The sequence below is a fragment of the Exiguobacterium sp. s166 genome (assembly GCF_018618855.1).
Classification (GTDB): domain Bacteria; phylum Bacillota; class Bacilli; order Exiguobacteriales; family Exiguobacteriaceae; genus Exiguobacterium_A.
Genome location: NZ_JACSMU010000003.1, coordinates 177282 through 393603 on the forward strand (window position 1 = coordinate 177282; position 216322 = coordinate 393603).

Sequence of the window (216322 nt, forward strand, 5' to 3'; positions counted from 1 at the left end):
TTTCGTGTACCACAATGGAGCCGACTCGTATTATGCCAACCGCGGTTTTCGGACGTACTTCACGCTTTGAACGGTAAAAAGCAGTACTCACTTATGATAGTGAGTACTGCTTTTGTTTACGGGATGATAACTAGCGAGACAGTTCTTTTATTTTCATTGTCTTCTTTTTCCATTGATAATGCATAGTATTTTTCTAATAATGTAGCAAGTTCTGACTGGAATGAATGAAACGTTTCATCTGGTAAATTTAACTTAACCAATGAAAATGTTGCTTTATCCGCTGAATCGGTTGTAATTAGCTTCTCATGATAATTTTTATAGTTTTGTAAAATGTACATAAAATAAAACGAGACAAAATTAACCTTCTCCTCATATGTCGCTGAAGCCCAGTCCTCATCTTTAATTTTGTATCCGGATGTATTCAATGCATAAATTTTTTCTTCGACTTTTCCGACACGTTGAAGCCTAACCACTTTCAATAAAGAATCTTGAAGCATCGCGTTCACATGGCGATATAGCGTAGCTTGTGGAACATCTGAGAGTAACTTATTCAGTTGCATAATGGATAATCCATTATCACGGTCAATTAATTCCAAGGCAATTTTGAACCTGATTTGATTTTTAAATAAATCTAAATTCATTTTATCTATCCTTTCGTTAAACAGTATATTTGTTACGTCACCTGGTCCTGATAGTCTCTTTTGTAAAATATCATCTTGTGCCAACTGTTTTTGGCTATCCCTGCTACATGAACATACCATATGTCTACATGATGTTTAAAATTTCATTGAGTCCATAAAAAGTAAAAAACTAGTTGACTTATTAATTATCATTATTGATAATGATAATAGAAAGAGGTGATTAAATGAACACAAGTATCACACCTTTATTAGAAATCGATTGGCTTCAACTACTTCCTCTGATTCTCCCCATTCTTTTCCTAAATGTATTGTTGATTGGAATCACCCTCTTCGATTGGTATAAAAGAAAAAATCAAATTGTTCTGCCTTACTTGTGGCTATGGATCATTGTCAGTATGCAAATGGTTGGTCCAATTCTCTACTTGATGATAGGAAGGAGAAACGTCCGTCATGATTACGATTCATAATCTGCATAAAACGATTGATAAACAAAAGATTCTCGATGGGATCAATCTTTCGATTGAGGATAACGAATGTATCGGATTGCTTGGCCCAAATGGCGCAGGCAAAACAACGCTGATCAAATGTCTGATGGGAATCCTTTCGTATGAATCAGGCGATATTACATTTCATTCTCAGCCAATTGAAGTTTATAAAAAACAGATCGGTTACTTATCTCAATACACAGATTTCAAACCGTGGATGACTTGCCAAGAGTCACTGTTCTTTTTTGGAAAATTGTCCGGCATAAAAAAAGATATCTTGAAGAATCGTATTTCAGAAACCTTAAAGGAAGTTGGTCTTCAGGACAAACAAGACGTTCAGGTGGAACAATTATCGGGAGGGATGAAACAACGTCTCGGAATTGCGCAAGCCATCTTGCATGAGCCCCGGTTTTTAATTTTAGACGAACCTGTCGCCTCCCTAGATCCAATCGGCCGAAATGAAATTCGAAAGTTAATCGGTCGTTTGAAGCAACGGATGACGATTTTGTTATCGACGCATATACTGCATGATACCCAAGATATTTGTGACCGTTATGTCATCATGAAAAACGGTCGTATCATCAAACACCTATTCCAAAAGGATCAAACAATTAATCCTAAACAGTTACGCATCAAGTTCAGGGATGCTGTACATGTAGATCAAATACGGGAATTTTTCCCATCCGTCATTGTGGAAAAGTTATCAGCCGCCACATTCCTCATCACAGGAACACAAGCGTTTGACCTAAAGAAAGTCTTAACCGTCTGTTCTCTAAAACACATTGACCTGATATCAATTGGTTTCCATGAAATAGGACTGGAAGATGCGTTTCTCGAACTGGCGGCGGATTTATGAACCATTTAGCGACGCTTGTGCGGGTAGAATTAACGGAGGCTGCAAAGGAATATAAATACGTTTGGTTAACGGTTTTTTTTGTTCTACTTGGTTTAACCCAACCTTTGATTAATCTGTATATGGACATCATTTTGCAACAGTTAGGCGGTTCGATTGGAGTCATCCTGGATCCGAACAAGCTAGATCCCACTCCGAGTGAAATTTTTTTATCAACGATCTCTGGTCAATTTGATCAAATCGGTCTGATCATCCTGCTGATCAGCTTCATGGGACTGATTGCAACGGACCGTCAAAACGGGATGCAGGATTTTATTCTGACACGCCCGGTATCCATACATTGTTATGTATATGCCAAACTGATCGCCCATTGGTTCATCAGTATGTTCAGTATCGGATTTGGAATCCTGACATCCTATATCTGCACGGTATACTTATTCGGTTCGTTCTCGATTACAAAACTGATTTTATTTTCTGTTCTATACAGCATATGGATTCTTTACCTGACCAGTCTTGTCATTGTGATTAGCGTCTATGTAAAGCATCAGGTTTTGATTGCTGTTTCAGCCATCGGAATCAGCTTTTTCCTCCTGCTCATCAAGAACGTTGATCTTGCGTTTTCCGATTTGTTACCCTCGTCCATCTTAAACGTGGCGGAACATCAACTAGTGGCAACATACGATGTTTCCTATTTAAGTATCGTCTCTTGTTTGGTATTGATTTTTTGCAACTTACTATGGGCTAGCAAAAAGCTGAAAAATTGACTGTCTTCCTATCTGTCGTCTCAAAGTTACGAAAATACGGTACCCGCTTTGGCAGGTGCCGTATTTGATATTTTTAGGACTTCCAGAAATTAAAATGGGATTTTTTTGTATATTTAAATTCGGTTGTTTACTATACTTTAATGTATCTCATTTTACAGATCATTCCATTGTTGAATCAAAAGAATACATACATAAGGCATAGGTAAATTTGATTTGAAGAAATCCGGCTGAATCGAGACGCTGGAATCGATTCGGACAAAAGATGGCGCCCTTTTTTGCGACCGGCGGTATCAGCACGTTTTTGTCTATCACAATGGAGCGGACTCCTATTATGCCAATCGGGGGTTTCGGACGTATCTAGTGCTTTAAGTCTTAAGAAATGGGTTAGAGCAGATGGATTTTATAGCCCTATTCTAATTGTTAAAAGACACAAACTTGGAGACCAATTCATCAAAAGGCGAAAGGAGCATTGTTCATTTGCACCCTTCCTATCAAAATCTGCTTTCCTACGTAAGTGAGATTAAGCATCTAAATCATAGCAGTGCTGCAGCGGTAGTTATCATGCAGAATGATCAAATCATTTTAGAACATTATGAAGGAGTTCACGGTAACGAAAATTCGAATTTGATTGGTATAGATTCCATGTTCAATATTGCTTCCGCTCGTAAAAGTTATTTAGCGTTAGCAATTGGTTATGCGTTGTATGAAAAAAAAATTCACAGTCTTGATGATTGTGTCTCGAAATACTTGAAAAACTACGATCAACAGATTTTTCAAGGAATGACCATTCGGCATCTGGTCACCCACTCACATGGTTTAGATGAACGAGATGACGGATCGATTTACAGGGAGTTCGCTGCAGGTGAAAGTTGGGCCTACCGTGGAATCAATATCCGGATTATCACGGAACTGTTTAAGTATCTATATGGCTATGATTTCACTCAATTATTGAAGGAGCGCGTCTTCACTCCATTAGGATTTAAATCTACCGAATGGTCAACAGAGGAGTCGGAAGCTTTGGTCAAAGTCATCGATGACCCTGAGCAGAAGGCAACGTTCCAGTTGTACCCGTATGATGACGGAATGGGTTCAAATCTGCACACGACTGCAAAAGAATTTGCGTTATGGGGAAATCTTCATTTAAATATGGGACGTCATGACGGAATTCAAGTTGTTCCGGAAGAAGTCATTCGAATCTGTACATCCATTCAAAGTCTTCAGTACGATGATGGACGACTTCCTGCCAATGGATTGTTTTGGTACGTGCAAGACGAAGCAAAGGAAAGAAGTGAGATCGGAGAACGTGTTCCAAAGGGTTCTTATCAAATTCTTGGAAACACTGGTCCACTCTTACTCGTAGTACCCGAAAGTCAGCTTGTTGTCGTGAGGATGTATAATAAACGGTATAACTATGGCGGTAAGAACTATCTCCACTATCTTCGTGAGTTTAGTAACAGAGCCTCGGACGCGTTTGCGATTCCGACATGTTCAAAAATGCATCGACTATGAACTCAAAAAGGCCAGCCAAACACGAACTGTTTTGCTGACCTTTTTGCCGTGGAATGAGAAAATCTTTTATCTTTCCAGAAAGCGTCACCTTGCTGATCAATATACTCCTATCGCTCAGTATAATATCAAGAAAGTAAATATGTGAATTGTCATTTTTTGTATGTATTATTCAAGGCATTTGCTATAATTTAGTGTGTTCTATTAGCATCTCATCTACATTATCACGCATACATACGTTTTGATACGAGCTGAAGCATTAAAAATAAGGCAGGTGAAGCTTTTGTTGTGGTTTGGAATGACAATTGGGATTGGATTGACCCTCCTATGTTGTTGGATATTCAAAAAGATGCGTCCGCTGTCTCTACCTTCGACGATTGCCGCATTCGGGAACCATTCCAAAGACATCATGTATATCTTTGAAGTCAGACCGGTCTATCGCTTTCGTTATATCAGTCCTTCTCTCGATGAACATATCGGTGTTGGAACGGTTGAAGCGAGTTATGCCGACCCGTCCGATTGTTTCGACCGGATTCATCCGGATGATCTCGAGATTTTAATGTCGAAAATCTCGGGTAACTGCAACTACGATGAACCGTTCCTGCAACGCTGGCGGACGAATGACGGTACATATATTTGGTTTGAAGAATATACGACTCCGATTTATGAGAACGGCGAAATCGTTGCCGTTCAAGGTGTGATCCGGAACATGAATGCAGCGAAGGCCAAACAGCAGGAACTCGAGCAACTGTGTCAACGTGATACGTTGACCGGTCTCTACAATCGCCATGCATTCGACTGCTTGATCGAAGAGATGATATCCTCTGAGGCCATTCCGCTGGGTGTCCTCACGCTGGATCTGAACGATCTAAAACGGGTCAATGACCGGTTTGGTCATATCGCAGGTGATGCGTTGCTCCAACAGACGGCCCTTTGCTTAAGCCGTTTCAGCCAAGAAGCGTTCCGTCTCGGGGGAGATGAATTCGTCATCGTCTGCCAGGGGTACACGGAACAGCAGTGTCGCCATTTACTGGAACAATTACGGAGCGAGTTCCTCAAACATGACCTGTCGATTGCCGTTGGGTTTGCGTATGATGAAGCAACAACCGATGTAGTAACCGTGTTTCAAAAAGCGGATCAAGCGATGTACAGTGAGAAGCAGCGGACTAAATCACTGGTTGGACTGAACTAAGATGCTCCGTTTCATTGCAACACGTCCTTTACTGGAGTTTGGTCGAGCTGTCGGATTGCCGCGATGACAAGTTCCGGTCGGTCGAGGTGAACGGCATGGCCTGCTCCTTCAGCAAACCGAATCGTTGCCGTTTTTGTCAGGTTCGCCTGTCGTAATATGAGTTGATGCCACGTCTCTTCCAGCTGACGCACTTCCGTTTCCGGTAATCCGTCCTGCAGTCCTTCGGCAATGGCTTGCTTCTGGTCCCGTCCGATGACAATCAGCGGCAAGTCGGTAAACGTGTTTCTTTTTATCCGTTGTGCATCCATTTTCCAGTGTGTGACTTCGGTCGCCATCATCGCATACAGTGCCGGTTCGGTTTGGAAGTCAAGCAATGCCGACTGAATCGTCTTCGGTAATCGATGTTGCGCCGGTGTCAGTACCGGTTGAACCAAACGACGCAACTGATCGTTCGTTTGTGTCGCATAATACCGGCATTGTTTGATCCAAGTGGCATCGGATGACAGGGTGTCAAGCTCCGGTGTATCAAGAGTATCCAGTTCGTGTAAGTCAACCGACGTCGAATCGACCAAAAGCAACCCTTTTAATTGATCGGGATGACGGATCGCAAACTCTTGCGCAATCAGTCCCCCGTAGGAATGGCCGACCAGGAGAATCGGTTCGTCTACGTTGCAATGGGTCAATAGTGTCTTTAGTTGTTGAACAGCGTGACTGGTCCGGTGAACCCCGTCCCCTTCCCGCCATGAATGCCGGTGGAAGCTGAGCACCCGGTTGGTTGTTTGAAGTGTTTGGACAATCTCATACCATTCATGATAGGAACAGCCCATTCCGGTCAAAATCACGATGGGTGTTCCGGCTGTTTGTGTATCCAGATACTGTACTGGGTTAAATAAAGATGTTTTTGTTTGCATGTGATTCTCCTTGTGCAATCAGTTTAACGAAATAGACGAATATAGATATTAATGTTCTGTACAGATGTAAGATATTCTGTTCGATTATTGTAATTGATATTAAATTAATATTACGGTAATTGAAATATATAGAATGAATAGGAGTTGCTATTTCATGACCCTCTCCGCTGTTTTATTTGATCTCGACGAGACGTTACTTGATCGTACGACTTCTTTGCAGCTCTTTTTGAAATCTCAACATGCTCGTCTGATTGCGCCCGTTTCAACTTGTCCACTTGACGCTTATCAAACCCTCTTTCTGACCTTTGATCAAAACGGTCTCGTCTGGAAGGATGTCGTTTATCAAAAACTAATCACCCACTTTCAGTTTGAAGGTGTCACTGCTACTGAGTTGTTACAAGATTATCTCTCGTCGTTTGCCTCAAGCAGTGTCTTGTTTCCTCAAACGCTCGACCTTTTGCAACGTCTATCACAAACATATCGCCTTGGGCTCATAACGAACGGTCGGAGTGACTTGCAACGATCGGTCATCGCCCACCATCAATTGCAGACATTTTTTGATCCGATCCTGATTTCAGAAGAAGTTGGTCTTGCGAAACCCGATCCCGCTTTGTTCCTCCGTCCCGTACAAGACTGGGGAGTCATACCGGAACAGGTCCTGTTTATCGGGGATCATCCACTGCATGATATCAAAGGAGCAGAAGCAGTTGGCATGACGGCGGTATTAAAAAGTAATCAACCGGTCGTCAATAGTCCGTCCTCCTACACTGTGAACGATTGGTCGGAACTCGAACCCATTCTTATACAGCTTAACTCAGAAAGAAGGTCACGCTTATGACAACTGCCTATCAGATCCGCCCGTACCAAGATCAGGACTTCCCCGCCATTCAGCGCTTAAATGCTGCGGAAGGCTGGAACCAGCTCGTCCGTCTCCATGAACGGACCCAACTCGCTTGGCAACACTCAAACGCTGCGCTTGTCGTCGAACATGCGGGGGAGGTCATCGGTTATGTCCGCGGAATGACAGACACTCAGGTCACGTTGTACATCTGTGAATTACTGATTGAGGCCGATTTCCGTGGCCAAGGTCTTGCTCAACAGCTGTTCGCTCGTCTTCATGACTGGTATCCGACGACCCGGATTGAGGTCCTGGCGTCAAGCAGCTCGGAAAGTTTTTACCGCGGTCAGGCGTTCCGCCCGTTTTACGGCTTTCGGAAGTCCTTTGAGTAATTGGTGTTACTGGTTCAACTGCTCCCAGACATCATCAAATACTGGCCCGTTGACGGCAAAGTAACGGTCGAGCGGTTCATAATAAACATAGCCTTCACGAATCAACCGGAATTGGTTCGTCACCCCGTCTGCCATCGTCACGTTCAGAATCCGTAGATCGGTGTCATTTTGATACTCGACGACATCCGCCGCAAGATCCGACTCGCGTAACGGAACCGCCTTGCTCAATTCAGCAAATAATTGACGCAGCCGGGATCCTGCGGAAATCGGTTCCGAGTTGGTCGATTCCCATGTCGAGAACGTTTGATAATTAGCACGAAGAATTGTCTGTTGCAGGTGAAGCTGTTGGAAATAATCCGGACGGAATGTCGACCGGTCCAGCACGCGGACGATTTCAGCCCCGTCCTCCTGTCCGACCGCGAGCAGTCGGATCGCGGGATCATATCCTTTTACGACGTAAATCGTATAATTCTCTAGATTCGATCCAAGTGATTGCTTGACGTTAACGGCTTCCGCGCCTTCGGTCCAGGTATTTTTGGAGACACCTAACTTTTGTCCACGCAACTGAAACTCCGTTTCTTCGGCGATTGTCGTATCACTTTGCAGGTATATCGCTTTCTGGTAGACAAGTCCTGGAATCATCGAGGCGGTCGATTGGTCGATCGGCGGCTGGATCCAGGATTCAATCCGATCATATTGCAACAGACCAATCAGCAGACTAGCTGCTAAAATCAGTTGCGGTAAACGATGTTTCCGTTTTTTCCGGCGGAGTCCCTGCTCCATCCGGGCGTGAACGGTATCCGGTACGGGAATGTCTTTTAATGCTGTCTCAAGTTGCTGTTTCATCCGGACTCTCCTCCTTTCGCTTGATGGCGTTGTAGTTTTTGAATCGCCCGGTATAACGTACTTTTCACCGTACTGATCGGAAGGTCGAGTAAATCAGCAATTTCCTGAAAGGAATAATCGGCTTGATACCGTAACGTGACTAACGACCGTTCCTTGACATCGAGTCGTTCAAGTAAATCAGTCAGGTACAGTTGATCAACGACCACATGTTCAAACGACGGGATTTGCGGCTCACCCCTATCCTGTGCCGTATCGTTTGTCCAGACCAGCACTTGGTATTTTTTAAGATGATCGAGTGCTGCATTGATCGTGATCCGGGTCAGCCAAGTCTTAAAATAGGTGACATCCTGCAGTGACTTTCGGTACTTCCAGGCGCGAAAAGCGACTTCCTGCACGTTTTCGAGCGCTTCCTGCTCGTGTTTTAAATACAGATACGACATCCGGTAAATATAGCGTTCTTCGGCATATAACGCTGCGAGAAACACATCATCCGTCCAACTCCCGGCGATTTTTTTACGAAACACAGCACTCCCCTCTTTCTTCTCTATTCATTAGACTGATTAAAAGCCGATTTAGTTTCAAAAATCTGTAAAAAATTATACGACAGGAAATCGTTAGATGAACTTTTATACTGCTAGCAGCTTCCGCAACATCGAAGACGTCCGTTTCATAAACGACCAACTGATTAAGCAAGGTCATCACTTGACGTACGACTGGACGCAATCGGAACGGGTCGATACACCGGCTGCCCTGCAACGGATTGGACAGCTGGAACTCGATGCCGTCCGGGCGATCGATTGCATGATTTTAGTCCTCCCTGCCGGAAAAGGCAGTCACGTCGAGCTCGGGATTGCTCTTGCCTCTCAAATTCCGATTTTTCTTTGCATGACGGACGAAACTTGTTGGACCGGTCCGGAAGCGAGCACGTTTTATCATATTGATGGCATTATGAAGTGTATCGGCCCTCCCCAAGACTGGGTCCAGACTATTCTAGACGCAATGAACGAGCAGACTGTCCGGTGAGATTGTGCTGAAAGAACGAATCTGTCAAAGTGTTAATATGCCTCAGCTAAACACAACGTTTAGCTGATTTTTTTATTCTCATTCGACCGGAAACTTCTGTTTCGATTTTTTATTCTCTATGTAATCATCTTTTATAAATAGACAAAATTTTCAAATAATATTACATTTATTTTACCTTAATTTGTAAAAGGAGTGGTTTGATGGATATCTTAGTCAAAGACGTCTCGCACACATTCAACCAGGCGGGATTACAGAGTGAAGTCTTAAAAGCGTTGACCTGTCAGTTTTCCGCGAGTGACATCACCGCCCTTGTCGGTCCGTCCGGATCAGGGAAATCGACGTTTTTAAGTCTGATCGGCTCGCTCGACCGGCCGACATCGGGGCAAATCGACTATGACGGACAAGACATCACGAAGTGGAAGAAACGGCAATTGTCAAAGTTCCGGGCGCAGGAAATCGGTTTTGTCTTCCAACAGTTTCACCTTTTGCCCGCGTTGACGGTCAAAGAAAATCTGCTTGTTCCCTTACTGAAACAAAAAACCGACTTCAACAAAGAAGACCGGATTGCAGAAATCTTGGAAAAAGTCGCGCTGACAGCGAAACAGGATGCCTTGCCGGCGCAATTGTCCGGCGGGCAACAGCAACGGGTCGCGATTGCCCGAGCCCTGATCAATCGGCCGCGCTGGATTCTCGCCGACGAACCGACCGGCAATCTCGACTCGGTCAACGGGGAGATGATCTTTCAACTGTTGCTCGATCTGCATCAAGAAGAACAATGCGGCATCCTGTTCGTCACGCACGATTTGGCACTCGCGGAGCGGGCGGACCGGATTCTATTCATGCAGGACGGGCAGATTGTCGAAGACCGGCGGAAGCAAACCGTTCGGAGTGTGTAAAAAAATAACAATAGAGGAGGTTTGAGATGTTACGTTTTGTCCTGAATCACTGGCGCCGGCAACGGTTTAAATTCATCCTGAAGCTTGTCGGTGCACTGATCATCAGTGCCGGACTCAGTCTGATGTTCAACCTGACCGACTCCAGCCAAGGCACGGTCGAACAGACGTTACAGAAAAAATGGTCGTCCTCTTACGATATCGTCGTCCGGCCAAAAGGCAGTCAAATGTCGACCGAATCAAGTGACCTGCTCGAACCTAATTATTTAAACGGTATCAATGGCGGGATTTCTTTTAAGCAATATGAAGCAATCAAACAGATGAAAGAGATTGATATTGCCGCACCAGTAGCTGTGATGGGCTACGTCAATACGACGGTCAATTTCAAAAAAAAATTGAAGTTTCCAAGAACACCAGGTTTGTACCGCATCACGACAACCAACTATATTCAAAACGGTTTTAACAAAGAACGTCAATCGCAAGTTATTCTGCATGTGGCACAAGGAAGTAAAATCTCAATCCCAGGAAATGTTTCGTTTTTGACGGAACCGATTGAAGCCTTTGAAGATGCAGTCGCAAGTAATTCCATTCTTGTAGTTGCGATTGATCCGAAGGAAGAAGCACGACTTGTCGGTCTAGATAAAAGTGTCAATTCAAAAAATAAATCGCGTTATTTCTCGTCTCTTGACCGCTATGAGTACGATAAAAGTACAAGAAAAAATACGATTCCCGTTTTAGTTAATCCCAACTCTTACAATCAGGGAAGTCGGAACAACTCCTGCAAAACGTTAAGACTCAAATCGAACAGAAAACCGGACTGCTGGCAACGATCACCAAGGGTTCTTCCCCGCAACCGGTCGTGACGAAAGTCGTCGATAACGGCAAGACACTCGGCTGGATCGAACAGCCATGGGTCCATATCGGTGTTGCGATGACAATCTTCCGCGAGACGAGCGTCGGCTTCTCCGGTGTCATCTTCGCGATGCTTGCTGTCGCGATCGTCTATGTTCTCGCGACAAGTTACGTATCGATGCTAGCCCGGCGGAAAGAATTTGCCGTCTTTCTAGCACTCGGTTGGCGGACAAAAGACCTGTACCGGATTGTCCTGATTGAAGCGGCCTTGCTTGCCGGGTTTGTCTCTATCGTCGCTTTAATTGTCGAAAGCATTTTCTCGTATGTCCGAAGTGAGACGATGAACGGTTGGAGTCTGCTCTGGATCACACTGTTCAGTCTCGTGATTTACTTTGCCGGTGCGGCCTGGTCGTCGTTTACAATCCGGAAGATCTCGCCGTACGAAGCAATCAAGACGGGCGAATATGCGTCGTCGTCGCACGTCAAACTCGCTCTCCGGTCGACCTGGACACTGGCACTGAAAGAAATCTTCGGCAAATGGAAACGTAATGCGCTGTCGATTCTGTCAATCGCGTTACCAACAGCCTTGCTGACATTCTTCCTGTTCGTGACATTCCACCTGCAAGGGGTCCTCTATACGTCCTGGCTCGGTCAGTTCGTTGCCTTACAGGTCGGACCGATGCATTACGTGACGATGGGCGTTGCGATTACGATCGCGATCCTGACAACAGGGGAAATCATGTGGCAGAACGTCACCGCTCGCCGGGCGTCGCTCGCCATCCTCAAAGCCGTCGGTTGGACGAACGGTTCCGTCCGTCAGTTGATTGTGTTAGAAGGTATGCTGATTGGATTTGTCGCCGGAATCGTCGGCCTGAGTATTTCCTATCTCACGATTTATGTCTTGTATGATCTCGTCCCGTGGAATGAGCCGCTTTTGATTGGCGTTTCATTGCTTCTGCCGGTGTTGTTCGGAACGATTGCTTCCCTGTTGCCGGCGCAAATCGCAGCCCGCGACAATCCATATCAGGAGCTGAAGGATGCCGGATAACCATAATCAGTAGACAACGAAGACCGGCTCTCAACATATGAGATCCGGTCTTCGTGCAGTTCATCAAACAAGTTTTTCCAAAGGAATCGTCACTTCCGCTTCGATTGATCCTGCTTGGAATGAAATTCCTTTAACGCCCGGTTGAAGTTGACGATCAGGGCACTGATGACACCAATGCCAAGCAAGACATAGCAGATCGTAAAAATCTTGCCGATCGGCGTGACCGGATGAATATCGCCGTAGCCGACCGTCGTCAGCGTCATGACGGAAAAATACAGTGCATCGAGATAACTCAGTTCCTCTGCGCCGTGGTAAAAAAACATCCCGACCGTCAGCAGAAATACGACGGAAAACATGACGGCTTTTTGTTCGTCCTGCCGGAACAGAATTTTTAGCACGTGGTACATGTTGCGTAACAAGATGAAAAACGCAATCATCTTCGTTGCTCCCTTCACAGGTAATCACGACTGTCCGCCGGCTCATCTGTTAGAGGAATACCCGAAAAAAAGGAAGACGATTCCTTTATCGTCTTCCCGTCCGCTCTATTCTGTTTTAAGACCCGCATGGTATGATACATACAAACTATGCCCCATACATCAAGGAGGTTTTCCATTGCGGATTCAAATCATCGGTGGTTCCGGCACCGGTAAAAGTACATTCGGCCGGTGGATCGGACAACAGGAAGGGATTCACTGGATCGACACGGATCATTATCTGTGGAAAGACCAGACGTTTACCGAAAAACGGTCGATTGCCGAACGTTATGCGTTATTTACTCCGGATATCGAGCGGCATCACCGGTATGTCGTCTCCGGTTCAATCTTTTCCTGAAATGAAACCGGATTTCATAACCGGGAATTGCTGGTCTTTTTAACTTTGGACGAAGACATACGAATGCAACGATTAATCAAACGGGAACAAGAACGCTATCCTGATTTCGACGGATCCAATGAATTTCTCGATTGGTGCCGGACGTACCGAACCGCGACCGATCCGGCCATGATTGGGACGTTAGCCGAGCACCGACTTCAAATAATTCGTTCGGCGTCCCCTGTCATCGAAGTCGATGCCGCGTTGCCGACGGATGTGATGTACAAACAAATCAAATCCGCCTATCAGAAACTGACAATCTGAGCCTACCGGACGGCATCGTAAATCTGCAGACCTATCCACATGATTAGCGTGCACCACAGCAAGAGGATCAAAGCGCCGACAAACCAATTTTTCGGTTTATCCGTTCCGAGCCGTCGTTCTGCCTTGACGGTACAGTCGTCGATGACTTCCTGCGGTAACATCCTTAACGCGAGCAGGATACCTAAAGGGACAAGAATGAGATCGTCCAGATACCCTAACACCGGGATGAAATCTGGAATCAAGTCAATCGGACTGAATGCATAAGCGACAACACAAGCCGTAAATAATTTGGTATACCAGGCGACCCGGTCGTCCTGATAGGCAAAATACAAAATAAAAATCTGTTTTTTTATTTTTTTCGCGGCATCCTTTAATTTTTCCAACATGATGATTCTCCATTCTTCGTCCGTTTAAACCGGCGGCGACCCGTTCAACATTTCCGGTTCACCGGAACCAGTCGGCTCCCTCGCGTTCGAGAAAATCGAGTTCTTGTTCGTAATGCGTGACGTGCCCCTCTTCGATCATCCGTTGAAACGCTTCGTCGCCTTCCGCCGCTTTCCGGTGAATCGTTTTGATCAATGCTTCCACACGAAGCAGCACGGTTTCGTACATCTCGCCCTTCAGCTCCGTTTTGCCGTAGGAAGACAAAAATAGATTGATTCGGTGCCGGATCCGTTCCTGATCGTTAACCGGATTATAATGAGCCGGCTCACCGTCTGCCGTCATTTGATGCCGGCTTAACGGGACACAGGTGTAGAGCGTGTAGGCCACATCCCAAACCCGCGGTCCCGGGGCAGCAACGTCGAAATCGATGATGCCGACCGGACGCTCATTTTGAAAGATGACGTTATAGACGGCAAAGTCATTATGACAGATGAGTTCGAGCGGTTCCGGTGTTCCTTCGAGCGGCTGCCAATCGTTTGGTACCGGAAAATCAGCGATGGCATCATGGTATCCCCTTAACAACCGAGCCGTCTCCTCGAGAACGGCGTCTGACCGCATATACGGCTGAAGCGGATAATTCCCCGCTTCGCCTTCAATAAACGACAGAATTTCACGGTCCTGTGCATCCATTCCTAAAAAACGCGGACTTCCTGCAAATCCTCTTTTCTCAAGATGGAGTAACAACCGGTGAATCCGTTCACTGTCCGGTTTTTGTTCCCGTCTGACCGTATCCCCTATCCGTGAGACGTCGGAGACATTTCCTCCCGTCAATGGTTCTTCCTGTTCCGATTGTTTCATATTTTATCCTCCCCTTTTGACTGATTGAATACCGGAACAAGAATCGCCGCTCCGGCTAAACTGATGATGAGATCGCGCCATGAGACTAACCTGATATCAAAATGAAGGATCGTTGCCACTCCGTTCGTGACAACCAGTAAGAGGACATACAATGTCAGACTGACCGGCACCATGCGTTTAACGAACCGCGGCACACGTATCCACAGCCGTAACAATCGTTCTCCGGTCTTGTTCATCTCATTCACCCCAAACTCCAGTTTTTCCCTGTTCCTGTTTAGCTTATCATGTCCGAATGAATCACTCAAAGTGTTCTCTCGCTGGATCAACTGGTAGACTAAAAGCAGAAGAACCAGGAAATGGAGAGGATTTTCATGAAAGCGATGACGATTTCAAAATACGGCCAGGTCCCGCTCGAACAAACCGAACAGCCCCGCCCGGACGTCCGGCCGCATGACGTTCTTGTGGAAATTCACGCAGCGAGCATCAATCCGGTTGATTTTAAGATTCGGGATGGTGACGTCAAGCTGTTGATTCCATATCAGTTCCCGCTGATTCTCGGCAATGACTTCGCCGGAATCATCGTTGCGGTCGGTCATGCCGTAAAACAGTTTCAAGTCGGGGATGCCGTCTACGGACGGGCTGAGAAAAACCGGATCGGCACCTATGCCGAATACATCGCAATCGATGAACAGATGGTTGCCCTAAAACCGGCTTCGCTCTCGTTCGAGGAAGCAGCGTCGATCCCGCTCGTCGGCTTGACGTCCTACCAGGCGTTACATGATGTCTTGCAGGCGACACCGGGACAAAAGATCCTGATTCAGGCGGGCGCAGGCGGCGTCGGAACCTTTGCCATCCAACTGGCGAAAGCGATGGGCTTGTACGTCGCAACGACGGCAAGCCCCGCCGGACATGAGCTTGTCCATTCACTTGGGGCCGATAAAATCATTAATTACCGGACCGAAGCGTTTGACGAAGTCCTGCATGATTATGACGGCGTCTACGATACGATCGGCGGCGAGACGCTCCGCCGCTCGTTTAAAATCGTCAGTCCGGGCGGACACATCGTCTCGATTTCCGGACTGCCGAACGGACGGTTCGGTAAGTCCTACCGGTCCGGTTTCCTGAAGACCAACCTGTTCCGTCTGCTGACTCTTCGCGAGACATTACTCGAACGTAAACATCGGGTCACGTATACATTTTTATTTATGCGACCGAGCGGACGCCAACTGGAACACATCACGGAATGGATCGAGAGTGGACAAATCAAACCGGTCATCGACCGCATTTATCCGTTTGAAGAGGCACAGGCTGCGCTCGAGTATTCCGAGTCTGGTCGTGCCAAAGGTAAGGTCATCTTAAAAATCAAGTAAGAGACTAAAAACGGTCCAGCAATCACCCGACGATGGGGTGTTTGCTGGACCGCTTTTTATTGATGGCTTATTTTAAATTTATTCATCAACTTAAACAATAAATGATATAATATGTTAAAAATAGGATAATCGATTCTGGAGATGGGAAGGAAGAAATCAATGGACATACGTACCGGCACTCCGTACAAGTATTATTTTTGGAAACGGTTTTTCCTGCTGTTCATTCCGCTGTTTTTGATTGGTGCGTTACCTGACCCTTTCATTATGGGTAATCCGTTCGCCAGTCTTGAGGATTATGGCGAGTTTGCTTTCGCCATCTGTTTCTATTTGCTCACCTTGTCCGGCATTTCTGCTTTTTTGGTCTCGATACGTTGGCGAATGAAACACAACCGCCGTTGAATTCGATTCCCACACTTCACTTTAAAGGAGACTACATACTATGTCCCGGAAGACTTTCTTTACGGCGGCGTTGACGTTGACGCTTGTCGTCACGGCAGGATGCACCGATTCGACTGCAACGAAGCAACACTCGAAAGTTCCGGCAGATACGCAGGCTCAAGCTGCGCCAACCCTTAAACCCGTCACTGCTCCGTTGTCCGACTATAGAAAATACGTGCCGCTGAAGCGACAATCAGAAACGGTTACGCTTGGAAACCATCAGACATACAATCTGGCCCCGTTCTTTACCGGACAAACCGTTGTCATTGCGCCGGACTACCTGTATCAGCAATCGATCTACTATACGCACATCAAACAAACGAGTGACACCACCAGTAAAAGCTACATTTACCGGTACAGCCAAGGGTCGAACGATAATCAAGTATTGCATACGGTCAACCGGACCATCGGTATGATGACCGGAGTGTCGCATTACCTGTTTTGGGTCGAATACAATCAAACCAAGTCCGGACAAAAATGGGCGATTCGCTTGCTGGACTTGAAGACGGAAAAAATCAATACGCTTGATCAAGGGATCAGCCGTTATGACACGGCGATTCCTTATCTGGATACGTCGTCCAAACGGGTATCCTGGATGACGCATGAAGCGACACCAACCCGAACGAAAACAATCCTCAAGTCGTTTGATGTCGCGGAAGACGCCATCATCATCCATCAGCAGTATATTTTAAAAGAAGGCGCAAAACGGAATGGACAGTATCCATTTGACTTCCGCCGGAGCGATGCCGGGCTGATTTTGCATACAAGTACTTTCAAAAACGGTCATCAAACGCCGACACTCGAGACGTTTGACGGCACGTTCAAACGACGGATGAACGGGCTGATTGATTTTGAACACAACAAAAAGTATGTTTCGATCGGCGAAGAAGGCTCCGCCCTCTTCATGCCTAAGAAAGGACGACAACCGGGGTACCAGTTCAAACCGTCGGACAATCGCTTGACGGTTGATGCATTCCGCTTTTTATCGGCTGACCGTGTGATTTTCCGGGAGAGTATGACGCGACTCTGGTACGCCGATCTTGCGCGCGGCACCGTTGCTCCCTTGACGGAAATGGCCGATACAACGTCCAAACCGATTTATGCCAACGGGAAGCTCGCATATGGGGTATCGGACGATGAACAGATTGAATTCCATGTCATCGATTTAAAAAAATGATTGGTTAAGACCGTTCCTTTCGTGCGAAAAGGACGGTCTTTGATTTATCTGGAGGGGCCCATTTCCAACGTTCGATATGCTACACTTTTTGTAATAATTAGTCATGAGGAGGAAATACGATGACGAAACACCGTTTGTATACGACAGCGTTTTCGAGTGTCTATCCGCTTTACGTGACAAAAGCTGAACGCAAGGGTCGGACGAAACAGGAAGTCGATACGATCATCTGCTGGCTGACCGGTTACTCGGAACAACAACTTGCAACGCTGACAGCAGATAAGACGACATTCGAAGCATTTTTTGCGGATGCCCCACAGATGCAGGAACGTCGATTGTTAATCAAAGGTGTCGTCTGCGGCGTCCGCGTCGAAGACGTCGAGGATCCGTTGATGCGGGAAATCCGCTATCTCGACAAGTTGATTGATGAACTGGCAAAAGGAAAAGCGTTCGAGAAAATCTTACGGTAAGAATCTAAGGAGGAAAAATCGTATGCTGACTACCATCGCGTCACTCTTCGCTCTCGTCACGATGTTAATGAACGGTTTTTACCTCGTTGATCATTATCTTCGGTACGGCGTCCCATCTAATCACTAAATACTAAAAAACCGGGCACCTCAAGCAGGTGTCCGGTTCTTCTGTCTATTCTCGTTAAAAACGATCATTCAACCAAATGAAGATGTCCGCTATCATCTGATCCGACACGGTATGGTTGATCGACGGATGTTTCAGAAACGTTAAATCGTGATGGATTTCGCCCACTTGTCGTACATAATGCTCCTGCGTTTCAATCGGAATGACCGCATCGCGTTGTCCATGTACGAATAACGTTGGTGTAGACTGTTCTTGCAGGACAGGATCATACGCCCGCAAGTGTCGTTCTTCTTCCGCCGTTAAATCGTCTCTTTTGTCACGTCTTCGGAAAAGCTGTTCCGAAAAGAGGAAGGAGCCGGACCCGTTGATGTTAATCACCCCTGCGCTACCGTCATGTTTAGCAGCAGCACCGCTGGCTATAAATCCTCCCATCGAGACACCAAGCCAAATAATGTCCTCTCTTGGAACGTTCAGCTGCTGAACGAGTGTGCTCGATTCCTCGATGCTTTGAAACACGACTTCCCAAAAGTGACGTTCGACTATTCCTTGATCAAAATACGCACCTAGCGCATTGCGGCAGTCATGCAGGTGGAGTTCCGGCACAATGACCGTAAATCCTTGTTCCGAGAGCATCCGTGCGAATTCTTCATATTTTGTCACGCTCGATCCCCAGCCGTGGTACAAACAAATGATTTTGCGGTAATCCTTACGCTGAGCTGGAAATATGCGAATTGGCAAAGTTGAATCAGTTAACAGGTTCATATAATAAGTCTCCTTTTTCAATCTCTAGATGAATAAATGACAATTATGTAAGTTGCTTTCAACATCCATTTTTTGTTATTTTTGTTAATGAGAGGAGGAAGAACATGGGTTTACTATGGTTCAATCTAATCATGTTTGCCTTTTACTTACCGAGTCTGATTCTGCACGAATACGGTCATGCGCTCGTCGGTCGTTTGATCGGTCTGAGGCTAAAATCAGTTTTCATCGGCAAAGGTGAACCATTCTTACGAATCGGTCATTTTTCCGTCGCCAAAAAGCAGATATGGGAAGGCTTATATCAACCATATCCTCCAACAGTCCCGCTTCGACGTGGACAAAGAGCTGCCTTGTTACTCGGCGGGATTTTCGCGAATTTTATAGCCGGATTGTTCGTCGCCGGATTAAGTCAGCTCTTTCCAAGTCCGGTCATGCATCTGTTGGCTCCACCATTTATACAGATATCCATCATTTTCATTTTATTTAATCTGATTCCGATCCGCTTGACTAGTGGCTTTCCAAGCGACGGACTGCAATTAAAACGGTTGTTCTTTAACAAAAACTCACGGACTGACTGACAGGAGATGATTTCATGTTAAAACCATTGCTGTTCGCAAGTAGTCTACTGCTCGTCGGATGTACTTCCGAGCAACCGAAAACCGTTCCGTGGGGTGAAAGTACACCCGCTCAAATGGAACGGCTAAAAGCCAATGACATTGAGTTTAAAGTTGAGGGCGACCAATTACTGATTCCGCAAGATCAGGTCGATCAAGCGACAAGGTGTTGTACTTAATAGAAAAAATAATCAAGATGGCTATTTCCTTTTAATATTCAGGAGATAGCCGTTTTTGCTTTCCAAATTGTTCAATAAAATTCATATAATCCGTCATCAAAATAGTGAAATGTTTCTTCTGATATTGGTGAATATCCATATCCGGAGTAGAAGGCATCGAGCATCTTGGCATTATACCGAAAAGACCGTGTCGCCAAGGCTTCATCGTAGCGTGGATCGCCGATTGTCATTCCGGATACATCAATAAACGCAACGATTGCGTGGTCTCGGACCAACAGATTATCCGTCGTACAATCCCCGTGTATCCACGTCGCCGGAACAGGATCCGGCTGCTTGATGGATAATGTGTGAAGCAACTCGCGCGAACCATTTGTCCAGCCTTGTTCAATATAGCGATCGGCTTGAAGCAACTGTTTGTCCAGCCAGTCTTGTGAAGAATGGGTAGAAATAGTCTCGCTCGTATGAAACTGTCTGAGGAACCGTCCGAATGAACGGATCAATGCCAATCGTTGCAACTCGCAAGCACCCGCCAGTGCCGTTGTCAACGTCTCACCTGCTATGTAGGACATCAGTAAATAATCCTGTTGCTCGTCTTCCATATAATCAATATAAGTCGGGATAATGATATGTTGTGACTTGAACGTCTGCATCACTGTCGCTTCCTGCACCAACCACTCGCGGTATCGGGGTAAACTTGCCTGTTTGAGAATATAGGTGCCGCCTAACGTTTTCACGTGGTAGACGATGGCTGTTCCCCCCTGCTTGGCTACGGGATGGATCGAGTGAATCAAACCGACTTTTTGTTCGATTCGTTGTTTGATAGAAACGTTCATATCAAAATCCCATCTCCGACCGTAAACGCCTTAAACGCGACCGGCGACGACAAGCGAATCCAGGTCGACGGTTTTCCGTATTCCATCGAGGCATCGATAAACGCTTCCAATGTCTCGACCGACGGTGTGTACAGTTTGACCATGAAGTTAAACGTCCCGGCGAGCCGGTGACACTCGACGACATCCGGATGACTCTTGCAAAATGCGATAAACGCGTCGCATCTTGTGTCTTCGAACATCAAAATCGCCATGATTGTTTTTTCAAGCGCAACGGGATTGATGACGGCCCGGTATCCTTCGATGACACCGCGGTCCTCGAGTTTTTTGACGCGTTCGTTGACGGCAGGCGTCGAAAGACCCACCGTTTTGCCGAGTTCCGTCCAGGACATCCGCCCGTCTGCCTGCAATGCCCGAATAATTGCGTAATCAATTTCGTCCATTCTTCAACCCTCCTAATATTATGAAGACATATCTTAAAATTACCATTCATTTTCAGGTGAAGCTACTGAAAAACAAACAAAACCAGCTGTCCGGTCACGGTTTCGTTTCGTACAATTAAGACAGATCAAACGAGACATGAGGTGAACGACATGCAGGCAACAAATTGCACCCGCTGTGCGGAGACATTTGAAGACGGTCAGGAAACGTACCACTGTTCGCACAACTGTATCTTTTGTAAAGAGTGTACCGAGACGATGAATTCGATTTGTCAAAATTGCGGGGAAACATTGGTCCGGGTTGAGCGATAAACATAAGCAAGGGAGCGGATCATTGGAGTCCGCTCCCTACTTTCGTTATTCACGTGTCGACACCGGCTTGCGTTCCGCGAGGCGGTCTTTCGCCTGTTCCTGATGCTTCTGAACCGGACACTCTCCGACCGCTTTCGCCAGTCCCCGCGTCGGCAGATTGACATACATCGTCTCATAGTTGCTGATTTCAAACGTCTCATGGAAAATCCCGACGGCGTTACTCGCCCGCGACGACTGATTAAACTTTTTCCACGCGGTCAGGTGACGGTTACCGTGCGAATAGGCAATCAGAGCGTCGGAGGAACGCCAATACTGAATCAACGTAACCGACCGCCAACCGACGAGCATCTCATGCGACAATAAACCAACCTGCTGCTCATAACATTCCTCAATCATCGGTGTCATCGCCTGGACGGTCGGCCACCATTTCCGGACCGATCGCAGACGGTTGATCCGTAAGCCGATGATGAATACGACGATGTCTTCATTTGGTGTCGCGATCACGCGTTTCATGATGATGTTCCTCCTTCGAGTGTCTGAACGGACGCTTCACACCATTCCAGCAGTGCTTGTGTCTTGCGTTTGCCGTAATCAAGCGTCAGCAGCCAATACATGGCGTCATCCGCTTCTTTGTAGGCCAAAATCGATTGTTCAATCATCTGGTATGTCTCCAATCGCTCCCGGAGCAGAGCAGCATGCTGGTCGATTTTTTGAATCGTCATCTCCTTTGATTCATGCCGGGCAAAATAGAGTTTCAGCAACAGTTCATTCCGCTGAACCGGAAGTTCGGTCGTCGGCTCCTCGACCCAGCGTCCGAGTTCCGCCTCGCCGTCCGGTGTCAGAACAAACGTCTTCCGGTCATCCCCCTCTCCGGTTTCTTCGACGATTAACCCTTCCTGCACCAACGTCTTCAACATCGGATAGACCTGCCCGAAGCTGATCTTCCAAAAGTGGTTGAGACGCGTATCAATCGTATGTTTCATTTCGTAGCCTGACGTACATCCGCTCGCCAGTAGCCCTAAAATCGCATACCGGGTCATGTTTTCTTTTGGCATAAGTCGCTCCTATATCTTTTAGATAGTATCTTTTAGATATATATATTCCCGGTCTTTCAGTTACTAAACGAACATTCAGAATATTCATGAAGGAAACATCAGCTTACATTCCTGTAAGCTTCCCTTCTTTTTTAGGGCAATGCACGTTTTTCCCTCTACACTGATAGAGTTTCATTTTCTTAAACCAGAATGGGAGTTTTGTGTGTATGTCTACTTTCATGAAATTGGGCTTATTCAGCCTTATCTTACTTATTTCCGGATGCGGTCAGCCGAAGACGGAATCAATTCAGCCGGTACCGGCACCAACAGAATTAATCCGCAGTGAGGGCTTTTCGACACTTGGACCAAGTACGAGTTACGACTTAACAGATGTCTATCAACGTTACCCTTACCTGTCCGGTCCAAGCTATATCGATGAAGCAGCCGTGTACTTTTATGCCTCAAGCGAAAAAGACAGTTCGATTTTCCGTTACTCGCTGACGGATCGGCACCTGGAGAAACTATATTCGACGAGCCAAACCATCTATAAGCTGGTTGGTGTCGGACGACAACTGTTCTGGATCCGTTATCAGGACAACGGGAAGGACAGCAACTGGACACTCGAAGTGATGGACTTAGCAACCGGTTCGCTTCAACAACTTGATCACGGAATAGAATCGTCTCGTTTTTATCCGGATCTCCAAGCCACGACGGCACATGTCTCTTGGATCAAACACATCAGTCAGAAAGATCAGACCCGGTCACTCGTCCAAAAATATGATGCGGCGACCGGATACGTCACGACACAAAAAACACTGACAGTGAAGGAAGCAGAAACCCGGAGTGGTGGCCCAGTACTTACGGGACGGTGATGCGGGAATTCTTCTCGATCAAACAACATACAAAGCGGACGAAAAGACGACCGCCTATACGACACTTTCCGGAAAAGCCGTCAAAAAGACGACGATGCCGTTTGATTTCGCTTATGGACAGCATTATCTGGCGACGGGAGCGGAAGGTTCTTCGGGATTTCAAGCTCACGTGTCGAACCATATATCCTATCGTTACAAGACCTCCGAACCGTATTATCTGATTGACGGGTTTTGTTTTCTGACGCCGGATCATATCGTCTTCCGGGAAGAACGCAATCAACTTCTGTATACGGACCTGTCGAATGGAACCGTCATCCCGTTGACGGACCAGGAAGGCGAATATTCAAAACCGGTCTTCACGAACGGGCGACTTGGTTACAGCGTCGTCCGGGATGATGGATCCGTGTCTTTCCGCATCATTCAAGTCAACAACTGAACATGAGAAAAACCCGTTCCAGATTGGACGGGCTTTTTGCTGTCTGCTCGTATTCAGTGTTGTTCCGCGTATGCTTTGAAGCGGTCGAGGATGGCCTGCCAACCGGCCTGCTGCATTTCCGGAGGATTCACCGACTCCGCTTCAAACGTTTCAACGACTTCCGTTTCCTCCCCGTTCGCTGTAAACCGTACCGTTACATGCCGTCCGTCGTCAATCGTGTACGCTAATTTTTCATAAAGAATCACCTCTAGGTAGACGCCGGAAAAATCAAAGCCGACACTTCCATCCTTTGCCGCCATGTGACTGGAAAAACGACCACCTGCTTGAACATCATTCGTCGCTTCTGTCGTATGCCAATCGTCCGCGGCGGCATTCCAGGCTTTGATATGTTCCGGTTCCGTCCAATACGTCCAGACTTCGGCGACAGGACGTTGGATTACAGTCTGGATTTGAATTTCTTGAGCTTGGTTCATGTGAATCACTCCTCTGTAAGTTCAGAATCTGTTCTTTGTTTAACGTTCTGCTTTAACTGAACAAATCCTTCTTTTAAGAAAATGGTTTATTTTGTCAATCATTCAGGTATACTAACTTCATAGTTAATAAAAGTTAACCGGTTAATAAAAAGGAGTGTTAGTCATGGAACAGCAGGCGATTTTGATTCTCGAACAGTATGAACAACTCAAAGTCATCAGTGATCCGATGCGGACAAAAATGCTGATGCATCTGATTGAACAGCCACATACCGGTCAGCAATTGGCTCAAAAACTTGACGTCTCCCGGGCAAAGATTTTGTATCATCTGCGGGAACTCGAAAAGTATCAGTTGATTCAACTCGTCGAGGAAGAAGTCCGAGGCGGAAATGTATTGAAGTTTTATCAGGCGGTCGCCCGCGGATTCATTCCGGCTGATCATCTCCTGAATCTTGTTGAGACGAAACAAGCGACACGCCAGTCTTATGTCGAGGTGCTTGACCGGGCGAAAACACGTATCTTGACGGCGCCTGACCGCTCGTTTGCCCCGCGTTCCTCTGACGTAGAGGACTGGGAAAGCTTGTCGTTCCAACAAGAACTCCGACTTTCACCTGAGCAATTCTTGATGTTTACGAAACAATACCGGGAACTGTTGCAGGACATCGAACAGGATCCTTCGACGGCTGAAGCGGACAAAAAATTATATTACGTAATGGCAACGGCGTTTGAGATTGATGCACCGTTATTTCAAGAGGATGAGGAGGGACGAGATGCAGGCGACTGAATCAGGACTCGATCAACTGCTGTTAAAGAACCGTTCGTTTCGAGCACTTTGGGTCGCCAGTACCTGTTCCTTTCTCGCCCTATCAACCTACCTGTTTGCCGAGCAATGGTATATCCTCCGTGTCTTGAAACTCGATGCGTATTTAGGTCTCGTCTTGATTCTGACGTTGTTGCCGCGGATTTTTTTAATGGTGTTCGGCGGTGTGATTGCCGATCGGTTCAAGAAATCGATCATCTTACGGTATTCCAGTCTGATACGGCTCACCTTTGTGTTGTTCCTGCTGTTCGTCTATCACCTTGAACTGTTGACGATTGTTCCACTCGCTGTATTTGCCTTTACGTTCGGTTGCATCGATGCTTTTTTTTCCCCGGCCAGTGCGTCCCTGTTGCCACTCCTCGTTTCAAAAGATGATCTGACACGGGCCAATTCAATTCTACAAACCTCCAATCAAATGGCATTGTTCTCCGGACCGTTGCTTGGCGGGTTACTGCTTACCTTCTCATCGTTCCACTTCTTATTTTTGACGATTGCACTGTTTCTTCTGCTCGCATCGCTCGGTACCTTGTTTATTCGTGAACATCCAGTAGACAATCCGACTCGTACCTCCGCTTGGCTTGAGCTCGTGCAAGGATTTCATTATGTGTTTGCCGACCAATACTTAAGACGGATCCTCTTCCTGCTGATTATCATCAATTTCTTCTTTTTTGGTCCGTTGCTGATGGGGATACCGTTACTAGTCGATCGGGTTTTAGGCGGTCAAGCCCTTGATCTCAGTTATCTTCAAGGTGCGTATCAGCTCGGCATGTTGCTCGGGGCAGCTTGGATCGGCTTCAACCACTCGATCAACCAGTCGTTTCGCCTGTTGCTGTCGTTGATTGGTCTGCTTGGAGTCGGTCTTGGGTTACTCGGACAAATCGGACACGTTTGGCAAGGCGTTCTGCTGCTGCTGACAATGGGAGGGATCTCCTCCATCATCAATGTCCTGATTTTGACGACGATTCAAACGACGACACGACCACAAATGATGGGAAGGGTCATGAGCCTTGTCAATGCCGCGTCCAACGGTCTGGTTCCATTGTCTTACGCTGCCCTGTCCCTCTCATTGTCGTTTGAGGTCCGTCTCGAACAGATTCTTTTATTTTGCGGCTACGGTATCGTTTTTGTGGTGTGTGCTGCCTTTGTTCGGATCAGATGAACGCATCAAAAAAAAGCCATATCCCGTTTCAGGGGATATGACTTTAACTTGTAGAAATGAAAAAACAGGAGTGCAGAATCTTGACCCATTGAAGAACGAGTGCATCAAAACTAACTGTGAGGAGTGTGGCATCTATGGAGATAAACATCCGTCAACTGTCAGCTCATGAGAATCCGCCGATGGAGCTTTTGCTATTAGCGGACCCGTCTCAGAAAATAGTCGAAGAGTATTTGCAAAGAAGCCGTTGTTTCGTTGCTGAAACAAGAGATCAGCTGGTCGGGGTGCATGTGCTTCTACCCACGAGACCGCAAACGATCGAAATCGTAAATATTGCAGTAGACGAGAAGTATCAAGGAAGCGGCATCGGAAAATATCTCTTACAACATGCCATCGAAACCTCGCAAGCGATGGGATACGGAACCATCGAAATCGGGACAGGAAATTCAAGCATTGGCCAGTTGGCACTTTATCAAAAATGTGGATTTCGGATTGTTGGAGTCGACCTGAACTTCTTCTTGCGGCACTACGAAGGGGACATTATTGAAAACGGTATCCGGTGCACCGATATGATTCGGTTATCTCAGGACATATAAGAGTCATCCTCTAAAACAACTTGACGGATCAAAGTATGTCTCAGGAAAACGATTCAAAATGACAAAAAAGCGGTCCTTCTCGAAAAAGAGAAAAACCACTTCGTCTTCAGTCTCAAGTCATGTCGGAACTTAGGTCGTGACTTCCCATTTAAATGACTGTCGTGAATTTCTTTGCCGTTTCATTCAGTTCATGGGCCGACTCACTGACGGTCTCAAACCGTTGCAACGTCTCTTCCATGACGGAAACACTCGACGAGGCATCAGCGTTTGCCCGCGTGATGCCCTGTTGAATCCGCTCCAGCTCCTTGTTCATCTGTTCCGTCGTATTTCGGACGTTGACGACAGCCAGTTCAACAAGCTTCGAGAGATTACGGACTTCCGTCGCAACGACGTTAAAGCCGCTTCCATGCTCACCGGCGCGTGCTGCTTCAATCGAGGCGTTCAACGACAGTAAGTTCGTCTGCGCCGCAATCTCTTTGATCGTCCCGGTAATCTTTGTGATCTCGGAAGACTGTTCCTGCAGATTCGCGAGTGTCCGTAAATTTTCTTTGGCATCGTCCGCCATCTTCTCGATCGTTTGTTTCAGTTGACGGCTCTCCTGTTTGCCTTGCATGGAACGGTCATCAAGATCCATTGCGATGCCGGCAAAGGACATCGCATACTCTTGGATGGTTTCTTGCCGGTCCGTGACATCAGAAGCTATCTTGACGACGCCGACGACTTGGTTCGCTTCATAAATCGGCATATAAGTTGCTTCAAGCCATATCGAGTCGCCGCGGGCGTCAATCCGTTCGATTTTATCAGCCGAGCTGAAACCGGCCAGTAGTTTGTTCCATAATTTTTGATATGCCTCACTGTTCACAAAGTCCGCTCGGCAAAACAGATGGTGGTGCATACCAATCATCTCGTCGCGTTTGTACTTCATTGTCTTGGCAAACAAGTCGTTGACATCAACGACCCGGCGTTGCGTATCAAAACGGATCATTGCGACATTGTTGGTCAGGGCCTCCAGAATATCAGGAGAAGCGAGTGTCGTGTTTGTTAATTGGGGTGTCGTCATGTAGTTAATCTCCTTCAGGGCATCATTTCAAATTTCATCCATTTAGTAACAAAACTATTTTGTGGAAAAACGATTTTATCTGCCACTCATCATAACAAGTCCCATTTCCGCTTCACATCAATCTGCTCAATTTAAGAAAAACATTGACCCCTTTCTCAAAAGAGGTCTTTTTTGGGATTATTTTTTCATGCTTTACAACTTATTTCCAATCATGTATCATTTATATCGGGAGGCGATACATTGAGGAACGATACATCAGTTTTGACCGAGAGTACGTATTATGTTTTGCTTTCGTTGACGACACCGAAACACGGATACGCGATGATGCAACAAATTGAACAATTAACAGACGGGCGCGTCCGAATGGGGCCAGGCACGATGTATGGGGTCTTAAAAAATTTACTTGAAAAAGGTTGGATCAAAATTGTCGAAGAAGCCGGTCGCCAGAAAATTTATGGTTTAACAAAATCCGGCTATGAAGTATGTTTGGCAGAACGGGCTCGTCTGTCGCAAGTATTACAGCATGCTAACGACTTACTTAAAGGAGCAACTGATGAAAAAATTCAAACTTTACCTAAATGATGAAACGGAAGAACGCTGGGTCAATGAGATGAGTCGTAAAGGCTGGCAACTGACGAAGTTTTCTCCGTTCGTCTACACGTTTGAACGGGAGGATACGGTCTATACGTACCGGAATGAAATGATTACTCAACGGCCAAACCGTTCTGAGTATTTCGCTTTTTTAGAAGAAACAGGTGTCGAAATCGTTCATGCCAATCCTTTTTGGGCATACTACCGGAAAGCCGGTACCGAAGAATCCTTTGAATTGTTTACGGATACAAGCTCGACCAAACGCTACTTAGAAAAGAAACTCCAAACGTATTGGATCACCCTACTGTTTTTACTGATCTCGATGCTGTCCTTGTTTTTAATCCCAAATATCGTACAAGAGATGACACATCCTGTGACTGCTTCGGTGATGATCGGATTCGCCGTCCTTGAAGTTCTGTTGATTGTAGCGATTTTCTCGATCATCTACCGGACTAAAAAGCATCTACGTTCGCTCTAACACCAAAAAAACCTCTTCGATTTTATTGTAAATCGAAGAGGTTTTGCTTATTTCAAGGTATAACCTTGCTCGTTCAATAATCGTTCCCATTCGCTTAAGTACATGTAATCTTGTGCGCCGAGCGGATTGTCGAGCTTCGTGATGAACTCGAGACTATTGCCGTCCGGATCGTTAAAATGGATCTTCGCATGAGCATGCTGGGCAATCGGCATGACGAACGGTTCCGTCCCTTCAAAACCAAATGCCTTTCGTGGCGTATAACCACGTTCCGTCAGCCAACGGACTGACCACGCAAGCCGTCGAGCGAGACTTGAAAGGCGATATGCCGGATCGACGGATGATACGGCAGTTCGACTTGATCCGTCTGCCAAAGACCGAGCCAGCTCTGATCCTCGACAATCCAAAGAAAGGCGATTTTTTCATCCACGATGTGATCAAGCTTCAATCCGAGTCCCGTATAAAACGCGATGGACCGCTGTAAGTCGCGGACCGGCAGATGTGCTTCATATAGGCCAAGAATTATCGCCGTTCACGTGCCTTGACGTGTCCGTTCAACGCCTCGATATAGCGGCTTGCCGAACGGGCGACGGCTGCATTCGCATCCGTAACGACGATTTTATGGAACGCGTCGTAAATTTGATTAAAGCGGACGTCTTTTAGGGCGGACGCCATTTCAGCGACTGTCGCTGCCGGTAAAGGAATCAGGTTCGGATAACTGTACATGAAGCTGACCCACGCCCGGTCGGCGACGACACGGACGATATCTCCCGTCAGTAATATCCCGCGCCCGTCGTTGCCGGTCGTCCATTCGAGAACGGTCGCCCCGTCAAAATGACCGCCGATCCGGTGTAACACTACATCGTCAGCTAATTCCAAACGGTCACCGGACCAAAAGACAATCCGGTCACTCGACCGGGTCACCCATCCCTTGTCCGCTTCATGAATGTACAGCGGAATTTCAAATGTTTCCGCCCACTCGACCTGGGTCGCGTAATAGTGCGGATGCGACAACGCCATCGCGTCGAGTTGTCCCACGTCCTCGATGACTGCCTGATCGAGATAGGTGATACAGTCCCAAAGAATCCGTTTTGTCCCCGCAACGAGGTAAGCGGTCTGCCCGATTCCGAACTTCGGTGTCGTGACGAGACTCGAAAGTCCCGGTTGTTCTTCTGTCACGGTCGTCTGATATGTTCCGGACGAAATCAGATCCGGAAGGGTTGTCCACGACTGACCGTTTGGATTCACATATTGCCGTTCATCGGTACAAATCGGACAGATGTCGTCCTGTGTTATGTTTTCATCCATCTGCACTCCACATGTCGTACAAATTAAGTAAGTCATTCCATTTCCCCCTGCTGTTTAAGATTTTCTGACGCGTACCCAGATGATATTGATCAAGGCAAAAATCAGAGCCCCGGCCACGAATCCGAGCAGAACACTGACATCAAAGGTCCCTTTCGCTTCGTAAACAATCAGTAAACCGACGATCGCGCCAATCAAAACGCCTAACACACGAAGTACAATCTTTCCGTTTGTCATCGTCATGCCCCCTTTGTTCATTTGTTTTACAACGTTCTTGGTGCATCCGCCATCGCGTTCGCGAGAATCATGTAAATGATTAAATTGACCGGAAGCGGAATGACAATGAAAATCAGACGGACGGCCAATGACGAAATACCGAAGTGTTCCGCGAGTCCGCCGCATACTCCCTGAATCGAGCGGTCGGTAGCTGATCTGCGTAATGATTGTGCCAATTGTCTCCCCTTCTTTCATTGATTCCATGTTGGGTGATTCATCCATATGTTACAATAATTAGTATAGCGTAACGGAGTTCAATTTTGCAGGGGATAGCCCTTGTGAATCGGAACCCGAAAGAAAGGACGTGAGACGTTGGATATTTTTTATTTGATTCAGGAACGGGCGTTACCGTTCTCGATTTTGGCTTTACTGATGATGGCGAGTGCCGTCGTCGTGTATGTCGTTTGGAAAAGACAGGTCAGCTTGCCGATGCCGCTGCGTATTTTTACGACTGTCGTCTGCCTGACCTGCATCGTCGGTTCAGCCGGTTTGATGCTTTTCACACTTTTCGTCGGCTACAATGCCTAAAAAAACAAACAGACGTCACTTTCCCTCAAGGAGGAGAATGACGTCTGTTTTTCAATCATCGTGTGACTGCCCGCTCAAAAGCGGACTGAGTACGGTATTCTTGATCCTGCCAAATCCAGCGTTTCGCTGTTCCATTAGCCAATCGATAGGTGTTCTGTTCGAATTGATTGCCGGAGCTTGTTTTAAAAAAGTGGGCGACAAACAGATTATCTTGCCCCGTCGTAAACGTATTGTTGTCGATCCGGTTATTACGGACATCGTGCTGGACCAGCAGCTGTCCCCCTTCGAGCCCTTTCGTATCATTGCCGGAGACCTGATTCCCTGTAATCCGGACCTGTTTCGTTCCACCTCGTTTTTTATCGTATCCGCCGATTGAAACACCGGTAAACCGGTTTTGTTGGACAAGATTTCCACGGACCGTAATGTCTTCCGCATACTTCTTTGCATGTTCACTTGTTACTTCAATCCCGATATCATTCCGCTCGACGGTATTGTTTTCAATCGTCAGCTGTTTGCCGCCGTCGACGTAAATACCGGCTGCATTGTACTCCTTGCCATAGACCGGATTTCCGTAACTTGAACTGTCGGAAACGTGATTCCCGGCAATCGTCCCGCTCCGTGCATAATCTTCTGCCGGATTCGTTGCGACCCCTTCATATCCAATTAAGTCGATGCCGATGTTATCGTTCCGTCGAACAGTGTTGTCCGTGACGGAAAAACCGTTGATGTTACCATTCAGCACCAAGGCTTCGCTGGCCCCGAGCCGGTTATCTTCGACCCGGTTACCCCGGACAGTGATCTGCTTCAAACGACCGGTTCCATAGATTGCAATCCCGTGGGCGTTGCCGTCTTTCGCATGGGTTTGAATTCGCCGGACCTGGTTGTCGATCAATTGAATGTTCCGTCCGGTTCCTGTAACAAAAATTCCGATCGGTGTCTCATCGGTTCGTTTCGTCGCAATGTCGGCGACAATCAGTCCTTGAATCGTCACGTACTGTCGATTTTCGATCCGGACGAGTGCCGTGTCCCCGTCTTTCTGCTTCAGCGTCTTACCACTTAACACCACTTTCTCCTTTTGATAGTTCCGGAAGACGACCGGTGCGTGCTTCGTCCCGCTGTGCTTGACCGTCAAAGCTTCCGTGTACGTTCCTTTGCGGAGGTACACCGTCGTTCCAGCTTTCGCGAGCTGACTGGCTCGTTTCAGCGTTTTCAGCGGTTGCTTAAGCGAACCGGAATTCGTATCCTTGCCGGTCGGAGCGACATACAGAATGTGTTTAGCTGCTGTCGACTCCGCCGGTTCTTGATTCCAAGTCGTCGAACAGCCAAACAGTCCGAGCGACAGCAAGAGAATAAAACGTTTTTTCATGTAACCCTTCCTTCCTATGACACCTAATCCGATTGTAAATATCATCCATTCCCCTTACACTGAATGTACTTACATATGAGGGGCGTGACGTGGATGTTGAAACAACTGCTTGTCTGTTCACTATCGGCACTTTTACTTGCCGGTTGCAGTACGGAAGAAGCCGTGCCGAAAAAAGTCGTCAAACCAATGGAGCTCCCGTTGACACTTAAATTGGATGAGTCCAAAAAACCGGCAGACGCATTTATAAATAACGCTACCTATGTCATGACCGGTCAAACGGATCAACCTCTTTACCTGACCGGAATAGAGCATTTTGCGTCGGGCAAGCAGAAAATCTGGTTCTCCGAGACAATCAAGCCCGGTCAATATGACGGAAAATCACTGAAACTCAGTCAACAGTTTGACAGCACAAAAGGCTACCGGTCCTACAGATATGAGCTGGAGGATACGATGAATGAGTGGTCCGAAGAATCAAATGATTTGAAAAAATCCTTGATGACGGGTGTCGAGTTTCGGAACAGATCATTCCACGCATCTGAATATGACCTGTTGATGTTAGAAAAGTCGACCATTAATGAGTCCATGGTCGGAAGATCATTAACTGGTATCAATTCTCCTGAAGGCATCAAACTTAAAAAGGGCGAGCATGCTTTTACGATTTCATTATCGACTAAATCCTTCGGTACCCCAAGTGCACGTACACTATAAAAACAGACCTGTCTCTTCGTAAAAAGAGGCAGGTCTGTTTTGTTCAGTGCCGCTGATGCGGCAACGGGATCGTCAATGGTTTGAAGTCCGGTCCAAGCAGGATTTTCATCAAAAAAATCAGCTGTCCGGTGTGATAGGCATAATGCGCGAGTTGCCGTTCAATCGCGTCGACGACGAGATGCGGTTCACCGCGAATCAAAACGGTCCGCTCCAAATCGTTTGGTGTCAAGGAGGCAAGCGTTGATTCGACGAGTTGCCAGCCGTCGTTCCACAGTGTCAGCAAGGTCCCTTTGTCATGACCCTGGTCGACAAACTCGGCATCCCGGTTACGATCCGGCTTTTCCCCGTCTGTCGTCAAAAAGTCGGTCCAACGAGAGGTCATATTGTTCGTCATATGCTGAATCAACAACGCGACGCTGTTCGTATCCGGTGCCAGTATCTGATGGAACTGTTCCTCATTCAGCCAGCCGAGTGCCTGCTCTGCCGGTTCGCGGACGGCCCGGAACCGTGCTTGAATTGCCGTCAAATACACCTCTTCAAAAGCCATTTTATTTCCTCCCTTTGCTGTTAATCCATCACAAAGTCCACACCATTTGCTCCTTCGACCGGTATCGTCCGTAACGTTTTTAAGTTGTCATCCGTGATAATCAATCGGCCTTTTCCGGAAAATGATGTTTTACTTTCCGTGAAATATGACGTCTTCTTATATGGATTCCGGTAGAGGTAACGGTAATAGTTTCCCTCCTTCCAAAAATCAGGTCGGACCGGTTCAACCCGGAACGCTTGTCCGAACGTCCACTTAACGAGCCGTTGATCCGTATCGTTTTCAACGGTGCCGATGATTTGATAACCGGTCTGTTTGTTGATCATCCGCATCGGTTCCGTCGCCCAGTAGTTGACATCATCCAATACTGAAAATGACTTTTGCTGCATCGTTCCGTCCGTCTTCAGCCGGATCATCACGCCGTCGGTCGTTGCAAAATATGCGGTCTCTTTCGCACCGTATAACGCCGTATAGGCATACGGTTCGTCCGCTTTTCGAATGACGCGTGATTTTCCGGTCGTCTGGTCGAGCAGGACCATTCCGGCCGCCCCTTCTTTATCATCCTCGGTACCGTTGTTGGCATAAGCAATCGTCTGATCCAGTTCAAGAATCGGTGAATCAAAGACCGGCATCAGCCGGTCTTCAATCGGATACCGTTTGTCTGTCCGGACGTTGATCAACTGAATTTTTTCCTTTGGCTTCGAGGCATTCGATTCCAGCCAAACATCTTTCCCGTAATGGGCAACGGATGTGATCGCTGTATTCGGCACCTCATGTTTTGTAAACGTGTCCCGTTTTAAATCATACGTAAAAAAGTGATCGGCTTCGATGCCATCCGGGTGATGCGCATAGATGTGGCGCGGGTCGGTTCCTTTTTGCGACAGCATCATCAGATAGAAATCCGGGTCAGCAATTGCTTCTGCCTTCAGCTCTTTACCCATTTTTGATAGTGTCGTCATCAATCCCGGTTCCTGCGGATCATCCTGTGTTTCTTTATAACGGTTAATATCGCTTCCATACAGCAGGATGACCTGACCGTCTTTCGGTGTAAACGTCATCGTCGTGAGATCCTTCGAAATGACCGGATAGGAAACGGCTTTTGGTTCCTCCGGACGCAATCCGAGATATACAGCACCTGCACTGACCAAAACGACCAGGCCCGCCGTTCCGTACAGCATTCGTTTTTTCCATGATTGAAGCATATCTATCCACTCATTTCGTTTGTCATTTTCACTTTCCATTGTACCGCTTTTTTTTGTAAAAAAATTCTTTAAAACCGGATTTCCATTACCAATTGACCTAATATTTCATAAAAAAAGACACTGCCGGATGGACAGTGTCTTCGTATAGATTCAATTATCTGGCTGTGACGCCACCGTCTACCGGAAGACCGATTCCCGAAATATGGCTCGCTTCATCTGTTGCGAGGAAAAGAACAGCGTGCGCGACTTCTTCGGCTTGTCCGACATGGCCAAGCGGAATTACCTGTTCAAAATAGTCTTTATACGCGGCCATCGACGGGGCACTCATCTTCGTTTCGATGTAACCCGGGTAAACGGCATTGACCCGGATGTTGTACTTGCCATAATCGACAGCCGCCGCCCGTGTCACCGCATCAATCGCGCCTTTTGATGCCGTATAACCACCGGCTCCTGCCATTCCGCTGATGGCAGAAATCGAAGCGATGTTGACGATTGAACCCCCGGTCTCCTGCATCAACTGAATCGCCTGTTGCATCCCGAGCAGAACACTGTTGATGTTGATGTTAAAAATTCGGGACCAATCGGTTTCGTTCTGCTCTAAAAACGGTGTACTCAACGCAATGCCGGCATTGTTGACCAGAACATCCAGTCGATTAAACTCCCGCATGATCATGTCCATGACGCCTTGCCAACTTTCACGGGAAGAGACGTCGTGGCGTAACGCATACGCTTGACCGCCTTCAAGCAGAATCTGTTTGACGACTGCACGGACGGCCTCCTCATTGATGTCGGTCGCGACGACGACGGCACCTTCACGCGCCGTCATCATTGCCGTTGATTCTCCCATGCCGCTTCCGGCACCGGTCACTAACACGATTTTTTCTGCTAATCGATTCATTTTCATCCACTCCGTTTCTTGATGTTAAGGTTGCATCGCTAAAAAATCGGGACTGGTCGGATTGCCGATATAATGTCCACCTTCAATTTGTAAGGTCTGCCCGGTCATGAACTTTGATTCGTCCGACGCAAGATAAACGACGGCATGTCCGATGTCATTCGCCTCACCGTGATACGGGAGGGCATTGTATTTTTCGAAGGTCGCAAGCAGACTGGGACTCATGTTGGCTTTTGCTGCCGGTGTCAAAATCAAACCGGGAGCAATCGCATTACAGCGGATCAAATCCTTCCCGTACTGCGTCGCGATATACTTCGTCAGCTGAACGACGGCAGCTTTCGATGTTCCGTAAGCCGAGCGGATACTGTCGCCCGCAAAAGCCGACATCGAAGCTGTATTGATGATAGAGCCGCCGCCAGCCTGTTTCATATGTGGAATCGCATAACGGGCACCGAGCAAGACACTTTTGACGTTAACGTTCATCAAACGATCCCATTCCGCGAGGTCCATCGCGACGACATCGAGATCTTTCTGAAGATTCGTCAGACCGACGTTGTTAAACAGGATGTTAAGTTTTCCATAGGTTTCGACGGTAAATGTAACGGCATTCTGGATCGAATCGGCTTCCGATGCATCCAGGAAGACCGCCTGAACCTGTTTTCCTTGTCTCCGTAAACCGGCCGCCACGTCTTTTGCACCCTTGATGTTGTAATCTGCTATTACGACCGCAGCACCTTCTTCCGCAAGCAATGTTGCTGCCGATAAGCCGATACCTGACGCACCTCCTGTCACCAACGCTACTTTTCCCGCTACTCGATTAATCGTTTCACTCCGTTCTCCCGCTTTGCCCGGATATGGGTCAACAGTTTTTCGTTGATTGCTAAATAAAGCCGAATCTCTTCTTCATCCAACACGTCATACAGTTCAAGATACTGTTGTTTTCCGATCGCCTGAGCTTCACTTAAGACCTGTTCGCCCTGCTCTGTGATTTGGAGCAACACCTGCCGCCGGTCTTGTTCGTTGTAGACCCGCTCGACCAGTTCAAGCTGGATCAGTTTTTTGGCGATATTCGTCATCGCCCCTCCCGTAAAACCAAGTGTTTCCGCTAACTTCATTTGATTTTGAGGTCCTTTTCGTTTTAACTCCCCTAATGTCAAAATCGGTGAGATGCCGATTTTGTGCGGAAAACGAGCGTTCCAATCAATAATGGCTTCATTTGTCACAGCTTCCACCGTATGAATCATCTTAAAAAGTTGATCTTGTTCCATTGTCCCCACATCCTTTTGGTCGGTATTCTATCCAACCAGCATTTTTACTTACCACGTTAAATAATTTAACACTAAACTATTTAACTGTAAACTTTTTTAAGTAATAGGATATCCCGCACGTTTTTTTGTTCACCTCGTACTTTATTTACTACGCTCGCTATAACTTTTTAAAATTTCAGCCGATAAAATAGATAAGCAACACGCAAAACATCACCAGGAGGATTATATGGACACAACACGGACTCATTCCATCAGAACACGTTTACTACTCATCATCAGCTTGATTCTCATCCTTTTCTTTGTTTTCAGCAGCGTCTCGCTTTACCTGACAACTAAACAAACCGCGCTATCGACACTCAAGAAAACAGCGGAACAGGATGCGCTCCGGATTTCAGCCTCCGTCGATTCCGCCGCTTATCAAGAATTTTTAAAAAATCCTACGAATGACGCGATCTATGATGAATTACGCGAATCACTGGATCAACTCCGCAAGCAAAACGGATTGTTGTATGCCTACACGGCAAAAGTGGACCAAAATCAGGTCAAACTATTGATTGACGGTCTGCCGGTTGAAGAGGCCGCAAACATCAATGATCCGGCAACCGGTGCTGTTGCCTCCGACATGAAGGACGTCTTACGCGGAGAGACCCACTCAACCGATGTCATCGATGATCCAAAATTCGGAAAATATATCAGCGTCTATGTTCCGTTAAAAAGTCCGACCGGAAACATCATCGGTATTCTAGGAACTGACATCGCAGCGAAAGACGTCGAAAACTTGACGACGGCGATGCTCAAACAAACGTTGCCGCTTTTTATCGGTCTGTTGATCGGTTTACTCGCTGTGACGCTGGGGCTTCTCTATTACATACTCGGCCGGAAACTGAAACCGCTTGAGACCCTGCAGTCCGTCGCCAAGATGATTGCCGATGGAAAACTCGAGCTGGCCCATCAGACGATGCACCGTTTGACGATTCCGGCAAAAGATGAAATCTACGCACTCGCCCGCTCGATTCAGCAAATGAATGAAACGCTTCGTTTGATGATCGTCGACATCAAACGGACGACGGTGCTCGTGACGGATACCAGTCAAGCCATCGACGCCGGCACGACGGAAGTGCTCGACGGTTCAACGCAGATTGCCGAGACGATGTCGGAAATTGCGATGGGGACCGAAAGTCAGACACATACGACACTCGCCTTGACGGACGAGATGACCGGCTTCTCCGCGCTTGTCCAAAAGACGGCTGACGACAGTCAAGACATCGAACAGACGGTCGAAACGATGCGAAGCGTGTCGCAAGAAGGACAAACGCAGATGAAACAATCCGTTGTCCGGATGAACACGATTCATACGCACGTCGCCGAAGCCACGGAGCAGGTCCGACAATTGAAACAACAATCGAACGATATCCAGGCTCTCGTAACAATCATCCGGGATATCGCTGCACAGACGAATCTACTCGCTTTGAATGCAGCCATCGAAGCGGCGCGTGCCGGTGAACAGGGAAAAGGATTTGCTGTCGTCGCGACCGAAGTCAAGAAACTGTCGACCCATGTCGCAAGCAGTGTCGATCAAATCGCTGCCATTGTCCAAAATATCACCGGGAATTCAACACAAATGGAAGTCCGGTTTGCTGAGACCCTCCAAGAGACACGACTCGGGCAGCAGGAAATCCAAGCGACGGACAGCTCGTTTTCGCAAATCGCGGGACAAGTTGGAACTGTCGCTGCGTCGGCGTCCGATATGCGCAGGCAAATGCTTGATGTCGCCCGTACGGAAGCCCGGATTCGCAGTGCGTTGACAGAAATTGCCGCCGTTGCCGAAGAACATACGGCCGGTAATGAAGAAGTCGCCGCAGCATCGGAACAGATGATTGCAACGATTACCGGATTACATGTCCTGGTTGAGACGTTGAATGAAACATCGGCTTACTTGACTGATCAGACAGAGAAGTTTGAACTGGAATCATGAAAAACGTCCGTTTCCTCATAGGAAGCGGACGTTTGTTTATGCTAAAATTCAAACCGGAATCGCTGAACATAATCTATTTTGTGACTGACTGGAAAGGACGTTATTTCATTGAAACAAATCCATCATCTCTGTATCCAGACGACTGATTACATCGCGTCAAAAACCTTTTACGAACAACTCGGCTTCGAGCTGATCCAGGAATCACCCGATTTCCATACACGTGCCTTCAACAGCTGGCTGAAGCTGGGTGACTTCTATATCGAACTCCAGACAAACAAAGTCGACGAGACATTGAAGTCCTATACGAAACATTCGGCCGGTCCCGTCCACTTCGCATTATATGTCGATGATTTACAGGCGGAAGTCGCACGGCTCGAACAACTCGGCATGCCGTTTTTGCCGAAACATGGCGGTAATATTTACTTCGTCGTCGACGGTCATCTCAGTAAACTGAAGGCACCGGAAGGAACGATCATCGAACTACGGGATACGTGGACGATCAAAGAATAATCAAACAAACGCTTATGCCTCGTATATTCAGGGCATAAGCGTTTTTCCGTTACAATAAAAAATTTTGTCATTTGATTCCCAAGTTCTCGATATACGTCGTTTTTGCCTTGTCGAGTTCATCCGACACCGTTTTCAATTCTTTCCTTACGTACTTGTCACCCTGCTTTTGATAGACACTTTCTTGCAGTGACTTCTTACCTCCCTGCACAGGTGCATCATAGGACAATTCAATCCAGTCCCCGTCATCACTGACTTCAATTCCCGTTTCTTTTCGGACGATCGAATCGTGGTTCCGTCGTACGAGTTCTTCGTTTTCCAGTTTAATCACGGTATCGATGGATTCGTTAAACTTCTTTTTGTAGTCAGGTGGCGGTGCTGGTTCCCGGAATAGGTAAAAGACAATCAAGGCTCCGAGACTGACAAGCAACATCTTTTGAAAGTTCATCTGTACCCTCCTTTTACAGCCGATCATGAATTATTCAGAACTGATTGACTATCTGTAAATCATGCCGCTTGTCCCATCCCTTGTCGGCTACGCGTTTTTGAAAGATAGTATGATGCGGTAATCCTTTTGAGAACAGCGGGGTCGGACGAATCGTCCGGGTCTGTAAATCGGATGCGCCATATGCCAGGTACAACTGAAATTGTCCGTCCGTTAATTTCGCCGCAATCGCCGTCACCGTCTCCGGAAAATGCGCAATAGCGTCGCAGGTCGATTGATACGGCGGTAACTCGTTTTTCAGATGCATCCGCGCCTGATTTTTAACGGACCACGGCAACGGTTGCCAAGATTTCAATAACGCTTCATACTGTTTTTCCGTCGCTTCCGATGTATCGGTCGCGTCGTAATAGACGACATCGATATCCTGTTCCTCAGTCAAAGTCAGCCCCCAAATCAACGACCGGATGTAACCGGCGCAAATCCAGGCATCCGGCAGTACGAGCCGGTCGACGAGAGTTAACTGTTCGTGCAGTATTTCATTTTCACTTAAGGCATGGTAAATGTCATTGGTTTCTTGCATCGATTGGCCCCCATTTAAGTCTTCAACTTTTTCCACGTCTTCGGATAGGTCCGTAACTCTTTTTTCGTCGGATGCTCGGGATCAAGTGCTTTTCCGCGGCGTTCAAGGATCGTATCCGTCATTAAGAGCACGATGGCGAGCAACAGATACACACCGATGCTCGTGAAGAACGGCAAGCTCAGATTTAATACGACCGGCAGAAAAAGACCGACCAATACGATGAAACAATAGTCGATCACGTACTGGACTTGAACGATCCGTTTCATGGTCGGATTCGGCGTCAGCGCCATATCCCGATTGACTTCTTTGGAATGTAACCGGGCAATCAGTACCAGCGCAATTACGAGAACGGCGAACGGCCAGTATGCTCCGCGATTGGCGATAATCAGAATAATACTTGTTCCGTACAATAGCGCACTCAATATGCGTTGTTTCATCAGACGCCGTTTTGCCTCCTGAATGAACCGGGTCCGCTCCTGTTTATTTTTCATGGATATTTCCTCCCCTTACCAGGACGGCGGGTCATTTCGATGATGGATATTCAGTTCGTGATCGTTTGACGTATACGCACGATCAAGACCGTTCCCGGTAACCGCGTCGTGCCGCTAAAATCGTCATTCCTACAGAAATCACGGCAAATATACCAATCATGATCATCGCCATTCCTCCTTTTAGAAATCTTCTACTTTATATCCTATTCGCTTCCATTTACCGGATGTCCTTTAACCAGATTAAGCGGTCCTTCTGGACGAATCGCAAAAATAAATCGATGGAATTTTTAGATAATTATCTCCATTCTGAACCAAAAAGATTCTTTAATTGTATATAATGGTAAAATAATCATTTTAAAATGAAAAATATGTCATACAACTTTTAAGGGAGGAACTGTGATGAGCGATGTACGTAAAAATCTAATCGTCATCCGAATGAATGAACCATCATTTATTGAACCTGTTGTTTCGTTTTTTTATAGCCAAAGGATGATCGGAGGAACGGCCGATGCTTAAATTCATCTGGAATTCCTGGTGGCGTAACAAGGAGCGGTTTATCCTGCTCCTTGTCGGCGTCCTGATTGTCAGCACCGGCCTCAGTTACCTGATCGGGACGACGCAGGCAAACAACGGCACCGTCGTCGAAGAGTTGCAAAAACGTTGGGGCTCATCTTACGACATCGTCGTCCGGCCGCCCGGCAGCCGCAGTGTGACGGAAGACTTGAAGTTGCTTGAGCCAAACTATATGAGCGGTCTCGACGGCGGCATCACAATGAAACAGTACAATACGATTGAACAGATAAACGATATTGAAGTCGCGGCTCCGATTGCGATGATCGGGAATTATTATGCGGATGCCCAGATTGGGACATACGATTTTAAAGAACAAGGCATCTATAAAGTCACGATTCAAGATGTTCAGGATACCGGTTTACAGCAAGAACAACAGACGAACTCTTACTTTTTAGGTGCCGGGTGGTCTCCTTCCGAAAGCGACGGTCTGAATCGTGATCTTTCGCCGCAAGAGTTGGGAAAACAACCGTTGATGGAGTTCGGCAGCGCAACGATGCTCGCCGGAATCGATCCAGAAGCAGAAGCCCGGCTCGTCGGTCTCGATCGAGCGACGAAAAAAGCGACACACAGCCGCTATTTTACGAACGACGATACCGCGACAGACAACGGGAGATGATGTATGGAGTATTCCGTTGATTTTAAACAGTCACGAATATGTCGATGCGTACCGGAAGTATCGCTATGAAAAAGTCGATGTTCCCTTAGTTAATGATTCGATGACCGAGACCGTCCAAGACATTATGAAAAAAGGCGGGAAATCGTATCTGAAGACGCTTCCGGTCCAACCTGCGAAAGTCTATAAGATTACGACAAATGAAACCTCTAAAAAACTGGTCAACGACATCTTAAAAGGCACGGTTCCGTCTAAACCAGCTGGAAGCTTCGACTGGATGTACTTGAAGCCTTCCTCCGTCGAATACCAGGCGCTCGCGAGTCCGTTCGCTACACGATGGCCGTTTGCCTATCAGGTCACACCACAGGAAGTGCCGGAAGATGTTCAATTGGCCAAACGAACGATGTACCGAAAAGCCCGGTCGTTTGGAGATACGTCCATCAATTTAAATTCCGTACCGAAGATGAAGTTGAAGTTCATTGGTGTGTTCGATCCACAGAAACTGGACATTTCGAAGGATCCGTTAACTGAGCTTCCGATGGAGACGTACTTCCCGGCAAAAGCCCAGTGGGTCATGGACAAAAATGAACGGCCCGTCAATCCGGTCCGTGATGTCAAGCCGACGAATGACCCGTTCGACTTCCTGACGAAACCCCCATCGATGCTGACGACACTGGATGCGGCGTTCAAGCTCCGTGGCGATAAAGCCATTTCGGCCATCCGGGTCAACGTCAAAGGGGTCGAAGCAATGAATGCGACGAGCGAAAAAAAATTACAGGCGGTCGCTCAAGAGATTGAAGACAAGACAGGACTGATTACTGATGTGACACTCGGGTCCTCGCCGCAGCTCGCCCTGACCTACCTGCCCGGCTTAAAAAATGAATCGGCTTTAGGATGGGTCCAGCAACCGTGGATCAAGCTTGGTTCCTCGATGGCGATCTTCCAGGAAGCAAAAGTCGGCATGAGCGGCGTCATCGCAAGTGTGATTGCCGTCGCCCTCGTTTATGTCTTCAGTTCAAACATCATCTTGCTGTATGCCCGTAAAAAAGAATTTGCGATTTTACTGTCACTCGGTTGGCGTCCGCGTCAATTGTCAAAGCTGCTGTTCCTCGAAGCGACGTTGCTCGGTACGTTCGTCGCCCTGATTTCCTGGACGATCCTCGGCTCGTTTTGGTTGACGACGGACCATCCGATTGCCCTCAGCCGAATCCTGTTGATCGGTCTCGCCGGTCTATTGATTTACTGGGGCGGGACGCTTGTCCCGATGACCTTGATTCGTCGTATCCAGCCTTTTGAAAGCATGCGGTCCGGTGAAGTCTCAAAAGGCCGCCGACTCGTTTGCTCGCAATCGATTTTCGGGATGAGTCTCAATCAACTGGTCACGTATTGGCAACGGACCTTGCTTTCGATCGTCGCGATCGCCCTGCCGACCAGTCTGTTCATCTTCTTTCTGTTCGTGACTTTCCGACTGAAAGGCGTCTTGTATGCGACCTGGCTCGGTGAATACGTCGCGCTTGAAGTCGGAACGATGCACTACGTCGCAATGGCGGTCGCCCTCTTGATCGCCATCCTGACGACAATGGAAATCATGTGGCAAAACGTCAATGAACGGAAACCGCAACTCGCTATTTTAAAAGTAACCGGTTGGCGCGACGGTTGGAGCCGCCTGCTTGTCCTGACGGAAGGTATGTTAACCGGTTTGTTCGCCGGTATGATTGGTCTCCTGATTGCGCTCGCAATGATCGGATATGTCTATAATCAGTTCCCAATCAACGAGCTCTTGTTCCTCAGCGTGATGCTGCTCATCCCGGTCGTGACCGGTGTCCTCGGTGCCTTACTGCCGGCACAACGCGCAGTTCGGATTACACCGAATGCCGCGATCGGCAGTGTCGCCGTCAATACTCAGGTGACGGAACGCCGCTTTAAACTGGCACTAGGTTCGATTGGTATCGTATTAGTCGTCGGGGTCTCTAGCCTGTTCTTGTTTGCGTCGAACGAAGACTTGTCGCAAGCACCGAAACAGACGCAAGCTACGACACCTAACGTACAAACGACTGGGGCAAAACTAGCGGACATGAAACAGAACGAATCCAAAAAAACGGCGTCACTTTCACAAACGGAAATCGATAAAAAGATTAAGAAGTTGATGAAAAAAGGCATGGTTCAGACAACACCAGGCGGTAAACGAGTCAGCAACCAGTTCTTTTATGTCAATCCGCTCATTGAAACACCAAAAGAGTTGAACCTGAAGGAGAAATCAGGTTATCGATTTGTGACAATACCCGTTATTTTAGATAATCCCTCCGAAGATGAGGGAGCATATTCTGTCTATCGTCCAAGCACGTATGTTATCACTGCTTTAGATGGAACAGAGTTTTTACCTGTCGATTATGTCAACCATAATGAGAAGGCCTGGAAAAACAGCTATCAACATTTTTCACCGCATAAATCAAGAGTTGATCTTGTTTATCAAGTACCTGTCGATCAAAAGGTATTCGTCCTATACGCGTCAGATGAAGCCTTCCCAAAACCAACAACTGTGAAAATTGAATTAGAAGGTAGTTAAATACAATACCCTCCAGTTCAAATTGAAATGGAGGGTATTGTATTTAGAAAATATTTTATATCTTTTATGGTTTACAAGAAATAAGAGCAAACGCGTATGTAAAACGACCGTTATGTATACAAAAATGATTATTCTTTCACAAACGTTTATTTAGTTGATCAATTGTAATGTTTAGTGTCTATAAACTCATCTTTTTATTAATGTGTTTTAAGTAGCCTAGTATACGTAAATAAGACAAACAAGAACTGTGTGTACATTTCTACGTCGAAATGTACACACAGTTCTTGTTATTGATTAATTCATTGAAGTAACACAGGCACTTGTTTTTCAAACAGGGATTCAACGAATCGAAGCTGGGCATCAATCAATGTCACCTTATCCGGTACCTGCTTTCCCTTCGCTTGATTCATGACATCAAACATTTCTAGTATGCTCATATACTCCACTCCTCACTGTTTTCTTGAACACAGTATAGAATGAATTGGGAGTCTGTACGAATCATGTTAGATAAGATAAAAGGAGTTCTATGTAAGATAATCGAATCGTTACGAAATGATGTACGACTGATTTTCCACGCATAAAAAAAACGACCTTTTCTAAGATCATTTCTTTCATAAAAACAGTCATGATTCCTCTCGCACGTCGGATCAATAGAGATAGACAAGTACACATACGATCAGGGTTAGCGGAACTAACAGTACCTTACCTGTCCGGCTCAAGAAGTTCTTCTTTTCTTTTATAAACAAGAAATCGATCAAAATAATAAATTTGAAGTCACTCTTAAAATTGATACTGCATTCAAACAAAATGATAAAAAGAAACTGCCAAACTTAAGAAACAAAGGACCAGTGCAGGGATGGATTTTTGAAATTTATCTCCTACCAATACGATAAGTGTAAAGGCTGCTGCAAGCATTGTTCCTCCAAGTAATAATCCTGCAAATAGAGCAATTGTATGAAACCAAATTCCTGCTAACATACCGACTGCTCCTACAATTTCAAAAAAACCAGTTAGAAAATTAAAGAACGGTGGAAATCCGAATCGTTGAAACTCCTCTGCCATTTTTCCAGAGATAATTTTTATTCCGGTCATCAGAAAAAAACCACACAATAATACTTGTAAAATATTCATTAAAATAGAAATCTGAACCACTTCTTTCTTTTTGATTTTATATAATAAATTTCAATTCTAAGCATTTACATGCTATAGCATGTAAATGCTTAGAATTGAACCTTTTCTTATTGATATAAGATTCTGATTCAATATCGTGTATTGTATAACTTGTTTAATATTAATTTTAGCTGTTTTAATTCTTGCTCATCCAAATTAGTGGTGACGAAATGGTGCGCATCATTCACTACAGGTATAATCTTATTTTTTATATGCTCTCCTTTTTCAGTCAAGAAAATATAATGAGACCGCTTATCCTTGTCATTAAAAACTTTTTTGACGAATTCTTTTTTTTCCATTGAATGAATCATTCTGGCAACTGTTGTTTGATCTCGATCAATGGCTTCTGCCAATTCTTTTTGCGTTAAACCATTTTGATCATTCAAAACACTTATAATACTCCATTGCTCTGGAGTGATGTCATAAGGTTTCAATTGCTTAGTAAAATAATTGGTCATTTTTACATCTGTACGATGAACCAGATAACCGATTAAATTTTGTAATTCCATAGATCACCTCGTAAAGTCTAAAATATTAGCAAAAAACATCATTATACATGCTATAGCATATATAATGCTTGAACTACATCATAAAGTCAACTAGAGTCTCTTATCAGTCTTTTGATGCTCCAAGAATTCCATAGAAGATAGACGGAATGACCACCTTAATGAATGCTTCAGGTTTTTGTTTGCTATTGCGTCTCCACTCGACTGAGGCACCATACATTCCCCAACTTAATAAAACAGAAGTGGCTTTTAATGATTCTTCATCAACTCTGTTTTTTTTATATAGCATTTTATAAAAAATGATTTCAAGTTGTTCTTTAATAATCTGTGCAATTGTATCCTCATACCCTCGATGACATCGATTGGAGAGAGACTTTTGAAAAGTAGTTGTCGCTTCAAAAATTTTCGTGAGGGTATCCTCACTTAGTTCGGCATTTTCATAAATAGCAGAATCTAAGTTTACCATCAAAACTTCAACTAATACTTTTTCCAACAAGTCATAAATATCTTTAAAGTGATAATAAAACGTTCCTCTATTAATCATAGCCTCTGTTGTAATATCTTTTACAGTAATGTCCTTAAATTCTTTTACTCCTGAAAACTTAACAAAAGAATCCATAATTATTTTACGCGTCCTCGTAACACGTAAATCTTTCTTCGGTGCTGTCATTCTCATCCCTTCTTTCACAACAATTTCACGAATGTGTTGTAAATACGACAAATTAAATAATGTATTCTGCCAGTTAAAAGTTAAAGATTATTAAGAAGTATGAAGAAGGTTTTTACACGTTGTCGGAAGTCGCAAAGCTCTTCGAGCTCTCGGTAACGACGTTAAAAAAATGGATGCGATTCTATCGTCATGGTGGCGTCGAGGTTTTAGAAAATCGAGATGAATGGACGAAATACCCGAAGGAATTTAAAATCCAAGCAGTACATGACGTTCTGGAGGGACGCGAGTCCCTGATGAGTGCAATCCTGAAATACAATATTTCCGGTAAGAGCGTGCTTATAAGATGGATAGCAAACTATAATGGTCATAGAAAACAAAAGACATTTCTAAAAGTATGTCCCGTGTCGGTAAATGTATCGATAATGGCCCGATGGAATCGTTCTGGGGAGCATTGAAGTGTGAGAGTTATTATCTACATAAATTTGAGGAGTTCGACGAACTCCGTTATGCGATTCAGCAATACATTCGATTCTATAACGAAGAACGATATCAAGAACGACTAAACGGCTTGAGTCCGTTAGAATTCAGGACTCAAGCCGTTTAAGAGTTTTTTTATTATTTTGCCTGTCCACTTGACGGGGAGCAGTTCACAAGTGGAAGGGAGCATTTTTAGTTAGAGCCGGATCAGCACGATACCGACAATCATCAGCCCGAGGCTGATCAATTGAACACCGGTGACCGGCGTTTTGGCTGCGCCAAACAAACCGAACCGGTCAATCAGCAGACTGCCGGTCAACAGACCGATGGTGACGATGACGACAGCAGCTCCTGCTCCGACAAGCGGCACGATGACAGCATTGCCGGCGATGAACAAGGCGCCGATCAAGCCGCCGATCCAAATCCACCACGGCGTCGGGAGCGACCGGTCAAACTGCCACTTCGTCCGGACGATCAGATTGACAAGCAACAAGGTCACTGTACCGACGATAAAGGAAATCAATGCTGCTTTGATGGCGGAATCGAGCACCACTCCAAGATGGCCGTTGATTGCGGCTTGGGCGGCACTCATCATTCCCATGACGACGCCCATGATCCGCCAGCCGTAAATCGTTGAATCAACCGGCTTTGCTTGTTCCGGATGCCGGCGTTTCGCTAGCCAATCGCCGAGCGCAACGGTTCCGACGACACCAAGCAGGACAAATCCAGCGCCGAGTAGTCGCGTCGACGACAAAGGTGTGACAGCAGTCGAAAACCAACCGAAGTTATCAATTAACAGGCCCATCAAAACCTGTCCGAAAATCGGCATGATGACGGTCTGAACACCGCCGATTCGCGGGAACAACAGAATATTGCCGGTTAAAAAGATGACACCGAGCACACCGCCGATCCAAATCCAGCCGGGTTCCGACCAGACGCCCGGATTCAGACGGAAATTCTGTTCCACGAACAGCGTCAGGACAATCAAAAAAACCGTCCCGATGCTGAACGACAGCAAAGAGGCAAGGAATGGCGAGCCGACAATGCCGCGTAAGCGTGTGTTGACACTCGTTTGAACGGGAACGAGGATCCCGATGATTAATCCAATGATAATAGCAAGAATAAGAAGCCCTCCTTTTTACGAGTCGTTCCTATCATATGCCAGAGCCGGACAGGAAAGCGATTTGCCTGCTTATACCGTCAGTTGAACACAAGAAAAAGCATCCGAATGTTACAGATGCTTTCTCAACAGATGGATTTAGTCAGCGGTATTCTTTGCTCATCGGCTGTTCCGGATCGGCTCGACGGATACGGTAATCAAGGACGGTTTCGATGACAATTCCAAGCAGCATGAAGCCTGCCACGTAAAGGAGCGACATGTCAGCATCACCTCTCAATTCGGAAGTGACGATTAGGAGCAACAGAAGGGCGATGATGCCAAAACTCACGATAGAGCTGAGTCGAATCAACCGCTTGGCACGTATCGAGTCTGACAGGCGGCTGATTTCGAAACTTTCGCGACTTAACATCACGCCGGAAATTATTAATGCGCAGAGAAGCACCAGAATCGACCAAATGGATTGGTCAAAAAAATGAGTCGCTAAAAAGGCACCGCCGGTAACAACAGCCGATAGAATCCGGGCCGGTTTCGTTCGTTTGCGAATGGTCTGAATCGTTTTAATCCGTTCTTGTTTATTCATCTTCTCACCTCATGACGATCATACGTGTTTTGACTAGAGAAGTTCCCTCTTTTTGGAAAAATCAGGCCAATCCTTTGCCACCGCGCGGCTGATCTTCAAACATTCTCTCGACCTGCAACAGAATCGGTCGCGCCTGTTCAATCAATTGCCGCGTCGCAGGCAGTTGCAAAGACGCAGCATGTGCCGCTTGATCCGTCCAAATCTCCCGGACCATTACAGTATCAGCTTCTCCGATCGTACTGACGACATACTGCTTACAATCCGAGACATCCTGTAAGGACGTTGCTGCTTCTAACAGTACCTCCACCAATCGTTGGCCCTCGCCTGCTTGGGTCGTAAACTTTGTCCATAATCCGTAAAACATCTTTATTTCCCCCTTTCATGGCGTTATGACTGATTATTCAAATCAAGATTTCTGGGAACATTTAGGTGAAATGTACGTATACTAAGAATAACTTACATAATCAAAAGGAGAATATGTTTTGAAGAAACATCTGTTTTTAGCGACCAGTTTGTATCTGCTCATCACGGTAATGACGATTTACGCCATTTTTTTTGAACAATCCGATTCTACTTTCCTGTTGATCATCCAACTTGGACTGTTGATCCACTTCTACTTCCAGTACCGGATGGCATATACGGTAACGGATCAGGATGTTCCAACTGCACCATTTCGATTGAATGTCCTTCGAACCGGACTGATTGTAGCAGCCTTCGTCTCGTACATTGCGCTCGATACCGTACCCATCCTGCTCGCAACGGCTGTCGCTTTAGCGATCGCTGTCCCGACGCTTCTCTCCTACCTCCGTTTACGGATGCAGGAGGATTGACGCGTACAGTTCATTTTCGTTCCGGTAAGGAGCGGGTGCGTCCAATGAAGACGACTTGTTGCTTCGCCAGTCGAAAGACCTGATATTCACCGCGCGGATCGGTGTTCAGCTGGACGGCAACCTGATGCCGGGCTTCTTTCGTAGATGCCGTCTTGTCATAAGCGGACCGGACCGCAATGATTGTCTCTTTGCCATATTGCTCGGAGACGTGTTTTGTCACCCGGGCCCGTACGATTTGTTCAAACGTTTCATCCTGTTCCTGCTCAAGAAAAAACCAACCGATGCCGCCGATCATTCCTAATAAGAGTAGTGCCAGTACCGTCTTTCGCATTTCGAACGCCCCGTTTCCGTTTTGTTCTCTGTAGACAGAATTCGCTGTTCATTAAAGATTTCCTGCTTTTTGAAGAAAAGCCGGGAACGAAAGGAGGTTCTTCATTGTTTTCTCGTACTTTTCGCTGGTTCCTCGCTGGATTGATTTTCATCAATCTGCTGAATACAACAGTTCTTGACCTGCCACGCTTGACGCTTGTGACGAATGTGTTACTCGTACTGGTCGCATTGTTTTTTCTCGTCCGTTTGCTGAAATCTTCGCACCATAAAAACAAGCCGTGAATCCGTCCCTCTTGCAGGAATCGGATGCACGGCTTGTTCGTTACTGATTTAATTCGTCGACCAAATTCTCCTGTTTACGTCTTGTCGCAAAAAAGACCAGTCCGAACACGAGCATGAACAGTCCGGCAACTGTCGCGCTGATACTCGTCAAGTTCAATGCAATGTCTCCGCCGTCGACGCGTGAAATCAAGAACGTCGTTCCAATGCCGGTAATGAGTCCAAACCCAATCCCGCTGCCGATGAAAATCAGCATCTGAATCACAATCAGACGCCGGAGGGAATACTGAGTCAAGACCAACGTCCGTAGCAACGCATACTCACGCCGTTTCGTCGCTAAATAATTCAACAACGAATTGGCAAGTCCAAACCAGACGGAGACGCTCATGACGGCGAGCGCAACGATGAAAACAATCCATCGTTCCTGTAATTGTTGATTCGCCAGTTTGACAGATGTCTCATACCGGTTCAATTGAAGCGTCGGATAACGGGTCGTCAGTTCCTGCAAGACCGCTCTGGATTGTTCGGTGTCGGTTGCATCTATGTACAAGGCTCCAATCCGGTCTTCAGAAGTCCGGATCGAAGACCGCCAGTCGAACCAGGCATCCGTTGGTAAGTCCGGATCAATCCGTCCGATTTCATATTTACCAACCGAGACAGTCCCCGCTTCTCCATTGATAAACCGCCCCATCTCAAGCCGGTCGCCGACTGCTAAGTCATTTGCTTTGGCAAATGTCTCGGAGACGATGAATTGATCGCGTGTTGAAGAAAGAACCGGTTTCCTGAGTGCGTCGAGCCGTTCAAAATCGGTCAGTGCATAACTTAAAGTGATCGTTTGATCAGACTTGAGAATTTCAAGTCCACTCGCCGGTGAAATAAACGTACTTTTTGCTTTCGGCAGTTCTTTTTCAATCGTCTGTGTCAGTTCTAGCGGATCAGCTTTTGTCCCTTCAATCAAGCGGCTTTTCAGAACCAGTTCTGTCGGATACTGTTCTTTCAGATAGGTCAGCTCATGTTGTTTGATCGTCTCGAGGAACGTCGAACCGAGTACAACGACAACGAGTAAAATCTGCACAATCAGCATCAACAACGCATTTTTCCGTAGTTGCGGCAATACACTTCGAACCGCCACAAACGTCGTCGGCCCGGCTACTTTTTGAAGCAACGGCTCAATCCGAACCAATAGCTGTTGAAGCAATAAGGGCGTTGCGCTGTACATCAGCACGAGAAAACTGATGGTCGATCCGAGATAACCGCCGGCCCGGTGATTCTCGGTTTGTGCGAGAATCGTCGCATATAACAATGCACCGACAGTAAGAGCCGCGAACGTCTTGGCCATCCGTTCCTGAAGCCGCGACACTTTAGGTCCGGCATGGTTTTGACGCATGACGTGAATCGGCAGAATCCGTCGGTTGCGGTATGCGGAACCACTCAGCAACAACAGAATCAACAGACTGCTGCCGACCGTGACGAGACCGGCCAGCTGCCAGTTAAAGGCAATCACCGTCCCCTTGAGTGCAAACAATTCCCGCCACTGCTCCTGCAATGCTCCGTAAAATAATCCACTTAATAAAAAAGCCATCAATGCTCCGGCGCAGACAATCAGACTCGACTGCATCATGAAGATTTGGAACAATTGCCGCGTCGTCGCTCCAAGCGTCCGCATGATGGCGAATTGATAGCGGTGTTTGCGGAGAAAGACATCAAAATTCGTCATCAGGATAAACGCGGAGACGATTAAAATCAATCCGGCAATGATGGCGACATAGACCTGCATCGCTGAAACACCGTTAACGTCAGAAGCGGCAGTTTCTGCGAGATCCACGCGCAATCCCGGGACTTTTTGAGTTAAACGGTCGGCATAATCTACGACGTCCGCATCCGGTTTTAATTGAACCAACACATACGTCGCACGCTTCTTCTGACTGACATCGGCATTTAGTTGTGTCACATCGTCATAGTTCATCACAAGCGTATCCGGTGCCGTCCCGCTTGCCGCAGCATCCGGCAAAATCTCAACCACCTCGTACTTAGCACTTGAAACGGTCAATTCCTGCCCGACTTTTACATCAAATGCCTCGGCTAATCCCGCATTCAGGATGATATCACCGCGGTCGATGGATCGTTTGATGTGATAGCGGCTTTTCGCAAGTGAATCGTTTTTTATCCCGATCGTATACACATCGGCCGTCGTTTGACCGGTCACGGTCAGATTCGTGATCAACACCGGTGAGAGCTGCCTGGTCTGTTTATCCTGCGTTAAGCGGTCGAGGAAGGACTGATCAATCACTTCCGTCCGTTTATCTTGATACCCGACCGATAAATCCATCTTGCCATAAAGCCGCTCGATATCCGCTTGAACGGACGCCTGGCTTTGCGAGACGAATAATACCATCGACAGGACAAGCAAAATCGAAATCATGACGCTGCCGATCGACGTCAGCAGGATCATCGGGCTTTTCCGGTATAATTTCAGAGCCAACCGGAACAAATGCCGTTTTTCCTGCTTCATACCGACCTCACGTAACGCTCAAACGTCTCCATGATGGGTCCAAGTTCACCGGTCGACGGCTGATCGGCCACGATGCGTCCGTCGTGGAAGTAGAGGATTCGATCGGCGTAAGACGCAACTTGCGCATCATGCGTGACGAGCAGGATGCTGGTCTGTTGGTCTTTGTTCAATGCTTTCAGCAGTGTCATGATGTCTGTTGATGTACGGAAATCGAGATTACCGGTCGGCTCATCCGCTAAAATGATCGGTGGCTCGGCAATCAAGGCACGGGCAATTGCCACCCGTTGCTGTTGGCCGCCCGATAATTCAGTCGGCCGGTGTTTCGCCCACCGTGACAGACCAACGTGCTCCAGCAGATGGTCCATCCGTTGCCGGATAGTCGTTGCGTCCACTCCTTTGAGCATCAACGGCAAGGCGATATTTTCCGAAACCGTCAAATCGTCGAGCAGATGAAACGATTGAAAAATGAATCCGATATTTTGTTGGCGGTATAACGTCGCTGCCGGCTCGGTAAAGATATCGCGTTGCGGTTCGTCCCGCAGCCGCAGTGTCCCGCCGGTCGGCTGATCGAGTGCCCCGAGAATGTTCAGCAAGGTGCTTTTTCCGGATCCGCTCGTTCCCATGATGGCAATAAATTCCCCTTCCTGCATCGAAAACGAGACGTCGTCCAGTGCATGAATTGTTTCGGTTCCTCGTATGTATGTCTTCGTCAATCGTTCGATCTGTAATAAGTTGGTCATTCCAACACCTCTAGTTTACAATTTAATTCCATTTATCATTATACACAAGACGTCATCTTCAAACTAATATTTTCCAAAATCAAAAACAGCCCGCTGAGCGTCTCAGAGGCTGTTTGAGGATACAGATTAGTTCCGCTTGTTTTTTCGGTACGTCAGACCGATGAACTGGGATTTCTGATTAAACAGTTTCCGGTACGACATGTAACCGACGAGGACAGCCGACGTCGCTGCTGTCGTCAGCAACAGGAATAAAATCAGCAGCTGATACAGGACGGCTTCCATCGGATCGGCCCCGCCGATAATAAGACCGCTCATCATTCCTGGTAGCTGAACAAGTCCCATCGTCTTCTGCGCCTCAATCGTCGGAATCATACTCGTCCGGATGGCACTTTTGAGACTCGTATCAATCGCCGTTTTCGTATCACCGCCGAGGGATAAAATCAATTCGATTACTTCGTCACTCCGTTCAACTTCATCCTTGAACTTGTTCAAGAACAACAGCGACAGAATCATACAGTTTCCGATGACCATCCCGCTGATTGGAATGACTTGCTGGGCTTCAAACGGAATGATGTTCAGTCCGAGCATCAGTCCCATCGTCAACACTTCGACCGAGACCAAGGTCGCGAGGACAATCCACTGAATGCCGGGAATCCCGTCACCTTTACGGATCACGTTAAGTGTCGCAGCGCCGATCATCAAGAGAATCATCAGCAGGATGTAGATCGGACTATCGCTCTCAAACACAAACGTCAGGATATAGCCGATGATCAGCAGTTGAATGATCGAGCGGACGGTCGCGATCAGGATGTCTTTTTCGAGACCGAGCTTCAGCGTAAAGGCCAGAATCAGCGGAATCGCAATGAAAATCAGCGACGTCGCCAGTTGGACGTAACTCATAACGATTCCCCCTTCAAGAACGCTTCGATGTCCGGGCGTGTTCCGTCCGGCTCAAGCAACGAGACGTCCCCCTGCTCGAGCAATTGACCGTCTTTTAAGAACCAGACTTCTTCACTGACCCGGCGTGCCTGATCGAGATCATGCGTGATCCAGATGACGGTCACCTGAAGCTCGCGTTGCAGGCGCTGAATCAGCTGTTCGATTTCCTTGACCATCCGAAAATCAAGACTGGCCGTGATTTCGTCGAGCAACAAGACATCCGGTTGATTGACGAGCGTCCGGGCAATCGCGAGCCGGCTCCGTTCACCGCCCGACAGTTCTTTGACCGGCTGCTTCAAGTCGACATGCAGATCGACTTGTTCCAGCAGTCGCTTCGCTTCGTCCGGTGCCAATGTCTCGTGAAAAATTGTTTTCGGCAAACTGAGATTATCCATGACGGACCCCGGCAGCATCGGCGCACTTTGGAACGCCATCCCGATCTGTTTCCGCAGTTCGACGAGGTTCATCTGTTCCAAGTCCTCGCCGCGGTAACGAATCCGACCGCTGTCCGGGGAAATCAATCCGTTGATTTGTTTTAAGCACGTCGATTTGCCGGCACCGCTTGGTCCGACGAGCGTCGTGATTTTGCCTTCCGTGAATCCTCCCGTGATGCCACGGAGTATATGTTTGTACTGCACGTCTTCAAAGGTAATGATCGACACGTCTGCTTCACCTGACTTTCTGGTTTCTTTTGATCCGCTATGAAACAGATATACCCGAAAAACACAAAAACATACAACGCATCGATGCGCTGTATGTTTGAAAAACCGACTATTTGGCTTCTTTTGGGTCGATCAGCGGCCGCACTTCCATCCGCCAGCCGTACTTCTGTGCTTCCGGTAACTGGGTCGTTGGATGAAGTAATGCCAAGTCGACCGCCTGTTCCAAATCAACCGCTTCAAAGACGACCAAACTGCCGATCTGCTCCGTTTTATCCGGGTCCGGTCCGTCTTGATGCTGAATCTGTCCGTCGAGGAGCCGGGCCCGTTTCGTCTCCGCTCCCGGATGCCACTCATACAAGACGTTCGTTTTTGTAAAAAAATCTTCCAACGGTACATTACAGCGTTCCATGACGGCATCGAGCTCTTGCTGCGAGGACTGATTCATCTTTTCTGCATCGTAATAACCGATGAATAAAAATAACATCTGATCCCTCCTAGTTCCAAGGCTTTCTTGAGACGTCGTTCATTATTTAAGTACCCTGTTTTTAATGGATATAATACAAAACACCTTGTCTCCGTCGAGGAAACAAGGTGTCGCTTATTTATTGGCAATTTTGCGTAACAAATACAGCGCGTAGATAGCTGCCGGGACGGCCATGAACTGAACAAACAAATGCAACAGTCCAAAGATAAAATTCAAGTCTGTATAATCCATTCGTACTTCCCTCTTTCTTAATGCAACGATTTTGTGACGACTTGGCGCATCTTTTCAAAGCCAAGCCGTTCGTAGAAGACATCGACCCCGTCGTTGCTCATCCAGTAGTCGAGGTCGATTTTATGTATGTCCTGTTCGAGTGCCCGGCGCTCGACTTCAAGTAACAACTGACGACCGAAACCCTGCTGCTGTTTATCATCGACGATACAGAGATGATGGACGCGGGCTTTCGAATTGGCAAAATGAAAGGCACTTTCCGGACGCCGGAGATATTCGATCCAGACGTAGCCGATTGCTTCGCCGTCGAGTTCGGCAATCAAAAACTGATGACTGCCGGTTCCGACGATTTTCGCAAAAAACGCCCGGACCATCGCAAAGTCATACGGTTTAAAGAAGTCCGGCTGCTGCGCGACATGCGGCTCATGGACGTAGCGGTTCAGCCGGGCCAGTATATCGAGATCCGTTGTTTCGACAATCTGCATGCCCATCCCTCCACTCAATGGGTGATTTGTCCGTTGAAGACATACGGGACCGTCTGTTGCGTCGTCAGAATCTGTTCGTATTCTTTTGACAGATTCATGAACTGAACGGCCTCAGCAATCGTGACCCACGAAATCTCCTCGATTTCATCGGGGAAAATCGTGCCAAGTTCGCCCCCGCGAATTTCGGACTGGAAAAAGAAGAACAGACAATGTTCATCGACTTGCGGAAAAAAGGCTTCGCTGACGTGCAACAGTTCCCCGACTGCGACGTCATAACCAGTCTCTTCTTTCGCTTCCCGGACGGCTGCTTCCGGCAACGTCTCTCCCGCTTCGACCGTCCCCCCCGGCAACGTGTAATACGAATACGACGGTCCAATGTTTTTGACCATCAAGACCTGATCCCGTGTCTCATTTAACAAGACATTATAGACGATATTTTTTTGGCGCGTCATGCTCTTCCCCCCTTACAGCGATAGATGGTATTTTTTAACTTATCTACTATACCATAGTCTTTTTCAGGCAGGGACAGTCTTCTCTAAAAAAGGAAAAATAATTCCATGCGAATGACCTTATGGTAAAATAATTCCATCCCGGACAAATAGGAAGGATGGATACGATGATTCACTTGGAACCGGCAATCGATAACGATGCCGACGCTTTATGGAAGTTGCAAGTCGCAGCCTTCAGTCCCTTGCTTGAGAAGTATCAAGATTATGATACCAATCCGGCCAATGAAACGATTGACCGGGTCTATACGCGAATTCATCATCCAGCGAGCTGTTTCTTAAAGATCATCGCGGACGGACAGCTCGTCGGCGCAATCTGTATTCGTTGGAAAGAAGACGTTCACTTCCGGATCAGTCCGCTATTTCTGGCCCCGGATGCACAAGGCAAAGGATTTGCCAAAAAAGCCATGCTGCTCGCGGAAGCCCGTTATCCGCAGGCCAAGACGTGGGAACTGTCGAGTCTATTCGAAGAAACGAAAACGTGTCAGTTATACGAAAAGATGGGTTACGTTGAAACCGGTATCCGTAAGCCATTGAACGACAGAGCAACGCTGATTCACTATCAGAAAATCATGGTCTGAAAAAGGAGAATGAGGATGTCGATGATGAAAACTATATGTACGGCGTTAACGGCTCTTACGTTACTGATTCCGTTATCCCCGGACGCGATCGCCGAGACAAACGGACCGACGACGGAGCAAAAAAATGAATGGTATCAGCAATATGAGATCGTGATTGAATCCGTCAATCAAAGCAATCCGGACGGTGATCTGGAGTTGGCCCCGATCTATTCCTTTCAGGATGAAGACTGGCGTCCGGTCGAGGAATTTAGAAAAATCGCCAAGAAGCGGAGTACCTTCAAAATCGCTTTGACATCAAACGAGAAACAGGCGGTCAAAGAGGAGTCAGCAAGTGACATCAACGTCCGGCCGGATATTACAACCGTCTACAGTCAAAGTGCCGGACGTCATCTCTGCTCGGAGACGGTTTCCGTCACGTCCGAATCCCGGACAAAAGGGACATGGGTTCAAAAAGGTTATACAGCGACGCGCATCGATGCCAATCAAACGTATGAAATCAGCCTCGGCGGTTACTACACGATGGACGGCATCGTCACGGGACACATCCCGACGATGGAATTCCATTGCGGACGGAACGGTGAAATCAGTTGATCCGATTGATTGCAAACCAATACATATCCATAGGAGCTTAACATGATCCCTATATTGAAAAATGAGTTTTCTCATACGTTTAAAAGCTTTAAGTCTGTCGCGATTGTCCTGTTCGTTACCTTGACGTCGATCGTGAACAATGAGGAAAACATTCCACTCTTGATCGAACGATTGACAGCCCAACGCGTTAAGATTTACGAAGTTAAAATCGAGGTCACATCGTCAGAAGATGTCTTCATGGCAGTTTAAACAGACAACCCCCACTTCCTGATACGGAAGTGGGGATGTTTTTGAACACACATGAGTCACACAGCTGCTTACTAGTACTCAGGAACTTGAATATTTCAGGACACCCGCATTTAAAAATAGTTAATGGTTTTTAAGCTGTTGCAGCTTGTCGATTTCTTCTTGAACAAAACAAACGAGTGCTTGCATCTCATGTTCAGAGACATCAAATGACACGCCCGCCAAGGCGTAGACTTCTTTGACTGAGTGTGTTCGCGTCGCACGGAGCGCTGTTTTAAAAGCTTCGATTGTTTGTTGCGGTTGCTCTTTGTATTTCCGGTACATCTGTAAGGCCGCAATTTGCGCCATCGCGTACTCGATATAATAAAAAGGTGTCTCAAACAAATGAATAATGCTCAGCCACTCCTCCCCTTTCCACCTCGAGATTGTACTCCAGTCGATGGCGTTGGAGTCAAATCGATCGCGCAAGGAGGCAAATTGTTCATTTCGTTCTTTTACGGTATGTACTGGATTTCGATACAACCATTCCTGAAACTGATCCACGATAATAGTTTGAGGTAAAAACTCGATGACCAGCCTGAATTGCTCCAGTTTTGCCCTCCGGACATGTGCTGCATCTTCAATCGCCAGATGCCAAAACTCCATGGAGAGAAGTTCAAATGTCATCGCTGCGAACTCTGCTACTTCCATTGGAATCTGCTGAAAGTTGTCCGGCGCGTCTTTCATTAAATCATGATGGACCGCATGTCCTAGTTCATGAATAAGAATGACGACATCATCAAATGTTTGTGTTCGATTCATGAAAAGAAAGGACGTTTCAGACTCCGGGAGGAATTCACAAAAACCGCCACTCGCTTTATAGGCTCTTCCTTCAAGATCTAGATGCTGTTGAGATTCAAGCTCTTTCAACACTTTATGAAAAGATGGATCCAGATTACTTAAAATTATTCCGACCGTCTCCAGCAGACTTTCAACAGATGTACTTGCCGTCTCTTGGAAATCCGAGTACGGTGAGATTCGTACATCCCACGGGCGAAGTTGTTGTTTCGCTAAAAATCTGGTTTGTTCCTCTTGAAATACTTCTTTCAACGGCACAATATGCTTTTGGACAGCCAATGCCAGTCGCATACATTCCTTCGAGGTATAATCAATCCGCCCCAATTCCATGAAGGCATATGCCACATAGTGTTCAAGTTCCAGATTTTTGGCTTTCTCGTGGCGTAATCGAATCAGCTCTGAAAAAATAGATTGAAGTGATTCGGCGTGATGTTGATAGGAAAAATCAATCGCCCGGTAGGCGGTCTCGCGTACATCTTCATCAGATTCAAAAAGTAAAGCCGTTAAATCATGAATCAAGACAGCTTCTTCATCCATGGATTGTAGACTCCCGATTAATTGGATGTATCGATTAATTTGTTCATCCTCTTGTTGACGGATCAAGATATTTTTGTTTGAAAACGATATTTGTTGATGCATTAAAATGGTTTGCATTCGTGTATTTTCAATTGCTTCGCCGTGCTTCTCGAGACAGATATCGTACAGTCTTTTTTTACAAGCTGCCAAGAGCGGTTTGATGTCACGCTGCACTTCTTTCAGCCGGTCTTCGTATTTTTGATTTGATGTATCCCTTTGAAAATCAATCGATGCCCAGATGACCATTTCATCATATTTATGAATAAACGCTCGAATCTGTTCTATGAATCGAGGAAACGTGTCCGCACTCTTCATTAACTCATTAAAATCATTTTCTAGTTTGCGCTTTACGATCTTCATCTGCTTCCCCCTTCATCGGTACATACTCTATGATGAACAAATCAAGTACCTTAACCAATATTTGTTAAATCTATCATTATTCTATATATGACTATACGATTATTTGATGTCGTTTTCTAGTTCTTGAAAATCTGACTCAGTCTTTTCCTGACAAGTTTTTTTCTTAATTGACTATTTTCATTATCTTTTTGACTAATATCATTGTCATTAAGACTAATATCGTTTACAATTCAAGTGAGGTGAAGGATATGAAGTCAAGAGTAAAGGAACTGCGGGCACGTTATGGATGGAATCAGACTGAACTGGCAAAGCGCGCCAATATATCGCGTCAAACCGTCAGTTTGATTGAGCGAGAAGAATTCATGCCGTCGCTCCTGATTGCAGCTAAAATCGCTCGAGTCTTCGAGACAACGATCGAGGACATCTTTCAATTTAACGAGGAGGAGTTACTGTGAACAAAAGTCTGAACCTGGTTTTACGGATGCTTGTCGGCGGTGCCATTGGATTTTTCTTGATGTACTGGGTATTAAGCAGTCCGCTTGAAGGAATTGCCTTTTCGGAGTACAGCTTGTGGATCAATGGATTTTTACTTGTTGTTCTAATCGGATTACTGCTATTGTCGTTCATTCGCTACCGGCAAATTCATCGTCTTCTCAACCAACCGTTGACAGGAGACGCGGAAGATTTGGCCGATCAACAGATGTATCGTTGGTTCAGCGACGGCACACTGAGTTTAAACTTAGTCCTTCCGCTTAGTCTTACAGTGGTCAGTGTGAATTTAGTGCTCGATCAACAACTCTCATTAGTTGTGACTGGCTTCATCGTAATGGCTATCGGACTGATTGGTTCGATCCGGTTTCAGATGCTGGTTCAGCAGATGTATCCGGAACGGAATCTTCCGGACATCAGCGAAACGGATTATGCTCTGAAACTCCTCGCGGCATCGGATGACGGTGAGAAACATGTCATGCTCGAAGGACTTTACAAAACACATTCACTTGTTAATCTGCTGCTGGTCGTAGGAATCATCTTGTTGCTCTTCTACTCGCTGTCGTCGTCGAGCTCTCAGCTATTTAGCATTTTTGTCATTACATCCATTCTGGTGGTCAGTAACGCAAAATACTATCTGGCGATTCGTAATCGTTAAGAACAGATGGAAACATCTTTCCACCCGGATCTGTTTTTTCGTGCTGGCTGTTTTATGTGGACTATCGGGCGTCTTAATTGAAATGTTTTTGATTCTGATACTTTTAAAAGATGATTTCGATATCCCGGATTGCCGGAGGCTCCGCTCTGCGCTCTGCTCTATTATCTCGTATCGTGGTTGCCTGAACGGATTTTCCGGTATATTCATAAAAAGGAGATTTCAGCATGTTGAACAAATTATTGTCGGCCGTTCTGACCGCAATCGCCATTTCCGGTATATTGACAGGAGTATTATCTTTTTATACCTTTTTTGAAGATTTCTTTGATGATACCTATTTTTCATCGTTCAATTTTTTCGTCATGTGCACAATCTTTTCGTTTCCCGTCATCCTCATTTCGGGAATCCTCATCGATTGGCTGAAGAAAGGAGTCGTTTCCTTCTCTCCTGCGCAACGGAAGACCAGTCCTTTATTATACGGTGTATCGGGCAGTCTGATCGCTTTGGTCATTCTTTTGTTCCTTCATGACGGAGCGTTTCAATTCAGTGATCTGTCGGTTTTGTTGCCGCTTCTTATGTTTTGCGGTGCAATAGCCATTCTGTATTTTTGGATTTCGCAGAAAATCCTTAAAAAATCGTACAATCCCCCTAAAAAATGACTCACGGTTTAGTTACCGGAGTCATTTTTCATGAGATGATCTTTAATTATTTAGGAGCCTTTCGCACCGGACGTTTCCGGAGCGAAAGCAACGCCAGCACCAGCGCAATCAATTCAAGCGGAAAATAAAGCAAAATTGCGACGTCAATGACGGCATCTTGCGGATTCGAATTTTGAACATACAAATAGCCCGGAATGAGTGCAGCAAATCCGATCACTAAAAGAAGACCGCCAATCCAAAGACTGCGTTTTGAGAATCGCGCGAACGCCCAGTACAAAAGGACAAGCACCAACAGTTCACCAAATAAAACGAGTCGGAGTGCCGTATCACTCAAAATAACACTCGATGCATTGATTAACGTCAGGGTTAACATAAACATCCTCCTCGATTTAATCCTTTTTAAATTATCCGGTTAAACTGAATAAGTGTCACCCGTTGACCGTTTAATTCCGCTGTTTCCTCTTCATTCATTCTTTTGAATCCGTTACGTAACAGGATAGTTTGCGACGCGATGTTTCCGTCTGTTGTTTGGGCTTGGATTTCCTGAATATCAAGTGCCGGACAGTGATCCATCAGCAAGCGGACGGCCTCTTTCGCGATGCCTTTTCCTGTGTTCATCCGTCCAATCCGGTAACCAAGCTCGGCCCGTTTGGCAGTCGGATGCCGGTCCACCAGATTGATCCGACCGAGGATCAATCCGGTTTCGTCTTGAATCAAAAAAAAGAACGAACTGCCGTCCAACTGTTCCTGTAAGAGGGCGGCATGCCGCTCCCGGAATGTCTCCGGCACGTAGTAGTCATCCCCCCGTGACGGAATCGATTGTTCAAAATAACTCCGGTTATCACGTTCAAACGCGTACAATGCACCGGCATCCTGCGCGGTACAGGCTTTTAATTGAATGTTCATAGAAACCACCTCTTCGTTATCATTTGGTGACTGATTGTCGACTCCTCCTCTCCAGTCAGCGGCTGATTTGGTCCTCGCTTATGATTATCTGTTATATTCTCGTTTCCTTTGACTGTTCCTTTTTTAAACCCTAATTATTCCTTTTAAATTCAATATAGTTTGTCGGCATCCGACATTTTGATCATCCTCTTTATGTATTGTGCCGCGAAAATTTTCACCAATCCGCTCGGCGTCTGGATTTTGTTCATGGGAATCGTTTACCTTCAAAATCTCGTAACTGGAAACTGAACAAGAGCGGACGACCTGACATTCCAGGTCGTCCGCTCTTTTGTTAAAAGTATGTATTAAATCCGATTTCATCTTCCCGCAGAACACCTTTTTCATTGATGTATTCCGTGGTCAGATTTCCGTGCCGGAGTACTTTCTGTTTCTTTATGGCCGTCGCCAGCCGTGTCAGATTTTTTTCTTCCGTCGGTAACCGGTCCCGTTGCAGTGTAATCGTAATGAACGGCGGAATTTTCGCTTTCTGATACTCGCTTGACGATGCCGGATCCAATTTCAACTGCTGGACATCGTCCTGATAATAGACGGCCCTGTACGCTGTCCCTTTACCGAAAACATTTTCAACAAGCGGACGAATCTGTTCTGTCAGTTCCTGCGACCACTGTTCAGACAAGTACGTATCTGTGACCTGCTTTGTCTGCTGATCGACATAAACGAGAAACTCGGTTCCGGTCATCCGATCCTTCATTTGCACGGCATAATCAAACTCGATGTACCTGCCTGTCGCATCATAGAAGACGCTCGTTACTTCAGCCTGCCGAAAGTGTTTCGAGATGTATGCTTTTGTCTCGCGTACCACGCGATCCGCTTCCGGTTCGTCCGGTTCCATCGACTGGACATACAGGAAAATCACTAGACCGGACATCACGACCATGACGCCGAAAAGAATCAGTACTTTTTTAGCAAAAGTATTCATGACGCCCCTCCTTTTTTCTTAATATTACCATCCGATTTATCAAATTGACTAAATTCATCCATATTTCACTTTCGCATTTCGTTTCCTATCCCTACAATGAACATAACGCATTACTCTCTGAATCCTACCAATGAAAGTGTGGTGGAAACATGCGTCGAACCATTTGGCTGATGCTGTTGAGTCTATTTATCGTAGCCATTTTATCCGGTTGTTCCGATCAGGCATACGTTATCGAAGAGATGAACGGCAATCAGCTTTCGCTCGGTCCGGATGAGCAAAATCCGGAGGAACAGTATGCCTTGACCGAAGTCACGCTGGACGGCGAGACGAAAATTGATGGGCGGACGAATCAATTATCCGTTCTCCAAAAGGGTGATGTTATCCGCTTTGAATACCGAAACGACAAAAAACCGCTCGTCGCAACGATTGAGCGGGTCAAATAATCCAGAGAGAAGGTTGAACAGATGGAACTGTCCGGAAAACGGATTCTCGTCACCGGTGTTACCGGAACGCTTGGACTGCGCATCGCAAAACGATTATTGTCAGAGGCGCTTGAAGTCCGGGGATTGATACGACAGGCGGAGCGGTTCAATGAATTCGAATCACTCGGGATCACGCCGGTTTTTGGTGATTTGACCAATCAAACGTCACTTGAAAAAGCGATGGATCAGATCGACTGGGTCGTCCATTGCGCCGCCTATCTCGGTGATGATGAAAATCTCGCCCACCAGTCGAATGTTGAAGGTGTCATTCATTTAGCAACGGCCGCGTTAGATGCAGGAGCACGTGTCCTCCACATCTCGACGACATCCGTCTATGGCGAACCGGCAAATGGTCACATGACGGAGTCGTCTCCACTTGCGGTTGATCATCCGGCGCCTTATATCCATACCAAAATCCGGTCGGAACAGATTCTCCTCGATTATGCCGCCCGCGGCTTGGACGTCCGGATTCTGCGCCCCGGGGCCATTTGCGCTGAACACGATTCGCACTGGGGGGACCGGCAAGTCAGACGGATGCAGGAAGCGGATCGCGTGACCTGGGTCCACCCGGCTGATCTTGTCAACTGGGTCCATGCCGATAACATTGCCGAGATGGTCGTCCTCGTCCTTACACGTGGAAAAGCTGGTGACGTGTTCCATGCCGTCGATGCCAATATTCCGGAAACGGACTTTCGGATGCAGCTGATTGAAGCCTCCGGCAAACCGTATCAGGTTCCGGCCCGTGCGGCTGAACGCCCGACGTATGCAACGGACAAAATCAAGACACTTGGTTACAAACCGGTTCAATCGTTTGATGAGACAATGGAGAGGTTGCTCCAGTTGTTCTCACTGCAACCGAACGTCAAATAAAAGAGCTTCATGTGCCTGATTAACGAAACGGAGGACTGAAATGAAAAAACAGTTGATTTTTATCGTGCTGAGCAGTATTTGTCTGACTGCCGGCTGCGCGCAGGAAACAGAGACGACTTCTACGACCGACAGCATTGCGAAGGAAGCCCGCCAGGATCAATCAGCGGATTTAATCCGAGTCAAAAATCGCGTCTATAAACGGAGCGGCAAAGATATGACCGTCGTGAAAAAAGACCTGATTTCCGTGACGACCGTTCAAAAACAGCTGTCCGGAAAAGAAGCGCTTTCCGATCGGACAGCAACCGACTGGCCGAAAGGAACGAAGTTGTACCAATCAAAAGACTCGACGGGTGAACTGTACGTGTTTCAAGGGACTGTCGCATACCGTTATGAAGCGATTGCGGAGGGTTGAACCGTTTCAGGACATCGGTCCGAACCTTACGATTTTGTTAGTTAAATCTCTTACGGCTAGATGGTACACTAGCGGCATTATGAACAGCCATCCGCTAAGGGAGACTTCCTATGAAAGAAACCACGCCTACATCCACTTCTGTAACGACCAATGAAAAAATCATCCGCTTGATCCAAGGACTGCACCAATTGCACACAGCACCGATGAAAGCTGCCCACTACCAAAAGTTAGCCCGCTATTTACCGTATCCGTCCCTATCGGAAATCGAACGGCGGTTCGGCTCCTGGACCCGTTTGCTCGAACAGGCAGGAATCGTCCGGTCTTCCGAATTGTCGATGGAAAAACGGGCGGTACTCGACCGTTCAAAAACGGATCCGGCAAACAGTGACCGCTGGAGTGTCGATGACAGCATCGCCTTTTATGTCAAAACATGCGGCTCCCGCATGACCATCCGCTCCTATTCCGAACTGCGGTCCAATTATCCGCAAATGATGAGTGCGAATACCATTATCCGCCATCACGGAACCTGGAAACAGGCGTTGGCTCATTTTCAATTATCGTCAAGCGGTCTCTACTCGAACGAAGATTGCTTAAATGCCTTGCGCGAAGCATATGATGCGATTGGTCCGACCATCACAAGCCAGGAATATGTCCGGTACTCCCGGACGCATCAGGCGCCTTCCTTGACGTTATTGATTGAACGCTTTTCCAGCTGGCGGGAAGCGCTGCGACTGCTCGAGGAGACACTCGACACAAAAGGTTGATCCCCGTCTGAGGATCAACCTTTTGTTATTTCTTCGTTTCTCCTGCCTCTGATACAAACACGTCATGATCCTGACCTTCCTGACAATCCGTCAGCGCAAAGACTTCCCTTTTGTTTTCCGTCCGTTTTTTCAGTTTTTGACAGACTTCTTTTTCCCGGTCGTCGGTCTGGGAACCGTATTCGTCGCGTGATGAATCCAGTGAATAGATGAACTGTTTTCCGTCGTAGGTGATGTCTTCCAGGATTGCATCCCCTTCCGTCGTATAGTTCGTAATTCGGATCGTGTCTTTTTTATCCGCCTCCACCCGCTCTAAAAACGTTTCGAACCGGTCGATGTTCGCCCGTTCCGGTGTCGTGACGATATCACCGTTTTTGATGGCTTCTTCCGACGGATAGTCATCCCCAGTACAGCCGCTCAAAACCAGAATACAGAGCACCACGAGTACACCAAATTTTGTTTTCATCATCGATTCTCCTTTTACAATGTCGTCGCGACAGCCTGTAAATCGTCTGCCGTCTCAGCAATCGATTCTGCGATGTGGCGCATTCCTTCAATCGTTCCGGCGACCTGATTCGTATCCTGCGACAGCAGAATGATCTGTTTTGAGACATCGACTGTTTGGTGGGAGATTGTCGTGAAGGCGGTGACGACGCGCGCCAGTTCTTCCGTCGTTTGTACGACCGACTGTTCCGTCCCGTTCATCCGTTCCGAGACCTGTCCCATTTTGAAGGTAATCTCCTGCGCGATACTGGACGCTTCCGTTGCCGACCGTTTGCTTTCTTCCGCCAGTTTCCGGATTTCTTGCGCGACGACGGTAAAGCCCCGTCCCATCTCACCGGCCCGCGCTGCTTCGATTGATGCGTTCAGGCTGAGCAGATTCGTCTGATCGGAAATTGCCGTCACCATCCCGGCAATCCGTTCGATTTCCTGCGACAAGAAGGCCAGTTGCGTCATTTGTTCCGTCGTTCTTGTCATCTCAGCAACGACCTGTTCAAATCGTTTTGTTTCCGCTTCGACTAAGTCGACGCCGGCTTCCGCTTCTTTCGCAGCATGGCTCAGTTGCATCGCAATCGTTCCCGTCGTCACGGATACTTGCTGGGCATGACGCTCCATTTCCTGAAAGCTTGCGGACGACTGCTCGCTCATTGCCGCCAGTTCTTCCGTCGACTTTTGCACGGTCTGACCGACCCGTAACTTGGCGTCCGATACCTGTTGTCGTTCATCCTCGACCGTATCCTCATACATCGTCAGGACGATTTGCTGTTCCAAGTTAAATAACTTCCCGACCGACTGAACGATCCGGACCCGTTCCAATACCGGCCACGTACTTTGTTCGACTTGCCGGCTGAAGACGTTTAATACTTTCTGAAAGGCGGCGATGTACCACTTATTGTGCAGACCGATCCGGACGTGACGGTCTGCAATCCGTTTTCGGATTGCGATGTATTCCGGTGTCACCTGTCCGTCAAACATCTGCAGGATATGCTGGGCCAGTGTCCCTTTTAACCGTTCGAGCGTCGAATGCCGTTCAATCAGTTGTTTGAGCTCCGGCACCCGGACCAATTCCGCATAAAACGCATCAACCATCTGCGGCATCCACTCCGCGACATCGTGACGAATCAAACGAACGATTTGTAAATCCTCGACCGTCAAATCAATAAGTTGTAATTGTTGTTTCAATTCATGTGTGACTTCTAACCGAACATGATCATGCTCCTGCTCCATCCTATCCGAAAATGTCATTTCCTTTTGCTTTGACCACCAGTTCACGCTATCAATCCCCTTTTTTAATCTTCTCCTCTTCTATAACGGCTCTTTTGATTCGAAAATAAAGAGATTCCCTCTTTATTCCCAAAAAAGTTAGGTGATAGACAAAAACGTGTTATGAAATCATCAAAAAAAACAATTCGCTCACGGACGAATTGTTTTTACAGCGTGTTACCGGGCGCTGTTTTAGGTTAACAGATGATCAAGCCGGTGCAATTGTGAGGTAAAGCCTTCTTTCATCCCCATCTCAAGGACTTGTCGGACAGCTTCTTCCGTCTTAAAATCGGACCGGAACAGAACGCGGGTCCGATCACCGACAGCTTCAAACGTCGTCTTGTTTTCACTGCCCGGCAGTTCTTCCGAAATCGTGCCTGAAGCATCTGAAAAATAGTCGGCATGGGCGTAACTGTACGGGCCATCGATTTTCCGAAAAATCGCTTTCCCCCAGGATTCCATCCCGAAAAACTTACCCTGGTTCGGATCCTCGCACCGCATACAATAGTGCCAAATACCACCTTCGATGAATTCAAACGTCTTGATTTCGGTTGTCCAGCCTTCCGGCCCCCACCAGGCTTCGAGCTGTTCTTTTTCCGTAAAAGCGGCAAATACCCGGTCCCGTGGTGCGTCGAACGTCCATTCCATCTCAAGCACGGAGCCGTCTACTTTCGTTTTCAGTTTATCCTGCATCTTTCTTCACTCCTCCCGATTGACTGACTGCTGCTCTAAATATGTTTCCAGCCGTGTCATCCGGTCGACCATCTGTTGCTCGAGTGATTGGCTCCACCGGTGGATGTCCTGAAACGGTTCCGTCCGCAGATGATAAATACGGCGGTTCGCGACCGGCTCCATCCGGACGATGCCCGCTTCCAGCAAAACTTTCAGATGTTTTGATGTCTGCGGTTGCTGTAATCCGAGCCGTGCAGCAATCTCGCCGACCGAAAGCGGCTCCGCCTTCAACAGTTCGACCATCTGCAGACGATTCGTATCAGATAATGCAAATAACGTGTGGGCAAGTACTTCTGACATGGTTTCACCTCTTCTGTTTATATATACCCCATACGGAATATTCCAAAACGGGAATATATATAGAATTTGAGCGAAACAGTTGTCAGATGAAACGAACGTACAGTATCGTCAAAGCACACGAATGCAAAGAGAGAGTGAAGTCCGATGAAAACCGAATGGCTTGAAGCCTTTCACGTCACGGCGGAAACAGCCAGCCTGACGAAAGCGAGCGAGTTGCTGCATATGACACAACCCGCGCTCAGTAAACAAATCAAAAATTTGGAGCAGGCGGTCGGCGCTCCCCTGTTCACGCGGACGACGAGCGGTGTCTCGTTAACGCCGGCGGGAGAGATCGTCTTCAAGGACGGTCAAAACATTCTCGAACAGCTCGACGACATGCAACGGAAAATCAATCAGTTACAGGGACAGACATCGTTTACGCTCGGTTCCTGGCCAAGTGTCGCCATGTCTTACCTGCCGCAACACTTTGCGAACCATCCATCGACGGACGGTCCTGAACTCAAGATCAAGACAGCCCACACGTATATCGAATTAATGGCCGGACTCGATCAGCACCAGTACGATGCGGTGTTACTCGACGATCGACAAATCGAACATCCGTATCCGTCGACCCATCTGTATACAGAACCGTTTTTACTGTATTTCCACGAAGCCGATGAGCGGTTTGAAGGTTGTGTCGATGTCCGGTTCGATCAAATCGAAGCCTCGTCGTTCCTGTCACTGCCGATCGACTGTGACTCGACGAATATCCTGAAAGCCGCATTTGCGGAACGCGGGGCAACCTATACCGTCGCATCCGAAATGGAATTCGGTTCAAGTGTCCTCGGTTTCATCCGGGCAAAACTCGGGATTGCGATTTTACCGGCCATCTTCCAAGATGGTCTGCCCCCGGAGATCCGGACGTTGCCGATCACAGGGTTCGATGTCACACGCGAACTGTCACTTGTGACACGTAGTACGGAACATCATCAGACGTTACTCCGTCTGATCGGTCATCCCCGCAACCGTTGATTCAGCCGGTTTCGTAGAGCGTCGATCTCGGAACGGTCGAGCGTCTGATCGTCGATTTCACCGTAACGGACCATATGATAGAGCATCGGATCAATCGCCAACTTAATTCGGTCGAGCCAGTCCTGGACCGTTTCTTCCGGTCGGCGTTTTGATCCGTCCGGCAGCTGCCGGTCAAAGAAGGCAATCAATTGACGGACTTCGGACACGGAGTCCGTTTGTTTTGCTTGCGGACGCCAGGGAGATGTTAACGTCCTCGCCCGGAGGACTTGCGGGTCCCCCTCTTCCGTCGGTTCATGCAACTGTTTACGCCGACGGTATCCGAGTAACCGCCGGAACACAAACACAGATAAGAAGGATGTGACAAGTGCTCCGATTGGCAACAGAATATCGGGTAAGAACAAAGAGGTCACTTTGATCATTGGACCTTTCGGGAACGGTTTTGCTCCAAATTTCGGTCCCTTCATTGCTTTACGCGGTTTAATTTTATAATGGAATGTGTAATCTGCCGGTTGATAGATGTACTTCGTATAGACATAACGTTCAAACGCAACGAGCGATGCGGCCAGTACCAAAACGGAGAGAATCATCAATCCGAGCTTCCGTTGCATAATGCGCCTCCTTTTTTACCAAATAATAACATAATGCATCTTCGTTCATCAGCATTTTTCTTTCTTTTCAGTCAATTTCAACGTACAGTGAAATTACATTGTCAGAATAGGATGTGATCACATGTATTTACCTTCGTTTCGACTGGATCAAAAAACCGTGCTCGTGACCGGTGCCGGTCGTGGAATCGGCCGTGCTCTGGCCATCGGCATGGCAGAAGCCGGCGCGGATGTCCTACTGGTCGCCCGAACGGAATCCGATTTACAGGAAACCGCAAAACAGATTGAACAGCTTGGACGACGCGCCTTTGTCTTGACATGCGACGTGACGGACCGGACGCAGGTCCAGGCGACGGTTGACCGTGCCTATACATATGTCGACCGGATTGACGTCCTTGTCAACAATGCCGGGATGAACATCCGCTCGAAAGCACTGGATGTCACCGAAGACGAGTGGGAAACGATTCAACAGACGAATTTAAAGTCCGCCTTCCTGTTCTCGCAGGAAATCGGACGCCGGATGCAGGACACCGGCGGCAGTATCCTGAACATCGCTTCGGTTGCGGGACACGTCGCTTTACGGACCGGTGTCGTTTATGCGACGACAAAAGCTGCTTTGATTCAGATGACAAAAGTGCTCGCGCTTGAATGGGGACCCCAAAACATTCGCGTCAATGCGATCGGACCGTGGTATTTCAAGACGCCGCTGACGGAACCGTTGCTCGCCAATCCAACTTACTTACAGGAGATCGTCGACGTGACACCGCTCGGCCGGGTCGGTGAACTGACGGAACTCGTTGGACCAGCTGTCTTTCTTTCGTCGGATGCCGGAGCATATGTCACCGGTCAAACGTTATTCGTTGACGGCGGGATGACGATTAAAGGGTTTTAACGTGACACGAAAAGGACTTCCGATCTTAATCGAAAGTCCCTTTTTCTGTCGTGCCCTATTTTTAAAATGAGGTGGGAAAACAGATGGATTCACTAAGAGATACGATTGCTGTCGTTACCGGTGCATCCCGCGGCGCCGGTCGCGGAATCGCTTACGAGCTCGGACAGGCCGGAGCAACCGTCTACGTGACTGGTCGCAGTAAGTAAGCAAGCTCCACTGACGATCGTCTGGAAACGATTGAACAGACGGCCGCTGGCGTCACGGCGCGCGGCGGTATCGGTATCGCGGTCCGTTGTGACCATACAGATCCGGACGAGATAACTTGCCTGTTCCAACAGATTCAAGACCAGCACGGGCGGATCGACCTGCTCGTCAACAGTGTGTTCGGTGGTTCGGAAGCCTCCCTTCCCGCGGGACAAGGCAAACGATTTTGGGAACGGCCACCGGAACACTGGGACGCGATGATGGTCGCCGGACCAAAAGCCTATTTGCTGACGACGCGGGCGGCTGTGCCGTTGCTTCAACAAAGTCCGGCTGCATTGATCGTTAATTTAACATCGTTCAGTCCGAATCAAGCGGCCGGCAATTTGTATTATGACTTAGCGATGCAGTTAATCAACCGGATGACATTTGTGATGGGTCAGGAACTTCAAACGTCTCGCGTCGCTTCGATTGCGCTCTGTCCCGGCTTCATGCGGACGGAACGAGTCGTCGATGCAGGTTTCGGCAACGATGCAACCGAGTCCACCGCTTACGTCGGACGGGCTGTCGTCGCCCTCGCACAGGATCCGGATATCCTGCAACGGACCGGACAAGCTTTGTTCGTGGCGGATCTCGCCCTTGACTATGGCTTTACGGATCAGGACGGAACGCAACCGGCGACGTTTATCACGTAACTTACGCTTTCCGCTTTGATAGTCGAATGGCCATAATGACCGGATAGACGGTAATTGCTAAAATCCAAATCAGCTTTATCATTCAGAGATTTCCTCCTTTTAAGTGCATTTTTTTGACTCGCTTGTACTTCTAACGATGGAGCTCGTAATCAACAAGAAAAACGGGTACATCAGGAGCGAGCCGATTAAAATAAAGCCGACAATCGGCCCTGGGGCATCCCCTTCATTAGTCATCGGAAATAGACGATTCATCAAATAGACCATCCCCAAAAAATACGGCAACCATAGAATACAGCTTACCTTTTGAACTTTCCGGTAACTCATATGTAAAAGCGAAGAAAGAGATAGAGCAGCTATCGCCAATCCGATGCCGATAAAAAAACTACCATACCAGATAACGTTACTCGAGATTCCTGTCGTACGATTTAATCGATAGACGTTAAGCAATCCTTCTAGCGGAATAAGTAAGGCGACCGCATAGATGATGCTTATTGCGTTGATTTTCAAAAACGTTATTATAATGATTGCTCCTTTCTGCAACAGATCTTCATATGATACATACGTATCTAAACAGAAAAAGAAACACACAGGGAGGAAATGAAAATATTTCATTCAAACACTCGTAACTTAATCTGCCAAGCTCTCAAAAGTTACGGTCTCGTTTTTCGCTCACTCGAAATCGAACCCGTCTCTTTAACGACCTATGGCAAACACGGAGATGTACACTTCAAAATTCTTATTGAAGGACACCCCTATTCGATCCGTTTGTTGCCGGAACAGCGCTATACCGGGTCTGCGCTTTCGCACTCCACAACGGATACACTGGCGTTACAGTTACGATACACTGATTATTTGCGGGTGAACGGCATTCCGTTTATGGAGTGCGTGAAACCGACACAGGAAACGCTTTTTACAATAATCACTGATTCGGCAGGACAAAAGTGGAGGTGTTGTCTGTTCCACTGGATGGACGGACACCACGTGACACCGCACAATATCACCAATCTCCTTCCTTTCAACCGGTCATCTCGACGGATTTGAATTCGCTCAACGTCTTATGGGATTCCAATCAACAAATCGTCGGAATCGTTGATCACGAACACATCGGTGCAACCGACCGTGTACAGGATTTGGCCTGGCTGATCAAGTGGTATTCCCGGACGGAAGGGATTGAGTCGCATGACGTGTCCGGTCGCTTGGTAAAGACGTTAATTGCCCATTACAACTCGCCGACCGTCCTCGTATCGCAAGACGATCCGCGGTTGGCTGCCTTGCTCTGACTCTCGGGCTGCATGAATCTGCATTTCGTCGAACGGACGAAACAGCTTGCGTTCGATGCAGAAAACAACCCGGTCGGTTATGATCAGTTCCAACTTCACTTGCAGACATACCGTGCAAGAGGTGAACAACTTTCCGTGCTGTTAGGCAATTAAAAAAAGAAACAAGTCACGGGACTTGTGCTGCTATCAGCAGCTTATAAGCTTTTTGCATAAGTTACACCCCTTTTTGAATTTTTCATAGTACCTGAAACGGCATCAAACGGCCGGTTGACTGAAACTTATAATCGGCAACTGGTTTAAAGTGGCTGTTCAGCGTCTTGACGCGGTAGTTACTTGTTTCAAAATTCCCTTCGAGCACGTGATACATTTTCGTTTTGCTGTCGTACGCATAGTCAATCAGTGCCTGTTTACTGCTGTACAGAACCCGGACCTGTTTCGTCTTTTGATCGACTTCGAGCATCGAATACGTATTGAAGACTAAATCTTTTGTCGGCGACAAGGCTTTTGTTTCATCGACCCACATGACGGGTTGCTTGGATGTCAAAACGATTTTGCTCTGTTGTTTTTTCAAGTCATACGACGCAATCGACAGCTCTTCCCCTGCTTCCGTTTGATTGCCGTATACTTTCAACTCGTTACCGGTATGCCGGAAATGAAAAGCAAAAATCATCGGCTTGATTTTCTCCAGATGGAGCGACGTAAAGTGTTTTGTATCAAACGTATGTATTTCAACCGAACTCGTTTCCGTTCTCATGTTATTGGCGAGGACATACAATTTATCCCCTGATACAATCATATCCCGTCCGTGACCGACAAATCGTTTTGTCTGACCGATTTTTTTGAAGTCGAGTGTGTATTTCGTCAGTGAAAATTCATTGAGATTCGAAATCGCCAAAGCGTAATAAGCATTTTTATATTTCGTAATCCGCAGTGGCGAATCCTCGACTTTTTTGAGCATCGTCTTGCTGTTTTTCAGATTGATCACCTGGTCACCGTAGGAACTGTACAACAATCCGTCATGCAGACGGTCGACACTGCCGAGCTTGTAACGAACCGTCTCGACTTTTTTTCCGCCGATGAAGCTCTCGACTTGCGTCAACGGTTGACTGTAGCTCGTCGAAGCGATTTTGAAGCTGTCCGCCTGAGCAGACGCCGCTTCACTGAAAGCGAATGTACTGCCGGCAACGATGAAACCAACCCATAATTTATTTCTGATGGACATGTCTTTTAACCCTCTCCATGCAAACTGTATTGAGGGTCCGGCAACCGTCACATCCTGACGTCTCCACTTTCTCCTCTATACAAATAATACCCATTTAATGTCACTTAGAAAGTCGTGAATCATTAAATGGGTCAATTCGTTTTTCAGGAACGAAATTATTTTTTGACGACCGGCCGCATCGGATCAAAGACGGCTTTTGAATCGAAAAACGGATTCAAGACTTTGGTCTTCCCGGCAATCGCCTGCCGGAGCCGGATCCCGTCGACATTAATCCGCGCCTGGCGGTAATAATCTTTCCCTAACTGTTTCCACGCATGCTGCGAGGCATCGACGTTATAAAAATAATGGAACCCTTGTTGCGTCAAGTAGCGGTATTTATCTCCCGTATACCCATGCCAGTTCTGAATATCACTGCCAAACGGATAAATCAACTGCCGCGTCGTTCCAATCAACGGGGCGACATCCCGTTTATAGCGCGCCGTGTCCGCCTGAATCGTTGCCAGACCGACTTTCCCGATTGCGATGTGACCATACGTGTGGCTGGCAAACTGCCACCCGTTCTTCTTCAAGGCCGTCGCCGTCGCTTTCGCCTGTTGACGCGCCTGCTCGACTTTAGTTGATGAACCGTACTGCGCATACGACGACCGGTATCCGAGGACGCCGTTGTAGCCGGTGATACCAAGCAATCCTTTCGCCCCGTGGTACGAGAAGTCCGGATGACGGTTGACGAACGCGTCCACGATTGGTACGAGATCATACGCACCGTCCGGTTTTCCGGTCATCGAATTGGTGATCCGTCCGTTTTTGACTTTTAACGTCGTCGCAAAACCGTCGCCCGTCATGTATTCATAGTAATTGACGTCATCCTGTGACAGGACAAGCGGTTTTTTGCCTTTGGGGAAAGGAAGCCCCTTTTCCGTCATCCGTCCGTCCTGCCACACCGCAAGATCGGCCGGACGGACGAGGACATAGTTCCGCTGATACAAGGCGGTCAACATCCGTTCGAACTCCCCTTGCGTCACCATATAATCATCGTAGCCCTGCTGTTTCCGGTCTCCGTCAAAGGCACGTTTCGGCTCCGCGATCAAGGAGTGGAAAAACAGGTGCGGGACGGACGTACCGGCTTTGATCGTGCCGAGATTCGCCTGCTTCGCCGCATATTCCTTCCGCTTTTGTTTCGCTTCCGTCGTCTTCAACCGGTCGACAATTCGGATCGCCCGCGCGTAATCATACTGGGCGGCAATGAAATCGGCGCGCTTTAATTCCTGCCGTATGTAGTTTGTGTCTGCCGCTTGACGTACGACTTGCTTCGTTTTCGTTTCTGATCCAACTGACGGTTGACCGCATCCACTGATCAATACGATGCCTGCAAGACTGACGCCCACCCATTTTCTATTCATAAGAATCCCGCCCTTTCTCGGAAATAAAACGTCCGCTTCTGCTTACTCTTTATATTCCCGATTATTCAATCGTTTAACGGTTTTTACAAGGGTATTCCAGTTCGTTATGCCCTCCATCCAAAGCGGAAGTACACAAACCGGTCCGATGGGTGTTTAATAAGGGACGTAATGAAAACACACGGAGGTGCAACACATGATAGAACAAAATGTAATCAATGGCGTATGGTATGACACAGAAGAAACGATTCCGGTCTTCAACCCGGCAACAAAAGAATTACTCGGACACGTCCAGAGCAGCACGGCAGACGATGCAGCACGTGCCGTCGAGGCGGCAAGTACGGCTTTCGTTGACTGGTCACAGCGGACGGCGGACGATCGCGCTGATAAAATCGATGCCTGGTACCGGTTGATTCAGGAACACCGTGATGAACTGGCGGACATCATGACACGCGAACAAGGGAAACCGTTCGTCGAAGCACGCGGGGAAATCGATTACGGCAATCAATATGTCCGCTGGTACGCGGAAGAAGCGCGCCGAATCTACGGCGAAACGATTCCGGCCTCCGTTCCCGGAAAACGGCTTTTCGTTGAAAAAGAACCGGTTGGTGTCGTCGCAGCAATTACACCATGGAACTTTCCAGCCGCGATGATTACACGCAAACTCGCGCCGGCCCTCGCTGCCGGCTGTACGGTCGTGTTGAAACCATCAGAAGAAACACCGTATACGGCACTCCGTCTCGTCGAACTTGCGATTGAAGCCGGGATTCCAGCTGGTGCCATCAACGTTCTGACAGGTGACGCGGCAACGATCAGCGGTGTCTGGCAAGCGGATTCCCGTGTTCGTAAAATTACCTTTACCGGCTCAACAGCGGTCGGTAAATTGATCATGCGTCAAGCAGCCGACACGATGAAAAAATTGTCACTTGAACTCGGTGGTCACGCACCGTTCATCGTCACGGAAAATGCTGATCTCGATAAAGCCGTTCAAGGTGCCATCCGCTCGAAATTCCGTAACGGCGGTCAAGCTTGTGTCGCAACGAACCGCTTTTATGTCCAGGCATCGGTTCTCGACGCCTTCACTGAAAAATTCGTCGCCGAAGTCAAGCGTCTGAAAGTCGGTAATGGACTTGACGCGGATTCGACGATCGGACCGTTGATCAATGCGAAAGCTGTCGCCAAAGTCAAAGCACATATTGACGATGCGGTCGCCAAAGGCGCAACGATTTTGACTGGCGGCACAATCGATGATTCTGTCGGTTATTTCGTTGAACCAACCGTCCTCGGTAATGTCACGGAAGACATGATTTGCATGCAGGAAGAAACGTTTGGTCCGCTCGCACCGATTTCGGTCTTCGAAACACTCGACGAAGTCATCGAACGCGCGAACAACACACCATACGGTCTTGCGGCCTATGCGTTCTCGGAAAAAATCGACGAAGCGCTTCAACTCGGTAAAAAACTCGAGTACGGCATCATCGGTCTCAATGATGGTGCTCCATCCGCTGCCCAAGCACCCTTCGGCGGTTATAAAGAAAGTGGACTCGGCCGTGAAGGCGGCGTCTACGGTATCGAAGATTATCTCGAAGTCAAATACTTGTCACTTGGTTAATCACAAAGCAGCCCCTGTCCACTGGACAAGGGCTGTTTTTTCGTTTACTCGACGTACTCATAAAGAACGACACTCTCAATATAATGAATGAAGCGGCGCAATTCTTTTTCTTCCTCGCCCGACAAATCGCCTTCTTTTGACATCGAAGCGATTTCCTGGCGCTGGACTTCGATTGCCCGCAGACAGAGTTCTTCTTTTTGCTGATCGACGTCGGCTTTTCCGCCGACCGGTGACGACCAGCGCGTGTGTTTAAAGCGTAACCGTTTGTAAAATTCGAGTACACTTTGTACGACATCTGCCGGATAGTCGCCGCGGCATCCTTCAAGCCGGGTGATGACCTCTGTCATGACCTGTTCGTACAGCTCATGCTCGACCTGCGTCAAGTAAATCAACTGCTCGGACGACATGTTCGACCGTTTCCGTTTCCAGAGGATTTTCCGGATCGGTTGCATCAGACGAAAACGGGCTTCCTTGTCGATGGCTTCGCGCCGGTTATCGATTGACCGGAAGACTTCTTTTTTCAGCTGATCCGGTGTTTTATGCTCCTGCAGGAACTGCTTTGTAAAATCACGTTCCCACTGGACCGCCTCGAGCCGCAGTTTTTTCAACTGTTGGTTGAAGTGCGTCAATTCTTCTTCACTTTTCTCCTGTGCCCGTAACAGTCGCAGCATGACGTGATATTCATTTAACAAGTCAAAGGCGACGGTCGAGTTTTCTTCCTGGACGACCTGTTTGATTTCCGTGATTGCCCGTTTGACCATCCGCTGTTTGTACGAATTCAAATCGAGTTCCGGTTGGACATCAGCCTCGCCGCGGTTAAGCAACGGCAGAAGAATCGTTGCAAGCACCAGTGTAAAGATGATGACACCGGCCGCGAGGAAAATAATCAATGAGCGTTCCGGGAACGCTTCTCCCGCTTCAGTCACGAACGGCAGTGACAAGACCCCGACCATCGTGATCGTTCCGCGGACGCCGACCAGTGTCGTAATGACATCCTGTTTAAACGACGGTTTCCGGTAATCTTCTTTTTTCAGGAAGCGGCGGTCGAACCAGTTGAAGAACATCGTCCAAATCAGACGAATCAACAGAATGACACTGCCGATTTCAATGACGTAGAGCATGAGCCGCCAATTGTTGATCGCGTCGTCAGCAAAAATTTCACGTGTTGCTTCCGGTAACGTCAGACCGAGCAACAGGAAGATGATCCCGTTTAAGATGTAGGCAATCATCGTCCAGATATTGTCCGTCAATGTCTGTTCCTGAGCGAAGAACGTTTCGGTCCGCTCTTTGATCAAGGCATGGAGAATCCCGCCGGTGACGACGGCGATGACACCGGATGCATGCAAGACTTCTTCCGCGACGAAAAAGATGATGAAAGGCGTCAGGATTTGCAGTAACGCATAAAAGACAACATCTTCAATCCCGGTCCGGCGTAATTTCATTTTCAGCCAGTTCATTGCGATGCTGATGGCAAGACCAACGACCGCTCCGACGACGAACATATAAACGAATTCCGTCGTCGCTTTTTGGATCGAGAAGTAACCGGTGACGACGGCTGCGACCGCGTAACTGAAAGCGACCAGTCCCGAGGCGTCGTTAATCAATGACTCGCCGCGGACGAGATTTAAAATCTGCTCCGGAATCTGAACACGTTTCGCGATCCCGTTGACGGCAATCGGATCGGTCGGTGACAGGATGGCTGCGAGCGCAAAGGCTGCCGCGACCGGAATGACCGGTACAAGCCAGTTGATGTAGTAACCGCCAATGACCGTCGTCAATAAGACGAGGACGATGGCATTGCCGAAAATCGCGGCACGCATCTTCCACAGCTCATCGCGTGGGAAGTGTGAACTGTCGTTGTAAAGCAATGGTGCAATAAATAATAACAGGAACCATTCGGATTCAACCTCAATTTTCAGTCCGCTGATTAATAATGCTGTAATCGTCCCGACGAGGATTTGAATCAAGGCGGTCGGAATGAAGCGGATGTAATGACCGAGGACCTGCGTCAAGATGATTAAGGCAAGCATTAACAAAATAAGTGATAACGTTTCCATAGAAAACCCCTTCCATACTTTCAGTGTTTCTTTGGTTATATCGTAACATAGTTTCTCACTGACTTAGGAACATTACCCCTTGTCAGTTCTCGTATAAGGCGATGACCGCCCGGGCCTGCTCCTGTATTTCTTGGCGCAGAATTAACGGTTCGAGAATCCGGACTTCCCGACCCAGTCCAAATAATTGTCGCCCGAGAAACGGCAGTTCTGCAATCGGAACGGACCATGTCCCTTGTTCATTGAGTGGCAGGATCCCTTCGAGCAACCGTTCGCCGAGCGGTGTTAACTCGAGGCGGACGGTCACCTGTTCTCCCGTCTGTCCGAGCTGTTCCGCCTCCTCAAACGTCATCCGCTGTGACGGAATCGCCGTCTCGGTCACCTGTTCCATCCGGTCGACCCGGTATTGGCGTAATCCGCGGTCCGTCTGCGCGAGCAGATACCAACGATTCCGTTCAAACGTCAGACCAATCGGATCAATCACCATCGTCCGGCGCCCGCTTGTTGTCCGGTAAATGACTTCGCCTCGGACTTCTGCCTCCATCAAACGCAACAAGTCACGCGTCAACGGAGACGCCGGTGTATCCGGTCGGGCAAAGCGGACCCTTCCCTTCAGCCGGTCGAGCTTCAGTTCGAGATCCCCCGGCAATTCGTGCAGATACCATTCGGCGAGATTGCCCCGCAACGTACCGAACGGCAGATTCGGCACCTGTCCGACCCAGTCGAGCATCAAAAACAGCGTGATCGCTTCCTGTTCCCGCAAGGCAAGCGGCGGTAACAACCGGTTCGGCAGGACCCGGTATCCACCTGCCGCTCCCCGTTCACTGTAGATCGGGTACCCGTTCGCTTCGAGTTCAAGCAAATCACGCTGAATCGTCCGCAAGGAAACTCCGCAGGCGTCTGCCAGTTCCCGTGCCGTCAGCAGTTGTTGCCGGTTCAGCAGACGCATCACTTTTAAATGACGGCTTTTCATAAAAATCCCCTCTTTAATCACGACATCTTTTGTCATAATTATACCGTAGACTAAGTGTAGAACAAACAACAGGAGGAGTTACGATGACAAAAACCGTTTTATATATCGCCTGCAGTTTAGATGGGAAAATCGCCCGTTCAAACGATTCACTCGATTGGCTGTTTGCCGTCGAAGGAGACGGTGACAACGGCTACGCGACGTTCATGGAAGACGTCGGGGCCGTCATCATGGGACGGAAAACGTTTGACGAAGTCTTGGTGCTGAGCGAAGAGTATCCGTACCCGATCATCGACAACTATGTATTGACCCGGCAACCGGACAAACAGTCGGAACACGCGACCTATACGAATGAACCGCTTGATGCCTTAATTGACAGGATCAGTCCGACGATCGACGGGAAGATTTGGATGGTTGGCGGTGGTGAAATCATTCAGGAAGCGTTACGACTCAAACGGGTCGATCAACTGGAACTGGCGATCGCACCGGTCGTCCTCGGGAGCGGGATCCCGCTGTTTCCGGAAGGGACACTTGAAACCCACTTTCATCTAACCGGGTGCCGTCCGTCCGGCCAATTCATTATGGCAACGTATGATGTCTTGAAATGATGTCTCATAAAAAAATACGCTGACCGGAATCGAATCCAGTCAGCGTATTTTTTTAGAATCAGGATTTTGTTTTCGTTTTTTTCGGTTTCGGTTCCGTCCATTTAAAGATTCTGTTCATAAAGTTGTATATCCGCTTGGATTCTTTTGTCATCAGTGGTCCGAGGATAGCAAGAATCAAGACGTACAAGGCGGAGAACGGTGACAGAATGTCCATCAATCCGCCGGCGATGCCAAGGTTCGCGACGATGATCGAGAACTCACCGCGGGAGACGATCGTCAACCCGATGTTCGAGGACGCCTTGTGGGACAATCCGGCCCGGCGTCCGGCAATCATCCCAGCAACAAAGTTTCCGATAATTGTGATGACGACAGCCCCGAGAGCGAGCCAGACGGCGTCAAGCAACATCGTCGGATCAATGCTCAGTCCGAAGCTGAAGAAGAAGATCGCTCCGAAGAAATCACGGAACGGCACGACGAGGTGTTCAATCCGCTCCCCTTGGTCCGTTTCCGAAAAGACGAGTCCGAGCAGTAAGGCACCAATCGCTTCCGCGACATGAATCGTTTCCGAGAAACCGGCGACGAAGAACAAGGCGGCGAAGACGACGATGATAAACACTTCGTCCGAAGCAATCTTCAGCATCCGGTTGAGGAGCGGTGTCGCCTTTCGGGCAATGACGAAAAACAGCAGCATGTAACCGAGGGCGATTAAAATGGATGTGACAGAAGATAATAAGCTCGTTCCGTCACCAAGCAACAGTCCGGATAAGACCGACAGATAAACGGCGAGGAAAATATCTTCGAACATGATGATTCCGAGGATCAGTTCGGTTTCCGTATTGCCGGTCCGGCGTAATTCGACCAGGACTTTTGCGACAATCGCACTGGACGAAATCGTTATGATACCGGCGATGATCAGCACTTCATATAATGGGAAGCCAGCGATGAAGCCGTACAGCAGACCACCCGTAAAGTTAATCGATAAATAAATCGTTCCACTCGTGACGATCGATTTTCCCGACCTGATCAATTTACCGATCGAAAACTCCAGACCGAGATAAAATAAGAGGAACAGGACACCGATGCGTCCGAGGAAGCTGATAAACTCTGCACTTTCAATGAACTTGAAGTCTAGTATCCCGATTGTCGGAGCATGCGGTCCAACGATCATGCCTAAGATGATTAAAAACGGAATGATCGAAAAATTTAATTTATTCGCAAGCAAAGCTGCGATTGCCACTAAGATAAGCGCGGTACCGACTTCAAATATTAAATGATCCATCTATCATCCGCCTCCTTCGATTGAGAATAGGGCTTTCGTGATATGGCGGACGTTTTGGCGTTCTCCGGACAGGACAATCGTATCGCCTACTTCAAGACGTGTCTCCGGACCCGGGTTCAATGATTTTGATTTGTCATGTTTGAGAACAGCGATAATCGAGATATCATATTCGTTACGGACATCAAGCTCCCCGATCGTCCGGTTGTTGACGGCGGAATCCTGACCGATCTTAAACCATTCGATGACAAGATCATCGAACGCCAGTTCAATTTTTTCCAAGTCCTTTGGTTTATAGGCAAGGCCCCCTAAAATACCTGCCATCTGTCGTGCCTCGGCATCGTTGAATGTCACGCTTGAGATGCTCTCATCAAAATCGTCATCGTCGTAATGATGCATTTCCCGGCGACCGTCGTCATGGACAATCACGACCACTTTATCTCCTCGTGTTGTAATTCCTTCGAACTTCCGTCCGATTCCTGGTAAATCTACTTCGCGCATATCCATTTTTCTATTTCCTCCTTTAATTTGGTCAAACTGATTGGTTTATAAATGATGATGTGCTTTTTGGATGAGTGCTTTAAATTTCTCGTCACTCAAGATATCTTGAAGGTCATGCAGCTGTTGTAAATCCGCTTTCGCCATGATGACAAACCCGTCTTCCTCGATAAATGCAACGCGATCTCCTTCCTCCACCTGTAACGCCTGTCTGATTTTTTTCGGGATCGTGATCTGTCCTTTGGACGTCAACTTGGATAGCTCCATTCCGAACTTCCTTCTTTCTTTGTCTGATTTTCCTTACTTCCTTACTTTTCTTATTCCCAGTGTAACACACGTCCAAACCAATTCCGAGTATTTTGCTTTGAATTAAGGAAAAAGATTTTTTCTCATCCTTCAGACGGTCAATTTTCGGACAAAGATGCACTATACTGAAGGAAAGAAAGGAGGAACAATCCATGAAGAAATGGCGTCTTGTCTACTTGCAACTTGTATGCAGCGTGTTGGTGATTAGTCTGTTCGGATTGGCGGGAGTCGCTATTTCTCTGCTCATTAAAAGAGCACAACAGGGGTTCTCACTGGAGGTTTTACTTGATAAACCGGGATATTTCATTTTGATGGCGGGACTGCTGGCATTGATTCCGAGTCTGCTGATCCTGGTTCATGTCTTAAGAATTCTCCGGTCGCTTAAGAGAAATATGATTGAAGCAAATGTCCTCTCTTCTTCCTTCGGCACAATTAAAATCTGTTTTGCCCTTATCAGTTGTGTCGCGGTCGGTCTGTTTCCGGTCATGTTCATCGTCGCCGATCGAGATGATGCACCGGGTCTGATCCTGTTTGCTTTTATACTGATTTTGATTCCCGTTACACTCGGTGTCATCAGTTCGCTTTTACAATCACTTGTTAAACAAAAAAACTTGTTTTCCGGAACAACAGCTTAAGAGACAGGTCTGATATAACGACCGGACAGCCTGTATAATTTTGGTAAAAATGTTTTTTGGAAAAGTAGGTGGATTTGGTTGTCTCATACTTCGATCCTTTTGGCTTCGTTCGGTATCTCCCAGTTTGGAGATTTTGTTTACCTCGCCGCCTTGTTGACGAAATTTTGGTCCGGCTTACGAATGTCGTGTCTGACTGAAAAAAGGTCAGGCAGTTCAGTCGGACTCATCGTTTCGTCAGCCTGATTTACATCCTCGGCCTGTTGGTCATGAGTCTGACGCTTGCGATGGATGCGCAGGAAGTTGTTTTTTTACAACAAGTCTTCGGTTTGACGGCAACGGATTACGGACTTTGGATCAGCACCACCGGCATCGGGTCTGTTGTCGGAGGGCTTGCTGTCGCCCGGTTTGCGAATCGTCTGTCGCTGAAGGCGTTATTAGTCAGCGGCTATCTGTTTGTTGCGCTTGGTTATCTGATGTATGCGGCGGCGGATTCGTTTGCGCTCATAGTGGCCGGTTTTCTGATGCTCGGCTTTTTTAATGCCTTTGCCGGAACCGGTTTCGTAACATATTATCAAAACAATGTCTCGGGTGAACTGATCGGCCGCTTCACGAGTCTGTACGGTCTCGGTCAAAGCGTCGTCCAGATTCTGTTGATTTTAGCGATCGGCTTTACAGGCCACCTGTTCCCGCTTCGCTTCAGCATCATTGCCGGTTCTGTCTTGCTTTCGCTGCTGAGTCTTGTCTTAATCCGTCATGTCCTGCAACCGGACAAGCAAGTGTTTTTCCGGGACGATCAGCCGACCAAACAAATTTCTTAATACATAGAAGGACGTGCTCATATGAAGATTTTAATCGGTCAACCAAAACAGGAAACACAACTTGAACAATTGCAACGTGAAATAGCGGCTTATCCGGACATCGATCTTCTGCTGTATCCGGAAGGGTACTGCCACGAGACGGATGTCGAGACGTTACGTCACTTGGCGAAGCGATTCGAGACCGTCATCGAGACCGGTTACCGCGATGCAAATCGTTTGGACCGGGCCCTCATCATCAATGCAGAAGGAGACATTCTGCTCGATCGGGCAAAGACACCGGAAGCCGGTCCTCTCTATACGCCGTCGACGGCTACCGTTGCCGGACAAGCAACCGGATACCTGCTCTGTCGGGAGATTTTCCTCGGACTGGATGGTCTGAAGCACGATACGGTTGACATCATCTTTAATCCAATCGGTGTCGGAATGTTCAGCGAGGAGCAGTATACGGACTGGTCGGGTGAAGCCCAGCACATCAGCCGCCAGCAATCGGCACTGTTCATCGGGACAAGTCACGCCGACGGTTCTTACCGCAATTGCGGCTTCTCGATTCCGACGGCGTTGGCCATTGACGCGACCGGCGAAGCGATTTTCCTCTCAAAAGATGACCCGCGGACCCGGATTCTCGATACGGTGACGCACACAGTTGAATTCGTGGAGGCTTCATCTGCCGATCAGACGATTTAAGCAGAAAACCCCCAAACCGGTTTGCCGGTTTGGGGGTTTCGTCTCATTGATGTTGTTTCGTGTTGGCTTCCGTTTTTTGCGTCACTGCGGCATACTCATCCCGTAACATCGCATACATCTTGACATCATGAAATGCTCCTTTGATGAAGATTAACCGGCGTAACGTTCCTTCGTACGTCATCCCGACTTTTTCCATCACCCGGGCTGAACCGATATTCGGCTCCATGCACCGCGCCTGGATCCGCTCGAGCATCAGTTCTTCAAAACCATACGCCATGACCCGTTCGACGGCTTCCGTGACAATCCCTTTGCCCCAAAACTGACGCGATAACGCATACCCGAGTTCCGTTTGTTTATTGTCGTCGAGCAACAGGTGGATGAAATCAATCGTTCCGATCATCTTGCCGGTTTCCTTCCAGATGATTGCCCACGGTGCTTCTTTCCCCTGTTCGTAGTTCGACAGGACATAGTTCAAAAACTGTTCTGCCTGTTCGACCGTCTGATTGGCATTCCATGTCACGTAACGGGCGGTTTCCTCGTCCTGCGTGTATTCGAATAAATCGTTAAGATCGCTTGCTTGAAGCGGTCGCAGCACCAATCGTTTGGTCTCAAGGACCGGTAAGTGCTGATAAAATTCCGTTTCCGTCATGTTCGTTCCCCCGTTCTTTTTTTACATTATATAGAAAAAATAATAGGAATGCGATACAGTGAAGAAAAATAAATCCGGAGGTATACGTGATGACATTTCGAGCTGTCCCGATGACGATTGATCTGGCCACCGCCATCTTGCAATGGACCTACCCGCCGCCTTATGATTTTTACAACATGGAGACGTCTGACGAAGCCTATGCTGAACTGCTTGACGGTTCCTATCAGGCGGTGATCGATCAGGAACAGCTCGTCGGCTTCTTTTGTACGGGCCGGTCTGCGCAAGTCCCACCCGGTCGCCCGCTTCATTTGTACCCAGATGACCATCGGGATATCGGGCTCGGCCGGCAGCCTGAACTGACCGGACAAGGGACAGGATTTATGTTTTGTTCGTTTGTCCTCGATACGGTCAAAGCGCAATCGCCGTTACCACTCCGGCTAACCGTCGCTTCGTTTAATGAACGGGCGATTCACCTGTATGAACAGCTCGGATTTCGGCGACACGCCGCGTTTCCGACGACGCATGCCACGTTTCTCATCATGACGCAACCTCACACGTAAAACGCCATTCCGACGTGATGCCGGAACGGCGTTTTTTCTGTTACTGCTATCTTTTGTTTTTGACCGTTTCCACCGTTTGAAAGACATTCGAATACATGGCGGTAATATGTCCCTTCGTTTTCACATCGTTATATAACCCTTATGTCCAAAACAAGGTCGTTTTCCCGTTTAAGTAACCGGCTGCATAATCGGTCGTCTCCCCCGCAGCTTCCTTGTACGAAATCCAGTCCGCGATGAACGGCACATGCCCCTTATTCGACCCGATGAAAAACGTCGGAATTCGCATTTTCAGGTAGGTATCGGCATACTCGCCTTGATCCGCTTCCAGTAACTTGTTCGGCATGATCATGACCGCGTCGAAAGCAGAAGCGACCTGCTTACGATTTTTTAATTCAGCGAATGAAATTTCCTTCAGACGGACGTTGTCTTCCCGGACTTTCGGTGCTTTCCCGATATAGGCAATGTGTAAGGATTCGCCCGTATAACGAGGGAAGTCGGGCTCTTTCGGTTGTCCGATTCCACATCCGCCAAGCATCAGCGCCATCGTAACCAAACAAAAAACTCGTTTTTTCATAACGGCACTCCTTTTAAATAAATACGTTCAGATAATTGTCAAAAATCCTCGTCATGACCTTCGGTGTATTGGTGATGTAGACGTTGATCTGTTCCTGGTTCGACTGAAGCGGATCAGGATCCGTCTCGTCTGTCGGTATATCCGAGATGCCTTTAATGATGATGCATTCGACGTCGTTTTTCCGGCAGATGTAGGCAATCGCCGCCGCTTCCGTATCGGCAATCGTGATATCGTTCGCCTGCAGTTCGAGATAATCGTTCCACATGACGACGGAACGATCGGCCGTCCCGATCGTGCCGTTACCTTTCATGCCGTATTTCAGTACATCGATTTCAACGATAAACGACGGCTTAAGCAACGGTTCGATTTCCTTGACCGTACAGTCATATTGAACGGCACGGTCCGGAGTGAGGATGTCGAGGATGTCAAACCGTTCGTCGATTCCGGCACATGTTCCGATGACAAGCACTTTTTGAAGCGGAAAACGCGCCAGCATATACTGATTTGCACCGACCCCGTTCACTTTGCGGATACCGGTACTGTAAAAGACGACCGGCGTCCCGTTGATCGTCCGGAAAAAATATTCTCCGTACGGATACGTCGTTCGTTCCGTTTCTTTTACGTCAAAGTATTCTAATGCTGCTTCGAATTCCCAAACGGTGGCGATACTGACGCCGATTTCAATGCGCTTTAAATCAGGGATTAATCCCATTTTTCTTCTTCGTCGATCCAGACATTCCGTTTTAAATCAAGTGTCTGTCCTTCATCGTGAACACCGAAGTAACACGGCAACTCTACAGTGGCACCGCCGGCTTGCTCAAAGCAGGTCCGGAACCATTCACCGATCAGGCGCTGTTCCTCTTCAATCAGCGTTTCCTCGTGTTCTTCATAAAAAGCATCAAACGCCTCAGACTGATTGTCCGGTACAACCGCATAGACGATTTCATCGAGTACCGATTTACTGCCGGCAAAACCCGGTGTTCCCTCTTCTTCAAATACTTCGTTGGCGTCTCGGTCCATCGAAAAGAGCGTAATCGATACCTCATGGCTCAACGGCTCGATGAAGGCCGCGAAATCGAGCAGCTCGACATCCGCTGCAAAAGTCGATGCCGTGAGGGTCTTTAACTGGTTGAGCAACGACTCTGTATGTGGCGCAAGATTCTCTTGGATGGAAGCCAAGTATTCATTAACTGTAAACATATGTATAACCTCCGTCATCTTTTTTTGACCATCCTGTATTTAGGATTCTTTTAAATTATCCCATACAAAAAATGGATGTTCCTTTCTTCATCATCCCGTCTTTCCCTTGTTCAAGCAAGTCTTTTTTGAATATAAAAAACAACCTCCACCCGTATTCAGGTGGAGGTCTGCCGGCTTAACGTTGCTCGGCTTTGTCGTACGATAAGTTTTGACCGTTTGTCGCGATGACTTGTTTGTACCAGTCGAACGAATCCTTTTTCATCCGTTCCATCGAACCGTTGCCTTCATTGTCACGGTCGACATAAATCATCCCGTAGCGTTTTTTCATCTCGCCCGTCGTAAACGACACGATATCGATGATGCCCCATGGCGTGTAACCCATCAGTTCGACGCCGTCTTCCGTGACCGCTTCCGTCAACGCTTCGATGTGCGTTTTCAAGTAATCAATCCGCGCTGCGTCATGAATCTGACCGTCTTCAATCGTATCGACGGCCCCGAAGCCGTTTTCGACGATGAAGAGCGGGAGCTGATACCGGTCATAGAGACGGTTCAGGACGTAGCGGAGTCCGATCGGATCAATCGCCCAGCCCCAGTCGCTCGACTGGATGTACGGATTCTCGACACCGTTCGCAAGACCACCGTTAACGATGTTGCCTGTATTGTTGACAGTCGCATCGTGTTTGACGGTCGTCGACATATAATAGCTGAAGCCGATGTAGTCGACCGTTCCGTTTTTCAGGATCTCATCGTCGCCCTCGAGAATCGGAATCTGATAGCCTTCCCGTTCAAACTCTTTTAAGGCATAGTTAGGATAATAACCGCGTGCCTGAACGTCCGGGAAGAAGTAGCGCTGACGCATCGATTTTTCCGCCAGCATGACATCTTCCGGATGCGACGAGTACGGATAAATCGGGACGTGCGAAATCATTGCCCCGATCTGGAAGTCGGGATTGATTGCTTTCCCTTTCGCGACCGCAAGGGCACTGGCAATCAACTCATGGTGACCGGTCTGATACATGACTTCCATCGCGTTTTCACCCGGCTCGACTTTGACACCGGAGTTCGTCCAAAGGAACAGCGGGTTTTCGACATCCATCTTATTGTTGATTTCGTTGAACGTCATCCAGTACGTGACTTTGTCTTTGTAACGCGTGAAGCAGACTTCAGCGAACCGTTCGAAGAATTCAGCCACTTTGCGGTTGCGGAACCCGCCGTATTCACGGGCCAGGTGCAACGGCATCTCGAAGTGTGACAGCGTGATGATCGGTTCGATGCCGTGTTTCAATAACTCATCAAAGACGTCATCATAAAACTGCAGTCCGGCTTCGTTCGGTTCCGCTTCATCGCCATTCGGGAAAATCCGGCTCCAGCCGATGGATGTCCGGAGACATTTTAATCCCATCTCGGCGAATAGCGCGATGTCTTCTTTATAGCGGTGGTAAAAATCGATTGCTTCATGGTTCGGATAAAACGTTCCTTCTTCAATCGTCTCGGTGATCCGGCGGGCGACGCCGTGTTCGCCTGCTGTCATGACGTCGACGACGCTTGGTCCTTTACCACCGGCGTTCCAGCCGCCTTCAAATTGATGGGCAGCGAGTGCCCCGCCCCATAAAAAGTCGTTTGGTAATGTTTTCATCTTCATTTCCTCCTTGTTTCTGTCTCTTATTTTACGATCGTCAAAATCTCTGTGTTTGCTTTGACCAAACCGTTTTGCGTCGCAATGACTTCGGCGTAACTCGACGCGTTCGTGACGATGACCGGTGTAATTGTCTGTAAGCCGTGCTGTTCAATCATTGCCGCGTCAAACGTCAGCAATGTTTGACCCGCTTCGACATGCGTTCCGTCTTCAACATGTAACGTAAATGGCTGACCGTCCAAGCCGACGGTTTCGAGACCGACGTGAATCAAGACTTCAACACCACTCGTCGACCGGAGACCAATCGCATGTTTCGTCGGCGCAATCATGACGATTGTACCGGTGAATGGCGCGACGACTGTGTTGGACGTCGGGTGAATCGCAACACCTTGTCCCATAGCTCCTGAGGCAAACACTTCGTCCGGAACGTCCGATAATGGGACGACTTGTCCCGCGAGCGGTGCTTGAATCGTTTCTTCGTTCGTCAATGTCGCGCTGACTTCCTGAGCCGGCATCGGTGTTGTCGGAGCAGTTACGACCGGGGCAACTTTTTCTTCTCCAAAACCAAGGATTTGAATCAGAACGATTGGCAAAATCAAGGCAATCGCCGTTCCGATCAACAATCCGACAATCGACGACGGATAATCGGAACTGATGCCGTTGACGAGGGTCAATGGTCCCGGGAGACCAGCGTAAGCAAAGTAATACGGTTTGAAGAAGCTGGCAACGACCGCTCCGACCGCTCCCGAGATACAGCCGTAAATGAACGGTTTCTTAAAGCGTAGCGTCACCCCGTAAATCGCCGGTTCCGTAATTCCGAAAATTCCGGTCAGACCGGCCGAAATCCCGACTTTTTTTGTTTCTGTATTGCGTGTTTTTAAAATGACACCGATAACGGCACCGACCTGGGCGATGACGGCAATCGTCTGGTACGCCTGGAACGAATCCCGACCGTATTGTTCGAAGTTCGCCAGGACCATCGGCGTGACGCCCCAGTGGACACCGAAGATGACGATGATTTGCCAAAAACCGCCGATGATGAGTCCGGCCAACGCCGGTGCATTTTCCGCTAAATAATTGTATCCGTTTGCAATTCCTTCCGCTCCGAGGGTCGTGATCGGACCGATGACGAGAATCGTCAACGGGACCATGATGACCATACAGAAGAACGGGACGAACAACGGCTTGATGACATCATTGATCGTCCGGTTCAGGAACCGTTCGAGGTAAGACAGTAACCAGACGAGGAACAACGGCGGTAAGACCGATGACGTGTAGGTTGTTCCCGATAACGCGATACCAATGAATGAAATCGACTCGCCGGACGTGATCCGTCCCGCCATCTCAGCCCACGTCGGACTGACAAGTGCCGCACTACAGGCGACGGCGATGAACTGATTGACTTTAAAATGATTCGCTGCCGTGATCGCAATGAAAATCGGCAGGAATGTAAAAGGTGCCCATGAGATAAAGCTGAACACTTCATATGTTCCCGTCGCGGCAAAGTCTTTAAACACAAGCGAAATTAAGATGAGTGCCCCTTGCAGGATACCGGCTGCCGCTAAAATATAGACGAACGGTGCAAACACTGCGGACATCGTCGCGATGATCCGGTTTAAGATTGTGCCTTTCGGTGCTTCGGTTCCCTGATCCGAATTCCCGTCATCTAATGAAACGAGTGGACGAAATGCTTCATAGACTTCTCCGACGTGTTGCCCGATGACGACCTGGAACTGACCGCCTGATTCGACGACCGTGATGACGCCCGGTAAAGCAGCTACCTGGTCTTTTGCTTTCGCATCCGACCGTTTCAAGACTAAACGCAACCGTGTTGCACACCGCGCGACACTGATGATATTGTCCTCGCCGCCGACCGCTTCTAAAATCGAATGCGCCAGCTGCTGATAATCCCGCACTTTACTCATCCCTGAACCCCCTTATGGTGTAAATCCATATCGTACGTTCTTATTATAATTGTACATGTACAATTTATCAATCCATATTTAATTTAATTATTCGTATTATTTAGTTCGAAATCGTCTTATGCTATAGTAAAAAAGCAGAACAATTACTGGAAAATGAGGGTGAACCATGCTGAAATACCAACAGACGGCAACGGAAATCGAAGCCTATATCGAGCAACATGCGTTACAGCAAGGAGATAAATTACCGGTTCTCGATCACTTGATCCGTCAATTCGAAGTCAGCAAAACGACGATGACGAAAGCACTGGAACTACTGGAGCGAAAAGGTACCATCTTTCAAGTCCGCGGCAGCGGTATTTTTGTCCGCAAGACCAATCGAAAAGGCTATATCGAGCTGTTTTCGACGCAAGGTTTTAAGCAGAATCTCGTCGAACATGACATCCAGTCCAAAGTCCTGTCGTTTGAGCTGATTCCGTGTCCGGAAGCGATCGCTGAAAATCTCGGCTGTACGACCGGTGATATGGTTTATTTCATTAAACGGATCCGCTACATCGACGGCAATATCATGTGTCTTGAGGAATCCTATTACCGTCAAACCATCGTGCCTTACTTAAACCGGGAAATCGTTGAACAGTCGATCTTCGAGTACCTCGAGACGGCGCTTGGACTGAACATCGGGTTTTCGGACATGTATATGCATGTCGGCAAGTTACCGGATGCGATTGCCAAACACTTGAAGCTGACAGCCGGTGATCCGGCGTTGACGGTCGAGACAATCTTCCACCTGACGAATGGCCGGCCGTTTGACTATTCCGTCATCACCTATCATTATGATCACTCGCAATTCGTCGTTCAGGCGAACGGCTTGTATTTATGAGGGGGATGGTCGCATGAATGAAGAAATATTGTTTTTTTACGCACTTTTCGCAGGCGGAATCGTCTGTATAATCTTAAGTATCTTGTTATACTTCTGGCTCCGCGAGGATACCGGAATCGAATTTTCCACGTTCGGCCGACTCGTTTTCATGTGTTTAGTTGGTGTCGGACTCATCTGGTATACGGCTCCGAGTTTGAAGTACGTCGTTTATCATGACTATGCGACGACTAAAGGAGTCTGTACGGTGGAATACGATGATCAATCCAAACCGCGGACGATTGATCTTTATTACGATGAAACAGGAGACTATTTCAGTTTCTTGGATCGGGCAGACCTCGGCGCATACGGACCGGACGTCCCGTATACCTGTCACGTGACAACGACAAAAGATCATGAATTTGAGATTTCTTATCGGATTTATGATGTCAAGACGAACAAGTTATTGTATTCGTCTGAATAACTGATACGTTTAAAAAGGAGTACTGTTTAGTTTATGTCATTACTATTTTTTACACTGGCCGGACTTGCTGAAATCGGCGGTGGTTATTTAATTTGGCTGTGGTTGCGGGAGGGACGCCCTGCTTATTTCGGACTGCTCGGCGGTCTTTCGCTTGCATTGTACGGGGTCATCGCAACCTGGCAGACGTTCCCGACTTTCGGCCGGGTCTATGCCGCATATGGCGGAGTATTTATTGTCCTTTCGCTTCTTTGGAGTGCCGGCATCGATAAAAAAACACCCGATTTTTACGACTGGCTCGGCGGCGGGATTTGTTTGCTTGGTGTCGCTGTTATCTTATTTGGTCCGAGGAATTAATACTTACAGGAAATTCGGATTGACGAACTTGTTTCTTGAAAAGGACGTGTCCAGATGAATGCTGAAATCATCACTTATTTTTTCATTTTTTTATTGGGTATCGCGTTTGTCTTACCGGCCTGTTATATTCTTCTCCTTCATTTCGGGAATAGGCAGTATGCTTTTTTAAAGAAGCTCAAGTGGACGGGTGTCCTGTTTCTTGGATTGCTGTGTCTGTGGATGACAATGTCGAGCTTCACCGAGATGGTGTTTCGGGATTACCGTGTATTAGAAAGCGCCTGTGTTCTGGAACCGTCTGAATCAAAAGGAACATCGATCGATATCACGTTAACGGAAACCAACGATACGTTTTCTTTCCGTGACGGACCATATCTTGAAGCTTACGGCAAAAAGGTTCCGTATTATTGTCAGGTGACGACGACCCGGAATCAAGAATTCGCAATCGATTATCGGGTCTATGACAAAAACACGAAAAAGCTGCTTTATACGAATTGAACAGACAAAACAAGCGGAGTCCCTGTTCACAGGGACTCCGCTTGTTTACTGTTCGATACCGGCACGTTCAGCTGGTTCAAGAAACAGTTCATCATCAAATGTCGTCAGCTCAATCATCCGGCCGTCTTTTTCGTACCAGGCGGCCAGACCCTCCCGGTCGACCCGTTTCCAGCCGGCTTGCCGGATCCGCATTTCGTACAAGACACCCGGTCCTTCTAATTCCGACACGAGATGCGTCTTGACTAATAATCCCTCCGGCTTTTCCTGAACCGTCCCTGTTCGCGGAATCGGAAAACCGTTCACTTGTGACGTCTCAAACAGATAATACCAAGCCGTTCCGCTGATGATCACCACGGTTAATACACCTGCCAGCCACTTTCCCACGCGTCGCGTATTCATGTCATCCCGCCCTCTTCATTCATCTATGTATCCATTTGATTTTACCAATCATTTCCTTAACTTGACCTCCTGCTCAGGGCGGATTCTTGACGGACAAACAAAATGAAAACGAATAAGAAACGTGTCATTTTTGTGAAAAGATGTGAAAAGAAATGAAAAAAATTAATATTTTTTCATTTATCTTGACGACAAGACGTCTTCCTTACAGTCTCAACGGTTTGACAACTCCCGGCACAGAGCCGTTTTTAGTCATTTTCAAGTCGTCAAGCGGCTTAGCGACTTGACTTCATTTCCTACTATGTTACGATACGAACTTATTAAAGGGAGTGAACAGAACTTATGAAATTCAGAAAAGAAAAAGTCAATGTCGTCGACATGAAGCAAACCAAAAAAAGTGTCTACGCGACCGGAATTGGGAATGCGATGGAATGGTTCGATTTTGGTCTTTATTCCTATCTCGCAATCATCATCAGTCAAAACTTCTTTAGCGCTGTTGAAAATGATGAACTGAAGCTTGTCTTTACCTTTGCGACGTTTGCGATCGCTTTTTTAATGCGACCAATCGGCGGAATCGTTTTCGGACGAATCGGAGATCGCCTTGGACGAAAGGTTGTCCTGACGACAACAATCGTCATGATGGCAGCGTCCACCCTGCTCATCGGTTTGTTACCAACGTATGATCAAATTGGGATTTGGGCACCGATTCTACTGTTACTGGCTCGGATTCTACAAGGTTTCTCAACCGGCGGTGAATATGCCGGCGCGATGGTTTATATCGCGGAATCATCACCGGACAATAAACGAAGCGCCCTCGGAAGTGGTCTTGAAATCGGGACACTCGGTGGTTACATTTTAGCTTCGATTCTTGCGACTGTGCTGTTCGTCACGTTATCCGACGATCAAATGGCATCGTGGGGCTGGCGGATTCCGTTTATCTTAGGAGCACCGCTCGGACTGTTTGGTCTGTACTTGCGTCGCCACCTCGATGAATCACCAATTTTCGAAAATGAAATTAATGAAAATACGGAAGAACCGGCATCGTTCCGCGAAATTCTCCGGGACCACAAACGCGATATCATCGTTTGTTTCATCGCCGTTGCGTTCTTCAACATTACGAACTACATGTTACTGTCGTATATGCCGTCTTACCTGAATGAAGTCATGGGCATCTCAAGCTCAACGAGTACGATTTTGATTACCGGTGTCATGTTCATCATGATTCCGCTCGCGTACTTCTTCGGTAAACTCAGCGACAAAAAAGGGAATCGTAACATCGTCCTGTTTGCATTGGCCGGTCTGTCGATTCTGTCGATTCTCGCGTTCTACCTGATTGGTCTGAAGCCACTCTTGTTCGTCGGAATCGGAATCTTCATTCTTGGATTCTTCCTCGCCATCTTCGAAGGAACGATGCCAAGTCTGTTGCCGAGTATCTTTTATACAGACGTCCGTTACCGGACATTGTCTGTCACATTTAACGTTTCCGTCTCGATTTTCGGCGGAACGACACCACTTGTCTCGACATGGCTCGTCCATGCGACACAAAATCCGCTCGCACCGGCGTATTACCTGACAGCTGTCAGCGTGATCGGCTTCATCACGTTCTTCTTCTTCTTCAAGAGCACATCGGGTAAAGCCTTAAAAGGTTCCCACCCGACCGTCTCGACGGAAAAAGAACTGCAAGCCGTTGCCAAAAAACCGGATGATGCTTTATGGTGGACTGAATAATCGATTAAAAAAGACCGGTGTCGCTTCTGCGATGCCGGTCTTTTTGCTTATTTTGAAACGGACGTCTGCGTCAATGTTACACCGTTTGAGGCAATGACTTCCTTGTACCAGTAAAATGAATCTTTTCGTGACCGGGCTAGCGTCCCTGAGCCATCATCGTGTTTGTCGACATAGATGAATCCGTAGCGTTTGCTGTACTCGCCGGTTGACGCACTGACGAGATCGATACAGCCCCAGCTCGTATACCCCATCATGTCAACGCCGTCCTGAATCGCTTCCATCATTGCTTTCAAGTGGCCTTCGAGATAGGCAATCCGGTACGAATCATGAATCGCACCGTCGGCTTCGACTTTATCGTAGGCACCAAGTCCGTTTTCGACGATGAACAACGGAATCTGATACCGGTCATACAATTTATTTAAGATGATCCGCAACCCGTCCGGATCGATTTCCCAGCCCCAGTCGCTTGCTTTCAAGTACGGATTCTTGACGCCGCTCATGATGTTTCCGCCGGCCTCATCTCCGTCTTTCTCTGCTTTTTCCGTCCGTGACATGTAGTAGCTGAGCGAGAAGAAATCGACGGTGTAGTCACGCAACAATTCAAGATCGCCGTCTTCGAGAACGAGTTCGATATTGTTTTCCGTGAAGAAACGGTCGGCAAACGCCGGATAGGCGCCGCGGACGTGAACATCCCCGCAGAAATAGTTCATCATCCGTTCTTCTTCCAGGGCGAACTGAACGTCGACCGGGTTTGAGCTGAACGGATAAACCGGAGCGGCAATCAGCATGCAGCCGATTTGCATCGTCGGATCAATTTCCCGGGCAGCTTTCGTCGCCAGACTACTCGCGACGAATTGGTGATGCAGACCTTGGTAGGTCGATTGCAACATGTTTTCCTCTTCGCGGACAGCCATTCCGAGGCTGAGCATAGGCATGAACTGGGCTCCGTTGATTTCATTGAACGTCAACCAGTACTTGACCTTTCCTTGATAACGCTCGAACAAGACCCGGCTGTAGCGTTCAAAGAACGTCACGAGCCGGCGGTCGCGCCAACCACCGTACTCTTTCGCCAGATGAAGCGGCAGTTCGTAATGGGAAATCGTGACGAGCGGCTCAATGCCGTGTTTCAGCAATTCATCAAAGACGTTGTCATAAAACTGCAGACCCGCTTCATTTGGTTCCGTTTCGTTCCCGTTCGGGAAGATCCGGCTCCAGGCGATCGACATTCGGTACGTTTTGAAGCCCATTTCGGCAAACAGGGCAATGTCTTCTTTATAGTGACTGTAAAAATCAATGCTGTCATGATTCGGATACGTATACTCTTCTTTTAACTCGAAATCGAACTGCGGATCATGGATGACCTGCATCCGGTGTTTGCCACCCGGCATAACGTCAGCAATCGACAATCCTTTGCCGTCTGTTGCGTACGCCCCTTCGAGTTGATTGGCAGCCGTTGCGCCGCCCCATAGAAAATCGGATTTGATCTGTTTCATGAATAATTCCTCCTCTGATTGGTTTTAGACTAAGATGCGTAAGACATCGCGTGACGGTTCGACCGTTCCTTGATACGTCGGTAAGACGTCGAGATAACTCGCTGTATTCGTCACGATGATTGGTGTGATGACGTCATATCCGGCTTGTTTGATCCGCTCGATATCGAAGCGGATCAACGGATCACCGACCCGGATTGCCTGACCACTCTCGACGAACGACTCAAAGTGTTGACCGTTCAGCTGGACGGTGTCGAGACCGATGTGAACCAAAATTTCAACGCCGGTGTCCGACCGTAAACCGATCGCATGTTTCGATGGATACACCGTGACGACTTCTCCGTCAAACGGGGCATAGACGACACCTTCATCCGGAATGATCGCTAATCCTTTTCCCATTGCGCCGCTTGAGAAGACGGCATCATCGACTTGTTCCAGCGAAATGATTTCGCCTTTGACCGGTGCGAGGACCGGCAAGCCGACCTGTTCACTGATGACCGGCATATCTTGTGTCACCGGTTGTTTTTCATTGGCGAAGAAATACGTCAGCGTAAAGGCGACGACTGCTGCGACAGCAAGACCAATCAGTGCACCCCAGAACGTCAAGTTGAGACCGTCCTGCGGAATCATGACCGGAATACCGAAAATCCCGAGTCCGCCCATCGCGTAGGAAGCTGTTCCGAGCCCGCCGCCGACCAGTCCGCCGACCGCTCCACCGATAACACCAAAAATGAATGGTTTTTTCCGCGGTAACGTCAACCCGTACATCGCCGGTTCCGTGATCCCGAAGATGCCGGCAATCGTCGAAGATGTACCGAGTCCTTTGATTTTCGGATCTTTCGCCCGCATCGTGATGGCGAAGACGGCTCCGACCTGACCAAATGTCGCCATCAGGACACCGACTGTAATCGTGTCAAAGCCATTGACGGCCAGGTTATTGATAATGATCGGCACCAGTCCCCAGTGGAGACCAAACATGACGAAGATTTGCCAAAAGGCTCCGATGAAGGCAATCGCGATGACCGGACTCAAGTTGTAGAGGAACGAGTAACCGGCTGCAAGCCCTTGGCTCGCGTATGTCGCAAGTGGTCCAATCGCAAGGAACGTTACCGGAACGACGATCATCAGGACGAGCATCGGTGTCGTAAAGTTTTTGACCGCTTCATGCGAGTGACGGTTAAAGAATTTTTCGAGTTTTGATGAGACAAGCGTCGCCAAGATAATCGGAATGACGGATGAAGCATAACTCATCAGAACAACCGGAATCGTCAGGAAGGTCAGACTCTCACCGGAAGCTTGCAGGGCGACGATCGACGGATAGACGAGCGCTCCCCCGATAATCATTCCGATATACGGATTGCCGCCGAATTTTTTCGCCGCCGAATGTCCGAGAACGACCGGCAGGAAGTAAAACAGAGCATCCGCCGTCGCGTTCAAGACGATGTACGTGCCCATCGTCGGTGTCAATAAGCCGGTCGCAACAAGAATCGCGAGCAATCCTTTTAATAATCCGCTTCCTGCCATCGGTCCGAGGATCGGTGTAAAGATACCGGCAATCGTATCGATGAAGCGGTTGAATAAACTGGTCTTTTCCGTCTCTTCCGACGTTTCCTGACCGATTCCGTGCAGTTCGTTGTAGACGTCGCCGACATGGTTGCCTATGACGACCTGGAACTGACCGCCGCTCTTGACGACGGTGATGATACCGTCGACCTGTTTTAACGCTTCGGCATCAGCTTTTTGTTCATCCTTTAGTTTGAAACGTAACCGTGTCGCGCAATGGAAGACGGTCTTGACGTTGTCTTCGCCCCCGACCAATCGGACGATAACTTGTGCAAGTGTTTGATATTTGCCCACCTGACTCACTCCATTCATGATTTTTTGGAATAAAAAAACCTAAACGACGACAAGTGAAAACCACCTGTAATCATTTAGGTTTGGCCCGCTGCTGCGGTAACCATCCTTAGGATTGATTCTGTTTCATGAGATTTTCGATATGAATCATCAAGTAAAGCCGTTCATCTTTTGAAACCGTGTAGTCATACTTCCCAGTAATCAGATTAGCGATTTTTTCGACACACTCAAACGCTTTCGGATAACGGGATTTGACCATTTCATACAATTCTTCATCTCCGCCCGGGTTCAGCTTCTTCTTGGAGACGATTCGCTGAACAAAAAACTTGAGATGGGTTAAAAAGCGGCCGTACGCGTGAGACTCTTCATCCAGTTCGACCTGGAAATGATAGGTGATGATCGTCATGATTGCTTGCGTCGCCTTCGTCATCTCGGTGACGATGTGTAAACTTTCGCCTTTGACGCCGGACATCGAGGCATTGACCAGATGCAACGCAATCGAGACCGCCTCCTCTTCGTCGAGATTGACGCCATGCCGTTCATTGATCAGCCGGACCGCTTCTTTGCCGGCCGCAAACTCCGGACCATAAAACCGTTTGACTTCCCAGACGAGCGGATTCCGGATCATGATTCCGTCTGCATATCGTGACAGTGCGTAGTGGATATGATCGGCCAGTGTCACGTACACCGTATCATGCAGCGATTTATTGAGTCTGGCTCGGCCATCTTGACGATTTCCTTGACCGTCTCGATTTCAGCCTGCGGCATCTCGTTCAAAAAATCGATGAATCGTTCCCGGCTCTCTTTACTCTCGAGCGTAAAGACTTTTTCGATTCTCGATTCGTCAATTACATCGCCCATTCGTTTTTGAAATGCGATTCCCCGCCCCATGACCACATGTTCCTGTCCGTTCGATTCAATCGCCACGACATTGTTATTGAAGACTTTCACGATTTGCACGGAACCCCTCACCTCCACCCTTAGAGCATCGTATTGAAAAGAAAAAACCTAAATTCATATCCATCGCCGCAACACGCAACAGATATCAATTTAGGTTTTGCCTGCTTTCGCAGTAACAATCCTGATTGGTTTATTCTTTTCATTACTAGAATACGATGGAATGGATGCTGCGTCAATCCTTTTTATGAAGCGCTTTCAAAATATATTTTGAAACAGAAAAAACAAGCACTCCTTGAGACACAGAGCGCTTGCTTCAACTGTTAGGACAACTGTTTCAAGATCAGTTTCACTTGCTGGATTTGGTAGTTCTCGACGTGTAACAGTTCGAGATCGTACGCCTCTGTCTCATACCGTTCCCCGACCTGATAGTCCGTTCCTTTTGCCTGGATGAACCCGGCAATCGTATCGATTTCGTCCGCATCAGGAAACGTCAGGTTAAAGCGCTCAACTAAATCTGCGAGGAGAACTGTTCCCGACAGTTGGTATTCCGTCTTTGAAATCGTTTCGATATCAGCCTGTTCATCTTCATCAAACTCATCGCGGATCTCACCGACGATTTCTTCAAGCAAGTCCTCCATCGCAATCATGCCGGCAGTCCCGCCGTATTCGTCGATGACGAGCGCGATGTGGGAACGCGTCACCTTCATCTTCAGCAACGTTTCCTGAAGCGGTGTGATTTCCGATACAGCGGGAATGTCTTTCAGATACTTTCGTAAATCCCGCTGTTGATCGTTTGCCTGATCCGTCAGGACTTCCTTGACGTTGACGTAGCCGATGATTTTGTCTTTATCGAAATCTTCAATGACCGGATAACGCGTGTACTGATTGTCGGTCATGACCTGCAGGATTTCCGTCCACGTCATGCTGAGCGAGAGCGTCGTCACGTTCATCCGCGGCACCATGATGTCTTTCGTCACCCGCTCATCAAACGCAAACACGTTTTGCATCAAGGCGAGTTCCGTCTGATTGATTTCACCGCTCTTAAAGCTTTGCGACATGATGATTTTCAACTCTTCTTCCGAGTGGGCTTGTTCGTGTCCTGCCGGCTGAACGCCGAACAGACGTAAGAAAATCCGGGCCGAACCGTTCATGACCCAGATGAACGGGTACATGATTTTACCGAACACATATAACGCCGGCGCAAGGAGTAATGTCATCCGTTCTGCATACTGGATCGCCAGTGTCTTTGGTGCGAGCTCTCCGATGACGACGTGCAGGAATGTGACCGAAACGAAAGCAATCGTGTACGACAGGATCGTCGACAGCGCCGCAGCGACACCAAATTCATCGAACACCGGTCCGAGCAACTTTTCGACGGTCGGTTTCCCGAGTGCTCCAAGACCGAGTGCCGTAATTGTGATTCCGAGCTGACAGGCGGACAGATAGTAGTCCAAATCACTGGCGACTTTTTTTGCCAGGACCGCGCCCTTATTTCCTTCCTGAATCATTTGATCAAGCCGCGACATCCGAACCTTGACGACCGCAAACTCCGAGCCGACGAAAAACGCCGTTAAGACAATCAACAATACAAGCAACGCCAAATTCAATACCAACAATATGTCCAATCCATTCCCCTGAGACAGGGGGTCACCTCCAGTAAAATAGTTTGAATCGTAAAATGATTCCTGCATTTGAACCGTACAGTAAAACGTTATGGTTATTATAGTATCGGATGACCTTCAAATTGGCAACTGTTTTGAATCGTATTTTTCGCTTAATTATCAGAATAATCGGATTACAGTTTCTAAAAGGAGTACTTTTGATACTAGGTTTCTTTTGTCCGGATAGCGGCAATATAAGAGCTATGCACATCAACATCTCAAGTTTAAACAGTTCAAATCAAAGTTTCTTGAAGTCAAGTGATGTACGTAAAATCGTAAGTGGAGAGGTAGTGGATTTTTATGGAAAAAACAAGAAAAGGTTTCTCGTCGTACTTGCGACCGGAAGCAGATGGTGCAGGTCGAAACATTTCCTGGAGCTCAATCATCGCCGGAGTCGTATCATTTTTCGCACTTTTAATTACATTCAGTTTAATCGGTTCAGCCATCGGCTTTGGTGTCACGGACGTCACGTCGGATAAACCGTTTGACGGCGTCGGCATCGGGTTAGCCATCTGGGCGATTCTCTCACTCTTGATCTCATTGTTCGTCGCCGGCTTCGTTTCCGGTGTGACATCATCGCGTGCCGGACTCGTTCACGGGTTCCTCACATGGTCGACAAGTGTCATTCTCTTGTTCGCTTTGTTGACATTCACGACAATCAACACGTTCCAAACAGTCGGTTCTGTGCTTGGTACAGTCGGTGGTGCAGCAGGTCAAGGTGTCGGCGCCATCGCCAGCACAACATCAGACGCTGTCTCAAAAGGATTCAGCTCAGTGACGGATAACGTCTCAAACGTCGATACAAAAGAACTTGAAGGAAATGTCGATGAGATTCTGAAAGATACAGACATTCCGGAATTACAACCGAACTACTTGCAAGGGCAGCTCGATGCCGTCAAAGATGACGCAACAGCAGCCGGTAAAGACGTTTTAACAAAACCGGAAGACTTCGACAAAATCGTCAGCGATCTCGGTGACAAATTGACAGCACGTTCAGAAAAAATCCAAAAATCAGTCGATGAAGATAAAATCGCTGAAGCCGTTGCTCAAAACACAGACCTTTCACAAGCAGAGGCTGACAAAGCAACGAAAAATATCGTTGACGGTTTAAACCAGGCAACAAGCGAAACAAGCAAACAAATCGAAAACGCAAAACAAACACTTGATGAAACATCAGCTGATCTCAAGAAAACAGTTGAAGATGTTCGTGTTCAAACAGAACAAGCGACACAAACAGCATCTAAAGTTTCAATCTGGGGCTTCGTCGCTCTCATCTTAACGATGATCGTGACATCAATCGCCGGCATCACAGGTTCACGTGTTGCTTCACGCGGTCGTATCGCCAACAAATAATTAAATGTTTGCAGCCGAAGGTCCTAGCGACCTTCGGCTTTTTTGTTTGACAATCGTTTTAAATCTGTTAGGCTGTTAACTAACGACCGTTAGGAAGGTGACGAAATGAAAGCTTCATTATTATTACAAACGGCCCTGCGGCACTTTGCCCAGCATGGTTATGAAGGAGCGTCCTTACAGGAGATCGCGCAGGACGTCGGCATCAAGAAACCATCGATTTACGCGCATTACCGCGGAAAAGATGATTTATTTTTGACAGCGATGCGTTACGCCCTCGACACACAAAAAACGCATCTCGCCACGTACTTTATCTCGACCCGTCATCTGTCACTCGAGCAGAGTCTGAAAGGTTTTTTTGACTGGTTCCTCGAGGAGAGCACCCAAAATGATCAGCTGAAGTTCATTTTACGGATTGCTTATTTTCCGCCCGTCAAACTCGAACGGGAAGTGACGGATTTGATTAATCCGTTTTTTGATACGATGCAACGCCATTTGACGCGTTTGTTACGGGAACGCAATCGAACGGAACAGATTTTATATTCGGATGATTATGCCAGTGCCGCCCTCGCCTATTTGACGGTGACGGAAGGGACGATGACCGAGTTCGTGTTCAATGGCGTCGCCGCGTATGAACGGCGTTTCACCGCCGTTTGGCCGATTTTTTGGCGCGGACTTGTCCGCTGATGATTTAAACTACAGAAACAGAGGAATTCACCATGCAAAACAACAAATTGATCTTAGGCACCCTGTTGCTTAACCTGTTTATCGCCTTTCTAGGGATTGGTCTTGTCATTCCCGTCACGCCGACCATCATGAACGAGCTGAACATTTCCGGTTCGACCGTCGGTTACATGGTCTCGGCATTCGCCTTTGCCCAGCTTGTATTATCTCCGCTCGCCGGCCGGGCCGTCGACAAGTACGGCCGCAAGCCGATGATCATTATCGGTCTGTTCATCTTTAGCATGTCGGAACTGCTGTTTGGTCTCGGTCAATCGGTCGAAGTCTTATTTGCGTCGCGGATTTTGGGCGGTGTCAGTGCCGCCTTCATCATGCCGGCCGTCACGGCGTTCATCGCCGATATTACGACAAACGAAACCCGTCCGAAAGCGCTCGGCTATATGTCGGCGGCGATTTCGACCGGTTTCATCATCGGACCGGGCATCGGCGGTTTCCTGGCCGACATCGGAACGCGGATGCCGTTTTTCTTTGCCGCCGCATTTGGACTCACGGCAATGATCTTGTCCGTCTTTACATTACGCGAACCGGAACGGCATTATGAACAGACAACGATTCCCCAGCAGAAGACCGGTTTCCGGAAAGTCTTTTCACCGCTCTACTTCATCGCTTTTATGGTGCTGCTGATTTCTTCATTCGGACTCGCGTCGTTTGAGTCACTGTTTGCCCTGTTCGTCGACCGGAAGTTTGGCTTCACGGCAAAAGATATCGCGCTCGCGATTTCACTCGGAGCAATCGTCGGTGTCATCGTCCAGGTCGGGTTATTTGAGCGACTGACGCGCTGGTTCGGTGAGATTCGTCTGATCCGCTACAGCCTGATTGGTTCGACCCTGCTCGTCCTCGTCATGACCTACGTAACGAGTTACCTTGCGATTATTCTCGTGACGATGGTCGTCTTCGTCGGCTTTGACTTGATGCGCCCTGCCGTCACGACGTATCTGTCGAAGATTGCCGGAAACGAACAAGGTTTCGTCGGCGGAATGAACTCGATGTTTACGAGTATCGGAAATATTCTCGGACCAATCATCGGTGGGATCCTGTTTGACGTCGATCTCAACTATCCGTTTTATTTCGCGACCGTCATGCTTGCCATCGGCATCGCCCTGACGTTCGTCTGGCGGGAACAATAGCCGGCTGATCTGACGGCTGAAGAAAAAACATCATGACAAAAGGCCCGCACGTGTTACGTATTCTTAAAGGAATTCGTGTCCGTTCGGGCCTTTTTTGAATTGTGATTGTCAAACAAGCAGATTAGCCAGATTTTTCAGATCGGAAACAACATACGTTGCGACAGTTTGATCCGCCGGCATGTCCGCAATCAGGCAGGAGTCAATTCCAGCTTGATGTCCCGATAGTACGTCAAGTTCTCGGTCACCAATCATGATGGTTTCAGCTGGTTCCATCTGATAGTGTTTCATCAGATACTGAATTGCGGCCGGATCCGGCTTTCGGGCAAATCCCCGCTCCGCCGTCACTACATCCCGGAAGACCCCGGTCAATCCGTTCGCCTGTAACAGTTTAAACGTCGATGCTCCGCGATGCGTCAGGATGTAGTTGTGTCCGTCATGTTTTTGAATGGAGCGGCAGAGCTGCGATATGTCGGTAAACGGTTGAGCCGATTTAAGTTCTGCCTGTGCTTTTTGTTCTTTGAACTGTGAAATCGTGTCCGCATCAAGGCCATACTTTTCATAGGCCGTTTTCGCCGAGATTTTCATCGCTTCAAAAATCGACTCAATCGCAACATTCTGTCCCTGCCTGCGTAACGTCTCCTGCAAGACAGTAGCCATGACCGGATAGGTATCAAACAGCGTCCCGTCAAAATCCCAAATTACATGCCGGTACATGGAATCGCCTCCTGCCGGACAATCTAGTCCTGTACTCGGGTCAGTTTATCCGTTTCCGGATTTTTCAAATAGTCGAAGGCTTTTAAGACAAGCGGTGACGCGTTCGACGCTTCGACGTCCGTCCGGCTGACCCAGGACGAACCGGTCGAATCCTGCCCGTCAAATGTCTTTGGTACAGACCGTTCCCCAACTGCTTCTAACACGCGGAAAAATACGCCGATATGATGCAGATGCGACGCCCGGTGCCAGTCGGACTGAAGGAAAAATTCAAACGTTCCAAGCAACTGTTTGGAACGGACCGTCAGCCCGGTTTCCTCTTGGAATTCACGGTCCAGCGCGTCCGGCAACGTCTCGAAATCTTCCAGACTCCCACCCGGCAAATCATACCGGTACGTGTACGGTCCACCCTGCTTATGAATGACGAGCAGTTTTCCTTCATTATAATAGATGCCGTATGTACCGAATGCCCGGTGAAATGTCGGTTCGTTTGTATTCATGATTCATCCTCCCTCATATACGTTGTTAACCATCGCTCGACCGATTGTAACGTCCCTTCTAAATGGCCGCCGAACGTAGGATCACTTTCCGTTCCAAGCAGCGTGACCTTGTCCTGCAACGCATCTTCCAGTCGAATCGGTCGATAGTCCGGAAAATCGGTTAACGGTTCAGCATCTGCTTTCACTGCCGTCTCCGGTTCCTTTGCCCAATCCTGATACAAAACGGCAATCGGATGACCGGCTTCCTCTCCGAATAAACGGATCAACTGTTCGATGACCTGCCGCTTTACTGCTGTTTCTCCAAGCGTTGCACGCTCCGTTGCCGTCAGGCGGAAAAATCCGAATAGGGCTCCGGGGCCGGTCGGCGGTGACGCATCATGGATTTCCTGCAGCACACCGGACCAGCTGATGGCGAAACCGGATCGACCGCTTTGCCGCCAAAATGGGGTATCGTACACGGCGACCACCTTCGCTTGCCCGGCCATCCAGGTTGGTGTTGTCCTCAGTTGATCGTGCACGGATTCTGGTAAAGCGGGACGCCATTGGATCAGTCCGCTGAGTCGCGGCGGGAGTGTCACGATAACGTGATCAAACGTTTGCCGGATTCGGCTCCCACTCTGCTCCATCGTCAGTTCAACCTGATCCGTTGCCTCAATCGCCGTCACACGGTGCGCCAGTTGAATCGTTCCGGGATGCAGCCGTTCCGCCAGCGCCTCCGTCACGCTGTGCATTCCGTTTACCAGTCTGTGCGATAAAACCGTTTGACCGTCCGGTAACCGGTGTTGTTCGACTTGCCCCGGTGACCGTTCGAGCATCATCGTCCCTTCGATCGCCTGAACAAGGACCGGCAGTTGCAGACTCTCAATCAGCGTCGTCATCAAACGTTCTGTTTCCGGCCAATACCAGGTTGGTCCGAGATCAAACGCATAGGACTGATCTTTAAGCGTCACCGTTTTCGTCAGGACCCGGCCGCCGATCCGGTCACGTGCTTCAAAAATCGTGACCTCATCTCCCCTTTCCTGCAGACGCGAAGCGGTGTACAAGCCGGTCAGACCGGCACCGACGACAGCGATTCGTGGCATGTTGATCCCTTCTTTCCAGTGATTTCCTTCTCAGTGTACCGAAAAACAATTCGACCGCCTACTCTTTAACATAAGCAAACAAAAAAAACAGAGCGTCATCCGACACTCTGTTCGTCGTTCCTTAGGATGATTGCATATGTTGCCAGTCGTCTTTATCAAAGATCGACTGGACCCATTCGGTGGAAACATATAATGATTTGGCGATGGCTTCGTCGGATTTCCCGAGTTTACGTAGCAAATGGACGATTCGAATCCTTCGCTCGAGTTCACGCTCGTCAGGTAACAATTCCGGCATCATGTCGGCGCCTCCTTTCTCTCTTTAAGCCAACCGTCATCGTTTTGTCTAAGTTACCCGTTTATCGGTTGAATATTCCGATAATTCAAGAGGTTCGATGATTTTTGATAAAGAGTCTCAAAAAAGTAACAGTATGTTTTTCGTTTAAATGTAAAACAGACTTTACAAAAAGTAAAACACACTTTACAATTCAAGTATCAATTAATGAAGGAGAAACTGTGATGAAGCTGACGAACCGGGTTAAATCGTTGCGCAGCAGCAACGGATGGACGCAGGAACAGTTTGCTCAGATGATCGGTGTCACGCGTCAAACCATCATCTCGCTTGAAAAAGGCAGTTACACCCCGTCTCTGTTGCTCGCGATGCAAATTGCACGGGTATTCGCACTACCGGTCGAATCGATTTTTTATCTAGAGGAGGAATCGGAATGAAACGTGTCATCATTCAATCGTGTTTAAACATTTGTATGTATTTTTTAGCAGCTGTTTTCATTAGTTCTATTCACGATCAACTAAATATTTTTCAAAATGATCCGGTCAACGGTGCCGGCTTCAATCTGACGTTGGACCTTTCCATTATTCTTCCCGTTATATTGGTCGCAATCGGTCTTTCGGTCACCGGCTACTGGATGCGGACAGATAAGAAGAGTTCGTTTTCCAAGTGGTCGTCGTCGACGACTGAGTTTTCTGATGAAGATGAACGGGAGGAAGTCATTACAGGAAAGGCGACACGTGCCGCATACGTGAGCTTTTTAATCACCTTACCGCTATTGATGATTGCCTTGTTGTTTGATGTTCCGCTGATGTCGATTTTTCCAAACTTTGCGTTTTATGCCATTGCGCTCGTCTTAACAGCAGGAACCTTTTCTTACATGGCGGCCTGGGTCTATCATTACCAACGCTGACCCTTCATAAATACTTGACGAAAAAGTACTGGGTCTGTCCTTCCGCCGGATGATCGTCGAGACGACCGTATTCCTCGAATCCGAGTTTTTTATAAAAGCCCGGCGCCTGAAAATTGAACGTATCGAGTAGAATCTTACTGCATGATTTTTCTTCGGCAATCGATTCGATTTTTGCCATAAGTTGTTTCCCGACACCGCCTGTTCGGTTTTCCGGGTCGACCCACAAAAAATGCACCTGCAGATGATTCCACACATAGCTTGCCGTAACACCGCCGAGGAGTTGCTCGTCTTCATCCCATGCCAAAAAGCAATATGATTCCGTTTCCGTAAAGAGCGTTGCCGGAACGTGTTGTCGGTTATAAGCAATCAGTTGCTCCCGGATCCATTGCCCATCTTCCGTCGTACCGCTTGTGATTTCCATCATTCAAAACCCCCGATTGAAATATTTTACAATACGTTCTCATCATATCATGGAGAGAAAAGAAAAAGAGGCGCCGCTTGGCACCTCTTTTTTTTACTTCTTAAATTCTTTTTCTGTACCATCGGCAAACTCGATCTCGATTTCAAGACGGGTCGCGTCATTGATGCCAAAGACTTTCTCGACTTGAGCAATCGCGTCATCATTTGACGTATCGGCATCAAGGTTCAGTTCGTCGAGCTTGGCATCCAGCGTCTTCATCGCTTCATTGCCTTGCGCCTGCTCACCGTTCATCTTGTAATCGGCTTCCGTCCCGTCGTTATCACGGTCATAACTAATGTCGACGGCGTCCATCATGTCCGAAGTATCTGCCTCGACTGACAGACTGACGAATCCGTAATCTTTGTCGGCATTGTCCGTCACTGTATCCTGATCTTGTGTACCTGACGTATCGTCGTTCATCGTGCTGTCATCCGTCATCGAATTATCATTTGTCGTTGTCGTTTCCTCGACTTTTTCAGTTTCCTGATTGTCCGAATTGCCGCATCCTGCGGCAAACAGGGCAAGACCAAGAACCGGTACCAAATATGTCTTCTTCATTAGAATGACCCCCTCTTTTTTTGACTATCCCCTGGGTCAAGACACATAAATCATTTTAATGTGCGATTTCAGAAAAAGATTCACTCGTCACTTCACAATCAAAACCGGACCTTTGACGCGTTTGGCAATCTTATGACTGACACTACCGAGCATCATCTCCTACAGACTGTTTAACCCCCGGCTGCCGATAATCGTTAAATCGACCTGCTTTTGATTGGCGTGATCCACAATTGTCGGACCCGGCTCACCGCGAAGAATCGTCACGTAATAGGAGACATCCGCTGCTTCGAGCTTTTCTTCGACCGGTGCCAGTCTTTTTCTGCGGGCCACTTCAAGCCCTGCCGTTCCTTCCGTATGCAGGACATCGTCTTTAATTTTTCCAAAATCGGCGACGAAAACGACTTCCACCTGACTGTCCGGACTGAGCTGGGCAATCTTAATTGCTTCTTCCGACGCCCGGACGGAATGGTCCGAACCGTCGACGGCTAATAAGATATGTTGATACATAACCGTTCCCCCTTAACTCAATGTGTGGAAATTTTCGGGATCGGATCCTGATGAACCGCCAACCGATCAATCAGTTTCTTACTTTCCGGATTCAATCCAATCAGTTCGACTTTGTTTTGATTCGCCATCAAGCGGAGCATCACCTTGTCAATCGCTCCGACGGCCGAATCATCCCAAATTTGGGTGCTGCTGAAATCAATCCGGATTTGTTGGTTCGTCCCCTCATAATCAAACGAAGCGATGAAATGATCAACCGACGCGAAGAATAACGGACCTTTGACGGTATATACCGTTTTTCCGGACGTTATCTGTTGCTTGATCTTGATTTTCGAGACTTTGGCGACAAAGAACAGGGCACTTAACACGACACCTGCCATGACGCCGATTGACAGATCATGTGTGGCAACGACGATGCTGACTGTCGCGAGCATCACGAAGGCATCGGCTTTCGGAGCTTTACGGAGATACGTAAACGACGACCAGTCAAACGTGCCAATTGAGACCATGATCATGATTCCGACAAGAACCGGCATCGGAATTTGAACGACCCAGTTTCCGAGGACGATGATCAAAAACATCAGGAACAGCCCGGCGATAAGTGTCGACAGCCGCCCACGTCCTCCTGACTTGACGTTGATGACCGATTGACCGATCATCGCGCAACCCGCCATTCCGCCGAAGAAACCGGTGATGAAGTTCGCAATCCCCTGCCCGCGGGCTTCCTTGTTTTTTTCGCTTTCCGTGCCCGTCATATCGTCGACGATCGTCGCCGTCAGCAATGATTCCAGCAAACCGACAATCGCGAGTGCCAGTGAGTACGGGAAAATGATTTGAAGCGTCTCGATGTTCAACGGGACGTCCGGTAAGAAAAACGACGGTAATGACCGTTGAATCGTTCCGAGATCACCGACCGTCCGCAAATCAATATTCAAGTAGATCGCCGCAATCGTCAGCACGATGATTGCGATCAGCGGTGCCGGGATCGTTTTAAGAAAACGCGGTAACAGATAGACAATCGCCAGCGTAATGGCGACGAAGACGTACGTCATCGTGGAAATCCCGATGAAATGCGGGACTTGGGCCATAAAAATCAGAATCGCCAGTGCATTGACGAACCCGATCATGACGGCACGCGGAATGAATTTCATGACCCGTGCAATCTTGAAGACCCCAAAGAGAATTTGAATGACTCCGGTTAAGATCGTTGCAGCAAGCAGATAATCGAGTCCGTGCTCCTTGACGAGCGGAACCATCAACAGGGCCATCGCACCGGTCGCTGCTGAAATCATCCCCGGCCGGCCACCAACAAAGGCAATGATGACAGCGATACAAAACGAAGCGTATAATCCGACCATCGGATCGACTCCGGCGATGATCGAAAAGGCAATCGCCTCCGGAATTAACGCCAGGGCGACGACGATGCCTGCCAACACATCACCTCTGATATTTGAGAACCACTGTTCTCGTAGACTCATTTTCATTTATTTCTTCCACCTTTCTGTTGAGAACTGTTTCTTTCTCAACATCCTGTCCTGTTTTGAATATCCACAGTCTAGCACCATTAGTTTCAAAAAGGAACAATTTTGGTCTGATTTATTTTGCAACAATCAACTTAACCGTATGAAAAAGGAGTTCATCCGAATCGATGAACTCCTTTTCGCGTATCTTATTTAGTTGCGTCAGTCCGCCAGACATTTCTTGCAGTGTTGGTAATTTTTGTTGCCGCCGGATAAGTTACAGACATCCGTAAACCCAAGGTTCTTGAGCACGTTTTGCGCGGCGTTCCCGGTTACCCCCTTGTTGCAGTAAACGATTGTCGGCAACGTCGCATCAAGCTCTTTCGCCCGTGTCCGCAACTCGCCGATTGGAATATGAATCGCACCGTCGACGTGATTTTTTTCGAACTGTGTTTTCGAACGGGTGTCGATGATTTGGAACGACTTGCCGTTTGCGACTTGTTCGATCAACTCATTTGGTGTCATCAAACGGGCTGTTTTTTTAATTGCATTGTCAAGTGCCATCCCGGTATAGAGCACCGGATCCTTTGTCGTCGCAAACGGTGGCGCATAGGCGAGATCGAGATGGAACAGATCCTCCGCCTTTGCCTTGAATGTAATCGCCGTCGCGAGGACATCAATCCGTTTGTCGACCCCTTGCGGACCAACGATTTGTGCCCCGAGAACACGGCCCGTTGCCCGGTCAGCAATCGCCTTGATGACCATCTCTTTTCCGCCCATGTATTCCGGACGATCCGGTTTAATATTATGGAGGACTTCAATGTCATATCCGGCTTCCCGCGCTTCTTTTTCCGTCAATCCGGTCTGCGCGACCGTCAGATTAAACGCTTTGAAGATGCCGGTTCCAAGAATGCCGCGGTGTTCCGCTGCTTCACCGGTAATGACCATCCCGGCAATCCGGCCCATTTTGTTGGCGGTCGAACCAAGTGGGCGGTAAATCGCTTCTCCGGTAATGACGGAGAAACTTTCCGCGACGTCGCCGACAGCATACACATCCGTCAGATTCGTCTGCATCTTCCGGTTGACGGCAATCGCACCCGTCTGACCCATCTCAACACCAATCTGTTGCGCGAGTTTGGTATTCGGTTTCACTCCGACCGACAGGATGACGAGATCTGTTGCAATCGACTTGCTGCTCTCGAGCGCCACTTCCGTTACACGCTCCGTCCCGTTGAATGCCGTCACCGATTCACCGAGCAACAATTCAACACCTTTGTCTTTTAAATGATCAGCAACCCGCTCCGCCATATCACGGTCAAGCGGCGGCATGACTTGCGGCAGGCGTTCGACGAGCGTCACCTGAATTCCGCGGTATGTCAACTGCTCGGCCATCTCAAGACCGATGAAGCCGCCGCCGACAATCGTTGCCGTCTTTGGATCATGCTGTTCGATGTACGAGCGGATCGCATCGGCATTCCGGACATTGCGAACCGTAAAGACGTTGTCGTGATCAACACCCGGGAGCGGTGGGACGATGCTTGACGCACCGGTCGCAAGCACCAGTGTATCGTACGTATCTGTAAACCGTTCACCGGTCGCCAGATTAACGATGGTTGCCGTCTTCGTTGCGTGATCAATCGATTCGACTTCGTGCCGCGTATGGATGTCGATGTTATAGCGTTTTTTGAAAAATGCCGCATCGCGTGGTGTCAATTCGTCGATGTCGGCAATTTCCCCGCCGACGAAGTATGGAATTCCACAACCGGAATAGGAGATGTCATGATCGCGGTCATAAATCGTAATCTGTAAATCTTCACTGTTCCGACGTGCTTTTGCACCAACCGATGTCCCGGCAGCAACTGAACCAATGATCAACAATTTCATGTAAGTGTCCTCCTGAAAATTAATAAAGTAACAAACTGATGTACAATCCGAGCAACGTAATCGCAAGCGTTGGAATCGTCAGAATCGTACCGATTTTAAAGTATTGTCCCCAGCCGATCTTGACACCTTTTGAGCGCAAAACGTGCAACCAGAGTAAGGTCGCCAAACTTCCGATCGGTGTAATTTTTGGACCTAAGTCGGATCCGATGACGTTGGCATAAATCAAGGCTTCCCGGATGATTCCGGTCGTTTGACTGAGATCGATCGCCAGTGCATCAATCATCACGGTCGGCATATTGTTCATGATCGACGACAGAACAGCGGCAAGGAAGCCCATCCCGAATGTCGCACCGGCAATCGTCGTCGCAAAACTGTCGATGACATCTGCGAGAACTTGCGTCAATCCAGCATTTTGCAGACCATAGACAACGATATACATCCCAAGCGAGAAGAAGACGATCGCCCACGGTGCGCCGGCGATGACTTTTTTCGTCGGTACGCTTGGTGAACGACGTGCCATCAAGAGGAAGAACAGGGCGATGACACCGGCAACGAGACTGACCGGAATGCCGATCAAGTCACTTGTGAAATAGCCGACGACAAGCAATACGAGTACCAGCCACGATAACTTGAACATCCGCTGATCCTTGATTGCTGTATGTGGGGCGACGAGTTGCGTCACATCATAGGTCTTCGGAATACTTTTGCGGAAGTACAAATACAACACAAGCAGACTGCCGATGACGGAAAAGATGTTGACGAACACCATCCGTGCAGCATACTCCGTAAAGCCGATGTCAAAGAAGTCGGCCGAGACGATATTGACGAGGTTTGAGACGACGAACGGCAGACTCGCCGTGTCCGCAATGAAGCCGGAAGCAAAGACGTACGCCAAAACGACATAATCCGGTAATTTTAAGTAGCGGACAATTGCGAGAACGATCGGCGTCAAAATCAACGCTGCGCCGTCATTCGCAAACAAGGCCGCCACAATCGCACCAAGCAGTGTCAGATAGACAAACAGTTTGACACCGCCGCCTTTGGCGATCCGTGCCATATGAAGCGCCGCCCATTCGAAGAAGCCGATTTCGTCTAAAATCAACGAGATGATGATCAGAGCGATAAAGGTAAATGTCGCGTTCCAGATGATACCCCAGACAGTCGAGACATCATCCAGGTTCACAACGCCGGTCAGTAAGGCAATCAATGCCATCCCCATGGCGGAGTAGCCGATGCCGAGACCTTTTGGTTGTTTGATGATTAAGAATAACGTGATCAGGAAAATTCCGATCGCAAGTAGATGTGTGCCGGTCAATGCGTTCACTTCATTTCTCTGTTAATTTTTCTTTTTCTGTACATAACCAATCTGTTATGTTCAAAATCGCTTTATTTCTGACTTAACACTGTTTCCGTTGAACATCCGGTAAAGGAGTTGTCGTTAAGATTGTCAGCAGCAATGCATACCGGGGATGATCCGGATTGAGACGAAAATACGTCCACTGCCGTTCGCGACGTTCCAAAATCAAATGCGCCTGCCGTAACAATTTTAAGTGCCGGCTCACGGCCGGTTGTGAAATGGCAAACAGTTCAACAAAATCACAGACACAATGTTCGCGGACTGCCAAACGACGCAGGATTTCAAGACGTGTTCCATCACTAAGCAATTTCAGGAACTGACTCATCTCATCGACCGGTGTCACGGTTAGAGTCATGGGAAGACCTCCTTTTTTTAGAGTAAACAATAAGAAAATCGTCAGTCGACAGTTGCAGACGGACGATTTATATATAACCACTTTATTATATAACCTTTTTGTTATGCAATCCTTTTTTTGACTGGCGCCGGACAAAACGCGGATACAGCTGATTGACTGTCAAAAAGTAGACAAAAAAGACAGTGAAGTAAAAATTGATGAATTTTTTCATTTCTTTGGTACTCAGCCAGATTGATTCATCGTACATCAACCGTCCCGATACCGTGATGACGACAGGATGCGTCGCAAGCGTCAGACCAATCAGGACGAATAAGCAAACACCAAGATCATTGAGCCAGACTTGGGTGCTGCCTTTTGGATTACGAAACATCCAATCCCTCCTTTATTTTGGAATCGTTTCAGCCAGTTCCAGTAAAATCCCCTCCGGTCCCCGGACATAACAAAGACGGTATGTTTCTCCAAACTGTTCGACCGGATGAATGGCTGTATATCCCTGCTGTTCTACAAGCCGGATCATTTCGTCAAGCGACTCGACGTTGAGGCAAAGATGACGAAGACCCCTTGAGTAGACTTCGTTAGATGACGGATGAGAATCAACCGGTGACTGATAGTGAACGAGTTCAAGCCAGGTCTCTCCATTCGGAATACCGAGTGCGACACACGTTGTTTTCGCTTCATGCAGACCCGTCACCCGGTCGAGTTGCGGTCCGGACGCCTCCCATTCACCTTTGACGACGAATCCCAGGCTGACGAAAAAGCGTGTTGCCTCTACAAGGTCCAAGACGTTAATGCTGACATGATCCATCCGGTTGATGTTCATACCCGGTTTTCCTGTTTACGTTCTTGCCGGCTCACTTCAAAGTCCGGCTTTAATAAAGAGAAAATCCGTCCGTCATGCGACATTCCGCCTTGGAACAGATAGCCGCGTAACATCCCTTCTTCTTCAAATCCGATTCGCGTCAACAGCTGGACTGATGCTTCATTTTCTACAAAGGTCACCGCCCCCATCCGGTACAACTCAAGTGTCTCAAATGCATATTCCAAAACAGCTTCAATCGCTTCCGCCGCGTAGCCGCGCCGCCAGTGTGCCGGATCAAGTTCAAAGCCGATTTCCGCCTTTTTACTGTACAGACTGAGATGATTCAGTCCGATGGTGCCGATGAACGTTCCACTGTCACGGGTGACGATCCCCCAGCGGATGCCTTGCCGGCTGGCAAAGGTGTGTTTAAACGAACCGATGATGTTCAAAGCATCGTCTTGTTTCTGAAGCGGATCCATCCCGTAAAAGCGGGTGACGTCCCCGTTCGACAGAATGCAAAAGATGGCCGGCGCGTGTTCGTCTGTGACTTCAATCAGTTGCAGTCGTGCAGTTTTTAGTATTGGAAAAGGCATAGGGGATTCCTCCAGTATTTAAATTTGTAAGTTATGTACTGATACTTAACTGTTTAATATTTGTATCCTAGTCATGCTTTAAGTGCTTGAATTCATGCGTGTCGTTTTTATTGTGAAATCCACTCAATTCCACACGTCCTTCGGGATTGACCTTATACTCATACGCAGCATCCGGTTCGTTTTGAAAGGGTACGGTCGAGATGGTCCACTTTTCGCCCGGAAATTCCTTCGCGAGATATGGTTTGACGACTGTCACGTTTTTCTGAATCTGCGCCTTGATGTCTTCCTCATCCGGCTGATTCATTAAAAAACTGCCGAACATCAGACAGAGCACTCCTGCAGTCATCAAAGCCAGCATACGCTTTTTTCCCGTCTTCACTAAGCCGAACACTACAATCGGAAGCACAATCAAACCGAATATCTCGTAAAGAATCCATTCAATGAGTTCATGTGGTCCCATATCCGTAACCTCCTTTTCTCTATTGCTACTTATTACCGTTCCTTTTTCAAAATCCCTGCTTTTTCCATAAAAAAAACAGGTACCTATTTTAGGTACCTGCTTGATTCATTACACGTTAAAACGGCTCGACAATCGTTTTAAGTCTTCCGCCATCGTCGCCAGTGATTGTGACGCTGACGAGATTTCCTGCATCGATGCCATCTGTTCTTCCGTCGAAGCCGAGATGTTTTCCGTTCCGGCGGCCGTACTTTCCGTCACGCCTTGAATCTCGCGCATGATCGCAGAAATCTGTTCGCTTCCGGCTGCCATTTCCTGCACAGCGCCGGACACTTCCTCGACTTGCCCTGTCACTTCGCTAATCGAACGTTCGATCGCCTGGAATGAAGCACTCGCTTCACCGGCCACTTGTATTCCGTTCGTCATCTCAGTCGTCACCTTTTCCATCGAAACAACGGATTGTTCTGTTTCCTGTCGGATGACTTGGATCAAGCTCTCGATCTGCTTCGCCGCAAGAGCCGATTGCTCGGCAAGCGTCTTGACTTCCGCTGCAACGACCGCAAATCCGCGTCCCTGTTCACCGGCACGCGCCGCTTCGATCGCCGCGTTCAGTGCCAACAGATTCGTCTGTGCGGCAATTCCCGTGATCGAATCGGTAATCTGTCCGATTTCCTGCGACCGGTTTCCGAGACCGACGATGACTTGACCGAGTTCCGTGAAATCGGTGTTGATCCGCTCCATCTGTTGACCGAGTTGCCGGACGACTTGTCCGCCGTGCGTGACTTTATCCATCGCGTCACCTGTCGCATCTGTCATCTGTTGCGCGTTACCGGCGACTTGACTGACGCCGGACGTTAAGTCCTGAACAGTCCGTGATGCACCGGAGACCTGGTTCAATTGCTGGCTTGCACCACTCGCGATTTCTTCCATCGTCACGGCGACCATTTCCGTCGCTTTCGTCGTCGCTTCCGCATTCGTGCTTAGCTCATCCGATGCTGTCGCAACGTGTTTTGATGTATCCGTCATCTCAATGATGACCTGGTGAAGTTGCTCCGTCATCGTATTAAACGACGTCGTCAATTGTCCGAGCTCGTCTTTTGAGACGTAATCACCGCGGACCGTTAAATCACCTTCACCCGACTGCTTCATCCATCCTTGCAGGGAACGGATCGGTTGTGTGATCAGACGTGTGATGTAAATGGCGAGACCTGCAAACAACATCAGGGCGATGACGAAAATACCAAGCATGATGTAGAACGCAGTTTGTTGTTCCTGCTGGTTCAACGCGTTGATGTCTTTCGCTTGTTTCGTCATCGTCTTCATCAGACTTTTTGCCGAGTTCGCGACGTTCTCCCGAACTTGCTCCAGGTTTTCTGAATAACTCTTATACGCGTCTTCATTTTCATTTCGTGACGCAAAGTCTTGGACCATACTCATACCATTATCATATGCCAGTACATTGTCCTTTAATGTTTCCAATTGCTTACTTGATTGTTCCGTCATCTTGGCTGTACGTTCGTATGTATCTAAAGACGACCGGATTTGGGCTTGACGTGTATCAATTTCGCCTCCCAATTCTTCAATCCGCTTCGGATCCGTCGTTAGAATCATTTCGACCAGAAATGAATCAAGCGCCCGGGTATCAATCCGGATTTGAGCGACTTCCTGGACCGGCAACAGATTTTCCTGATACATCGCTTCCGATGCCTTTGACATCTGATTCAGGAAATAAAGCCCGGCGCTTGCCAGTAAAATCATGGCGATGATTGCTGTCGCAATCAATAGTTGAATCTTTTTACGTACCGTTAAATTTTTCATGTTCTCATCCCTCCATCTCCTTTATCGGTAACTTGTTCAAATTATTCAGTGTTTTTTCATGATTGGCGTGAGCAATGTGTTGTCCTGAGCCCTTGATTACGACAGCGGGTACCGGATTCGATATAATCAGAATCATACAGAAACAAAAGGAGTGAAGTCTGTGCAGTCTGTCTCGAACGAAATCACGCAGTTCCGCGGAACACACTATGACTTCGGCCGCGAACAGGGCCGTTACGTCAAACGCAACCAACTGTTGCATAACCGCGAAGACAATTGGAAAATCCGGGTTCCCCGTTTTCAGGTCGACCCTGTCGAAACGAAAGAGATGTTTCTCCGCTATGCCCCGTATATTTGGGATGAGTTGCTCGGGTTACAGGATGAACTCGAATTATCGCTCGCCGATACATTGCTTCATTTTGGTCACTACCGGGTCGAAGGACCGAAAAGCGGCTGTTCGATCATGACGGGTGATAATTTCCTCGTCCGCAATTATGATTATCATCCGATGACGTACGATGGACGGTTTTCCGTTTTTCAACCGACGGATGGCGGCTCCGCTATCATCGGACCGGCGTCCCGCGTCACCGGACGAATGGACGGAATGAACGAACATGGCCTTGCGATGGGGTACAACTTCATCAACCGCCGTCGTCCTGGAGACGGCTTCGTCAGTTTCATGATTGGACGGATTATCCTCGAGACATGTACCTCGGTCGAAGATGCAATTTCGCTCGTAAAGGAGATGCCGCACCGGGGGTCGTTCAGCTATGTCGTTCATGACCAATCGAACCGCTCATTTGTCATCGAGGCGACAGCCCGCGACATCAAAGTCCGGGAGACGAATCTCTGTACGAATCATTTTGATCTGTTGCAACACGAAAACCGGTTCCATCTCGATGATTCGAAACGGCGGATGATGGAACTGAAGACGCATCAGCATTTGATTCAGGACGCGGAATCGGCGTTCCGGCTGTTGAACGATTCCGATAAAGGTGTGTTCTCCGAGTTGTACAGTCACTGGGCAGGCACGATTCATACGTCAGCCTATTTCCCGACCGACATGAAAGTCTGGTTCGCTCTCGGCGGTGATCAAGAGCCGGTTACGTTTGATTTTAAAGATTGGCTGGCCGGAAACGATTTTATGTCAACGCACATCCATGGTGAACTCGAGACCGATATCCAGTTCGCAAACACCCTTCAAACGTGGCGCTGAAGACAACAAAACACCTCTGTGCATCGATTTTTCGGATGCACAGAGGTGTTTTTCAGTCGATTGTTTTGGTCATATGTAAGTCTGTCGTGACAAATCCGGTCGTTTCATAGAGATGAATCGCCCGCGTGTTATGCGCAAAGACATGCAATTTGATTTTTTTAATGTTCATCCGTCGGGCGACCTGCTCCAGTACTTCCATTGCTTGCCGTCCGTACCCTTTCCCTTGATGGCCTTCTTCGATTTTGAAATCAAAGATAAAGGCGGTTCGACCGTGCGTCGATTCACTTAATTGAAACCAAATCATACCGACCGGCGGCTGTTCGGGATCGTCCAAAATCGAAAACAGATAATGATGTTTCGTCTGGATCCCGTCCGGTAATAATTGGCCGTACTCGGCGGCTGACCGGTCAAGCGCTTCCACCTCTGCCCATGTCCCGGCTTTGACTTTCTCCTCGGCATATTCTTTGATGGCTTCCGGTAAGTATGCAGCATAGGCCGCTTCTGTCATTTTCATGAATTGAACCATTCCGTGGCACCTCCTGCTTTAATTCATTTGCTGATTTTGTACGGATGATACGCACGTGTCGGACCAGTCTTTTGCGAGCATCGCATAAACGGCAATATCATGATACGCCCCGTACAAAAGCTCCGCGTCACGTAGAATCCCTTCTTGCTGAAAACCTAAACGCTCCGGTATCTTCCGGCTTCGTGTATTGCCGATCGCACATTCGATGACGACCCGGTTCAGTTGTAATGTCGTAAAACAATAGTCTGTGATAAATGCGACGACAGTCGTCATCAATCCTTTACCGCGTCCGTTCCCGGTCAAATAATACCCGATCGACGTTTGCAGTAACGTCTGATTGATTTCGTGTAAAGCGATCGTCCCGACGAGTTCGCCCTCAAAATAAATCCCGCAGGCAAAGCCGTTGCCGTTCGCATAGTCCGTCAACCAGGCCGGAATGATTTCGTTCCGGTAGATGTCGGGTCCGGTTGCTTCGTCGACCCAGCCGAGCCACTCCCGTAAATGATCACGATTGGCATCGACAAGCGCATAAAGCGCGTCAGCGTCCTGGCGTTCGATTAATTTCAAACTCAGTTGATCAGTGATGTGATGCATGAACATGTTCTTCCACTCCCTATGTACGTCTAAAGCTATACTTTAGACGTCGACGCTCAAAATACCTGCTTGAGAATCTGTTGTTGGCTCGATTGCGACAAATTTTTATGAATGACCTGTTTTGGTTTGGTCGTTAAGGCCTGCTCAAGGAAGTTCGCTTGCGACCGTTCGCCGATGACGATGATCTGATCCCAATCAAGTGACCGGTTTAGTTTTTCGACCTCTCCCGACAACTCGCGGTAAAACCGTTCTGCCTGCTTTTCGACCCGATCGCGGAAATCATCCGTCTGATTGCTGCTTGAAGCGCCACTTCGTCCGCTTCGTCCCTGATAACGCCGCCACTGTTCGGTATCGAGATCCAGCTCGTAGTCATGCGTCGCCTCGACTTCTCCAAGTCGGACGTCGAGGACGGTCGCCGAATCGAGATGCGTCAGCACGATACCGGTTCGCGGGAATTGTTGGTCAAGGACTTCCAGTTGATTGAGATTCGGTTTGGTATAATAACTGATTTCATCGGTCACATCGAGTTGTAGGAAATAGACTTCCTGCAAGAAATCATCGCTTGAGACAAAAGCAACGATACTGCGCAGCAAACTCGTCCGCTGATTGTTGATCGCCTGCTCGAGTTTCGAAAAGACGGCTTCGACGGCTTGTTTATCTTCCTGTTCCGTCAAGAGACGTTTCTTCTCATTCCGCAGAATCGTCTCCCACTGGTTCCGTTTATCCGGAGCGGTACTGAGATACACCGACAACACGTGTGTCGAACAATCAAATCCTTTTAACCGTTTGATATCTTCTCCTAGACCCATCTGAATAACCTCCTGTTAGTAGATGAATGACGCTAAAATACCGGTGATGAAGACGGAGGTGATGGTAACCGTCGAGAAGCCGGCGACGACCATCTTCGGTAAAATTTCATCCTCAATGATCTGGACTTCATCTTCCGTCTCGCCGATATTTTTAGCCGCTTCCTGACTGAGAATCAATGTACCCGGAAAACCGTATAGTGACGTCAAACCGATTGCAATCGCCATCGGGTAAGAGTAACCGAGGAACTTCCCGGCAAGCATCGCAAACAACACGATCCCGAGCACGCCGAGAATGAAGGCGATCAACAATGGCACAAACAGTTCGACGACGAGGTCCGCAAATGAGGTCGTTGCGAGTGGTCCAAAGATGATCAGTAAAATCGCAAGCATCATCAGACCGTAGGCATCAATACCGTTCAAGACATTGGGTTTCAAGACGCCGGTCGCCCGTAAGGCAATCCCGAGTAACAAGGCAATGACGAACGTATTCAGCCACCCGTTCGTCAAACCGCTGAGGAACGACGAAACGATGACGACGACACCGACGACAAACAGCGTCCCGGCCGTCGTATGGAACGGCTCCGGCAAAATCGTCTGTTTCTCGGATGTTTCGGCCGGGTCAAGAACTGCTTTCCGCGTGATACTGCCATCCCGGACCCCTTCCCGAATCCGCAATGCTTCTTTACGGAGGATGACCGATGTCAGCGGAAAACCGATCAAACCTTGCAGGGCCGCAATCAGGACCGGAAAAACGGCGACCGAGATCAAGCCGGCGTTCAGCGCCTGTTCCTGAACGATAATGACGGAAATCGTCCCGCCGCTGACGGCCGCGATGGCGCTGAGGACATAGTTCGTATCGAGGAACAGCCGACCGATCGTAAAGAGCAATACGCTGATGCCGATGACGGCCGAGACCCCGATCAGAAACGTTTTCCACTGCCGTTTAAATTCATCGAGGCTGATCAGCGTCCCGAGATGAACGATGATCATCCCGACGACGGTTTGTCCGAGCGGTAACAAGGCTGACGTCGGCAACAAGTCTTCCGGAAACAGATTAGTCTTGAATCCAATCAGAAAGATGATGGAGGCAACAAATAACGAAGATAATAAGACCTTTGTTTTTTTTCGAAACATAATCGCTGACCGTCCAGATGAGCATGATAATCGTAAAGGCAATGATGGGCTGCATACGTGTTCCTCCCTTTTAAACGACAGGTTGTAGGAGCATGAACATCGGTAATAGGACGAACAAGGTTATTAAGCTGACGATGAAGGAAAATATAATGGGGGAAAGTGACTACTGTCGTTGCGAAGAATCATGAGTTGACTGGAAATGACTGCGGAGATGACAGCGATGATGATACGAAAAATGGTTAGAGATTAGTCTATGATTACCCCTTTTTTTAAACCGATAACAAAAAACGGTGAAAAAATATGAATTTTACAGAATTTTCAAACTATTTTTAAAGGTTTCAGGGAAAGAGTAGAGCATGCAGTTCATTCATGAGGGAGGAGATGACCTTGTCCGGATTAATTTCCAATCGTTCCTTTCGTATCGGTCTGTTCATCTTACTGGTTCTTGGCATCATTTATATGGCGCGGCAGGTCAACTTTCTTTTTTATCCGCTGTTTATTCTGTTTACGACGATCTTCACCCCGTTCATCATCGCCGGTATTTTATTTTACCTGTCCGTCGGAATCGTCGATTCACTGGAGCGTCGCCTGCGTTCCCGAAAACTGGCAATTTTCATCGTCCTGGTGCTGTTACTTGCGCTCGTCACCCTGTTCCTCTTGACGCTATTCCCGCTCATCACGAAACAGCTTTTCGCTTTCATCGGTGCCGTACCCGGTTTTGCCGAACGTCTCTATACCCAATCGTTATCCCTCTATGCGAAATATGGAACCTCCATCCCGACACTCGACAATCAATTGTCGTCTGTCGAGAACTCGATGAAAAGTGCGACCGCGCTTCTTGGAAACGTCTTTTCCTCGATTGCCGGTTCTGTAATTTGGCTGATTCAATTCATCGCTTCGACCGTCTTCACATTATTCATCGCCCTGTTTTTATACATTTTCATGCTGGTCGACGGGAAAAAACTACCGAATGCCTTGGTACAGTTCATCCCGATCGGTTATCGCAAGGAAGCGCTGTTGATTTTAAAAGACATGAACGGAACGATTCGCTCGTATGTCCGGGCGCAATTGATTGTCTGTTCCTTCGTCGGGAGTCTCGCGACACTTGTCCTTTGGTGGCTCGATGTTCCGTACTTCTTACCGCTCGGTCTGTTCATCTTCGCGACGAACATCATTCCGTACCTCGGACCGTTTCTCGGTGCGGCACCGGCCGTCTTGATCGGCTTTTTGGACGAACCGATTAAAGGACTGTATGTCATCATCGGCATTACGATCGTCCAACAGCTCGACGCCAATGTCATCTCGCCGCTCGTCCAGGGAAAATCTTTAAAGGTGCACCCGATTACGATCACGGTCGTCTTGCTCGTCGCGGGTCAACTGGCAGGGATTCTCGGCATGTTGCTCGCCGTTCCCTTTTACGCCGTCGCAAAAGTGACGGTCCTCAACATCATCAAGTTGGCACAACTCCGGAAGACCGCGTTACGGGCGGACAAACCAGTTCCGGATCGTGTCCCGGAAAATCCAACCTAATACGCCCGTCAGAATCAGCAGACCGGGTAACAGGATGACACCGCCATGGGTTGCCCACCACGCCGAAAAGCGGTTTAACAGACCGTAGGCACCGAGACGATTGACGAGAATCGTCCACAGCAACGCATAAACGCTGGTTCCGACAAGCGTCACCAGCACATATGGCCGGTACGGATAGGCCAGCAGTCCGGACATATAGTGGATCGGACGCCGGACACCGGGCAGGAAAAACGACATCGCGATGGCGACCGTTCCTTTTTCCTGCAGAATCACTTCGGCTTTTACGAGATGTTTATTCGTCAAGGCCTTTTGAAAGACAGGCAGTTCACGAAAAAAACGGGGAATGCCGTAAAACAGATTAAAACACACGAAACAGGCGGACCAGACGGATAAAAAAATCAGGATAAGTGCTTGATCCTGGCGTAACCAGCTCCTGATTTGGCGGATGACCAGCAAATCATCCGAAATCGGGATGAACAAGATACTCGAGATGAACCGGATCCATTCCGAAAACATGTGTTTTCCCTCCCGTCGAAGTCATTCTTTCTGAAAACGAGGTGTTCGTATTGATGGACTATACCCTAATCTTGACGATTTTGCTCTACGTCGTGTTAATCGCCAACGTCGCTGCGGCAATCGCCATCCTGTTTTTTGAGCGGCGCGATGTCAGTGCAACCTGGGCCTGGTTGATGATTCTCTTTTTCTTACCCGTCATCGGCTTTTTGATTTACTTACTGTTCGGCCGTTCGTTAAAGCAGGACTCCTTTTATCACATCCCGGAAGACCGCCGGTTGGCGCGCGAACAAGACCTTACCGAACAGGCAGCTGAAGCGATTTCCCCCAATACACCACTTTATCCGTACCGGAAGTTGATTCAGGCGAACCGGACGTCAGGAGCCCTGTTGACGGAGGCGACGGACGTCCGGACGCTGTTCGACGGCAACCAGAAATTTGATACGTTGGTCGCTGACATACAGAGCGCCCAAGTCGAAATCAATATCCAGTACTTTATCTTAAAACGCGATCCGCTCGGTGACCGGTTGTTAAATGCTCTCTTCGAACAGGCCAAACGCGGCGTCAAAGTCCGGATTCTGTATGACGCCGTCGGTTCCTGGAAACTCAAAGCGAAGGACTTCGCAGCGTTCAAACAAGATGGTGGTGAAGTCCGCTCCTTCTTCTCCTCGCCGTTCGGTATCTTCAACTTGCGCATCAACAACCGGAATCACCGGAAACTTTGTACGATTGACCGGCAAATCGGTTACATCGGCGGTTTTAACGTCGGATCGGAATATCTTGGAGAAGACGAACAGTTCGGCTACTGGCGGGATACACACCTCCGGGTCCTCGGCCCCGTCGTCAAAGAACTCGAATTTCATTTTGAACAGGACTGGGACGCGGCAAGCAACGAACGGACCGATTGGTCGACGGCTTCGATTCCACCGCTTGAAGTGACGACGGAACGGGTACCGGTTCAAATCGTAACGTCCGGACCGACCTCGGAAACGGAATATTTGAAAAACATGCTGATTCAAATGATTCATTCAGCAGAAAAATCGATTTATATCCAGTCGCCCTATTTCATTCCGGACGCCAGTTTCATGGATGCCTGTCAGATTGCGCTGGCTTCCGGCGTCTCGCTCAAAATCATGATTCCGAACCAGCCGGATCACCCGTTTGTCTACTGGGCGACGTACGCGGCGGTTGGTGAACTGATTCAGCACGGTGCGGAAGTTTACACGTACGAAATCGGCTTCATGCATGCGAAGACAATTGTCGTCGACGGGAAAATCGCTTCGGTCGGGACGACGAATATCGATGCCCGGAGCTTCCGGCTGAACTTTGAAATGAATGCGATTTTGTACGATGCGGCGATTGCGGAAGAGCTGGAGCTGCTCTTTTTGTCCGACGTCGCCGACAGTGCCTTGCTGACACGGGAAAAATATGCCGCCCGTCCGCGGATGATCCGCTTTAAAGAAAGTATCTCGCGTCTGTTGTCACCGATTTTGTGACGTTACGAGTAGCTGCAATCGTTTAAATCATAAATTAGCTCATTTTCATGTAAACATGTTCATTTTAATTGTTTTTGACTATGTTTAACTGTTTTAAATCCATATTAATTAGTTCATTTTTGAATAAACATACTCATTTCACCCTAAAATGAGCATGTTTATTCTTTTTGAACATATTTAAATACGTTATACTTTAATTAAACATACTCATTTCTCTAACAAATGAATATGTTTAGCTATCAATGAGTCTATTAACGAAAGAGGCGCTATCTGTGCGAAACTATACGTATCGTTATTTAAATACCATTGCACTGCCGATGGAAACAGTCCGCTTAATCAGTCGGATTAATGAATATAAAGGGAAACAAGATTTATATAAACAACAAGTACCACAAATTCTTAACACACTACGTGATGTTGCCGTCATCCAGTCGACAAAAGCATCGAACGCGATTGAAGGAATTTTCGTCACAGAAAGCCGCCTCCATACCATCATGTCGAAATCAGCCGATCCTGCCGACCGTTCAGAGGCGGAAATTGCCGGTTACCGAGATGTATTGAATTTGATTCATGCTTCAGCACGAGATATCCCGATCAATGCGAACGTCTTATTACAACTTCATAAGGAGCTTTATAAATTCGTTCCCGTCGAGGGTGGACGATGGAAGAATGTCGATAACGAAATCAGTGAATCCTTTCCTGACGGGACACGACGAACACGTTTCGTTCCGGTGCCGGCATTCGAGACTCCTGCCTCAGTCCAGGCATTATGCGATAGTTTGCGTGAGCGGCGACAACAGGAAGACGTTGATTCGCTCATCTTGACGAGTCTCTTCGTCCTCGATTTTTTGTCCATTCATCCATTCAATGATGGAAATGCTCGGATGTCACGCTTATTAACGCTTTTAATGCTTTATCAAGATGGCTTTGAGGTAGGACGGTACATTAGTCTTGAAAAGATCGTCGAGTCGCGTAAAGAAGATTATTATGAATCGCTTCGACTATCCTCTATCCACTGGCATCAGAATCAGCAAGATCCTTTCCCGTGGGTCAACTATCTGTTGAGCACAATCCTTGCCGCGTATAAGGAACTCGAGGACCGGGTCGGACTGATTACGACCGGCAATCAAAATAAGGCGGGACGAATTCGCCAATTTGTCGAAAGCCGCATTACACCGTTCAATAAAGCAGATGTCCGAAACGCCTGTCCTGATGTTAGCGAGGCAACGATTAATCGAATTCTACGTGAACTTCGGGATGAAGGGCTTATCAAACCATCAGGACGTGGACGTGGAGCAAAATGGATCAAAAGATAACCTTGATCTTTCAACTCGTCCTAGGATTCTAAAAATGAAAAAGCATCGAGTACACGTGACAATTCCGAATACCTGATGCTTTTTATTTTTCTAGGTATTAGATTCAGAGGTGTTCATCCTTATACTTTAATCCTTCCCTCACCGCCCAGGCCTGATGGGCATGAAACAAATCGTCGACTTCGTGAAGGTCACGGGAGACCAGACAATGGTTTTCTTCAACCGGATCCTGCATCCGCTCGAGTAACGTCATCTCAAAAAAGAACGCGTCGTTGAGAATCGCTTTCCCGTCTGGTGTCAGCACGTACTGCTCGGCACGGCCGATTGGCGCATCGATTTGAATCGTAAACCCGGTCTCTTCGAGCAACTCCCTGTGAAGTGCTTGCTCCGCTGTTTCTCCCCGCTCGATTCCCCCACCCGGCAACAAAAGATTGTTCCATTTAGTCTCGACGGTTAAAAATGTCTGCTGTCGTTGATCGTATGCGATGCCATAGACACTTTGCTTATACTGGTAGTGTCGTCCCTTCAGTTTCACACCAAAAGTCGGTTTTTCCTGTTCAGAATCCATCATCAGTCATCTCCTTTATAGTCTCCCGTCAATTTCCCTCCGTCGTCATAGCGACCAAACAGTCGCCGTTGCGCCGTATAGTTCAAAAACTTGGTCAGACGTTTTTCATACTCCGCGCTGTCTCGCTTGCAGTCCTGGATATAACTGATCCTGACACGGATGTAGAGCTCCGGCAACGTCCGGAAAAATTGATAGGTGTCCGGATCTTTTTTCAGTTCCGTGATGATGATGTGATCAATTTCAAACGGTACTGTCAAGTCAGGTGTCACCTTTATCCCTTGTTCTCGCATCTTTCCGAGTGCCATCAGTCGACGAACCCGTTCTTTATTCAGTTCGGTCCAGTGACTGTTTGTCCGACGCGGTGTAAATCGCTGAAGCAGACGGTCCCCGTCCTTCTTTTTAATCCCGTCAATCCAACCAAAACAAAGTGCTTCTTCGACGGTTTCGATATAATCCAACTGATATTTTTCTGCATCTTTTTTATCAAATACGAGCCAAACTTCGGTCTCTGTCAGATGATGGTTTTCCAGCCAACTCCGCCATTGCCCGATATGTTCGACGTACAATTGTGTCGTGATCTCCACTGGTCTCACCTCAGTTCAATTAAATCGTTTCCAATTCCCTTCCGAAATGACTTCGATGACCCCGTCAATGACCTGAATCGCCGTTTGATCATCAATCGCATAGGATGGTCCTGTGAGATCAGCCGCCCATTTGACGGCTTCGTCCAATGTATTTTCCGGTAACAGTTCGTGATCAAGGTGCGGGAAAATCGAAAATTCAACTAATCCAAGGGTTTCATCTGTCGTTGTATGAGGTGCTGTCCACTCCACGAACGCATGACCAATCCTTGGTGTCAGCACCATACTGCCGGCACTCAATCCGACGTAGACTGCTTTTAGCGAAGGCAATCGGTCGGCAAGTCCCGACTTTTTCATCCAGTAGTTTAAAAATAAGGGATCACCGCCATTTACCAACAACACATCGGCCTGTTCGACAAGCGGCACCCAAAGTGATTCATCCAGACTGGGCAGTGCAGTCAATTCGAGAACACCGACCGACTGAAATCCTAATTCACACATCGGAGTGGAACCCGTTCCTGTGATGAACGAGTATGAGTGGTACGGTCCTTCTTTCATTCCGTAGACGGCTGTCGGAATGCAGAGGGCATGTGCTTCCTCAATCGGTTTTCCGAGTAGATCGACGAGCGCCCGACGTTGACTGTCATTTTGAATGCCGCCTGAAGTCAGCAATAATTTCATAAGAACCCTTCTTTCTGCTTAAAATATCGAACCAAGCTGTGATTTTGTATATTTCTCCATTTTCAAAAGATTTCCCTGCCGATCATCCAGCCCCTTTCAGCCGTGCGGGTCATGCGTGCAAGAACTTTGGCAGCCGTTACCTACATCATGCTCCTCTTGATTCGCGTACGACAAACAACTTAAGTTTTTAAAAGCATTTGCTTTTTAAACCTCTGCTTGCTACACTCAATCCGAGCACTTATTAAAATATTTTAAGAAGTAAACAGGAGGTGCCTCATGGCCGGTATGAACACGGACTTATTAACCCAGTTGCGGCAAGCCCTCTTATTCGAACGGCTTCAGACGATTCCGGAACTGAGCCGGACGCTCTCGACGAGTTTCCCGACAGTCAAAAAACATTTGGATATTCTAATCGAGAACGGTGAGGTCGCCGAAGAGGATTCGGATGTATCGAGCGGCGGACGTCCGGCTAAACGCTATCGGTCCCGGGCCGATCACACTCACGGATTGGCGCTGTATCTCGAACTCGATGCCATCGGTTACCGGATCTTCGACGCTGTCGGTACATTGCTGACGAACGGAACGGAAGCCGTTCCCCGCAAGCACCCGCACGTTCCGGCTCTCGTCCGCCTGATTCACCGGTTGCTTGCGCAAGATCCACGCATCACTTTTTTAAGTATCGGGGTGGCGGCGTCGGTCGAAAACGGGCAAGTCTTTTTCGCACCGGATTATCCGTCTTTGCAACAGGTCGATCTGAAACAGACGCTTGAATCCGAGTTCCATTTGCCGGTCGTCGTCGAAAACGATATGAATGCCGCCGTCGTCGGCTTTCACGAAGCCTATCAGCAGCGGCAACAATCGTTGATTTATTTGTACTTAGGAAAAAACGGACCCGGTTCCGGGATTTTGATCAACGGACAACTCGTCCGCGGCAGCAGTCACTTTGCCGGTGAGATTTCACTTGTCCCGCAGTATGACAAGGCGACGTTCGGACAACGGATCGCCGAACGAAACGACGTCCTGAACGCAGATACGATCGATGCGATCAGCCGGTTGACGACGACATTCGCCGCGACACTGAATCCTCACCTGTTGATTTTTAACAATACGGAAGTGACTGCGTCGGATTTGGAACAAATCCGGACAACGACAGCCCGCTATATCCCGGAAGCCCATATTCCCCGGCTCGTCCGGAGTAACTGGGAAACCGATTATCTGAACGGCTTGACACGTCTCGGATTACAACTTCAGACAGAACAACCAATAAAGGGGACATCAACATGAGTGGAGTCTGGTTACTCAGCATCATCTATCTTGCCTTCATCAGTTTAGGATTACCGGATTCGTTACTCGGCGTCGCCTGGCCCGTCATGCGGACAGAGTTCGGGGCTGATCTCGAAGTCGCCGGCTGGCTGTTCATGACGATTGCCGGCGGAACGATCATCTCGAGTCTGTTCAGCGGCAAGATTCTCAACCGGTTTGAGACGAGTCATGTCACCGCCTTTTGTGCCGCAGTCACGGCTGGCAGCCTGCTCGGATTTTATTTTGCCCCTTCATTGCTCTGGCTGTTCCTGCTTGCGATTCCGCTCGGTCTCGGTGCCGGCGTCGTCGACGCGGCACTCAATCATTTTGTCGCGACCCGTTACAAAGCGCACCATATGAACTGGCTTCACTGCTTTTGGGGCGTCGGTGCAACGACCGGACCGTTGATCATGGCAGCGATGATGAGCGAATCGGGCGACTGGCGCAGCGGATATCTGATCGTCGCTCTGGTCCAGTTCGGTCTTGCCTTGCTGCTCGTCTTAAGCGTTCCGCTTTGGAAACAGGCACCGGTCGCAATTGCAGCACCGCCTGAAGAACAGTCCTTACACGGAACACAGGCGAAGCGTTTGACCGGTCTCCCGTTCGCGTTAGCCTCGTTTGTTCTCTATTGCGGTGCTGAAGCACTGATCGGTTTATGGGGCAGCAGTTATCTCGTCCAGGTCAAATCTTTTTCCGTCGAAACAGCGGCCACCTGGATTTCCGTCTATTACGGCAGCATCACCGTCGGCCGGTTTTTGAGTGGCTTTTTATCGCTCCGGATGACGAACCGCCAGTTGATTCGGTTGGGGCAAGGGACGGCTCTGCTCGGCAGTCTGCTGTTCTTCCTGCCGCTCGACGGTTTGATGCTGACCGGATTTATCCTGATCGGACTCGGACTCGCGCCGATTTATCCGGCCATGTTACATGAGACGCCGGTCCGGTTCGGCCAGGATGCGGCGAAACGGCTGATGGGGGTTCAGATGGCCTTCGCCTACAGCGGCAGTACGTTTTTGCCGCCGTTGTTCGGTGTTCTCGCCTCGTTCCTGACGTTACAGCTGTTCCCGGTGACAGGTTTCCTGATGATTCTGTTCCTGTTGCTCTGTTCCGAACGGCTGAACCGTGTCCTTGCGAAACGGGCATTGTCCCGCGCTTCCTAAATCACTGAAAAAGGAGTCTCCTCTCATGAAAATTGAACATATCGCCATCTGGGTCAAGGATCTTGAACGGACGAAACACTTTTACGAAACGTACTTCGAGGCGCAGGCCAATGCGTTGTACCATAATCCGCTCAAAGGATTTTCGTCCTACTTTCTCCACTTTAAGTCAGGTCCACGGCTCGAATTGATGCACCGGACGGATATCGACCACGATGCCCCGCGCGACCGGTTCGGTTATGCCCACATTGCTTTTTCGCTCGGCAGCCGCTTCGCTGTCGATCAACTGACGGCACGGCTCGAGCGGGACGGCTATACCCGGCTTGACGGCCCGCGTCTGACAGGCGACGGTTACTACGAAAGTGTCTTTCTTGATCCGGAAGGACTGACGATTGAATTGACCGTCTGACGCCAATTCAAAAACACCATGCTGTTTCGTACGCTTCCGGTCAAGGAGACGTCGAACTTCATGGTGTTTTCTTTTGTATGTGTTCGGCCAATCATTCTGTAAACAGTTTGTACCTGTTTTTTCCTGATGATTTTGCTTCGTATAACGCGATATCCGCTTGGCGGAGCAGCGTTTTCAGACTGATGTCAGCGTCTTTGTAGGCGACGATTCCGATGCTGGTCGACAGTTCATATGTGTCCCACGTACTCAACCGGACAAGAATTTCATCTGCTTGATCGATCAATGCTTGCTGAGAATCAAAGTGCGTAAACCGAATGACAAATTCGTCTCCGCCCAAGCGGACGGCATAGGCTTCTTTTTGTCCTGCAATCAGTGTCTTCAATCGTCTTGCGACCTCCTGCAGAACAGCGTCCCCGGCATCGTGCCCGTACAGATCGTTGACATTTTTGAAGCCGTCCAAATCAAGGAAGAACAAAGCGCCTTCCGTCTGAGGATGTTGGTCGAATTGATGTGTCAAATACCGCCGATTGTACAGATCCGTCAACATGTCACGCCAGGCAAACCGCTCGAGTTCCAGATAATACGAAAACAGGCGGACGATCCGTTGCAGTAACTCGATACTCTTGCTCTCGAACAAACTGACTTCATCATTGATGGCGCACAATGTACCGAACTTTTCTCCGTTCGCAAGCGAAATCGGAATCCCTAAATAGGACTGAACATTCGCCCCTTCCAGTACTTCCCTCATGCCGTCGAGACTGCGGTCTTTTGTGACATCTTCGTATATAAGCGGTTGTTTCGTTTGAAAATCGATTCGTTGGCAGAGCGAGTAATTCAAATCAATGACCATTCCTTCTGTGACCGGCATCCGGGTCTGCTCTTCGGACAGTTTAATGATCAATTGCTCGGTCTCATTGATGGCTGATAAATAAAACAGCTGTTCCGGCAGAATCTCTTTTGCAAGATCCAGTAAATCATCTGCTAAATCATCAAATTTCGTGTACATTTTCAGTTCTTCAAAGTGTATGTTCATTCAGCACCTCGACACGTCATAGTTTTTAAACACTTCGTCTGAGTTTTTTTATAGACAGCATCTGCTAATCTATTTCATTTTACCATATATCGGATATTGATTTACTGTTCAACTCAAAAAAACACCGCCTTGTCGCACAGTCTCTCAACAGAGAAACGGGTACAAGGCAGTGTGTTTTGGTCGCATTCACGCGCGGTTTTTCCGCAGCAGATACAAGAAGTACGGTACACCAATGATTGCTGTGATCAATCCGGCCGGAATTTCAAGCGGCGGATGAATCCCGCGCCCAATCGCATCGGCGACGACCAACAGTCCGCCGCCGACGAGGACGGCCATCGGAATCAACAGGTGGTGCCGGTGACCGATCAAACGTCGGGCCATATGCGGGGCAACGAGTCCAAGGAACCCGATTGATCCGACCATCGCGACGGCGACACCAGCGAGAACAACAGCAAGCGCGAGAAAGACATACCGGGTTCGTTTCATCCGTAACCCGAGACCGATCGCCGCGTCTTCACTGAGTGACAGAATATCGAGTTGCCGGTGTCCAGACCAGATGGCGAGTCCGAGAATCAGAAAGACCGGCGCCAGGACATACACTTCCGTCCAGCCTTTGCCGAACAGACTGCCGGCAAGCCAAACGAGTGAATCATTCGTCTGGAGCGGAAACTTGATCAACAGATATTCCGTTCCCGACGCACAAATCGCACTGACGGCGATGCCGAGCAAAGCAAAGGAACTGTGTTGCAGCTTGCCGTGATCGGCAAGTAGCATCAGGGCAATCATCACGAGTGCCGCTCCACCCATCGCTGCAAGCGGCGTCAAAACGAGCGGACCGTCCGGAAGTAACGCAATTGTCAAAACGGTAAACAAGGCCGCTCCGTTCGTCACGCCGATGACGTCCGGGGAGACGAGCGGATTCCGGATGATCGCCTGCAACAAAACACCGGATAGGGCAAAACAACCGCCGGCGAGTAACGCGAGAAGTGTCCGCGGCAACCGGTAGTTCAAGACGATGAAGGCACTTCCGTCTCCTTGCAAGGCTGCGACGATTTCACCCGGTTTCAAGTAGACGGAACCGACGCCGAGCAACAGAAAACTGAGCACAGTGACAAGGAGCGACATGAGGACGAGACCAAGCCATGGTTGTTGACGGAGTCTGTTCATTTACGCCACCCCTTTCGTCTGACGTTTCGCTAAATACAAGAAGAACGGCGCCCCGAGTAATGCCGTCACGATCCCGACCGGTGATTCATAGGGATAAGCGATGAACCGGGCGAGGACATCGGCAGACGTCAGCAACAGTCCGCCGCATAACGCGGACACCGGCAGGACATACCGGTAATCCTCGCCGACCAGGCGCCGGACGATGTGCGGGACCATCAGACCGATGAAGCCGATGGCTCCGGCGACGGCAACCGTCACACCGGCCAGCAAGACAACAGCGACGGCTGCCAGCATCCGGATTCGGGTGATGTTTTGCCCCAGTCCGACGGCGACGTCCTGACCGAGTTGGAAAATGGCCAGCGATTTGGCCAGGCTGAAGGCTAAGATCAAGCCGATAATCGACCACGGCACAATCAACCGGACTTCAAGCCAGCCGCTGTCACTGATCGAACCGGATAACCAGTACAAGACATTCGTGATCCGGTCATTGAACAAAATCAACCCTTTCGTCAAAGATGTCAGCAACAAGTGGATCGCCATCCCGACGAGGGCCAGTTTCAGACTCGTCATACCGCGGACGGACGCAAATGAAAAAACGAGCAACCCGCCAATCATTGCACCAAAGAAAGCGAAGTACACGAGATTGGCCGTCCCGAGCGCCGGGAACAGCAATAACGCGAGAACCACGAACAACGAGGCTCCGGCGTTGACACCAAATACCTGCGGCGAGGCGAGCGGATTCCGGGTGACCGCCTGCATCAATGCTCCGGCGACGGCTAGGTTTGCCCCGAGTATCAGTCCCAGTACTAATCGTGGTAATCGAAGTGTCGTCAGGACCAATGTTTCTTTTGACAAATCACCGGATGACCATTCCCGGATGGCTTCGAGCGGCCGGATCGTCGTCACGCCGAGAAACAGACTGAGATAGGAGCTGAGTCCAATCAGCACAATAAGTAGAACGAGCAAACGGATCAATCGTGTTTTCCGAATCATCAACGGCTTCCCCTTTCATCAACAAAAGCCAGATTGCTCTGGCTCGTGTCGTCGTTTACGATTTTTTCGGATACAGCAGTTGAATCGCTTCGTCGACGATTTGTTCCGCTGCGTCCAGTCCGCGGTAACGGGTCCACAAGTCACGATTGACTTCGTAGACTTCACCTTTTTTCACAGCCGTGATTTGATTCCAGAGCGGATTCTTTTTCCACTCGTTGAGCAGTTTCGGGTCGGCTTCCGCCATGAAGATGACGTCCGGATCCCATTTGACAATCTGCTCCAGCGTAATCGTCACGGTTGGTTCTACTGTTTTCGTGATGGCATTATCGATGCCGAGTTTTTCAAGCAGTTCCCCGTCAAACGATGTCTCTCCGTGTGCCGTCAATGAATCGGACCGGAAGACACCGACCATGATTTTGCGTTGATCGTCCGGATCGACTTTTTGTTTGGCAACTGCGAGTCGCTTGTCATGCAATTTCAGACGTTGCTCCATTTGATCGGTCTGCCCGACGGCTTCCGCGATGCTCTTGAATGATGCAAGGTTTTCCTGATAGGTCGCATTCCGGCTTTTTAAGATGATCGTCGGTGCGATTTGCTGCAATTGTTTGTAGATGCCTTTATGCCGGTTGAAATCTCCGATGATCAAGTCCGGTTTCAGCGAGCTGATGACTTCGAGATTCGGTTGCTGGCGTGTCCCGACTTCCGTAAAGGAAATCTTCTTATCGAGCAGCCCCGATACATCATCCTTGTTTTCCTGTGCGATGCCGACCGGTTCAATACCCAGTTCGTCGAGCGCGTCGACGAACGAGAACTCAAGGGCCACGATCCGTTTCGGATGGTCCGGCACGTTCGTTGTTCCTGCTTCATGCGTGACAGCGTGCGTCTTTTTCGTCGTCTCTTCTTTCGCTTGTCCGGCACACGCCGCAAGCATCAGACAACTCATTACTAAAAGCGCTAATGCGCCGGTCATTCGTTTTCGTAACATGAGGAGCCTCCTTCTTCATCCGGAATGAGAATCATTCTTAATTAATCCTGTTTCAGCATAACAAAGTTCATCACGAAACAAAAGACCAAATCTTATTTTCAGATAACATGTATCCTGTCATGAACAGGAATATGCGATAATGGAATCATCGATTAAAGGAGGAATTGTCTTGTCTACATTTATTAAAGACGTAGCCGGCCGGATCCATTATCCGCTCGGCCATACGTTAACATTTGCCGATTTACCCGCGCTGCTTGAAGCCTTTGCCTATCACCTGCCGTTTGACAATGCAGCGGTTCTTGAAAAAGAGTCGGTTCCGTTTGACCAGAACCGACTACGACAGACCTTCATCGAACGTCAGGCGGGCGGTGTCTGCTATGATCTCAACCATTTGCTGTACGAAGTGTTACGAATCAAAGGGTTTGACGTTTCACTTCTCAAGGCGACCGTCTTCGATCAGGAAAATGACGTCTGGTCCGCGACCGGTCCGACCCACGTCGCCGTCCTGCTGTCGCACCAGGAGCAGACCTATCTCGTCGATACGGGATTCGGTGTCAATCTCGCCCTACGCCCGATTCCTCTGACCGGAGAAACAATCACATCACCGAGCGGCAACTACCGGATTGCCCCGAACGGCGCCGGTTATCAGCTGGAGATGTTACGGACCGGTCAGGATGACGAGTTTGTCATCGGGTACCATTTCTACACGCAACAGACGATTGAACCGGCTGCTCTATCTGACATGGAACAGATCATCCAGGAGCATCAGGCTTCCCCCTTCAACAAACGCAGTCTGCTCGCCATCCGTAAGGCCGATGGACACTGTATTCTGACACGACAGGCGTTGACGACCTGGACCGACGGTAAGAAAACGATTCAACCGGTAACATCCGACGACCAGTACGCGGCCTTTAAACACGACTTCTTTTAAGGAGATGAGGAGACTTGTATCGCTATACACTCTGTTTGATTCGCAAGAACGATCAGTGGTTGCTGCTGAACCGGCAAAAACAACCGGCGATGGGGATGTGGAACGGGGTCGGCGGTAAAATCGAAGCCGGTGAGTCACCGGCGGAATCCGTCACCCGGGAAACGTTTGAAGAAACCGGTCTGACTCTGACCGATGTCCAGTTTTCGGGGACGATTCTTTTGCAGGCGGACGAGACGGTCGGGATTTATTTGTTCCTTGCCGAACTTCCGCCTGATCAGCTCCTCGTGACACCGCTCGCGACCCGGGAAGGCATTCTCGACTGGAAACAACTCGACTGGATCCTCGACCCGGACAATACCGGTGTCATCAGTAATCTGAAGACTTACCTGCCGCACGTCTTAAAACAGACGACACCACAGCTCCACACGTTTCACTATGACGGGCACCGGCTGCTTGAGCACCATATTTCTGAACTGGAACAAACCATCCGTTAAAAAAGACATCCGTTTGCCTGCTGCTGACCGAAATCAACAGTGCAAACGGATGTCTTTTAAGTTTCAGTTAAAACCAAGCAGTTCCAAACCGGTCACGATCAATCCGACCATTACGATTCCGGGTAACAAGTTCGCGACCCGGATTTTGGTGATGCCGGCTAGATTCAAGCCGATTGCTAAAATCATCACACCGCCGGTCGCCGTCATCTCCACGATGAATTGCTGAAGGATAGCGTCCGGAACAAATTGCGTAATCGCCACTGCGCTGAGAGCAATTGCTCCTTGATAAACGAGAACCGGAATCGCCGAAAAGATGACGCCGATCCCGAGAGTCGAGCTGAGGACAAGTGCCGTGAAGCCGTCAATCAATCCTTTTGTATAGAGGACGTCATGGTCCTGACGTAAACCGCCGTCAAGCGCCCCGAGTACGCCCATTGCTCCGATGACGAAAATCAACGTGGCTGTGACGAAACCTTCTGCGATATTCGATGGATGACCCCGTCCGATTTTTAGTTCAAGCCATTCGCCAACTCGGTTCAGCTTTTCATCAATTCGTAACCATTCACCGATTGCCCCGCCTAAGACGAGACTGCCGATGACGATCAGGAAGTTCTCACTCTTCAGCCCCATCTGAACACCAAGCACGACGACAGCGAGTCCGATTGCCTGAACAACCGTTTCCTTCGTCCGTTCGGGAATTTTATGAAACAGCAGACCGAGTAATGTACCGATGACGATTAATCCTGTATTGACAAGTGTGCCGGTTAAGACCATCCTGCGTCCTCTTTTCTAAGTAATCATATTTACATATGGTATTTGAAATAATTATATATCCGGTACTTCTTTTGACTGGGCTTGCTTTAAACTGTGAATCGTCATTCCGAGCATGACAAGCAGCATCCCGAACAACGCGAGACCGGTCGGAAAGACGGCGTGTAAAAACAGCATCTCCCCGAGGACGGTGAACAGGATTTCAAACGACTGTGTCGCTTCGACCGCTGCAAGACGGACCGGTTCCGTCCGGACGAGTGTCGTCGCGTAAAAGAACAGTGATGTCGCGATGACGCCGGAGAATAAGGCGACCAGCCCCGACTGTCCGACTTGCCCCGCGGACGGTAATCCGACCTGCACGTAGGCAATACCGGACAGGATGAACCAAAACGGCAGACTGGCAATCGTCATCCCGAGAATCCGGTCAAAGACATCCAGCTCGTTGCCGTACCGTTCCATCATCTTCCGGTTGCCGAGCGGATAGGCAATCGCAGCACAAAGGACCGGAATAATCCCAAGCAACAGCGTCTTAAGCGACAGTCCTTCCGCGACTGACAGTTGCATCAGGAAGACACCGGCGACGATCAACAACGAATAGCGCAGTGACGCCCAGGGAATCGATTGCTTAAAGAGTGGCGCCAGCAACGGTCCTGCTAGAATCGTCACCTGCCACGTCCCGGCAATCAGCCAGCCGGGCGAATAGTCAGCAGCAAGACAAATCCCGCTGTAAAAAATCCCGAAGCCGATCGTCCCGTAGGTCAGCCAAAAGCGCGGCGCTTCTCGGAGTGCCGACCAGACACGACCGAGCCGACGCCGGTAGGCGACAATTAGTATCAATAACGGCAACATCAAATAAAAGCGTAAGGCCGCACTGTATATCCAGTGCCCCCCGCTCCCTTGCATCGACTGGTTCAGGATGAAGGTGACGGCAAAAAACATCGCCGCGAATATCCCGATCACGATTGGTCGCATGGTGGTTCCTCCTCTAAGGCGGCGACCAGGTGTCGTCCTAGACCATTCCAATTTTGTTCCGTTGCGCGGACGAGTGCTTCGATATTCGCGCTTTGACAGGCTTCAATGATTGTTTGGTGATCCGTGACCGAATCATGACCGTGGCGGCTGAACTGTGCATACTCGAGCCGGCGGATCAGCGGCGTCAGACGGTTCAGTGTTTCCGTCAGTTGATCGTTTTGACTCCGTTCGAGGAACAGACCATGAAAGGCATCATCCAGTCGTAGGGCCGACTCCGCGTCCTGACGTTCAATCGCTTCTTCAAATGTTTTCTCGATCTCAATCAATTGTTCGATGTCTGTTGCTTGCAGCAACGGGAATGCCAGGCGTGCTGCCAACGCATGAAGCGTCGCGACAATCGGAAACGTCTGGCGGGTTTGTGTCGCATCAAGTAGCGTGACGTTCGTCCGCGAGCCGCGTTTCATCGCGACCAGTCCCTCCTCCTCCAGTTTTTTCAGCGCTTCGCGGACCGGTGTCCGGCTGACGCCAAATGCTTCGGCCAGCTCCTGGTCGTTCAGCTTTTGACCCGGTGCAAGCGTCAAAGTAATGATTTGCTGTTGCAGTCGTTGATAGACTTCTTCACTTAACGAGAGTCGTTTAATCGGTTGAGTTTTCATGCAACTAATATATTACATATCAATTCCGGCTGTACAGTCTTTTTTCCAAAAAAAATGAAGCAACCAAAATCAGTTGCATTCTAAAGGCGTGCTCTGTTTCTTATGCCGCAAGCGGTCGTTTCAAATGACTGAGATCATGCCGCTTAAGCAGCAGCTGAATCAGAATCGCCAAGGCAACAAACACTTGCGTCACGAGATTCGGGATCGCGAGATTCACATTCAGAACATCCGCGGCGATACTTGAAAAATCCCACAAGGTGTGGAAAAAGATCAACGACCACAGATTGTTGAGCTTCAGTGCAATCAAGGCAAAAAACAATCCGAACAAAAACGTATTGCCGAGTTGAAAAATCATCGCACTTACCGGAATGAAAGCAATCAAATTCAAGAGATGAAACGACGAGCACGACTTGATACAACACGATCAACAAAATCGGAATGTACCAGACGAGTCCCAGGATTTTTAACGGGGAGAAACCGACGGCTGCAAACGAACTGTTGCGACGGATGAACCAAACTAAAAAGACTGCGGTCAAGATTTCACCAAAAATCGCAATCCGCAACAATTCCGGATCCCCGTAGTAGATGCCGAACCCAAATGCCGAGACGGCCATGACAAGCGCCATGATCAAAAAGACGACGGCTGCCGAGATGATGATCGTCCGTTTTTCCACCTTTGTCCCCTCCTTACATGAGTGACTGGTTTTCCGCTCCTTTTACCTTTTATTTACCTCGTTCCCGTAAACATAATCCTGACTTTCCTCATTACCTTGCAATGCATGATAGCATGACGTACAATTACCTTGTATTACATGATAGTGAAACGAGGAATAGCGATGTCATCAACCCAAATGTTAAAAGGCATTCTTGACGGTTGTCTCCTCGCCTTGATTGCCGAGGAAGAAGTATATGGTTATGAACTGGCAACAAAACTCGCCGCCCACGGTTTTGCGGACGTCAGTGAAGGGACGATCTATCCGTTATTGATTCGGATGCAAAAACGGGGTTGGATTGAAGCGACGCAACGGGTCTCACCGAGCGGACCAAAACGAAAGTATTATGCCATCACCCACACCGGACGCGAGGAACTGGTAGCGTTCACGACGCGCTGGCAGCAACTGGCGGCGAGCGTACAGCATATTTTAAAGGAGGACTCCTGAATGCAGACGTTATCTGACGAATCAAGACGGTTTCTAGAAGATTTAACACTCTACTTGCTCGCCTCCGGAAAAAACGAACAGGCGACGCAAGACATCGTTACCGAACTCGAGGATCATTTACAGGAAGCCGAGGCGGACGGTAAGTCGGTTGCGGCCATCACCGGTGACAGTCCGGCCGCCTATATTCAATCCATTGCCTCAGAGATGACGACCGATTACCGCGAATCGTTTTGGCTGCTGTTTCAAATTCTCGCAGGCGTCTTCAGTTTTCTGTTGTTTCAAGACTTGCTCGACGGACCGTTGTCCTACAGTCTGTACTTTTTAGTCGGCTTCATCATCTTGATCAGTTCTTTGCTGATCGTTTTGAGTCGATGTTTACGCTACAGCGCGACGCACACTCCTTCGAAACGTCCATTCCTGGTTTTTGGTCTGTCCACAGGCGTAATCTTCTTGTTGCTGATGGGACTGTTTTTAACCGACTCACAGGTCACGTCACCGACGATTCACTTTTCCTGGTTGACCAGTTCGATCATTGGTCTCAGCGCCTTCCTCCTCATCGGATACAGTGCGTACCGGGCGAAGACCTGGATCTTGCCACTTGGGCTCCTGGCTTATTTGTTGCCGCAATTTTTCCTGCGTTATCAGCTCGATTGGTCCGCTTTATCCGCTGTCGGTGTCGGCTATATCTGCGGTTCTATTTTGATGACCGGACTATTTTTTTACGAAAAAAAATCCAAAAAAACGAATCAGACTTGAATCGTTTACCAAACAGATCGGAGATGGAACATTGAATATTTGGGATCAAGAAGACGATTATGGCATTCTCGCGCCCTTATCAGAACAGGACATCCAACAAATCGAGCATGAACTGCAGATTACATTTCCTGAAAGTTTTCTCAGCATATTAAGAAAGCAGAACGGGGGTTGTCTCTTGTATAACGCTGTCTCGGTAGATTTTGAAAATACGTGGTCGGAACCTGGAGAAGCCAGTTACTTACCCATTCGGTACCTCGAAGGTCTCAGCTACGACTCGTTCACCGAGTCGACTAAACTTGTTTTGCCGGAATGGGGCATCACAGGGAAACATGTCACTATCGGTGACGGTGAAGGAATCTATATTTACTACTTAAACTTTGATCAACAGGATAATAATCCGTCCGTGTGGTACCTTGACACTTCCGATGAATCCACACGCGAAGTGGCTCCAACCTTTCAAGATTTTCTGTCCCGGTGGATGATTCAAGAACCAGACTTAGAACCACTTGATTTAGAGGCGTTTTATGCCAGTTATCCTTCGATGGAAGAAATTAATCTTTCTATTCAAAGTGAGGATATCGATACCGTCTTATATGCATTCGGTAGTTGGATGACGATTGGTTTGGAACAAGAACGGTTAGTCCACGAAATGATGAAACGAATTAACACGACGACGGATCCGGACCTCCTTGACTTCTTCGCCCAAAGTTTGACGAATTTAGTGTTGAATACAGGGGCGGACGTTTACGTTTCCAATGAACAATTGGCAAGACTCCTGGAATCAAAAGGAGTTGATTCCGATTTAAATGTTTACATCAACTGGTTACGCGCTGAAGATTAACATTCATTCCGGGAGGTCTACATCATGTCTGAAACCTTTTTGTTTTTGATCATTATCGCTTCTCTGACCATTTGGATCAGCCTGTCAAAAGAAGTATCTAAATCATCTCAAGATTTTAACCGTCCCAAAATGCTGACCTTATTGACCGCCGGATCAATCTCTACGATTATTTTAATCATTGCGCTTGTACAGCCATGACAGCCGTCTGATGTGAAAAACTGTCTTCACAACACGACAGAAATTGAGGTGCTTCAGTATGAAGATTAAAACGTTTCTCCTCGGCTTCATCAGCGTCTATCTTTTGCTGAGCGTTCCTGCACTCTTAGGCATCGGGTCTGTCATCGACTGGGTCCCGGAAGCAACTTTCGCTCAAAAATTTAATGGAATCGTAATCGACGGTCTGACGCGTCACGCTCTGATTAAAAGTGTCCTGGCTACAATCATCAGTCTGTCCGTAAGCCTGTTGTTCTTTAAATACAGGTTCCGTAAAAGACGGTGACGGGACGCCTGCTTCCTTTCCAACGATTTTTTCCAAAAACAAGACGTCCCTCTTTCGAGAAGGACGTCTGTTACTGTTTTATGTGATGCTGCTCGACTGTGCTTCATACCGTTCCCGTGTCCAGCGGTACAGCCGGCTCGTCACGGTCCGCCCGTCAATCCGTTCCATGACGAACGGTCGGTCCAACACATGTTCAAATCCCAGTTTTTCGACGACCCGGCGTGACGGACTGTTAAAGTCAAAATGCGCACACCAGACAAGATCGACTTTCATCGTCTCAAATGCCACTGCGAGGGCGGTCCGGACGATTTCCGGCATCCGTCCCTGCCCCCAGTAGTCGGGATGAAGGACAAATCCGAACTCGACCTGCTTCAAGTCGGCCAGTTCCTTGACCGGACGCCGGTCATGAAAACCGAAGCTGCCGATGACCCGTCCCGTCGCCTTGTCGACGATTGCATAGCCGTCGTTCACCTCTTGAAAGATGTTGATGACGTCCTGACTTTCAGCGAGCGACGCATGCGGTGCCCAGCCGGCGTTGGTCCGACACGCGGATCCTTCGCATAGGCATAAAGACTGTCGGCGTCACTTTTCTGCCAGCGCCGTAACCGGTGCCGTTCTGTTTCAATGATTTCCACTTTTCTATCCCCTTTCGCTTTTATGAAGCCTGCTTTTTTTCAGCGATTTTTTCTTTTCGGAACAAGCCAAGGTAAACCAGTCCGAGGCCGAGACAGACGATCAGTCCGATGTAGACACTCATCATGAACGGCGCAAGGACCGCTCCGAGGATGAGCGTCGACCGCGACAATAAATCGGCTCCGGCGTGAGACGTGCCGGCAAAGGCCGAGTAGGCGCCGCGTTGGTCGGCCGGCATCATATTTGCTTTTTCCGCGTTCAGTGTCGGTGAATAGAGCAGCTCCCCCATCGTCGCGATGAAAATGAACGTCAGTAACAGCGTCAATGAATTCGCACTCGTCACCGTCGCGTAACCGATGATGTAAAGGGCCAGTCCGCCGACGAGCGCCTGCTTATTTGTAAAGCGGTTGGACAAACGCTGGATGAAAAACGTCAGACAGACGACAAGAATCGTATTTTCGATATTGATCAGACTGAGCATCCGGACACCATTGACACTCAGATCGCCGATTGTCACCGTATCAAATTCGTCCGCTAATCGGACGGCGACATAACTGCCCATCGAAAACTCGGCGGCGAGAATACACATCGAACCGAAGACAACCTTGACAAACGGCCGGTCACGCCAGGCAATCTGATAACTTTTCCCGAGATCCCGGAACACATTCAGGAGCGGTTGTTTCTGCCAGACGTGTTTCGACTCGTCGAGCAGGAAATGATAGGCGACCGGCAGTAACAGCGATGTACACGTCAGCAGGCTGAACAAAAATAGCCGGTTGCTGACGTAAAGCCACCCGCCGAGCGCCGTCCCGAGGGCAATCGACAGATTGATCAACCAGTAGTCGATCGCATAAACGGCCCGCCGGTTTTCCGGTGTCGTTGCGTCGATGATGATTGCACTCATCGCCGGCCGTCCAATGTTGCTCGTCACGGTAAATACGGCATAGGCAATCGTAAAGAGCAGCATTTGATTGGCGGCGAGACTGATCGTCATGACTAAAAACATTAATCCGGTCGCCGTCGTCGACAGGACGAGCAGGCGTTTGCGCGGAAAGCGATCCGCGAGGTAACCACCAATCAAGCCGATTAGGAAGCTGATAATCACTGTCCCGATTAAAAAGATCCCGGCAAATACTTTGCTGTACGCCTGAACAAATAACAGGGCCATAAACGGCATGATGGCGAACGAAATCGTCCGGTTGATAAACGATGTGACCAATCTGACTTTAATTGGCCGAGGCATTTCTTTCCATTTCATATTGTCACCTTCCATTCTCTACCTGTATGATAAACAAGACACAGTGACTAAAAAATGGACATCGTCAAGAAAAGATGTCCCCTTTTAGAACGGAGGAATGAGATGGACGCTTATCTGTTCACGTTATGGAAATCCTGCCGGGAAGGATCGTACTCGATTGCCGAACTCGCCGACACGATCCATTTAAGTCCCAAACAAACGAAACGGTATTTGAACCGCTGGCAGGAAGACGGTTGGCTCGACTATACAAGCGGTCGGGGCCGCGGGCATCTGACGGTACTTGTCTGGCTCCGTCATGTCGAACGCGAATATGCGAAACAGATGCTCGAACGGATTGAACGCGAGTCGGTCGATGCCGTGACGGAAGAACTGAGCTGGGACTGGTCACCGGCGCAGACGGGACGCTTCATGCGAAAGCTTGAGCAAAAGTTCGGCTATACACAAGAGTCCTCGGATGCGTTACTGATTCCGCGAAGGCGCCCCTTTTTGACGACCGATCCGCTCGAAGCCGCCGATATCCACAGTGCCCACCTTGTTCAAAACGTCTTCAGTCGGCTGTTCGCAATTGACGCCGACGGTAAACTGCAAGGGGAACTGGCCCACCATTACGCCTGGAACGGCTCTACCTTATCGCTCTATTTACGAAAAGACGTCCGCTTCCATGACGGATCACTCTTAACGAGTAAGGACGTCACGAAAAGTCTCCGCAAACTGGTCGCTTATCCGGCCTATGCCAAGTCATATCGGCACGTCTTACATATTCAGTCGAACGGTCCTTATCAGGTCGATTTGACACTCGATCAACGGCGGCATTCGCTGTTACCGAAACTGGCGACGATTCATACGAGCATCGGCAAGGACAACGTCGGAACAGGACCGTTCCAGCTGACCCGAAACGATCCGAAAAAGACGGTGTTATCTGCCTTCCCGAATTATTACGGCATCCGCGCCCTGCTCGACCGGATTGAGTTCATTCAGATGCCCGATGCCTATGATCCCGTCTACCGGACATCACGGTCGGACTCCGGTGAAACGGATACGATTTCGACCCAGTCCGGTTTCGGCCTCGTCTTTTTGAATCCGCGTCCCGGCGGCCCGTTCGAGCACCCGGAAGCCCGGCACTACCTTCACCGGTTGATTGCCGCGATCCGTCCGTCGATTCAGTCGGTCAGTGAACGGAGTTTTCCGAACGACCGCGGGTTCCTCGAACAGTTCAGCTCTGTCCACCCGCTTCCGGATGGTCCTGCCGTTACGTTTACGCAACCGCTCCGGATAAAATTGACCGACTTTACGGATAAGGTGACCCGCTGGTTATGCGAGACGCTCGATGCGCACGGTATTCCTTATGAGTTTGTACCGGTCGGCTTTAAGGAGAGTATCACCAATTTCCATGCCTTTGAGACGATCGACCTCGCCGTCCATGCGGAAGTATTCGAACGGAACTTACCGGTCGCCTTCCATCAGTTTTTGACGAATGATTTTTCACCGCCTGCGAAGCTGTTTCACCGGATGCCGGACATGGAGACCTGGCTGACCCAATATGATGAAACCCCGTTCGAAGATTGGATAGTTCTGCACCAGGCGGTCGAACGGCATTTGATCGACTCGTCCTACTTTATTCCGCTGTATGATGATACGCGGATCATTCCGTTTCCGATTGAGCTGCAAAATATTACGATTGATTCGTTCGGCTATTTGGACTTCTCAAAACTGTGGATTTCCTCTTGACCTCCGACCTTCCTCGGAGGTTTTTTGTCGGTTGCTTGACGAATTGATGGCATACTTGTGACAAATATCACGTACTATTTTAAATCTAGTATTTCATCTATTGCATTAAAACAAGTCTTGACGGATACTGAAATCGAACCTGATCTGACATCCATTATCCGAAAAGGAAGTGTCTTTATGTTAACGTCATCGACAATCGCCATCATCAAATCAACCGTCCCGGTGCTCGCTGAACACGGTCACAGCATTACACGTGTCTTCTATCAACGACTGTTTGAAAATCATCCGGAAATGAAACATATCTTTAATCAATCGAATCAAAAAAGTGACCGCCAGTCGCAAGCTTTAGCGACAGCGGTCTATGCGGCAGCTGCTTACATTGATCAGCTCGAAACGCTCAAACCGACGTTATTGCCGGTCCTCCATAAGCACCGCAGTCTGCAAATCAAACCTTTCATGTATGACATCGTCGGAACGGAACTGATCGGGGCAATCCAGGATGTCCTCGGAGACGCGGCGACACCGGAGATCATCGAAGCCTGGACGATTGGCTACGGGGAAATCGCCAAGCTGTTCATTTCGCTCGAAGCGGAGCTCTATCAGCAGGATGAACAAGCGACTGCCTTTGAAGGCTATCAGCCGTTCGTCATCGAACAGATCACACGACAGTCAAGCGACATCCAATCGTTTACGTTACGTCCGGCTGACGGACGACAGCTCGCACCGTATCAAACCGGTCAATACGTTACGGTCCGCCTCCAGGCACCGGATGGTCTTTGGCAAAACCGTCAGTACAGTTTAACGACGGTCGCAAACGGCACGTCATATACGATCGGTGTCAAACAGGACGGGTCCGTCTCGAACCAAATGCACGGTTTGTCCGTCGGCGACAGCGTGTTGCTCAGCGCGCCGGCCGGTTCGTTCACGTTACCGGACGCGCCTACTCCATTCGTCGGTCTCGCCGGCGGTATCGGTTTGACGCCACTGCTCGCAATGACTGAAGCAGCGCTTGCGGCAGGTCGCGACACGACGTTATACGTTGCCGTCCAGGACGACCTTGACCGGCCGTTCGCCGAACAATTGGCACGATTTGAAGAACAAGGCGCAACAATCCTCCGTTTTGCAGAACGAAATGCGTTGCCGGGCACGACACCGGGACGCTTGTCGATTGACGATGTAACGCAGATCAACCGGACAGCGGACGCATTCGTCTGCGGACCGGAAGCGATGATTCAGTTCGTCCGCCGCCACTGGAGCGGTCAGCCGGACAAGCTGCATTTTGAAGTCTTCGGACCAAGTCTCGCGCTCGAAGCACCGACTGCCGTTTCGTAACTTTCCTTTAGTCTAGTCAGAAAAAAACGACGCTGCCCGTTCTTGCGGGCAGCGTCGTTTACTTTTAGCGCGGTTCCGTTCGAACCGGTTGTATGTACAGGCTTACTTTTCGAGCTCCGGTGTAATCCGGCGCCACAAAACATTCAACATGACCGTCATTCCACCAATTGGAATCAAAAACATCAAGGCAAGCATCGTCATTCCATCCATCCTGCACATTCTCCTCTGTAAGCGTTTTTTTAAGTATAACGCCTCCCGTTTCTCCTGCCCTCCGCCTGAAGGCCGATTTGTCATCCGACCTCATCCCGTCGCACTTCCACAGCCGGTGATTTACGCTGAAGTCGTAGGAGCAGCAGGATGAGCAGACCGCTTCCGGAAAAGAATAGAAACACGGTGTCGATTGCAAATACGGTCGTCAAATATGCCGATAATCCGAAAAACAGCGCTGAACTGAAGGTTGAAGCGGCGACCATCGCCGAACGGATCCGTCCGAGCAGGGCGTCCGGTGTCGTCTGTTGCAGTAACGTCGAGAACGGGATTCCGAACAGACTGAGCGCCATCCCGAGCAATAACATGCCGCTGAACGCAAACGGCAACGTCGTCGTCAGTCCGATCAGCAACGTGAATCCTCCCTGTAACGCCATCGACAGGTAAAACATCTGCATCAGGTCGAGCCGGTCCGCAAGTTTGGCATAGATGAGCGACATGCCGATTCCGCCGATGACAAGTGCCAGTTCGAGCAGCGAAAACGTATTCGCCCCGCCCTGGATGACGTCTTTCGCAAACGGCGCGAGTAACGCGTTGACCGGTGTAATCATCCAGTTCGCGAGAATCCCGAAGACTAAAATCCGGATTAAGCGGGTGTCACGGGTGAGATACGTCAACCCTTCCCGTAAATCCACCCAATAGGTCAGTTTCGGTTTGTCCGCCGCTTCCTCCCCGGACCGTAACGGGAACAACAGGAACCAGGCAAGCAGGTGCAAAACAGCCTCCATCCCTAAAATCACTGTAATTGAAAATCCGGTGATCAACAGCCCACCTGCCAGTAAGCCGGCAAGCGTTCCGACCCGGTCGAGCGTACTCAAGTAAGCATTAGCGACCGGCAGCTGTTCGGACGCGCCAATCCGGGTGACGACTTTAAACGCGGTATTGCCGCCGATGACTTGCAGGAACGTCTGGACGGCGAGCAAAGACAATAACGGCACAAGCTGTGCATCCGTCTGCGTCAGGATATACCAGACGGCAACAAGCAGGAAGCAACGGATCAGGACGGTCGCTTTCAGCAGGCGGACCGGTTCAATCCGATCAATCCACGGTCCGACCAGACTCGAACTGATGAAACGAATCACAAACACGGCGCCGATCACTAACGAGACGGCTGCCGGCGACAACAGCTGGGCACATGTCCAGTAAATCGCAATATAGGAGATACTGGCGCCAACGACAGCAATCAGGTCGGACACATAAAAATAACGAAACAGCCGGTTCATGCCAACGTCTCCTCTCCAGACGGATTTCACCGTCATTTTCTCTCTTCTCAGTTTACACTTTTTTACATAATTCAGACAGAAATCTTTCCATATTTTACAGTCTTACATGTTCCCGACATCTGTTCGTCATATTTAGTTCATCTTGTTATCGACTTCTAATCGGACTGTAACGAAGATTTCGTCGTCAGTCCTCTATACTGAAAGCAGAAGGAAGTGAAGAGCCATGAGAATGCATACACGAACAGTTACCCAGCACGAATCGACGGATCATCCATCGGAAGCACGGCTCGGCTATTACTTTTTATTGATCGTCTTGCCGCTAGGTCTGGCGCATCTCGCCCAGTCGCTCATTCCGTCAGTCGATTCCCATCAATCGTTTTTATTGTCCACGCTTACGATTTGCGCGATCAGTCTGTTTTCGATTCTCGGAAGCCGGACGGATGGCAGCCCTAAAACTACATTCTTCAGCTACGCGCTGTTTTTAGTCGTCAGCTTAACGTCGACGTTTGTCATGCCGCTGATTTGAGATGAACTACATATACGTTTCATCCGCTTCAGACAAAAAGCCAGTTTCCGCTATCCGGAAACTGGCTTTTTGTCGAATTTAGTTGTTTGCACCGACATACGTAAAGAGTGGTCCGCGCAGTTCAAACGAATAATCTTCCGCATTGACGATGCCGACGATTTGGTCACTGTCGAGCAGTTGGTCGAGGAATGTCGCCATTTCCGCCGCCGTGTGATATTTGGCGACGTTTTTGCTGTAATCAAATCCTTGTTCCCCGCGTGACCGGTCGGCGAATTCCGTTTCCGTCGCAGCCGGTGCGAGGACTTTCGCCCGCAGTTTCGCGCCGGCATTTTTCAGTTCCTGTGCGAGTCCTTCCGTATAGGCGCTGACATAAAACTTCGTCGCGCAATACGTGACCGCGTTCGGAACGATCCGGTAGCCGCCTCCGGACGAGACGTTGAGGACCGTCGCTCCTTCGACGTCATGATAATCATGGACATAACGGCTCGTTAAGACGGTCAGTGCTTCGATGTTCAGTCGGAGCATCTTTTCTACTTTCGGGACTGACACATCCTTGACGTTGTCGAAGTCACCGAACCCGGCATTGTTGATCCACGTCTCGATGTCGAGGTCTTGTAAGGAATCATACAGTTCATGGACATTCGCCGATTCCGTCAAATCAACGGAACGGAGAATGACGTCACTGTCCGGTGCCAGGGCTTTGACTTCGTCGCGTAATTTTTCCAGTTCATCCGTCCGGCGGGCAACGAGGACCAATGACTTCCCTTTTTGTGCGAGTACTTTCGCTGTTTCGTATCCGATGCCTGAGCTGGCTCCTGTAATGACCGTGTATTTCATCTGTAATTCCCCATTTCTGTTTGGTATAGTAAAAGTCTACAAGTTAGAGTGAACTCTAAGTCAAGCAAGAAAGGTCTGACACGATGTATACGATTTCAGAAATCAGCCAACTGACCGAAACGACGGCCTATACAATCCGCTATTACGAAAAAGAAGGGTTGTTGTTCCCGACCCGGACCGCAAGCGGAGTCCGACGTTATGATGAAGCCCAGCTGGCCTGGCTCCGTTTTGTCCTCCGCCTCCGGGCGACACATATGCCGATCGATCAGATTCGGGAATATGTCGAACTGTTTCTCGCCTCATCCGAAACGCACGACACGTCGCTTGAGCGGCTGCGTCTGCTCGAAGTACACCAGCAAAACGTCCGAAATCAGCTCGCGGAACTCATCCGGACGGAACAGATGATTACGGAAAAAATCGCCGTTTACCAACAACTCCATCCGACGGTCAAAGAACCACTTTAAGAAAAGGCTTGCCGAAGCCGGGTAAATCCGGTTTCGAGTGTTTCCGGATCCAGCTCCCCGTAAGCATCACCGACACTGATTTCTGTTGAACAATTCCCGTCTTTGTCGACGAGATAACCCACGAAGCCGAGTCCCGTTTCTTCCTGAACCTGTTCCAGTTTCGGGGATACGTCCGCCGCCTGACCTTCAAAGTGCAGGTGGAACATGTTCGAGACCGGGACTTCCGGTGTCGTATGCACACCCGGCAACGCATTGAACCGTTCCGCCAGTTGTTTCGCATCCGCATAGTACTGCCCCATCCGGTCCTTTCGCAATTCATAATAATAATCGGCCGAAACGATATACGGATACAAGCTGATCAAGTCCCCGCCATACCGCCGTTTCCAGATCCGGGCCGTCTTACAAAACGCTGCCGGTCCTGCAAGAATCGCCCCGGCAATTCCGCCGAGTCCTTTATAAAATGAAATGTAGACACTGTCGAACAGACCGGCGATGTCAGCTGCCGTCTTCTCGTAATACGGCATTATTTCAAACAGACGGGCGCCGTCAAGATGCAGACGGATTCCCTGTTCCCGGCAATACCGGCTGATCGCTTCCAGTTCACTGAAGGCCGGAGCGACCCCGCCGATTTCCCGTTGCGGTAATTCGAGCAACAGACAGGCAATCTCCGGCAACGCTTTGATTTCGTCGAATGTCATCAACCGGTCGGCTTCTCCGACAAGAATCGTTTTAATCGGATGCAGTTCCTTTAATCCGTCCTGCTCATGAATTTCGAGATGACAGAGCGGATGATAGGCGACGATCCGATTATCCGTCTCATCCGACCAAATCCGTAAGGCCACCTGTTGCGCCATCGTACCGCTCGGGAAAAAGACGGCGTCCTCCATCCCGAGTACATCGGCAAACTTTTCTTCGAACGGTTGGATGATGGATCCCGTCCCGTATTGATCACTTGCCGTCTCGTCCGCGGTTTCTTCAAATGCTGTTTTTAACACGCCGACATTCCGTTTCCCGTGCCCGCTGATTTGTCCCGTTGCTTGTTGAAAACTGGTGCGTAAGCGATTCATCTAGTAACCTCCATTTTTTTCAGGAAATAATGACTAATTTTTGAAAAATAAGAACGTTTTCCTGTCTTATTTGCTATACTCAGTTCAGACTTGTTTATCAACCGTTTTGACGGTATCAAAGAGGTGGTCTCATGCAAACTTCGTTCCGATTAAAAATCGGTTTGTTTCTTTCCGGCGTTTTACTGGCCGTGTTCGCGATCCAGTCCGTTGTTCCTCGTTTTCTGACGTCGTTCGTTTCTCTTTTCGACAGTCGGACGACCAGCTCCTGTACGACACGCTGTGGCGACACGCATAATCTTCCGCTTCCGTCCGATCCACTCGTCGTTAACTTTGACCCGATTGCCGAGACCGTCGCAACAGAGGCAGACCCGCTATTTTTACGAACAGGTTTCGATTCTCCAGTCGTCGCACCACCGTATCCGTTCATCTTCATTTTCCTGATGGTTGCATCCGTCCTGTTGCTCGTCTATTACATCAAAGTCATCCGACCGCCCCGCTTCCAACCGCTGCTGTTAACGCAAAGTCGCGTCGAGGTGCTTTATTATCCACACCATGAATTACCGGCAGAAGATATTCGCCAACATATGCTGCTGTTTAACCGCCGGCTTCCGCAATCGATGCAACGGCGCGAGCAGGAGACGATGACCGAGTGGTTCGCACGGATCAAGTTTCCATCGCCGGTCAATCCCCATTACTTAGAAGTCCGTTATGGCGGACACGTCTCGATTCCGGTCCACCAGTTAACCTTTTTTAAGCAAACGACCGAAGACTTTTTGCGTCATGTCGGCTCGACGATCATTTGATCCAGCATTGCCTGATTCCAGACCAGGCACTGCTGAATCAGGTGATTTTTTTATTGTTCGTTAAAAGATTCCCTAATTCACCAGTATTCGGTCCATTTCCGGACAGAAACTGATATTTTTCAAAAAAATTGGGTATTATAGACTATATAGTTAACTAACAGCTTATAATTTTTTGAACTGTTTTTGAAAGAGAGCGAGGCGAAACGAGATGATTACAGCACAAGAAGCGTACTTCATAAAAAATGGTCTGAACGAACAGTTTGAAGACCCTCGAATCGACTGCGACTTTTCCATTTTCTCGCTCGAACCGTTTCAACTCTTGTTACATGTACATGATGACGAGGTCGATGAATTGAGTACGGAAACGAGGTATGTCCTAAGTCGAAAGATTCGGTCTCAGCTGCATCAATTAGACGCGAAAGTCGGCGGTACACCCGTCAAGACGGTGTTCGTCATTTCTGCGCCATTGATTTCCGACCGTTCCTATTGTGTGATTTTGCAATGATCTGACAGACTATTTATTGATTGAAAAAAAAAGCTCCGACTCCATTTTCGAATGGAGTCGGAGCTTTTTTGGGAGAGCATATCAGCTGGCCTCATGGCTTGAAATTTGATTGCGTCCGCTTGACTTCGCCCGGTACAGGGCTTGGTCGGCCAGGACGATTAAGTCGCCTTCCGTCAACGTCTCGCTCGGCCGGACGACGGCAAGTCCGATACTGACACTGAGCTGGCAAAGCGGTTCGTACGCACTGTGTTCAATCTTCAACCGGAGGATTTCACTGCGGATCCGTTCGGCGACATGCGTAATCTGCTCGACATGCTCCGTCAAGATGACGGCGAATTCTTCTCCTCCGTACCGCGAGACCAGTCCAAACTCACCCGCCTGTTTTTTTAATGTAGCGGCGACTTTCTGCAGACACCAGTCGCCTTTCAAGTGACCGTACGTATCGTTGTACAGTTTGAACTCGTCGACATCAATCAAAATCAAGCCGACGTCCGTCTGCTGTTCCCGGGCGGTCGTAAAGCATGCTTCCAGATGCTCGTCGAACGCGCGCCGGTTGGGAATCGAGGTTAAGGCATCATGTAACGAGCGGTGGATCAACGCCTGTTGACTCCGCTCGAGGCGGAACGTCTGCAGGAAGGCCATCAACAGCAGGACAGCGACACTGACGACGATGACGATGACCCACTTGGCAGACGCCGACGCCTGTTTGGAACGGTCCGTAGCTTCCTGGATGATTTTATCGATGTCCTGATTGATTTTTGCATTGATCGGCCGGAACTGATTGATATAGTCCATGCCGCTGTAACGTTTCAGTGTCGCCCGTTCGATTTGATTGCTTTGAATCCATTGAATCTGCTGTTCATAAAAACCGTCCGTTCGTAAAATCAGTGGAATCGCCTCATCTGCCAGCAATTGCTTGAGAATCGGATGGCGTTGATCGAGCATCTTCAATGTGGCAATCGTCTCTTTCAGTTCGGCATTCGTATTTTTGAATTGCTGGAACGTCTGATCATTTTGGTCAAGCAAATAACTGCGCACTGTCAACTCCTGATCGAGCAGCAATGGGAACAGTTGCGAAGCAGCATTCGAAATCGGGATCGCTTCCATCATAATCCGATTGTTTTCTTGTTCAACTTTCAGGAAAGCATTGTAACTCCAGATACTTGTAAACATCAATGAAAACAATGCGAGTAACAGGTAAAATTGTAACGTCGATAATTTCAAGTTCAGTCTGACCTCTTTCTTTTCCGTCGGCAGCAACTGAGGAATGCTGGCGATACGGGACGCTACCTTATTATCGGTATCTTGGGATCAAACCATTAGCGCTCTACTCGAAATATTGCCCGTTGCCTGCACATTTCAAACAAATTACCAGTTCAAGTTGCACATTCATCCTGGTTTTTCCTGTCCGTCTCGCTGGACATGATTTTTCCATTCCGTTAAAACGACTTGCGCATGTTGCGCCGCCTCGGTCATATTGTTATTTTTCCACCACGCATACATCAGACCGCCTGCTCCGAGGAGCGCCGTCAAAGCGGTTTCGATTTGATTCGTCTCAAACGGCAGCGGTGTATAGCCGAGTGCAAGTAACGTCAAATTCACGAAACTGTAGAGCGGCACGATCAGTCGGATCAGGGCGATTGAACGTTCCTTCATCGTTGAAGTCCAAACAGATGACGCCACGTGACCGGACCAATGACACCGTCTGCCGTTAACCGGTGCTGCCGTTGAAACTGCTCAATGAGTTGCGTTAATTTCCGATCGAATTGACCGGTCAACGGCAACCGGAGCCGTTTTTGAATCAGCCGGATCAGCGTCCGGTCCATCCGCTTTGCTCCTGCATATAGCGGTCGACCGGGATAACGCGGTCCGAGTAACGGTTTCGCTTGACCGTTGACCGCATCATACAATTGAAAATGCGGATAATCGGGAAAATTGCCCCAGTCACCGCCCCACTGCATCTGATAACGTTTCATCGCGGCGACGAGCCGTTTCAGCCGCGGATCTGGCGGTGCGAGAAAATCCGCCCGTTTGCCGCCGTCCGCATAGACAAAAAGATCAACGGCCACCCCGAAGTTATGGTTTGATCTTCCCCCTTTCGCATAAGTGACGATTTTTCCCGGACGGGTTCGCCCGTTGGCATACAAGGCATCCTGTTCCTGTTTTGTCCGGTAAGCTTGTGCAATACCGATCGGCAGTCCTTCTGCCGCCAGTTCCGTAATGACGGCGCGGGTAATCGCGACGACGTCCGGATCCATTTCTCTTGTCAGTTTTCGGTTCGCTTGTACGAGTAGCCAGTCAAGTGATGGTGTCATAAAGTCCTCCTTGATCAGATAAGTTCTGCGAGCAGTAATGCCAGTTCCCCTTGATCGGGAACAGCTTGTTCAAGCCGTTGTTTTTGCTCCGCTTCTGCCTGCTGCTGTTGCCGGCGTTCCCGTTCGACCCAATCCGGCAACCGACCGCGGTCTGTCAGGCGGGACGTTCGCTTCCGGGAAGATGCACGGCGGTGTTGTTCATGACGGTCAATCTGTTCCTGCGTCAACAAATTCCGCTGTTTCAGACTGTCGATGATGACCTTAATGTAGTTGAAGTTGCGGATGTTCGCCGCCGATGCCTGTTCGATCGCATGGTGCAGGACAACCGGACTCGTTTCTTTTAACAAACGTTCAAGTTGCCTGCCAATCGACGGGGTGACACGACCGATTTCCCTCTCAAAATGAGTGATGATTTCCTTGACTCCGGGTGATGATGGTTCTTTTTTAAAAGACGGTTTTTTAACCCCTTTTTCTTTGGAGGCGACAGATGTCTCCCCGGAAGTCGTCTCATGACTAGGGACCTGTCCGGAAGCACCCGGGGACCCCGCCCGGATCCGGTAGCCGTTTGACGTTTGTCCGCCGTGCCGGTCAAACCGTTCGACCTTTTCAATCCATCCTTTTTCGACGAGTGTCTGGAGACAGTTTTTGACGGTCGTCTTGCCGCACGGAACGGCGTCCGCGAGCGTCTGATGCGACGGGAACGCGAGTCCGTCCCGTCCGGCATAACTTTGCAGCAGCAGATAGACCATTTTTTCATGGACGGAGGAAAAAGCGGCTCCGTCGCGTAACAATTGATGCTCGACACGTAAGTAAGGTTGCATAAATTTGTCCCCCTTTAGATTCAGGAGGAATTTCCTCCTTTCTATCAAGAAATAACAGGACGAATCACTTGGTTGTTCGGATTTTTTTAGACAACAAACAGGCACGACTTGATCGGAAGCGACTGTTCCGAAAAAATCGTGCCTGACGGTTAGAGGAATCTGAAATACAAATACGGCAGTACACCGGCGAGCAGGATGCTGAAGACGACCATACCCAGGATGACGAAGATTGCTTTTGAGATTGATAGCTGTTGTTTTCGATAAGACAACATGACAGCTTTGACAATCGTCCAGATCATTAATCCACTCAAGAGACATGAGCCTATCAGGAGAATCAGCACTTCCATATCAATCACCCTTTCCTGTTCTAAGTAATTATTTTATCTTGAATTAGACGATTTTTCCTTGACGGACCGTTTAAGCTTGCTAGACTGAACAAGAGAACGCTTACACCATATAAAAGGAGTTTTTCTAATGTCACGCCAACAGACCCTGCTCACACGTCTCGACCAGATTGGCCAACAGCTGGAACAAACAAATGACGCCTGGTTATTGCTCGGACTCGGTTCCGTCGGTCGGGAGCTGGAACGGCTTGATGCCTATTCCGACCTCGATTTTTTCGTCATTACGAAACCGGGTCAAAAACAACGGTTCCTCGACCGGCTCGACTGGCTGGAATCCGTTCATCCGCTCAGCTTTATCTTTCAAAATACCGTCGACGGGTTTAAGTTATTGTTCGCGGACGGGATCTACGGGGAGTGTGCGATTTTCGAACTCGATGAGATGCCGGACATCGCTTTTTCCCCGGGACGGATTGTCTGGCAGGATCCAACATTTCCGGGCGTCGACTTGACGGTTTCAAAACAATCACCTCCACCGATCCGGCGCGATACACTCGACTTTGCACTGAACGAAGCCTTGACGAATCTCTATGTTGGACTGTGCCGCTATGCCCGCGGCGAACGGTTGTCCGGTCTCCAGCTGGTCGAACAGCATGCTTTTTCAAACTTGTTGTCGATTCTGCATTTAATCGAGCCGGAAGTCGTCTATTATCCCGACGCCTACGGCAATGAACGCCGGGCCGAGCAACGGTTCCCCCAGGCGCAGGAACGGTTCACCGATGTCCTGCAAGGATACGCCCGCGTCCCGGAATCGGCGCTTGCACTGCTTGACTGGCTCGAACAGATTCTGCCGGTCAATTCCTCGATGGCTGCTGCAATTCGGCGGCTGGCTGCGGAGTGTCAAACGAAACACCCTAATTGAAAGCAGACTCAGTGTCGTTTTAAGGAAGTGGAGTTGTCTTACTGTCGTGCCGTACTCGATTCAGCCAACTTTCCAGAAACCCGTCAAACGGAAAGGCCTGTCGTTATTACAGTAATATCGTTCACCGTCTGGTTCGAGATACAAATTGACGGTATACCCTTCCTGTAAATCGTAACATTCAAGCGATGGTGTGGCGCAGCTAAAGGATTTCTGGCGTGTTTGATGGACTAGCGAACGTCCCGGTTGTCCGTAGACCAGGACATACTGATGCGTTTCCTGCAACAAGGTCGTTTGCCATTCAAAATGAAGTATTCCATCATGCTTAACGGCGTGTACCGTGATCGGCAAATTTCCTCACTCCTTTTATTTAATCCAAAATGACATTTTTCTCTTCCTTCGTTAACTGGGCTAAGGAATCCTTCATTTGAAGAATCGTCTCTTCCGAGTGCCGTTCCCAAACGGCGAGCTCTGCGACGATGAGAAGCGGTTCCTTCGACCGGTAGGACCGTGTCGGATTGCCGGGAAAGCGCTGATCCGTTAAGTTCGGATCATCTTCAAACGGTCCAAGCGGTTCGACGAGATAAATCCGTTCCCGTTCGTCACCTTTGGCAAGCTCGGCTCCCCACTTTGCAGCTTCAAGCGTTGCGGTGAAATAAATATAATTCGAGCGTTTTTCCTGATAGTTAGACAGGTAATTAATTTGTAATTCATCTCCGACTCGTAATACGGCTTTTGTCCCATGCAGAAACGGTCCCTGGTCGAGCACTTTGGTTTGTCCGGTCATTACTGTTCACATCCTTTACTACAATCTTGTTTGTAGTGTAGAACAGAACGAAACGTAAAAGTAGTCTGTTTTCGTCTACAGATTCGCGGTATAATTCCAGTAGAGAAGAATGAAAAACTCCCGACATACGTCACGTTCCGGTTGGAGCGGTGCGTTTTGTTCGGGAGTTTTTCGTTTAATAATGATAACGGCATTGAAGGATTTCCACTTGTTCACTCGTCGACCTGTAAACGAGACGATGTTCCGAGTCAATTCGCCGGCTGTAAAAGCCTTGTAAATTTCCTTTTAATGCTTCCGGTTTGCCTATGACAGTCAAATTGCCGTTTCGTTTTACGTCTTCAATCAGTGTATTGATCCGCTTCAATTTTTTTCTGTCTTCTTGTTTCCAATATAGATAATCTTCCCATCCATGATCCGTAAAAAGTAGACGGACTTTACTCATCAATCAACGTTCTTTCTGTCAGCTTTTTTTGTTCCAGCTGTTCGATTGACTCCAGTAGACGGACTGAATTTTGAGGACTTCGCATTAAATAGATGGTCTCCATCAAACGATTATATTCTTCTTCAGAAAGTAAAACGGCATTTTCGTTATTTTTTCGTGAAATGATGACAGCTTCCTTATCATCATGCACTTGATCTAAAATCTGTTTAAAATTTTTCCGGGCATCACTGTATGTGACAATCGACATCATTAGTTCCTCCTTACGTGGTTTTCTCTATTTTTATTGTACATGATTTCGTACAACTACTCAATCTTCGTTTCTGTTTCCTTTCACAATAGAAAGCCCGGCTCCCTTCCAGATTGACAACTTTTGTCAAAATGGTATCGTAAAAGTATCACGTTCAAGGATGTGGAAAATCATATTCATCGTCGAGCTGCTCGTCAACGCCTGCATCGCGTTTACCGGGTTTTATATGATATCAAAAATCATTCATTCCACCCGATTCTCATCCTATACCGTTAAGTCGCTGATCATTGGTCTTGCGACCGGATTACTCGGGGTAATACTGATGTTCAAGGGCATCCAGGTCAATGAGTCGTTACGGATGGATTTACGTCATTTGCCGCTCGTCCTGCTCGCTTTTTACGGCAGCCGCTTCCCGCTTGTCATTGCCACCTTGATCATCGCCGGTTCCCGGTTTTTGTTTGGTGTGACCCCGCAAGCATTTATTGCCTTTATCGCCATCATTGCCATCAGTACCGGGATGATTTGGATTCATCGCCAACTCCTGAATCAGCCGTTTCGGCAGAATCTCGCCCTCAATGTCTGGGCGCTGTTGATGATTACATTCGCCGTTCTGATTAATTTGGGCTTTAACGATGCCTCGATTCGTCTGTTACTTGCGACCTGGACGATCGGTCTTGCCGTTGGTGTCCTGTCGAGTATGCTGACGCTTGATTTCCAGACATTGAACCGCCAAGTCGAACTGTACAAACAGTCTTCAGAACTTGATCATCTGACTGGACTGTATAACCGACGGGTCTGGGACAGCAGGACAGCAGGACTGGAACAGGAAGGTCGCATTTATAACGTGCTTGCCCTCGACATCGACCACTTTAAACATGTCAACGATACATACGGTCATGGAAACGGGGATCTCGTGTTGCAACAGTTCGCGAATATCCTAATGGAGGAAACGCGTCCCCACGATATCACGGCACGGATCGGCGGAGAGGAATTCATGCTTCTGGTCTATGACCTGACTCCGTCCAAAGTCATCAAAGTCGCGAACCGGATTCGGGAACGAATTGCGAATGAACGGTTCCAACTGGACGGATTTCCTGCCATCACGGTCACAGCTTCCATCGGAATTGCTCACGGAAAACAGATTCACATCCAGCACATGAACGGACTAGCGGACGAAGCCTTGTATACGGCGAAACAGCAAGGAAGAAATCGGGCGATCCTGTTCAATCAGCTCGATCAGCAGAGTATTGCTGCGTCACACTCCTCAACGGAAACAAGGACTTAACTACATACTATTGGAGGTTTTACTTAATGTACGAACCAAAACGGGAGTTCATCACGACTTCGGAAACGATTCTTTTTGTCAGTAGCCTATTCATGTGGATATATGTGATCCAATACTTCGGTGCGGTCGATTCTGCATGGTGGATCTTGCCAGCAGTAACATTCGTATTATTTTTACGTTCGTTTATTGGCAGACGGGTCGATTTGAGTTTTAACTGGGTGGAGGAAGAAGAAGCACGCAAGTCCGAACAAAAATAACGCAAATCAAACAACAGCCCGGCTTCTCCGCTTGTTCAGGAGAAAGACCGGGCTGTTGTTCATTCACTGCTCTAAATAACGTTCCCGCGTCAAGACCATCAGAATCGACTCGACTCGTCGTCCGTCAACTTCGAAATCGTCCTCTTCTACACCGGACACTTGAAAACCCAATTTTTCATAGACGTGCCGCGCCCGCGGATTAAAGTCAAAAACGCTTAACGTCAAGCGATCAAGCGATGTCTGTTGGAACAGGTAATCAATCAGCAACCGGGTCGCTTCCGTTCCAATCCCGCGGTTTCTGCCGGCTTCCCCAATCAGAATCCGGAAGTTCATGCTGTGGTCGCTTGACTGATACTCATTGACGACGACCTCTCCGACCAGCGTGCCGGTTGCTTTGTCGATGACTGCCAAATCCAGACGATCCGGCTGGTCATGTCTCGTTCCATACCAGGTTTTAAGTGTCTCCCGGTCAAAATCTGCTTCACTTCTGGTCAGTTTAAGGACTTCCGGATCTCGCAAACATTGTTCGATCAAAGGGAGATCTTTTGCTGCAAACGGCCGGAGGATGGTCGTGGTTCCTACTAAGGTTGGTTTTATTGTTAAATGAATCATCAGTTTCTCCTTATCATTCTTTTTTAGCCTCAAACTAACCGATTCCTGGGAACCTTTTCCTTTTTCCGGACGTAAGGAATGATAACGCACTTTCAGGAGGAGATAGTATGTATGAATATCAATATATCCGGATTGACTTCAAACGATTGTCCGGAAATCCAAAAGAAGATTACCGGGAAGTCATCAATCAACAGGCGGAAAAGGGTTGGCGGTTCGTTCAGCTTATCGCTCCGGATTTCGTGACGTCCGGTGTCGGTGTCGGAACCTATTACGAACTCATTTTTGAACGTCCGTCTTCTTTAAGCCGTAACAGATGAGGACTTGTCCTTATCCATTATACAAGACATGCAAATCAAAAATGACACTTCCTTACAATTTTGTACGTTTTATTTACAATTCCTGTCCTTTATACTGGATGTATTCTAACCGTATACAAAAAAGGAGTAATGTTCTCTATGAAATTCCCCAAATGGCTCCTTTACCTCGGTGCACTTCCGACGTTCATTTTTTCCTTTTATGCCATCACGAATCCATCCTTTCGCGCTGATATCGCAGGATCGTTACCGATTGCAGCCCCTGTCCTTGCTGTCATTCTTACTTTATTTGTCGGCTACTGGACCCTGTTCTTCATTTTTGTGAACGGCCTCCGCCGTCACCTCGACCTAGTCGTTTTGTCAGCCCTGTTGCTGATTTGTTTTCTGTTAACGAGTTTGTTTGCGACACTCGACTATTTCCTCACGTAATGGATGTACCCCAGCCATCTTCCGGATGGCTTTTTCCATTTTCTTCTTGCTTTCCATTCAACTGTCCCTTAGTATCAATTGTAATAAATTTCTATATATTCAAAAAAAACATTTAGGGGATGATGATGTATGCACGGAACCTGGAAACACCCTGCTTTATTGTTGTCGAGCGTCGGCATCTCCAATCTCGGGGCATGGGTGTATTTTATCGCTCTGAACCTGATTGTCCTCGAACGGACGAATTCAGCGTTCGCTGTCTCGATTCTCTACATGCTTGTCCCGATTGCCGCCCTGTTATCAAGTTTTTGGTCCGGCACGGTCATCGATCGCGTCGATAAACGAAATCTGATGGTGCTGCTTGATGTGTCCCGGGCCATCTTGATTGCCGTCTTACCGTGGATCGACTCGTTATTCGTCTTGTATACACTGGTTTTCTTCATCAATATCGGTAGCTCGTTGTTTGAATCGGCTTCTCTGATCTACATGACGAAACTCGTCTCGAAAACCAACCGGCAACGGTTTAATGCCTTAAAAAATTTCATACAATCCTGCGGCTTCATTCTTGGACCTACGATTGCCGGTCTCTTGTTCCTCGTCGGCTCCCCGACGTTCGCCATCTATCTGAATGCCGGTGTACTTGGTCTGTCGGCACTGATTCTGTTTTCCCTGCCGGATATCGAAAAACAAGCAATGATTTCCGGTGCCGAGAGGCTCAGTTTCAGCATGATCGTCGCCGACTGGAAAGAAACGTTCCGTTATGCACGCAAACACCGTTACATTACGCTTGTTTATGCCCTGTTCTGCGTGATGACGATTTTCATGTCCGGGCTCGATTCACTCGAAGCAACGTTCGCGACCCGGGTCCTTGATTTTTCCGAGAGTACATACGGCTTTCTCGTCAGTATCGCCGGGCTCGGCATCATTGCCGGTTCACTCATTAACGCGATGTGTACGAAATGGCTCAGTTTACGTTTCCTGATCGGCTTCGGAGCCATCGCGACACCGGTCGGCTATCTCATCTTTGCGACGGCGACCGATTTCAGTTTCGCGGCAATCGGTTTTTTCCTGCTGACGTTTGCGTTATCGTTCGCGAATACCGGATTCTTGTCGTTTTATCAAAACAATGTCCCCGTTTCAATCATGGGACGATTCTCCGGCGTCATCAATGTCGCGGAATCCATCTTGATCATCGGACTGACGTTGTCGATCGGTCTTTTAGCCGAAACGTTTTCAATCCGGTCAACCTATGTCGTCTGCTCACTCGGCTTTTTCCTGATTAGTCTCGTGTCGTTACCGATCGTCTTTAAACGGACCAAACAAACGCTGTATGCGATGACGGTCGACGACGAAATCAAAGCATCTTGAACCGGACAGGTCAACGGGGAATGATTCCTTGTTGCTCTGTTTTTTCGTCCAGGCGACAACCGGACATGCTATAGTCAAGAAAATGGGTATCCGCTGAAGGAGGGATTTACATGACGGGAATCGACTGCCTGTTGTATCTGCATCACGAACTGGACCGGTATACCGAAACCGAATTACATTACATTTCGCAACCCGGTGTCTGGTCGCTTGGTCAAATGTATGATCATATTTTACTTGTCGCCCATGAATATATGGACGAAGTCGAAATCTGTGCTTCGCTGACGACCGATACAGCGGACGGTAAAACACCGTTCGGAGAAGAATTATTCCGTCAAAATGCCTTTCCACCCGTCAAAATCAGACTGCCGGACGAAATGAACGCCCCGCCGGACAATACGGACAAAAGGAATCGCTTAAAAGAACGTCTGCTTGAACTGATTGAACGGATGGAAGACTGGTCGAAACGGCTCGATCACATCGAACCGCAACGGAAAACAAGACACGGTGGTTTCGGTTCGTTGAATGCGCAGGAATGGTATCAACTGATCGACATGCACACCCGGCACCACTTCCGGCAAAAAAAAGAGTTGGAACAGATTCTTCTAAGCTGACGGTTATTTCACAGTATTTAAGGCCAGGAAGCCCACTGCTTCAGTGGTGGGAGTGTCAGATAAATACTATGTCTTATACTAAAACCTCCCGATGCCATGATCCGGGAGGTGTTTTTGAGGGCTTGCTATTTTTGACTGATATGAGTTCGTTTCGTTTTACAATGTCTTTGTCAGGACCAAATCGATTTGTTTATCTTCTCCCATATAGAATGCGTGTGCTCCGGTTTGGACAAAACCAAAACGTCGATAAAAGCGTAACGCCCGGTGATTTTCTTCCCACACCCCTAACCAGACTTGCTCCATCCCCTGTGCTTGAGCAATCTCGAATGTTTTCTCAAGCAACTGCTTTCCAAGACCTGTCCCCTGATATGCTGAACGGATATAAATCCGTTCGAGTTCCAACGACTTCCCTTTCGTCGGCTCAGTTTGAGCTTCTCCGATGTTCAGCTTTAAATAGCCGGCAATTTCCTCATCACTTTTAATAAAATAGAAAAACGAATCTGAACGTTCAAGCTCCCCTGTTAATTTTTCGAGTTTATAGGATTGGTTGAGATAATCCTCTAGATGTTGCGGATCATTTTGGGAACCAAACGTCTCCGAAAAGGTTTCTATGCTAATCGCCTGTAACGTTCTGACATCCTTGACGTCACAGCGGACAAACTCAATCGTTTCTTTCACCCTGTTCACTCCTTCAAATAATGTCGAGTTCCACCTTTTTTGACAAAGTCCCATTCCCGCTCGATATTTTCACGGACGCGCTCCGTCAACTCCAGTAACCGGGCTTGTTCTTCTTCACTCAAACCAGCTAAAGCAACCCCTTTCGAATAAGCGTGTTCCTGAAGAATCACCGGACACGTTGCCTGTCCTTTTGCAGTTGCATACAGTTTTTTGATTTTTTTGTTCACGACATCCGGTCGTTTTTCGATGAATCCGGCTTTTTCTAATTTTTGAATCGATCGGGCGGCTGTCGTCCGGTCCACGAGAATCAGTTCAGCCAGTTTTTCCTGAATGATTCCTGGATTTTCACAAATCCGGACAAGATAAATGTATTGTCCTTTTGTCAGTTCCAGCTCTTTGAATTCAACATTGCTGATGGAATCGAGTGCCCGCGCAATCATTCCAATTTCACGTAATATTTCTCCCATATCGTCTCCTTTTTTTGTCTGAAGAATTATATAACTTTATTATATTGTTTTTTGTTGCAAATGCAACATATTTTAATTTGTATGATTTTGTTAAAAACCCTTTCATCCAATTGACAAAAAGTGTATATTAAAATCATCTATTCGTTTAAAGGAGGATCTACCTACCCCGTGAAATTCTTTAGAACAAACCGGACCAAAGAGTTGTCATGGATTCCGGAGCAGGAATGGCAAACCGTCTGCGCCAAACGATCCATTCAAATCCAGCAGCATCCGAACGAACAACTCGTCGGTCTTGCTTACAATAATCAACAGCAGGTCGTTCAAGTGACACGTAACATTCATGCACCGCTGTTCAGTTATTACGTGACGTTACTGGAAAATCGTCACACGCATAAAACGGTTTTATCGAAACGGTCGCATATGACGATTCAACACTTGTCGACACGTCTATTCGACTCGAATGAATTTGCTGAATTCAGCTTGCTCGACATCCATGTCCGCGAGGAAGGTCTTGGCGAACGTGGTTTACTGCTCGAATCGCTAATTCATGATATTCAACATAAATATACCCATTATCGGGTCAGCGGAGACTTTACCGCCATTTCTTACGGTGGACGCGTCTCTGCCGAATGCTTTACCCGTTACGGCTTTACAATTGAACAGGATCGGTTGATTTTAAAAAATTTTCATGACCGACTGTTCGTCAGCTAATCATGGCTCAGGAGGTAACTGGTTTGGATTTAATCAACCGAAAGTGGTTCAACAATATTGTCCACATGCTTGGATTCTTTTTAATGGTCACGGCTTATCGAGACTTATGGAAACGTCCGAAGACACGCGGTCCCAAATGGCTTTGGGGCATCCTGATTTTTCTCGTTAATTATCTTGGACCGATTTTCTATTTGGTTTGGGGACGGCATGTCCCGACACCGAAAATAGCATCGCGTGTCAACTAAAAAAGCATCCTTCGTCCACCCGGTTGTCGGGTCAAACGAAGGATGCTTTTTTATCAGGCGCAAGTGGTAGGAGATCAACCGATTTTGTGTTAATTTGAATATATGAAACCGCTTGATAATCAACAGCGGCTTTCATTATTTTACCGTTTATTCGGTGACAGAAAAGAGGGATCTGATGACTTCACACCTGTCTACTCCATCCTACCGTCATTGGCAGGCCATCCAAAAACTGCATCACCGCTATATGAAGGAAGTCAACGCGGTCCTGAAAGATTGGGGCTTATCGAAATCACAGTTCGATATGCTTGATACGTTATACCGGGAACAAAGTGCGACACAAAAATCACTCGAGACGACACTTGAACTGTCGAGTGGTGCCATCTCCCAAACCTTAAAAAAACTATTCGAACTTCACCTCATCACCCGCAAACGAATCGATCGGGAAAAACGGTTGGTCTTGACACCGTCAGGCGAAACGATCGTCCAGGAATCGTCCCCTGTCGTCGAAGTCATTCATGAACAGTACTTCAAACAGTTTACGATGGATGAGCATGAGTCGTTTGACCGTCTTCTCCATAAGATGCAAAGCAATCATTTTTAATCCGGAAGGAGCTCTTCCAATGATTCTTCGACATTTTACACACCGCCGCTTTTTACCGGCCATCGTCGCCCGCGGCGGGCTGTCCGTAAAGGATACAGGTGGACACTACTTACAATTCGAATTGAACCCTCCGAGTGACCGGTTGTTACAGACGATGCATGACACACGCTCTTCCGGTGAACTGACGTGGGACGAGACGGATACCGTTGCGCTTGACTTCGATTTCGTCAAGATGCAGGCGGCAGACATTGAAGTCCTTGAGCAAGTAAAGGATGTTATATGGAACGTCGACCCTGACTCAAGCGTCGGTCCCTCCCGCTTCGTCAAAAGCTTTTTATCGCTCGGCTACTTGACGGAAGAATCACGAGAACAGTTATCCGAATACTACTGAAGAACAGGTCACTTGATCTGTTCTTTTTTGGTTCACCTTCAGCTTCGTCGACTGTACATAAACAGCGTCACCGGGAACGTCATGACTTGAATGAACAGCACACACAATAGTGCAGTTAGGACATCTTCGATGATTCCCCACTGCACGAGCATGACTACCGCAAACACATAGAGGATACTCAACGCATATGACACCTGACCACTTTTCATCTTAATCGCTTCTTGCCGCTCGTCATACGTATCAGCGGAAGGAAAGACGAATTCAATCGCCAATTGACTGATTCCGACGAGGATGAGGATGATACTGTGCGGGCTCGGTCCATCAACAAGAGTCAGATAGGTGCCGTAGACAAGTAGAATGGCGAACAGTACCCGATTAATCAAAGGCATTCGTTTCATTTAACATCATCTCCTTTTTTCTTTGCTTCTGGTCTGAAAATCGTTTCGATCGGACAATCAAACAGAGCAGCGATTGAAAACGCCAGCTCGAGCGACGGATTATAACGCTCTTTTTCGATGGAGATAATCGTCTGCCTTGATACACCCAGTGCTTTAGCGAGTTCGCCTTGCGACCACTGACGGGCTTCCCGTAACACCTTCACGCTATTCTTCATTCCTGTCACCTCTCGCTTCCAATAATAGGTAAAGTGAATCCTTGTGTCAAGTTTCCTTTACAGGCAAGATAAAAGAAAAACCACTCAACCGTCTCGATTGAATGGTCAATGACACATCAGAAATCCTATTTCCGGATCGTCCGGTACCGTGGATGTGTCGCGAGCACCGCATGTCGGATCGCTTCGACATGTCCATCCGTCGCTTCCGTAAACGATTGGAGCGTCGGATAATCACCGACCAGCTGACCGTGATCCAAAATCACGAACCGGTCGCTCAGCGTCTGCGCCGCCTGGACATCATGCGTGATGAAGACGTAGGCGAGACCAAGCGTCGCTTTTAACTCCCGTAACAAGTCGAGAATCATCGCCTTGTTGACCATGTCGAGACTGCTGACGGCTTCATCCAGGATAATCAGCTTCGGATTCGTCGCAATCGCGCGGGCGATGCAGATCCGTTGCAACTGTCCGCCGCTGAACTGATGCGGATATTTCTTCAAATCCGCTTCAGTCAGTCCGACCTGTTCCAGCAAGGTGATGAGCCGTTGCTCGAGTGCATCCGGCGTCAAACGCAGGAAGTTCGTCAACGGCTCGGCAATGATTTGTCCTGCTGTGAGTTTCGGATTGACGGCAGCAAATGAATCCTGAAAGACGACCTGGATGTCCTGCCGTGAAGACAGATTCTGATAGATATCCTGTCCTTCAAACAGCACCTGTCCCTCTTTCGGCCGCTCAAGTCCGAGCAGAATCCGTCCGAGCGTACTTTTACCGGCACCGCTCCGGCCGAGTAGGCCGAGGCACGTCCCGGCTTCAAGTGTCAGCGAGACATCCTGTAAGACGGTCTGCTCCGGCTGCCGCGACAAAAAACGCTGATTGCCGTACCGGTGCGAGACGTGTTTGATCTGCAGAAGACTCATGCGTTCATTCCTCCCGCCTGAAGACCGTGCTGTTCTAGCAACCGTCGTGTATACGGATGTTGCGGCCGGTCGAACAAATCAAAGACATCCGCCTGTTCGACGATTTCCCCTTCCCGCATGACGAGAACGTGATCCGCCATTTCAGCGATGACGCTCAAGTCGTGAGATATCAACAGAATCGCCGTGTCGTATGTCGCCCGGACTTTCTCCAGATAATACAGCACCAGCTTTTGATTGTAGACGTCAAGCGCCGTCGTCGGTTCGTCGGCAATCAGGACATGCGGACGCAGGCAAACCGCAAGCGCAATCATGACCCGTTGTAACATCCCGCCGCTCAGTTCGAACGGATAGGCTTTTAAAATCCGGTCCGGCTGTTCAAGATTGACTTCAAGCAGCGCTTCAATCGCCCGCTCCTTCGCTTCGCGTTTACTGCACCGATCGTGTGTCCGGATCGTTTCCACCAATTGATGACCAATCGTGAAGACCGGCGTGAAGGCACTCATCGGATTTTGCATGATGAAGGCGATTTGACCGCCGCGGACACGACGAAGCGTCCGGTCGGACAATGTCATCAAATCGGTCGCATCGAGCAGAATCCGTCCCGATTGACGGATGACCTTTTCATCGAGCAGCCGCAACAGAGCGAGACTCGTCACGGTCTTCCCGCATCCGCTCTCACCGACCAGTCCGGTGATTTGTCCGGCTGCGAGCTGAAACGAGATATTTTGGACGAGCGGCTGACCGTACGCGATCGTCTCAATCGTCAGGTGTTCGACAGATAATACAGGTTTCATCCGGGTGCCTCCTTTCATTTCGATTGTTTGTTCACACCGAACCGTTCCGATAACGATTCACCGAGCAGGTTAAAGCTCGCAATGACGAGCATGATCAGCAGACCCGGGTAAATCATCAGTTCCGGATTCGTCCGGATATACGATTTACCTTCGTGAATCATCGCTCCCCATTCCGCTCCCGGCGACTGGACGCCCAGACCGAGGAACGACATCGCCGAGATATCCATGATCGCCCAGCCCATCTCGAGCGTGCCGATGACGAGCAACGGCGGCAGGATGTTCGGCAACAGATGAATCCGGAAGATTTTCCAGTGCGAGGAGCCGTTGACGCGTGCCGCAGCGATGAAGTTCTTTTCCTTCAGCGTCATGACAAGACCTCGGAACATCCGGGCATAGTAAACCCACTGGACAAGCATCAGGGCGATGATGACCTGTTTCAGTCCCGGTCCGAAAATTCCGACGAGACCGAGGACGAGAATCAGACTCGGGAACGCCATCACACCGTCACAAAACCGCATCAGCAGTTGGTCGACCCAGCCGCCGATGTAGCCGGCCAGTGTACCGATCAACAAACCGATCAACAGCGACGACGCAAAAATCAGGACGGCAAATCCGAGCGATACCCGGGCGCCGTATAACAGACGCGATAACGTACAGCGTCCGAGGTGGTCGGTCCCGAGCGGATACGTCCAGGACGGGTCCTGCAGTTTCACCGCCAGATTGACGAGATACGGATCATGCGGCGCAAGCCACGGTGCGGCCAGTGCCGCGAGAAACAGCAGACCTAAAAAAACAGAACAGCCGATCAAAATCAACCGTTGGTTCGACAGGCGGTCCAGCAGACGTGGTCGTCCGAGCGGCACATTCATCGTCTGTTCCCTCCTTTCCGGGCAATCCGCGGATCGATTGCCAGTTGCAACAAATCAACGAGCAGACTGCTGCCGATAAATAATAAAGCAGCCAGGAACACATACCCTTGAATGATCGGCATATCCCGGTCAAAAATCGCTTCGATGAAATAACGGCCAAATCCTGGCCAGGAGAAGACGGTCTCGACGATGATCGTTCCCGTCAACAGTTTCCCGAGATTCATGCCGAGTCCGGTGATCATCGGAGGAATCGCGACCCGTAAGACGTGTTTCCCGAGGATGACCGTTTCACGGATTCCGCGTGTCCGGGCAAACTGGACGTACGGTTCGCGCATCGTCTCGATGACACTTGTCCGCAACAGCCGTGTGTAAAGGGCAATCAACGGTAACGCAAGCGTGATCGCCGGTAAAATGACGTGACTCGGACTGCCGATGCCGCCGACCGGTAACAAATCGAGCTGGACGGCAAAAAAGAAAATCAGCAGATAGCCGAGCCAAAATGACGGAATCGACGCACCGATGAAAGCAATCACCCGGCTGAGATGATCAAAAAAGCCGTTTTTGCGAATACCGGCGAGAAAACCGAGCGGAATGCTGACGATGATCGCCAGAAATAGACTGGTCGTCGCCAGTTGCAATGTCGCCGGCAATCGCAGAATGACTTCGTCCAGTACCGGTTTTCCCGAGACATAGGACGTTCCGAAATCAAACCGGGCCAGCCGGGCGACTGTCGTCACGTATTGTGTCAAAAAGGATTGATCGAGTCCGAACTCGGCCCGTTTCTGGGCGAGCACTTCTTCTGTCGGTTGAATATGGGCGGCAGACAGATAGGCTTCCGCCGGATCAACAGGTGACAAATGAATCATTGCCGTCAGCAGTAAAATCGCGAGGAGCAGAATCGGAATGACCGACCCGACCCGTTTGAGAATATAGACGCCCATTCCGTTCACCTCCCTTATTTAATGCCGATTTGTGCGAACGGACTTTCATCGCGGTTTGCCGCAAACTTGAAGTTCGTGACATCCGACTGGTAAATCGCCATCTTCTTCAAATACGAGATCGGGACGAGAGCACCTTGATCTTGCAGCGACGGCAGAATTTCGGCATACATCGCCTGACGTTTCGTTTCATCCGTCGTTTTCAGGACATCTTTCATCTCTTTCAATAACTGATCCTTGTTCGGGTAAGCGGAAATTGCTTCTTTGAAGCCGAATCCGTCAGTCCCGATGATATTAACGAACGTGTGCGGATCATATGGTGCACCGAAGTTACTGTACATGTTGATGTCAAACTTATTGTCTTTGAAACGCTGGACCTGGTCCGGCAGCTCGACACCGACGATCTTCAGATCGACGCCGATATTCGCCCACTCCGATTGTAACGTCTCCGCCATCGCTTTTTGGACAAGTTCCGCTGCATCGTACATCATCTCGACCTGTAACGGTTGACCGTCTTTTTCGCGGACCTTTTTCCCGTCCGGCAGTTTCCAGCCGGCTTCGTCGAGTAGCGTTTTAGCCTTTTCGACATCAAAGTCCCGTTTTTCAACGTTCAGTTTTGATGTATACGGCAGGTTCGGCGGCAGGATGAAGTCAGCCGGTGCTTCAAGACCGGATGTAATACCTTCAACGAGTGTCTTTTTATCAAAACCGTATTGCAGGGCTTGACGGACGCGTTCGTCTGCCAGCTGTTTTTTCTTCGTGTTCATGATCAACAGACGTGTCGCAACCGGCTCCGACATCGTCGTCTTGTAAGATTTTGTTGCTTTCAGTTGATTATAGGCGTCAACACTGATCGCCCCTTCTCCGAAAATCAAATCGATGTCGCCTTTTTCAAAAGCGAGTACGCGGCTTTCGGCATCCGGAATGATGTCGACCTTGATTTTTTTCACTTTCGGCTTCGGTCCCCAGTAGTTTTTGTTGACCTTAAACGTCGCATATTGATCCACCTTATACTCGTCGAGCACCCAGGGACCGGTTCCGACTTCTTGTTCGACACCTTTTGACGTGTCGCCGTTTTTCGGGAAGCCCGCTTCGCCGAGGAATCGGACCGGACGGACGACCGCCAGTTCCTGAATCGTCGGATAGTACGCTTCCGATAAGGTCATCCGGAACGTCTGCTTGTCGACAGCTTCCGTTTTTTCGATTTTGGAGATGAAGCCAAGCCAGCTATGTAAGGCTTTGTTTTTAAGGACTGCATCAAAGTTCTTTTTGACGATCGTCGCATCAAACGTCGAACCGTCCGAGAACTTCACATCGTCACGCAACGTGAACGTATACGTTTTGCCGTCTTTTGAAATGTCCCATGATTTCGCGAGGAACGGTTCGAGCTTTCCGCCTTCCGCGTAATGGACGAGCGGCTCATAGACCATCGACTGGGCAAACAGTTGCGACGGGTTATAGACATGCGGATTCATCTCGCCGATGTCACGCGGCCAGGCCATCGTTAACGTATCTTTATTTTTCTTATTGTCAGAACCTTCGTTCGGGTTCGAACAGCCGAACAACAGTGTCGTAATCGAGAGGATGGAAACAGCTTGAATAATGGATTTCTTACGGCGTGAAACGTTCATAGTAAACAAAACTCCCATTCGTATTGATAATCATTTTCAATTGTAAGAGTCCGTGCTAAGAATTGTCAATGGATAATCGGTGAAAGTGTTGATTTTGCTGTGTTTTAAGACGTTTTAATCTGATCATCCATAAAAGAAAGCACTCATCAAATGGCATGAGTGCTGAACGGTTCTAATTCTTTTCATTTGGTCCGGCAGTCAAACGCCAATACTTCGACGTCACAGCCTTGCCCCTCAAGATTCGGACTGCAGGCATACGGTCCGACTTTCCAGTCCCCTTCCGCATGCAGATGGGCAATCCGTAGCTGCTCCTTCGTCTCACCGTCAACGAAGTACAGTTCGACGTCCTGCTGATTGCAGACCAACTCAAACGTCAACGGATGATCAAAGACCGTGTTGTCGATATCCCGCGATGACCAGTCGGAATAACCGAATGATGTGACAACGGCTCCGAGATGCGATTTTCCATCCGGAATGAATTCCGCTGAAACTTTTAACCAGTTGTCATCGTTTAAATAGAGAAGGATCCCCGCCTGATCATACGTTAGACGCGAGTGCAGCTTCACTTCGATCCGGCAGGAAAAAGATACTGCCGGAATCGGTTTAAGTAAGGCATGTCCCGTCATCCGGTTAAATTGATAGTACGTGTTGCGCCAAAAGTCGGTATCGCCCTCTGTCGTGAACTTCAATTGTTGTTGATTGTCGATTGCAGACGGTTGGTTGAGCCATTCGTAATCTTGCCACATGGTGATTCCTCCTATTTTTACAGGTTAGCGCGCTATAACTCGCTAGTCATTTCTCATACGTTCGAACTCTAGATGCTCAGGCGACCCATCATTGGATGAATCCAAAAAACCGTGTCCCCAATATGCTGCTGTGTATTTGCCGTCTTTTTTCTTTACATTGAATAGATAAGATGTTTTTGGTTCGTCCTCTAAAATTATGTCATATGCGTATCCGAATTTCCAATACTGACCTTTTATTTGATAATCTTCTTTTTCTAAACCAAATTCTTGTTTCAGCTGGCCTTCTAAATACAGTTGGTGCAACACCTTTTGATGATAGATAAACAAAAAGCAAGATATAAAAGCAAGAAGAATGCTAAGTAAGATCAACCGCCCAATCCGCCATTTGCCGTTTGCTTTCCAAAAGTTCGTCATCGGCTCTTCTTTCCTCCTGTCTCTACGTATGATACGGTACGAATAAGGAAGATATTGTTAATGCAAGTTCCTACTCTTACGAAAGAAGTGATTCACTTGAAAAAACATCTTCTGAGCCTCTGTTTCCCGGTCGTCTTTTTAATCGTTCCGCTTTGGGCCGGTCAACTTTCGCCGCTCTTACAGGCACTCTTTTTCCTGATGTTATTCATCTCAATCTGTCTGTCACTACATACGGCCTGGACGTTACTCAGCCCACGTATTCCGAACTGGACGGCCCGCGTCAACAGGATTCATCCGGCGCTTGGTATCTTGCTTGGTCTCGTTCTCCTGGCAGCGTTCGGCTATCTGTTTTTCACCGTCTTTTCGCTCGTCACGTTCGGAATCATCCAAAGTGTCCTGGCGATTGTCCTGATGTACATCGGCCTGGCGATTTTTGTCTTCCTCCTCAGCTGTTTCGTCGAAGGAATCACGCGTCAAGCCAAAGACTCGCTGTTTCAGCCCGTCTTGATTTTTGTCTCGGTTTCTTATGTCGTCTTGACGACGTTCGGGATTTTACAGCTCATCGCTTAACCCCTTAACCCGTCTCCGAACGGGTTTATTTTTCGTGGTGCAAGATCCCCTCTGCATCCAGCCGGACGTGCAGATTTCCGTCAAGTTCGAGAATGAGCGGACTCGTAATGGCCGGTTTCGGTGAGAACAACCATGTCCGGTCTTCTCGCCCGAGCAACAGATGGGTCCCGTCTTCCGGTGCTCCGAGGAAGTTCAGGAAGTCGATGTTAATCGGTTGATGGTAGCGGTGAAAGACACCAAGCTCGGCGAATTTTGCTCCGACACCAGCTACGTCCGGCGTCGTGACGTTCATTTCACCGATGTCAAGAATGTTCTGTTCGGTAAACGTTTCAAGCGACTTGTCCGGATTGACATCATGCCGGGCAATCAGTTCGACGACGTTTTCGTCCGGATCATAAAAGTAAACGGAATGGGCATTGATATTTTCAAAATAGATTTCGTTTTTTCCATCCTCGATCAGTAACGGGACACGTTGTTGCAACCAGTCTTTCGCAAGTTGGAAGGCATCCCCCGGAACATTAAACGCAAAGTGGTATTGTTTCGGTTGCTGTGTCGTATCGAGCTCGAAGCGAAGCTGACTCGTTCCGATTTGCACCGCAAATGTCGTTTTCGTCTCTTCGACGAGTGGAAAACCGAGTGTCGTCGTGTAAAAGTCCTGCATCGGTTTTAACTCATTCGTCCAAAGTGTCGCTACTGTAATTTTCATCTTCCTTCTCCTTCGTCATCACTTTAAATTGATTAGCTTTAGTATACAATAAATGATGTATAATACTGGTTAAAAAGTAAGTACATACCTATTTAGAAACGGAGGCAGAAAGATGAAACGTTATACACTGGAATGCGGCGGTATTTCAACACAGATTACCGAATGGGGCGAAGCGGACCGCCCGGTCATTTTTTGCCTGCATGGTCTCGGCGGAACGAGCCTCAGCTTCATTGAACTAGCGGACGCCTTACAAGATACGTACCGGATCGTCTCGATTGATGCACCCGGTCATGGAAAAACCGAACCGTTTCCGGACGAGCGCGACTATCGGTTCGCCCGGTTCTACGATTGGCTGAACCGGCTGTTTGACCAGCTGCACATCGAGGACTTTTATTTCCTCTCGCACTCTTGGGGCAGCTTCATCGCACTTTTTTATCAGAAGGAACAGCGAGAGCGGGTCCTCGGATCCATCCTGCTTGACGGTGGATATCAGAGCAAACGGTTACGCGGGACACCACTCGAACAGGAATCTGCGTTTTACGAGACGGATTTTGAAGAATCCGTCGCGACCTGGGAAGAATTCCGGGACGTTGCCGTTTACGGACCCAAGATGCGCCGGTCACCGCTGCTTGACTTAGCCGGAAAGGATTTCGTCCGGATGCAGGACGGGCGATACTACTGGCATGCCCGGGCAAAGACGGCGCGTGCGATTCTGACCGCGATGTACCAGGACGAAATTCTCGATTTCCTCGACGACGTCCCCGGTGACAACCTGGTGTTACTCCGTGCGACGTTACCTGTCTCCGATGAGCCGTTCCGGCAAGAAGCGATTACCCTATGGCAGGAGAAAACCGGTGGAACCGTCGTGTCTGCTCCATCGACGTCCCATATCATTCACTGGGATGATCCGGAATTCGTACTGCAGGTCATTCGGGAATACTGGACGAACTCCCTTGCCGTCAACGAACAACACACTAACATTTGAAAAGATGGACTGATTAAAAAACGACTCCCTACTCATGAGGAGTCGTTTGCTTTGTCTATTCTTCGATCAGGCGACGTTTTCGATGAAGCGCCGGACTTCTTTCCGTGACTTTAACACGATAATTGTCTTCGTCGCTTCGACTTGAGCGAGTCTCGCTTGAATGCCTGGCCGCTGTTCATCCGGATATCGCCACACCCACTTCAAAAAGGCAACATCAATTTTTTCCGGACACCCTGCTGCCATATCCGGTCGTGACTTGTGCCGGTACCGGATTGACCGTTTCAGAATCCGGTAGACGCAGGTCGTTCGCGGCAGATCAAGAAAGATGATCGTATCCGCAACGTTCAACCGGAGATCCATCGTCCCGCCGTAGTTCCCGTCAATGATCCAGTCGTCCCGGCTGATCAAATTCGTTTGAATCTGTCGTTGTTCCTCGCGCGGCACCGCCTGCCAGTCTGCCCGCCATAATAAACTGTCGAGATGGTGGACACGGATGCCCAGTCGTTGACCGAGTTGACGGGCTAACGTCGACTTGCCCGATCCGCCGGAACCGATTAGCATGATTTTTTTCATTCCGTTTCCTCCTGCGTTTCCACCCACTCCAGCAAGAACCGCCCGCCGGGACCAATCTGTTGCACCAACGGCCGGTCTGCTTCAATCACACGACCGATGACGTTGACCCGTTCGTCGGCCGTTAGATCCCGTTTTGTGATTTGTAATTCACCGGCATACCGTCCGTAATTCAGATTGTCGATCGTGATTGATCCAACCAGTCGGTCTGCCAGGACGACGGATTCAAGTAATCCGTTTCCAGGTCGGCCGTAAGCACGTGACTCCACCGACCGGATGACGTCCCGCGCCGGATCCATCCGGTTTGTCTGGATACTCTTTAAAAGCGGATCATCAACGGTACCGGTTGCCCGGAGAACAATGACGCCCTCCTGATACGCGGCGAACTGGTGCATCGTTCTTTCCGAAATACCGGGATCGCCAATCAGAATCCGGTCGACGGACGATTCCAACTCGAGATAGCAGGCAAATGGTGACTGTCCCCGGTGATCTTCGAGCGTCGGTAACGTGGCATGCAACGGACCGCGTAATGGCCCGTCTCCCGGGATGAACGCCTGAACCCGGATTCCTTGCCCGTGAAGCCATGCATTTTTATCGTTGAACCAGTTCCGGTCGAGTCCCGTTTCCGGTCGCGGATAAAAATTATGCCACGCTTCGACGTGCTCCAAGATAAGCCCCTCCGCTTTCATCGCGTCAAGTTCCTCCGCCGTTACCGTACTGGCGTTCAAAGCAATCATCAGTTGTTTGGACAAATTAGCGACCTGCTTCGGTGTCACCCCGTAATCGACCCGCAATCCGGTCACGCCCCATTCGGTCAACGTTTCGGCATCATCCCACGTCTTACCGAGCGCAGCAAGTGACGTCGGGGCGATATCCGCGACAAGCTCCATCTTGAGTTCTCCGGCCAACTCACCTAAATTCCGCAATCGTTCCGTATACAATGACGGATCGTCTTCCGGAATATGTAACGACGTAAAGATCGATGTAAAACCAATCGTCCGCATCTGTCGGATGCTGTCTTTCGCCTCATCTGTCAGTGGTTCACTCAAATAAACGGCAAGTCCTTTCATCTGTTCCACTCCTTCTTGTCAGCATAGTGTTCAAAGACCATTAATTGTTACTAAAGTTCCAATATAAGAATTTTTTAGGATATACTTCATGAATTATGATACCATTAGTACGAGATCCATAAAGGAGAGATTGTATGAAACGAATTTTGATTCCATTCCTGTCGATCGCCTGTCTGGTATTGATCTGGAACGGCTACAGCCAGCATGCCGATTCAAAGACGGACCTGTTCCACTATAAACATTCCGTTGTCGGCGACAACAGCGCCGTCACGAATATCGTCAAAGAACTGGCACACCATCAAGAGTTGCATCAGATTGCCCTCGAAACGAAACAAACACCGTATGGAATCCATTTGACTTACAAGGACATCGAGACGGAACAAGTCGAACAGGAGATCAAAGAAACGGTCCTATTCAACGCGACCTACCTGTTTGTCCTCATCGATAACGTGGACCGGATTACATTTACCTTCCCGGATTATACCTTTACCGTGACCCGCGATAAACTGGATGGCTGGTACAACACGCAACTCAGCACAATCGAACAGGAACAAGCAGTCACAAAATTGATTCAGCGTCATTTGAAGTCTGAAGACAAGATCAACCAGTTTTTCGCTGACTGATCTTCACCTATTTAGAAACTAATGGAGGTCATCTGTATGTTCGCTTGGTTCGGCATGACACAGGTAAAAAAAAACGAACCGTCAATTCTTTAGGAATCTGCAAAAGCGGACTGTGACCTTGATCCTGCTGACAGCCCTTCTCGTGTTGAATGGCGTGAAGTCTCTGTTGACTTACCTGATTCCCGCAGCATACCTGTCTGACTCAATCATTGCTGTTCTGCAAGGGACAGCGGGAGTTCTTGTTGCCTTGGTCTATGTCCTGATTTTCGAACGTATGCTACAGGACAAGACCGTCGATACGAAGATTCAATGAGCGGTTCAAGTCTGTCCTCGTTCAGGGGATACACTTCACTTGAAGACAAAAGTGGTTTTTCTCTTGATCGAGAAGAACCACTTTTTTTGCTCACTTCAAATCGTATGCCTAAGACAAGCACCACGTTGCTATTATCGATAATAAATTTACTAAAAATAATCGATTTTTTATGAAGAGTCTTATATATTAGATATTTTTACAGAAACGCCAACAACCTTCGCATCGATTTTTCTATCATCGGGAGCGAAGTTCGAATATCGATCCATCTTTTACTCTCCGAATCAAAGTACAATCCCTCTTGACGTATTTTTTCTTTTGAATTGATTTCGTCGTATTCTAAAAACAGGTCTATTTGCTGCTCCGCCTTTTTGAAGTCATCAAAAGGACCTGTCCCAAAATAAAATAAACGTCCCTCTTCCGTATAACCTGCTAGTTCCTCCAGTCTCTCTTCCATTTCTGCTTGCGGTCTTATTTTTCCTTTGACCATATCAGTGATGGTCGCGTACACTCGAAACGGTACCTGAGTCTTCAAAAATCGTTGTGAATACCATTCCCAAATCGCCACCCATTTAAAGATAATGTATAGAATATAGTCACATTGAGTTCCTTCCTCTCGTTCGTGAAAATCAACAGTCCAAGTGACCATGCCTGTACTAAATTTAAAATTCACGATAAACTCACCCACTCTTGTTTCATCGTCCACAAAATCGCCTAGTCGAATACTATACTTTTCCACGTAATCCTCTAACGGAATTGGCTGCTGTTCCGATTCTTGTACAAAGATTGTAATGTCCTCGAAGATACTACTATTCATGCTAAAACCTCCAAAATCACCTGATAAAAAAAGATTTATGCTTTTAATGATGAGAAACATATATTACTCGTAACAATTTAACCATGATAGTCTACTACTCTGATGATTTGTTTAATTGCAGGTAACGAGTACTCTAAATCAATCCACACGTTTAAGTCATGATCGTAATAAATTTTTTCAGTTCTCATCCGCTCAAATGAATTTCTTTCGTCAAAATCCAATACCCAGTCCATATTGTCGTAATTTATTTCCGAATCACTTGTTTCCTCAAAAACCAAATTGATAGGAATGGGTTCGGATGATGATAATTCACGATATTCTTGACTATGTTCACCAAATCTTTTTTTTATATCTTCTTCATCCAATATGTAACTTTTATTCGTAACAAGATCAGCCTGATAAAACCATTCCCAAATGATTGTCCATTTCTGGACTAATTTATCGACCCAATAATGTCCCCACTCTATGTCTTTTCTGTTGAAATCAAAACTGAACGTATCGTTTTTAAAATTAGAAGTGACATGCATGACAACTCTTGTTCCAGTGATTACATCTGGATGCTCAACGAAATAAAAGCCATTCTCAAACTTCTTAGAGAATTCTTCAATCGATTGGATATGACCATTTCTTTTTTTGAACTTCAGTTCGATTTTGTCAATTTTCATTATAGTTTTCTTCATAGGCTAAAAATCTCCTTATTTTATACTGATTTCAGTTCATCTGCTGATCAACAAATTGAACTCTAGTTATACAACGAATTGCCTACAAAACGACACTTTCTTACATTATTGTTAGGAAAGTTAATTTATAAAGATCAAAAGAGATGACTCAAATATGAGACACCCCTTTGATCGGAAATTATTAAATCCCATCTGCCATTTCTTCTTTGAAACCAAACCAGAAGGTAAACAAGAATCCAAAAGCATACGAGATGACGAGACCGCCGATATACGTCAAGTACATCCCGTTATCGATCAACGGTGTCAACGACAGACCGGATACACCGACCCCAAGCGCCGCCGTTTTCATCGTCGCTTGGAAGGCACCGCCGACTGCGGCTCCCATACAAGCCGTCAAGAACGGACGACCAAGTGGTAACGTGACCCCGTACAGCAACGGTTCACCGATACCGAGGAACCCGACCGGAATCGCTCCCTTGATAATGTTGCGCAACCGTTGATTCCGTGTCTTGACGAAAATCGCCATCGCTGCTCCGACTTGCCCGGCTCCTGCCATCGCAAGAATCGGTAACAGTGCCGTATTGCCAATCGTATTTAACAGCTCCAAGTGAATCGGTGTCAATCCGTGATGAAGACCGACCATGACGAGCGGCAGGAAGAATCCGGCGAGGACGGCACCGGCAAGCGGACCACCGACTTCGAGAATCACGTTAATCGCTTTCATGATGCCGTCTGATAAAACGCCGGCGACCGGCATGATGGCATAAAGTGCCGTAAAGCCGACAATCAAAACGGTGAAGAGTGGCGTAAAGATAATATCAATTGAGACCGGCATGAACCGGCGGATATGTTTTTCGAGATACGTCATCAACCAGGCGGCAAAGATGACCCCAAACAAGCCACCCCGCCCGACGACGAGCGGTTCGCCGTAAATAACGATGTCGACGAGCAACGGATTAAACAGAATCCCCCCGGCAATCGCCCCGAGGACCGGCGTGCCACCGAATTCCTTCGCCGTATTCCAACCGACGAGAATCGCTAAGTAGGCGAAGACCGTACTACCAATCAATAATAGAATCTGCATCCAGGTTTCTGTCGCATCGACTCCGGCGTTTTTCGCAAAGTTTGCCGCACCGTTGATGATTCCTGACGCGACCAGTCCCGGAATGAGCGGGATGAAGATATTACCTAAACGGCGTAAAAAGCGTTTGAACGGTGATTTTTGTTTGTCCTTCACTTTTTGCCGTTCAATTGCGGTCCGTTCTTCAAACGTCAAATTCTCATCGACCGACTCTTCACCGATCGCAAGCCCTGTCTCGCGGCTCAAGTGGTCGGCGACCCGGTTGACCGTTCCCGGTCCGACGACGATTTGCAGCGTCTCGTCATCGATGACGCCCATGACACCGTCAATTTGTTTCAGTGCCGGTATATCGGCTTTCGTCGGATCCTTCAGCGACAACCGGACACGTGTCATACAGTGGGCAAGTTGCCGGAGGTTGTCTTTTCCCCCGACATGTTCGAGGATGGCGGATGCCAACACTTCTTCTTTCTTCATGTTCGTCCCCCCTTAAAGCGCGTCGCGGACGAATCCGTGCGCACGTTGTAATCGTTCGACTGCCTCAGTATACGAAACGTCAGCTAAAATCATGACGATCGCCGTCTTGACGTGGCCGTTCGCCGATGTGAAATAACGCGCGGCTGTCTCAAGATCAACCCCTGTCGCTTCCACAATCATCCGTTTGGCCCGGACTTCAAGCTTTTCATTCGTCGATTGGACATCGACCATCAAGTTTTGGTAGACTTTCCCGACGCCGATCATCGCCGCCGTCGAAATCATGTTCAACACGAGCTTTTGTGCCGTCCCGGCTTTGAGCCGGGTCGAGCCGGTCAAGACTTCCGGACCTGTCTCGACTTCAATCTGGAGGTCGGCATGCTGACTGATGATGGCTTCTTTATTACAGGATAAGGCAGCCGTTACCGCACCGACTTCACGTGCATAGTCGAGACCACCGATGACGTATGGGGTCCGGCCGCTTGCCGCAATGCCGATGACTGTATCGTTTGCCTTTAACTGCAGGGCTTGTAAATCTTCGACGGCCAGCGTCTTGCTGTCCTCCGCCCCTTCGACGGCTTTGATCAGTGCCCTTTCGCCCCCGGCAATCAGTCCGACGACCATGTCCGGTGAGACCCCGAACGTCGGCACACATTCTGCCGCATCGAGCACACCCAGTCGTCCGCTCGTGCCGGCTCCGATATAAATCAGCCGTCCACCTGATTGAAACGATTGAACGACTCGATCGACGACTTGTTTGATGACCGGAATTTCCTGCCGGATGACACTCGCGACCGTCTGATCTTCCTCGTTCATGACCGTCAGGATGTCTTCGACTGACATATCGTCTAGACTCATCGTTCGTTCATTGCGGCGTTCTGTCGCCAATTTCTCTAACATAACTTTCATCCTCTCTCAACAGCTCCTTTTTTCCTGATCATAACGAAACATTAATCCAAAAATAAATTGATATATTAGAAATAAAATTTCAGAAGAAGTCAATAGGGAAAGCCCAATCGAGTCGATTGGACTCCCTCAAACGAGCCTGTTATTTATTCCAGTTGCGGAATCCGTCCCCGAACTCGCGGTACAAGCCGGTTTGGAACGTACCGTCCTTAAACTTCGGTACATCAACCGGTAATTTCCCTTGTGGTACGAATTCACCAAAAATGGCGCGGATTCCTGCCGGTAAATTCGGTCCGGCTGATTTTGTGTTTCCCGCTTCCGAATCCGGTCCGTTCGGATCACCTTTGAAGCCGTAAACGAGTAATTGGGCGTCAGCATCCGGTTGGACGGCGACGTCATACGGATTCCGCAGACTGAGCAGGACGGATTTTTTACCCGTTCGGTTTGCCTGACGGAATACTTCAGCCGGCACATAATGATCTGCGGAAGATGTTCCGAGCTTCGCACTGTTATTGACGTTCGAGCCGACAATCAGATAGTCTGCTTGACTAATTTTCTCCTGAAGCGCCGGATTTTGATCGAGATGCGGCGTTGAGGCTCCATAATTTTCCGTCAGCACGTTGACCTGCTTCAGGTTCCCGGCATTTTTCTCAAGCGACCGGATCGTCTTGACCATGCTGTCCGTCTGATCTTTTGTTGGTGACAGGAAAAGGACCGTCTGCCCTTTTTTCGGTTTGAACGGCAATGTCTTCCGGTCATTTTTGACGAGCGTGACTGCCGCTTCCGTCATCTGCCGTTCAAGCGTCTTGTGCTCAGGACTGCCGACGACCGACTTCGCCTCGACCAGTTTTTCCTCAAGCGTCACATTCGAAGTTGCTTCACTCCAAATACCGCGTTTCGCTTTGAGTGTCAGAATCCGTTCGACCGAACGATCAATGTCCGCTTCCGAAAGCTCCCCGATTTCAACCGCTTCGATTACGTCGTCAAAAATCGACTCCAGTTTCGTCACATCGTTCACGGACCGGAGGATCGTCGGCATCAACGCGATATCGACACCGGCTTTAAACGTTTTGATGACGGCTTCCGACTCCGTGAAATTGTCGGCAATCGCCTGCATGTTCAACGCATCGGTGACGACAAGTCCCTGATACCCGAGCTCTTCCCGTAAGACACCGGTAATGACGTCATCCGACAATGTCGCCGGTAACGGGAATGTTCCTTGTTTAGACTCGACGACCTCATCCTCGATCTGCGGCATCCCGATGTGTCCTGTCATGACCATGTCGATTCCTTCCACCACTGCCCGCTTGAACGGAATCAGTTCGAGCTGTTTCAGTTCCGCCAGTGATTTATCGACGACCGGCAGACCGTAATGCGAATCGACCGCCGTATCGCCGTGTCCCGGGAAGTGTTTCGCCGTCGCAACGACCCCTTGTTCCTGGATACCGCGCGTCATGGCCGAACCCAGTTCCCCAACCAGGTTCGGATCACTGGAAAATGAGCGGACCCCGATGACGGGATTGCCCGGATTGTTGTTGACGTCCAGGACCGGACCAAAGTTGACGTTGATGCCGAGCGCATGCAGTTCAGAACCGATAATGTTTCCTGCCGCTTCCGCATAAGCCGGACTGCGGGTCGCCCCGAGTGCCATGTTGCCCGGTAAGTTCGTTCCCGTTCCGAGTCGCGTCACGATTCCGCCTTCCTGGTCGATTGTTACGAACAACGGAATGTCGTTGCTTGGATCCTGCTCGACGACTTCCTGCAGATCATGGACGAGTTTCGTCGTCTGTTCCGTCTCGCTGACGTTTTCCGCAAACAGGATGACACCGCCTAAATCAAACCGGTCGATGACCCGTCCGACTTCCGGTGCCAGTTGCGTATGATTGACCCCATCCCATAACCGGAAATCCGGCATGATCATTTGACCGATTTTTTGTTCAAGTGTCATCCGTTCCAGTTGCGCGTCGACCCGTTGCGTGACGGAAGATGTCGTTTCGGCCGCGACCGGTTGCACCGGCAGAGACGCGGCAAGTAACGCCGTCGTCAATCCGAGTGTCGCCGTCCAGTTGAGTTTCTGTCCCATATGCTCAGCTCCCCTTTTGTTTTGACTCCTGCCTGATTGCTGTTGCTTCCCCGTGTTCACTGTTAGTATAACAAGCCTAACAATCAGAAACAATATTTTATTTGAAAGCGTAAACATTTTGAAACAAAGTTTCTTTAATTATCTTTTCTCTTTAAGACTAAAGATAGGAATTCCGGTACAATTAATACATCGTCACATCTAAAAAGGAGACAATCATTGCATGAAAAAATTCCGCGGCAAACGCCGCTACTTCCGACAACTTCAAGCTGAGCAGCACCTGACGGCTCACCATCTAGATTTCAGTCCCGACAGCTGGTTTGATTTTTGGCACGTTCATCTTGATTTTCACGGACGCGGAAATGGTCATCTTAAAGTCCGAAAAGCGCATGTTCAGGGACTGTTTCAGCTGATGAATGAGCTTGATGACGCTCTTAAGGCATGGGGACACCCTTATCAGCTGTGGATTGAACTGTCACGGTTGGACGCAGGGGCGGACGCCGTTTTTGTTCATACGAACAATCCGAACGGAAACAATTTCCCGTTCGTACTCCCGACCTTAACGAAAAATCCTGAACCACTTCCAGCCTATCTACAGGATATCGCTGACCTCGAGCAGTATCATATTCGTTCATACGAACGGTGCACTTTCGATGAATTTGATGACGAACCGGAAGAAAGCTTTGATCACATACTCGTTATTGAAAAGAAAGACATCATCCGTTCGGTGAGTCCGTAAAAAAAAGCCCATTCATCACGGTCCTGGAAGGACATGACGGATGGGCTCTCGTTTAATCGTCAACTGAAGATGATTTCAAACATTTCTTACTTCATATAATCAAACATCTTCTTCGGACCGCCGAGTCGTAAATCGGCGATAATGTGTTGCGCATCCATGATTTTTCCGACCGGGAAGTCGGCCAGTGGTGCCATGACATGCTGGAACAATTCCAGGCGGGCCGGGCCACGATAGGCTTCCTTCACCTGAATATCCGTGATTTGACTGCGCGTCAATTCAGAAATGATCAGCTCTCCTTCGTAGCCGCGGTGTTGCTTCAGCATGAATTGCGGCGTCCCGATGATGGCTTTCGCCTCTTCTTCCTTGATCGGATAGTACTTATAACCCATCGTCGCCTGGGCGACACGAAGCGAATGATAATCGAGTGTTCCAACGAGAACGTCGTTGTCTAAAAATAGCTTCGGTGAACCATATTTTTTCGGGAACGAGGCGACTTCCCGTCCGGAAGCGATCGCCGCCTGATTGTTGACATACATCGACAGGTAGAACTCCCCGATTTCTCCGTTATACCGCACCGGGATGACATGTCCGCATTCCAGATACGATCCGAGTCCCGTACTGTCCGGCATATTGATGACTTCGAACTTGATTTGGTTACCGATCAGCTCAAGCGGTTCCGGTACGACGGCTCGCAATTGTTCCAGGTCCGTTTCATAGACGATATTCAAGTATTCCCGGTTCCGGAAGAAAATATCGACCGCTGGAAAGACCGGCGCGTTAACTGGTGTCGCGACGATATTTTGGACATCCTCTTTTTTCATCTGATCATCCCCCTTATTTAACTTCGAGAAGTGTCTTGAACTGCTCGACACTCTGTTCAAAGTCGGTTACTTCCTGTTTGTCCTGTGCATTTCGGACGAGTGCCTGAATCATGGAGTTGACCGGTGTCGGAATGCCGTAAGTTTCCCCGTACATCGTGACGACACCGTTAATGTAGTCGATTTCGGTCGGCTGGTGTTTCCGTAAATCCTGCAACATGCTCGCTTCAAGATTTCGCGAGCTGTTCATCAGCTGCGGCAGTTCGATCATCTTTTGATCAATATCATCGAGCTCGCTGTACACCGTCAAATCCGCTTCCCCCATCCGCGCAAATTCGATTCCATGCGCATGACCGACATCAAGGACTTCCTTCATCGCGTGAATCGCGGCCCGCAACAGGACCGGATGGTCAAGCACGTCGCCATACGTCCCGTTACACGCAGCAGACAATCCGCTGAACGCACTGTTAATAATCAGTTTCGACCATTTCGTGCCCGGCAGGTTATCGGAAATCTCCGTTCCGCCGATCGTATCCAGGACTTCTTTTAACTGAACAATCCGGTCTGTCGTCGCCCCGTCGAGTTCACCGATTTGTAAGGCATATTTTTTAAAGAACGAGTAGTCTGTTGTCAGACGGGATTGTCCCGGTCCGACATATGTCGCCCCGAACTCCACGGACCCGGCGATAATCCGTTCGCTCGGAATATGCTGACGGATGATTTCTTCCGGCACTCCGTTTTGCAAGGAAACGAGGATGCCGTCTTCTTTTAAAATGGCTTTGACGGCCGGTAAGACTTCCGGATTGTAGAGCTGTTTCGTCAGCAACAATACGATATCATACGTTTTCGTAATCTCTTCCGGCAGAAAAGCCGTGACGCGTTGCGTCATATCGGGTCCGACGACGTGTGCCCCGTTCTCGTTTAGTCGCGCGACATGTTCTTTGTTCGTATCAATCAAGTCAACGACAGGATATGTTTCACTCAAATACGCACCCATGATGGTACCGAGTGATCCTGCTCCATAAATTGCGATATTCATTTCCATCACCTCTGCACTCAGCATATACCGGTTTCCACATAAACAAAAATATATAATGATGTATACTACTATAAACGATTACTTATAGGAGGTGTGAGAGGTGGAATTGCTTCATTTACATTATTTCAGAACCGTCGCAGAAGAACTGAATTTTACTCATGCCGCGAAACGTCTGTTCATCAGTCAGCCGGCACTCAGCATGACGATCAAAAAACTCGAACGGGAATTGGATACCGAATTATTTAACCGGAACGGTCGGACGATCACCTTGACGAATCAGGGACGGATCCTGTTGCAGTCCGTCGAAAAAATCGAAAATGAACTCGAACTCGTCAAAGAACGGCTGTCGCATTCGGAACAGGACGTGACGATCAGCCTCGCCAGTTCACACGGTCGCTTTATTCAAATTCTGCTGGCGGAATTTTTGGTTAACCCGTCAGCGACGCTGTTCAATACAGAGATTTTGTCGAACCGTGAAATCCTGTCGCAACTTTTGACCGATGAAATCCATTTCTCGATCAGCTTTATGGAAATCAAACATCCCGAAGTCACGAGTGAACCGGTCATCGAAGAAGAGATTGTTTTGACTTACCCCGATCATTATACGGAGCAGGAAGTAATGCGTGTGCTTTATGACAACGAGACGGCAAAATCGTTCCTGTTCCCGTCACACAATAAGGATTACAACAGTTTCATCAAATTAAAGATGACTGAATTCAGTTTATACGCGGATTCGATTCGTTACATTGATGACGTTTCCCTGCAAGTCGCCCTGCGTCAGCAACGGTATTTCAGTTTCGTTCCCGTCTCCGTCTGCCGTGAACTGCAGCTTCCGTACGTCTCCAAGGCTAACCTGACGATTGTCTCAAAAATCTATCTGTCACGCTTAAGCCGTGGCCTGACCGAAGAACAGCAGACTGTTTACGATGCCATCAAACACTTCTTCCTCCGCGAAGCCGCTTCCTTCGTTAAATAATGGAAACCTGAAAAAACGACCGTCCTGATGACAGGCGGTCGTTTTGCTGTGCTATTCGATTGTTACGATTTAAGAAGACACGACTTCCTCGCCCGTCAGATCGATATGCCCTTCGCCCCAGGCACACATGGCGTCTAAGATTGGGCGCAATGACCAACCGTAGTCGGATAACGAATAGATGACTTTCGGCGGCACCTGTTCGTAGACCGTCCGGATGATGACACCGTCCTGTTCGAGTTCCCGCAGTTGCTGCGTCAACATTTTCTGTGTGATGTTCGGCATCAGCTTTTTCAATTCGCTCGTCCGGCGTTCGCCTTTGATGAGGTGACACATGATGACAACTTTCCATTTGCCTCCGATGACTTGCAGGGTTGCTTCGACCGGAATGTTATAGGCCATGCTGATTCTTCCTTTCGTTTCCCGAAGTACGGGGACAGGTACTTTTTAGTGCCTATCGCACTTGAAAGTGCGTACTTCTCAGGTAGATTTGATGGGTTTATGATAACAACTGTCAATAGAAAGTACAAGCCACCTTCGTCTGTTACTTCGATCTTGGAGGGTAAGGTACTTTTTAGTGCCTATGGTACTTGAAAGTGCGTACTTCCATGAAAAGCAACGCCGCTCTATGATGGGATCACGCAGAAGCGTTCTCCCTTCATCCAAACGATCCGGGCCCGGTCGTTCAGAGCAGCCGTTGCGTTGTCTACTATTATCTATTTCACTAATTCAGGAGGAATCATCATGAATCAATTAAACCCGCGTGCCGAACAGGAACAGGTCCCGCAAAACGGCCGCCTTGCCCTGCTCGCACTTGCCATCAGCGCCTTTGGAATCGGAACAACCGAATTTGTCCCCGTCGGCTTGCTCGCAGCGATTGCCGGTGATTTAAATATCGGTATCACTCTGGCCGGACTGATTATTTCCGGATATGCGATCGGCGTCGCCGTCGGTGCGCCGATCTTAACCGCTCTGACGAACCGGATGAACCGGAAAACGCTTCTCATGTCGTTGATGGTCGTCTTTATCGCCGGTAATCTCGTCTCTGCCGTCGCTCCGAGTTTTGAACTGTTGATCGTCGCCCGCTTCATCACGGCGTTCTCGCACGGCGTCTTCTTCTCGATCGGCGCAACGATTGCCGTCCAGCTCGTACCGGCCGATAAAAAAGCCAGTGCCATCGCTTTGATGTTTACCGGACTGACGGTTGCAACCGTGACCGGAGTTCCGCTCGGCACATTCATCGGTCAAGCATTCGGCTGGCGCGCGACATTCTTCGCCGTCGCGGCACTTGGTCTTGTCTCGATCATCGCCAGTTTCTTCCTGATTCCAAAAGACTTAAAACAATCTCCACCGGCGAAATTTTCCGACATGTTTAAACTGTTGACGAATGGACGCTTGATTCTCGGATTCCTGATTACAGCGCTCGGTTACGGCGGAACGTTCGTCGCCTTCACCTACCTGACACCGATCATGCAGGACGTCACGAAAATCAGCCCGAGCCTGATCAGTATCATCCTGCTCGTCTACGGAATTGCTGTCGCCATCGGTAACGCAGTCGGCGGAAAACTCGCCAACGGTAATCCAATCAAAGCGTTATTCTATATGTTCATTCTGCATGCTATCGTCATGATTGCCCTGTCGTTCATGATTCCATTTAAAGTCGCCGGTATCATCGGCATCATCCTGATGGGCTTACTCGCCTTCATGAATGTCCCGGGGCTTCAGCTCTATATCGTCCAACTGGCGGAAAAATATGTCCCGGCAGCCGTTGATGTCGCTTCCGCGTTGAACATTTCCGCCTTCAATATTGGGATCGCCCTCGGGGCAACGATCGGCGGACTCGTCGCCGACACGATTGGCCTTGTCCACACACCGTGGGTCGGCGGAATCATGGTCATCCTCGCCGTCATCCTGACTGCTGTTTCCCGTCGTCTGGAACGTCTGTAATATGACGTCTGATTAACTAGGAGCCATCGAAAGATCAAAACATTTTCCGAGTACCTTCTCGAAAACATGCCGGTGAATTGAACTGATCTCCCTTCAGCCCTCTAACGGATTGCCCTGTCTTTTTACGGAAACTTTTTCCGGTAGAAGACAGGGCATTTTTGTGCACCCGCTTGCCTTAGCCCCGCCACTTCTTTCGAATCCACAAATCGATCGATCGCACATCCAAATAAAAAAGCAGCACACTTATCTCTTTACTTTGAGTTCTTATGAACTTATAATCAAAATATGAAAAGCACATCACTTCAAAGGAGGAAGCGCTGTTGACACTATTGATTGTATTTTTAGCCATCGTCTTCATCATGCTCGCACTGGACCTTGGCGTGTTTCACAGGAAAGCCCATGAGGTCTCGCTCCGCGAAGCCTGGACGTGGACGTTCGTCTGGATCGGACTCGCCGTCGCCTTTGGCGGTTGGTTGTTCTACGCACAAGGTAGTGACGCTGCTATTGAATACACGAGCGTTTATTTCATCGAGAAGGCACTCGCGATTGATAACGTCTTCGTCTTCTCACTCGTCTTTGCGTACTTCGCGATTCCGTTGAAGTACCAGCACAAAGTCTTGTTCTGGGGAATTCTCGGTGCCATTCTCTTCCGCGTCATCTTCATCGTCGCCGGAGTATCGCTTCTTGAGAACTTCGCATGGGTGTACTACATCTTCGGTGCATTCCTCGTCTACACGGGTTACATGATGTTTAAGAACATCGGTCAGGAAACGTCGCTTGAAGAAAATAAAACGATCCGTTGGCTCGAGAAACGCTTGCCGATCACGCAGGACATCTCGTCCGGTAAGTTTACGCAGCGGATTAACGGTAAATTGTTCTTCACACCGCTGTTAATCGCGTTGATCTTCATCGAAGTCTCGGATATCGTCTTCGCCGTCGACTCGGTCGCAGCAAGCTTCGCCTACTCGCGTGATCCGTTCATCATCTTCTACGCAAACATCATGGCGATTCTCGGACTGCGCAGTCTCTACTTCGTCCTTGCGAACCTGATTGACCGCTTCTACTACCTGAAACACGGTCTCAGCTTCATGCTCGTCTTCATCGGAGCGAAGATGATTCTCAGTGATGTCTACAAAATGCCAATCTGGATGTCGCTCGGAACGATCGTCCTCGTCATCCTGATCAGTGTCATTTACAGCTTTAAAAAGACAAAAGCACAAAAGTAACTTCGGTTAACCGCAGACCAGGAGGGAATCACGGATTCTCTCCTGGTTTTTTGTTCTCTTACCACGAAAAAAGGTGAAAGCCCATCCGTCAGCCTGGATGCCTTTCACCTTTTTTTGATTTCATCAACACGAATCAGCTGTTGACGACTCGTTCAGTTGGTTCTTCCGCCATAATCGGCCGATTGATTGACAGTTGTTCGCCGTCTTTTAACCGCTTTTTGAATTCGGCTGTCGCTGTAAACAACACATCCGTTGAAGAGTTGAGTCCTGTTTCAAACGAATCCTGCAAGACACTGATGATGAATCCGACAGCGATGACCTGCATCGCAATCTCATTCGGAATGCCGAACAGGCTGCAGGCAAGCGGAATCAACAGGAGTGATCCACCCGCGACACCGGAAGCCCCGCAGGCACAGACAGCAGCTAACACGCTCAAGATGATGGCTGTCGGAAGATCGACCGGGATGTTAAGGGTGTTGACCGCGGCAAGTGTTAAAACCGAAATCGTTACGGCAGCTCCCGCCATGTTGACGGTCGCACCAAGCGGAATCGAAATCGCATACGTCTCTTTATCAAGACCAAGTTTTTTACACAGTTCCATGTTAACGGGAATATTCGCAGCCGAACTCCGTGTGAAGAAGGCCGTGATCCCGCTCTCGCGGATACATCTGAAGACGAGCGGATACGGATTTTGACGAACGTTGATGAAGACAATCAGTGGATTGACGACAAGTGCAACAAACAGCATCGTCCCGATCAACAGGACAAGCAGTTGACCATAGTTGAGAAGGGATCCAAGACCATTTTTCGTAATCGACTCAATGACAATCCCCATGATACCAAGCGGTGCGAGTTTAATGATCCACCCGACCATCTTCGCAATCGCATCCGAGAAATTAGAAATGAACGTTTTTGTTGTGTCCGATGCATTTTTCAGTGCTAAGCCCAATACGATGGCCCACGTTAAAATCCCGATGTAATTACCTTGGACTAACGCATTGACCGGATTGTCCACCATATTCAGGACGAGTGTCCGGATGACTTCAACTGCATTACCAGGCGCAGCTAATTTCTCCGTGCTCTCCGTCAGCGCGATGTTGACAGGGAACAGGAAACTGAAGACGACAGCAACGGCTCCCGCTAAAAACGTTCCGAGGAGATACAGGAAGACAATCGACTTCATGTTCGTCTGTTGTCCTTTTTTATGCTGGACGATTGCTGCCATGACCAGGAAAAAGACTAAAACCGGCGCAACGGCTTTCAGCGCGGAAACAAACAGTGTTCCAAAGATGGTGATGGACTGGGCAGCTTCAGGAATCGATACAGCTAAAATAATACCAATAATCAAACCGACTGCAATTTGTTTCACTAAACTGATTTGGTTCCACATCTTCAACACTTTCATACGTTCCCCTCCAGGTTCAAAACGAATAAGTTATTTAGAATTTGAAAAACAACGATTCTCTCTCCTATCCAAAAGACAGATAGTTTACTCGTTCATTTTTCTAAAAATTCTCTCAGTTTGTTGTGTTCTATTTTTACATAAATCCGGTGAAATAAAAACTAGTTTTTTGTAAGAAATCCGATTCATTTAAGACGAGGTGATAAAAGAATCGGTATGCAATCGATTGCATTATTAAGAAGGAGAAGTACTCTTTAAGGAACTTGTTCTTACGAAATAGAAATCAAAACTAATCGATTTTAACGACATACAAAAAGACGATTCCTCGTTCAATACAGGAATCGTCTTCTTTAATTATCACAAATTGTACTTACTTTTCTTTTCGATTTAACGCATCTTTATACACGCGTTCTCTCGTACGCTCACCAATTGCTAAAATACTAACAATCCCTTCAATCTCTTGCTGAATTTCCTGATTATCCGATATTTTTATAATCGTTAATTGCTCGTCACGAATCGTGTAAACGAGCCGAAGATTCAATGATTTGTACTTTAGCTTATAACAACCAGTTAATGGAGCACGTAGCGGTTCACCATGATTTTTTGGATCAACTGCTAATTTTTCCTGTACATCCCGCTGAATAATTCGAATGATTTGTCGATCAAGTTTTTTAAGTTCTTTAACAGCTTTAGGGTGAAAATTAACTTTATACACAAGCATTCCACACTTTCAACATTGATTTTTAGTCAATGCTCAGAGAAGCAAATACGTCGTCAGCATCAATGAATGTTTCCGGCGAATTTTCCGCATCTCGTAGACGAGAAAGAAGCTCAAATTCTTCAATTAAAGCTGCTTGTTTGATAATCATCTCGCTCATTTCTTCGAATTGATGAAAACCTACAACGACCGTATCAATTTCTCCTTGCGCATTAGTGACGAAGAGTGGCACCTCTTGTGCTTTTTCTCTTGTTTGTTTGAAAGAACGTGAGACAGCAGTCGTTGAGATAATTTGATCCGCAGTAAGCGTCACAACCGACCGTTCTTTTGATTTCGAAATCATATAAAACTCCTCCTCAATCCCACTCTGCTCTTCACCTCGTTACAGTAATCTCAGTTTTCATAGATAGGCACCATGCCATTGAAACGTTGAGATGGATGAGTGAAAAGCACGTGGATAGTTTTAAATATGATATAGTAAACAATTTGTTTGCTTTAATAACTATATCCATCGTATCATATGTTTTAAAAAACGTATAGATAAACGTTTTAAAAGACGTATCAAAATACGTTTATTGATTTAACTTTTATCAACGACTACATTTCCTTCTTTGTCTAATAAGGGCGTCATCCCACTGAGACCAAGACCGCTTGTCATTATATAATTCACACCGGTCTCTGTATCGACAATGATTTTAATGATTCCTCCGCTCAGATGTTGTTTGGACTTCACGGTAAACCGTTTTTTCATTCCGCGTACACTCCTTGCTTCATTTTTTAATCAAGACATCTATTTTCCCGGGAACTTCGAGCTTATCAATGTTCAAACGTTTTATCTCTAACGTAATCTTTAAATCCTTCTCTTCTCCGCCCCAGCAAAATAGAGCTTAAAGTAAAACAATAACAGCATCCGAAAAGGATGCTGTTATTCGTAAACCAATTTTGTTGTTACTTTTTCGTCATGTAGACTCCAATGATTTTTGTGTATAACGCATCTAATTTCGCGTTTTCTTCGACCAAGATCGTTTCTTTTGTATTCACAAACAGTTGATTCGCTTCTTCAAATTTCCCGGCGTAAACGAGCAGTCTGATTGCACCGCGTTTGTCTCCGACGACTTCCGATGCGTCTTCACGAGCATACAGAAGCCGATCATATGCTTGATCCATGATTTCGATTTTCTCGTCTGTACTGAAGTTATTGGCATCCAGGTAAGCTTTCAAACGATTGGCGTAGTCCTTATAGTCGAGAACCGTTAAGTCTTTTGTAATCGATCCATATTGGCTTTCAAATAACTTAATTTGCTTATTTTCGTATTCAACAATCACTTTATAGAGAGCCTGTCCTTCTTTGGTCAACACCTTTTCCGCCTTCGTCAAACGAATGGTTTCTTTTTTCAACGCTGCAATCTGCTTATCCGCAACCTTTTTTTCCTTCTGCGTGTTCACTTCTTTAATCAGCTTTTTCAAGGCTTCCGCTTCTTTTCGTGCCTTCTTACGGTCCGTCATATACTGTTTTGATTTTTTGTTATACGCTTCCACTTTAGCGCGGTACACAGAATCCGTGATGTAGTCCGGTACTTTGATTCCACCCAGATTCCCCATATGGAAGAGTGTGCTGCCGTACGATGCTACGACTTTCGTTTGTTTGGCGCGATACTTTTTGTAGTCGAATTTTTTCTTGGCGACTTGAGTCGTCTTGGTCGAAGCGTCCGCTACACCACTGTTTACTCCGACACCCGTCAATACAAGAGCCGTTACAAGCGTACTTGCCACCGCTTTACGAACCGTTACTTTTTTCATCCTGTCACGTCCTTTTTTATGTGGGTTGTGTTCCAGTTAGTTTCTATTCCAAGGAAATAAGTAAATATATTCCATACCTTCAGTTTATCATGTCCGGATGCTGTTGTTGAACAGAATTCATATGGATTACCACTTTATTTTGTCTGCCGGAATGACGAGATAGATTCCTAAAATAATCAAAATTCCGAACAGGATATAATCTGTTGTCGGTAAGCCCCTCCCCAGGCAATATCCCCATCTTTCGTGACGATCATAGATCCCACAGCCGCAATCGTCTCCGTCATTTTATTGAGCTGGATGATCAGCATACTAAACAAAACCGTCTGGACGATAATCAAGACCCCAATCCATTTCTTCACATCGATTTCCTCCTGCTTAAGTTTGTAATAAAGCTACGATTTCCGGATAACGGTGTTTGACGGCAAAGTCGAGTGCCGTTCTTCCTTCCGCGTCTGGATGCTGTCGATTGGCACCGTGTTCCAACAATAATTTGGTGATTTCGGTTAAACCGTACTGACTCGCCAGCATCAAAGGGGTATTGTTCTCATTTAACGGATTTTCGATTTCAATGTCAGCTCCTGCTGCCAGTAATGCCTGTATCGCTTTGACATGTCCTTCCCCGACAGCCAGATGGAGCGGTGCGAAGCCGTTCCTTTCCATCCGGTTGACATCGGCTCCCGCTTCCGCCAGCATACGAATTTTCTTTATTTTTCCTTCTTGAGCTGCATAATGCAGCGGTGTATGCCCTTCTCCACTATCTGTCTGCCAATCCACACGTGTCCGGTCTTCGAGTAATCGCCGGAGAACCCGTTTATTCCCGGAACGGGCAGCGATAAAATGCAGTGCCGTAAAGCCGTACCCGTCAAAATCAAGGGCAGCACCGCGGTCAATCAGTTGGATTGCGATTTCACCCTGCTTTTCATACAAGGCGAGATGCAACGGTGTCAGACCATCCTTATCGCGTTGGTTGATATCCGCTCCATTATTAAGCAACAGCGTGACGATTTCGTCGTACCCTTCCTCGATTGCCCAGTGCAGTGCGGCAGATCCTTCTTCATCGAGCGCATTCAAATCATCTCCGCGCGCGATACATGTCTTCATCTTTTTGATATTTCCGAAAAAAGCATAATCTTGAATGGATTTTTTAGGCATATTACACTCCCCTTTCAACGAGAATTTTCTCGTATGGATATTATTTACAATTAAAATCACTCATGTTAAGATAACAGTATGAACAAGAAGCGCTTGAGTACATACTTGCTCCAAGCAACTTTAATGTCGAAACATAGTGGGAGGGACATAACCAATGAAAAAGCAATTGGCTTATGCCGGTTCATTCGCGTTATCTATCATCGTAATCATTGCGATTCTTAAATTAGTCGGAGTTGATATTTAAACTATTGACTGACGTTTGACAATTTAAATTAATGTATAGAAAAAGAAGGAGACGACTTACATCGTTACCTTCTTTTTTTTGCAAGTCGCGTCAAAAAGCGTTTCATCATTAAAAACTTTTTATCGTATATTAGATACATCGAAAATAGCGTACATGACGCATGACGCTTCACTTTATGATTTCAATTGTTTGAAACCGCAAGGCTGGTAATCGTCCGCTTGAACTTCGGATGATTCGCAATTCGACCTGTAAAGTTTTGGACCCAGTAGTCTGTAATCATCGGTATCTCTTGTCGTTGAATGACTTGTAAGGTGTATCGATTGATGTTGAACACCTTATTCTTTCTTCCTAAAGTTACGCAAACAGGATGTTAAGTTTCACTCATCGAAATCCGGATACTCTGTAATTTTGCGTCTACTGACACGTTTATCTTGTCCGATTTGATCCGTTTCTTTCAAATGGTACTGCACGACAAGTAACACCAACATGACCGCGGACAAAACAGATAAACTGGCGTAGTATGGCTGTACTTCCCGCTCCAGTCCAAAAGCGGACAAGACTTGCAATACCATCAATGCACCAAACATTCCGTGAAAATACCACCGGAAAAATTTCGGCAGACCAACCTGACCAAATGTCTCATACCAGACGTAAAGTCCTAAACCGAATGCAAAATTATTAAGCCTCTCGTAAGGAAGGACGAACAAGAGAATCCCGAGTCCAAGGAGCAGCCACGCCAAACGAATGGCCGGCTCAAAAAAGCCAGGATCAAGAGGTGGTTCTTCCGGTTCATCAATGACGTGCGCTGCCTGTTCTGCCTCTGTCAGCGGTCGAAAGCCGAGTGCTTCTTTTTCTTCGGCCAACTGACGCATCCGCTGTTTCATGCCAAAATAGAACGGGAACCGCTCTGTCGTGACCTCCCCTTCGTTCGTTTGACCATTGGCCTGCTCTTGGACGGAGACCTGATAAAGCGTCCGCCCCACCCGGTAACAGACCCAGTAATCGACGGTTTGACTGATCTCTCGTTTTAATTGAATCAGTGATTCTTGTTTATCCTTCATGCGGTGTGATCTCCTTCGTCGTAAGTTCCTTTAATTGTTGAGTCGTGTACAGCAAGAGGATGAATCCTGCGATAAGGCAGACGGTTCCGTTGGCAGAAAGATTAAATGGTTCTAAATAATCTTTTGATGAACCGGCCAATACAAAAAAGAATACGCCTCCCGACCAACGATAAAAACGGGCACGGGCTGTTTTCCCTTCAATATAGATCGGATAAAAGAAAGATAAGAACACAAGCGGAATATATCCCAGGATCGGTAACAGACCGGTCAATGTCGATAATCCGCACAGCATGAGCAAGAGAGCACTCAGGAGACGTAATTTGATGTTGCGCCGATCTGCGCGGTAGTTCATCGCCTCAGATTGAGAAAAAGGTGCTTTCAAGTACCCCTCCTCCATCTTTTGACGCATCCATTCTTTTTTCTGACGATAGGCGGCAAATGTATTTTTAAAAGGAATTCGAACAGTCGCCGTCTCCTCGTTAATTTCAATCATGTCCTCACTATTCAGGGCCGGTTCTTTCCGGGCAACACCTTCCCTGACGAATAACGTGCGTCCTTCTTGGTGATAGACGACATGATAGACTTCATCGTCGATTTGTTTTAACAATTGAATCATGCTGGTAGCTCCCTTTATTCTGCTCTATATGAATTAATACCATTGATCGGCTTCAGACGTTCAGCCGTATCTGATGAATGATTCCAGCCTCCTGTTTCTTCTCTTTTCCTTACCAAACTGCATTGACACCATACAGTAAAAGCACTCCTCCTGCTAAGCAGAAAAAACCGTATTGTCTGATGGATAATGAACTAAAGAGGATGACACCAATTGATAAGAGGAGACTGAGCACAAACGAATCGACATGATCGACCCCGTCTCCATGTCCGGATAGCGGCGTTTTGTTTGCGTACTTACATCGGATGAAGTACGTTCCTAACATCAGCAAAAAGAGTCCGGCAACAAGACCGATGAATGGTAAGATCACGAACGATCCCTCCAAGATATGTATTCATTTTCATTAGATAGCAAGTTTATTTTGACAAAGATATTATAACTAATAAATACGATATTTTCCTTTATTAAGTTTCATTCATGAAAAAAATCCCAAATTAAATGTTTAGAGATAGTAATCGAGGAACGTGATTTTCCTAGTCGGATATCGACAAGATGTTTAGAAATACCACATACAGAAAAAGCCGACATCGCTGATTGGATGTAGGCTTCGTTTGATTATCGTGAGTTTTAATAGATTGACCGTACTTCTCTTGATCGCAACAATTAATTATGAAGTTTTAAAACCTCTTATACGAAAGGCTTACAATTGAAGTCTACTAATTCATCCATGTCGAATAATAGATTTTCGAATTTAAATATTTTTACGGAAATACGACTATAAGTACAGAAAAGCAAGCAATGGTGATTAAAATCATCCCAAGCGTCATAGTTAGGTTAAACGTCCAATAGGGTATTGATTGATTCTTATAAACATCCAGTCTCTTGATCGGCAAGATAAATATTAACCAAATGGTAACCATAAAAAAAGCAGATAAAATACGTTTATCCGAAACTAACTCATCGATTGAAAATCTTATGACGATCCACAAGCCTATGTTAATCACAAATGCTGCGATGAAAGATCTTATTAATACTGATTTATTCATATGTCACCTCAGTTGTATTGATCGTTGATTCTTATTTGCTCTTCTTTTCTTGTATTCAAAAATAGCTCACGGAGACCATAGTACGGATTCTGTGTCCTCACCCAATGCATTACAATAATCTGAATAACGATCAGCTTCTTCTATCGAATCAATCAACCCATAACGATTTAGTGAAAAATTAAAATGCTGATGCAAATCACGCTCTAATCCATTACATAAATAGGAATGAAACGAGCCAGAGTCAAATCCCAAAACTTCGTATCCTACTTTTTTTGCTCCCTCTATCCCAGGTGGGTGGTGCTGTGACAACATTTTTTCCACTCCATATGGTTCAGGATTTTTACTGCTGAATAATTCTACATCTTTAAGAAAATCTACTATATACTGTTCAGGTAATCCGATGCTGATGATGCGTATATCAGGTAGATGAATCAAAAAACGCTTTAAAAATTCTTCCGCAGTATGTAAATCAGAAAAGACTTGAGGGAACAAAACATCACCAGTATTCCTATGTTCTTCTATCCAATGTTCGAATAACTGAAAGTTGTTAAGCGAAAGACCAAGTTGATCCATTTAGCGTTCTCTATTCACTTCAGAATTCCCCCATAAGATACTGGTATTAGGATATTGATTACAGAGACAATCACTCACTGATAGCACGGTTTCGGGAACAACCTTTTCATCCATATAATCTTTACGGGGTGTTGGCATAACAAGAAAATATCCTGCTGATATGTAATTCAAATTTTCGTCTCCTTCTCATACGAGATTACTATGATACTCACAAAGTATTTGAACTTTTAATGAATCTTCATGCTGAAGTGTTTGAATAGAAAGGAAATCATCACATGAATAAAGAACAGGAAACGATTATCGTTAAATCATTCTTCGTCAAACGGGTGCAAGAACGTGTACTCCATGAACTGTTTTCCCCTAAAAAACGAGATCAAGCTCTTTATCGACTGGACCACTTGTATAAAAATATGCTCAAAAATGACTACTTGATTGAAATCCCCCCACCCAATTCGTGGCATGAAGATATTTATGACTTATTAAAACAACATGGTGCACCAGATACCTGTTACTGTTTGTCAGAGAATGAATGGATTAATGGAAAAGAATTATCTTTGAAAGAAGCACTTGAACATGCCGTCGGATTTGGCTTTTCCTCCATCATTTCCTGCATCCCTGGTGAACTGGCTTACTTCGAGGCAGAACAATCATTTGGGGCACCACCTCGTTATTTACTATTGAAACCTACATATAACTAAAATACGAAGGAGGATTTGCAGATGTTTTTGATTAGAAACGATTTAATCGATATTTCAGATCAAGAGGAGACGTTAATTTATCCTGATCACCTACAGATTTTTTTATATCGGGATGCTGAGGTCATTAAACACCGCTGTGCTTTACTCATCCAACTGGATGAATACGAAGATAAATTATTCAAGCCAACTGAAGTCCTTGAACTCCTTGGTATTTGTGAGGTTCTTTCTCATCGACATTGTTTCCCTCATGAACCATGGAGGTTGAAGTCAGCAGACCCTCTCATTCAAGATTTGCATTATTTTTTGCAAAAATTAAAAAGTATGTGTATACAGGCTGTTTATCAAGATCGACTGATTTTCTTCCTAGGATTATCCTGAGACTGATTTTAAGCAATTAATTTATAGATTACATTTTAGTGAATCAGTCACCCCAAAAACAAATCAACGTGTTCTCGTATACAGACGCGATACACATTCGCTTAAGCAATTCTAAAAATTGATGTAGTTCCATTATTAACTTATTTGATTGATGGATCATCCAAGGTTCGTTTGGATAATAATGTGTCTGATTCACTAACCATGCTTCCTTCGGCGTACAATACCGTTGAATGAGTAGTTCACAAATTCCAATCAACTCGTTCACTTCTCTTGCTAAAAACAATCGATCCGCATAGGAATCAAGATGAATCAGCAAATCACAACGATCAGAAACGCTGGAGAAGTCTTGAATCAAAAAAATGTGGACACGAATCGGGTAACGGAGAATATCTTTTTCTTCTTCTGGAACTTCTTTTAAGCTCGTACTAATACCAAACATATTTTTGCCTCCCCTTTCTTTAAGATTTGCAGATTTTGATTTCTCTTACTCATAGTAGTCGATGCCGTCACCTTCAGGTAATAACGCTTTCACCTTGTCCTCTGTATCAAAACAGGCTTCATTCGAAAACAGATAATAACCCATAAAATCATGCTCGATCCTGATAAATGACATCTCATCCGTTGTATTAACAACAGGAACAATCATTTCTTTTTTTAAAAACCACCGTTTGACCATTCTAGACTCAAACGTCAGGCGATTCGTAAACGAGAGGAAGTAAAAATCGTTTGCAGCAGCATACCAGTACGTCTCGTCCAACAGAAGTTCCAGTTCGCTGGCATCGTTCACTTGAACACTGTAATAAGGTCTGCGCTTATCCGGTGAAGACTTCGTGTAAGACAATTTTTCCCGCTGAAAAAACAACTCTATATCCTCATCTGTAAACCCACCACCAAACGTCACGAAGATTGGGAATCGATTCAGACGTATCAAAAAATGCTTTAATACATCGTTCGAATCAGCTTGGTAGTCTCTTTTCTCATCGTTCGGGATACACCCCATCGAGTAGATTGATTTGATGTGTTCTGGTTCATCGATGTCTAAATAGCGTTCCTTGATCACTTTTTTATGATCGTTATGCTCCTCGAGATAGATATATAGCATAAGTCCTCCCTCCACGTATCCTGTTTGTTCTACATTCATTAAACGAAAATCCCCTATAGATCGTGGTTCAGTTATGAATATAGCTACTACTTTCTCAGTCATAGAATTCAATGGTACCATCGTCAGGAAACACTGATTTCACCTTGTCCTCGGTATCAAAACACGCTTCGTTCGAGAACAGATAATAGCCCATGAAATCACCTTCAATCGTGATGAAGGACATCTCTTCCGTCGTATGAATGACAGGAACGATACGTTCTTTTTTGAAAAACCATCCTTTGACCATTCTCAGCTCAAACGTCAGGAGATTCGTAAAAGATAGGAAGTAAAAATCGTTTTGAGCCGCATACCAATAGGTCTCATCTAGCAAAAGCTCAAACTCTCTAGCATGATTCACTTGAACGCTATAATAAAGGCGCTTGTTTGGTCGAAACTTTGTATACGATAAATTGTTCTCATGAAAAAACGGTTCGACCTCATCCTCCGTAAAAACTTCACCGAACGTAATAAAGATTGGAAAGCGATTCAGCCGCATCAAAAATTGCTTCAAGACTCGATTTGAAGCAATTTGATAGCTACTTTTTTCGTCATCTGGAGTACCGTCCATCGAATAGATGAAGTCGATACGCTCTGGTTGATCGATGTACAAGTATCTGTCTTTGATGACTTTTGCGTGATCCATATGTTTCTCAAAATAGACATTCAGTATGATTTTTCCTCCTCTTTCTCAATCAATCCATCTGCCTACTGTTCGATTTCATCTTCAGGAAAGAATGCTTCTATCTTTTCTAATGCATCGAAACATGCTTCGTTTGAGAAGATCAGGACATTCTCGAAATCAAATCCGATTTTCAAAAACGTCGTCGGTTCCGTCATATCGACCACTGGTACGAGTCTTTCTTTTTTGACGAACCACCGTCTTGTACTCCGCGTTTCAAATTTCAATAGATTCGTCAAAGAAATCAAATAGTAGCCATTGTAACTAGCCAATGAAAGTGACTTCTCTAGCACTTGAAGCAAGTCTTCTGGTTGATTTACTTCAATGATCATATAAGTCTCACGTTTATTAATCGAAGTCTGCGTATAAGGTAACTTTCTTTGCTTAACCGTAGATATCACATCTTCTATTTCTGAATCAGTCAGTTCATACAACCCAAAGGATAGATAGACGGGAAAACGATTCAAACGCGTGAATAATTGCGTTAAAACTTTCTCATCTGAGATGATTTCATTTTCATTCGAGTCCTCGCTATAATACTCGACTAAAAAAATGGTTTTCAGTCGTTCTTGTCCTTTCATCACTACATGGTACTCTTTGATTATTTTCGCGTGATCCGGTTTTTCTTCGATATAGATGTGCATGTTGCTTCTCTCACTTTCGCTGGATTGCCTGCTAAGCGATGATGAACTACCTCTATAAACTTCACTTATGTTTGACAGTGAGACCTATCTATTTCGTTTAAGAGATAGCTGCGATGAGACAATCCATCCCATCACAAACATCGTCTGTAGGGGAAAGCGAATCACTTGAATCATCATCTCTGTTAATTAACAGTTTTAGTTCCCACGAGTTTTTGTGATTAAGATATGAGTTCTTTCAGGAATCTCAATATCCTCCAACTGTTCAAGTTCTAAAGAGAGCGTCATACTTTTTTCTTTAGGATAGGACTCTTCTCCAAGCCAACATGTATATAGTTCAAAGGATTCCCCCTCGTCTAAGAACTCGTTCATGAGTGTAAACAAATACTGCAATTTTTCTTTTGACTTCACTGAAACAACGGAATCGAAAGGTTCTACGATTTCGATGCCCCAGTGACTTGAAATCTCATATACATACCATTTATGAAACTGTGAAGTTTTAACATGGTAGAGACAATTCTCATCTGCAAAACACCGCCCTATATAAAATGGAAGTGTTTCATCTTCGTCATCCAAATCTAGATACTTATCAGGTATCTGCCTATCCATACAAATATACGAAGCTAAGCTCATCTTTTTTTCCTCCTTCTTCTTTTTTATCTGTGTCGACCTGGATTTGCCTCTTCATTCTCTATATTTCCAAAGTGCGCAATCTGTCCATTGGTACAGAAATGATCGAGCATACCAAACCGTCCATTTGCATCGCGTGTCACAATAAAGTTATACGGCATGCACAACATGAACTCTGTCATGAAGTTCTCGAGCGTTCGTCGAGAGGGCTTTGAGTAATTCGTTGGCAGGAATCCAGAAGTGATTTCTTTTCGGTTCAGCAAATGCAACAAACGATCTTCGAAGACGCCTTGCCAATTCGTATCGGTTAATGTCATCGCATGGATCGAGTCCTCATCATTTAAAACGCCACGGCCGCAAAAGACGACCTCAACCGGGAACGTCGCATTTGGTAAGACAGCATCAAAAAAGTTTTCGTACTCCGTTCCCGAATCCTTTAATTTCTCATAAATGACTCCTTGCATGGTCACCTCTTGATTCGAAACCAGGACGATGTCCTGATCTTGTTTGCGAATTCTTAATACCGTATCGGATTCTTCAGAGAGCATGTCCATTGGGGGAATCGTCAAGCCTTCTAAAAACCGTTCCAGTTGTATGGATTCCGTCGTGATGAAATGGGATACGATTCCCCACTCCTCATAATCCTGCTGCTGTTTTTTGTTCCGGGGACGTTCTAGCAGTTTGATCTCAAACGGATAACTGTATTGATTCAGCTGAATACGGACAAGCTCTTTCCAGTCATCACGAGGTAACAGTTGCCGGTAAACACTAACTGATTCGTTTGGTTGAAAGATCATTTGTCGCTCCCCTCGTCGAATTACATTTGGAAATACTCCACTTTCCTCAAACGCTGTCATCAAATTCTCACCAAACAGTGTCACGCTCTGTTCCCATGGATGACCAAGGTAGCCCCATTGAAAATCTCGGGCGATGAAAAAATTATAATCTCCGTCCGGTAATGCCGGGATGATCCAGTCGCCCTCTTCATCCCGATCAAACGGCAGTCTTGGGTCGACCCAGTAGCCTTGATGATTCCAGTCGAGCGCCATGATACGCTCGCCTTCATCTGTCAACGTAATCGGAATATGTGACAGCACCGTTTCGATTTCTTTCCACTTCACATCACGGGTCGAATACGTCACGAATGGATGCGGCACTTGAAAGGACGGAAATTCGGTCGTGCTTGGCGAAAAGTGAAACTGACGACAAATGACGTTCCATACCTGTTCATCTTCTGCACCCGTCATCGGAATCCAACTCCAACTATTCATTTGGAACGCTATCTTCCATCAGCTCGAAAGTTGCACCCGGAGGATACAAGACGGTATAACTATCTTCTGATTGGACCGCAATTTTCGGGATGCCATGGACATCATGTTCTTTCATCCCCTCAAAGATCAACGCGACTGCTGCCTCAACATCGACGACATGGTAATAGATGTTCGTCGTACCGCTACCGATCTCTCCCCCTTCGCAGGATCCGTTTCCCGTGTGAAGCAGACCTTCATCAATCATCTCTTCCATCATATGACGTCGTTCCAGCGCTTCTTCTTCCTGACCAGTGTCATATCGAAACTGGACGACCAGTTCTGTATAATCAATTTCCTGTAACTCTCGATATCCTTGACGTTCTAAATCCTCGACCAGCTGCAGAATCTGTCTACCTAAGCGTTTGAAGCGAGAGACGCGTATCTCTTTCACATCTTCTTCTTTTACCCATGCTCCAACGATTCCTTGATGCTGGACGATCACGAGTCCTTCAGTATAAATGGTTTTGTAGAACGTATCTGACCCGTTCCGTTTCGTCAGCTGTATCATGTGATTCCTCCTCTAGTCTCGTTGTCCCCTCAGGTTAAAGCGCATGCAAATCATGATCCTCTAAATAGCCTAAGAACGTATCTTGCAGTTCACCATCTGTTTCAATCGTCTCGAGCGGTTCTCCCTCTTCGTCGACTCGGAAGAGAGTCATTTTCACTTCAAGCTCGGACCCACTTAGTCCTGAACTTCCATCGATAATGCCAAAGACGTGAGAGACCGTGTCGATGATTGTCTGTTCCATCATCTGCATCATTCGTTTTTGATCCGCTTCGCTCGACTTCTGAAATAGTGCGATGCAAGCTGTATAATCGTTGCCGTCGGGATTTACGTTCTCCTGATACAGTTCTTTGTAATCAGCCATCCCTTCCTGTACGACAGTTTGATAGACGGATTTAATGAACGCTTCCATGTCTTGATTCATTTTCTTGTCCTCCTTTTAAAATCATAATGATATGTAAATAAATTACCAGAAATTCTTACTTCTATACCACCAAACTTGTCCTTGGATTATTGTCATCCTTAACCCACTCGACATCGGTATATCCACGCTGCACTGCGTTTGTATAGAAAGCTCTTGAATCCATCTTTTGTTTACAATAGATGAGAATCGCAATCTGGCAATCACTTTTTTGAAACCATTCATATGTCATTCCGACGTCTTCTATCTCACCGTTTTGAAATACAAATAGCTCAGCAAAAATGAGATAGTTACTAGGTCTCTCTAACCAACAAGATAGTTCTCGTCTTGTTGCATCACGATCCATAGTGAACTCCTTTTCTCCATCACCAATTCCATCATCATCGGTCCAGATGAGGAATTCAAAGCTGCGGGGAATAAAAATACTGCAGTTCCTGTTCTTCACTAGAACTCCCCCACGTACAAACCGCATATCCTTTTGCTGTCAATGTCGAGACCATCTCAAAGATTGGTAAGTCCCCATCTTCTTTCAGACCAATTTCTAGCACTTGATCAAGTAGTTTCTGACAGTGCGACGACTCATTATTTTCCGCACAAGAAATCACATACATTGAATGATCATCGCTGACGAGCGCAATGGCTGTCGGTAGCTGCTCGATACCAAACTCGGCGATGCCAATGTAATAGGGGTCTTCTCCTATATGGACCGGAATTTCCATGCGAGATGTGAATCCCCTCAATTCTTCTTCACGTTCGAGTAGCCGCCACAACTTGTAATAATCAAATATCCTCCGTGACTGAAAATCATTTCCCACCCGTGTTACCAAATAAAAGCGAAACGCATCTAATTCATGTCTTTGCCCTAACTCGGTACGTAACATCTCACTGCTCTTCTGTTTGAATTGCACAATTTCTTCTGGAAACAAAAGCATCTCACCGACAATGCACAGACAACGAATCGCCGATTTGGTGTGTGATAACCAAGGGTACACGTGAGTCGCATCTTCATGTTCTTCTATGTATATTTTCATGATCACGACTCCTCTCTTTATTCAATCCCACCGACAGGTCGTGCTTTCGTTTACTTCAAGCCGTAGATGAATCAGGGTATTTGCGTTCATACCTGAGAGCGTCAGAGCGCGAGTCGCTCCACCCGTATAGGGCAATTCGAAAACGACACCTTTCATCTCTTTTAGTAAAAAGAATGCCAAGTGAAGGTCGTATTCACTCTCATACAAAAGATTCCACAATGCTTCAGTAAAGGCTGTTTCGTTTACCGCATACAGTTTCATGAACTCATTTTCATCCAACATTTGAAGCGCAGTAAACACTTTCTCGTTTGGAATCCGCGGTTTTTGAATGATCAAGGAATAACCTTCCGCCAGCTTCTCAAGCAGTTTCGATTTACTGTCCGGAATATCCTCTTCTATCACGGATGAGGGCAGATCGTTGATTTTCAACGGAAGACCAAATTCATATTCAAACGGGTCGTCAAATTTCAGAAGTTCTGCATAGGAATACGTTGTTTTCATCGACTTAGTCCTCTCTGCATTAGCTTGTTTTTAAATCCTTTTTAACATCTACTGTAATCAATTTTTCGGATATGAATACTAAAACATCTCACCCTCACTTGAATGGTTACTTCAACAAGTTTAGGTGAGACGCTTTGAATCGCTGGTATTGAATTATTCGAAGTCCTCTTCAAAATCTTCATGTTCCCCGATGACAAGCAAAATACCGGTCACCTGATCCGCATCTCGTCGTACGCGAACCTTGTAGTGACCGTCCCCCATCAACTGGACGGCAACACCAAACGGAAACAGAAAGATTTCCTCCTCCATCAATTCATCTGAGATCGCGATGTAAAAAGGATCAATATCATCGTCGAACTCAAGCGTGTTCCGAATTTCCCAGTCAATGGCCTCGCGTTTCCCGTAATCCGCTGTATTCATGACGACGAGCTGTGAGGACTCCACTACCGCATAACCTTCAAGAATATCAAAGTCATCCGCTGCAATATCTGCGTGATCCTCAATCGTCAAGTACACCAGATTAATTTCCGGCTGATCATCTTCGTTATACCAGACCGTCCATGTCGAATCAGGTGCAACTGGAATCGTGATGTTAACTTCCGGATCCGGTGCGAGAAAAGCTGGGTCCGAAACGATCATATTACCTTGTTGATTATGAAAAGTACCTAGTTTTTTCATCGTATGTCACTCCTCATTATTCAATAAATTGATTTTTCTACTTAGAATTAAACATAGCTGTTTTCTTTTTACGCGTCGTCCTCATCAAACGATTCATACAATTTCTTATTCCATTCGGAGCAACGGGCTATCCAGTCCGGTTCACTCGTTTTTAGATATGTAAAAGCTTCTTCAGCCAGTTGTTCGTGCTCTTCTTCAGAAGATAGTCCTTTCATCACAAAATACATTCCATCATGATTGGCTACAACGTCTGACCCGACTGTAAATCGTTCTTTCCCTTTTAAAGAAAAGATTGTCACTTTATTTGGAGGAATGAGGTCTCCTTCAGAGTTAAGATAACCGGTTAACGGGATGACTGCCGTCTCGATATAAAAATTTTCACTGTACTTTGTAATATAAAACATCAAGAGTTCCTGATGGGTATCTTGTTTCCGTCTGAAATGTGGATAGCTCCCTTTAAATCCTTGTTTCCTCAATTCAGGGACAATAATTTTTTTAATGGCTTGAGCCATCATTTTTCGATTTCCTACCGGTACGATTCCCATTTGCTCAGTTCCTCTTCTCCGTTAGGCTGGATGATACTTTTTGACAGAGGTATCCGACGATATGATCATGGGTCGTTCTTTCCTCCAAGTCATCGTTTTCAACCAATTCGTCAATCGCTTCCGAAATGACGTTCCACAGTTCCGTATTCTTATATGGATCGTATGGCGTTTTCATTGCTTATTCTCTCCCTGCTTTTCTTGTCGTTCCCGCCACTCCATGAACCCTTCCGTCTCTTCTTTTAAAAAGCGCAACCAAAGTTCATACGTCCGAGCGTGTTCCTGCCATTCCTCCATGAACTCGATCTTTTGAATCGAATCATCGAGCTGATCCATCAACAAACGGGTTTCCTGCAGCGTCTTTGCATCGTCCTCCGTCTCACTTAAATACAAATCTTCATTGAGATGATGGAAGGCGTACCACAGCCAATTCAACAGATGACGAATCATCGTCTCGATTGCCAGTTGTTCCTGCCGACCGCCGCGGTCAATCGCCGTCTGTAGATATTCAAGACGGTTGTCTTCTTCAAAAAAGAAAATCCCAAACCACCGATACGGTCGTACGTCTTCCGGCAAATCATTCATCCACTGCTTGAGGACAGGTTTCAATAATCGTTCATTCAAAGGATGAATCAGCAGTTCATGCACATCTTCTTCTCGTTCACATACGGTCAGCAACCAGTCCGTGAACTGCCGTTGTCGCTGAATGTCCCATACGAGTGCTTCCTCTATGAATTTGTTCATCTGCTGTAAAAACACGTTTCGCAATCCCTGTTCTTTCGCAAGATAAGCGGAACGTAATGATGAGAAGTCTGAACGCTCTTCCTCTTGCAACAACTGCTTTAAAAATGTTGTCGGCATGCCTGACCCTCCCGTTCCTTGTCAGCTTACGTGTTAAAACGTTTTTTGCTTTTATTCATGTAGCCCCATAGGAACACGCCCGTTGCGAGTAACAGACCGGCGTCCAGATATTTTATGTCCGGTACATGTCTGTAACTGATGTTAATCAGGACATAACTGATAAAGCACATCGTTTTGACCCAAAACGGCAGCATTTTTCCGCTCGTCGACATGATGAGGAAGGGAACTGCAAGGATGATCATCACGTACGGAGATAAAGACCAGGGTGTGACAAGCGGAATCACCCCTACTCCGAGAAGTACATATGCAAACCATGTCGCCCTCTTGTGAAACGTCAACTGTTCTTCTTGACTCGGCACCGGATCCGGTGTGATTTCCTGTTGATATCCTTCTGCCTGCTTCTCGGCAATCAGTTCCTTCACGCGACGTCGAGCTTGATAACGAAACGTAAACCGTTCTTCCGTTTTTTCATCGATATCTTCATCGAGCATCCATGGTTCATTGACTCCAAAAAATGCCTGAACTGTCCGCCCGTCGCGATAAATGGTCCAGGAATACATCAAGCTGCCGATTTGTTTTCTAAGTATGATCATCAGTATATTTCATCTTCCCTTCATGAACTCTATTTTGCTGGATAAATCGGTTGATCCAATCTGAAATCATACATCTCGGTCCAGATATTTAAGCGGGTGTCATTAATAATGACAACGTCCCGTCGCCATTTCACACTTACCTCTCTACACGGATATTCCCAGTAGACACGCCGCTGTTCTTTTGTTTTTTGATCTTCCATGATGCCGAGCATCGCAAATCCCGTCGTCGCCCCACCGCTCGAACGGTAAAACCGTAACGTATACCGCTCGTCCGGAGAAGTAACCGTCTTGTATAAATCACCTTGCGGTACGTATTTGATATCTACGGCGAAGAGCGAGATGTAGATTTGCCAGGCCAAATATCCCGCCAGCAGTATGCCAAGTAGACTGGCGATGATTCTAATTTTTTTCCACACGTTCATTTCCTCTTTTCTTGCTTTTTACCATGACGCACTGATCCCGTACAGCAGTAGAAAACCACCGACAACACAAAGATAGCCGTACTGTTTGACGGATAAGGAACAAAGGAGAAACATCACGACCGATCCAATAATTGAATCTGTTCCGTTAGCCGCGTCTAAAAAGGGTGTCTCGTCTGGATGTTTGGATCGGACGCATTTCAGACCCAGTCCGAACAAAGCAAGGACGACTCCGATTCCGATGAATGATACGATCATTTTTCCCCCGATTCGTTAACTTATCATTTCAACTACGTCTTGTTTGAAAAGTCGGTTTCATTAAAAAGCCACTTTTTCGCTCATCCGCTTGAAAAAGTGGTGCTTACTATGTCGTTACCCTTCGAGTTCCTCGAGAACGTTCTCCGGGTTCAGCTCGAGTCCTTGCAGACTGGCATTCCAGTTGAGTCCGCAGTACAAACCGTCTTGAATCATGTTCGGTAACCAGCCGTCTCTAAAGACATCGAGATCGAGACGAATCAAATGATAATTTTCCCATCCGTCTGTCTGACAGGCACGTGCGCCTTCTTCCGTCGAGAAGAACAACAAGACATCCGTTTCCTCTTGATTCGACGGGCAATAGGCCCAGCCCGACTGCTTCAATTTCGATAATCCGTAGACAGCTTTTGTCTCGAGCACGGTTTCAAAGAATTCATCCGCTTGCATGGCACTTTCTAATAGCTGTTGCTCTTGTTCCATAAAGGCTGCAAGCGCCGGGGCAACCGGGAACAATTCCTGTTCCTCGTGATCCCACAGGACGATCGTCTCAGCGTCCGGCAAGAGATAACCGAGCTCATCCCCGGAACCGTCTGTAGCAATCCGGAAAAAGCCGTCCGGATAGTCTTCTGCATCTGTCGAGTTGACATGGACGATGTCTTCCCATGTCCGCTTGATATACTGTTCGTCCTTGATCGGATGAAATTGCCACTCACCGGCTTCGAACTTGTTTTCTTTTTTAAAGTACGCCCGCAACTCGGACGGCAACGAAAAACCGAGTTCTGCCTCGACTTCCTGCAACCGTTCTTCTGTAATGAAGGGTAAACCGATCTGATGTTCCATTTTCACTACTCCTTTATGTACAAATTCGTTTCTTCCATTTACGTCTCTGTATCAATGATGTGATCGATCTCATAATTATCCGGTAATATCGTTTTTAGCTGATCTACCGTCTTGAAGACATCTCCATTCGCGAACCACATGAAACCGAGCGCGTCATGCGAAGGAAGAATGAACGGCAACCCATCACGTGCATCGAGTACATGCGTATATTCCGCTTCTTTGAAAATCCATTTTCCAGAGATCTTTAATTGATACATGGGTCGCGTAAATGTGATGATAAACGTTTCATTCCAAGCGGCTCGAAAAAATGTCTCGGCTAACACGAAATGTAAATCATTCGCATTCAACACCTCGATACAACAATAAAAATCCGTGCGACGCTGATTGCCTTCATATCGTGGATGTTCGTGACAATTTAGTGGTCGCAGCTTTAAACGATCCAGAATATGCAGATCATCTTCTCTCAATTCATTAAAACTGGTCGTAATGTATAAGGGAAAACAATCATAACGCACTAGCACGTCACATAACACTTTTTCTGTCAGTTCACTCATGTAGCTGTCTACTGCATGGTCATAACACATGACTTCATATACGGTTTGCGTTTGACCAATCACGTTGATCTCATACTCCTGAAATGTCCGCTGGATACTTTTTTTCTGAAAAGGGATTTCGAAGATTGTCAGCTCATTCATGCCTTTTACTCCCTTTAGATTCGTCACTTCTCAATTTTACCGATTAAAGTTCTTTCCTGCAGGATAAAGTCCAATCAAGCGCCTGCCGTAATGAACTTTTGCTTGACCCATCCGGATCTGAGTTACGTCATATTGTTCCTTAAAATATTCAACGACTGCCTCGACGATATGAGACGGGTCGAGGACATGGAGGACGAATTCGATTGCTTCCGGTCCATAGTCATCTTCTAAGAAATAACCGTTCCCGGTTACTCCAAGAAATTCTTCGAGATCTTCCTCAATTTTCGTACGACTCTTCCAAACGGCATCATACTGTTCCTCGTTGCAGGTCAGCTGAACGACGACTTCCTTAAAGTCCTGTTCATGGATTAACCGGTAGCCGTCTGCAACCTTTGCCTCCACCAGCTCCCGGATATAGCCATCCATGTTGAAAAAACGGGAGAATTTCTGTTCAACTTTCCGGTTCTTCCATTATCTCTCCGACGATGCCCTGTAACGTATACAGCGTCCGGCCATCCTTAACATACATCCAGTAATGATCACGACCATCTTTCGTTCGAATGACTTGCATCCTGTCGCCCTCTCCTTCACGTTCTCTCTATTTCTTAGAAGTGAGATTTTTCTGTTTTGAATCCTGTATTCCCTCAATCAATCTTCTTGACCTGACCTCTCGTCGATCATAATAAAATTGGCAAGGGTCATGATCTGTCCTGCATCTACCTGTTTCGGACTTGCCGATACAGCGGAATGATCCGTTCTCTCGGTCCGATGACATCTACACCTTCTCCATCCGGTCCGACCGCAACGACGGCGTACGAGACATCGATTGCCGGAAAATCTTCTGTGGCTGATAATGCATCCTCTCCATCAGTCATTACGGAATAGAGATAATTTTTCTGACCGTGACATCCACACGCGTATAGAA

281 protein-coding genes and 4 pseudogenes (2 of these 285 only partly in view) are annotated in these 216322 nt (G+C 47.8%); 111 read left to right on the forward strand and 174 right to left on the reverse strand.

The window, feature by feature from the left end; genetic code table 11:
* Positions 1–70, forward strand: the end of a protein-coding gene (locus KNP93_RS08695) for a DUF4256 domain-containing protein (RefSeq protein WP_214854555.1). Its footprint begins 455 nt before the window's first position; the window shows 70 of its 525 coding nt (coding positions 456–525); the start codon falls outside the window, past its left edge; its stop codon occupies positions 68–70.
* A gap of 46 nt (positions 71–116) precedes the next feature.
* Here the strand turns inward: KNP93_RS08695 and KNP93_RS08700 are convergent, their stop codons facing one another.
* Positions 117–725, reverse strand: a complete 609-nt coding sequence (locus KNP93_RS08700) for a helix-turn-helix domain-containing protein (RefSeq protein WP_251138733.1) — start codon at positions 723–725, stop codon at positions 117–119.
* A gap of 366 nt (positions 726–1091) precedes the next feature.
* On the opposite strand from KNP93_RS08700, the gene KNP93_RS08710 reads away from it, so the two are divergent.
* From KNP93_RS08710 to KNP93_RS08730, 5 genes and pseudogenes are all read left to right on the forward strand, one after another.
* Positions 1092–1982, forward strand: a complete 891-nt coding sequence (locus KNP93_RS08710) for an ABC transporter ATP-binding protein (RefSeq protein WP_214854557.1) — start codon at positions 1092–1094, stop codon at positions 1980–1982.
* The gene (locus KNP93_RS08715; protein WP_131972663.1) at positions 1979–2743 is read left to right on the forward strand and encodes an ABC transporter permease; all 765 of its coding nucleotides are present in this window, start codon (positions 1979–1981) and stop codon (positions 2741–2743) included. The genes KNP93_RS08710 and KNP93_RS08715 overlap by 4 nt, the downstream gene beginning before the upstream one ends.
* A gap of 198 nt (positions 2744–2941) precedes the next feature.
* Positions 2942–3112, forward strand: a pseudogene (locus KNP93_RS08720) (DUF4256 domain-containing protein); the annotation flags it as partial.
* Positions 3113–3220: 108 nt separating this feature from the next.
* A complete protein-coding gene (locus KNP93_RS08725) occupies positions 3221–4252 on the forward strand; it encodes a serine hydrolase domain-containing protein (protein ID WP_214854559.1) in 1032 nt (343 codons plus the stop codon).
* A 346-nt stretch (positions 4253–4598) separates the two neighbouring features.
* Positions 4599–5441 (forward strand): sensor domain-containing diguanylate cyclase, encoded by an 843-nt coding sequence (locus KNP93_RS08730; RefSeq protein ID WP_214854561.1) that lies wholly within the window; start codon positions 4599–4601, stop codon positions 5439–5441.
* An 11-nt stretch (positions 5442–5452) separates the two neighbouring features.
* On the opposite strand, the gene KNP93_RS08735 is transcribed toward KNP93_RS08730, so the two are convergent.
* Positions 5453–6352: an alpha/beta fold hydrolase gene (locus KNP93_RS08735; RefSeq protein WP_214854563.1), complete on the reverse strand. Its 900-nt coding sequence runs from the start codon at positions 6350–6352 to the stop codon at positions 5453–5455.
* A gap of 154 nt (positions 6353–6506) precedes the next feature.
* Here KNP93_RS08735 and KNP93_RS08740 point away from each other — a divergent pair, with 154 nt between their 5' ends.
* Entirely contained in the window at positions 6507–7190 is a 684-nt protein-coding gene (locus KNP93_RS08740) for an HAD family hydrolase (protein ID WP_214854566.1), read from the forward strand.
* The gene (locus KNP93_RS08745) at positions 7187–7582 is read left to right on the forward strand and encodes a GNAT family N-acetyltransferase (RefSeq protein WP_026828305.1); all 396 of its coding nucleotides are present in this window, start codon (positions 7187–7189) and stop codon (positions 7580–7582) included. Before KNP93_RS08740 ends, KNP93_RS08745 begins: the two co-directional genes overlap by 4 nt.
* A gap of 6 nt (positions 7583–7588) precedes the next feature.
* Here the strand turns inward: KNP93_RS08745 and KNP93_RS08750 are convergent, their stop codons facing one another.
* Positions 7589–8428 (reverse strand): hypothetical protein, encoded by an 840-nt coding sequence (locus tag KNP93_RS08750; protein WP_214854569.1) that lies wholly within the window; start codon positions 8426–8428, stop codon positions 7589–7591.
* On the reverse strand, positions 8425–8952 hold the full coding sequence (locus tag KNP93_RS08755; RefSeq protein WP_214854571.1) for an RNA polymerase sigma factor: 528 nt from the start codon (positions 8950–8952) through the stop codon (positions 8425–8427). Before KNP93_RS08755 ends, KNP93_RS08750 begins: the two co-directional genes overlap by 4 nt.
* Positions 8953–9046: 94 nt before the next feature.
* On the opposite strand from KNP93_RS08755, the gene KNP93_RS08760 reads away from it, so the two are divergent.
* The 4 genes from KNP93_RS08760 (at position 9047) to KNP93_RS08775 (ending at position 12244) form a co-directional block, all read left to right on the forward strand.
* Positions 9047–9451, forward strand: a complete 405-nt coding sequence (locus KNP93_RS08760; protein WP_188004370.1) for a TIR domain-containing protein — start codon at positions 9047–9049, stop codon at positions 9449–9451.
* Between the two features lie 200 nt (positions 9452–9651).
* Entirely contained in the window at positions 9652–10347 is a 696-nt protein-coding gene (locus KNP93_RS08765; RefSeq protein ID WP_214854574.1) for an ABC transporter ATP-binding protein, read from the forward strand.
* Positions 10348–10373: 26 nt separating this feature from the next.
* Positions 10374–11207 (forward strand): hypothetical protein, encoded by an 834-nt coding sequence (locus tag KNP93_RS08770; RefSeq protein ID WP_214854576.1) that lies wholly within the window; start codon positions 10374–10376, stop codon positions 11205–11207.
* Positions 11204–12244 (forward strand): ABC transporter permease, encoded by a 1041-nt coding sequence (locus KNP93_RS08775; protein ID WP_214854578.1) that lies wholly within the window; start codon positions 11204–11206, stop codon positions 12242–12244. The genes KNP93_RS08770 and KNP93_RS08775 overlap by 4 nt, the downstream gene beginning before the upstream one ends.
* An 89-nt stretch (positions 12245–12333) precedes the next feature.
* Here the strand turns inward: KNP93_RS08775 and KNP93_RS08780 are convergent, their stop codons facing one another.
* Complete coding sequence (locus tag KNP93_RS08780) at positions 12334–12681, reverse strand: potassium channel family protein (protein WP_131972681.1); 348 nt, start codon at positions 12679–12681, stop codon at positions 12334–12336.
* Positions 12682–12856: 175 nt separating this feature from the next.
* On the opposite strand from KNP93_RS08780, the gene KNP93_RS15655 reads away from it, so the two are divergent.
* Positions 12857–13075, forward strand: a complete 219-nt coding sequence (locus KNP93_RS15655) for a shikimate kinase (RefSeq protein ID WP_251138734.1) — start codon at positions 12857–12859, stop codon at positions 13073–13075.
* Positions 13076–13138: 63 nt separating this feature from the next.
* Positions 13139–13378, forward strand: coding sequence for a P-loop NTPase family protein (locus KNP93_RS15660; protein WP_251138735.1), 240 nt, complete (start codon positions 13139–13141; stop codon positions 13376–13378).
* A 2-nt stretch (positions 13379–13380) separates the two neighbouring features.
* On the opposite strand, the gene KNP93_RS08790 is transcribed toward KNP93_RS15660, so the two are convergent.
* From KNP93_RS08790 to KNP93_RS08800, 3 genes are read right to left on the reverse strand one after another with little or no spacing between them, the layout of a single operon-like run.
* The gene (locus KNP93_RS08790) at positions 13381–13764 is read right to left on the reverse strand and encodes a YkvA family protein (RefSeq protein ID WP_214854580.1); all 384 of its coding nucleotides are present in this window, start codon (positions 13762–13764) and stop codon (positions 13381–13383) included.
* 58 nt (positions 13765–13822) lie between these two features.
* Positions 13823–14620, reverse strand: a complete 798-nt coding sequence (locus KNP93_RS08795; protein ID WP_214854589.1) for a phosphotransferase — start codon at positions 14618–14620, stop codon at positions 13823–13825.
* Positions 14617–14856 carry a hypothetical protein gene (locus tag KNP93_RS08800; protein WP_251138736.1) on the reverse strand — a complete coding sequence of 80 codons (240 nt, stop codon included), beginning with the start codon at positions 14854–14856 and terminating at the stop codon, positions 14617–14619. The genes KNP93_RS08795 and KNP93_RS08800 overlap by 4 nt, the downstream gene beginning before the upstream one ends.
* A gap of 135 nt (positions 14857–14991) precedes the next feature.
* Between KNP93_RS08800 and KNP93_RS08805 the strand changes: the two genes are divergently transcribed.
* The 4 genes from KNP93_RS08805 to KNP93_RS08820 all read left to right on the forward strand — a co-directional run bounded on the left by KNP93_RS08805 (position 14992) and on the right by KNP93_RS08820 (position 18072).
* Complete coding sequence (locus KNP93_RS08805) at positions 14992–15990, forward strand: NADP-dependent oxidoreductase (RefSeq protein WP_214854595.1); 999 nt, start codon at positions 14992–14994, stop codon at positions 15988–15990.
* A 159-nt stretch (positions 15991–16149) separates the two neighbouring features.
* On the forward strand, positions 16150–16389 hold the full coding sequence (locus KNP93_RS08810) for a hypothetical protein (RefSeq protein WP_131503795.1): 240 nt from the start codon (positions 16150–16152) through the stop codon (positions 16387–16389).
* A gap of 40 nt (positions 16390–16429) precedes the next feature.
* Positions 16430–17605, forward strand: a complete 1176-nt coding sequence (locus tag KNP93_RS08815; RefSeq protein WP_188004362.1) for a hypothetical protein — start codon at positions 16430–16432, stop codon at positions 17603–17605.
* A gap of 119 nt (positions 17606–17724) precedes the next feature.
* The gene (locus tag KNP93_RS08820; RefSeq protein ID WP_071500063.1) at positions 17725–18072 is read left to right on the forward strand and encodes a DUF2200 domain-containing protein; all 348 of its coding nucleotides are present in this window, start codon (positions 17725–17727) and stop codon (positions 18070–18072) included.
* Positions 18073–18253: 181 nt separating this feature from the next.
* On the opposite strand, the gene KNP93_RS08825 is transcribed toward KNP93_RS08820, so the two are convergent.
* On the reverse strand, positions 18254–18958 hold the full coding sequence (locus KNP93_RS08825; RefSeq protein WP_214854604.1) for an alpha/beta hydrolase: 705 nt from the start codon (positions 18956–18958) through the stop codon (positions 18254–18256).
* Between the two features lie 104 nt (positions 18959–19062).
* On the opposite strand from KNP93_RS08825, the gene KNP93_RS08830 reads away from it, so the two are divergent.
* Together KNP93_RS08830 and KNP93_RS08835 are read left to right on the forward strand one after the other, a co-directional pair.
* Positions 19063–19533, forward strand: a complete 471-nt coding sequence (locus tag KNP93_RS08830) for a M50 family metallopeptidase (RefSeq protein WP_214854607.1) — start codon at positions 19063–19065, stop codon at positions 19531–19533.
* A 14-nt stretch (positions 19534–19547) separates the two neighbouring features.
* Entirely contained in the window at positions 19548–19748 is a 201-nt protein-coding gene (locus tag KNP93_RS08835) for a putative periplasmic lipoprotein (protein ID WP_131972690.1), read from the forward strand.
* A gap of 71 nt (positions 19749–19819) precedes the next feature.
* On the opposite strand, the gene KNP93_RS08840 is transcribed toward KNP93_RS08835, so the two are convergent.
* Both KNP93_RS08840 and KNP93_RS08845 read right to left on the reverse strand, forming a co-directional pair.
* The gene (locus KNP93_RS08840; RefSeq protein WP_214854610.1) at positions 19820–20581 is read right to left on the reverse strand and encodes a phosphotransferase family protein; all 762 of its coding nucleotides are present in this window, start codon (positions 20579–20581) and stop codon (positions 19820–19822) included.
* Entirely contained in the window at positions 20578–21021 is a 444-nt protein-coding gene (locus KNP93_RS08845) for an Lrp/AsnC family transcriptional regulator (RefSeq protein ID WP_188004356.1), read from the reverse strand. The genes KNP93_RS08840 and KNP93_RS08845 overlap by 4 nt, the downstream gene beginning before the upstream one ends.
* 150 nt (positions 21022–21171) lie before the next feature.
* On the opposite strand from KNP93_RS08845, the gene KNP93_RS08850 reads away from it, so the two are divergent.
* Positions 21172–21330 (forward strand): DUF1272 domain-containing protein, encoded by a 159-nt coding sequence (locus KNP93_RS08850; RefSeq protein ID WP_188004355.1) that lies wholly within the window; start codon positions 21172–21174, stop codon positions 21328–21330.
* A gap of 45 nt (positions 21331–21375) precedes the next feature.
* Here the strand turns inward: KNP93_RS08850 and KNP93_RS08855 are convergent, their stop codons facing one another.
* Entirely contained in the window at positions 21376–21843 is a 468-nt protein-coding gene (locus tag KNP93_RS08855) for a DUF4188 domain-containing protein (RefSeq protein WP_214854613.1), read from the reverse strand.
* Positions 21840–22385, reverse strand: a complete 546-nt coding sequence (locus KNP93_RS08860; RefSeq protein WP_214854616.1) for a PadR family transcriptional regulator — start codon at positions 22383–22385, stop codon at positions 21840–21842. The genes KNP93_RS08855 and KNP93_RS08860 overlap by 4 nt, the downstream gene beginning before the upstream one ends.
* A 206-nt stretch (positions 22386–22591) precedes the next feature.
* On the opposite strand from KNP93_RS08860, the gene KNP93_RS15665 reads away from it, so the two are divergent.
* Both KNP93_RS15665 and KNP93_RS15670 read left to right on the forward strand, forming a co-directional pair.
* Positions 22592–23236 (forward strand): TolB-like translocation protein, encoded by a 645-nt coding sequence (locus KNP93_RS15665; RefSeq protein WP_251138737.1) that lies wholly within the window; start codon positions 22592–22594, stop codon positions 23234–23236.
* Positions 23208–23672: a hypothetical protein gene (locus tag KNP93_RS15670; protein WP_251138738.1), complete on the forward strand. Its 465-nt coding sequence runs from the start codon at positions 23208–23210 to the stop codon at positions 23670–23672. The genes KNP93_RS15665 and KNP93_RS15670 overlap by 29 nt, the downstream gene beginning before the upstream one ends.
* Before the next feature lie 53 nt (positions 23673–23725).
* Here the strand turns inward: KNP93_RS15670 and KNP93_RS08870 are convergent, their stop codons facing one another.
* On the reverse strand, positions 23726–24145 hold the full coding sequence (locus KNP93_RS08870; RefSeq protein ID WP_131972697.1) for an SRPBCC domain-containing protein: 420 nt from the start codon (positions 24143–24145) through the stop codon (positions 23726–23728).
* A 163-nt stretch (positions 24146–24308) separates the two neighbouring features.
* On the opposite strand from KNP93_RS08870, the gene KNP93_RS08875 reads away from it, so the two are divergent.
* From KNP93_RS08875 to KNP93_RS08885, 3 genes are all read left to right on the forward strand, one after another.
* Complete coding sequence (locus KNP93_RS08875; RefSeq protein ID WP_131972698.1) at positions 24309–24926, forward strand: ArsR/SmtB family transcription factor; 618 nt, start codon at positions 24309–24311, stop codon at positions 24924–24926.
* Positions 24913–26121, forward strand: coding sequence for an MFS transporter (locus KNP93_RS08880; protein ID WP_214854619.1), 1209 nt, complete (start codon positions 24913–24915; stop codon positions 26119–26121). The genes KNP93_RS08875 and KNP93_RS08880 overlap by 14 nt, the downstream gene beginning before the upstream one ends.
* Before the next feature lie 140 nt (positions 26122–26261).
* A complete protein-coding gene (locus KNP93_RS08885) occupies positions 26262–26714 on the forward strand; it encodes a GNAT family N-acetyltransferase (protein WP_214855137.1) in 453 nt (150 codons plus the stop codon).
* A gap of 148 nt (positions 26715–26862) precedes the next feature.
* On the opposite strand, the gene KNP93_RS08890 is transcribed toward KNP93_RS08885, so the two are convergent.
* Entirely contained in the window at positions 26863–27774 is a 912-nt protein-coding gene (locus tag KNP93_RS08890) for a methyl-accepting chemotaxis protein (RefSeq protein ID WP_214854622.1), read from the reverse strand.
* Between the two features lie 240 nt (positions 27775–28014).
* Here KNP93_RS08890 and KNP93_RS08895 point away from each other — a divergent pair, with 240 nt between their 5' ends.
* Both KNP93_RS08895 and KNP93_RS08900 read left to right on the forward strand, forming a co-directional pair.
* The gene (locus tag KNP93_RS08895; RefSeq protein WP_207904755.1) at positions 28015–28356 is read left to right on the forward strand and encodes a PadR family transcriptional regulator; all 342 of its coding nucleotides are present in this window, start codon (positions 28015–28017) and stop codon (positions 28354–28356) included.
* Positions 28328–28843, forward strand: a complete 516-nt coding sequence (locus KNP93_RS08900; protein WP_165871621.1) for a DUF2812 domain-containing protein — start codon at positions 28328–28330, stop codon at positions 28841–28843. Before KNP93_RS08895 ends, KNP93_RS08900 begins: the two co-directional genes overlap by 29 nt.
* 47 nt (positions 28844–28890) lie before the next feature.
* On the opposite strand, the pseudogene KNP93_RS08905 reads toward KNP93_RS08900, so the two are convergent.
* The 4 genes and pseudogenes from KNP93_RS08905 to KNP93_RS08920 form a co-directional block, all read right to left on the reverse strand.
* A pseudogene (locus tag KNP93_RS08905) lies at positions 28891–29366 on the reverse strand (VOC family protein).
* Entirely contained in the window at positions 29363–30184 is an 822-nt protein-coding gene (locus KNP93_RS08910) for a hypothetical protein (protein ID WP_214854624.1), read from the reverse strand. The pseudogene KNP93_RS08905 and the gene KNP93_RS08910 overlap by 4 nt, the downstream one beginning before the upstream one ends.
* An 18-nt stretch (positions 30185–30202) precedes the next feature.
* Positions 30203–30382 (reverse strand): hypothetical protein, encoded by a 180-nt coding sequence (locus tag KNP93_RS08915; RefSeq protein WP_012370395.1) that lies wholly within the window; start codon positions 30380–30382, stop codon positions 30203–30205.
* Positions 30383–30408: 26 nt separating this feature from the next.
* Positions 30409–30597 carry a PspC domain-containing protein gene (locus KNP93_RS08920; RefSeq protein WP_214854626.1) on the reverse strand — a complete coding sequence of 63 codons (189 nt, stop codon included), beginning with the start codon at positions 30595–30597 and terminating at the stop codon, positions 30409–30411.
* A 136-nt stretch (positions 30598–30733) separates the two neighbouring features.
* Here KNP93_RS08920 and KNP93_RS08925 point away from each other — a divergent pair, with 136 nt between their 5' ends.
* Complete coding sequence (locus KNP93_RS08925) at positions 30734–30949, forward strand: hypothetical protein (protein ID WP_214854628.1); 216 nt, start codon at positions 30734–30736, stop codon at positions 30947–30949.
* A gap of 55 nt (positions 30950–31004) precedes the next feature.
* Here the strand turns inward: KNP93_RS08925 and KNP93_RS08930 are convergent, their stop codons facing one another.
* Positions 31005–32315, reverse strand: coding sequence for a right-handed parallel beta-helix repeat-containing protein (locus KNP93_RS08930; RefSeq protein ID WP_214854630.1), 1311 nt, complete (start codon positions 32313–32315; stop codon positions 31005–31007).
* 93 nt (positions 32316–32408) lie between these two features.
* Here KNP93_RS08930 and KNP93_RS08935 point away from each other — a divergent pair, with 93 nt between their 5' ends.
* The gene (locus KNP93_RS08935; protein WP_214854638.1) at positions 32409–33023 is read left to right on the forward strand and encodes a hypothetical protein; all 615 of its coding nucleotides are present in this window, start codon (positions 32409–32411) and stop codon (positions 33021–33023) included.
* 43 nt (positions 33024–33066) lie between these two features.
* On the opposite strand, the gene KNP93_RS08940 is transcribed toward KNP93_RS08935, so the two are convergent.
* The 5 genes from KNP93_RS08940 to KNP93_RS08960 all read right to left on the reverse strand — a co-directional run bounded on the left by KNP93_RS08940 (position 33067) and on the right by KNP93_RS08960 (position 36932).
* Complete coding sequence (locus KNP93_RS08940) at positions 33067–33570, reverse strand: DUF1572 family protein (protein ID WP_188004342.1); 504 nt, start codon at positions 33568–33570, stop codon at positions 33067–33069.
* A gap of 20 nt (positions 33571–33590) precedes the next feature.
* Positions 33591–34769 (reverse strand): hypothetical protein, encoded by a 1179-nt coding sequence (locus KNP93_RS08945; protein ID WP_214854640.1) that lies wholly within the window; start codon positions 34767–34769, stop codon positions 33591–33593.
* 154 nt (positions 34770–34923) lie between these two features.
* Complete coding sequence (locus tag KNP93_RS08950; RefSeq protein WP_214854643.1) at positions 34924–35667, reverse strand: SDR family NAD(P)-dependent oxidoreductase; 744 nt, start codon at positions 35665–35667, stop codon at positions 34924–34926.
* Between the two features lie 24 nt (positions 35668–35691).
* The gene (locus KNP93_RS08955) at positions 35692–36486 is read right to left on the reverse strand and encodes an SDR family NAD(P)-dependent oxidoreductase (protein WP_131972708.1); all 795 of its coding nucleotides are present in this window, start codon (positions 36484–36486) and stop codon (positions 35692–35694) included.
* Positions 36474–36932, reverse strand: coding sequence for a MarR family winged helix-turn-helix transcriptional regulator (locus tag KNP93_RS08960; RefSeq protein WP_214854649.1), 459 nt, complete (start codon positions 36930–36932; stop codon positions 36474–36476). The genes KNP93_RS08955 and KNP93_RS08960 overlap by 13 nt, the downstream gene beginning before the upstream one ends.
* 226 nt (positions 36933–37158) lie before the next feature.
* On the opposite strand from KNP93_RS08960, the gene KNP93_RS08965 reads away from it, so the two are divergent.
* Both KNP93_RS08965 and KNP93_RS08970 read left to right on the forward strand, forming a co-directional pair.
* Positions 37159–38907, forward strand: a complete 1749-nt coding sequence (locus KNP93_RS08965) for a methyl-accepting chemotaxis protein (RefSeq protein ID WP_214854663.1) — start codon at positions 37159–37161, stop codon at positions 38905–38907.
* Positions 38908–39015: 108 nt separating this feature from the next.
* On the forward strand, positions 39016–39417 hold the full coding sequence (locus KNP93_RS08970) for a VOC family protein (protein WP_214854665.1): 402 nt from the start codon (positions 39016–39018) through the stop codon (positions 39415–39417).
* A gap of 67 nt (positions 39418–39484) precedes the next feature.
* On the opposite strand, the gene KNP93_RS08975 is transcribed toward KNP93_RS08970, so the two are convergent.
* From KNP93_RS08975 to KNP93_RS08985, 3 genes are read right to left on the reverse strand one after another with little or no spacing between them, the layout of a single operon-like run.
* Positions 39485–39862 (reverse strand): hypothetical protein, encoded by a 378-nt coding sequence (locus KNP93_RS08975; RefSeq protein WP_214854667.1) that lies wholly within the window; start codon positions 39860–39862, stop codon positions 39485–39487.
* A 34-nt stretch (positions 39863–39896) separates the two neighbouring features.
* Complete coding sequence (locus tag KNP93_RS08980; RefSeq protein WP_214854669.1) at positions 39897–40439, reverse strand: nucleotidyltransferase family protein; 543 nt, start codon at positions 40437–40439, stop codon at positions 39897–39899.
* 14 nt (positions 40440–40453) lie between these two features.
* Complete coding sequence (locus tag KNP93_RS08985; RefSeq protein WP_214854672.1) at positions 40454–40930, reverse strand: hypothetical protein; 477 nt, start codon at positions 40928–40930, stop codon at positions 40454–40456.
* Between the two features lie 508 nt (positions 40931–41438).
* Between KNP93_RS08985 and KNP93_RS15675 the strand changes: the two genes are divergently transcribed.
* Entirely contained in the window at positions 41439–42119 is a 681-nt protein-coding gene (locus KNP93_RS15675) for a hypothetical protein (protein WP_251138741.1), read from the forward strand.
* A gap of 16 nt (positions 42120–42135) precedes the next feature.
* Positions 42136–44682: an ABC transporter permease gene (locus KNP93_RS08990; RefSeq protein WP_251138742.1), complete on the forward strand. Its 2547-nt coding sequence runs from the start codon at positions 42136–42138 to the stop codon at positions 44680–44682.
* 299 nt (positions 44683–44981) lie between these two features.
* On the opposite strand, the gene KNP93_RS08995 is transcribed toward KNP93_RS08990, so the two are convergent.
* The 4 genes from KNP93_RS08995 to KNP93_RS09010 form a co-directional block, all read right to left on the reverse strand.
* On the reverse strand, positions 44982–45119 hold the full coding sequence (locus KNP93_RS08995) for a hypothetical protein (RefSeq protein ID WP_214854674.1): 138 nt from the start codon (positions 45117–45119) through the stop codon (positions 44982–44984).
* Between the two features lie 361 nt (positions 45120–45480).
* Positions 45481–45813 carry a DoxX family protein gene (locus tag KNP93_RS09000; protein WP_251138743.1) on the reverse strand — a complete coding sequence of 111 codons (333 nt, stop codon included), beginning with the start codon at positions 45811–45813 and terminating at the stop codon, positions 45481–45483.
* 128 nt (positions 45814–45941) lie between these two features.
* Positions 45942–46361, reverse strand: coding sequence for a MarR family winged helix-turn-helix transcriptional regulator (locus tag KNP93_RS09005; protein ID WP_214854678.1), 420 nt, complete (start codon positions 46359–46361; stop codon positions 45942–45944).
* A 103-nt stretch (positions 46362–46464) separates the two neighbouring features.
* Positions 46465–47028 (reverse strand): TetR/AcrR family transcriptional regulator, encoded by a 564-nt coding sequence (locus tag KNP93_RS09010; RefSeq protein WP_214854680.1) that lies wholly within the window; start codon positions 47026–47028, stop codon positions 46465–46467.
* Positions 47029–47117: 89 nt separating this feature from the next.
* Between KNP93_RS09010 and KNP93_RS15885 the strand changes: the two genes are divergently transcribed.
* The gene (locus KNP93_RS15885) at positions 47118–47483 is read left to right on the forward strand and encodes a helix-turn-helix domain-containing protein (protein WP_371819908.1); all 366 of its coding nucleotides are present in this window, start codon (positions 47118–47120) and stop codon (positions 47481–47483) included.
* Positions 47411–47632: pseudogene (locus KNP93_RS09020) on the forward strand (IS3 family transposase); the annotation flags it as partial. The gene KNP93_RS15885 and the pseudogene KNP93_RS09020, both read left to right, overlap by 73 nt.
* Positions 47633–47701: 69 nt before the next feature.
* Here the strand turns inward: KNP93_RS09020 and KNP93_RS15890 are convergent.
* From KNP93_RS15890 to KNP93_RS09035, 3 genes are all read right to left on the reverse strand, one after another.
* Positions 47702–48628: a DMT family transporter gene (locus tag KNP93_RS15890; protein WP_371819909.1), complete on the reverse strand. Its 927-nt coding sequence runs from the start codon at positions 48626–48628 to the stop codon at positions 47702–47704.
* A gap of 139 nt (positions 48629–48767) precedes the next feature.
* A complete protein-coding gene (locus KNP93_RS09030) occupies positions 48768–49205 on the reverse strand; it encodes a hypothetical protein (protein ID WP_214854684.1) in 438 nt (145 codons plus the stop codon).
* Positions 49206–49266: 61 nt separating this feature from the next.
* Positions 49267–49569, reverse strand: coding sequence for a putative quinol monooxygenase (locus KNP93_RS09035; protein WP_214854686.1), 303 nt, complete (start codon positions 49567–49569; stop codon positions 49267–49269).
* A 118-nt stretch (positions 49570–49687) separates the two neighbouring features.
* On the opposite strand from KNP93_RS09035, the gene KNP93_RS09040 reads away from it, so the two are divergent.
* Positions 49688–50035: a hypothetical protein gene (locus KNP93_RS09040; RefSeq protein WP_214854688.1), complete on the forward strand. Its 348-nt coding sequence runs from the start codon at positions 49688–49690 to the stop codon at positions 50033–50035.
* Between the two features lie 10 nt (positions 50036–50045).
* On the opposite strand, the gene KNP93_RS09045 is transcribed toward KNP93_RS09040, so the two are convergent.
* Positions 50046–50366, reverse strand: coding sequence for a hypothetical protein (locus tag KNP93_RS09045; protein ID WP_214854690.1), 321 nt, complete (start codon positions 50364–50366; stop codon positions 50046–50048).
* Between the two features lie 104 nt (positions 50367–50470).
* Between KNP93_RS09045 and KNP93_RS09050 the strand changes: the two genes are divergently transcribed.
* Positions 50471–50647 (forward strand): hypothetical protein, encoded by a 177-nt coding sequence (locus KNP93_RS09050; RefSeq protein WP_165871622.1) that lies wholly within the window; start codon positions 50471–50473, stop codon positions 50645–50647.
* A 40-nt stretch (positions 50648–50687) separates the two neighbouring features.
* Here KNP93_RS09050 and KNP93_RS09055 read toward each other — a convergent pair whose 3' ends face one another.
* From KNP93_RS09055 to KNP93_RS09085, 7 genes are all read right to left on the reverse strand, one after another.
* Positions 50688–53156: an FtsX-like permease family protein gene (locus tag KNP93_RS09055; protein WP_214854692.1), complete on the reverse strand. Its 2469-nt coding sequence runs from the start codon at positions 53154–53156 to the stop codon at positions 50688–50690.
* Positions 53153–53896 (reverse strand): ABC transporter ATP-binding protein, encoded by a 744-nt coding sequence (locus KNP93_RS09060; RefSeq protein ID WP_131972718.1) that lies wholly within the window; start codon positions 53894–53896, stop codon positions 53153–53155. The genes KNP93_RS09055 and KNP93_RS09060 overlap by 4 nt, the downstream gene beginning before the upstream one ends.
* A gap of 126 nt (positions 53897–54022) precedes the next feature.
* Entirely contained in the window at positions 54023–54796 is a 774-nt protein-coding gene (locus KNP93_RS09065) for an ABC transporter permease (protein ID WP_188004324.1), read from the reverse strand.
* Positions 54793–55497 carry an ABC transporter ATP-binding protein gene (locus tag KNP93_RS09070; RefSeq protein WP_214854694.1) on the reverse strand — a complete coding sequence of 235 codons (705 nt, stop codon included), beginning with the start codon at positions 55495–55497 and terminating at the stop codon, positions 54793–54795. Before KNP93_RS09070 ends, KNP93_RS09065 begins: the two co-directional genes overlap by 4 nt.
* A gap of 109 nt (positions 55498–55606) precedes the next feature.
* Entirely contained in the window at positions 55607–55981 is a 375-nt protein-coding gene (locus tag KNP93_RS09075; protein ID WP_131972721.1) for a YciI family protein, read from the reverse strand.
* 248 nt (positions 55982–56229) lie between these two features.
* The gene (locus KNP93_RS09080) at positions 56230–56694 is read right to left on the reverse strand and encodes a GNAT family N-acetyltransferase (RefSeq protein ID WP_131972722.1); all 465 of its coding nucleotides are present in this window, start codon (positions 56692–56694) and stop codon (positions 56230–56232) included.
* A 14-nt stretch (positions 56695–56708) separates the two neighbouring features.
* The gene (locus KNP93_RS09085; protein ID WP_165871623.1) at positions 56709–57146 is read right to left on the reverse strand and encodes an NUDIX domain-containing protein; all 438 of its coding nucleotides are present in this window, start codon (positions 57144–57146) and stop codon (positions 56709–56711) included.
* Positions 57147–57310: 164 nt separating this feature from the next.
* Here KNP93_RS09085 and KNP93_RS09090 point away from each other — a divergent pair, with 164 nt between their 5' ends.
* The 3 genes from KNP93_RS09090 to KNP93_RS09100 are packed head-to-tail and all read left to right on the forward strand — an operon-like array spanning position 57311 to position 58621.
* Positions 57311–57781, forward strand: a complete 471-nt coding sequence (locus KNP93_RS09090; RefSeq protein WP_214854698.1) for a GNAT family N-acetyltransferase — start codon at positions 57311–57313, stop codon at positions 57779–57781.
* Between the two features lie 21 nt (positions 57782–57802).
* Positions 57803–58372, forward strand: a complete 570-nt coding sequence (locus KNP93_RS09095) for a hypothetical protein (protein ID WP_214854700.1) — start codon at positions 57803–57805, stop codon at positions 58370–58372.
* A 42-nt stretch (positions 58373–58414) separates the two neighbouring features.
* A complete protein-coding gene (locus KNP93_RS09100) occupies positions 58415–58621 on the forward strand; it encodes a hypothetical protein (RefSeq protein WP_131972725.1) in 207 nt (68 codons plus the stop codon).
* Positions 58622–58741: 120 nt separating this feature from the next.
* Here the strand turns inward: KNP93_RS09100 and KNP93_RS09105 are convergent, their stop codons facing one another.
* Positions 58742–60391: a M3 family metallopeptidase gene (locus KNP93_RS09105; protein WP_214854711.1), complete on the reverse strand. Its 1650-nt coding sequence runs from the start codon at positions 60389–60391 to the stop codon at positions 58742–58744.
* A gap of 248 nt (positions 60392–60639) precedes the next feature.
* Between KNP93_RS09105 and KNP93_RS09110 the strand changes: the two genes are divergently transcribed.
* The 3 genes from KNP93_RS09110 (at position 60640) to KNP93_RS09120 (ending at position 62194) form a co-directional block, all read left to right on the forward strand.
* Entirely contained in the window at positions 60640–60846 is a 207-nt protein-coding gene (locus KNP93_RS09110; protein WP_131972727.1) for a helix-turn-helix transcriptional regulator, read from the forward strand.
* Positions 60843–61538 (forward strand): DUF3169 family protein, encoded by a 696-nt coding sequence (locus KNP93_RS09115; RefSeq protein WP_131972728.1) that lies wholly within the window; start codon positions 60843–60845, stop codon positions 61536–61538. The genes KNP93_RS09110 and KNP93_RS09115 overlap by 4 nt, the downstream gene beginning before the upstream one ends.
* Before the next feature lie 224 nt (positions 61539–61762).
* Positions 61763–62194, forward strand: a complete 432-nt coding sequence (locus KNP93_RS09120) for a hypothetical protein (protein ID WP_214854714.1) — start codon at positions 61763–61765, stop codon at positions 62192–62194.
* A 46-nt stretch (positions 62195–62240) separates the two neighbouring features.
* On the opposite strand, the gene KNP93_RS09125 is transcribed toward KNP93_RS09120, so the two are convergent.
* From KNP93_RS09125 to KNP93_RS09135, 3 genes are all read right to left on the reverse strand, one after another.
* Positions 62241–62567, reverse strand: coding sequence for a hypothetical protein (locus KNP93_RS09125; protein ID WP_131972730.1), 327 nt, complete (start codon positions 62565–62567; stop codon positions 62241–62243).
* A gap of 26 nt (positions 62568–62593) precedes the next feature.
* Positions 62594–63100 (reverse strand): GNAT family N-acetyltransferase, encoded by a 507-nt coding sequence (locus KNP93_RS09130; RefSeq protein WP_131972731.1) that lies wholly within the window; start codon positions 63098–63100, stop codon positions 62594–62596.
* A gap of 331 nt (positions 63101–63431) precedes the next feature.
* The gene (locus KNP93_RS09135) at positions 63432–64079 is read right to left on the reverse strand and encodes a hypothetical protein (RefSeq protein ID WP_214854716.1); all 648 of its coding nucleotides are present in this window, start codon (positions 64077–64079) and stop codon (positions 63432–63434) included.
* Positions 64080–64228: 149 nt separating this feature from the next.
* Here KNP93_RS09135 and KNP93_RS09140 point away from each other — a divergent pair, with 149 nt between their 5' ends.
* The 4 genes from KNP93_RS09140 (at position 64229) to KNP93_RS09155 (ending at position 66607) form a co-directional block, all read left to right on the forward strand.
* Complete coding sequence (locus KNP93_RS09140) at positions 64229–64522, forward strand: hypothetical protein (protein ID WP_131972733.1); 294 nt, start codon at positions 64229–64231, stop codon at positions 64520–64522.
* 21 nt (positions 64523–64543) lie between these two features.
* Positions 64544–65431 carry an NAD-dependent epimerase/dehydratase family protein gene (locus tag KNP93_RS09145; protein ID WP_214854719.1) on the forward strand — a complete coding sequence of 296 codons (888 nt, stop codon included), beginning with the start codon at positions 64544–64546 and terminating at the stop codon, positions 65429–65431.
* A 40-nt stretch (positions 65432–65471) separates the two neighbouring features.
* A complete protein-coding gene (locus KNP93_RS09150; protein WP_214854721.1) occupies positions 65472–65843 on the forward strand; it encodes a hypothetical protein in 372 nt (123 codons plus the stop codon).
* Between the two features lie 110 nt (positions 65844–65953).
* Positions 65954–66607, forward strand: a complete 654-nt coding sequence (locus tag KNP93_RS09155) for a homing endonuclease associated repeat-containing protein (RefSeq protein WP_214854723.1) — start codon at positions 65954–65956, stop codon at positions 66605–66607.
* A gap of 25 nt (positions 66608–66632) precedes the next feature.
* Here KNP93_RS09155 and KNP93_RS09160 read toward each other — a convergent pair whose 3' ends face one another.
* The 4 genes from KNP93_RS09160 to KNP93_RS09175 all read right to left on the reverse strand — a co-directional run bounded on the left by KNP93_RS09160 (position 66633) and on the right by KNP93_RS09175 (position 69400).
* Positions 66633–67070: a DUF4362 domain-containing protein gene (locus tag KNP93_RS09160; protein ID WP_214854725.1), complete on the reverse strand. Its 438-nt coding sequence runs from the start codon at positions 67068–67070 to the stop codon at positions 66633–66635.
* Between the two features lie 14 nt (positions 67071–67084).
* Positions 67085–68377 (reverse strand): protoglobin domain-containing protein, encoded by a 1293-nt coding sequence (locus tag KNP93_RS09165; protein WP_214854727.1) that lies wholly within the window; start codon positions 68375–68377, stop codon positions 67085–67087.
* A gap of 183 nt (positions 68378–68560) precedes the next feature.
* Positions 68561–69061, reverse strand: a complete 501-nt coding sequence (locus KNP93_RS09170; RefSeq protein ID WP_214854729.1) for an SRPBCC family protein — start codon at positions 69059–69061, stop codon at positions 68561–68563.
* A gap of 6 nt (positions 69062–69067) precedes the next feature.
* Complete coding sequence (locus KNP93_RS09175; protein WP_214854731.1) at positions 69068–69400, reverse strand: ArsR/SmtB family transcription factor; 333 nt, start codon at positions 69398–69400, stop codon at positions 69068–69070.
* A gap of 144 nt (positions 69401–69544) precedes the next feature.
* On the opposite strand from KNP93_RS09175, the gene KNP93_RS09180 reads away from it, so the two are divergent.
* A complete protein-coding gene (locus tag KNP93_RS09180; RefSeq protein ID WP_214854733.1) occupies positions 69545–70411 on the forward strand; it encodes a LysR family transcriptional regulator in 867 nt (288 codons plus the stop codon).
* Here the strand turns inward: KNP93_RS09180 and KNP93_RS09185 are convergent.
* The gene (locus tag KNP93_RS09185) at positions 70393–71019 is read right to left on the reverse strand and encodes a hypothetical protein (protein ID WP_214854736.1); all 627 of its coding nucleotides are present in this window, start codon (positions 71017–71019) and stop codon (positions 70393–70395) included. The two genes, KNP93_RS09180 and KNP93_RS09185, sit on opposite strands and share 19 nt — an antisense overlap.
* 121 nt (positions 71020–71140) lie before the next feature.
* Here KNP93_RS09185 and KNP93_RS09190 point away from each other — a divergent pair, with 121 nt between their 5' ends.
* From KNP93_RS09190 to KNP93_RS09205, 5 genes are all read left to right on the forward strand, one after another.
* Entirely contained in the window at positions 71141–71908 is a 768-nt protein-coding gene (locus KNP93_RS09190; protein ID WP_214854739.1) for an SDR family NAD(P)-dependent oxidoreductase, read from the forward strand.
* Between the two features lie 83 nt (positions 71909–71991).
* Positions 71992–72114: a hypothetical protein gene (locus tag KNP93_RS15790; protein WP_256442182.1), complete on the forward strand. Its 123-nt coding sequence runs from the start codon at positions 71992–71994 to the stop codon at positions 72112–72114.
* A 21-nt stretch (positions 72115–72135) separates the two neighbouring features.
* The gene (locus tag KNP93_RS09195; protein ID WP_214855139.1) at positions 72136–72804 is read left to right on the forward strand and encodes an SDR family NAD(P)-dependent oxidoreductase; all 669 of its coding nucleotides are present in this window, start codon (positions 72136–72138) and stop codon (positions 72802–72804) included.
* 941 nt (positions 72805–73745) lie between these two features.
* Positions 73746–74084, forward strand: a complete 339-nt coding sequence (locus tag KNP93_RS09200) for a phosphotransferase (RefSeq protein ID WP_214854742.1) — start codon at positions 73746–73748, stop codon at positions 74082–74084.
* A 12-nt stretch (positions 74085–74096) separates the two neighbouring features.
* Positions 74097–74237, forward strand: coding sequence for a hypothetical protein (locus KNP93_RS09205; RefSeq protein ID WP_214854745.1), 141 nt, complete (start codon positions 74097–74099; stop codon positions 74235–74237).
* Positions 74238–74319: 82 nt separating this feature from the next.
* Here the strand turns inward: KNP93_RS09205 and KNP93_RS09210 are convergent, their stop codons facing one another.
* Both KNP93_RS09210 and KNP93_RS09215 read right to left on the reverse strand, forming a co-directional pair.
* Positions 74320–75306 (reverse strand): hypothetical protein, encoded by a 987-nt coding sequence (locus tag KNP93_RS09210; protein WP_214854748.1) that lies wholly within the window; start codon positions 75304–75306, stop codon positions 74320–74322.
* Positions 75307–75461: 155 nt separating this feature from the next.
* On the reverse strand, positions 75462–76706 hold the full coding sequence (locus tag KNP93_RS09215) for a polysaccharide deacetylase family protein (RefSeq protein ID WP_251138744.1): 1245 nt from the start codon (positions 76704–76706) through the stop codon (positions 75462–75464).
* 193 nt (positions 76707–76899) lie between these two features.
* Between KNP93_RS09215 and KNP93_RS09220 the strand changes: the two genes are divergently transcribed.
* Positions 76900–78315 (forward strand): NAD-dependent succinate-semialdehyde dehydrogenase, encoded by a 1416-nt coding sequence (locus KNP93_RS09220; protein ID WP_214854750.1) that lies wholly within the window; start codon positions 76900–76902, stop codon positions 78313–78315.
* A gap of 44 nt (positions 78316–78359) precedes the next feature.
* On the opposite strand, the gene KNP93_RS09225 is transcribed toward KNP93_RS09220, so the two are convergent.
* Positions 78360–80372, reverse strand: coding sequence for a Na+/H+ antiporter (locus KNP93_RS09225; protein WP_214854752.1), 2013 nt, complete (start codon positions 80370–80372; stop codon positions 78360–78362).
* Between the two features lie 82 nt (positions 80373–80454).
* Positions 80455–81342: a helix-turn-helix transcriptional regulator gene (locus KNP93_RS09230; RefSeq protein WP_214854754.1), complete on the reverse strand. Its 888-nt coding sequence runs from the start codon at positions 81340–81342 to the stop codon at positions 80455–80457.
* 83 nt (positions 81343–81425) lie between these two features.
* Here KNP93_RS09230 and KNP93_RS09235 point away from each other — a divergent pair, with 83 nt between their 5' ends.
* Positions 81426–81947 carry a dihydrofolate reductase family protein gene (locus KNP93_RS09235; protein ID WP_214854755.1) on the forward strand — a complete coding sequence of 174 codons (522 nt, stop codon included), beginning with the start codon at positions 81426–81428 and terminating at the stop codon, positions 81945–81947.
* Positions 81948–82005: 58 nt separating this feature from the next.
* Here KNP93_RS09235 and KNP93_RS09240 read toward each other — a convergent pair whose 3' ends face one another.
* The 3 genes from KNP93_RS09240 to KNP93_RS09250 are packed head-to-tail and all read right to left on the reverse strand — an operon-like array spanning position 82006 to position 83988.
* Positions 82006–83226 carry a cation:proton antiporter gene (locus tag KNP93_RS09240; RefSeq protein ID WP_214854756.1) on the reverse strand — a complete coding sequence of 407 codons (1221 nt, stop codon included), beginning with the start codon at positions 83224–83226 and terminating at the stop codon, positions 82006–82008.
* Positions 83227–83229: 3 nt separating this feature from the next.
* Positions 83230–83730 (reverse strand): cation:proton antiporter regulatory subunit, encoded by a 501-nt coding sequence (locus KNP93_RS09245; protein WP_214854757.1) that lies wholly within the window; start codon positions 83728–83730, stop codon positions 83230–83232.
* Between the two features lie 39 nt (positions 83731–83769).
* Positions 83770–83988, reverse strand: coding sequence for an AbrB/MazE/SpoVT family DNA-binding domain-containing protein (locus tag KNP93_RS09250; RefSeq protein WP_188004290.1), 219 nt, complete (start codon positions 83986–83988; stop codon positions 83770–83772).
* Positions 83989–84179: 191 nt separating this feature from the next.
* Between KNP93_RS09250 and KNP93_RS09255 the strand changes: the two genes are divergently transcribed.
* The 3 genes from KNP93_RS09255 to KNP93_RS09265 all read left to right on the forward strand — a co-directional run bounded on the left by KNP93_RS09255 (position 84180) and on the right by KNP93_RS09265 (position 86164).
* Entirely contained in the window at positions 84180–84662 is a 483-nt protein-coding gene (locus KNP93_RS09255; RefSeq protein ID WP_214854760.1) for a DUF2975 domain-containing protein, read from the forward strand.
* A 266-nt stretch (positions 84663–84928) separates the two neighbouring features.
* Positions 84929–85480 carry an MFS transporter gene (locus KNP93_RS09260; RefSeq protein WP_214854763.1) on the forward strand — a complete coding sequence of 184 codons (552 nt, stop codon included), beginning with the start codon at positions 84929–84931 and terminating at the stop codon, positions 85478–85480.
* Between the two features lie 21 nt (positions 85481–85501).
* Positions 85502–86164 carry a hypothetical protein gene (locus KNP93_RS09265; RefSeq protein WP_214854766.1) on the forward strand — a complete coding sequence of 221 codons (663 nt, stop codon included), beginning with the start codon at positions 85502–85504 and terminating at the stop codon, positions 86162–86164.
* A 43-nt stretch (positions 86165–86207) separates the two neighbouring features.
* Here KNP93_RS09265 and KNP93_RS09270 read toward each other — a convergent pair whose 3' ends face one another.
* Positions 86208–86813 (reverse strand): GNAT family N-acetyltransferase, encoded by a 606-nt coding sequence (locus tag KNP93_RS09270; protein WP_214854768.1) that lies wholly within the window; start codon positions 86811–86813, stop codon positions 86208–86210.
* Positions 86814–86902: 89 nt separating this feature from the next.
* Between KNP93_RS09270 and KNP93_RS09275 the strand changes: the two genes are divergently transcribed.
* Positions 86903–87373, forward strand: coding sequence for a GNAT family N-acetyltransferase (locus KNP93_RS09275; RefSeq protein WP_214854770.1), 471 nt, complete (start codon positions 86903–86905; stop codon positions 87371–87373).
* Positions 87374–87512: 139 nt separating this feature from the next.
* On the opposite strand, the gene KNP93_RS09280 is transcribed toward KNP93_RS09275, so the two are convergent.
* The 5 genes from KNP93_RS09280 to KNP93_RS09300 form a co-directional block, all read right to left on the reverse strand.
* Positions 87513–87947 (reverse strand): hypothetical protein, encoded by a 435-nt coding sequence (locus KNP93_RS09280; protein WP_214854780.1) that lies wholly within the window; start codon positions 87945–87947, stop codon positions 87513–87515.
* Between the two features lie 13 nt (positions 87948–87960).
* A complete protein-coding gene (locus KNP93_RS09285; protein ID WP_214854782.1) occupies positions 87961–88659 on the reverse strand; it encodes a 5'-methylthioadenosine/S-adenosylhomocysteine nucleosidase family protein in 699 nt (232 codons plus the stop codon).
* On the reverse strand, positions 88650–89147 hold the full coding sequence (locus KNP93_RS09290) for a hypothetical protein (RefSeq protein ID WP_214854785.1): 498 nt from the start codon (positions 89145–89147) through the stop codon (positions 88650–88652). Before KNP93_RS09290 ends, KNP93_RS09285 begins: the two co-directional genes overlap by 10 nt.
* Before the next feature lie 175 nt (positions 89148–89322).
* Entirely contained in the window at positions 89323–90783 is a 1461-nt protein-coding gene (bglA, locus tag KNP93_RS09295; RefSeq protein WP_214854788.1) for a 6-phospho-beta-glucosidase BglA, read from the reverse strand.
* Positions 90784–90809: 26 nt separating this feature from the next.
* Positions 90810–92708 carry a beta-glucoside-specific PTS transporter subunit IIABC gene (locus KNP93_RS09300; protein WP_214854791.1) on the reverse strand — a complete coding sequence of 633 codons (1899 nt, stop codon included), beginning with the start codon at positions 92706–92708 and terminating at the stop codon, positions 90810–90812.
* 166 nt (positions 92709–92874) lie between these two features.
* On the opposite strand from KNP93_RS09300, the gene KNP93_RS09305 reads away from it, so the two are divergent.
* The 4 genes from KNP93_RS09305 to KNP93_RS09320 are packed head-to-tail and all read left to right on the forward strand — an operon-like array spanning position 92875 to position 94894.
* Complete coding sequence (locus tag KNP93_RS09305; RefSeq protein ID WP_214854794.1) at positions 92875–93585, forward strand: GntR family transcriptional regulator; 711 nt, start codon at positions 92875–92877, stop codon at positions 93583–93585.
* 13 nt (positions 93586–93598) lie between these two features.
* A complete protein-coding gene (locus KNP93_RS09310) occupies positions 93599–94045 on the forward strand; it encodes a hypothetical protein (protein ID WP_214854797.1) in 447 nt (148 codons plus the stop codon).
* A 33-nt stretch (positions 94046–94078) separates the two neighbouring features.
* Positions 94079–94399 carry a YnfA family protein gene (locus KNP93_RS09315; RefSeq protein WP_214854800.1) on the forward strand — a complete coding sequence of 107 codons (321 nt, stop codon included), beginning with the start codon at positions 94079–94081 and terminating at the stop codon, positions 94397–94399.
* 54 nt (positions 94400–94453) lie between these two features.
* A complete protein-coding gene (locus KNP93_RS09320) occupies positions 94454–94894 on the forward strand; it encodes a hypothetical protein (protein WP_214854801.1) in 441 nt (146 codons plus the stop codon).
* 45 nt (positions 94895–94939) lie between these two features.
* Here KNP93_RS09320 and KNP93_RS09325 read toward each other — a convergent pair whose 3' ends face one another.
* On the reverse strand, positions 94940–95293 hold the full coding sequence (locus tag KNP93_RS09325) for a hypothetical protein (protein WP_214854803.1): 354 nt from the start codon (positions 95291–95293) through the stop codon (positions 94940–94942).
* 339 nt (positions 95294–95632) lie between these two features.
* Between KNP93_RS09325 and KNP93_RS09330 the strand changes: the two genes are divergently transcribed.
* Entirely contained in the window at positions 95633–97018 is a 1386-nt protein-coding gene (locus tag KNP93_RS09330; protein ID WP_214854806.1) for an MFS transporter, read from the forward strand.
* Positions 97019–97065: 47 nt separating this feature from the next.
* Here KNP93_RS09330 and KNP93_RS09335 read toward each other — a convergent pair whose 3' ends face one another.
* The 5 genes from KNP93_RS09335 to KNP93_RS09355 form a co-directional block, all read right to left on the reverse strand.
* The gene (locus KNP93_RS09335; protein ID WP_214854809.1) at positions 97066–98511 is read right to left on the reverse strand and encodes a glycoside hydrolase family 1 protein; all 1446 of its coding nucleotides are present in this window, start codon (positions 98509–98511) and stop codon (positions 97066–97068) included.
* A 24-nt stretch (positions 98512–98535) separates the two neighbouring features.
* Entirely contained in the window at positions 98536–100365 is a 1830-nt protein-coding gene (locus tag KNP93_RS09340; RefSeq protein WP_371819902.1) for a beta-glucoside-specific PTS transporter subunit IIABC, read from the reverse strand.
* Positions 100366–100471: 106 nt separating this feature from the next.
* Positions 100472–101044: a BglG family transcription antiterminator gene (locus KNP93_RS09345; protein WP_214854813.1), complete on the reverse strand. Its 573-nt coding sequence runs from the start codon at positions 101042–101044 to the stop codon at positions 100472–100474.
* A complete protein-coding gene (locus KNP93_RS09350; protein WP_214854815.1) occupies positions 101041–101322 on the reverse strand; it encodes a CAT RNA binding domain-containing protein in 282 nt (93 codons plus the stop codon). The genes KNP93_RS09345 and KNP93_RS09350 overlap by 4 nt, the downstream gene beginning before the upstream one ends.
* A 260-nt stretch (positions 101323–101582) precedes the next feature.
* On the reverse strand, positions 101583–102887 hold the full coding sequence (locus KNP93_RS09355) for a hemolysin family protein (protein ID WP_188004274.1): 1305 nt from the start codon (positions 102885–102887) through the stop codon (positions 101583–101585).
* Positions 102888–103223: 336 nt separating this feature from the next.
* On the opposite strand from KNP93_RS09355, the gene KNP93_RS09360 reads away from it, so the two are divergent.
* From KNP93_RS09360 to KNP93_RS09370, 3 genes are all read left to right on the forward strand, one after another.
* Positions 103224–104276 (forward strand): hypothetical protein, encoded by a 1053-nt coding sequence (locus KNP93_RS09360; protein WP_251138745.1) that lies wholly within the window; start codon positions 103224–103226, stop codon positions 104274–104276.
* Positions 104277–104381: 105 nt separating this feature from the next.
* The gene (locus KNP93_RS09365) at positions 104382–104960 is read left to right on the forward strand and encodes a TetR/AcrR family transcriptional regulator (protein ID WP_012370324.1); all 579 of its coding nucleotides are present in this window, start codon (positions 104382–104384) and stop codon (positions 104958–104960) included.
* A gap of 32 nt (positions 104961–104992) precedes the next feature.
* On the forward strand, positions 104993–106141 hold the full coding sequence (locus KNP93_RS09370) for an MFS transporter (protein WP_214854817.1): 1149 nt from the start codon (positions 104993–104995) through the stop codon (positions 106139–106141).
* A gap of 108 nt (positions 106142–106249) precedes the next feature.
* Here KNP93_RS09370 and KNP93_RS09375 read toward each other — a convergent pair whose 3' ends face one another.
* The 4 genes from KNP93_RS09375 to KNP93_RS09390 all read right to left on the reverse strand — a co-directional run bounded on the left by KNP93_RS09375 (position 106250) and on the right by KNP93_RS09390 (position 108732).
* Positions 106250–106855, reverse strand: coding sequence for an HAD-IA family hydrolase (locus KNP93_RS09375; protein ID WP_188004272.1), 606 nt, complete (start codon positions 106853–106855; stop codon positions 106250–106252).
* Between the two features lie 23 nt (positions 106856–106878).
* Positions 106879–107352 carry an NUDIX hydrolase gene (locus tag KNP93_RS09380; RefSeq protein WP_214854819.1) on the reverse strand — a complete coding sequence of 158 codons (474 nt, stop codon included), beginning with the start codon at positions 107350–107352 and terminating at the stop codon, positions 106879–106881.
* Positions 107349–108434 carry a flavin monoamine oxidase family protein gene (locus KNP93_RS09385; RefSeq protein WP_188004270.1) on the reverse strand — a complete coding sequence of 362 codons (1086 nt, stop codon included), beginning with the start codon at positions 108432–108434 and terminating at the stop codon, positions 107349–107351. Before KNP93_RS09385 ends, KNP93_RS09380 begins: the two co-directional genes overlap by 4 nt.
* A 121-nt stretch (positions 108435–108555) precedes the next feature.
* Positions 108556–108732: a helix-turn-helix domain-containing protein gene (locus KNP93_RS09390; RefSeq protein ID WP_214854821.1), complete on the reverse strand. Its 177-nt coding sequence runs from the start codon at positions 108730–108732 to the stop codon at positions 108556–108558.
* A 218-nt stretch (positions 108733–108950) separates the two neighbouring features.
* Here KNP93_RS09390 and KNP93_RS09395 point away from each other — a divergent pair, with 218 nt between their 5' ends.
* Positions 108951–109160, forward strand: coding sequence for a helix-turn-helix transcriptional regulator (locus tag KNP93_RS09395; protein ID WP_131972797.1), 210 nt, complete (start codon positions 108951–108953; stop codon positions 109158–109160).
* On the forward strand, positions 109157–109633 hold the full coding sequence (locus tag KNP93_RS09400) for a hypothetical protein (RefSeq protein ID WP_131972798.1): 477 nt from the start codon (positions 109157–109159) through the stop codon (positions 109631–109633). The genes KNP93_RS09395 and KNP93_RS09400 overlap by 4 nt, the downstream gene beginning before the upstream one ends.
* 4 nt (positions 109634–109637) lie before the next feature.
* Here the strand turns inward: KNP93_RS09400 and KNP93_RS09405 are convergent, their stop codons facing one another.
* The 12 genes and pseudogenes from KNP93_RS09405 to KNP93_RS09460 form a co-directional block, all read right to left on the reverse strand.
* Entirely contained in the window at positions 109638–110057 is a 420-nt protein-coding gene (locus KNP93_RS09405; protein ID WP_214854823.1) for a GNAT family N-acetyltransferase, read from the reverse strand.
* A gap of 90 nt (positions 110058–110147) precedes the next feature.
* Positions 110148–110651 carry a YusW family protein gene (locus tag KNP93_RS09410; RefSeq protein WP_012370314.1) on the reverse strand — a complete coding sequence of 168 codons (504 nt, stop codon included), beginning with the start codon at positions 110649–110651 and terminating at the stop codon, positions 110148–110150.
* Between the two features lie 87 nt (positions 110652–110738).
* Positions 110739–111158, reverse strand: a pseudogene (locus tag KNP93_RS09415) (universal stress protein).
* Between the two features lie 17 nt (positions 111159–111175).
* Positions 111176–112639 carry a SulP family inorganic anion transporter gene (locus KNP93_RS09420; RefSeq protein ID WP_214854825.1) on the reverse strand — a complete coding sequence of 488 codons (1464 nt, stop codon included), beginning with the start codon at positions 112637–112639 and terminating at the stop codon, positions 111176–111178.
* A gap of 198 nt (positions 112640–112837) precedes the next feature.
* A complete protein-coding gene (locus KNP93_RS09425; RefSeq protein WP_214854827.1) occupies positions 112838–114499 on the reverse strand; it encodes an FAD-dependent oxidoreductase in 1662 nt (553 codons plus the stop codon).
* A gap of 19 nt (positions 114500–114518) precedes the next feature.
* A complete protein-coding gene (locus KNP93_RS09430; RefSeq protein ID WP_214854828.1) occupies positions 114519–115823 on the reverse strand; it encodes an arsenic transporter in 1305 nt (434 codons plus the stop codon).
* 73 nt (positions 115824–115896) lie between these two features.
* Positions 115897–116211, reverse strand: a complete 315-nt coding sequence (locus KNP93_RS09435; RefSeq protein ID WP_131504088.1) for an ArsR/SmtB family transcription factor — start codon at positions 116209–116211, stop codon at positions 115897–115899.
* A gap of 85 nt (positions 116212–116296) precedes the next feature.
* Positions 116297–116581 (reverse strand): hypothetical protein, encoded by a 285-nt coding sequence (locus tag KNP93_RS09440; RefSeq protein WP_214854830.1) that lies wholly within the window; start codon positions 116579–116581, stop codon positions 116297–116299.
* A gap of 12 nt (positions 116582–116593) precedes the next feature.
* Positions 116594–117031: a VOC family protein gene (locus KNP93_RS09445; RefSeq protein WP_131504087.1), complete on the reverse strand. Its 438-nt coding sequence runs from the start codon at positions 117029–117031 to the stop codon at positions 116594–116596.
* The gene (locus KNP93_RS09450) at positions 117028–117603 is read right to left on the reverse strand and encodes a GNAT family N-acetyltransferase (RefSeq protein ID WP_214854832.1); all 576 of its coding nucleotides are present in this window, start codon (positions 117601–117603) and stop codon (positions 117028–117030) included. The genes KNP93_RS09445 and KNP93_RS09450 overlap by 4 nt, the downstream gene beginning before the upstream one ends.
* Positions 117604–117670: 67 nt before the next feature.
* Complete coding sequence (locus KNP93_RS09455) at positions 117671–118063, reverse strand: hypothetical protein (protein ID WP_214854835.1); 393 nt, start codon at positions 118061–118063, stop codon at positions 117671–117673.
* A gap of 108 nt (positions 118064–118171) precedes the next feature.
* Entirely contained in the window at positions 118172–119878 is a 1707-nt protein-coding gene (locus KNP93_RS09460) for a methyl-accepting chemotaxis protein (RefSeq protein WP_188004264.1), read from the reverse strand.
* Positions 119879–120038: 160 nt separating this feature from the next.
* On the opposite strand from KNP93_RS09460, the gene KNP93_RS09465 reads away from it, so the two are divergent.
* Entirely contained in the window at positions 120039–121091 is a 1053-nt protein-coding gene (locus tag KNP93_RS09465) for a C45 family autoproteolytic acyltransferase/hydrolase (RefSeq protein WP_214854843.1), read from the forward strand.
* 52 nt (positions 121092–121143) lie between these two features.
* Here the strand turns inward: KNP93_RS09465 and KNP93_RS09470 are convergent, their stop codons facing one another.
* From KNP93_RS09470 to KNP93_RS09485, 4 genes are read right to left on the reverse strand one after another with little or no spacing between them, the layout of a single operon-like run.
* Complete coding sequence (locus KNP93_RS09470) at positions 121144–121617, reverse strand: GNAT family N-acetyltransferase (protein ID WP_214854845.1); 474 nt, start codon at positions 121615–121617, stop codon at positions 121144–121146.
* An 18-nt stretch (positions 121618–121635) separates the two neighbouring features.
* Positions 121636–122217, reverse strand: coding sequence for a GNAT family N-acetyltransferase (locus tag KNP93_RS09475; protein ID WP_214854848.1), 582 nt, complete (start codon positions 122215–122217; stop codon positions 121636–121638).
* Positions 122218–122267: 50 nt separating this feature from the next.
* Positions 122268–123020, reverse strand: coding sequence for a VLRF1 family aeRF1-type release factor (locus KNP93_RS09480; RefSeq protein WP_214854858.1), 753 nt, complete (start codon positions 123018–123020; stop codon positions 122268–122270).
* A 15-nt stretch (positions 123021–123035) separates the two neighbouring features.
* On the reverse strand, positions 123036–124154 hold the full coding sequence (locus KNP93_RS09485; protein ID WP_214854860.1) for a hypothetical protein: 1119 nt from the start codon (positions 124152–124154) through the stop codon (positions 123036–123038).
* Positions 124155–124541: 387 nt separating this feature from the next.
* Here KNP93_RS09485 and KNP93_RS09490 point away from each other — a divergent pair, with 387 nt between their 5' ends.
* Positions 124542–125684 (forward strand): AI-2E family transporter, encoded by a 1143-nt coding sequence (locus KNP93_RS09490; RefSeq protein ID WP_214854861.1) that lies wholly within the window; start codon positions 124542–124544, stop codon positions 125682–125684.
* Here KNP93_RS09490 and KNP93_RS09495 read toward each other — a convergent pair.
* Entirely contained in the window at positions 125634–126200 is a 567-nt protein-coding gene (locus KNP93_RS09495) for a DedA family protein (RefSeq protein WP_214854864.1), read from the reverse strand. The genes KNP93_RS09490 and KNP93_RS09495 overlap by 51 nt on opposite strands.
* A 53-nt stretch (positions 126201–126253) precedes the next feature.
* Between KNP93_RS09495 and cls the strand changes: the two genes are divergently transcribed.
* Positions 126254–127693, forward strand: coding sequence for a cardiolipin synthase (gene cls / locus KNP93_RS09500; RefSeq protein WP_214854867.1), 1440 nt, complete (start codon positions 126254–126256; stop codon positions 127691–127693).
* Positions 127694–127965: 272 nt separating this feature from the next.
* A complete protein-coding gene (locus KNP93_RS09505) occupies positions 127966–129009 on the forward strand; it encodes a Fic family protein (protein WP_371819904.1) in 1044 nt (347 codons plus the stop codon).
* A gap of 103 nt (positions 129010–129112) precedes the next feature.
* Here KNP93_RS09505 and KNP93_RS09510 read toward each other — a convergent pair whose 3' ends face one another.
* From KNP93_RS09510 to KNP93_RS09520, 3 genes are read right to left on the reverse strand one after another with little or no spacing between them, the layout of a single operon-like run.
* The gene (locus tag KNP93_RS09510) at positions 129113–129577 is read right to left on the reverse strand and encodes an NUDIX domain-containing protein (protein ID WP_214854869.1); all 465 of its coding nucleotides are present in this window, start codon (positions 129575–129577) and stop codon (positions 129113–129115) included.
* Complete coding sequence (locus KNP93_RS09515; RefSeq protein ID WP_214854871.1) at positions 129577–130158, reverse strand: YdeI/OmpD-associated family protein; 582 nt, start codon at positions 130156–130158, stop codon at positions 129577–129579. Before KNP93_RS09515 ends, KNP93_RS09510 begins: the two co-directional genes overlap by 1 nt.
* A gap of 15 nt (positions 130159–130173) precedes the next feature.
* Positions 130174–130836 carry a Type 1 glutamine amidotransferase-like domain-containing protein gene (locus tag KNP93_RS09520; RefSeq protein WP_214854873.1) on the reverse strand — a complete coding sequence of 221 codons (663 nt, stop codon included), beginning with the start codon at positions 130834–130836 and terminating at the stop codon, positions 130174–130176.
* A 276-nt stretch (positions 130837–131112) separates the two neighbouring features.
* Between KNP93_RS09520 and KNP93_RS09525 the strand changes: the two genes are divergently transcribed.
* Genes KNP93_RS09525 through KNP93_RS09535 form a run of 3 tightly spaced genes read left to right on the forward strand, consistent with a single transcriptional unit; the run spans position 131113 to position 133701 of the window.
* Positions 131113–132120, forward strand: coding sequence for an ROK family transcriptional regulator (locus tag KNP93_RS09525; RefSeq protein WP_214854875.1), 1008 nt, complete (start codon positions 131113–131115; stop codon positions 132118–132120).
* A complete protein-coding gene (locus KNP93_RS09530; RefSeq protein WP_214854877.1) occupies positions 132117–133295 on the forward strand; it encodes an MFS transporter in 1179 nt (392 codons plus the stop codon). Before KNP93_RS09525 ends, KNP93_RS09530 begins: the two co-directional genes overlap by 4 nt.
* A gap of 25 nt (positions 133296–133320) precedes the next feature.
* Positions 133321–133701, forward strand: a complete 381-nt coding sequence (locus KNP93_RS09535) for a VOC family protein (protein WP_131972818.1) — start codon at positions 133321–133323, stop codon at positions 133699–133701.
* 91 nt (positions 133702–133792) lie between these two features.
* On the opposite strand, the gene KNP93_RS09540 is transcribed toward KNP93_RS09535, so the two are convergent.
* The 4 genes from KNP93_RS09540 to KNP93_RS09555 all read right to left on the reverse strand — a co-directional run bounded on the left by KNP93_RS09540 (position 133793) and on the right by KNP93_RS09555 (position 137879).
* Complete coding sequence (locus tag KNP93_RS09540; protein ID WP_131972819.1) at positions 133793–134734, reverse strand: sensor domain-containing protein; 942 nt, start codon at positions 134732–134734, stop codon at positions 133793–133795.
* Between the two features lie 186 nt (positions 134735–134920).
* Entirely contained in the window at positions 134921–135901 is a 981-nt protein-coding gene (locus KNP93_RS09545; protein ID WP_188004257.1) for a FecCD family ABC transporter permease, read from the reverse strand.
* The gene (locus tag KNP93_RS09550; protein WP_188004256.1) at positions 135902–136894 is read right to left on the reverse strand and encodes a FecCD family ABC transporter permease; all 993 of its coding nucleotides are present in this window, start codon (positions 136892–136894) and stop codon (positions 135902–135904) included.
* 55 nt (positions 136895–136949) lie between these two features.
* Entirely contained in the window at positions 136950–137879 is a 930-nt protein-coding gene (locus KNP93_RS09555; RefSeq protein ID WP_131972822.1) for an ABC transporter substrate-binding protein, read from the reverse strand.
* A gap of 169 nt (positions 137880–138048) precedes the next feature.
* Here KNP93_RS09555 and KNP93_RS09560 point away from each other — a divergent pair, with 169 nt between their 5' ends.
* Both KNP93_RS09560 and KNP93_RS09565 read left to right on the forward strand, forming a co-directional pair.
* Positions 138049–138810 (forward strand): arylamine N-acetyltransferase family protein, encoded by a 762-nt coding sequence (locus KNP93_RS09560; RefSeq protein WP_251138746.1) that lies wholly within the window; start codon positions 138049–138051, stop codon positions 138808–138810.
* Positions 138811–138824: 14 nt separating this feature from the next.
* Positions 138825–139304 (forward strand): NUDIX hydrolase, encoded by a 480-nt coding sequence (locus KNP93_RS09565; protein WP_131972824.1) that lies wholly within the window; start codon positions 138825–138827, stop codon positions 139302–139304.
* 63 nt (positions 139305–139367) lie between these two features.
* Here the strand turns inward: KNP93_RS09565 and KNP93_RS09570 are convergent, their stop codons facing one another.
* From KNP93_RS09570 to KNP93_RS15895, 4 genes are all read right to left on the reverse strand, one after another.
* Positions 139368–140078 carry a DUF554 domain-containing protein gene (locus KNP93_RS09570; RefSeq protein ID WP_188004255.1) on the reverse strand — a complete coding sequence of 237 codons (711 nt, stop codon included), beginning with the start codon at positions 140076–140078 and terminating at the stop codon, positions 139368–139370.
* 51 nt (positions 140079–140129) lie between these two features.
* Positions 140130–141047, reverse strand: coding sequence for a DMT family transporter (locus KNP93_RS09575; protein ID WP_131972826.1), 918 nt, complete (start codon positions 141045–141047; stop codon positions 140130–140132).
* The gene (locus KNP93_RS09580) at positions 141032–141703 is read right to left on the reverse strand and encodes a GntR family transcriptional regulator (protein WP_131972827.1); all 672 of its coding nucleotides are present in this window, start codon (positions 141701–141703) and stop codon (positions 141032–141034) included. Before KNP93_RS09580 ends, KNP93_RS09575 begins: the two co-directional genes overlap by 16 nt.
* Positions 141704–141803: 100 nt before the next feature.
* Positions 141804–142058, reverse strand: coding sequence for a CPBP family glutamic-type intramembrane protease (locus KNP93_RS15895; RefSeq protein WP_371819910.1), 255 nt, complete (start codon positions 142056–142058; stop codon positions 141804–141806).
* A 481-nt stretch (positions 142059–142539) separates the two neighbouring features.
* Between KNP93_RS15895 and KNP93_RS09590 the strand changes: the two genes are divergently transcribed.
* From KNP93_RS09590 to KNP93_RS09610, 5 genes are read left to right on the forward strand one after another with little or no spacing between them, the layout of a single operon-like run.
* Positions 142540–142863, forward strand: a complete 324-nt coding sequence (locus tag KNP93_RS09590; protein ID WP_214854890.1) for a PadR family transcriptional regulator — start codon at positions 142540–142542, stop codon at positions 142861–142863.
* Entirely contained in the window at positions 142864–143619 is a 756-nt protein-coding gene (locus tag KNP93_RS09595) for an HAAS domain-containing protein (RefSeq protein WP_131504064.1), read from the forward strand.
* 31 nt (positions 143620–143650) lie between these two features.
* Positions 143651–144460 (forward strand): SMI1/KNR4 family protein, encoded by an 810-nt coding sequence (locus KNP93_RS09600; protein WP_214854893.1) that lies wholly within the window; start codon positions 143651–143653, stop codon positions 144458–144460.
* Between the two features lie 24 nt (positions 144461–144484).
* Complete coding sequence (locus KNP93_RS09605; protein ID WP_165871633.1) at positions 144485–144658, forward strand: hypothetical protein; 174 nt, start codon at positions 144485–144487, stop codon at positions 144656–144658.
* A 58-nt stretch (positions 144659–144716) separates the two neighbouring features.
* Positions 144717–144959 carry a hypothetical protein gene (locus KNP93_RS09610; protein WP_214854895.1) on the forward strand — a complete coding sequence of 81 codons (243 nt, stop codon included), beginning with the start codon at positions 144717–144719 and terminating at the stop codon, positions 144957–144959.
* 78 nt (positions 144960–145037) lie between these two features.
* Here the strand turns inward: KNP93_RS09610 and KNP93_RS09615 are convergent, their stop codons facing one another.
* Positions 145038–145430 carry a GNAT family N-acetyltransferase gene (locus KNP93_RS09615; protein WP_188004252.1) on the reverse strand — a complete coding sequence of 131 codons (393 nt, stop codon included), beginning with the start codon at positions 145428–145430 and terminating at the stop codon, positions 145038–145040.
* Positions 145431–145614: 184 nt separating this feature from the next.
* Complete coding sequence (locus tag KNP93_RS09620; protein WP_214854897.1) at positions 145615–146850, reverse strand: MDR family MFS transporter; 1236 nt, start codon at positions 146848–146850, stop codon at positions 145615–145617.
* Positions 146851–146952: 102 nt separating this feature from the next.
* On the opposite strand from KNP93_RS09620, the gene KNP93_RS09625 reads away from it, so the two are divergent.
* Entirely contained in the window at positions 146953–148578 is a 1626-nt protein-coding gene (locus KNP93_RS09625; protein ID WP_131972833.1) for an ABC transporter substrate-binding protein, read from the forward strand.
* Between the two features lie 177 nt (positions 148579–148755).
* Positions 148756–149910 (forward strand): globin domain-containing protein, encoded by a 1155-nt coding sequence (locus KNP93_RS09630; RefSeq protein ID WP_214854899.1) that lies wholly within the window; start codon positions 148756–148758, stop codon positions 149908–149910.
* A gap of 290 nt (positions 149911–150200) precedes the next feature.
* Here KNP93_RS09630 and KNP93_RS09635 read toward each other — a convergent pair whose 3' ends face one another.
* Entirely contained in the window at positions 150201–151400 is a 1200-nt protein-coding gene (locus KNP93_RS09635; protein ID WP_214854901.1) for an MFS transporter, read from the reverse strand.
* A 229-nt stretch (positions 151401–151629) separates the two neighbouring features.
* On the opposite strand from KNP93_RS09635, the gene KNP93_RS09640 reads away from it, so the two are divergent.
* Entirely contained in the window at positions 151630–151926 is a 297-nt protein-coding gene (locus KNP93_RS09640; protein ID WP_251138748.1) for a hypothetical protein, read from the forward strand.
* Positions 151927–152004: 78 nt separating this feature from the next.
* Here the strand turns inward: KNP93_RS09640 and KNP93_RS09645 are convergent, their stop codons facing one another.
* Positions 152005–152763, reverse strand: a complete 759-nt coding sequence (locus KNP93_RS09645; RefSeq protein WP_131504056.1) for an SDR family NAD(P)-dependent oxidoreductase — start codon at positions 152761–152763, stop codon at positions 152005–152007.
* An 83-nt stretch (positions 152764–152846) separates the two neighbouring features.
* On the opposite strand from KNP93_RS09645, the gene KNP93_RS09650 reads away from it, so the two are divergent.
* Positions 152847–153227, forward strand: a complete 381-nt coding sequence (locus KNP93_RS09650; protein ID WP_131504055.1) for a MerR family transcriptional regulator — start codon at positions 152847–152849, stop codon at positions 153225–153227.
* Here the strand turns inward: KNP93_RS09650 and KNP93_RS09655 are convergent.
* On the reverse strand, positions 153224–154294 hold the full coding sequence (locus tag KNP93_RS09655; RefSeq protein ID WP_214854913.1) for a threonine aldolase family protein: 1071 nt from the start codon (positions 154292–154294) through the stop codon (positions 153224–153226). The two genes, KNP93_RS09650 and KNP93_RS09655, sit on opposite strands and share 4 nt — an antisense overlap.
* A 131-nt stretch (positions 154295–154425) precedes the next feature.
* Here KNP93_RS09655 and KNP93_RS09660 point away from each other — a divergent pair, with 131 nt between their 5' ends.
* Together KNP93_RS09660 and KNP93_RS09665 are read left to right on the forward strand one after the other, a co-directional pair.
* Complete coding sequence (locus tag KNP93_RS09660) at positions 154426–155097, forward strand: hypothetical protein (protein ID WP_214854915.1); 672 nt, start codon at positions 154426–154428, stop codon at positions 155095–155097.
* Positions 155098–155305: 208 nt separating this feature from the next.
* The gene (locus KNP93_RS09665; RefSeq protein WP_114595950.1) at positions 155306–155602 is read left to right on the forward strand and encodes a hypothetical protein; all 297 of its coding nucleotides are present in this window, start codon (positions 155306–155308) and stop codon (positions 155600–155602) included.
* A gap of 81 nt (positions 155603–155683) precedes the next feature.
* Here the strand turns inward: KNP93_RS09665 and KNP93_RS09670 are convergent, their stop codons facing one another.
* From KNP93_RS09670 to KNP93_RS09690, 5 genes are all read right to left on the reverse strand, one after another.
* Positions 155684–156826 carry a GGDEF domain-containing protein gene (locus tag KNP93_RS09670; RefSeq protein ID WP_131504052.1) on the reverse strand — a complete coding sequence of 381 codons (1143 nt, stop codon included), beginning with the start codon at positions 156824–156826 and terminating at the stop codon, positions 155684–155686.
* A gap of 165 nt (positions 156827–156991) precedes the next feature.
* Positions 156992–157258 carry a phage holin gene (locus KNP93_RS09675; RefSeq protein ID WP_131504051.1) on the reverse strand — a complete coding sequence of 89 codons (267 nt, stop codon included), beginning with the start codon at positions 157256–157258 and terminating at the stop codon, positions 156992–156994.
* Complete coding sequence (locus tag KNP93_RS09680; RefSeq protein WP_214854918.1) at positions 157255–157917, reverse strand: M15 family metallopeptidase; 663 nt, start codon at positions 157915–157917, stop codon at positions 157255–157257. Before KNP93_RS09680 ends, KNP93_RS09675 begins: the two co-directional genes overlap by 4 nt.
* 14 nt (positions 157918–157931) lie before the next feature.
* Positions 157932–158738 carry a helix-turn-helix domain-containing protein gene (locus KNP93_RS09685; protein ID WP_214854921.1) on the reverse strand — a complete coding sequence of 269 codons (807 nt, stop codon included), beginning with the start codon at positions 158736–158738 and terminating at the stop codon, positions 157932–157934.
* A gap of 149 nt (positions 158739–158887) precedes the next feature.
* Positions 158888–159085, reverse strand: coding sequence for a hypothetical protein (locus KNP93_RS09690; RefSeq protein ID WP_131504048.1), 198 nt, complete (start codon positions 159083–159085; stop codon positions 158888–158890).
* A gap of 127 nt (positions 159086–159212) precedes the next feature.
* On the opposite strand from KNP93_RS09690, the gene KNP93_RS09695 reads away from it, so the two are divergent.
* The gene (locus KNP93_RS09695) at positions 159213–160001 is read left to right on the forward strand and encodes a hypothetical protein (RefSeq protein ID WP_214854923.1); all 789 of its coding nucleotides are present in this window, start codon (positions 159213–159215) and stop codon (positions 159999–160001) included.
* 60 nt (positions 160002–160061) lie between these two features.
* On the opposite strand, the gene KNP93_RS09700 is transcribed toward KNP93_RS09695, so the two are convergent.
* The 4 genes from KNP93_RS09700 to KNP93_RS09715 all read right to left on the reverse strand — a co-directional run bounded on the left by KNP93_RS09700 (position 160062) and on the right by KNP93_RS09715 (position 161474).
* On the reverse strand, positions 160062–160349 hold the full coding sequence (locus tag KNP93_RS09700; RefSeq protein WP_214854925.1) for a hypothetical protein: 288 nt from the start codon (positions 160347–160349) through the stop codon (positions 160062–160064).
* A 19-nt stretch (positions 160350–160368) separates the two neighbouring features.
* Positions 160369–160785, reverse strand: a complete 417-nt coding sequence (arr, locus tag KNP93_RS09705; RefSeq protein ID WP_214854934.1) for an NAD(+)--rifampin ADP-ribosyltransferase — start codon at positions 160783–160785, stop codon at positions 160369–160371.
* Between the two features lie 175 nt (positions 160786–160960).
* Positions 160961–161227, reverse strand: a complete 267-nt coding sequence (locus KNP93_RS09710; protein ID WP_214854935.1) for a Txe/YoeB family addiction module toxin — start codon at positions 161225–161227, stop codon at positions 160961–160963.
* Positions 161220–161474: a type II toxin-antitoxin system Phd/YefM family antitoxin gene (locus KNP93_RS09715; RefSeq protein ID WP_114595958.1), complete on the reverse strand. Its 255-nt coding sequence runs from the start codon at positions 161472–161474 to the stop codon at positions 161220–161222. The genes KNP93_RS09710 and KNP93_RS09715 overlap by 8 nt, the downstream gene beginning before the upstream one ends.
* A gap of 160 nt (positions 161475–161634) precedes the next feature.
* Here KNP93_RS09715 and KNP93_RS09720 point away from each other — a divergent pair, with 160 nt between their 5' ends.
* Positions 161635–162759: a diguanylate cyclase gene (locus KNP93_RS09720; protein ID WP_214854945.1), complete on the forward strand. Its 1125-nt coding sequence runs from the start codon at positions 161635–161637 to the stop codon at positions 162757–162759.
* A 26-nt stretch (positions 162760–162785) separates the two neighbouring features.
* A complete protein-coding gene (locus KNP93_RS09725) occupies positions 162786–163016 on the forward strand; it encodes a hypothetical protein (protein WP_214854947.1) in 231 nt (76 codons plus the stop codon).
* A gap of 63 nt (positions 163017–163079) precedes the next feature.
* Here the strand turns inward: KNP93_RS09725 and KNP93_RS09730 are convergent, their stop codons facing one another.
* Positions 163080–163628: a GNAT family N-acetyltransferase gene (locus tag KNP93_RS09730; RefSeq protein WP_251138749.1), complete on the reverse strand. Its 549-nt coding sequence runs from the start codon at positions 163626–163628 to the stop codon at positions 163080–163082.
* 107 nt (positions 163629–163735) lie between these two features.
* On the opposite strand from KNP93_RS09730, the gene KNP93_RS09735 reads away from it, so the two are divergent.
* From KNP93_RS09735 to KNP93_RS09750, 4 genes are all read left to right on the forward strand, one after another.
* A complete protein-coding gene (locus tag KNP93_RS09735) occupies positions 163736–163945 on the forward strand; it encodes a DUF4177 domain-containing protein (RefSeq protein ID WP_214854951.1) in 210 nt (69 codons plus the stop codon).
* Positions 163946–164083: 138 nt separating this feature from the next.
* Positions 164084–164371 (forward strand): hypothetical protein, encoded by a 288-nt coding sequence (locus tag KNP93_RS09740; protein WP_214854954.1) that lies wholly within the window; start codon positions 164084–164086, stop codon positions 164369–164371.
* 129 nt (positions 164372–164500) lie between these two features.
* The gene (locus KNP93_RS09745) at positions 164501–165736 is read left to right on the forward strand and encodes an MFS transporter (protein WP_214854956.1); all 1236 of its coding nucleotides are present in this window, start codon (positions 164501–164503) and stop codon (positions 165734–165736) included.
* Positions 165737–165846: 110 nt separating this feature from the next.
* Positions 165847–166347, forward strand: coding sequence for a DinB family protein (locus tag KNP93_RS09750; RefSeq protein ID WP_214854959.1), 501 nt, complete (start codon positions 165847–165849; stop codon positions 166345–166347).
* A gap of 156 nt (positions 166348–166503) precedes the next feature.
* Here KNP93_RS09750 and KNP93_RS09755 read toward each other — a convergent pair whose 3' ends face one another.
* Positions 166504–167025: a GNAT family N-acetyltransferase gene (locus KNP93_RS09755; RefSeq protein ID WP_371819906.1), complete on the reverse strand. Its 522-nt coding sequence runs from the start codon at positions 167023–167025 to the stop codon at positions 166504–166506.
* 5 nt (positions 167026–167030) lie between these two features.
* Positions 167031–167492: a MarR family winged helix-turn-helix transcriptional regulator gene (locus KNP93_RS09760; protein ID WP_131504034.1), complete on the reverse strand. Its 462-nt coding sequence runs from the start codon at positions 167490–167492 to the stop codon at positions 167031–167033.
* A gap of 168 nt (positions 167493–167660) precedes the next feature.
* Here KNP93_RS09760 and KNP93_RS09765 point away from each other — a divergent pair, with 168 nt between their 5' ends.
* From KNP93_RS09765 to KNP93_RS09780, 4 genes are all read left to right on the forward strand, one after another.
* Entirely contained in the window at positions 167661–168203 is a 543-nt protein-coding gene (locus KNP93_RS09765; RefSeq protein WP_131504033.1) for a hypothetical protein, read from the forward strand.
* A gap of 23 nt (positions 168204–168226) precedes the next feature.
* The gene (locus KNP93_RS09770; protein WP_251138750.1) at positions 168227–168448 is read left to right on the forward strand and encodes a PLD nuclease N-terminal domain-containing protein; all 222 of its coding nucleotides are present in this window, start codon (positions 168227–168229) and stop codon (positions 168446–168448) included.
* A 175-nt stretch (positions 168449–168623) separates the two neighbouring features.
* The gene (locus tag KNP93_RS09775; protein WP_214854964.1) at positions 168624–169049 is read left to right on the forward strand and encodes a MarR family winged helix-turn-helix transcriptional regulator; all 426 of its coding nucleotides are present in this window, start codon (positions 168624–168626) and stop codon (positions 169047–169049) included.
* A gap of 19 nt (positions 169050–169068) precedes the next feature.
* Entirely contained in the window at positions 169069–169440 is a 372-nt protein-coding gene (locus KNP93_RS09780; RefSeq protein WP_214854967.1) for a hypothetical protein, read from the forward strand.
* Between the two features lie 38 nt (positions 169441–169478).
* On the opposite strand, the gene KNP93_RS09785 is transcribed toward KNP93_RS09780, so the two are convergent.
* The 9 genes from KNP93_RS09785 to KNP93_RS09825 form a co-directional block, all read right to left on the reverse strand.
* Positions 169479–169838 (reverse strand): hypothetical protein, encoded by a 360-nt coding sequence (locus KNP93_RS09785; RefSeq protein ID WP_131504030.1) that lies wholly within the window; start codon positions 169836–169838, stop codon positions 169479–169481.
* The gene (locus KNP93_RS09790; RefSeq protein ID WP_131504029.1) at positions 169835–170053 is read right to left on the reverse strand and encodes a helix-turn-helix transcriptional regulator; all 219 of its coding nucleotides are present in this window, start codon (positions 170051–170053) and stop codon (positions 169835–169837) included. Before KNP93_RS09790 ends, KNP93_RS09785 begins: the two co-directional genes overlap by 4 nt.
* A gap of 125 nt (positions 170054–170178) precedes the next feature.
* Positions 170179–170967, reverse strand: coding sequence for an ATP-binding cassette domain-containing protein (locus tag KNP93_RS09795; RefSeq protein ID WP_214854969.1), 789 nt, complete (start codon positions 170965–170967; stop codon positions 170179–170181).
* Positions 170964–171761, reverse strand: a complete 798-nt coding sequence (locus tag KNP93_RS09800; protein ID WP_214854972.1) for an ABC transporter ATP-binding protein — start codon at positions 171759–171761, stop codon at positions 170964–170966. Before KNP93_RS09800 ends, KNP93_RS09795 begins: the two co-directional genes overlap by 4 nt.
* 14 nt (positions 171762–171775) lie before the next feature.
* Entirely contained in the window at positions 171776–172630 is an 855-nt protein-coding gene (nikC, locus tag KNP93_RS09805; protein ID WP_214854974.1) for a nickel ABC transporter permease subunit NikC, read from the reverse strand.
* Positions 172627–173571, reverse strand: coding sequence for an ABC transporter permease (locus KNP93_RS09810; protein WP_214854976.1), 945 nt, complete (start codon positions 173569–173571; stop codon positions 172627–172629). Before KNP93_RS09810 ends, nikC begins: the two co-directional genes overlap by 4 nt.
* A 14-nt stretch (positions 173572–173585) precedes the next feature.
* The gene (gene nikA, locus KNP93_RS09815) at positions 173586–175199 is read right to left on the reverse strand and encodes a nickel ABC transporter substrate-binding protein (protein WP_214854978.1); all 1614 of its coding nucleotides are present in this window, start codon (positions 175197–175199) and stop codon (positions 173586–173588) included.
* A 182-nt stretch (positions 175200–175381) separates the two neighbouring features.
* Positions 175382–175945 (reverse strand): DUF1349 domain-containing protein, encoded by a 564-nt coding sequence (locus KNP93_RS09820; RefSeq protein WP_214854981.1) that lies wholly within the window; start codon positions 175943–175945, stop codon positions 175382–175384.
* Between the two features lie 42 nt (positions 175946–175987).
* Positions 175988–176359 (reverse strand): hypothetical protein, encoded by a 372-nt coding sequence (locus tag KNP93_RS09825; RefSeq protein ID WP_131972855.1) that lies wholly within the window; start codon positions 176357–176359, stop codon positions 175988–175990.
* 60 nt (positions 176360–176419) lie between these two features.
* Here KNP93_RS09825 and KNP93_RS09830 point away from each other — a divergent pair, with 60 nt between their 5' ends.
* Positions 176420–176929, forward strand: a complete 510-nt coding sequence (locus KNP93_RS09830) for a hypothetical protein (RefSeq protein ID WP_214854983.1) — start codon at positions 176420–176422, stop codon at positions 176927–176929.
* 25 nt (positions 176930–176954) lie between these two features.
* Here the strand turns inward: KNP93_RS09830 and KNP93_RS09835 are convergent, their stop codons facing one another.
* The gene (locus KNP93_RS09835) at positions 176955–177635 is read right to left on the reverse strand and encodes a VOC family protein (protein WP_214855003.1); all 681 of its coding nucleotides are present in this window, start codon (positions 177633–177635) and stop codon (positions 176955–176957) included.
* Positions 177636–177747: 112 nt separating this feature from the next.
* Here KNP93_RS09835 and KNP93_RS09840 point away from each other — a divergent pair, with 112 nt between their 5' ends.
* On the forward strand, positions 177748–178620 hold the full coding sequence (locus KNP93_RS09840) for an alpha/beta fold hydrolase (protein WP_214855006.1): 873 nt from the start codon (positions 177748–177750) through the stop codon (positions 178618–178620).
* Between the two features lie 66 nt (positions 178621–178686).
* Here KNP93_RS09840 and KNP93_RS09845 read toward each other — a convergent pair whose 3' ends face one another.
* Both KNP93_RS09845 and KNP93_RS09850 read right to left on the reverse strand, forming a co-directional pair.
* The gene (locus tag KNP93_RS09845; protein ID WP_214855009.1) at positions 178687–179193 is read right to left on the reverse strand and encodes a DNA topology modulation protein; all 507 of its coding nucleotides are present in this window, start codon (positions 179191–179193) and stop codon (positions 178687–178689) included.
* Positions 179190–180260: a DUF871 domain-containing protein gene (locus KNP93_RS09850; RefSeq protein WP_214855013.1), complete on the reverse strand. Its 1071-nt coding sequence runs from the start codon at positions 180258–180260 to the stop codon at positions 179190–179192. The genes KNP93_RS09845 and KNP93_RS09850 overlap by 4 nt, the downstream gene beginning before the upstream one ends.
* Positions 180261–180394: 134 nt before the next feature.
* Between KNP93_RS09850 and KNP93_RS09855 the strand changes: the two genes are divergently transcribed.
* Both KNP93_RS09855 and KNP93_RS09860 read left to right on the forward strand, forming a co-directional pair.
* Positions 180395–180883, forward strand: coding sequence for a DUF4825 domain-containing protein (locus tag KNP93_RS09855; protein WP_214855016.1), 489 nt, complete (start codon positions 180395–180397; stop codon positions 180881–180883).
* Between the two features lie 118 nt (positions 180884–181001).
* On the forward strand, positions 181002–181196 hold the full coding sequence (locus tag KNP93_RS09860) for a hypothetical protein (protein WP_214855019.1): 195 nt from the start codon (positions 181002–181004) through the stop codon (positions 181194–181196).
* 196 nt (positions 181197–181392) lie between these two features.
* Here KNP93_RS09860 and KNP93_RS09865 read toward each other — a convergent pair whose 3' ends face one another.
* From KNP93_RS09865 to KNP93_RS09885, 5 genes are all read right to left on the reverse strand, one after another.
* Positions 181393–182010 (reverse strand): hypothetical protein, encoded by a 618-nt coding sequence (locus KNP93_RS09865; RefSeq protein ID WP_214855021.1) that lies wholly within the window; start codon positions 182008–182010, stop codon positions 181393–181395.
* Between the two features lie 77 nt (positions 182011–182087).
* Positions 182088–182690, reverse strand: coding sequence for a hypothetical protein (locus KNP93_RS09870; RefSeq protein ID WP_214855024.1), 603 nt, complete (start codon positions 182688–182690; stop codon positions 182088–182090).
* 181 nt (positions 182691–182871) lie between these two features.
* Positions 182872–184245: a PTS transporter subunit EIIC gene (locus KNP93_RS09875; RefSeq protein WP_214855026.1), complete on the reverse strand. Its 1374-nt coding sequence runs from the start codon at positions 184243–184245 to the stop codon at positions 182872–182874.
* Between the two features lie 12 nt (positions 184246–184257).
* Positions 184258–185142, reverse strand: a complete 885-nt coding sequence (gene murQ, locus KNP93_RS09880; protein ID WP_214855029.1) for an N-acetylmuramic acid 6-phosphate etherase — start codon at positions 185140–185142, stop codon at positions 184258–184260.
* A 148-nt stretch (positions 185143–185290) separates the two neighbouring features.
* The gene (locus KNP93_RS09885) at positions 185291–187231 is read right to left on the reverse strand and encodes a glycoside hydrolase family 3 protein (protein WP_214855032.1); all 1941 of its coding nucleotides are present in this window, start codon (positions 187229–187231) and stop codon (positions 185291–185293) included.
* A 220-nt stretch (positions 187232–187451) separates the two neighbouring features.
* On the opposite strand from KNP93_RS09885, the gene KNP93_RS09890 reads away from it, so the two are divergent.
* On the forward strand, positions 187452–187967 hold the full coding sequence (locus tag KNP93_RS09890; protein WP_214855035.1) for a hypothetical protein: 516 nt from the start codon (positions 187452–187454) through the stop codon (positions 187965–187967).
* An 86-nt stretch (positions 187968–188053) separates the two neighbouring features.
* Here the strand turns inward: KNP93_RS09890 and KNP93_RS09895 are convergent, their stop codons facing one another.
* Positions 188054–188788 (reverse strand): acetoacetate decarboxylase, encoded by a 735-nt coding sequence (locus tag KNP93_RS09895; RefSeq protein ID WP_214855038.1) that lies wholly within the window; start codon positions 188786–188788, stop codon positions 188054–188056.
* Between the two features lie 13 nt (positions 188789–188801).
* The gene (locus tag KNP93_RS09900; RefSeq protein WP_214855041.1) at positions 188802–189824 is read right to left on the reverse strand and encodes a ketopantoate reductase family protein; all 1023 of its coding nucleotides are present in this window, start codon (positions 189822–189824) and stop codon (positions 188802–188804) included.
* A 100-nt stretch (positions 189825–189924) separates the two neighbouring features.
* Here KNP93_RS09900 and KNP93_RS09905 point away from each other — a divergent pair, with 100 nt between their 5' ends.
* The gene (locus KNP93_RS09905) at positions 189925–190800 is read left to right on the forward strand and encodes a LysR family transcriptional regulator (protein WP_214855043.1); all 876 of its coding nucleotides are present in this window, start codon (positions 189925–189927) and stop codon (positions 190798–190800) included.
* A gap of 69 nt (positions 190801–190869) precedes the next feature.
* Here the strand turns inward: KNP93_RS09905 and KNP93_RS09910 are convergent, their stop codons facing one another.
* The gene (locus KNP93_RS09910; protein ID WP_012370213.1) at positions 190870–191199 is read right to left on the reverse strand and encodes a winged helix-turn-helix transcriptional regulator; all 330 of its coding nucleotides are present in this window, start codon (positions 191197–191199) and stop codon (positions 190870–190872) included.
* A gap of 342 nt (positions 191200–191541) precedes the next feature.
* Between KNP93_RS09910 and KNP93_RS09915 the strand changes: the two genes are divergently transcribed.
* Positions 191542–192744 (forward strand): MFS transporter, encoded by a 1203-nt coding sequence (locus KNP93_RS09915; protein ID WP_214855046.1) that lies wholly within the window; start codon positions 191542–191544, stop codon positions 192742–192744.
* Positions 192745–193064: 320 nt separating this feature from the next.
* Positions 193065–193970 carry a TerC family protein gene (locus tag KNP93_RS09920; protein WP_131504005.1) on the forward strand — a complete coding sequence of 302 codons (906 nt, stop codon included), beginning with the start codon at positions 193065–193067 and terminating at the stop codon, positions 193968–193970.
* A gap of 133 nt (positions 193971–194103) precedes the next feature.
* Here the strand turns inward: KNP93_RS09920 and sstT are convergent, their stop codons facing one another.
* The 12 genes from sstT to KNP93_RS09980 all read right to left on the reverse strand — a co-directional run bounded on the left by sstT (position 194104) and on the right by KNP93_RS09980 (position 202579).
* Positions 194104–195375 carry a serine/threonine transporter SstT gene (gene sstT, locus KNP93_RS09925; RefSeq protein ID WP_214855049.1) on the reverse strand — a complete coding sequence of 424 codons (1272 nt, stop codon included), beginning with the start codon at positions 195373–195375 and terminating at the stop codon, positions 194104–194106.
* 367 nt (positions 195376–195742) lie between these two features.
* Positions 195743–196087, reverse strand: a complete 345-nt coding sequence (locus tag KNP93_RS09930; protein ID WP_214855050.1) for a type II toxin-antitoxin system RelE family toxin — start codon at positions 196085–196087, stop codon at positions 195743–195745.
* A gap of 28 nt (positions 196088–196115) precedes the next feature.
* The gene (locus KNP93_RS09935) at positions 196116–196433 is read right to left on the reverse strand and encodes a hypothetical protein (protein ID WP_131504002.1); all 318 of its coding nucleotides are present in this window, start codon (positions 196431–196433) and stop codon (positions 196116–196118) included.
* Positions 196434–196670: 237 nt separating this feature from the next.
* The gene (locus tag KNP93_RS09940) at positions 196671–196841 is read right to left on the reverse strand and encodes a DUF6440 family protein (protein ID WP_214848620.1); all 171 of its coding nucleotides are present in this window, start codon (positions 196839–196841) and stop codon (positions 196671–196673) included.
* Positions 196842–197038: 197 nt separating this feature from the next.
* The gene (locus KNP93_RS09945; RefSeq protein WP_214855052.1) at positions 197039–197890 is read right to left on the reverse strand and encodes a hypothetical protein; all 852 of its coding nucleotides are present in this window, start codon (positions 197888–197890) and stop codon (positions 197039–197041) included.
* A 176-nt stretch (positions 197891–198066) separates the two neighbouring features.
* Positions 198067–198249: a hypothetical protein gene (locus KNP93_RS09950; protein ID WP_251138752.1), complete on the reverse strand. Its 183-nt coding sequence runs from the start codon at positions 198247–198249 to the stop codon at positions 198067–198069.
* Between the two features lie 16 nt (positions 198250–198265).
* Complete coding sequence (locus tag KNP93_RS09955) at positions 198266–199042, reverse strand: ankyrin repeat domain-containing protein (protein WP_214855054.1); 777 nt, start codon at positions 199040–199042, stop codon at positions 198266–198268.
* A gap of 425 nt (positions 199043–199467) precedes the next feature.
* Positions 199468–199620: a hypothetical protein gene (locus KNP93_RS09960; RefSeq protein ID WP_214855056.1), complete on the reverse strand. Its 153-nt coding sequence runs from the start codon at positions 199618–199620 to the stop codon at positions 199468–199470.
* A 43-nt stretch (positions 199621–199663) separates the two neighbouring features.
* Positions 199664–200347, reverse strand: coding sequence for a hypothetical protein (locus tag KNP93_RS09965; protein ID WP_214855058.1), 684 nt, complete (start codon positions 200345–200347; stop codon positions 199664–199666).
* Positions 200337–200963, reverse strand: a complete 627-nt coding sequence (locus tag KNP93_RS09970) for a hypothetical protein (protein WP_214855060.1) — start codon at positions 200961–200963, stop codon at positions 200337–200339. The genes KNP93_RS09965 and KNP93_RS09970 overlap by 11 nt, the downstream gene beginning before the upstream one ends.
* Before the next feature lie 109 nt (positions 200964–201072).
* Positions 201073–201330, reverse strand: a complete 258-nt coding sequence (locus KNP93_RS09975) for a hypothetical protein (RefSeq protein WP_214855062.1) — start codon at positions 201328–201330, stop codon at positions 201073–201075.
* 742 nt (positions 201331–202072) lie between these two features.
* Positions 202073–202579, reverse strand: coding sequence for a hypothetical protein (locus tag KNP93_RS09980; RefSeq protein ID WP_251138753.1), 507 nt, complete (start codon positions 202577–202579; stop codon positions 202073–202075).
* Positions 202580–202854: 275 nt separating this feature from the next.
* Between KNP93_RS09980 and KNP93_RS09985 the strand changes: the two genes are divergently transcribed.
* Both KNP93_RS09985 and KNP93_RS09990 read left to right on the forward strand, forming a co-directional pair.
* Positions 202855–203277: a hypothetical protein gene (locus tag KNP93_RS09985; protein WP_188004205.1), complete on the forward strand. Its 423-nt coding sequence runs from the start codon at positions 202855–202857 to the stop codon at positions 203275–203277.
* A gap of 21 nt (positions 203278–203298) precedes the next feature.
* Positions 203299–203655 carry a hypothetical protein gene (locus KNP93_RS09990; RefSeq protein WP_131972876.1) on the forward strand — a complete coding sequence of 119 codons (357 nt, stop codon included), beginning with the start codon at positions 203299–203301 and terminating at the stop codon, positions 203653–203655.
* Between the two features lie 43 nt (positions 203656–203698).
* Here KNP93_RS09990 and KNP93_RS09995 read toward each other — a convergent pair whose 3' ends face one another.
* The 22 genes from KNP93_RS09995 to KNP93_RS10100 all read right to left on the reverse strand — a co-directional run.
* A complete protein-coding gene (locus KNP93_RS09995) occupies positions 203699–204094 on the reverse strand; it encodes a hypothetical protein (RefSeq protein ID WP_131972877.1) in 396 nt (131 codons plus the stop codon).
* 45 nt (positions 204095–204139) lie between these two features.
* The gene (locus KNP93_RS10000) at positions 204140–204757 is read right to left on the reverse strand and encodes a hypothetical protein (RefSeq protein WP_214855065.1); all 618 of its coding nucleotides are present in this window, start codon (positions 204755–204757) and stop codon (positions 204140–204142) included.
* A 94-nt stretch (positions 204758–204851) separates the two neighbouring features.
* A complete protein-coding gene (locus tag KNP93_RS10005) occupies positions 204852–205439 on the reverse strand; it encodes a hypothetical protein (RefSeq protein ID WP_131972879.1) in 588 nt (195 codons plus the stop codon).
* 62 nt (positions 205440–205501) lie between these two features.
* A complete protein-coding gene (locus KNP93_RS10010; protein ID WP_214855068.1) occupies positions 205502–206119 on the reverse strand; it encodes a hypothetical protein in 618 nt (205 codons plus the stop codon).
* Between the two features lie 195 nt (positions 206120–206314).
* Positions 206315–206749: a hypothetical protein gene (locus KNP93_RS10015; protein WP_131972881.1), complete on the reverse strand. Its 435-nt coding sequence runs from the start codon at positions 206747–206749 to the stop codon at positions 206315–206317.
* Between the two features lie 23 nt (positions 206750–206772).
* Positions 206773–208017, reverse strand: coding sequence for a DUF2716 domain-containing protein (locus KNP93_RS10020; RefSeq protein WP_214855070.1), 1245 nt, complete (start codon positions 208015–208017; stop codon positions 206773–206775).
* Positions 208010–208564 (reverse strand): hypothetical protein, encoded by a 555-nt coding sequence (locus KNP93_RS10025; RefSeq protein ID WP_214855072.1) that lies wholly within the window; start codon positions 208562–208564, stop codon positions 208010–208012. Before KNP93_RS10025 ends, KNP93_RS10020 begins: the two co-directional genes overlap by 8 nt.
* 34 nt (positions 208565–208598) lie before the next feature.
* Positions 208599–208985 (reverse strand): hypothetical protein, encoded by a 387-nt coding sequence (locus tag KNP93_RS10030; protein ID WP_131972883.1) that lies wholly within the window; start codon positions 208983–208985, stop codon positions 208599–208601.
* Between the two features lie 61 nt (positions 208986–209046).
* The gene (locus KNP93_RS15900) at positions 209047–209454 is read right to left on the reverse strand and encodes a DUF2691 family protein (protein ID WP_371819907.1); all 408 of its coding nucleotides are present in this window, start codon (positions 209452–209454) and stop codon (positions 209047–209049) included.
* Positions 209384–210013 (reverse strand): hypothetical protein, encoded by a 630-nt coding sequence (locus tag KNP93_RS10040; protein ID WP_214855076.1) that lies wholly within the window; start codon positions 210011–210013, stop codon positions 209384–209386. The genes KNP93_RS15900 and KNP93_RS10040 overlap by 71 nt, the downstream gene beginning before the upstream one ends.
* A gap of 21 nt (positions 210014–210034) precedes the next feature.
* The gene (locus KNP93_RS10045; RefSeq protein ID WP_214855078.1) at positions 210035–210514 is read right to left on the reverse strand and encodes a hypothetical protein; all 480 of its coding nucleotides are present in this window, start codon (positions 210512–210514) and stop codon (positions 210035–210037) included.
* Between the two features lie 153 nt (positions 210515–210667).
* Complete coding sequence (locus KNP93_RS10050; RefSeq protein ID WP_214855079.1) at positions 210668–211192, reverse strand: hypothetical protein; 525 nt, start codon at positions 211190–211192, stop codon at positions 210668–210670.
* 68 nt (positions 211193–211260) lie between these two features.
* Positions 211261–211737, reverse strand: coding sequence for a DUF4304 domain-containing protein (locus tag KNP93_RS10055; protein WP_214855082.1), 477 nt, complete (start codon positions 211735–211737; stop codon positions 211261–211263).
* A gap of 4 nt (positions 211738–211741) precedes the next feature.
* Positions 211742–211912: a hypothetical protein gene (locus KNP93_RS10060; protein ID WP_214855084.1), complete on the reverse strand. Its 171-nt coding sequence runs from the start codon at positions 211910–211912 to the stop codon at positions 211742–211744.
* Positions 211909–212595 carry a hypothetical protein gene (locus KNP93_RS10065; protein ID WP_214855086.1) on the reverse strand — a complete coding sequence of 229 codons (687 nt, stop codon included), beginning with the start codon at positions 212593–212595 and terminating at the stop codon, positions 211909–211911. Before KNP93_RS10065 ends, KNP93_RS10060 begins: the two co-directional genes overlap by 4 nt.
* Positions 212596–212621: 26 nt before the next feature.
* A complete protein-coding gene (locus KNP93_RS10070) occupies positions 212622–213188 on the reverse strand; it encodes a hypothetical protein (RefSeq protein WP_214855088.1) in 567 nt (188 codons plus the stop codon).
* A gap of 29 nt (positions 213189–213217) precedes the next feature.
* Positions 213218–213610: a DUF5412 family protein gene (locus KNP93_RS10075; RefSeq protein ID WP_131972891.1), complete on the reverse strand. Its 393-nt coding sequence runs from the start codon at positions 213608–213610 to the stop codon at positions 213218–213220.
* A gap of 18 nt (positions 213611–213628) precedes the next feature.
* Positions 213629–213865 carry a hypothetical protein gene (locus tag KNP93_RS10080; RefSeq protein WP_131972892.1) on the reverse strand — a complete coding sequence of 79 codons (237 nt, stop codon included), beginning with the start codon at positions 213863–213865 and terminating at the stop codon, positions 213629–213631.
* A 114-nt stretch (positions 213866–213979) separates the two neighbouring features.
* Positions 213980–214702 (reverse strand): DUF2750 domain-containing protein, encoded by a 723-nt coding sequence (locus KNP93_RS10085; RefSeq protein ID WP_214855090.1) that lies wholly within the window; start codon positions 214700–214702, stop codon positions 213980–213982.
* A 38-nt stretch (positions 214703–214740) separates the two neighbouring features.
* Positions 214741–215397 carry a hypothetical protein gene (locus KNP93_RS10090; protein WP_214855092.1) on the reverse strand — a complete coding sequence of 219 codons (657 nt, stop codon included), beginning with the start codon at positions 215395–215397 and terminating at the stop codon, positions 214741–214743.
* Positions 215398–215433: 36 nt separating this feature from the next.
* Complete coding sequence (locus KNP93_RS10095) at positions 215434–215799, reverse strand: hypothetical protein (protein ID WP_214855094.1); 366 nt, start codon at positions 215797–215799, stop codon at positions 215434–215436.
* Between the two features lie 314 nt (positions 215800–216113).
* Positions 216114–216322, reverse strand: partial view of a hypothetical protein gene (locus KNP93_RS10100; protein WP_214855097.1) — the 3' end only. 373 nt of this gene lie beyond the right edge of the window; the window shows 209 of its 582 coding nt (coding positions 374–582); its start codon lies beyond the right edge, outside the window; the stop codon is at positions 216114–216116.

What these genes read in the sequence shown, in the direction of transcription:
- KNP93_RS08710 (WP_214854557.1), top strand. Translation starts at nt 1,092, where the DNA reads ATGATTACGATTCATAATCTGCATAAAACGATTGATAAACAAAAGATT.
- KNP93_RS08715 (WP_131972663.1), top strand. Translation starts at nt 1,979, where the DNA reads ATGAACCATTTAGCGACGCTTGTGCGGGTAGAATTAACGGAGGCTGCA.
- KNP93_RS08730 (WP_214854561.1), top strand. Translation starts at nt 4,599, where the DNA reads ATGCGTCCGCTGTCTCTACCTTCGACGATTGCCGCATTCGGGAACCAT.
- KNP93_RS08735 (WP_214854563.1), bottom strand. Translation starts at nt 6,352, where the DNA reads ATGCAAACAAAAACATCTTTATTTAACCCAGTACAGTATCTGGATACA.
- KNP93_RS08740 (WP_214854566.1), top strand. Translation starts at nt 6,507, where the DNA reads ATGACCCTCTCCGCTGTTTTATTTGATCTCGACGAGACGTTACTTGAT.
- KNP93_RS08745 (WP_026828305.1), top strand. Translation starts at nt 7,187, where the DNA reads ATGACAACTGCCTATCAGATCCGCCCGTACCAAGATCAGGACTTCCCC.
- KNP93_RS08750 (WP_214854569.1), bottom strand. Translation starts at nt 8,428, where the DNA reads ATGAAACAGCAACTTGAGACAGCATTAAAAGACATTCCCGTACCGGAT.
- KNP93_RS08760 (WP_188004370.1), top strand. Translation starts at nt 9,047, where the DNA reads ATGAACTTTTATACTGCTAGCAGCTTCCGCAACATCGAAGACGTCCGT.
- KNP93_RS08765 (WP_214854574.1), top strand. Translation starts at nt 9,652, where the DNA reads ATGGATATCTTAGTCAAAGACGTCTCGCACACATTCAACCAGGCGGGA.
- KNP93_RS08770 (WP_214854576.1), top strand. Translation starts at nt 10,374, where the DNA reads ATGTTACGTTTTGTCCTGAATCACTGGCGCCGGCAACGGTTTAAATTC.
- KNP93_RS08780 (WP_131972681.1), bottom strand. Translation starts at nt 12,681, where the DNA reads ATGATTGCGTTTTTCATCTTGTTACGCAACATGTACCACGTGCTAAAA.
- KNP93_RS15660 (WP_251138735.1), top strand. Translation starts at nt 13,139, where the DNA reads ATGCAACGATTAATCAAACGGGAACAAGAACGCTATCCTGATTTCGAC.
- KNP93_RS08790 (WP_214854580.1), bottom strand. Translation starts at nt 13,764, where the DNA reads ATGTTGGAAAAATTAAAGGATGCCGCGAAAAAAATAAAAAAACAGATT.
- KNP93_RS08795 (WP_214854589.1), bottom strand. Translation starts at nt 14,620, where the DNA reads ATGAAACAATCGGAACAGGAAGAACCATTGACGGGAGGAAATGTCTCC.
- KNP93_RS08800 (WP_251138736.1), bottom strand. Translation starts at nt 14,856, where the DNA reads ATGAACAAGACCGGAGAACGATTGTTACGGCTGTGGATACGTGTGCCG.
- KNP93_RS08805 (WP_214854595.1), top strand. Translation starts at nt 14,992, where the DNA reads ATGAAAGCGATGACGATTTCAAAATACGGCCAGGTCCCGCTCGAACAA.
- KNP93_RS08810 (WP_131503795.1), top strand. Translation starts at nt 16,150, where the DNA reads ATGGACATACGTACCGGCACTCCGTACAAGTATTATTTTTGGAAACGG.
- KNP93_RS08815 (WP_188004362.1), top strand. Translation starts at nt 16,430, where the DNA reads ATGTCCCGGAAGACTTTCTTTACGGCGGCGTTGACGTTGACGCTTGTC.
- KNP93_RS08820 (WP_071500063.1), top strand. Translation starts at nt 17,725, where the DNA reads ATGACGAAACACCGTTTGTATACGACAGCGTTTTCGAGTGTCTATCCG.
- KNP93_RS08825 (WP_214854604.1), bottom strand. Translation starts at nt 18,958, where the DNA reads ATGAACCTGTTAACTGATTCAACTTTGCCAATTCGCATATTTCCAGCT.
- KNP93_RS08830 (WP_214854607.1), top strand. Translation starts at nt 19,063, where the DNA reads ATGGGTTTACTATGGTTCAATCTAATCATGTTTGCCTTTTACTTACCG.
- KNP93_RS08835 (WP_131972690.1), top strand. Translation starts at nt 19,548, where the DNA reads ATGTTAAAACCATTGCTGTTCGCAAGTAGTCTACTGCTCGTCGGATGT.
- KNP93_RS08840 (WP_214854610.1), bottom strand. Translation starts at nt 20,581, where the DNA reads ATGAACGTTTCTATCAAACAACGAATCGAACAAAAAGTCGGTTTGATT.
- KNP93_RS08845 (WP_188004356.1), bottom strand. Translation starts at nt 21,021, where the DNA reads ATGGACGAAATTGATTACGCAATTATTCGGGCATTGCAGGCAGACGGG.
- KNP93_RS08850 (WP_188004355.1), top strand. Translation starts at nt 21,172, where the DNA reads ATGCAGGCAACAAATTGCACCCGCTGTGCGGAGACATTTGAAGACGGT.
- KNP93_RS08855 (WP_214854613.1), bottom strand. Translation starts at nt 21,843, where the DNA reads ATGAAACGCGTGATCGCGACACCAAATGAAGACATCGTCGTATTCATC.
- KNP93_RS08860 (WP_214854616.1), bottom strand. Translation starts at nt 22,385, where the DNA reads ATGCCAAAAGAAAACATGACCCGGTATGCGATTTTAGGGCTACTGGCG.
- KNP93_RS15665 (WP_251138737.1), top strand. Translation starts at nt 22,592, where the DNA reads ATGTCTACTTTCATGAAATTGGGCTTATTCAGCCTTATCTTACTTATT.
- KNP93_RS08870 (WP_131972697.1), bottom strand. Translation starts at nt 24,145, where the DNA reads ATGAACCAAGCTCAAGAAATTCAAATCCAGACTGTAATCCAACGTCCT.
- KNP93_RS08875 (WP_131972698.1), top strand. Translation starts at nt 24,309, where the DNA reads ATGGAACAGCAGGCGATTTTGATTCTCGAACAGTATGAACAACTCAAA.
- KNP93_RS08880 (WP_214854619.1), top strand. Translation starts at nt 24,913, where the DNA reads ATGCAGGCGACTGAATCAGGACTCGATCAACTGCTGTTAAAGAACCGT.
- KNP93_RS08890 (WP_214854622.1), bottom strand. Translation starts at nt 27,774, where the DNA reads ATGACGACACCCCAATTAACAAACACGACACTCGCTTCTCCTGATATT.
- KNP93_RS08900 (WP_165871621.1), top strand. Translation starts at nt 28,328, where the DNA reads ATGAAAAAATTCAAACTTTACCTAAATGATGAAACGGAAGAACGCTGG.
- KNP93_RS08910 (WP_214854624.1), bottom strand. Translation starts at nt 30,184, where the DNA reads ATGACTTACTTAATTTGTACGACATGTGGAGTGCAGATGGATGAAAAC.
- KNP93_RS08915 (WP_012370395.1), bottom strand. Translation starts at nt 30,382, where the DNA reads ATGACAAACGGAAAGATTGTACTTCGTGTGTTAGGCGTTTTGATTGGC.
- KNP93_RS08930 (WP_214854630.1), bottom strand. Translation starts at nt 32,315, where the DNA reads ATGAAAAAACGTTTTATTCTCTTGCTGTCGCTCGGACTGTTTGGCTGT.
- KNP93_RS08935 (WP_214854638.1), top strand. Translation starts at nt 32,409, where the DNA reads ATGTTGAAACAACTGCTTGTCTGTTCACTATCGGCACTTTTACTTGCC.
- KNP93_RS08940 (WP_188004342.1), bottom strand. Translation starts at nt 33,570, where the DNA reads ATGGCTTTTGAAGAGGTGTATTTGACGGCAATTCAAGCACGGTTCCGG.
- KNP93_RS08945 (WP_214854640.1), bottom strand. Translation starts at nt 34,769, where the DNA reads ATGCTTCAATCATGGAAAAAACGAATGCTGTACGGAACGGCGGGCCTG.
- KNP93_RS08950 (WP_214854643.1), bottom strand. Translation starts at nt 35,667, where the DNA reads ATGAATCGATTAGCAGAAAAAATCGTGTTAGTGACCGGTGCCGGAAGC.
- KNP93_RS08960 (WP_214854649.1), bottom strand. Translation starts at nt 36,932, where the DNA reads ATGGAACAAGATCAACTTTTTAAGATGATTCATACGGTGGAAGCTGTG.
- KNP93_RS08965 (WP_214854663.1), top strand. Translation starts at nt 37,159, where the DNA reads ATGGACACAACACGGACTCATTCCATCAGAACACGTTTACTACTCATC.
- KNP93_RS08975 (WP_214854667.1), bottom strand. Translation starts at nt 39,862, where the DNA reads ATGAACTTTCAAAAGATGTTGCTTGTCAGTCTCGGAGCCTTGATTGTC.
- KNP93_RS08980 (WP_214854669.1), bottom strand. Translation starts at nt 40,439, where the DNA reads ATGCAAGAAACCAATGACATTTACCATGCCTTAAGTGAAAATGAAATA.
- KNP93_RS08985 (WP_214854672.1), bottom strand. Translation starts at nt 40,930, where the DNA reads ATGAAAAATAAACAGGAGCGGACCCGGTTCATTCAGGAGGCAAAACGG.
- KNP93_RS15675 (WP_251138741.1), top strand. Translation starts at nt 41,439, where the DNA reads ATGCTTAAATTCATCTGGAATTCCTGGTGGCGTAACAAGGAGCGGTTT.
- KNP93_RS08995 (WP_214854674.1), bottom strand. Translation starts at nt 45,119, where the DNA reads ATGAGCATACTAGAAATGTTTGATGTCATGAATCAAGCGAAGGGAAAG.
- KNP93_RS09000 (WP_251138743.1), bottom strand. Translation starts at nt 45,813, where the DNA reads ATGAATATTTTACAAGTATTATTGTGTGGTTTTTTTCTGATGACCGGA.
- KNP93_RS09005 (WP_214854678.1), bottom strand. Translation starts at nt 46,361, where the DNA reads ATGGAATTACAAAATTTAATCGGTTATCTGGTTCATCGTACAGATGTA.
- KNP93_RS09010 (WP_214854680.1), bottom strand. Translation starts at nt 47,028, where the DNA reads ATGACAGCACCGAAGAAAGATTTACGTGTTACGAGGACGCGTAAAATA.
- KNP93_RS09030 (WP_214854684.1), bottom strand. Translation starts at nt 49,205, where the DNA reads ATGAATAAACAAGAACGGATTAAAACGATTCAGACCATTCGCAAACGA.
- KNP93_RS09035 (WP_214854686.1), bottom strand. Translation starts at nt 49,569, where the DNA reads ATGTTTTACGGATTATGGACAAAGTTTACGACCCAAGCAGGCGAGGGC.
- KNP93_RS09045 (WP_214854690.1), bottom strand. Translation starts at nt 50,366, where the DNA reads ATGCGAAAGACGGTACTGGCACTACTCTTATTAGGAATGATCGGCGGC.
- KNP93_RS09055 (WP_214854692.1), bottom strand. Translation starts at nt 53,156, where the DNA reads ATGAAGCAGGAAAAACGGCATTTGTTCCGGTTGGCTCTGAAATTATAC.
- KNP93_RS09060 (WP_131972718.1), bottom strand. Translation starts at nt 53,896, where the DNA reads ATGACCAACTTATTACAGATCGAACGATTGACGAAGACATACATACGA.
- KNP93_RS09065 (WP_188004324.1), bottom strand. Translation starts at nt 54,796, where the DNA reads ATGAGTTACGTCCAACTGGCGACGTCGCTGATTTTCATTGCGATTCCG.
- KNP93_RS09075 (WP_131972721.1), bottom strand. Translation starts at nt 55,981, where the DNA reads ATGTTATTTTTATTCATCGGTTATTACGATGCAGAAAAGATGAATCAG.
- KNP93_RS09080 (WP_131972722.1), bottom strand. Translation starts at nt 56,694, where the DNA reads ATGCAGATTGTCGAAACAACGGATCTCGATATACTGGCCCGGCTGAAC.
- KNP93_RS09085 (WP_165871623.1), bottom strand. Translation starts at nt 57,146, where the DNA reads ATGACGCGCCAAAAAAATATCGTCTATAATGTCTTGTTAAATGAGACA.
- KNP93_RS09090 (WP_214854698.1), top strand. Translation starts at nt 57,311, where the DNA reads ATGATTCACTTGGAACCGGCAATCGATAACGATGCCGACGCTTTATGG.
- KNP93_RS09095 (WP_214854700.1), top strand. Translation starts at nt 57,803, where the DNA reads ATGATGAAAACTATATGTACGGCGTTAACGGCTCTTACGTTACTGATT.
- KNP93_RS09100 (WP_131972725.1), top strand. Translation starts at nt 58,415, where the DNA reads ATGATCCCTATATTGAAAAATGAGTTTTCTCATACGTTTAAAAGCTTT.
- KNP93_RS09105 (WP_214854711.1), bottom strand. Translation starts at nt 60,391, where the DNA reads ATGAAGATCGTAAAGCGCAAACTAGAAAATGATTTTAATGAGTTAATG.
- KNP93_RS09110 (WP_131972727.1), top strand. Translation starts at nt 60,640, where the DNA reads ATGAAGTCAAGAGTAAAGGAACTGCGGGCACGTTATGGATGGAATCAG.
- KNP93_RS09120 (WP_214854714.1), top strand. Translation starts at nt 61,763, where the DNA reads ATGTTGAACAAATTATTGTCGGCCGTTCTGACCGCAATCGCCATTTCC.
- KNP93_RS09125 (WP_131972730.1), bottom strand. Translation starts at nt 62,567, where the DNA reads ATGTTAACCCTGACGTTAATCAATGCATCGAGTGTTATTTTGAGTGAT.
- KNP93_RS09130 (WP_131972731.1), bottom strand. Translation starts at nt 63,100, where the DNA reads ATGAACATTCAATTAAAAGCCTGTACCGCGCAGGATGCCGGTGCATTG.
- KNP93_RS09135 (WP_214854716.1), bottom strand. Translation starts at nt 64,079, where the DNA reads ATGAATACTTTTGCTAAAAAAGTACTGATTCTTTTCGGCGTCATGGTC.
- KNP93_RS09140 (WP_131972733.1), top strand. Translation starts at nt 64,229, where the DNA reads ATGCGTCGAACCATTTGGCTGATGCTGTTGAGTCTATTTATCGTAGCC.
- KNP93_RS09145 (WP_214854719.1), top strand. Translation starts at nt 64,544, where the DNA reads ATGGAACTGTCCGGAAAACGGATTCTCGTCACCGGTGTTACCGGAACG.
- KNP93_RS09150 (WP_214854721.1), top strand. Translation starts at nt 65,472, where the DNA reads ATGAAAAAACAGTTGATTTTTATCGTGCTGAGCAGTATTTGTCTGACT.
- KNP93_RS09155 (WP_214854723.1), top strand. Translation starts at nt 65,954, where the DNA reads ATGAAAGAAACCACGCCTACATCCACTTCTGTAACGACCAATGAAAAA.
- KNP93_RS09160 (WP_214854725.1), bottom strand. Translation starts at nt 67,070, where the DNA reads ATGAAAACAAAATTTGGTGTACTCGTGGTGCTCTGTATTCTGGTTTTG.
- KNP93_RS09170 (WP_214854729.1), bottom strand. Translation starts at nt 69,061, where the DNA reads ATGCAGGATAAACTGAAAACGAAAGTAGACGGCTCCGTGCTTGAGATG.
- KNP93_RS09175 (WP_214854731.1), bottom strand. Translation starts at nt 69,400, where the DNA reads ATGTCAGAAGTACTTGCCCACACGTTATTTGCATTATCTGATACGAAT.
- KNP93_RS09180 (WP_214854733.1), top strand. Translation starts at nt 69,545, where the DNA reads ATGAAAACCGAATGGCTTGAAGCCTTTCACGTCACGGCGGAAACAGCC.
- KNP93_RS09185 (WP_214854736.1), bottom strand. Translation starts at nt 71,019, where the DNA reads ATGCAACGGAAGCTCGGATTGATGATTCTCTCCGTTTTGGTACTGGCC.
- KNP93_RS09190 (WP_214854739.1), top strand. Translation starts at nt 71,141, where the DNA reads ATGTATTTACCTTCGTTTCGACTGGATCAAAAAACCGTGCTCGTGACC.
- KNP93_RS15790 (WP_256442182.1), top strand. Translation starts at nt 71,992, where the DNA reads ATGGATTCACTAAGAGATACGATTGCTGTCGTTACCGGTGCATCCCGC.
- KNP93_RS09205 (WP_214854745.1), top strand. Translation starts at nt 74,097, where the DNA reads ATGAATCTGCATTTCGTCGAACGGACGAAACAGCTTGCGTTCGATGCA.
- KNP93_RS09210 (WP_214854748.1), bottom strand. Translation starts at nt 75,306, where the DNA reads ATGTCCATCAGAAATAAATTATGGGTTGGTTTCATCGTTGCCGGCAGT.
- KNP93_RS09215 (WP_251138744.1), bottom strand. Translation starts at nt 76,706, where the DNA reads ATGAATAGAAAATGGGTGGGCGTCAGTCTTGCAGGCATCGTATTGATC.
- KNP93_RS09220 (WP_214854750.1), top strand. Translation starts at nt 76,900, where the DNA reads ATGATAGAACAAAATGTAATCAATGGCGTATGGTATGACACAGAAGAA.
- KNP93_RS09225 (WP_214854752.1), bottom strand. Translation starts at nt 80,372, where the DNA reads ATGGAAACGTTATCACTTATTTTGTTAATGCTTGCCTTAATCATCTTG.
- KNP93_RS09230 (WP_214854754.1), bottom strand. Translation starts at nt 81,342, where the DNA reads ATGAAAAGCCGTCATTTAAAAGTGATGCGTCTGCTGAACCGGCAACAA.
- KNP93_RS09235 (WP_214854755.1), top strand. Translation starts at nt 81,426, where the DNA reads ATGACAAAAACCGTTTTATATATCGCCTGCAGTTTAGATGGGAAAATC.
- KNP93_RS09240 (WP_214854756.1), bottom strand. Translation starts at nt 83,226, where the DNA reads ATGGATCATTTAATATTTGAAGTCGGTACCGCGCTTATCTTAGTGGCA.
- KNP93_RS09245 (WP_214854757.1), bottom strand. Translation starts at nt 83,730, where the DNA reads ATGGATATGCGCGAAGTAGATTTACCAGGAATCGGACGGAAGTTCGAA.
- KNP93_RS09250 (WP_188004290.1), bottom strand. Translation starts at nt 83,988, where the DNA reads ATGGAGCTATCCAAGTTGACGTCCAAAGGACAGATCACGATCCCGAAA.
- KNP93_RS09255 (WP_214854760.1), top strand. Translation starts at nt 84,180, where the DNA reads ATGAAGAAATGGCGTCTTGTCTACTTGCAACTTGTATGCAGCGTGTTG.
- KNP93_RS09260 (WP_214854763.1), top strand. Translation starts at nt 84,929, where the DNA reads ATGAGTCTGACGCTTGCGATGGATGCGCAGGAAGTTGTTTTTTTACAA.
- KNP93_RS09265 (WP_214854766.1), top strand. Translation starts at nt 85,502, where the DNA reads ATGAAGATTTTAATCGGTCAACCAAAACAGGAAACACAACTTGAACAA.
- KNP93_RS09270 (WP_214854768.1), bottom strand. Translation starts at nt 86,813, where the DNA reads ATGACGGAAACGGAATTTTATCAGCACTTACCGGTCCTTGAGACCAAA.
- KNP93_RS09275 (WP_214854770.1), top strand. Translation starts at nt 86,903, where the DNA reads ATGACATTTCGAGCTGTCCCGATGACGATTGATCTGGCCACCGCCATC.
- KNP93_RS09280 (WP_214854780.1), bottom strand. Translation starts at nt 87,947, where the DNA reads ATGAAAAAACGAGTTTTTTGTTTGGTTACGATGGCGCTGATGCTTGGC.
- KNP93_RS09285 (WP_214854782.1), bottom strand. Translation starts at nt 88,659, where the DNA reads ATGGGATTAATCCCTGATTTAAAGCGCATTGAAATCGGCGTCAGTATC.
- KNP93_RS09290 (WP_214854785.1), bottom strand. Translation starts at nt 89,147, where the DNA reads ATGTTTACAGTTAATGAATACTTGGCTTCCATCCAAGAGAATCTTGCG.
- bglA (WP_214854788.1), bottom strand. Translation starts at nt 90,783, where the DNA reads ATGAAAACATTACCAAACGACTTTTTATGGGGCGGGGCACTCGCTGCC.
- KNP93_RS09300 (WP_214854791.1), bottom strand. Translation starts at nt 92,708, where the DNA reads ATGAGTAAAGTGCGGGATTATCAGCAGCTGGCGCATTCGATTTTAGAA.
- KNP93_RS09305 (WP_214854794.1), top strand. Translation starts at nt 92,875, where the DNA reads ATGCTGAAATACCAACAGACGGCAACGGAAATCGAAGCCTATATCGAG.
- KNP93_RS09310 (WP_214854797.1), top strand. Translation starts at nt 93,599, where the DNA reads ATGAATGAAGAAATATTGTTTTTTTACGCACTTTTCGCAGGCGGAATC.
- KNP93_RS09315 (WP_214854800.1), top strand. Translation starts at nt 94,079, where the DNA reads ATGTCATTACTATTTTTTACACTGGCCGGACTTGCTGAAATCGGCGGT.
- KNP93_RS09320 (WP_214854801.1), top strand. Translation starts at nt 94,454, where the DNA reads ATGAATGCTGAAATCATCACTTATTTTTTCATTTTTTTATTGGGTATC.
- KNP93_RS09325 (WP_214854803.1), bottom strand. Translation starts at nt 95,293, where the DNA reads ATGAATACGCGACGCGTGGGAAAGTGGCTGGCAGGTGTATTAACCGTG.
- KNP93_RS09330 (WP_214854806.1), top strand. Translation starts at nt 95,633, where the DNA reads ATGAAATTCAGAAAAGAAAAAGTCAATGTCGTCGACATGAAGCAAACC.
- KNP93_RS09335 (WP_214854809.1), bottom strand. Translation starts at nt 98,511, where the DNA reads ATGAAACAGATCAAATCCGATTTTCTATGGGGCGGCGCAACGGCTGCC.
- KNP93_RS09360 (WP_251138745.1), top strand. Translation starts at nt 103,224, where the DNA reads ATGGAAAAAACAAGAAAAGGTTTCTCGTCGTACTTGCGACCGGAAGCA.
- KNP93_RS09365 (WP_012370324.1), top strand. Translation starts at nt 104,382, where the DNA reads ATGAAAGCTTCATTATTATTACAAACGGCCCTGCGGCACTTTGCCCAG.
- KNP93_RS09370 (WP_214854817.1), top strand. Translation starts at nt 104,993, where the DNA reads ATGCAAAACAACAAATTGATCTTAGGCACCCTGTTGCTTAACCTGTTT.
- KNP93_RS09375 (WP_188004272.1), bottom strand. Translation starts at nt 106,855, where the DNA reads ATGTACCGGCATGTAATTTGGGATTTTGACGGGACGCTGTTTGATACC.
- KNP93_RS09380 (WP_214854819.1), bottom strand. Translation starts at nt 107,352, where the DNA reads ATGAATACAAACGAACCGACATTTCACCGGGCATTCGGTACATACGGC.
- KNP93_RS09385 (WP_188004270.1), bottom strand. Translation starts at nt 108,434, where the DNA reads ATGCCACGAATCGCTGTCGTCGGTGCCGGTCTGACCGGCTTGTACACC.
- KNP93_RS09390 (WP_214854821.1), bottom strand. Translation starts at nt 108,732, where the DNA reads ATGATGCCGGAATTGTTACCTGACGAGCGTGAACTCGAGCGAAGGATT.
- KNP93_RS09395 (WP_131972797.1), top strand. Translation starts at nt 108,951, where the DNA reads ATGAAGCTGACGAACCGGGTTAAATCGTTGCGCAGCAGCAACGGATGG.
- KNP93_RS09400 (WP_131972798.1), top strand. Translation starts at nt 109,157, where the DNA reads ATGAAACGTGTCATCATTCAATCGTGTTTAAACATTTGTATGTATTTT.
- KNP93_RS09405 (WP_214854823.1), bottom strand. Translation starts at nt 110,057, where the DNA reads ATGATGGAAATCACAAGCGGTACGACGGAAGATGGGCAATGGATCCGG.
- KNP93_RS09410 (WP_012370314.1), bottom strand. Translation starts at nt 110,651, where the DNA reads ATGAAGAAGACATATTTGGTACCGGTTCTTGGTCTTGCCCTGTTTGCC.
- KNP93_RS09420 (WP_214854825.1), bottom strand. Translation starts at nt 112,639, where the DNA reads ATGAAAATGAGTCTACGAGAACAGTGGTTCTCAAATATCAGAGGTGAT.
- KNP93_RS09425 (WP_214854827.1), bottom strand. Translation starts at nt 114,499, where the DNA reads ATGAAATTGTTGATCATTGGTTCAGTTGCTGCCGGGACATCGGTTGGT.
- KNP93_RS09435 (WP_131504088.1), bottom strand. Translation starts at nt 116,211, where the DNA reads ATGACTCTAACCGTGACACCGGTCGATGAGATGAGTCAGTTCCTGAAA.
- KNP93_RS09440 (WP_214854830.1), bottom strand. Translation starts at nt 116,581, where the DNA reads ATGTTTCGTAATCCAAAAGGCAGCACCCAAGTCTGGCTCAATGATCTT.
- KNP93_RS09445 (WP_131504087.1), bottom strand. Translation starts at nt 117,031, where the DNA reads ATGAACATCAACCGGATGGATCATGTCAGCATTAACGTCTTGGACCTT.
- KNP93_RS09450 (WP_214854832.1), bottom strand. Translation starts at nt 117,603, where the DNA reads ATGCCTTTTCCAATACTAAAAACTGCACGACTGCAACTGATTGAAGTC.
- KNP93_RS09455 (WP_214854835.1), bottom strand. Translation starts at nt 118,063, where the DNA reads ATGGGACCACATGAACTCATTGAATGGATTCTTTACGAGATATTCGGT.
- KNP93_RS09460 (WP_188004264.1), bottom strand. Translation starts at nt 119,878, where the DNA reads ATGAAAAATTTAACGGTACGTAAAAAGATTCAACTATTGATTGCGACA.
- KNP93_RS09470 (WP_214854845.1), bottom strand. Translation starts at nt 121,617, where the DNA reads ATGGTTCAATTCATGAAAATGACAGAAGCGGCCTATGCTGCATACTTA.
- KNP93_RS09475 (WP_214854848.1), bottom strand. Translation starts at nt 122,217, where the DNA reads ATGTTCATGCATCACATCACTGATCAACTGAGTTTGAAATTAATCGAA.
- KNP93_RS09480 (WP_214854858.1), bottom strand. Translation starts at nt 123,020, where the DNA reads ATGGGTCTAGGAGAAGATATCAAACGGTTAAAAGGATTTGATTGTTCG.
- KNP93_RS09485 (WP_214854860.1), bottom strand. Translation starts at nt 124,154, where the DNA reads ATGTTTCGAAAAAAAACAAAGGTCTTATTATCTTCGTTATTTGTTGCC.
- KNP93_RS09495 (WP_214854864.1), bottom strand. Translation starts at nt 126,200, where the DNA reads ATGTTTTCGGAATGGATCCGGTTCATCTCGAGTATCTTGTTCATCCCG.
- cls (WP_214854867.1), top strand. Translation starts at nt 126,254, where the DNA reads ATGGACTATACCCTAATCTTGACGATTTTGCTCTACGTCGTGTTAATC.
- KNP93_RS09510 (WP_214854869.1), bottom strand. Translation starts at nt 129,577, where the DNA reads ATGATGGATTCTGAACAGGAAAAACCGACTTTTGGTGTGAAACTGAAG.
- KNP93_RS09520 (WP_214854873.1), bottom strand. Translation starts at nt 130,836, where the DNA reads ATGAAATTATTGCTGACTTCAGGCGGCATTCAAAATGACAGTCAACGT.
- KNP93_RS09525 (WP_214854875.1), top strand. Translation starts at nt 131,113, where the DNA reads ATGGCCGGTATGAACACGGACTTATTAACCCAGTTGCGGCAAGCCCTC.
- KNP93_RS09530 (WP_214854877.1), top strand. Translation starts at nt 132,117, where the DNA reads ATGAGTGGAGTCTGGTTACTCAGCATCATCTATCTTGCCTTCATCAGT.
- KNP93_RS09535 (WP_131972818.1), top strand. Translation starts at nt 133,321, where the DNA reads ATGAAAATTGAACATATCGCCATCTGGGTCAAGGATCTTGAACGGACG.
- KNP93_RS09540 (WP_131972819.1), bottom strand. Translation starts at nt 134,734, where the DNA reads ATGAACATACACTTTGAAGAACTGAAAATGTACACGAAATTTGATGAT.
- KNP93_RS09545 (WP_188004257.1), bottom strand. Translation starts at nt 135,901, where the DNA reads ATGAACAGACTCCGTCAACAACCATGGCTTGGTCTCGTCCTCATGTCG.
- KNP93_RS09550 (WP_188004256.1), bottom strand. Translation starts at nt 136,894, where the DNA reads ATGATTCGGAAAACACGATTGATCCGTTTGCTCGTTCTACTTATTGTG.
- KNP93_RS09555 (WP_131972822.1), bottom strand. Translation starts at nt 137,879, where the DNA reads ATGTTACGAAAACGAATGACCGGCGCATTAGCGCTTTTAGTAATGAGT.
- KNP93_RS09570 (WP_188004255.1), bottom strand. Translation starts at nt 140,078, where the DNA reads ATGGTCTTAACCGGCACACTTGTCAATACAGGATTAATCGTCATCGGT.
- KNP93_RS09575 (WP_131972826.1), bottom strand. Translation starts at nt 141,047, where the DNA reads ATGCGACCAATCGTGATCGGGATATTCGCGGCGATGTTTTTTGCCGTC.
- KNP93_RS09580 (WP_131972827.1), bottom strand. Translation starts at nt 141,703, where the DNA reads ATGAAAACTCAACCGATTAAACGACTCTCGTTAAGTGAAGAAGTCTAT.
- KNP93_RS15895 (WP_371819910.1), bottom strand. Translation starts at nt 142,058, where the DNA reads ATGATTTTTCAACTCGGCAATACGTTTTTGTTCGGATTGTTTTTTGCC.
- KNP93_RS09590 (WP_214854890.1), top strand. Translation starts at nt 142,540, where the DNA reads ATGTCATCAACCCAAATGTTAAAAGGCATTCTTGACGGTTGTCTCCTC.
- KNP93_RS09595 (WP_131504064.1), top strand. Translation starts at nt 142,864, where the DNA reads ATGCAGACGTTATCTGACGAATCAAGACGGTTTCTAGAAGATTTAACA.
- KNP93_RS09605 (WP_165871633.1), top strand. Translation starts at nt 144,485, where the DNA reads ATGTCTGAAACCTTTTTGTTTTTGATCATTATCGCTTCTCTGACCATT.
- KNP93_RS09610 (WP_214854895.1), top strand. Translation starts at nt 144,717, where the DNA reads ATGAAGATTAAAACGTTTCTCCTCGGCTTCATCAGCGTCTATCTTTTG.
- KNP93_RS09620 (WP_214854897.1), bottom strand. Translation starts at nt 146,850, where the DNA reads ATGAAATGGAAAGAAATGCCTCGGCCAATTAAAGTCAGATTGGTCACA.
- KNP93_RS09625 (WP_131972833.1), top strand. Translation starts at nt 146,953, where the DNA reads ATGGACGCTTATCTGTTCACGTTATGGAAATCCTGCCGGGAAGGATCG.
- KNP93_RS09630 (WP_214854899.1), top strand. Translation starts at nt 148,756, where the DNA reads ATGTTAACGTCATCGACAATCGCCATCATCAAATCAACCGTCCCGGTG.
- KNP93_RS09635 (WP_214854901.1), bottom strand. Translation starts at nt 151,400, where the DNA reads ATGAACCGGCTGTTTCGTTATTTTTATGTGTCCGACCTGATTGCTGTC.
- KNP93_RS09640 (WP_251138748.1), top strand. Translation starts at nt 151,630, where the DNA reads ATGCATACACGAACAGTTACCCAGCACGAATCGACGGATCATCCATCG.
- KNP93_RS09645 (WP_131504056.1), bottom strand. Translation starts at nt 152,763, where the DNA reads ATGAAATACACGGTCATTACAGGAGCCAGCTCAGGCATCGGATACGAA.
- KNP93_RS09650 (WP_131504055.1), top strand. Translation starts at nt 152,847, where the DNA reads ATGTATACGATTTCAGAAATCAGCCAACTGACCGAAACGACGGCCTAT.
- KNP93_RS09655 (WP_214854913.1), bottom strand. Translation starts at nt 154,294, where the DNA reads ATGAATCGCTTACGCACCAGTTTTCAACAAGCAACGGGACAAATCAGC.
- KNP93_RS09660 (WP_214854915.1), top strand. Translation starts at nt 154,426, where the DNA reads ATGCAAACTTCGTTCCGATTAAAAATCGGTTTGTTTCTTTCCGGCGTT.
- KNP93_RS09665 (WP_114595950.1), top strand. Translation starts at nt 155,306, where the DNA reads ATGATTACAGCACAAGAAGCGTACTTCATAAAAAATGGTCTGAACGAA.
- KNP93_RS09675 (WP_131504051.1), bottom strand. Translation starts at nt 157,258, where the DNA reads ATGAAGGAACGTTCAATCGCCCTGATCCGACTGATCGTGCCGCTCTAC.
- KNP93_RS09680 (WP_214854918.1), bottom strand. Translation starts at nt 157,917, where the DNA reads ATGACACCATCACTTGACTGGCTACTCGTACAAGCGAACCGAAAACTG.
- KNP93_RS09685 (WP_214854921.1), bottom strand. Translation starts at nt 158,738, where the DNA reads ATGCAACCTTACTTACGTGTCGAGCATCAATTGTTACGCGACGGAGCC.
- KNP93_RS09690 (WP_131504048.1), bottom strand. Translation starts at nt 159,085, where the DNA reads ATGGAAGTGCTGATTCTCCTGATAGGCTCATGTCTCTTGAGTGGATTA.
- KNP93_RS09695 (WP_214854923.1), top strand. Translation starts at nt 159,213, where the DNA reads ATGTCACGCCAACAGACCCTGCTCACACGTCTCGACCAGATTGGCCAA.
- arr (WP_214854934.1), bottom strand. Translation starts at nt 160,785, where the DNA reads ATGACCGGACAAACCAAAGTGCTCGACCAGGGACCGTTTCTGCATGGG.
- KNP93_RS09710 (WP_214854935.1), bottom strand. Translation starts at nt 161,227, where the DNA reads ATGAGTAAAGTCCGTCTACTTTTTACGGATCATGGATGGGAAGATTAT.
- KNP93_RS09715 (WP_114595958.1), bottom strand. Translation starts at nt 161,474, where the DNA reads ATGTCGATTGTCACATACAGTGATGCCCGGAAAAATTTTAAACAGATT.
- KNP93_RS09720 (WP_214854945.1), top strand. Translation starts at nt 161,635, where the DNA reads ATGTGGAAAATCATATTCATCGTCGAGCTGCTCGTCAACGCCTGCATC.
- KNP93_RS09725 (WP_214854947.1), top strand. Translation starts at nt 162,786, where the DNA reads ATGTACGAACCAAAACGGGAGTTCATCACGACTTCGGAAACGATTCTT.
- KNP93_RS09730 (WP_251138749.1), bottom strand. Translation starts at nt 163,628, where the DNA reads ATGATTCATTTAACAATAAAACCAACCTTAGTAGGAACCACGACCATC.
- KNP93_RS09735 (WP_214854951.1), top strand. Translation starts at nt 163,736, where the DNA reads ATGTATGAATATCAATATATCCGGATTGACTTCAAACGATTGTCCGGA.
- KNP93_RS09740 (WP_214854954.1), top strand. Translation starts at nt 164,084, where the DNA reads ATGAAATTCCCCAAATGGCTCCTTTACCTCGGTGCACTTCCGACGTTC.
- KNP93_RS09745 (WP_214854956.1), top strand. Translation starts at nt 164,501, where the DNA reads ATGCACGGAACCTGGAAACACCCTGCTTTATTGTTGTCGAGCGTCGGC.
- KNP93_RS09750 (WP_214854959.1), top strand. Translation starts at nt 165,847, where the DNA reads ATGACGGGAATCGACTGCCTGTTGTATCTGCATCACGAACTGGACCGG.
- KNP93_RS09760 (WP_131504034.1), bottom strand. Translation starts at nt 167,492, where the DNA reads ATGGGAGAAATATTACGTGAAATTGGAATGATTGCGCGGGCACTCGAT.
- KNP93_RS09775 (WP_214854964.1), top strand. Translation starts at nt 168,624, where the DNA reads ATGACTTCACACCTGTCTACTCCATCCTACCGTCATTGGCAGGCCATC.
- KNP93_RS09780 (WP_214854967.1), top strand. Translation starts at nt 169,069, where the DNA reads ATGATTCTTCGACATTTTACACACCGCCGCTTTTTACCGGCCATCGTC.
- KNP93_RS09785 (WP_131504030.1), bottom strand. Translation starts at nt 169,838, where the DNA reads ATGAAACGAATGCCTTTGATTAATCGGGTACTGTTCGCCATTCTACTT.
- KNP93_RS09790 (WP_131504029.1), bottom strand. Translation starts at nt 170,053, where the DNA reads ATGAAGAATAGCGTGAAGGTGTTACGGGAAGCCCGTCAGTGGTCGCAA.
- KNP93_RS09795 (WP_214854969.1), bottom strand. Translation starts at nt 170,967, where the DNA reads ATGAGTCTTCTGCAGATCAAACACGTCTCGCACCGGTACGGCAATCAG.
- KNP93_RS09800 (WP_214854972.1), bottom strand. Translation starts at nt 171,761, where the DNA reads ATGAAACCTGTATTATCTGTCGAACACCTGACGATTGAGACGATCGCG.
- nikC (WP_214854974.1), bottom strand. Translation starts at nt 172,630, where the DNA reads ATGAATGTGCCGCTCGGACGACCACGTCTGCTGGACCGCCTGTCGAAC.
- KNP93_RS09810 (WP_214854976.1), bottom strand. Translation starts at nt 173,571, where the DNA reads ATGGGCGTCTATATTCTCAAACGGGTCGGGTCGGTCATTCCGATTCTG.
- nikA (WP_214854978.1), bottom strand. Translation starts at nt 175,199, where the DNA reads ATGAACGTTTCACGCCGTAAGAAATCCATTATTCAAGCTGTTTCCATC.
- KNP93_RS09820 (WP_214854981.1), bottom strand. Translation starts at nt 175,945, where the DNA reads ATGTGGCAAGATTACGAATGGCTCAACCAACCGTCTGCAATCGACAAT.
- KNP93_RS09825 (WP_131972855.1), bottom strand. Translation starts at nt 176,359, where the DNA reads ATGACGAACTTTTGGAAAGCAAACGGCAAATGGCGGATTGGGCGGTTG.
- KNP93_RS09830 (WP_214854983.1), top strand. Translation starts at nt 176,420, where the DNA reads ATGCAAGTTCCTACTCTTACGAAAGAAGTGATTCACTTGAAAAAACAT.
- KNP93_RS09835 (WP_214855003.1), bottom strand. Translation starts at nt 177,635, where the DNA reads ATGAAAATTACAGTAGCGACACTTTGGACGAATGAGTTAAAACCGATG.
- KNP93_RS09840 (WP_214855006.1), top strand. Translation starts at nt 177,748, where the DNA reads ATGAAACGTTATACACTGGAATGCGGCGGTATTTCAACACAGATTACC.
- KNP93_RS09845 (WP_214855009.1), bottom strand. Translation starts at nt 179,193, where the DNA reads ATGAAAAAAATCATGCTAATCGGTTCCGGCGGATCGGGCAAGTCGACG.
- KNP93_RS09850 (WP_214855013.1), bottom strand. Translation starts at nt 180,260, where the DNA reads ATGAAAGGACTTGCCGTTTATTTGAGTGAACCACTGACAGATGAGGCG.
- KNP93_RS09855 (WP_214855016.1), top strand. Translation starts at nt 180,395, where the DNA reads ATGAAACGAATTTTGATTCCATTCCTGTCGATCGCCTGTCTGGTATTG.
- KNP93_RS09865 (WP_214855021.1), bottom strand. Translation starts at nt 182,010, where the DNA reads ATGAATAGTAGTATCTTCGAGGACATTACAATCTTTGTACAAGAATCG.
- KNP93_RS09870 (WP_214855024.1), bottom strand. Translation starts at nt 182,690, where the DNA reads ATGAAGAAAACTATAATGAAAATTGACAAAATCGAACTGAAGTTCAAA.
- KNP93_RS09875 (WP_214855026.1), bottom strand. Translation starts at nt 184,245, where the DNA reads ATGAAGAAAGAAGAAGTGTTGGCATCCGCCATCCTCGAACATGTCGGG.
- murQ (WP_214855029.1), bottom strand. Translation starts at nt 185,142, where the DNA reads ATGTTAGAGAAATTGGCGACAGAACGCCGCAATGAACGAACGATGAGT.
- KNP93_RS09885 (WP_214855032.1), bottom strand. Translation starts at nt 187,231, where the DNA reads ATGGGACAGAAACTCAACTGGACGGCGACACTCGGATTGACGACGGCG.
- KNP93_RS09890 (WP_214855035.1), top strand. Translation starts at nt 187,452, where the DNA reads ATGAAAAAATTCCGCGGCAAACGCCGCTACTTCCGACAACTTCAAGCT.
- KNP93_RS09895 (WP_214855038.1), bottom strand. Translation starts at nt 188,788, where the DNA reads ATGAAAAAAGAGGATGTCCAAAATATCGTCGCGACACCAGTTAACGCG.
- KNP93_RS09900 (WP_214855041.1), bottom strand. Translation starts at nt 189,824, where the DNA reads ATGAATATCGCAATTTATGGAGCAGGATCACTCGGTACCATCATGGGT.
- KNP93_RS09910 (WP_012370213.1), bottom strand. Translation starts at nt 191,199, where the DNA reads ATGGCCTATAACATTCCGGTCGAAGCAACCCTGCAAGTCATCGGAGGC.
- KNP93_RS09915 (WP_214855046.1), top strand. Translation starts at nt 191,542, where the DNA reads ATGAATCAATTAAACCCGCGTGCCGAACAGGAACAGGTCCCGCAAAAC.
- sstT (WP_214855049.1), bottom strand. Translation starts at nt 195,375, where the DNA reads ATGAAAGTGTTGAAGATGTGGAACCAAATCAGTTTAGTGAAACAAATT.
- KNP93_RS09935 (WP_131504002.1), bottom strand. Translation starts at nt 196,433, where the DNA reads ATGATTTCGAAATCAAAAGAACGGTCGGTTGTGACGCTTACTGCGGAT.
- KNP93_RS09940 (WP_214848620.1), bottom strand. Translation starts at nt 196,841, where the DNA reads ATGAAAAAACGGTTTACCGTGAAGTCCAAACAACATCTGAGCGGAGGA.
- KNP93_RS09945 (WP_214855052.1), bottom strand. Translation starts at nt 197,890, where the DNA reads ATGAAAAAAGTAACGGTTCGTAAAGCGGTGGCAAGTACGCTTGTAACG.
- KNP93_RS09955 (WP_214855054.1), bottom strand. Translation starts at nt 199,042, where the DNA reads ATGCCTAAAAAATCCATTCAAGATTATGCTTTTTTCGGAAATATCAAA.
- KNP93_RS09965 (WP_214855058.1), bottom strand. Translation starts at nt 200,347, where the DNA reads ATGAAGGATAAACAAGAATCACTGATTCAATTAAAACGAGAGATCAGT.
- KNP93_RS09970 (WP_214855060.1), bottom strand. Translation starts at nt 200,963, where the DNA reads ATGATTCAATTGTTAAAACAAATCGACGATGAAGTCTATCATGTCGTC.
- KNP93_RS09980 (WP_251138753.1), bottom strand. Translation starts at nt 202,579, where the DNA reads ATGGATCAACTTGGTCTTTCGCTTAACAACTTTCAGTTATTCGAACAT.
- KNP93_RS09985 (WP_188004205.1), top strand. Translation starts at nt 202,855, where the DNA reads ATGAATAAAGAACAGGAAACGATTATCGTTAAATCATTCTTCGTCAAA.
- KNP93_RS09990 (WP_131972876.1), top strand. Translation starts at nt 203,299, where the DNA reads ATGTTTTTGATTAGAAACGATTTAATCGATATTTCAGATCAAGAGGAG.
- KNP93_RS09995 (WP_131972877.1), bottom strand. Translation starts at nt 204,094, where the DNA reads ATGTTTGGTATTAGTACGAGCTTAAAAGAAGTTCCAGAAGAAGAAAAA.
- KNP93_RS10000 (WP_214855065.1), bottom strand. Translation starts at nt 204,757, where the DNA reads ATGCTATATATCTATCTCGAGGAGCATAACGATCATAAAAAAGTGATC.
- KNP93_RS10005 (WP_131972879.1), bottom strand. Translation starts at nt 205,439, where the DNA reads ATGGATCACGCAAAAGTCATCAAAGACAGATACTTGTACATCGATCAA.
- KNP93_RS10010 (WP_214855068.1), bottom strand. Translation starts at nt 206,119, where the DNA reads ATGCACATCTATATCGAAGAAAAACCGGATCACGCGAAAATAATCAAA.
- KNP93_RS10015 (WP_131972881.1), bottom strand. Translation starts at nt 206,749, where the DNA reads ATGAGCTTAGCTTCGTATATTTGTATGGATAGGCAGATACCTGATAAG.
- KNP93_RS10020 (WP_214855070.1), bottom strand. Translation starts at nt 208,017, where the DNA reads ATGAATAGTTGGAGTTGGATTCCGATGACGGGTGCAGAAGATGAACAG.
- KNP93_RS10025 (WP_214855072.1), bottom strand. Translation starts at nt 208,564, where the DNA reads ATGATACAGCTGACGAAACGGAACGGGTCAGATACGTTCTACAAAACC.
- KNP93_RS10030 (WP_131972883.1), bottom strand. Translation starts at nt 208,985, where the DNA reads ATGAATCAAGACATGGAAGCGTTCATTAAATCCGTCTATCAAACTGTC.
- KNP93_RS15900 (WP_371819907.1), bottom strand. Translation starts at nt 209,454, where the DNA reads ATGCGGTTTGTACGTGGGGGAGTTCTAGTGAAGAACAGGAACTGCAGT.
- KNP93_RS10040 (WP_214855076.1), bottom strand. Translation starts at nt 210,013, where the DNA reads ATGAAAATATACATAGAAGAACATGAAGATGCGACTCACGTGTACCCT.
- KNP93_RS10045 (WP_214855078.1), bottom strand. Translation starts at nt 210,514, where the DNA reads ATGAAAACAACGTATTCCTATGCAGAACTTCTGAAATTTGACGACCCG.
- KNP93_RS10050 (WP_214855079.1), bottom strand. Translation starts at nt 211,192, where the DNA reads ATGAAAAAACTAGGTACTTTTCATAATCAACAAGGTAATATGATCGTT.
- KNP93_RS10055 (WP_214855082.1), bottom strand. Translation starts at nt 211,737, where the DNA reads ATGGGAATCGTACCGGTAGGAAATCGAAAAATGATGGCTCAAGCCATT.
- KNP93_RS10060 (WP_214855084.1), bottom strand. Translation starts at nt 211,912, where the DNA reads ATGAAAACGCCATACGATCCATATAAGAATACGGAACTGTGGAACGTC.
- KNP93_RS10065 (WP_214855086.1), bottom strand. Translation starts at nt 212,595, where the DNA reads ATGCCGACAACATTTTTAAAGCAGTTGTTGCAAGAGGAAGAGCGTTCA.
- KNP93_RS10070 (WP_214855088.1), bottom strand. Translation starts at nt 213,188, where the DNA reads ATGATCATACTTAGAAAACAAATCGGCAGCTTGATGTATTCCTGGACC.
- KNP93_RS10075 (WP_131972891.1), bottom strand. Translation starts at nt 213,610, where the DNA reads ATGAACGTGTGGAAAAAAATTAGAATCATCGCCAGTCTACTTGGCATA.
- KNP93_RS10080 (WP_131972892.1), bottom strand. Translation starts at nt 213,865, where the DNA reads ATGATCGTATCATTCATCGGAATCGGAGTCGTCCTTGCTTTGTTCGGA.
- KNP93_RS10085 (WP_214855090.1), bottom strand. Translation starts at nt 214,702, where the DNA reads ATGGAACATCAGATCGGTTTACCCTTCATTACAGAAGAACGGTTGCAG.
- KNP93_RS10090 (WP_214855092.1), bottom strand. Translation starts at nt 215,397, where the DNA reads ATGAATGAGCTGACAATCTTCGAAATCCCTTTTCAGAAAAAAAGTATC.